General features: G+C 34.3%; 230 protein-coding genes, 2 tRNA genes, 4 pseudogenes, 3 riboswitches and 2 other annotated features (2 of these 241 only partly in view). Of the genes and pseudogenes, 161 read left to right on the top strand and 75 right to left on the bottom strand.

Annotation, left to right across the window (positions count from 1 at the left end; genetic code table 11):
• The 8 genes from ABC346_RS17295 to ABC346_RS17260 form a co-directional block, all read left to right on the top strand.
• On the top strand, positions 1-29 hold the final stretch of the coding sequence (locus ABC346_RS17295) for a sodium:solute symporter family protein (protein ID WP_413236037.1). It extends 1,402 nt beyond the left edge of the window; only the last 29 of its 1,431 coding nucleotides appear in the window; the start codon falls outside the window, past its left edge; its stop codon occupies positions 27-29.
• A 19-nt stretch (positions 30-48) separates the two neighbouring features.
• A complete protein-coding gene (locus ABC346_RS17290) occupies positions 49-606 on the top strand; it encodes a hypothetical protein (protein WP_413236036.1) in 558 nt (185 codons plus the stop codon).
• Between the two features lie 151 nt (positions 607-757).
• A complete protein-coding gene (locus ABC346_RS17285; protein WP_413236035.1) occupies positions 758-1,132 on the top strand; it encodes a VOC family protein in 375 nt (124 codons plus the stop codon).
• Between the two features lie 175 nt (positions 1,133-1,307).
• Positions 1,308-1,409, top strand: a riboswitch (purine riboswitch).
• A 118-nt stretch (positions 1,410-1,527) separates the two neighbouring features.
• Positions 1,528-2,112, top strand: coding sequence for a xanthine phosphoribosyltransferase (locus tag ABC346_RS17280; protein ID WP_413236034.1), 585 nt, complete (start codon positions 1,528-1,530; stop codon positions 2,110-2,112).
• Positions 2,112-3,416: a nucleobase:cation symporter-2 family protein gene (locus ABC346_RS17275; RefSeq protein ID WP_413236033.1), complete on the top strand. Its 1,305-nt coding sequence runs from the start codon at positions 2,112-2,114 to the stop codon at positions 3,414-3,416. The genes ABC346_RS17280 and ABC346_RS17275 overlap by 1 nt, the downstream gene beginning before the upstream one ends.
• 177 nt (positions 3,417-3,593) lie before the next feature.
• The gene (locus ABC346_RS17270; protein WP_413236032.1) at positions 3,594-3,986 is read left to right on the top strand and encodes a hypothetical protein; all 393 of its coding nucleotides are present in this window, start codon (positions 3,594-3,596) and stop codon (positions 3,984-3,986) included.
• A 50-nt stretch (positions 3,987-4,036) separates the two neighbouring features.
• Positions 4,037-4,597, top strand: a complete 561-nt coding sequence (locus ABC346_RS17265; RefSeq protein WP_413236031.1) for a sugar O-acetyltransferase — start codon at positions 4,037-4,039, stop codon at positions 4,595-4,597.
• A 19-nt stretch (positions 4,598-4,616) separates the two neighbouring features.
• Positions 4,617-5,120: a DNA-deoxyinosine glycosylase gene (locus ABC346_RS17260; protein ID WP_413236030.1), complete on the top strand. Its 504-nt coding sequence runs from the start codon at positions 4,617-4,619 to the stop codon at positions 5,118-5,120.
• A gap of 16 nt (positions 5,121-5,136) precedes the next feature.
• Here the strand turns inward: ABC346_RS17260 and ABC346_RS17255 are convergent, their stop codons facing one another.
• Complete coding sequence (locus ABC346_RS17255; protein WP_413236029.1) at positions 5,137-6,234, bottom strand: SDR family oxidoreductase; 1,098 nt, start codon at positions 6,232-6,234, stop codon at positions 5,137-5,139.
• Between the two features lie 154 nt (positions 6,235-6,388).
• On the opposite strand from ABC346_RS17255, the gene ABC346_RS17250 reads away from it, so the two are divergent.
• The 14 genes from ABC346_RS17250 to carB all read left to right on the top strand — a co-directional run bounded on the left by ABC346_RS17250 (position 6,389) and on the right by carB (position 23,432).
• On the top strand, positions 6,389-7,240 hold the full coding sequence (locus tag ABC346_RS17250) for an SAM hydrolase/SAM-dependent halogenase family protein (protein ID WP_413236571.1): 852 nt from the start codon (positions 6,389-6,391) through the stop codon (positions 7,238-7,240).
• A 12-nt stretch (positions 7,241-7,252) separates the two neighbouring features.
• A complete protein-coding gene (locus ABC346_RS17245) occupies positions 7,253-8,329 on the top strand; it encodes a sensor histidine kinase (protein WP_413236028.1) in 1,077 nt (358 codons plus the stop codon).
• A 28-nt stretch (positions 8,330-8,357) separates the two neighbouring features.
• Positions 8,358-8,993, top strand: coding sequence for a response regulator (locus ABC346_RS17240; protein ID WP_413236027.1), 636 nt, complete (start codon positions 8,358-8,360; stop codon positions 8,991-8,993).
• Positions 8,994-9,207: 214 nt separating this feature from the next.
• Positions 9,208-9,903, top strand: coding sequence for a cytochrome c oxidase assembly protein (locus ABC346_RS17235; protein ID WP_413236026.1), 696 nt, complete (start codon positions 9,208-9,210; stop codon positions 9,901-9,903).
• A gap of 360 nt (positions 9,904-10,263) precedes the next feature.
• Entirely contained in the window at positions 10,264-11,196 is a 933-nt protein-coding gene (locus tag ABC346_RS17230) for an ABC transporter ATP-binding protein (RefSeq protein ID WP_413236025.1), read from the top strand.
• 10 nt (positions 11,197-11,206) lie between these two features.
• Positions 11,207-12,460, top strand: a complete 1,254-nt coding sequence (locus ABC346_RS17225) for an ABC transporter permease (RefSeq protein ID WP_413236024.1) — start codon at positions 11,207-11,209, stop codon at positions 12,458-12,460.
• Positions 12,460-13,566, top strand: coding sequence for an ABC transporter permease (locus ABC346_RS17220; protein WP_413236023.1), 1,107 nt, complete (start codon positions 12,460-12,462; stop codon positions 13,564-13,566). The genes ABC346_RS17225 and ABC346_RS17220 overlap by 1 nt, the downstream gene beginning before the upstream one ends.
• 154 nt (positions 13,567-13,720) lie before the next feature.
• A complete protein-coding gene (locus tag ABC346_RS17215) occupies positions 13,721-14,683 on the top strand; it encodes an alpha/beta hydrolase (RefSeq protein ID WP_413236022.1) in 963 nt (320 codons plus the stop codon).
• A gap of 178 nt (positions 14,684-14,861) precedes the next feature.
• Positions 14,862-15,902: an N-acetyl-gamma-glutamyl-phosphate reductase gene (argC, locus tag ABC346_RS17210; RefSeq protein ID WP_413236021.1), complete on the top strand. Its 1,041-nt coding sequence runs from the start codon at positions 14,862-14,864 to the stop codon at positions 15,900-15,902.
• 12 nt (positions 15,903-15,914) lie between these two features.
• The gene (gene argJ, locus ABC346_RS17205; RefSeq protein ID WP_413236020.1) at positions 15,915-17,138 is read left to right on the top strand and encodes a bifunctional ornithine acetyltransferase/N-acetylglutamate synthase; all 1,224 of its coding nucleotides are present in this window, start codon (positions 15,915-15,917) and stop codon (positions 17,136-17,138) included.
• Positions 17,139-17,147: 9 nt separating this feature from the next.
• Positions 17,148-17,945 carry an acetylglutamate kinase gene (argB, locus tag ABC346_RS17200; protein ID WP_413236019.1) on the top strand — a complete coding sequence of 266 codons (798 nt, stop codon included), beginning with the start codon at positions 17,148-17,150 and terminating at the stop codon, positions 17,943-17,945.
• Positions 17,938-19,137 carry an acetylornithine transaminase gene (gene argD / locus ABC346_RS17195; RefSeq protein WP_413236018.1) on the top strand — a complete coding sequence of 400 codons (1,200 nt, stop codon included), beginning with the start codon at positions 17,938-17,940 and terminating at the stop codon, positions 19,135-19,137. The genes argB and argD overlap by 8 nt, the downstream gene beginning before the upstream one ends.
• Positions 19,130-20,218, top strand: a complete 1,089-nt coding sequence (locus ABC346_RS17190) for a carbamoyl phosphate synthase small subunit (protein WP_413236017.1) — start codon at positions 19,130-19,132, stop codon at positions 20,216-20,218. The genes argD and ABC346_RS17190 overlap by 8 nt, the downstream gene beginning before the upstream one ends.
• Positions 20,205-23,432 (top strand): carbamoyl-phosphate synthase (glutamine-hydrolyzing) large subunit, encoded by a 3,228-nt coding sequence (gene carB, locus ABC346_RS17185; protein WP_413236016.1) that lies wholly within the window; start codon positions 20,205-20,207, stop codon positions 23,430-23,432. The genes ABC346_RS17190 and carB overlap by 14 nt, the downstream gene beginning before the upstream one ends.
• Before the next feature lie 245 nt (positions 23,433-23,677).
• Here carB and ABC346_RS17180 read toward each other — a convergent pair whose 3' ends face one another.
• From ABC346_RS17180 to dat, 3 genes are all read right to left on the bottom strand, one after another.
• On the bottom strand, positions 23,678-25,681 hold the full coding sequence (locus tag ABC346_RS17180) for a S9 family peptidase (RefSeq protein ID WP_413236015.1): 2,004 nt from the start codon (positions 25,679-25,681) through the stop codon (positions 23,678-23,680).
• Positions 25,682-25,764: 83 nt separating this feature from the next.
• Positions 25,765-26,262, bottom strand: a complete 498-nt coding sequence (locus tag ABC346_RS17175; protein WP_413236014.1) for a DNA topology modulation protein — start codon at positions 26,260-26,262, stop codon at positions 25,765-25,767.
• A 164-nt stretch (positions 26,263-26,426) separates the two neighbouring features.
• The gene (dat, locus tag ABC346_RS17170; RefSeq protein ID WP_413236013.1) at positions 26,427-27,293 is read right to left on the bottom strand and encodes a D-amino-acid transaminase; all 867 of its coding nucleotides are present in this window, start codon (positions 27,291-27,293) and stop codon (positions 26,427-26,429) included.
• A 451-nt stretch (positions 27,294-27,744) separates the two neighbouring features.
• Here dat and ABC346_RS17165 point away from each other — a divergent pair.
• The 8 genes from ABC346_RS17165 (at position 27,745) to ABC346_RS17130 (ending at position 38,513) form a co-directional block, all read left to right on the top strand.
• Positions 27,745-27,818 (top strand) — tRNA-Gly (locus ABC346_RS17165).
• Between the two features lie 142 nt (positions 27,819-27,960).
• Positions 27,961-29,664 (top strand): ABC-ATPase domain-containing protein, encoded by a 1,704-nt coding sequence (locus ABC346_RS17160; protein ID WP_413236012.1) that lies wholly within the window; start codon positions 27,961-27,963, stop codon positions 29,662-29,664.
• Positions 29,665-29,679: 15 nt separating this feature from the next.
• The gene (gene queG / locus ABC346_RS17155; protein WP_413236011.1) at positions 29,680-30,816 is read left to right on the top strand and encodes a tRNA epoxyqueuosine(34) reductase QueG; all 1,137 of its coding nucleotides are present in this window, start codon (positions 29,680-29,682) and stop codon (positions 30,814-30,816) included.
• Between the two features lie 162 nt (positions 30,817-30,978).
• On the top strand, positions 30,979-31,833 hold the full coding sequence (locus ABC346_RS17150; protein ID WP_413236010.1) for an amidase domain-containing protein: 855 nt from the start codon (positions 30,979-30,981) through the stop codon (positions 31,831-31,833).
• Positions 31,834-31,876: 43 nt separating this feature from the next.
• Entirely contained in the window at positions 31,877-32,350 is a 474-nt protein-coding gene (locus tag ABC346_RS17145) for a tRNA (cytidine(34)-2'-O)-methyltransferase (protein ID WP_413236009.1), read from the top strand.
• A gap of 513 nt (positions 32,351-32,863) precedes the next feature.
• On the top strand, positions 32,864-35,725 hold the full coding sequence (locus ABC346_RS17140) for a 2-oxoglutarate dehydrogenase E1 component (RefSeq protein WP_413236008.1): 2,862 nt from the start codon (positions 32,864-32,866) through the stop codon (positions 35,723-35,725).
• A complete protein-coding gene (odhB, locus tag ABC346_RS17135; RefSeq protein WP_413236007.1) occupies positions 35,712-36,983 on the top strand; it encodes a 2-oxoglutarate dehydrogenase complex dihydrolipoyllysine-residue succinyltransferase in 1,272 nt (423 codons plus the stop codon). The genes ABC346_RS17140 and odhB overlap by 14 nt, the downstream gene beginning before the upstream one ends.
• Before the next feature lie 342 nt (positions 36,984-37,325).
• Complete coding sequence (locus ABC346_RS17130) at positions 37,326-38,513, top strand: NupC/NupG family nucleoside CNT transporter (protein WP_413236006.1); 1,188 nt, start codon at positions 37,326-37,328, stop codon at positions 38,511-38,513.
• A 364-nt stretch (positions 38,514-38,877) separates the two neighbouring features.
• Here ABC346_RS17130 and ABC346_RS17125 read toward each other — a convergent pair whose 3' ends face one another.
• Positions 38,878-40,221 (bottom strand): MATE family efflux transporter, encoded by a 1,344-nt coding sequence (locus ABC346_RS17125; RefSeq protein ID WP_413236005.1) that lies wholly within the window; start codon positions 40,219-40,221, stop codon positions 38,878-38,880.
• A 104-nt stretch (positions 40,222-40,325) separates the two neighbouring features.
• On the opposite strand from ABC346_RS17125, the gene ABC346_RS17120 reads away from it, so the two are divergent.
• A complete protein-coding gene (locus ABC346_RS17120; protein WP_413236004.1) occupies positions 40,326-41,399 on the top strand; it encodes an undecaprenyldiphospho-muramoylpentapeptide beta-N-acetylglucosaminyltransferase in 1,074 nt (357 codons plus the stop codon).
• A 120-nt stretch (positions 41,400-41,519) separates the two neighbouring features.
• Here the strand turns inward: ABC346_RS17120 and ABC346_RS17115 are convergent, their stop codons facing one another.
• The 4 genes from ABC346_RS17115 to ABC346_RS17100 all read right to left on the bottom strand — a co-directional run bounded on the left by ABC346_RS17115 (position 41,520) and on the right by ABC346_RS17100 (position 46,040).
• Positions 41,520-42,647, bottom strand: coding sequence for a Ger(x)C family spore germination protein (locus ABC346_RS17115; RefSeq protein ID WP_413236003.1), 1,128 nt, complete (start codon positions 42,645-42,647; stop codon positions 41,520-41,522).
• Positions 42,644-43,759 (bottom strand): GerAB/ArcD/ProY family transporter, encoded by a 1,116-nt coding sequence (locus ABC346_RS17110; protein WP_413236002.1) that lies wholly within the window; start codon positions 43,757-43,759, stop codon positions 42,644-42,646. The genes ABC346_RS17115 and ABC346_RS17110 overlap by 4 nt, the downstream gene beginning before the upstream one ends.
• Before the next feature lie 10 nt (positions 43,760-43,769).
• On the bottom strand, positions 43,770-45,269 hold the full coding sequence (locus tag ABC346_RS17105; protein ID WP_413236001.1) for a spore germination protein: 1,500 nt from the start codon (positions 45,267-45,269) through the stop codon (positions 43,770-43,772).
• Positions 45,270-45,479: 210 nt separating this feature from the next.
• Positions 45,480-46,040, bottom strand: coding sequence for a beta-class carbonic anhydrase (locus ABC346_RS17100; RefSeq protein WP_413236000.1), 561 nt, complete (start codon positions 46,038-46,040; stop codon positions 45,480-45,482).
• Between the two features lie 158 nt (positions 46,041-46,198).
• Here ABC346_RS17100 and ABC346_RS17095 point away from each other — a divergent pair, with 158 nt between their 5' ends.
• The 7 genes and pseudogenes from ABC346_RS17095 to ABC346_RS17065 all read left to right on the top strand — a co-directional run bounded on the left by ABC346_RS17095 (position 46,199) and on the right by ABC346_RS17065 (position 54,612).
• Complete coding sequence (locus tag ABC346_RS17095) at positions 46,199-46,399, top strand: hypothetical protein (protein WP_413235999.1); 201 nt, start codon at positions 46,199-46,201, stop codon at positions 46,397-46,399.
• Positions 46,400-46,864: 465 nt separating this feature from the next.
• On the top strand, positions 46,865-48,607 hold the full coding sequence (locus ABC346_RS17090) for an ABC transporter ATP-binding protein (protein WP_413235998.1): 1,743 nt from the start codon (positions 46,865-46,867) through the stop codon (positions 48,605-48,607).
• 3 nt (positions 48,608-48,610) lie between these two features.
• Positions 48,611-50,645: pseudogene (locus tag ABC346_RS17085) on the top strand (ABC transporter ATP-binding protein).
• A gap of 22 nt (positions 50,646-50,667) precedes the next feature.
• Positions 50,668-51,477, top strand: a complete 810-nt coding sequence (locus ABC346_RS17080) for a S1 family peptidase (protein ID WP_413235997.1) — start codon at positions 50,668-50,670, stop codon at positions 51,475-51,477.
• 73 nt (positions 51,478-51,550) lie between these two features.
• Positions 51,551-52,276, top strand: coding sequence for a PRC-barrel domain-containing protein (locus ABC346_RS17075; RefSeq protein ID WP_413235996.1), 726 nt, complete (start codon positions 51,551-51,553; stop codon positions 52,274-52,276).
• 447 nt (positions 52,277-52,723) lie between these two features.
• Positions 52,724-53,449 (top strand): RNA polymerase sigma factor SigI, encoded by a 726-nt coding sequence (sigI, locus tag ABC346_RS17070; RefSeq protein WP_413236570.1) that lies wholly within the window; start codon positions 52,724-52,726, stop codon positions 53,447-53,449.
• The gene (locus tag ABC346_RS17065) at positions 53,446-54,612 is read left to right on the top strand and encodes an anti-sigma factor domain-containing protein (protein ID WP_413235995.1); all 1,167 of its coding nucleotides are present in this window, start codon (positions 53,446-53,448) and stop codon (positions 54,610-54,612) included. The genes sigI and ABC346_RS17065 overlap by 4 nt, the downstream gene beginning before the upstream one ends.
• 32 nt (positions 54,613-54,644) lie before the next feature.
• On the opposite strand, the gene ABC346_RS17060 is transcribed toward ABC346_RS17065, so the two are convergent.
• A complete protein-coding gene (locus ABC346_RS17060) occupies positions 54,645-54,890 on the bottom strand; it encodes a YhdB family protein (protein WP_413235994.1) in 246 nt (81 codons plus the stop codon).
• A 164-nt stretch (positions 54,891-55,054) separates the two neighbouring features.
• On the opposite strand from ABC346_RS17060, the gene ABC346_RS17055 reads away from it, so the two are divergent.
• The 8 genes from ABC346_RS17055 (at position 55,055) to ABC346_RS17020 (ending at position 61,787) form a co-directional block, all read left to right on the top strand.
• A complete protein-coding gene (locus ABC346_RS17055; RefSeq protein WP_413235993.1) occupies positions 55,055-55,624 on the top strand; it encodes a YhcN/YlaJ family sporulation lipoprotein in 570 nt (189 codons plus the stop codon).
• 193 nt (positions 55,625-55,817) lie between these two features.
• Positions 55,818-56,453: a class I SAM-dependent DNA methyltransferase gene (locus ABC346_RS17050; RefSeq protein ID WP_413235992.1), complete on the top strand. Its 636-nt coding sequence runs from the start codon at positions 55,818-55,820 to the stop codon at positions 56,451-56,453.
• Between the two features lie 18 nt (positions 56,454-56,471).
• The gene (locus ABC346_RS17045; RefSeq protein ID WP_413235991.1) at positions 56,472-56,933 is read left to right on the top strand and encodes an S-ribosylhomocysteine lyase; all 462 of its coding nucleotides are present in this window, start codon (positions 56,472-56,474) and stop codon (positions 56,931-56,933) included.
• 53 nt (positions 56,934-56,986) lie between these two features.
• Positions 56,987-57,916, top strand: a complete 930-nt coding sequence (locus ABC346_RS17040) for a PLP-dependent cysteine synthase family protein (protein WP_413235990.1) — start codon at positions 56,987-56,989, stop codon at positions 57,914-57,916.
• Positions 57,917-57,930: 14 nt separating this feature from the next.
• On the top strand, positions 57,931-59,064 hold the full coding sequence (locus ABC346_RS17035; RefSeq protein ID WP_413235989.1) for a bifunctional cystathionine gamma-lyase/homocysteine desulfhydrase: 1,134 nt from the start codon (positions 57,931-57,933) through the stop codon (positions 59,062-59,064).
• A 294-nt stretch (positions 59,065-59,358) separates the two neighbouring features.
• Positions 59,359-60,720, top strand: a complete 1,362-nt coding sequence (locus ABC346_RS17030) for a dipeptidase (protein ID WP_413235988.1) — start codon at positions 59,359-59,361, stop codon at positions 60,718-60,720.
• A 73-nt stretch (positions 60,721-60,793) separates the two neighbouring features.
• Positions 60,794-61,549 carry a (S)-benzoin forming benzil reductase gene (locus ABC346_RS17025; protein ID WP_413235987.1) on the top strand — a complete coding sequence of 252 codons (756 nt, stop codon included), beginning with the start codon at positions 60,794-60,796 and terminating at the stop codon, positions 61,547-61,549.
• A gap of 100 nt (positions 61,550-61,649) precedes the next feature.
• A complete protein-coding gene (locus tag ABC346_RS17020) occupies positions 61,650-61,787 on the top strand; it encodes a YjcZ family sporulation protein (protein WP_413235986.1) in 138 nt (45 codons plus the stop codon).
• Positions 61,788-61,852: 65 nt separating this feature from the next.
• Here ABC346_RS17020 and ABC346_RS17015 read toward each other — a convergent pair whose 3' ends face one another.
• Both ABC346_RS17015 and ABC346_RS17010 read right to left on the bottom strand, forming a co-directional pair.
• On the bottom strand, positions 61,853-63,493 hold the full coding sequence (locus ABC346_RS17015) for a putative ABC transporter permease subunit (protein ID WP_413235985.1): 1,641 nt from the start codon (positions 63,491-63,493) through the stop codon (positions 61,853-61,855).
• Positions 63,486-64,208, bottom strand: a complete 723-nt coding sequence (locus ABC346_RS17010) for an ABC transporter ATP-binding protein (RefSeq protein WP_413235984.1) — start codon at positions 64,206-64,208, stop codon at positions 63,486-63,488. The genes ABC346_RS17015 and ABC346_RS17010 overlap by 8 nt, the downstream gene beginning before the upstream one ends.
• Positions 64,209-64,349: 141 nt before the next feature.
• Here ABC346_RS17010 and map point away from each other — a divergent pair, with 141 nt between their 5' ends.
• Positions 64,350-65,102, top strand: coding sequence for a type I methionyl aminopeptidase (gene map, locus ABC346_RS17005; RefSeq protein ID WP_413235983.1), 753 nt, complete (start codon positions 64,350-64,352; stop codon positions 65,100-65,102).
• 56 nt (positions 65,103-65,158) lie between these two features.
• Here the strand turns inward: map and nhaC are convergent, their stop codons facing one another.
• The gene (gene nhaC, locus ABC346_RS17000) at positions 65,159-66,523 is read right to left on the bottom strand and encodes a Na+/H+ antiporter NhaC (RefSeq protein ID WP_413235982.1); all 1,365 of its coding nucleotides are present in this window, start codon (positions 66,521-66,523) and stop codon (positions 65,159-65,161) included.
• 447 nt (positions 66,524-66,970) lie between these two features.
• On the opposite strand from nhaC, the gene ABC346_RS16995 reads away from it, so the two are divergent.
• From ABC346_RS16995 to ABC346_RS16980, 4 genes are all read left to right on the top strand, one after another.
• Positions 66,971-67,696 carry an AzlC family ABC transporter permease gene (locus tag ABC346_RS16995; protein WP_413235981.1) on the top strand — a complete coding sequence of 242 codons (726 nt, stop codon included), beginning with the start codon at positions 66,971-66,973 and terminating at the stop codon, positions 67,694-67,696.
• A complete protein-coding gene (locus tag ABC346_RS16990; protein ID WP_413235980.1) occupies positions 67,693-67,989 on the top strand; it encodes an AzlD domain-containing protein in 297 nt (98 codons plus the stop codon). The genes ABC346_RS16995 and ABC346_RS16990 overlap by 4 nt, the downstream gene beginning before the upstream one ends.
• A gap of 97 nt (positions 67,990-68,086) precedes the next feature.
• On the top strand, positions 68,087-68,284 hold the full coding sequence (locus tag ABC346_RS16985; protein WP_413235979.1) for a helix-turn-helix transcriptional regulator: 198 nt from the start codon (positions 68,087-68,089) through the stop codon (positions 68,282-68,284).
• Positions 68,285-68,301: 17 nt separating this feature from the next.
• Positions 68,302-68,694, top strand: coding sequence for a hypothetical protein (locus ABC346_RS16980; protein WP_413235978.1), 393 nt, complete (start codon positions 68,302-68,304; stop codon positions 68,692-68,694).
• A gap of 77 nt (positions 68,695-68,771) precedes the next feature.
• Here the strand turns inward: ABC346_RS16980 and ABC346_RS16975 are convergent, their stop codons facing one another.
• Positions 68,772-69,644 carry a cation diffusion facilitator family transporter gene (locus ABC346_RS16975; protein WP_413235977.1) on the bottom strand — a complete coding sequence of 291 codons (873 nt, stop codon included), beginning with the start codon at positions 69,642-69,644 and terminating at the stop codon, positions 68,772-68,774.
• A gap of 260 nt (positions 69,645-69,904) precedes the next feature.
• Between ABC346_RS16975 and ABC346_RS16970 the strand changes: the two genes are divergently transcribed.
• From ABC346_RS16970 to ABC346_RS16960, 3 genes are all read left to right on the top strand, one after another.
• Positions 69,905-70,138 carry an IDEAL domain-containing protein gene (locus tag ABC346_RS16970; RefSeq protein ID WP_413235976.1) on the top strand — a complete coding sequence of 78 codons (234 nt, stop codon included), beginning with the start codon at positions 69,905-69,907 and terminating at the stop codon, positions 70,136-70,138.
• Between the two features lie 111 nt (positions 70,139-70,249).
• The gene (locus tag ABC346_RS16965; RefSeq protein ID WP_413235975.1) at positions 70,250-71,716 is read left to right on the top strand and encodes a methyl-accepting chemotaxis protein; all 1,467 of its coding nucleotides are present in this window, start codon (positions 70,250-70,252) and stop codon (positions 71,714-71,716) included.
• Positions 71,717-71,732: 16 nt separating this feature from the next.
• A complete protein-coding gene (locus ABC346_RS16960; protein WP_413235974.1) occupies positions 71,733-73,043 on the top strand; it encodes an MFS transporter in 1,311 nt (436 codons plus the stop codon).
• Between the two features lie 317 nt (positions 73,044-73,360).
• On the opposite strand, the gene ABC346_RS16955 is transcribed toward ABC346_RS16960, so the two are convergent.
• The 3 genes from ABC346_RS16955 to ABC346_RS16945 are packed head-to-tail and all read right to left on the bottom strand — an operon-like array spanning position 73,361 to position 75,411.
• Entirely contained in the window at positions 73,361-73,816 is a 456-nt protein-coding gene (locus ABC346_RS16955; RefSeq protein WP_413235973.1) for a dTDP-4-dehydrorhamnose 3,5-epimerase family protein, read from the bottom strand.
• A 6-nt stretch (positions 73,817-73,822) separates the two neighbouring features.
• Complete coding sequence (gene rfbD, locus ABC346_RS16950) at positions 73,823-74,659, bottom strand: dTDP-4-dehydrorhamnose reductase (protein WP_413235972.1); 837 nt, start codon at positions 74,657-74,659, stop codon at positions 73,823-73,825.
• Positions 74,656-75,411, bottom strand: coding sequence for a sugar phosphate nucleotidyltransferase (locus tag ABC346_RS16945; protein ID WP_413235971.1), 756 nt, complete (start codon positions 75,409-75,411; stop codon positions 74,656-74,658). The genes rfbD and ABC346_RS16945 overlap by 4 nt, the downstream gene beginning before the upstream one ends.
• Positions 75,412-75,574: 163 nt before the next feature.
• On the opposite strand from ABC346_RS16945, the pseudogene ABC346_RS16940 reads away from it, so the two are divergent.
• Together ABC346_RS16940 and ABC346_RS16935 are read left to right on the top strand one after the other, a co-directional pair.
• Positions 75,575-75,979, top strand: a pseudogene (locus ABC346_RS16940) (LamG-like jellyroll fold domain-containing protein); the annotation flags it as partial.
• Positions 75,980-76,087: 108 nt separating this feature from the next.
• Entirely contained in the window at positions 76,088-77,170 is a 1,083-nt protein-coding gene (locus ABC346_RS16935; RefSeq protein ID WP_413236569.1) for a glycoside hydrolase family 99-like domain-containing protein, read from the top strand.
• Between the two features lie 124 nt (positions 77,171-77,294).
• Here ABC346_RS16935 and ABC346_RS16930 read toward each other — a convergent pair whose 3' ends face one another.
• Positions 77,295-78,191, bottom strand: a complete 897-nt coding sequence (locus tag ABC346_RS16930) for a zinc dependent phospholipase C family protein (RefSeq protein WP_413235970.1) — start codon at positions 78,189-78,191, stop codon at positions 77,295-77,297.
• Between the two features lie 119 nt (positions 78,192-78,310).
• On the opposite strand from ABC346_RS16930, the gene fumC reads away from it, so the two are divergent.
• Together fumC and ABC346_RS16920 are read left to right on the top strand one after the other, a co-directional pair.
• Complete coding sequence (gene fumC / locus ABC346_RS16925) at positions 78,311-79,696, top strand: class II fumarate hydratase (RefSeq protein WP_413235969.1); 1,386 nt, start codon at positions 78,311-78,313, stop codon at positions 79,694-79,696.
• Between the two features lie 182 nt (positions 79,697-79,878).
• Positions 79,879-80,070, top strand: coding sequence for an alpha/beta-type small acid-soluble spore protein (locus tag ABC346_RS16920; RefSeq protein WP_017796266.1), 192 nt, complete (start codon positions 79,879-79,881; stop codon positions 80,068-80,070).
• Positions 80,071-80,183: 113 nt separating this feature from the next.
• Here ABC346_RS16920 and ABC346_RS16915 read toward each other — a convergent pair whose 3' ends face one another.
• The gene (locus tag ABC346_RS16915; protein WP_413235968.1) at positions 80,184-81,281 is read right to left on the bottom strand and encodes an ABC transporter ATP-binding protein; all 1,098 of its coding nucleotides are present in this window, start codon (positions 81,279-81,281) and stop codon (positions 80,184-80,186) included.
• Positions 81,282-81,372: 91 nt separating this feature from the next.
• On the bottom strand, positions 81,373-82,272 hold the full coding sequence (locus ABC346_RS16910) for a PucR family transcriptional regulator (protein WP_413235967.1): 900 nt from the start codon (positions 82,270-82,272) through the stop codon (positions 81,373-81,375).
• Between the two features lie 146 nt (positions 82,273-82,418).
• On the opposite strand from ABC346_RS16910, the gene ABC346_RS16905 reads away from it, so the two are divergent.
• Positions 82,419-82,772 (top strand): YlbF/YmcA family competence regulator, encoded by a 354-nt coding sequence (locus ABC346_RS16905; protein ID WP_413235966.1) that lies wholly within the window; start codon positions 82,419-82,421, stop codon positions 82,770-82,772.
• A 65-nt stretch (positions 82,773-82,837) separates the two neighbouring features.
• On the opposite strand, the gene ABC346_RS16900 is transcribed toward ABC346_RS16905, so the two are convergent.
• Positions 82,838-83,023, bottom strand: coding sequence for a YhzD family protein (locus tag ABC346_RS16900; RefSeq protein WP_413235965.1), 186 nt, complete (start codon positions 83,021-83,023; stop codon positions 82,838-82,840).
• Positions 83,024-83,359: 336 nt separating this feature from the next.
• Between ABC346_RS16900 and ABC346_RS16895 the strand changes: the two genes are divergently transcribed.
• Both ABC346_RS16895 and ABC346_RS16890 read left to right on the top strand, forming a co-directional pair.
• Positions 83,360-84,259, top strand: coding sequence for an ABC transporter ATP-binding protein (locus ABC346_RS16895; protein ID WP_413235964.1), 900 nt, complete (start codon positions 83,360-83,362; stop codon positions 84,257-84,259).
• Positions 84,252-85,517 carry an ABC transporter permease gene (locus tag ABC346_RS16890; protein WP_413235963.1) on the top strand — a complete coding sequence of 422 codons (1,266 nt, stop codon included), beginning with the start codon at positions 84,252-84,254 and terminating at the stop codon, positions 85,515-85,517. The genes ABC346_RS16895 and ABC346_RS16890 overlap by 8 nt, the downstream gene beginning before the upstream one ends.
• 214 nt (positions 85,518-85,731) lie before the next feature.
• Here ABC346_RS16890 and ABC346_RS16885 read toward each other — a convergent pair whose 3' ends face one another.
• Complete coding sequence (locus tag ABC346_RS16885; protein WP_413235962.1) at positions 85,732-86,346, bottom strand: YdhK family protein; 615 nt, start codon at positions 86,344-86,346, stop codon at positions 85,732-85,734.
• 160 nt (positions 86,347-86,506) lie between these two features.
• Here ABC346_RS16885 and ABC346_RS16880 point away from each other — a divergent pair, with 160 nt between their 5' ends.
• The 7 genes from ABC346_RS16880 (at position 86,507) to ABC346_RS16850 (ending at position 94,957) form a co-directional block, all read left to right on the top strand.
• Positions 86,507-86,806, top strand: coding sequence for a metal-sensing transcriptional repressor (locus tag ABC346_RS16880; RefSeq protein WP_413235961.1), 300 nt, complete (start codon positions 86,507-86,509; stop codon positions 86,804-86,806).
• 12 nt (positions 86,807-86,818) lie between these two features.
• Complete coding sequence (locus ABC346_RS16875) at positions 86,819-89,200, top strand: heavy metal translocating P-type ATPase (RefSeq protein ID WP_413235960.1); 2,382 nt, start codon at positions 86,819-86,821, stop codon at positions 89,198-89,200.
• Positions 89,201-89,222: 22 nt separating this feature from the next.
• Complete coding sequence (gene copZ / locus ABC346_RS16870; RefSeq protein ID WP_413235959.1) at positions 89,223-89,432, top strand: copper chaperone CopZ; 210 nt, start codon at positions 89,223-89,225, stop codon at positions 89,430-89,432.
• Between the two features lie 133 nt (positions 89,433-89,565).
• The gene (locus tag ABC346_RS16865; protein WP_413235958.1) at positions 89,566-90,774 is read left to right on the top strand and encodes a metallophosphoesterase family protein; all 1,209 of its coding nucleotides are present in this window, start codon (positions 89,566-89,568) and stop codon (positions 90,772-90,774) included.
• A gap of 4 nt (positions 90,775-90,778) precedes the next feature.
• Positions 90,779-93,715, top strand: a complete 2,937-nt coding sequence (locus ABC346_RS16860; protein ID WP_413235957.1) for an ATP-binding protein — start codon at positions 90,779-90,781, stop codon at positions 93,713-93,715.
• Between the two features lie 22 nt (positions 93,716-93,737).
• A complete protein-coding gene (gene yhaM / locus ABC346_RS16855) occupies positions 93,738-94,691 on the top strand; it encodes a 3'-5' exoribonuclease YhaM (RefSeq protein WP_413235956.1) in 954 nt (317 codons plus the stop codon).
• A gap of 62 nt (positions 94,692-94,753) precedes the next feature.
• A complete protein-coding gene (locus tag ABC346_RS16850; RefSeq protein WP_413235955.1) occupies positions 94,754-94,957 on the top strand; it encodes a sporulation YhaL family protein in 204 nt (67 codons plus the stop codon).
• Between the two features lie 49 nt (positions 94,958-95,006).
• On the opposite strand, the gene ABC346_RS16845 is transcribed toward ABC346_RS16850, so the two are convergent.
• The 5 genes from ABC346_RS16845 to ABC346_RS16825 all read right to left on the bottom strand — a co-directional run bounded on the left by ABC346_RS16845 (position 95,007) and on the right by ABC346_RS16825 (position 98,736).
• Entirely contained in the window at positions 95,007-95,906 is a 900-nt protein-coding gene (locus ABC346_RS16845) for a peptidylprolyl isomerase (protein ID WP_413235954.1), read from the bottom strand.
• 404 nt (positions 95,907-96,310) lie between these two features.
• Entirely contained in the window at positions 96,311-96,853 is a 543-nt protein-coding gene (locus ABC346_RS16840; protein ID WP_413235953.1) for a DUF3267 domain-containing protein, read from the bottom strand.
• A 157-nt stretch (positions 96,854-97,010) separates the two neighbouring features.
• Positions 97,011-97,373: a YtxH domain-containing protein gene (locus tag ABC346_RS16835; RefSeq protein WP_413235952.1), complete on the bottom strand. Its 363-nt coding sequence runs from the start codon at positions 97,371-97,373 to the stop codon at positions 97,011-97,013.
• 276 nt (positions 97,374-97,649) lie between these two features.
• Positions 97,650-98,171 carry a tryptophan transporter gene (locus tag ABC346_RS16830; RefSeq protein WP_413235951.1) on the bottom strand — a complete coding sequence of 174 codons (522 nt, stop codon included), beginning with the start codon at positions 98,169-98,171 and terminating at the stop codon, positions 97,650-97,652.
• Between the two features lie 139 nt (positions 98,172-98,310).
• A complete protein-coding gene (locus ABC346_RS16825) occupies positions 98,311-98,736 on the bottom strand; it encodes an HIT family protein (protein WP_413235950.1) in 426 nt (141 codons plus the stop codon).
• A gap of 528 nt (positions 98,737-99,264) precedes the next feature.
• Between ABC346_RS16825 and ABC346_RS16820 the strand changes: the two genes are divergently transcribed.
• Both ABC346_RS16820 and ABC346_RS16815 read left to right on the top strand, forming a co-directional pair.
• A complete protein-coding gene (locus ABC346_RS16820) occupies positions 99,265-100,008 on the top strand; it encodes an ABC transporter ATP-binding protein (protein ID WP_413235949.1) in 744 nt (247 codons plus the stop codon).
• Entirely contained in the window at positions 100,001-101,230 is a 1,230-nt protein-coding gene (locus ABC346_RS16815) for an ABC transporter permease (RefSeq protein WP_413235948.1), read from the top strand. Before ABC346_RS16820 ends, ABC346_RS16815 begins: the two co-directional genes overlap by 8 nt.
• A gap of 562 nt (positions 101,231-101,792) precedes the next feature.
• Here the strand turns inward: ABC346_RS16815 and ABC346_RS16810 are convergent.
• On the bottom strand, positions 101,793-102,995 hold the full coding sequence (locus ABC346_RS16810) for a M20 metallopeptidase family protein (RefSeq protein WP_413235947.1): 1,203 nt from the start codon (positions 102,993-102,995) through the stop codon (positions 101,793-101,795).
• Positions 102,996-103,223: 228 nt separating this feature from the next.
• Positions 103,224-103,658 (bottom strand): ferritin-like domain-containing protein, encoded by a 435-nt coding sequence (locus ABC346_RS16805; protein ID WP_413235946.1) that lies wholly within the window; start codon positions 103,656-103,658, stop codon positions 103,224-103,226.
• Between the two features lie 110 nt (positions 103,659-103,768).
• Between ABC346_RS16805 and ABC346_RS16800 the strand changes: the two genes are divergently transcribed.
• The 6 genes from ABC346_RS16800 (at position 103,769) to ABC346_RS16775 (ending at position 107,958) form a co-directional block, all read left to right on the top strand.
• On the top strand, positions 103,769-104,422 hold the full coding sequence (locus ABC346_RS16800) for a phosphatase PAP2 family protein (RefSeq protein WP_413235945.1): 654 nt from the start codon (positions 103,769-103,771) through the stop codon (positions 104,420-104,422).
• Between the two features lie 82 nt (positions 104,423-104,504).
• Positions 104,505-105,239, top strand: coding sequence for a cell wall-active antibiotics response protein LiaF (gene liaF / locus ABC346_RS16795; RefSeq protein WP_413235944.1), 735 nt, complete (start codon positions 104,505-104,507; stop codon positions 105,237-105,239).
• A 14-nt stretch (positions 105,240-105,253) separates the two neighbouring features.
• The gene (locus ABC346_RS16790) at positions 105,254-106,324 is read left to right on the top strand and encodes a sensor histidine kinase (protein WP_413235943.1); all 1,071 of its coding nucleotides are present in this window, start codon (positions 105,254-105,256) and stop codon (positions 106,322-106,324) included.
• On the top strand, positions 106,321-106,950 hold the full coding sequence (locus ABC346_RS16785; RefSeq protein ID WP_413235942.1) for a response regulator: 630 nt from the start codon (positions 106,321-106,323) through the stop codon (positions 106,948-106,950). The genes ABC346_RS16790 and ABC346_RS16785 overlap by 4 nt, the downstream gene beginning before the upstream one ends.
• 99 nt (positions 106,951-107,049) lie before the next feature.
• Positions 107,050-107,487 (top strand): disulfide oxidoreductase, encoded by a 438-nt coding sequence (locus tag ABC346_RS16780; RefSeq protein ID WP_413235941.1) that lies wholly within the window; start codon positions 107,050-107,052, stop codon positions 107,485-107,487.
• Complete coding sequence (locus ABC346_RS16775) at positions 107,488-107,958, top strand: thioredoxin family protein (protein ID WP_413235940.1); 471 nt, start codon at positions 107,488-107,490, stop codon at positions 107,956-107,958. It begins immediately after the preceding gene.
• A gap of 422 nt (positions 107,959-108,380) precedes the next feature.
• Here ABC346_RS16775 and ABC346_RS16770 read toward each other — a convergent pair whose 3' ends face one another.
• Entirely contained in the window at positions 108,381-108,878 is a 498-nt protein-coding gene (locus ABC346_RS16770; RefSeq protein ID WP_413235939.1) for an antibiotic biosynthesis monooxygenase family protein, read from the bottom strand.
• Positions 108,879-109,042: 164 nt separating this feature from the next.
• On the opposite strand from ABC346_RS16770, the gene ABC346_RS16765 reads away from it, so the two are divergent.
• From ABC346_RS16765 to ABC346_RS16745, 5 genes are all read left to right on the top strand, one after another.
• Complete coding sequence (locus ABC346_RS16765; protein ID WP_413235938.1) at positions 109,043-111,208, top strand: transglycosylase domain-containing protein; 2,166 nt, start codon at positions 109,043-109,045, stop codon at positions 111,206-111,208.
• A gap of 103 nt (positions 111,209-111,311) precedes the next feature.
• Positions 111,312-112,349: a uroporphyrinogen decarboxylase gene (hemE, locus tag ABC346_RS16760; RefSeq protein ID WP_413235937.1), complete on the top strand. Its 1,038-nt coding sequence runs from the start codon at positions 111,312-111,314 to the stop codon at positions 112,347-112,349.
• 23 nt (positions 112,350-112,372) lie between these two features.
• A complete protein-coding gene (hemH, locus tag ABC346_RS16755; RefSeq protein ID WP_413235936.1) occupies positions 112,373-113,311 on the top strand; it encodes a ferrochelatase in 939 nt (312 codons plus the stop codon).
• On the top strand, positions 113,308-114,723 hold the full coding sequence (gene hemY / locus ABC346_RS16750; protein ID WP_413235935.1) for a protoporphyrinogen oxidase: 1,416 nt from the start codon (positions 113,308-113,310) through the stop codon (positions 114,721-114,723). The genes hemH and hemY overlap by 4 nt, the downstream gene beginning before the upstream one ends.
• A gap of 406 nt (positions 114,724-115,129) precedes the next feature.
• Complete coding sequence (locus ABC346_RS16745) at positions 115,130-115,678, top strand: GNAT family N-acetyltransferase (protein WP_413235934.1); 549 nt, start codon at positions 115,130-115,132, stop codon at positions 115,676-115,678.
• A 329-nt stretch (positions 115,679-116,007) separates the two neighbouring features.
• Here ABC346_RS16745 and pepF (ABC346_RS16740) read toward each other — a convergent pair whose 3' ends face one another.
• Together pepF (ABC346_RS16740) and yhfH are read right to left on the bottom strand one after the other, a co-directional pair.
• Entirely contained in the window at positions 116,008-117,825 is a 1,818-nt protein-coding gene (gene pepF / locus ABC346_RS16740; protein ID WP_413235933.1) for an oligoendopeptidase F, read from the bottom strand.
• Positions 117,826-117,990: 165 nt separating this feature from the next.
• Positions 117,991-118,122: a protein YhfH gene (gene yhfH / locus ABC346_RS16735; protein ID WP_017796304.1), complete on the bottom strand. Its 132-nt coding sequence runs from the start codon at positions 118,120-118,122 to the stop codon at positions 117,991-117,993.
• A gap of 117 nt (positions 118,123-118,239) precedes the next feature.
• Between yhfH and ABC346_RS16730 the strand changes: the two genes are divergently transcribed.
• The 5 genes from ABC346_RS16730 to ABC346_RS16710 all read left to right on the top strand — a co-directional run bounded on the left by ABC346_RS16730 (position 118,240) and on the right by ABC346_RS16710 (position 123,609).
• On the top strand, positions 118,240-118,974 hold the full coding sequence (locus tag ABC346_RS16730; protein WP_413235932.1) for an MBL fold metallo-hydrolase: 735 nt from the start codon (positions 118,240-118,242) through the stop codon (positions 118,972-118,974).
• A gap of 83 nt (positions 118,975-119,057) precedes the next feature.
• Entirely contained in the window at positions 119,058-120,053 is a 996-nt protein-coding gene (lplA, locus tag ABC346_RS16725) for a lipoate--protein ligase (protein WP_413235931.1), read from the top strand.
• 216 nt (positions 120,054-120,269) lie between these two features.
• Positions 120,270-121,214: an aminoglycoside phosphotransferase family protein gene (locus ABC346_RS16720; protein WP_413235930.1), complete on the top strand. Its 945-nt coding sequence runs from the start codon at positions 120,270-120,272 to the stop codon at positions 121,212-121,214.
• 182 nt (positions 121,215-121,396) lie between these two features.
• Complete coding sequence (locus ABC346_RS16715) at positions 121,397-122,944, top strand: fatty acid--CoA ligase family protein (protein ID WP_413235929.1); 1,548 nt, start codon at positions 121,397-121,399, stop codon at positions 122,942-122,944.
• A gap of 155 nt (positions 122,945-123,099) precedes the next feature.
• Positions 123,100-123,609 (top strand): competence protein ComK, encoded by a 510-nt coding sequence (locus tag ABC346_RS16710; protein ID WP_413235928.1) that lies wholly within the window; start codon positions 123,100-123,102, stop codon positions 123,607-123,609.
• Here the strand turns inward: ABC346_RS16710 and ABC346_RS16705 are convergent.
• The gene (locus tag ABC346_RS16705; protein ID WP_413235927.1) at positions 123,560-123,952 is read right to left on the bottom strand and encodes a YhjD family protein; all 393 of its coding nucleotides are present in this window, start codon (positions 123,950-123,952) and stop codon (positions 123,560-123,562) included. The genes ABC346_RS16710 and ABC346_RS16705 overlap by 50 nt on opposite strands.
• Positions 123,953-124,136: 184 nt before the next feature.
• Here ABC346_RS16705 and ABC346_RS16700 point away from each other — a divergent pair, with 184 nt between their 5' ends.
• The 7 genes from ABC346_RS16700 (at position 124,137) to ABC346_RS16670 (ending at position 136,103) form a co-directional block, all read left to right on the top strand.
• Positions 124,137-124,775 carry a TVP38/TMEM64 family protein gene (locus ABC346_RS16700; RefSeq protein WP_413235926.1) on the top strand — a complete coding sequence of 213 codons (639 nt, stop codon included), beginning with the start codon at positions 124,137-124,139 and terminating at the stop codon, positions 124,773-124,775.
• A 72-nt stretch (positions 124,776-124,847) separates the two neighbouring features.
• Positions 124,848-125,390 carry a signal peptidase I gene (lepB, locus tag ABC346_RS16695; RefSeq protein WP_413235925.1) on the top strand — a complete coding sequence of 181 codons (543 nt, stop codon included), beginning with the start codon at positions 124,848-124,850 and terminating at the stop codon, positions 125,388-125,390.
• Positions 125,391-125,483: 93 nt separating this feature from the next.
• Complete coding sequence (addB, locus tag ABC346_RS16690; RefSeq protein ID WP_413235924.1) at positions 125,484-128,984, top strand: helicase-exonuclease AddAB subunit AddB; 3,501 nt, start codon at positions 125,484-125,486, stop codon at positions 128,982-128,984.
• Positions 128,977-132,711: a helicase-exonuclease AddAB subunit AddA gene (gene addA, locus ABC346_RS16685; protein ID WP_413235923.1), complete on the top strand. Its 3,735-nt coding sequence runs from the start codon at positions 128,977-128,979 to the stop codon at positions 132,709-132,711. Before addB ends, addA begins: the two co-directional genes overlap by 8 nt.
• Before the next feature lie 13 nt (positions 132,712-132,724).
• Positions 132,725-133,894: a DUF418 domain-containing protein gene (locus ABC346_RS16680; RefSeq protein ID WP_413235922.1), complete on the top strand. Its 1,170-nt coding sequence runs from the start codon at positions 132,725-132,727 to the stop codon at positions 133,892-133,894.
• A 100-nt stretch (positions 133,895-133,994) separates the two neighbouring features.
• On the top strand, positions 133,995-134,372 hold the full coding sequence (locus ABC346_RS16675) for a DUF1516 family protein (RefSeq protein WP_413235921.1): 378 nt from the start codon (positions 133,995-133,997) through the stop codon (positions 134,370-134,372).
• A gap of 234 nt (positions 134,373-134,606) precedes the next feature.
• Positions 134,607-136,103 carry an alpha-amylase family glycosyl hydrolase gene (locus ABC346_RS16670; RefSeq protein WP_413235920.1) on the top strand — a complete coding sequence of 499 codons (1,497 nt, stop codon included), beginning with the start codon at positions 134,607-134,609 and terminating at the stop codon, positions 136,101-136,103.
• Positions 136,104-136,262: 159 nt separating this feature from the next.
• Here the strand turns inward: ABC346_RS16670 and ABC346_RS16665 are convergent, their stop codons facing one another.
• The 3 genes from ABC346_RS16665 to ABC346_RS16655 all read right to left on the bottom strand — a co-directional run bounded on the left by ABC346_RS16665 (position 136,263) and on the right by ABC346_RS16655 (position 138,600).
• Positions 136,263-137,135 carry an SDR family oxidoreductase gene (locus tag ABC346_RS16665; RefSeq protein WP_413235919.1) on the bottom strand — a complete coding sequence of 291 codons (873 nt, stop codon included), beginning with the start codon at positions 137,133-137,135 and terminating at the stop codon, positions 136,263-136,265.
• A gap of 231 nt (positions 137,136-137,366) precedes the next feature.
• A complete protein-coding gene (locus ABC346_RS16660; protein ID WP_413235918.1) occupies positions 137,367-137,552 on the bottom strand; it encodes a YppF family protein in 186 nt (61 codons plus the stop codon).
• Positions 137,553-137,733: 181 nt separating this feature from the next.
• Positions 137,734-138,600 carry a DegV family protein gene (locus tag ABC346_RS16655; RefSeq protein WP_413235917.1) on the bottom strand — a complete coding sequence of 289 codons (867 nt, stop codon included), beginning with the start codon at positions 138,598-138,600 and terminating at the stop codon, positions 137,734-137,736.
• Positions 138,601-138,711: 111 nt separating this feature from the next.
• Between ABC346_RS16655 and ABC346_RS16650 the strand changes: the two genes are divergently transcribed.
• From ABC346_RS16650 to ABC346_RS16625, 6 genes are all read left to right on the top strand, one after another.
• Entirely contained in the window at positions 138,712-139,554 is an 843-nt protein-coding gene (locus tag ABC346_RS16650) for a YitT family protein (RefSeq protein ID WP_413235916.1), read from the top strand.
• A gap of 17 nt (positions 139,555-139,571) precedes the next feature.
• Positions 139,572-139,991 carry a hypothetical protein gene (locus tag ABC346_RS16645; protein WP_413235915.1) on the top strand — a complete coding sequence of 140 codons (420 nt, stop codon included), beginning with the start codon at positions 139,572-139,574 and terminating at the stop codon, positions 139,989-139,991.
• A gap of 118 nt (positions 139,992-140,109) precedes the next feature.
• Positions 140,110-140,679: a TetR/AcrR family transcriptional regulator gene (locus ABC346_RS16640; RefSeq protein WP_413235914.1), complete on the top strand. Its 570-nt coding sequence runs from the start codon at positions 140,110-140,112 to the stop codon at positions 140,677-140,679.
• A gap of 14 nt (positions 140,680-140,693) precedes the next feature.
• Positions 140,694-141,029 (top strand): DMT family transporter, encoded by a 336-nt coding sequence (locus ABC346_RS16635; protein WP_413235913.1) that lies wholly within the window; start codon positions 140,694-140,696, stop codon positions 141,027-141,029.
• Entirely contained in the window at positions 141,029-141,340 is a 312-nt protein-coding gene (locus tag ABC346_RS16630; RefSeq protein ID WP_413235912.1) for a DMT family transporter, read from the top strand. Before ABC346_RS16635 ends, ABC346_RS16630 begins: the two co-directional genes overlap by 1 nt.
• 239 nt (positions 141,341-141,579) lie before the next feature.
• Positions 141,580-141,699 carry an IS3 family transposase gene (locus ABC346_RS16625; RefSeq protein ID WP_487247435.1) on the top strand — a complete coding sequence of 40 codons (120 nt, stop codon included), beginning with the start codon at positions 141,580-141,582 and terminating at the stop codon, positions 141,697-141,699.
• Between the two features lie 154 nt (positions 141,700-141,853).
• Here ABC346_RS16625 and ABC346_RS16620 read toward each other — a convergent pair whose 3' ends face one another.
• From ABC346_RS16620 to ABC346_RS16605, 4 genes are all read right to left on the bottom strand, one after another.
• Positions 141,854-142,117, bottom strand: a complete 264-nt coding sequence (locus tag ABC346_RS16620) for a NifU N-terminal domain-containing protein (RefSeq protein WP_413235910.1) — start codon at positions 142,115-142,117, stop codon at positions 141,854-141,856.
• Positions 142,118-142,427: 310 nt separating this feature from the next.
• The gene (locus ABC346_RS16615) at positions 142,428-142,619 is read right to left on the bottom strand and encodes a DUF3813 family protein (RefSeq protein ID WP_413235909.1); all 192 of its coding nucleotides are present in this window, start codon (positions 142,617-142,619) and stop codon (positions 142,428-142,430) included.
• A complete protein-coding gene (locus ABC346_RS16610; protein ID WP_413235908.1) occupies positions 142,620-142,769 on the bottom strand; it encodes a hypothetical protein in 150 nt (49 codons plus the stop codon). It lies immediately after the preceding gene.
• A gap of 125 nt (positions 142,770-142,894) precedes the next feature.
• On the bottom strand, positions 142,895-143,731 hold the full coding sequence (locus tag ABC346_RS16605; protein WP_413235907.1) for an HAD family hydrolase: 837 nt from the start codon (positions 143,729-143,731) through the stop codon (positions 142,895-142,897).
• Positions 143,732-143,865: 134 nt separating this feature from the next.
• On the opposite strand from ABC346_RS16605, the gene ABC346_RS16600 reads away from it, so the two are divergent.
• Together ABC346_RS16600 and ABC346_RS16595 are read left to right on the top strand one after the other, a co-directional pair.
• Positions 143,866-144,630, top strand: coding sequence for a prolyl oligopeptidase family serine peptidase (locus tag ABC346_RS16600; RefSeq protein ID WP_413235906.1), 765 nt, complete (start codon positions 143,866-143,868; stop codon positions 144,628-144,630).
• A 62-nt stretch (positions 144,631-144,692) separates the two neighbouring features.
• Positions 144,693-145,004, top strand: a complete 312-nt coding sequence (locus tag ABC346_RS16595) for a metal-sulfur cluster assembly factor (RefSeq protein ID WP_413235905.1) — start codon at positions 144,693-144,695, stop codon at positions 145,002-145,004.
• Positions 145,005-145,066: 62 nt separating this feature from the next.
• Here the strand turns inward: ABC346_RS16595 and ABC346_RS16590 are convergent, their stop codons facing one another.
• From ABC346_RS16590 to ABC346_RS16580, 3 genes are all read right to left on the bottom strand, one after another.
• Entirely contained in the window at positions 145,067-146,263 is a 1,197-nt protein-coding gene (locus tag ABC346_RS16590) for an MFS transporter (protein WP_413235904.1), read from the bottom strand.
• Positions 146,264-146,267: 4 nt separating this feature from the next.
• Positions 146,268-146,687, bottom strand: a complete 420-nt coding sequence (locus ABC346_RS16585; protein WP_413235903.1) for a MarR family winged helix-turn-helix transcriptional regulator — start codon at positions 146,685-146,687, stop codon at positions 146,268-146,270.
• A gap of 197 nt (positions 146,688-146,884) precedes the next feature.
• Positions 146,885-147,712: an undecaprenyl-diphosphate phosphatase gene (locus tag ABC346_RS16580; protein WP_413235902.1), complete on the bottom strand. Its 828-nt coding sequence runs from the start codon at positions 147,710-147,712 to the stop codon at positions 146,885-146,887.
• An 85-nt stretch (positions 147,713-147,797) separates the two neighbouring features.
• Here ABC346_RS16580 and ABC346_RS16575 point away from each other — a divergent pair, with 85 nt between their 5' ends.
• Positions 147,798-148,088, top strand: a complete 291-nt coding sequence (locus ABC346_RS16575; protein WP_413235901.1) for a hypothetical protein — start codon at positions 147,798-147,800, stop codon at positions 148,086-148,088.
• A gap of 49 nt (positions 148,089-148,137) precedes the next feature.
• Here ABC346_RS16575 and ABC346_RS16570 read toward each other — a convergent pair whose 3' ends face one another.
• Complete coding sequence (locus tag ABC346_RS16570; RefSeq protein ID WP_413235900.1) at positions 148,138-148,314, bottom strand: YjzD family protein; 177 nt, start codon at positions 148,312-148,314, stop codon at positions 148,138-148,140.
• Positions 148,315-148,465: 151 nt separating this feature from the next.
• On the opposite strand from ABC346_RS16570, the gene ABC346_RS16565 reads away from it, so the two are divergent.
• The 6 genes from ABC346_RS16565 (at position 148,466) to ABC346_RS16540 (ending at position 153,639) form a co-directional block, all read left to right on the top strand.
• Positions 148,466-149,071, top strand: a complete 606-nt coding sequence (locus ABC346_RS16565; RefSeq protein WP_413235899.1) for a hypothetical protein — start codon at positions 148,466-148,468, stop codon at positions 149,069-149,071.
• Positions 149,072-149,106: 35 nt separating this feature from the next.
• Positions 149,107-150,072, top strand: coding sequence for a BMP family ABC transporter substrate-binding protein (locus tag ABC346_RS16560; protein ID WP_413236568.1), 966 nt, complete (start codon positions 149,107-149,109; stop codon positions 150,070-150,072).
• Positions 150,073-150,247: 175 nt separating this feature from the next.
• On the top strand, positions 150,248-151,186 hold the full coding sequence (locus ABC346_RS16555; protein ID WP_413235898.1) for a beta-ketoacyl-ACP synthase III: 939 nt from the start codon (positions 150,248-150,250) through the stop codon (positions 151,184-151,186).
• A gap of 30 nt (positions 151,187-151,216) precedes the next feature.
• Entirely contained in the window at positions 151,217-152,455 is a 1,239-nt protein-coding gene (fabF, locus tag ABC346_RS16550; protein ID WP_413235897.1) for a beta-ketoacyl-ACP synthase II, read from the top strand.
• 141 nt (positions 152,456-152,596) lie between these two features.
• Positions 152,597-152,797 carry a YuzI family membrane protein gene (locus ABC346_RS16545; protein WP_413235896.1) on the top strand — a complete coding sequence of 67 codons (201 nt, stop codon included), beginning with the start codon at positions 152,597-152,599 and terminating at the stop codon, positions 152,795-152,797.
• An 80-nt stretch (positions 152,798-152,877) separates the two neighbouring features.
• Positions 152,878-153,639 (top strand): YjbA family protein, encoded by a 762-nt coding sequence (locus tag ABC346_RS16540; RefSeq protein WP_413235895.1) that lies wholly within the window; start codon positions 152,878-152,880, stop codon positions 153,637-153,639.
• A 203-nt stretch (positions 153,640-153,842) separates the two neighbouring features.
• Here ABC346_RS16540 and trpS read toward each other — a convergent pair whose 3' ends face one another.
• Positions 153,843-154,826: a tryptophan--tRNA ligase gene (gene trpS, locus ABC346_RS16535; protein WP_413236567.1), complete on the bottom strand. Its 984-nt coding sequence runs from the start codon at positions 154,824-154,826 to the stop codon at positions 153,843-153,845.
• A gap of 51 nt (positions 154,827-154,877) precedes the next feature.
• Positions 154,878-155,050, bottom strand: a binding site (T-box leader).
• A 329-nt stretch (positions 155,051-155,379) separates the two neighbouring features.
• On the opposite strand from trpS, the gene ABC346_RS16530 reads away from it, so the two are divergent.
• Both ABC346_RS16530 and ABC346_RS16525 read left to right on the top strand, forming a co-directional pair.
• Entirely contained in the window at positions 155,380-156,603 is a 1,224-nt protein-coding gene (locus ABC346_RS16530; RefSeq protein WP_413235894.1) for a putative glycoside hydrolase, read from the top strand.
• A 174-nt stretch (positions 156,604-156,777) separates the two neighbouring features.
• The gene (locus tag ABC346_RS16525) at positions 156,778-157,371 is read left to right on the top strand and encodes a GNAT family N-acetyltransferase (protein WP_413235893.1); all 594 of its coding nucleotides are present in this window, start codon (positions 156,778-156,780) and stop codon (positions 157,369-157,371) included.
• Between the two features lie 57 nt (positions 157,372-157,428).
• Here the strand turns inward: ABC346_RS16525 and ABC346_RS16520 are convergent, their stop codons facing one another.
• Both ABC346_RS16520 and ABC346_RS16515 read right to left on the bottom strand, forming a co-directional pair.
• Positions 157,429-158,799, bottom strand: coding sequence for an ammonium transporter (locus ABC346_RS16520; RefSeq protein WP_413235892.1), 1,371 nt, complete (start codon positions 158,797-158,799; stop codon positions 157,429-157,431).
• 23 nt (positions 158,800-158,822) lie between these two features.
• Entirely contained in the window at positions 158,823-159,164 is a 342-nt protein-coding gene (locus ABC346_RS16515) for a P-II family nitrogen regulator (RefSeq protein WP_413235891.1), read from the bottom strand.
• Positions 159,165-159,522: 358 nt separating this feature from the next.
• Between ABC346_RS16515 and spxA the strand changes: the two genes are divergently transcribed.
• From spxA to pepF (ABC346_RS16495), 4 genes are all read left to right on the top strand, one after another.
• Positions 159,523-159,918: a transcriptional regulator SpxA gene (gene spxA, locus ABC346_RS16510; protein WP_011065612.1), complete on the top strand. Its 396-nt coding sequence runs from the start codon at positions 159,523-159,525 to the stop codon at positions 159,916-159,918.
• A 390-nt stretch (positions 159,919-160,308) separates the two neighbouring features.
• Positions 160,309-161,013, top strand: coding sequence for an adaptor protein MecA (mecA, locus tag ABC346_RS16505; protein ID WP_413235890.1), 705 nt, complete (start codon positions 160,309-160,311; stop codon positions 161,011-161,013).
• Between the two features lie 95 nt (positions 161,014-161,108).
• Complete coding sequence (locus ABC346_RS16500) at positions 161,109-162,281, top strand: competence protein CoiA family protein (RefSeq protein ID WP_413235889.1); 1,173 nt, start codon at positions 161,109-161,111, stop codon at positions 162,279-162,281.
• Positions 162,282-162,350: 69 nt separating this feature from the next.
• The gene (gene pepF / locus ABC346_RS16495; RefSeq protein WP_413235888.1) at positions 162,351-164,156 is read left to right on the top strand and encodes an oligoendopeptidase F; all 1,806 of its coding nucleotides are present in this window, start codon (positions 162,351-162,353) and stop codon (positions 164,154-164,156) included.
• A 555-nt stretch (positions 164,157-164,711) separates the two neighbouring features.
• Here the strand turns inward: pepF (ABC346_RS16495) and ABC346_RS16490 are convergent.
• From ABC346_RS16490 to ABC346_RS16480, 3 genes are all read right to left on the bottom strand, one after another.
• The gene (locus tag ABC346_RS16490) at positions 164,712-165,617 is read right to left on the bottom strand and encodes a ClpXP adapter SpxH family protein (protein WP_413235887.1); all 906 of its coding nucleotides are present in this window, start codon (positions 165,615-165,617) and stop codon (positions 164,712-164,714) included.
• An 18-nt stretch (positions 165,618-165,635) separates the two neighbouring features.
• The gene (locus ABC346_RS16485) at positions 165,636-166,022 is read right to left on the bottom strand and encodes a globin domain-containing protein (protein WP_413235886.1); all 387 of its coding nucleotides are present in this window, start codon (positions 166,020-166,022) and stop codon (positions 165,636-165,638) included.
• Between the two features lie 92 nt (positions 166,023-166,114).
• Entirely contained in the window at positions 166,115-166,681 is a 567-nt protein-coding gene (locus ABC346_RS16480; RefSeq protein WP_413235885.1) for a CYTH domain-containing protein, read from the bottom strand.
• 171 nt (positions 166,682-166,852) lie between these two features.
• Between ABC346_RS16480 and yjbM the strand changes: the two genes are divergently transcribed.
• The 3 genes from yjbM to ABC346_RS16465 are packed head-to-tail and all read left to right on the top strand — an operon-like array spanning position 166,853 to position 169,187.
• Positions 166,853-167,461: a GTP diphosphokinase gene (gene yjbM / locus ABC346_RS16475; protein ID WP_413235884.1), complete on the top strand. Its 609-nt coding sequence runs from the start codon at positions 166,853-166,855 to the stop codon at positions 167,459-167,461.
• A 21-nt stretch (positions 167,462-167,482) separates the two neighbouring features.
• On the top strand, positions 167,483-168,286 hold the full coding sequence (locus ABC346_RS16470; RefSeq protein WP_413235883.1) for an NAD kinase: 804 nt from the start codon (positions 167,483-167,485) through the stop codon (positions 168,284-168,286).
• Between the two features lies 1 nt (position 168,287).
• Positions 168,288-169,187, top strand: a complete 900-nt coding sequence (locus ABC346_RS16465) for an RluA family pseudouridine synthase (protein WP_413235882.1) — start codon at positions 168,288-168,290, stop codon at positions 169,185-169,187.
• Here the strand turns inward: ABC346_RS16465 and prpE are convergent.
• Positions 169,179-169,928 (bottom strand): bis(5'-nucleosyl)-tetraphosphatase PrpE, encoded by a 750-nt coding sequence (prpE, locus tag ABC346_RS16460; protein WP_413235881.1) that lies wholly within the window; start codon positions 169,926-169,928, stop codon positions 169,179-169,181. The genes ABC346_RS16465 and prpE overlap by 9 nt on opposite strands.
• A gap of 193 nt (positions 169,929-170,121) precedes the next feature.
• On the opposite strand from prpE, the gene mgtE reads away from it, so the two are divergent.
• A complete protein-coding gene (gene mgtE, locus ABC346_RS16455) occupies positions 170,122-171,501 on the top strand; it encodes a magnesium transporter (RefSeq protein WP_413235880.1) in 1,380 nt (459 codons plus the stop codon).
• A gap of 237 nt (positions 171,502-171,738) precedes the next feature.
• Positions 171,739-172,200, top strand: a complete 462-nt coding sequence (locus ABC346_RS16450) for a CotO family spore coat protein (RefSeq protein ID WP_413235879.1) — start codon at positions 171,739-171,741, stop codon at positions 172,198-172,200.
• Between the two features lie 44 nt (positions 172,201-172,244).
• Here the strand turns inward: ABC346_RS16450 and ABC346_RS16445 are convergent, their stop codons facing one another.
• On the bottom strand, positions 172,245-172,715 hold the full coding sequence (locus ABC346_RS16445; RefSeq protein ID WP_413235878.1) for a CotY/CotZ family spore coat protein: 471 nt from the start codon (positions 172,713-172,715) through the stop codon (positions 172,245-172,247).
• A gap of 234 nt (positions 172,716-172,949) precedes the next feature.
• Between ABC346_RS16445 and ABC346_RS16440 the strand changes: the two genes are divergently transcribed.
• Positions 172,950-173,204 carry a hypothetical protein gene (locus ABC346_RS16440; RefSeq protein ID WP_413235877.1) on the top strand — a complete coding sequence of 85 codons (255 nt, stop codon included), beginning with the start codon at positions 172,950-172,952 and terminating at the stop codon, positions 173,202-173,204.
• Positions 173,205-173,270: 66 nt separating this feature from the next.
• Here ABC346_RS16440 and ABC346_RS16435 read toward each other — a convergent pair whose 3' ends face one another.
• From ABC346_RS16435 to ABC346_RS16410, 6 genes are all read right to left on the bottom strand, one after another.
• Entirely contained in the window at positions 173,271-173,981 is a 711-nt protein-coding gene (locus tag ABC346_RS16435; RefSeq protein ID WP_413235876.1) for a YetF domain-containing protein, read from the bottom strand.
• A gap of 114 nt (positions 173,982-174,095) precedes the next feature.
• Entirely contained in the window at positions 174,096-174,521 is a 426-nt protein-coding gene (locus ABC346_RS16430) for a GNAT family N-acetyltransferase (protein ID WP_413235875.1), read from the bottom strand.
• 9 nt (positions 174,522-174,530) lie between these two features.
• Complete coding sequence (locus ABC346_RS16425; protein WP_413235874.1) at positions 174,531-175,043, bottom strand: YjcG family protein; 513 nt, start codon at positions 175,041-175,043, stop codon at positions 174,531-174,533.
• An 88-nt stretch (positions 175,044-175,131) separates the two neighbouring features.
• Positions 175,132-175,857 carry an alpha/beta hydrolase gene (locus tag ABC346_RS16420; RefSeq protein ID WP_413235873.1) on the bottom strand — a complete coding sequence of 242 codons (726 nt, stop codon included), beginning with the start codon at positions 175,855-175,857 and terminating at the stop codon, positions 175,132-175,134.
• Between the two features lie 93 nt (positions 175,858-175,950).
• The gene (locus ABC346_RS16415; RefSeq protein ID WP_413235872.1) at positions 175,951-177,756 is read right to left on the bottom strand and encodes an ABC transporter ATP-binding protein; all 1,806 of its coding nucleotides are present in this window, start codon (positions 177,754-177,756) and stop codon (positions 175,951-175,953) included.
• On the bottom strand, positions 177,746-179,476 hold the full coding sequence (locus tag ABC346_RS16410) for an ABC transporter ATP-binding protein (protein ID WP_413235871.1): 1,731 nt from the start codon (positions 179,474-179,476) through the stop codon (positions 177,746-177,748). The genes ABC346_RS16415 and ABC346_RS16410 overlap by 11 nt, the downstream gene beginning before the upstream one ends.
• Before the next feature lie 676 nt (positions 179,477-180,152).
• Between ABC346_RS16410 and ABC346_RS16405 the strand changes: the two genes are divergently transcribed.
• From ABC346_RS16405 to ABC346_RS16365, 9 genes are all read left to right on the top strand, one after another.
• On the top strand, positions 180,153-180,794 hold the full coding sequence (locus tag ABC346_RS16405) for a hypothetical protein (RefSeq protein WP_413235870.1): 642 nt from the start codon (positions 180,153-180,155) through the stop codon (positions 180,792-180,794).
• 461 nt (positions 180,795-181,255) lie between these two features.
• Positions 181,256-181,328 (top strand) — tRNA-Val (locus tag ABC346_RS16400).
• A gap of 412 nt (positions 181,329-181,740) precedes the next feature.
• Positions 181,741-182,532, top strand: a complete 792-nt coding sequence (locus ABC346_RS16395; RefSeq protein ID WP_413235869.1) for a phosphotransferase family protein — start codon at positions 181,741-181,743, stop codon at positions 182,530-182,532.
• A 120-nt stretch (positions 182,533-182,652) separates the two neighbouring features.
• Positions 182,653-182,994, top strand: coding sequence for a hypothetical protein (locus ABC346_RS16390; RefSeq protein ID WP_413235868.1), 342 nt, complete (start codon positions 182,653-182,655; stop codon positions 182,992-182,994).
• A 229-nt stretch (positions 182,995-183,223) separates the two neighbouring features.
• Positions 183,224-183,508 carry a DUF3221 domain-containing protein gene (locus ABC346_RS16385; protein ID WP_413235867.1) on the top strand — a complete coding sequence of 95 codons (285 nt, stop codon included), beginning with the start codon at positions 183,224-183,226 and terminating at the stop codon, positions 183,506-183,508.
• A gap of 246 nt (positions 183,509-183,754) precedes the next feature.
• Positions 183,755-184,201, top strand: coding sequence for a DUF6376 family protein (locus tag ABC346_RS16380; RefSeq protein WP_413235866.1), 447 nt, complete (start codon positions 183,755-183,757; stop codon positions 184,199-184,201).
• A gap of 150 nt (positions 184,202-184,351) precedes the next feature.
• A complete protein-coding gene (locus ABC346_RS16375; protein WP_413235865.1) occupies positions 184,352-184,594 on the top strand; it encodes a hypothetical protein in 243 nt (80 codons plus the stop codon).
• A 302-nt stretch (positions 184,595-184,896) separates the two neighbouring features.
• Positions 184,897-186,957 (top strand): DUF4832 domain-containing protein, encoded by a 2,061-nt coding sequence (locus ABC346_RS16370; protein WP_413235864.1) that lies wholly within the window; start codon positions 184,897-184,899, stop codon positions 186,955-186,957.
• A 286-nt stretch (positions 186,958-187,243) separates the two neighbouring features.
• Complete coding sequence (locus ABC346_RS16365) at positions 187,244-187,585, top strand: YolD-like family protein (RefSeq protein WP_413235863.1); 342 nt, start codon at positions 187,244-187,246, stop codon at positions 187,583-187,585.
• Positions 187,586-187,960: 375 nt separating this feature from the next.
• Here the strand turns inward: ABC346_RS16365 and ABC346_RS16360 are convergent, their stop codons facing one another.
• Positions 187,961-189,013, bottom strand: coding sequence for an alkene reductase (locus tag ABC346_RS16360; protein ID WP_413235862.1), 1,053 nt, complete (start codon positions 189,011-189,013; stop codon positions 187,961-187,963).
• 114 nt (positions 189,014-189,127) lie between these two features.
• Here ABC346_RS16360 and ABC346_RS16355 point away from each other — a divergent pair, with 114 nt between their 5' ends.
• Positions 189,128-189,544: an Lrp/AsnC family transcriptional regulator gene (locus ABC346_RS16355; protein WP_413235861.1), complete on the top strand. Its 417-nt coding sequence runs from the start codon at positions 189,128-189,130 to the stop codon at positions 189,542-189,544.
• A gap of 325 nt (positions 189,545-189,869) precedes the next feature.
• On the opposite strand, the pseudogene ABC346_RS16350 reads toward ABC346_RS16355, so the two are convergent.
• The 4 genes and pseudogenes from ABC346_RS16350 to ABC346_RS16335 form a co-directional block, all read right to left on the bottom strand.
• Positions 189,870-190,118: pseudogene (locus tag ABC346_RS16350) on the bottom strand (DUF3231 family protein); the annotation flags it as partial.
• A gap of 95 nt (positions 190,119-190,213) precedes the next feature.
• Positions 190,214-190,465 (bottom strand): annotated as a pseudogene (locus tag ABC346_RS16345) (DUF3231 family protein); the annotation flags it as partial.
• A gap of 110 nt (positions 190,466-190,575) precedes the next feature.
• A complete protein-coding gene (locus ABC346_RS16340; protein WP_413235860.1) occupies positions 190,576-191,439 on the bottom strand; it encodes an MBL fold metallo-hydrolase in 864 nt (287 codons plus the stop codon).
• A 96-nt stretch (positions 191,440-191,535) separates the two neighbouring features.
• The gene (locus ABC346_RS16335) at positions 191,536-192,366 is read right to left on the bottom strand and encodes a manganese catalase (protein ID WP_413235859.1); all 831 of its coding nucleotides are present in this window, start codon (positions 192,364-192,366) and stop codon (positions 191,536-191,538) included.
• A gap of 546 nt (positions 192,367-192,912) precedes the next feature.
• On the opposite strand from ABC346_RS16335, the gene ABC346_RS16330 reads away from it, so the two are divergent.
• A complete protein-coding gene (locus tag ABC346_RS16330) occupies positions 192,913-193,209 on the top strand; it encodes a hypothetical protein (RefSeq protein ID WP_413235858.1) in 297 nt (98 codons plus the stop codon).
• Between the two features lie 133 nt (positions 193,210-193,342).
• Here ABC346_RS16330 and ABC346_RS16325 read toward each other — a convergent pair whose 3' ends face one another.
• Positions 193,343-193,951, bottom strand: coding sequence for a peptidoglycan-binding domain-containing protein (locus ABC346_RS16325; RefSeq protein ID WP_413235857.1), 609 nt, complete (start codon positions 193,949-193,951; stop codon positions 193,343-193,345).
• Between the two features lie 151 nt (positions 193,952-194,102).
• On the opposite strand from ABC346_RS16325, the gene ABC346_RS16320 reads away from it, so the two are divergent.
• A complete protein-coding gene (locus tag ABC346_RS16320) occupies positions 194,103-195,011 on the top strand; it encodes a methyl-accepting chemotaxis protein (protein WP_413235856.1) in 909 nt (302 codons plus the stop codon).
• 271 nt (positions 195,012-195,282) lie between these two features.
• Entirely contained in the window at positions 195,283-196,779 is a 1,497-nt protein-coding gene (locus ABC346_RS16315; protein WP_413235855.1) for a BCCT family transporter, read from the top strand.
• A gap of 95 nt (positions 196,780-196,874) precedes the next feature.
• Here the strand turns inward: ABC346_RS16315 and ABC346_RS16310 are convergent, their stop codons facing one another.
• The 3 genes from ABC346_RS16310 to ABC346_RS16300 all read right to left on the bottom strand — a co-directional run bounded on the left by ABC346_RS16310 (position 196,875) and on the right by ABC346_RS16300 (position 201,012).
• Positions 196,875-198,233 (bottom strand): FAD-binding oxidoreductase, encoded by a 1,359-nt coding sequence (locus ABC346_RS16310; protein WP_413235854.1) that lies wholly within the window; start codon positions 198,231-198,233, stop codon positions 196,875-196,877.
• A gap of 81 nt (positions 198,234-198,314) precedes the next feature.
• Positions 198,315-199,694, bottom strand: a complete 1,380-nt coding sequence (locus ABC346_RS16305; protein ID WP_413235853.1) for a YjiH family protein — start codon at positions 199,692-199,694, stop codon at positions 198,315-198,317.
• A 13-nt stretch (positions 199,695-199,707) separates the two neighbouring features.
• On the bottom strand, positions 199,708-201,012 hold the full coding sequence (locus ABC346_RS16300; RefSeq protein WP_413235852.1) for an aspartate aminotransferase family protein: 1,305 nt from the start codon (positions 201,010-201,012) through the stop codon (positions 199,708-199,710).
• Positions 201,013-201,317: 305 nt separating this feature from the next.
• Between ABC346_RS16300 and ABC346_RS16295 the strand changes: the two genes are divergently transcribed.
• From ABC346_RS16295 to ABC346_RS16250, 10 genes are all read left to right on the top strand, one after another.
• Positions 201,318-201,707, top strand: coding sequence for a GNAT family N-acetyltransferase (locus ABC346_RS16295; RefSeq protein WP_413235851.1), 390 nt, complete (start codon positions 201,318-201,320; stop codon positions 201,705-201,707).
• A gap of 404 nt (positions 201,708-202,111) precedes the next feature.
• Positions 202,112-204,940 carry a LamG-like jellyroll fold domain-containing protein gene (locus ABC346_RS16290; protein WP_413235850.1) on the top strand — a complete coding sequence of 943 codons (2,829 nt, stop codon included), beginning with the start codon at positions 202,112-202,114 and terminating at the stop codon, positions 204,938-204,940.
• Between the two features lie 55 nt (positions 204,941-204,995).
• On the top strand, positions 204,996-205,421 hold the full coding sequence (locus tag ABC346_RS16285) for a MaoC family dehydratase (protein WP_413235849.1): 426 nt from the start codon (positions 204,996-204,998) through the stop codon (positions 205,419-205,421).
• Positions 205,422-205,450: 29 nt separating this feature from the next.
• Positions 205,451-206,662 (top strand): amidohydrolase, encoded by a 1,212-nt coding sequence (locus ABC346_RS16280; RefSeq protein WP_413235848.1) that lies wholly within the window; start codon positions 205,451-205,453, stop codon positions 206,660-206,662.
• A 21-nt stretch (positions 206,663-206,683) separates the two neighbouring features.
• The gene (locus ABC346_RS16275; RefSeq protein ID WP_413235847.1) at positions 206,684-207,196 is read left to right on the top strand and encodes a nucleotidyltransferase domain-containing protein; all 513 of its coding nucleotides are present in this window, start codon (positions 206,684-206,686) and stop codon (positions 207,194-207,196) included.
• 307 nt (positions 207,197-207,503) lie between these two features.
• Positions 207,504-207,677 (top strand): hypothetical protein, encoded by a 174-nt coding sequence (locus tag ABC346_RS16270; RefSeq protein ID WP_413235846.1) that lies wholly within the window; start codon positions 207,504-207,506, stop codon positions 207,675-207,677.
• A gap of 36 nt (positions 207,678-207,713) precedes the next feature.
• Positions 207,714-208,475: a sugar phosphate isomerase/epimerase family protein gene (locus ABC346_RS16265; RefSeq protein WP_413235845.1), complete on the top strand. Its 762-nt coding sequence runs from the start codon at positions 207,714-207,716 to the stop codon at positions 208,473-208,475.
• 88 nt (positions 208,476-208,563) lie between these two features.
• Positions 208,564-208,776: a binding site (T-box leader), on the top strand.
• A gap of 43 nt (positions 208,777-208,819) precedes the next feature.
• Positions 208,820-209,356: a GNAT family N-acetyltransferase gene (locus tag ABC346_RS16260; protein WP_413235844.1), complete on the top strand. Its 537-nt coding sequence runs from the start codon at positions 208,820-208,822 to the stop codon at positions 209,354-209,356.
• Positions 209,357-209,359: 3 nt separating this feature from the next.
• Complete coding sequence (locus ABC346_RS16255; protein WP_413235843.1) at positions 209,360-209,917, top strand: GNAT family N-acetyltransferase; 558 nt, start codon at positions 209,360-209,362, stop codon at positions 209,915-209,917.
• A gap of 141 nt (positions 209,918-210,058) precedes the next feature.
• Positions 210,059-211,306, top strand: coding sequence for an MFS transporter (locus ABC346_RS16250; protein WP_413235842.1), 1,248 nt, complete (start codon positions 210,059-210,061; stop codon positions 211,304-211,306).
• Between the two features lie 356 nt (positions 211,307-211,662).
• On the opposite strand, the gene ABC346_RS16245 is transcribed toward ABC346_RS16250, so the two are convergent.
• Positions 211,663-212,871 carry a CynX/NimT family MFS transporter gene (locus tag ABC346_RS16245; RefSeq protein WP_413235841.1) on the bottom strand — a complete coding sequence of 403 codons (1,209 nt, stop codon included), beginning with the start codon at positions 212,869-212,871 and terminating at the stop codon, positions 211,663-211,665.
• 153 nt (positions 212,872-213,024) lie between these two features.
• Positions 213,025-213,321 (bottom strand): hypothetical protein, encoded by a 297-nt coding sequence (locus ABC346_RS16240; RefSeq protein WP_413235840.1) that lies wholly within the window; start codon positions 213,319-213,321, stop codon positions 213,025-213,027.
• A gap of 119 nt (positions 213,322-213,440) precedes the next feature.
• Between ABC346_RS16240 and ABC346_RS16235 the strand changes: the two genes are divergently transcribed.
• The 10 genes from ABC346_RS16235 (at position 213,441) to ABC346_RS16190 (ending at position 219,362) form a co-directional block, all read left to right on the top strand.
• Positions 213,441-213,740, top strand: a complete 300-nt coding sequence (locus ABC346_RS16235; RefSeq protein WP_413235839.1) for a hypothetical protein — start codon at positions 213,441-213,443, stop codon at positions 213,738-213,740.
• Positions 213,737-214,276, top strand: coding sequence for an HAD-IIIA family hydrolase (locus ABC346_RS16230; RefSeq protein ID WP_413235838.1), 540 nt, complete (start codon positions 213,737-213,739; stop codon positions 214,274-214,276). Before ABC346_RS16235 ends, ABC346_RS16230 begins: the two co-directional genes overlap by 4 nt.
• A 103-nt stretch (positions 214,277-214,379) precedes the next feature.
• Positions 214,380-214,480, top strand: a riboswitch (SAM riboswitch).
• A 75-nt stretch (positions 214,481-214,555) separates the two neighbouring features.
• Positions 214,556-214,756, top strand: a complete 201-nt coding sequence (locus tag ABC346_RS16225) for a Fur-regulated basic protein FbpA (protein WP_077596294.1) — start codon at positions 214,556-214,558, stop codon at positions 214,754-214,756.
• Between the two features lie 317 nt (positions 214,757-215,073).
• Positions 215,074-215,244 carry a hypothetical protein gene (locus tag ABC346_RS16220; RefSeq protein WP_413235837.1) on the top strand — a complete coding sequence of 57 codons (171 nt, stop codon included), beginning with the start codon at positions 215,074-215,076 and terminating at the stop codon, positions 215,242-215,244.
• The gene (locus ABC346_RS16215; protein ID WP_413235836.1) at positions 215,241-215,591 is read left to right on the top strand and encodes a GNAT family N-acetyltransferase; all 351 of its coding nucleotides are present in this window, start codon (positions 215,241-215,243) and stop codon (positions 215,589-215,591) included. Before ABC346_RS16220 ends, ABC346_RS16215 begins: the two co-directional genes overlap by 4 nt.
• Before the next feature lie 13 nt (positions 215,592-215,604).
• Positions 215,605-216,324 (top strand): class I SAM-dependent methyltransferase, encoded by a 720-nt coding sequence (locus ABC346_RS16210; protein ID WP_413235835.1) that lies wholly within the window; start codon positions 215,605-215,607, stop codon positions 216,322-216,324.
• 26 nt (positions 216,325-216,350) lie between these two features.
• Positions 216,351-216,680 carry an HIT domain-containing protein gene (locus ABC346_RS16205; RefSeq protein WP_413235834.1) on the top strand — a complete coding sequence of 110 codons (330 nt, stop codon included), beginning with the start codon at positions 216,351-216,353 and terminating at the stop codon, positions 216,678-216,680.
• 169 nt (positions 216,681-216,849) lie between these two features.
• Positions 216,850-217,851, top strand: coding sequence for a ZinT family metal-binding protein (locus tag ABC346_RS16200; RefSeq protein WP_413235833.1), 1,002 nt, complete (start codon positions 216,850-216,852; stop codon positions 217,849-217,851).
• A gap of 202 nt (positions 217,852-218,053) precedes the next feature.
• Positions 218,054-218,680: a DUF998 domain-containing protein gene (locus ABC346_RS16195; RefSeq protein ID WP_413235832.1), complete on the top strand. Its 627-nt coding sequence runs from the start codon at positions 218,054-218,056 to the stop codon at positions 218,678-218,680.
• Positions 218,681-218,828: 148 nt separating this feature from the next.
• Positions 218,829-219,362 carry a GNAT family N-acetyltransferase gene (locus ABC346_RS16190; RefSeq protein ID WP_413235831.1) on the top strand — a complete coding sequence of 178 codons (534 nt, stop codon included), beginning with the start codon at positions 218,829-218,831 and terminating at the stop codon, positions 219,360-219,362.
• Between the two features lie 44 nt (positions 219,363-219,406).
• Here ABC346_RS16190 and ABC346_RS16185 read toward each other — a convergent pair whose 3' ends face one another.
• Entirely contained in the window at positions 219,407-220,594 is a 1,188-nt protein-coding gene (locus tag ABC346_RS16185) for an MFS transporter (RefSeq protein WP_413235830.1), read from the bottom strand.
• Positions 220,595-220,777: 183 nt separating this feature from the next.
• Here ABC346_RS16185 and ABC346_RS16180 point away from each other — a divergent pair, with 183 nt between their 5' ends.
• The 3 genes from ABC346_RS16180 to lipA all read left to right on the top strand — a co-directional run bounded on the left by ABC346_RS16180 (position 220,778) and on the right by lipA (position 224,077).
• Positions 220,778-222,010, top strand: a complete 1,233-nt coding sequence (locus tag ABC346_RS16180; protein WP_413235829.1) for a dicarboxylate/amino acid:cation symporter — start codon at positions 220,778-220,780, stop codon at positions 222,008-222,010.
• A gap of 111 nt (positions 222,011-222,121) precedes the next feature.
• A riboswitch (TPP riboswitch) is annotated at positions 222,122-222,231 on the top strand.
• Between the two features lie 87 nt (positions 222,232-222,318).
• A complete protein-coding gene (locus ABC346_RS16175) occupies positions 222,319-223,140 on the top strand; it encodes a lipoate--protein ligase family protein (RefSeq protein ID WP_413235828.1) in 822 nt (273 codons plus the stop codon).
• Complete coding sequence (gene lipA / locus ABC346_RS16170; protein WP_413235827.1) at positions 223,133-224,077, top strand: lipoyl synthase; 945 nt, start codon at positions 223,133-223,135, stop codon at positions 224,075-224,077. The genes ABC346_RS16175 and lipA overlap by 8 nt, the downstream gene beginning before the upstream one ends.
• Before the next feature lie 222 nt (positions 224,078-224,299).
• Here lipA and ABC346_RS16165 read toward each other — a convergent pair whose 3' ends face one another.
• Both ABC346_RS16165 and ABC346_RS16160 read right to left on the bottom strand, forming a co-directional pair.
• Entirely contained in the window at positions 224,300-224,917 is a 618-nt protein-coding gene (locus ABC346_RS16165; protein ID WP_413235826.1) for a protein kinase family protein, read from the bottom strand.
• Positions 224,918-224,919: 2 nt separating this feature from the next.
• The gene (locus ABC346_RS16160) at positions 224,920-225,042 is read right to left on the bottom strand and encodes a hypothetical protein (protein ID WP_413235825.1); all 123 of its coding nucleotides are present in this window, start codon (positions 225,040-225,042) and stop codon (positions 224,920-224,922) included.
• A 417-nt stretch (positions 225,043-225,459) separates the two neighbouring features.
• Between ABC346_RS16160 and ABC346_RS16155 the strand changes: the two genes are divergently transcribed.
• Together ABC346_RS16155 and ABC346_RS16150 are read left to right on the top strand one after the other, a co-directional pair.
• Positions 225,460-225,852: a DUF4064 domain-containing protein gene (locus tag ABC346_RS16155; protein WP_413235824.1), complete on the top strand. Its 393-nt coding sequence runs from the start codon at positions 225,460-225,462 to the stop codon at positions 225,850-225,852.
• Positions 225,853-225,988: 136 nt separating this feature from the next.
• The gene (locus ABC346_RS16150) at positions 225,989-226,597 is read left to right on the top strand and encodes a kinase (protein WP_413235823.1); all 609 of its coding nucleotides are present in this window, start codon (positions 225,989-225,991) and stop codon (positions 226,595-226,597) included.
• Here the strand turns inward: ABC346_RS16150 and ABC346_RS16145 are convergent.
• The 3 genes from ABC346_RS16145 to ABC346_RS16135 form a co-directional block, all read right to left on the bottom strand.
• The gene (locus tag ABC346_RS16145) at positions 226,594-227,397 is read right to left on the bottom strand and encodes a protein phosphatase 2C domain-containing protein (protein WP_413235822.1); all 804 of its coding nucleotides are present in this window, start codon (positions 227,395-227,397) and stop codon (positions 226,594-226,596) included. The two genes, ABC346_RS16150 and ABC346_RS16145, sit on opposite strands and share 4 nt — an antisense overlap.
• The gene (locus tag ABC346_RS16140) at positions 227,390-227,848 is read right to left on the bottom strand and encodes an HIT family protein (RefSeq protein ID WP_413235821.1); all 459 of its coding nucleotides are present in this window, start codon (positions 227,846-227,848) and stop codon (positions 227,390-227,392) included. The genes ABC346_RS16145 and ABC346_RS16140 overlap by 8 nt, the downstream gene beginning before the upstream one ends.
• Before the next feature lie 400 nt (positions 227,849-228,248).
• The gene (locus ABC346_RS16135) at positions 228,249-228,446 is read right to left on the bottom strand and encodes a hypothetical protein (protein WP_413235820.1); all 198 of its coding nucleotides are present in this window, start codon (positions 228,444-228,446) and stop codon (positions 228,249-228,251) included.
• A 300-nt stretch (positions 228,447-228,746) separates the two neighbouring features.
• On the opposite strand from ABC346_RS16135, the gene ABC346_RS16130 reads away from it, so the two are divergent.
• The 3 genes in view from ABC346_RS16130 to ftsW are tightly spaced (at most 38 nt apart) and all read left to right on the top strand, a layout consistent with a single transcriptional unit that may run on beyond the window.
• Positions 228,747-229,376 carry a helix-turn-helix domain-containing protein gene (locus ABC346_RS16130; protein WP_413235819.1) on the top strand — a complete coding sequence of 210 codons (630 nt, stop codon included), beginning with the start codon at positions 228,747-228,749 and terminating at the stop codon, positions 229,374-229,376.
• A 38-nt stretch (positions 229,377-229,414) separates the two neighbouring features.
• Positions 229,415-230,575, top strand: coding sequence for a rod shape-determining protein RodA (rodA, locus tag ABC346_RS16125; RefSeq protein WP_413235818.1), 1,161 nt, complete (start codon positions 229,415-229,417; stop codon positions 230,573-230,575).
• A 23-nt stretch (positions 230,576-230,598) separates the two neighbouring features.
• A protein-coding gene (ftsW, locus tag ABC346_RS16120; protein WP_413235817.1) for a putative lipid II flippase FtsW crosses the window boundary here: on the top strand, positions 230,599-230,686 show its beginning. The gene runs 1,031 nt beyond the window's last position; the window shows 88 of its 1,119 coding nt (coding positions 1-88); it begins with the start codon at positions 230,599-230,601; its stop codon lies beyond the right edge, outside the window.

Genomic DNA, 230,686 nt, shown 5'->3' with positions numbered 1-230,686 from the left:
ACTTAGTCGATTCTTATCATTTAGATTAAATATTAGAGGATGATGGAAATGGTAAAAACTATATCAATTCAACGAATAGGTGAAAATCCAACTATTACTCTAGAGAGATTATATAAATATGTTTTACGAACACTACCGTTACGAATCCGGTTCAATAGGGGAGTGGATGAACAATATTTAATAGATAACACGATTGAAAAATATCTTTACTACCATCCTGTTTGGGTAGCAAATACGTTAGTTATTGCAGAAAGACCACCGCTAACACCAAAAATATTAAAACAACGTATTTTTATAGATGCAATTTCCGGGTATAGAGGACTCGTATCAAAATCATTGCCTTTAAAAAGTGTTGATGTGGATAGAAATTTATTAGAATCACATCAAATTGTTGAATCGAATGAGGTAGAAAAGTATGTTAAGGATGTACAAGTTAAGCAGATTAATCGTTCGTATTTGTTAAAAAAACCGCAACATGAAATTAAAGAGCTTCAATTGGTTTATCTACCACTATGGAGAATAAAAGTGAAATCTACAATTATAAATAAAGTTTTTGTCATTAATGCGAATACAGGTGAAGCGGAAAATTATATATATCAAAGATAAATGAAAGAAAATAATATAAAAATTTTGGGTAATTTGGAAGTAACCTTAAAAAGATAACAAAAAGTAATCAAAGTATATTCTAAAAACGAATTATTCAATTCTTCCGTTTATTGATATTCTAAGAGTAAGAGGCTAAAAGGGGAGGATTTGCATGGGCTTTAGAATTAAACAGATTGACCATATCCAATTATCAGCACCAAAAGGATCAGAAGATAAAGCTAGAAATTTTTATATCGACATACTCGGATTCGATGAAGAAATAAAACCAGAGGAATTACAGAAAAATGGCGGTGTGTGGTTTAAAACAGGAGGAGTTTCCTTGCATATAGGCATTGAAGAACCTTTTCAATCACTAAAAAAAGCACACCCTGCTATTGAAGTAGAGAACATTCCATTTTTCCAAAAGTACCTAGAAGAAAAAGGAATATCGACACAACCAGATGATAAACTACCAGGTGCAATACGTTTTTATGTGCGCGACCCATTCGGTAACCGTTTAGAGTTTTTAGAGTGGATTCAAAAATAACCATTTATAAATGTAAACTGTTAATAATATAAGAGCTTTAGATCATACTTGTGTACTAAAATTCAATGGATAAAAACTCTTGTCATTTTATCGCAATTGTGAGAAAGATTTTTCTTTTTTATAATGTCTTGTTTTTTTGTATGCAAATGCTATACTGAATACATTCTTCATCTTGAAACCTTATATATAGTTTTTTCATATAATCGCGGGGATATGGCCTGCAAGTTTCTACCGGTTTACCGTAAATGAACCGACTATGAAAAAGCGGATAATTCGATATTCTATTAATTGAATCTCAAAGACTATCGTTTTTAATTTTCGACATTCCAAGCTCGGAAATCTGCTTTTTTATAGGCGGATTTTCGAGCTTTTTATATTTTAGGAGGAATGGAAGCATGGAGTTACTCAAGAATAAAATCATCGAAGAAGGAAAAGTGTTATCGGATACTGTGTTAAAGGTTGATTCTTTTTTGAATCATCAAGTAGACCCAAAGTTAATGAAGCAAGTCGGGGAAGAATTTGCAAACAAATTTAAACGTGCTGGAATTACAAAAATATTAACGATTGAATCATCGGGTATTGCTCCTGCTACAATGACAGGATTGGAATTAGAGGTACCAGTGATTTTTGCAAGAAAAAGAAAATCTCTAACATTAACAGATCATCTCTATTCTGCTGAAGTATATTCCTTCACGAAAAAAGTATCGAATGAAATTTCTGTATCGAAAGACTTTCTACATGAAGACGACGTTGTATTAGTTATGGATGATTTCTTAGCAAATGGGCAAGCAGCTTTAGGTCTACTGGAAATTGCTAAACAAGCGAAAGCGACAGTAGTTGGTGTCGGTATTGTAATTGAAAAAGGTTTTCAATCTGGTGGCAAGCAGCTTAGAGATAAAGGTATACGAGTTGAATCTTTAGCAATAGTGGAATCACTGTCGGATGGAACAGTTACATTTAAAGAGGAGGCGCGTATATAATGAAAATCGCAGCTCTGGGATTACAACATGTATTAGCGATGTATGCTGGTGCCATTTTAGTACCATTAATTGTTGGAGAAGCGCTTGGGTTAACAGTTGAACAATTAACATATCTTGTAGCCATTGATATTTTTATGTGTGGTGTTGCAACACTATTTCAAGTCATGAATAATCGTTTCTTTGGAATTGGGTTACCAGTAGTATTAGGGTGTACATTTACTGCTGTTGCACCAATGATAGCCATTGGTGGACAGTATGGAATAACAGCTATCTATGGGGCTATTATAGTTTCTGGAATCTTCGTTGTATTAATTAGCGGATTCTTTGGCAAGCTTGTACGATTTTTTCCACCTGTTGTAACAGGATCCGTAGTAACTATTATTGGTATTACGTTAATTCCAGTTGCAATTAACAATCTTGGTGGTGGACAAGGAGCAAGTGACTTTGGTTCATTAGCAAATATTTCACTTGGATTTGGCACATTAATATTTATTATACTTATGTATCGATTTACAACTGGATTTTTACGCTCCATATCTATTTTAATTGGATTAGCTGGAGGTACGATTGTTGCTAGTTTTATGGGAAGAGTTGATTTCTCAGCAGTTGCAGATGCGTCTTATTTCCATATGGTTCAACCTTTCTATTTTGGGACTCCGACATTTGAATGGCCAGCAATTATTACGATGATCTTAGTTGCCATGGTTTCGTTAGTGGAATCAACTGGAGTTTACTTTGCATTAGGAGATATCACGGATAAAGAGTTAAAAGAAAAAGATCTATCAAAAGGGTATCGTGCAGAGGGTTTAGCAATTTTGCTAGGTGGTATATTTAATGCATTTCAATATACGGCATTTTCTCAAAACGTTGGTTTAATTCAAATGACGGGTGTAAAAAAATTAAGAGTTATTGTCGTTGCCGGTATAATGCTAATTGCATTAGGCTTAATCCCGAAAATAGCAGCGCTAACTACAATTATTCCTACAGCTGTTCTAGGTGGAGCAATGGTAGCAATGTTCGGTATGGTCATTGCTCAAGGGATTAAGATGCTTAGTGCGGTGATTTCAGATTCACCTGAGAATTCCATGATCATCGCATGCTCCGTTGGCATGGGCTTAGGCGTTACCGTTGTTCCAGAATTATTTGCACAAATTCCAAATAGCTTGCAAATATTAACAAGCAACGGAATTGTAGCAGGTAGCGTAACAGCAATCGTATTAAATATTATATTTCACATGTTACCGAATCGTTCTAAGAAGCAACAAACTACTGAAAGCAGAAAGTTCGCAGAGGATATTGTTTAAAAAAGATTCCATCCAAGATAAGAGGATATTATGTTCATTTATATGAGCAAATATCCTCTTTTTCTTATTGTAATATTTATTAACTAATATAAAATGATACATATAATTAACTTTGAAAAATTATAAAACTACTATTTTCCTTGTTGTATCATAGAATAAAAGAATGGGAGCGTTGTTATGATTGATATTCCAATTTGGCTATTTGTAGTTTATCTAATAGGGATAACATTCGCTTTATGTATCTCCATTATAAACTGGATTCGAAGAGAGTATGAAGTAGTTTCTGTTTTAGGCATTATTCTATCATTATTACTACCACTGATGACTTTTTTATTTAGTGTAGAAAGATCAGAAGGAACGAATGAAATTGTTTATATTTGGAATCAACTAAGAGGTATAAATGGATGGGCGATTTTTATATTTTTAGGACATTTATTTTTGCTTGTTTGGTTGATTATTGGCATGCGGATGAAGAGAGTCTATCGATGGATCAAAGAAATTAATAGCCAACTACAGATAAAATGGCAACAACGTGATAACGAGAACCAAAGAGAAGTCGGAGAAAAATAGGTTGGTACAACTTTCGTGGTTTAATCTGGAAATGAAGGTAGGGAAAAATATTGAAAACAGAGAAACAAAAGATGATTGATGGAGAATTATATAAGCCTGATGATCCTGAACTATATAAAGGGAGACAATTGGCAAGAAGAGCAACTAGATACTATAATGCGACAACAGAAGAGGATGTTGTGAAACGTTCAGGTATGTTAAAAGAATTATTCGGCAGTACGGGGAAAAATATCTATATTGAACCCTATTTCCGATGTGACTATGGATTTAATATTCATGTAGGGGAAAATTTCTATGCAAATTTTGATTGTATAATGTTAGATATCTGTGAAATAAGAATTGGTGAAAATTGTATGCTGGCACCAGGAGTCAAAATTTTTACTGCTACGCATCCACTTCATCCAATTGAAAGAAATAGCGGACTTGAGTATGGTAAACCTGTTACGATAGGAGATAATGTGTGGATTGGTGGAGGTGCAATTATTAATCCTGGTGTAACAATCGGGAATAATGCGGTGATAGCTTCAGGTGCGGTTGTTACAAAAAACGTTCCTGCGAATTCAGTGTACGGAGGAAATCCGGCAAAATTTATAAAAGAAATATTGGTATAGAGGAAAGGCTGTTATTTAAATGGATCGATTACAATCATTCGCTCCAGTTATTCCGGATGTTCCGAGAGTACTAATAGTAGGCTCAATGCCTGGAGTGAAGTCACTTGAAGAACAACAGTACTATGGTAATCCAAGAAATCATTTTTGGAGCATAATGTTTACGTTACTGGAAGAAAAACGTGTAGAGAATTATCAAGATAAATTAAGTATGCTAACAAGAAATGGTATCGCCCTGTGGGATACCATTGGAACGTGTTATCGAGAAGGCAGTCTTGATGTAAATATTCGAGATGCTGAACCGAATGATATTATCGGTTTGATACAAAAGTATCCAACAATTAATTTGATTGCCTGCAATGGGACAAAAGCGTATGACATATTTGTAAGAAATTTTTCGTTAGAAAGCTTTACAAATGTTGATGTGGTTAAATTACCTTCTACTAGTCCGATACCTGGTAAATACAATAAAACTTTAGAAGAAAAAATAGAAGCTTGGGGAGTTATTCGTCAATACCTAGAATAACTTCCCTAGCTAGCTTTTAAGTAATGTTAACATGACGTTGATAATCATCTTTGTATTTTTGATAAAAATCGATCATCGGTTGTAATTGTTCTTTAAAATCTGGACATTGAATTGATGTATTCGCTAAATCTCTAGATGCTTGGGCACTACTGTACGAGCAGTTGTTTTCAAAGTATGCTAATGCTTCTTTTTCTGTTCTTAGCCATTTGCGAATGAAAGATAAGGATAACGGATAACTTGCGAGCGGTAAAGAAATAGTTTTATTCGGTGTTACATTTAGGTATATTTCAGCTATCATTTGATACAGCTGACGCATCGTATATGGTGTTGGATCAGTTAAATGATAGGTTTTACCTTCTCCTACCGGGTGAAGGCCTAAATAACTTGTTGCTTTCAAGACATAATCGTAAGGTACAAAATTTGCTTCTACATTCCCTTCACTTATAAAAGGAATTTGTTTCATCAATTTCATATGTTCAAACATATTCAACAAAAAGTATATTCCATCAAATTTTTCTGTGTAACCAGTTTTTGAATGCCCTTTAACAATTCCTGGCCGTATAATTGTGGTCGGTATAGTTTCTTTTAAAGTTTCCACAAGAACTTCAGTCTCATATTTTGTAGCCTCATAGTGATTTTTAAATGTTTGTTTCATGTCGAGCTCAGTTTCCAAAATAGTTCCTTGTCGAGTACCAGATACATAAGCGGTACTGAAGTAAATGTATCGATTTAAACTCCCTAATGTTTTAAGCCAATTATTGACGTTTTTCGTACCATGAACATTTACATTCCAGGCGATATCAAATGAAACAGCTAAATCATAAATCGCAGCTAAATGAAATACATGTGTGACTTTCTCTTGCAATTCTCTATTGATATGGGTTTCTATTGCAAGGTTTGCTTTGCCTATATCACCGCTTATAATGGAAAACCTATCTTTTGGTAGGGGATGATAAGCAGATTGGTTAAGTACATCCTGAGCTGTTGCTAGTTCAGTTGGTAAGGTAAGTAGATAAAAATGTTCAATATCGTCTTGATAATCGTCAATTAATTGCTGAACCAGGTTTCTAGCTAAAAATCCTGGAAAACCAGTAATAAAAAAAGTATATTTCATTGTACTCCTCCCAATAGTTACGTGTTATTTTTAGTATAGCGTTTGTTTTTAAAGTTTTCTAACATTTCGTTGAATAAAATGTAATCGGTACGTATAATAAAAATCAATCAAAGTATAGTAAAACAAGCTATCACGTATGGAGGCATAAAAGTTGATGAAAAACCCATTAGTATTACAAACAGATTTTGGTTTAAGTGATGGAGCAGTAAACGCTATGTATGGTGTATCGATAACGGTAGATCCAAATTTGAGAATTTATGATTTAACTCATGATATCCCTCCATTTAATATTTGGGATGCTTCTTATCGATTGTCGCAGACCATTGATTATTGGCCAGAAGGTACGATATTTATTTCGGTTGTTGACCCTGGAGTTGGGACGGACCGATTGAGTATTGTTGTAAAAACAAAGAGTAATCATTACATCGTAACACCCAATAATGGAACATTGACTCATATAGCAGATCGCATTGGAATTACTGAAGTCAGAAAAATTGATGAAAAAGTTAACAGACTGCCGCGTTCGGGAGAGTCATATACATTCCACGGGAGAGATGTATACGCGTATACTGGTGCAAGATTAGCTTCAGGAAATATTAATTATGAAGGTGTAGGGCCGTCTATTGATATTTCTGAAGTCGTTACTTTACCTCTTCCTGGCTCATCTTCTGAACATGGAATTATTTCTGGGAATATTGATATATTAGATGTTCGTTTTGGGAATTTATGGACAAATATAGACCGAGAAATGTTTATCCAAGAAGGCAATTCTTATGGTGATTGGGTAGAGGTATCAATCGAAAATGAAAGAAAGAAAAAGTATCAGAATCATATTCTGTTTGGGCGTTCCTTCGCAGAAACGCGACTAGGAGAGCCATTATTATTTGTTAATTCATTGGATAAACTTGCGGTTGCGATTAATCAAGGGTCATTTGCAAACGCATATCAAATTGAAACTGGGTCAGATTGGAGAATCTATATAAAGAAGTCACGACAAAATAATTAAAGAGGTTTGCTTATGAAAGTTTTTGGGTTGCGACTAGGATTATTTCTAGGTATTTGGTTATTGCTAATTACGGTGGAAAGTAATTTTGTTCCTTATCACATTTTGATATGTACCGTAGCTTTATCGTTGTTTTTTTTGCTCACTTTTCAACATAGAATAATGTTATTATACACGTTGTTATTACTTGTTGTTTTTTTAGGAGCTATACATTTTGTGAATGGAACCCTCTATTCAATCGTGTTACTTTGGTTTTTATTATGGGATTCACTTCATCGGATATCTATTCGTATGTACTACGGGATAACGGCAATTTCAATAGCTGAAATCTTGATGATAATGTGGATCCAACAAAGTTATCAGATTGGATTGTTGATTAGTACCATTGCAATTTCGGTGAGTGGGTACTTTGTATTGAAAGAAATATATCAACGAAAGTATTATCGTAACATTTATCATGAATTACTCAACGAATATCGAAAATTAAAAAGAATCAATATAACTTCAGAAAACAATGCACGATTGGAAGAAAGAACAAAAATTGCACGGGATATGCATGATACAGTGGGACATAGGCTGACAGCATTAATTATGAGATTGGAATTACTATCTATTGAATATCCATCTATATCATTCGATTCGTTAAAGGATATAGCAAGAGAAAGCCTTGAAGACACTCGGCAAGCAGTAAAAACATTGCAGTTAGATGAATCAGAAGGTATTGCTTCTGTCGTTCATCTTATTCGTAAGTTAGAAGCAGAAAGCCATATAACTGTGCAGTTCACAATGAAAAAAGGGGTTCTTAATGTTCCGCTTTCCAATGATAAAAGTGTAATTTTATATCGAATTATCCAAGAGGCTATTACAAATGCTATGCGCCATGCGAATAGTCGTGAGGTAAATGTGATATTAAGTAAGTCTGCCGATGGTGCACTTACATTTGAAATCACAAATGCTATTTTTGAGTCTACGCAATTTGAATTAGGATTTGGACTTAGGAATATGACAGAGAGAGTGGCAGAGGTTAACGGTGCTTTACATGCATATCAATTAGAAAATCGTTTTATTGTATCAGGAAGACTTCCTGTGTAGGAAGCTCGTAAAGATAAGGAGGAATGGTATGTATCGAGTTTTGTTAGTAGAAGATCAACAAATCGTTCGGCAGGGGATAAAAGTATTGTTAGAACAAGATAAGCAGATTAAAGTAGTTGGAGAAGCTACCAATGGTGTTGAAGCAATTAAGCAAATGATGGAACATACCGTAGATGTTATTTTAATGGATGTACGTATGCCAGATATGAATGGAATTGAGGCAACAAGAAAAATTAAATCTCAATGGCCACATGTACGAATACTTATGTTGACAACATTTAATGATGATGAATATGCATTGCAGTCTCTAAAAGAAGGGGCTAATGGATTTTTATTAAAAACTGCAAACGGACCAAAACTAATTGACGCAATTTACAGCTGTATGAAAGGTGGACTAATACTTCATGATGAGGTAGCGGCAAAGGTAATGCCGAAATTATTGCATACATCGCAACAGGAATTATCTGTTCAGTTATCCGAACGAGAACATGCTATTACAGCGTTAATTGGGAATGGATTGACGAATAAGGAAATCGCAGATGAATTATATTTAACCATTGGAACGGTGAAAAATTATATCACTTCGATTTTGCAAAAAACGGAACAAAGAGATCGCACCCAACTCGCTATTTTTGCAGTAAGACATGGGATAACAAAAGATTAAATGTCATTGAATTGTTACAACTATACGGCTTTTAAATCGATTTTATGAATTATAATGAAGATATTCTAAGGATAAAAGTCGTGGTGATTACATGATTGAAATCTTCTTAAACGAATTTCATTTTTCAACACTTTGGAATGCGGGGATATTACTTTTTTGTTTACTATATATAATAGGTTATTTCTTCATTTTACCTGTATCTGATTCTAGAAGGATGAAAAAAGGTATTTTTACTATATTCGGTGTTATAACTTTATTTTTAGCAGTTGGTAGCCCGTTAAATATAATTGCTCGTCTAACTTTTCAAGGCCATATGATACAGCTAATGCTCTTAATCGGAGTATCAGCTCCTTTATTAGTAGCAGGCTGGAAGCCAATTAAAGTCAATACAATCTCATTTGTACAAATATGTATGGATTGGTTAACAAAACCATGGTTATCCATGTTATTACTTCAAATCTTTTTTTATGGATATCATTTACCGATTGTGTTTGACTTTGCAAGGTTAGAATTATATTGGAATCATTTCTTTTTATTGGGATTATTCATAACTAGCATATTATTTTGGATTTCGATTCTATATAAGGTGAAAGTGAGTGAGAAACGCTGGTTATATGCCGGAATTCATCATCTTCTTCTCATTCCTTATTTTCTGTTTCTATATACAGCAAATGAAGGAGTTTACCGTGTATATTCAGATATAACATTATTTATGTCGGCAATTGAAGTTTGCCTACCTGTAGAAATTAATCTTTCGGAACAATTTTATGCTTCCTTATTGCCTTTTGATCCAGTTGTCCATCAGCAAACTGGAGTTGTTTTATTTTGGATTAGCTCCTGTTTAATTTTTATAATTGCATTGTTTTGTAAGCAAAGTGTTCATGAAGACACTGTCCTAAGTCATTCATAATGATGAGGACAGTGTTTTTTTACTTTATGTCTCTTTGAATAACCAAATAACTCAACAAATCATGTCATACACAAGCGCTACATTTCTAAAAGGGTTCTTGCGCTTTTGTTCTTTCCCATGTAACGGTCAGTATTATTCGCACTTCAAGACGATGAGGGTTTAACGAAAGAATTAAGCTGGAAGTAAACTGCTGGTAAATATTCGATTCTGTTCAAGGGCTCAGGTCATTTTCTCGTGATACTAACATTCCGTGGGGAAGAACTTTATGACTTGAGTCATATTTAAAAGTGGATACAAATGACGGAAGACAGTATGTTGGAAAGTAATTTTCCAATATAGTAAAAGTAAGGAGGGATGACGATGCTCGAATTGGTAGACTTGTCTAAAAAGTTTAAGACTACGGAGGCAGTTAAGTCTTTAAATATGTTTATTGAACGTGGAGAAATTATTGGGTTACTTGGACCGAACGGCGCAGGTAAATCTACTGCGATTTCCATGTTATCTACACTAATTGAGCCAACGAGTGGAGATGTTCGATATTTAAATAACAGTGTATTGAAACAAACATCTTCGTTAAGAAAAGATATTGGTGTAGTCCCACAGGAGATAGCCCTATATACCGAATTAACAGCGGAAGAAAATTTGAAATTCTTTGGTAAGATTTATCGTCTGTCAAACAAAGAAGTAAAAGAGAGGATGGAGGAAGTTCTAGTACAAATCGGATTAACGGAAAAAAGAAAAGAATTGGTAAAGAATTTTTCTGGAGGGATGAAACGAAGATTAAATATTGGTGTTGCACTGCTTCATCAACCAAAAATATTAGTAATGGATGAACCCACGGTAGGAATTGATCCCCAATCAAGAAGTTATATTTTAGAAACAGTAAAGCGAATGAATCAAGAAGAAGGTATGACGGTTATTTATACAAGTCACTATATGGAAGAAGTCGAGTATCTTTGTGATCGTATATATATCATGGATCAAGGTGATCTGATTGCTTCTGGAACCAAAGAGGAAATTAAACAAATCTTGTCTGCCGAAAACACGATATCTTTAATGTCTGATCGATGGAATGATGAGTTTATTGAAAGTCTAAAATCGTTACCTACCATTAACCAACTGACAGTAGAAGGCAAGGAAATTACTTTAATTATTCCAAAACAGATTAATCTTTTTCCAGAAATTATCCGTTTAACAGAGGAACATAAAGTGGATATTCGTTCACTACATGTGAAAACCCCAACATTAGAAGATGTTTTTCTACATTTAACTGGTAGAGCACTAAGGGATTAGGAGGTAGTGTATGATATTTCAATTAATAAAAAAACAACTGCTTCTGCTGTTGCGTAACCCCATCCAACTATTAATGTTACTGGTGCTGCCAATTATTTTAATTGTTATTCTTAGTACGGCACTCTCCGGCTTTATGCAAGGAGATAATCCTCAGTTAACTATAAAAATTGCCTGGCTAGAGCAACAAGATGAAACATCACAAGTCGACGAGTTTTTAGAAAATATGAATGAGCTAGGTGTTCCCTCAGAGGTATTTCCCGATAAAGATGCGTTGCACATGATAACTACCCTTCGTGAAGACGTGTTTTTAAGTGAAGAACTGAGTAGTATGATTGAATTGCATCAAATTGATGAATCTGAAAAAGAAAGTATCTTGGAAGAGGCTGCTTACTCAGCAATTATTGAAGTGCCGGAAGATTTTACTCTGGAATTATTAGAAGCGATCGCTTTGGAAGAAAATGTAGTTCCTCAACTTGAATTATATGTCAATCAAGAACAGCAAATAGGAGCTGAAGTAGTCGAGTCAATTATTCATAATTTTAATGAAGGCTTAGTCATGAATCAATTTATGGAAGAAAGTGGATTACCAATCTCATATGAAGAATTGTATAACAATGAAGTGACAGGAGAAATACAGCATATAGAACAACGTACACCGATTTCTTCTCAAATGTATTATACGATTGGTATGGCGGTCATGAATGCGTTGTATGTCGCTTCTACGTTAGGCTTTTTCGTATATCGTGAGAAAGAAATTCATGTATTTGATCGATTGATTGTGGCAGATATGTCGAGATGGAAATTTTTCTTCAGTGTTCTTATATCAGCGGCAGTTGTATCATTTATACAGTTACTTTTTATTTTTGGATTTTCTTGGTTAGTTTTTAAAATAACATGGCCAAGTATGATCTCGTTTTTTACTATAACGTTTTCTTTAGCCTTAGCAGTAGGTGGAACAACGGTGTTATTGACGGCGATTAGTTATCGAATTAATACAGAAGAAATCATTGGTTTTTTCTCAGGAATCATTGTGTCGATTTTTGCCTTCTTAGGAGGAAGCTTCTTTCCGATTGGTGAATTATCACCTCTCATTCAGCAAATTGGAAATATGACTCCGAATGGAGCAAGTTTAAGTGCATATATTCAAGTATTGCAAGGAGCTCCATTGAAAGAAATCGCTCCTTACCTCATCGTACTGATCTGTTTTACTTTCTTATCTATTTTATTAGCAGTAGTAAGTTATCCAAAAAGGGGGTCTAAGTAATGAAGGGGATCCTTTACTCAAGAGTCAGAGAGTTTATTCGACAACCATTTACCTTTCTTTTATTTACAGCTATGGCAGTAATATTCGCTTTACTTATTGGTGGGTCAGGTCCGGTTGGCACCATCGTAGTGCCTGTATATGGCGATGAAGATATACAAGAAGAAATGAAATCAGAAATACAAGATCAAGAATATTTTACTTTTGAATGGGTTAGTAAAGACGAATTAGAAACAAGGGTAAAAGACGGAGATGCAGATGTAGGAATACACTTGTATGAAGATGATTTTGATTTAATTGTAGGTGTAGAGTCTACACATTTAGGTATGATTCGTCAAACCATCCAACAAGAATATGTTGAAAAAGAACAAAAAATGAAAATTCAGGAAGCGGCTATGCAAGCAGGATTAGATGAAGATGAAGTATTGGAAAACTATTTGGCTAGTATGGATAATTCATTGCTTGAAATCGAGAAAACAAGCTTTCAAGGTGAACAAGATTGGTTGTATGATGGAAATATTCATCGAATCGCGGGGTTTTCATTGTTTTTTGCAATCTATACTATTGCTTATAATGTACTCCATATTTTAGTAGAAAAACGTAATGGAATGTGGGACCGAATGATTTTATCCCCACTAAAGAAAACGGAGATGTATATGAGTAACTTAATATATAGTTTTGTTGAAGGTTACGTACAAATCTGTCTTATTTTTGCTATCTTCTATTATGGATTTAATATCGATTTTAACGGTCGATTTTTGGAGGTGTTATTATTACTGATACCATATGTTTTAGCAATTGTAGCACTTTCCATTTTAATTACTGCTATTGTAAAAAACTCGGAACAATTTAATGCAGTAATTTCTATTGTTGCTGTATCTTTAGCGATGATAGGTGGTGCATTCTGGCCACTGGAAATTGTAGAAAATAAATTTTTACTATTTTTAGCTGATCTTAATCCAATAAAATATGGATTGGAGATTGTACAGGGGTTATCTGTATATAACTATCCACTTTCTGATATGATTCAGCCAGTAAGTGTATTATTGTTTATGACTGTATTATTTACCGGGATTGGAATCCACTTAATGGAAAGACGTCATATCTAAGCAAGTTATAGATGTAAAATTCAAAAGCGTAACGAGTATAGCCCAACCTCGTTGCGTTTTTGTTCTTTCCAACATTTCCATAACATGGTTTCTTCACATGTTTGTTCTTTTAGTATAATAGAATTAGTAATGATTAATTGAAAGGAGCATATAAGTGAAGAGAAAAAAGAAGTGGATTTGGATTATATCAAGTATAGCAATCTTACTTATTATTATAAATTTTGCGGCTGCATATTTCTTTTATCAATTAGCGATTGAAAGAAATGTGAAAGATTTCTTAAGTGGAAATCAAGATTTGGAAGTTTCTGCCGAGACGATGGATGTTTTACTAGATGGTGATTGGAGAAATTGGTCTGAAGAACAAAACTATGAAAATTGGAATATTACTTCTCATGACGGATTAAATCTAGAAGGTTATTTTTTAAGGGCAAAAGAACCTTCGAATAAAGTAGTTATTATGGCACATGGATATTTGGGGAAAGGTAAAGATATGGCTCTTTACGGAGAACACTATGTGGAAGAGCTAGGTTATCATATGTTAACACCAGACCTCAGAGGACACGGACAAAGTGATGGTGATTATATTGGTTTTGGTTGGCATGATCGACTAGATATGATGGGCTGGATAGACCAAGTTATAGAGCGTTTTGGAAATGATGTTGAAATTGTCCTACACGGAGTGTCAATGGGAGCGGCTACGATGTTGATGACAAGCGGAGAGGAATTGCCGAGTAATGTAAAAGCAATTGTCGCTGATTGTCCATATACAAGTGCTGCAGATTTATTTGATTACCAAATCGACCGCATGTATAAAATACCATCGTTTCCGTTTATTCCTTCGACGAGTTTGGTAACACAAATGTTTGCAGGTTATTCATTTAATGAAGCATCCGCATTAGACCAGGTGCAAAAATCAGAAATTCCAATATTTTATGTTCATGGAACAGAAGATCAATTTGTTCCAACACAGATGACAGAGACATTATATGAAAAAACTTCAAGTCCAAAAGAATTATTATTGGTTGATTCTGCAGGACATGGGGAATCCTTTGTTAAGGAAGAAGATAAGTATATTGAAAAACTAAATAGCTTTTTAGATAAATATATAGATGAATAAACGATAAGACTCTGACAAGGAGTCTTATCGTTTATTCATTTTTTATACAGTGTTTTTGATGGTTATTCGATATAATAATGCATAAATATTAATTGTTTTTTATAAATATACTTGCATAAACATGCAGAGGAATTTATAATATGGATTAATTCCATTTTTAAAAAAGGAGCGGTTCGTCTTGAAAAAGGCAGCAATTATTGGTGGTACTGGATATGGTGCTATCGAACTTATTAGACTGTTAGATTCACATCCATATATAGAGTTAACAAAGATAATCTCGCAATCACAACATGGGGAATTGCTCGATGAAACATACCCACATCTTGCAACCTATCTAGCAAATCCAATGGAAGAATTAAACGTTGAACAACTCATTCACGAGATTGATATTGTCTTTTTGGCAACACCTGCAGGAATAGCAAAAGAGATTGCTGCAAGCTTTCAAGATACTTCTGTCCAATGTGTAGATTTGTCTGGGGATTTACGTATATCCTCAGAAGATTACCAAACATGGTATGAGAAGAAACCAGCAAGTGAATCTTTATTGGAAGTAGCAGCTTATGGGTTAACGGAAGTTTTTCAAGAAAAGATTAAACAAACGAATATCATATCAAATCCGGGATGCTTTCCTACTGCTGCTTTACTTGGTCTTATTCCGATGTTAGAAAATAACATTATTGAATCTAAAGGAATCATGATTGATGGAAAAACGGGAATATCTGGAGCGGGTAAAAATCCTAGTGCAAAAACGCATTTTTCAACTACAAATGAAAATGTCACCCCATATAAAATTGGAACGCATCAACATACTCCAGAGATTGAAAGATATATCTCACAAGTTACAAAGGAAGCTTCTGTAAAAGTGACATTAACGACACATTTGATCCCGATGACAAGAGGGTTAATGTGTACGATGTATGCACCATTACATATGGATACAGATACAAATAATGTGATTGAACTTTACAAACAGTATTATAAACACTCACCATTTATCCGGATTCGAAAACCAGGAGAATTTCCTTCCACAAAAGATGTTACAGGAAGTAATTACTGTGATATTGGAGCATATGTCGACAAACGTACGAATCAACTAATCATAACCTCTGCGATTGATAATCTAGTAAAAGGTGCTGCAGGTCAAGCAATCCAAAATATTAATGTGATGAATGAGTGGGATGAAAAAACAGGATTATCATTCTTGCCAATATATCCATAAGGAGGAGTATCAATGGAAACGACAGCAGTGAAAGAAATATCCATATTGAAAGATGGTCATGTGACGAGTCCAGCAGGCTTTTACGCCGGTGGGGTTCATTGTGGACTGCGACGAAAAAAACTTGATTTCGGCTGGATCTATTCTGATACTCCTGCAAATGCAGCAGGTGTTTATACACAAAATACATTTCAAGCAGCACCATTGCTAATTACGAAACAGGCAATCGAACATTCAAAACAACTTCAATCTATTATTGTGAACTCTGCTAATGCAAATTCATTTACAGGTAAACAAGGATATGAAGATGCACTACTCATGCAAGAACTAGCAGCAAATCAATTAAATATCGAACAACATCATGTAGCTGTAGCTTCTACAGGAGTTATTGGTGAACGATTACCAATGGATAAAGTAAAAAATGGTATCAGGCAAATATCTCATACTCAAGTGGATGCACAAAGCTTTGAAAAAGCAATACTAACAACGGATACAACAACGAAGCATGTAGCCGTAAAGTTAGAAGTCGATGGCAAGCAAGTTATCATCGGTGGAGCTGCAAAAGGTTCGGGGATGATTCATCCTAATATGGCTACGATGCTTTCTTTTATTACAACGGATGCAAATGTTAATAAAGATAGTTTACATCAGGCACTGCGTTCTGTTACAGACCAATCATATAATCAGATTACGGTTGATGGAGATTCCAGTACGAATGATATGGTGTTAATACTTGCAAATGGAAGAGCAGAAAATAATGAGTTAAACGAAGGTCATCCGGACTGGTCAGTGTTTATGGACGCTTGGAACATTGTTGCTACCGAATTAGCGAAAATGATTGCTCGAGATGGTGAAGGTGCAACAAAACTCATTGAAGTAGTTACAAAAGGTGCAACTACAATACAACAAGCAAGTCAAATTGCCAAAGCAGTCATCTCCTCCAATCTAGTAAAAACAGCTATTTATGGAAATGACGCTAATTGGGGGAGAATTATCGGTGCGATAGGTTATAGTGGTGTACTTGTAGACGCTAGCAAACTATCGATTGCTATTGGAGGAATTGAAGTAGTGAACAATGGTGAACCGATTGTTTTTGATGAGGATAATTGCAAACAGGCTTTAAATCAGGAAACAGTAAATATAGAAATAGATTTACAAAATGGTATGCATACAGCAACAGCTTGGGGTTGTGATTTAACGTATGAATACATCAAAATCAACGCTTCTTATCGAACGTGAGGTGAAAAAATGACTACGGTTGTGTTTAAAGTTGGAGGGAGTGTCTTAAATCAACTTTCTCCTAAGTTTTATGAAATGCTAGTACAGCTAAAGAATGTGGGAACTTGTAATCCAATTATCGTCCATGGCGGCGGTCCAGAAATTAATGATGCACTAAGTAAAATGAATATAGAAACCGAGTTTGTTGATGGTTTACGAGTGACTTCAGAGGAAGTTCTCAGTATTGCTGAAATGGTGATGAGTGGAACAATAAATAAACGCATAGTTGCTAGCATCCAGTCCATTGGTGGAAATGCACTTGGTTTAAGCGGAGTAGATGGAAAACTATTACAAGCGAGACTGATGCATAATGGAAAGCTTGGTTTGGTTGGTGAAGTTGTCGAGGTTAATACAGAATGGTTGTCAATCATTATGAACGGTGGAGGTATTCCAGTAATTTCTCCAATTGCGATTGGTGAAGATAATAGGCGTTATAACGTAAATGGTGATATGGCTGCTGGAGCGGTTGCTGAAGCTTTTCAATCGAAGTTAATATTTGTTAGCAATATTCCTGGAGTCATAGAATCGGTTAATGGTGAAGAAATGATACATCATCATTTAACTAAAAAACAAGTGGAAAGCAAAATAGATTCAGGCGTCATTTATGGTGGTATGATTCCTAAAGTTCGTTCTGCTTTAGCAAGTCTAAAAAGTGGTGTCGATGAATCGGTTATTTTAAATGGATTAAATCCAGATGATATTAAGGATTATTTAGAAGGAAAAGCAGTTGGAACGGTCTTAACAGAAAGCGAGGTAGAACATGTCTAGTACAACAAAAATGTCATCCGCAGTAATGCAAACATATAATCGTTTTCCAATTACTGCAACGAAAGGCAAAGGTAGCTTTCTATGGGCTGAAAGTGGAGAAAAATATTTAGATTATACATCTGGGATAGCAACTTGTAATTTAGGGCATGTACCCGATAATGTTCAACAAGCAATATCAACACAGTTAGAAGAATTATGGCACTGCTCTAATTTATATCATATTCCTAGTCAAGAAAAATTAGCTTCGATGTTGACTGAATATAGTTGTTTAGATCAAGTATTCTTTTGTAACAGTGGAGCGGAAGCGAATGAAGCTGCGATAAAAATATCGAAAAAGTATGCGAAAGATAAAGGATATTATGAACGCATTGAAATTGTTACTTTCGAGCAGTCCTTCCATGGACGTACTGGATCAACAATGGCAGCTACCGCACAAGAAAAAATACATCAAGGATTTACTCCGTTAACACAAGGATTTCGTTATCTTCCATTTAATAAAAACGAATCACTGTCTAAGATCGATAATGGGAAAACATCTGCTGTGTTATTAGAAGTAATCCAAGGTGAAGGTGGCATTCATACTGTAGAAAAAGATTGGTTAAAACAATTAGCCGATATTTGTAAGCGAGCCGATATTTTGCTAATTATTGATGAAATACAGACGGGGATAGGACGTACTGGAAGTTTATTTGCATATGAACCATATGGAATAGAACCAGATGTTATTACGGTGGCGAAAGGTTTAGGATCTGGATTTCCAATTGGTGCCATGCTAGCAAAACAACATGTCGCATCATCATTTTCACCAGGTACGCACGGTAGTACTTTCGGAGGGAATCCTATAGCTGTTACAGCAGGTATTGCAACTTTAAATGAAATAGTAAAGGATGGTTTTCTAGAAAGTTGTAACGAAGTTCAAGATGAATTGTTAACTCAATTAAAACTAATAAAAGAAATCTCTCCATTGATTAAAGATATTCGTGGTAAAGGATATTTAATTGGTATAGAAGTTACGAATCAAGCTATTACCTGGATTGAAAAACTTCGCGAAAAACAAATACTTGTACTACCAGCTGGTGAAAAAGTAGTACGTATATTGCCTCCATTAACAACAACAAAAGAGGAACTTCAAATCTGTATACAAGCGTTGAAAGAAGTAGTAATAGAACTGGAGGAAGTTACAAATGGATAAAGGTTTTTTAGTATTAGAAACCGGAGACGTATTTGAAGGAATTTTAATTGGGGATAAAAAAGCTATTGAAGGTGAACTTGTCTTTAACACTGGAATGACAGGGTATCAAGAGATGATGACGGATCCTTCTTATAAAGGTCAAATTCTTACATTTTGTTACCCAATCATCGGAAATTATGGAATTAATGATATTGATGATGAGAGTAAAGAAATCGCTGTTTCTGCTGTTATTGCTAGTGATATATGTGATGAACCTAGTCACTATCAGTTGACAAGATCGTTTTCGAATGAATTAGAGAAAGCTGGTATTCCAGGTTTGTTTGAAATCGACACACGTCAACTCGTTATGATTATACGTGAACATGGTTCTTTGCGAGCAAAAATAGTGAATGAAGAAAGTGAAACGAAAAATGTAACATGGCAAACACGTAGTTTACTATCATTGGTTAATAGTGTGTCTGTTAAACAATTAGAGACCTATGGTACAGGTGAGCTTCATATTGCGATTATGGATTTCGGATACAAAAAATCAATTCGAAATGCATTACTTCAACAAGGATGCAAGGTGACTGTTGTCCCTTATCAAACTCCACTAAATCAAATAAAAGAATTAAACCTAGATGGCATAATACTTAGTAATGGACCAGGAGATCCAATGGAATTACAAGCATATTTTCCGGTTATCAAACAATTAACAGAAGACTATCCAACACTTGGGATTTGTCTAGGACATCAATTAATCGCACTGGCTTATGGGGCAATGACAAAGAAAATGCATTTTGGCCATCGAGGCGGTAACCATCCAGTGAAAGATCTATTTACTGGAAAGGTGTGGGTAACTTCTCAAAATCACGGATATGTAGTGGAAGAAGACACCATCGATTATAATCAGTTCAATATATTATTTAAGAATGTAAATGATCGATCTTTAGAAGGGTTAAAACATTGTCACTATCCAGTTACCAGTGTGCAATTTCATCCAGAAGCACATCCAGGACCAAGTGATACAAATTATATTTTTGAAGATTTCTTAGATGAAGTGAGAGAAAAGAAAGGAGCATTGACGCATGCCAAAGCGTAAAGACATCAACAAGGTACTCGTTATTGGATCGGGTCCAATCATCATCGGGCAGGCGGCAGAGTTCGACTATGCAGGAACACAAGCATGTCTTGCTTTAAAAGATGAAGGTATGGAAGTTGTGCTTGTGAATAATAATCCAGCAACCATCATGACAGACGAGCAAATTGCAGATAATGTATATTTAGAACCTTTAAATAAAGAAACATTGGTAAAAATTATTGAAAAAGAAAAACCTGATGGATTAATAGGAACTTTAGGTGGTCAAACTGGTCTTAATTTATCCATTGAACTATTTGAGGCGGGCATTTTAGAAAAATACGAAGTGGAACTATTAGGTACCAGTGTTGACTCCATTCAAAAAGGAGAAGACCGTGAAAAGTTTCGCGAGTTGATGATTGAAATAAATGAACCAATTTCGGAATCGAAAATTGTTACGAATGTTGAGGAAGGACTTCGATTTATTGAAGAGATAGGATTTCCCGTCATTCTCCGTCCTGCTTATACCTTAGGTGGAGAAGGTGGAGGGTTCGCCCATAATGAAGCTGAATTTGAAGAGTTATTAAATAAAGGTTTAGGGTTAAGTCCAATTCATCAAGTATTAGTTGAAAAAAGTATTAAAGGTTGGAAAGAAGTAGAATACGAAGTGATGCGAGATGCAAATGATACATGTATTATCGTTTGTAATATGGAAAATATGGATCCGGTAGGTGTACATACGGGCGATTCCATTGTTGTCGCTCCCTCTCAAACCTTAACAGATCATCAATATCAGATGTTACGTTCAGCCTCGGTAAAGGTTATTCGTGCATTAAATGTGGTTGGAGGATGTAATATACAATTTGCCTTAAATCCAGATTCTAATGAGTATTGTATTATCGAGGTAAACCCGAGAGTTAGTCGTTCTTCAGCTCTTGCTTCTAAAGCTACAGGATATCCGATTGCTTCCATGGCAGCAAAGTGTGCAATTGGATTGAATTTGGATGAAATGAAAAATCCGGTAACTGGTTCAACGTATGCTTCTTTTGAACCTGCATTAGACTATATTGTCGTTAAATTACCACGTTTTCCTTTTGATAAATTCACTGAAGCAGACCGCACATTAGGAACACAAATGAAAGCGACTGGTGAAGTAATGGCGATGGATCGAACATTTGAAGGTGCTCTGAACAAAGCGGTCCGATCATTAGAATTAGGCGTATCCAGTCTAGATTGGCCAAAGATGAATGAACGAGGCGAACGGGAATTATTCCGTTTAATTGAAACCCCAAATGATCTTCGTCTTTTTGGATTAGCCGAGGCTCTGAAAAGAGGAATATCTGTTGAAACGTTGCATCAAAAGACTTTTATTGACTTTTGGTTTTTGGTAAAGATACAACATATTCTTCATACCGAAAAAGAACTATCTAATTATACGCTAGCATCACTCCCTGTTCATTTATTTAAAAAAGCGAAAAGATACAATATAAGTGATGTTCAAATTGCAAAATTACTGCAAACAACAAGTAAGAAGGTAAGAGATTTCGCTAAAGAAATCGGCGTACATCCAGTATATAAGTTGGTTGACACTTGTGCGGGAGAATTTGATGCAATAACTCCGTATTACTATTCCACTTGGCATGGGGAGGATGAAGTACAGGTTAATCTTGATAAGAAAAAAATATTAGTAGTTGGTTCTGGTCCCATTCGTATTGGCCAAGGAGTCGAGTTTGATTATTGCTCTGTGCACGCCGTACAGGCACTTCAAAAAGCTGGATTTGAAACGATTATGATAAATAATAATCCGGAGACGGTTAGTACCGATTATTCTATTGCAGATAAGTTGTATTTTGAACCATTGGCATTGGAAGACGTACTTCAGGTTATTGAAAAGGAAAAAGTCGATGGAGTTATGTTACAGTTTGGTGGACAAACCGCTATTAATTTAGCTAATGAATTAGAGGAAGAAGAAATTCCATTATTAGGAACAAAGCCTAAAGAAATTGATCAAATGGAAGATAGAGAACAATTTTATCAATTCCTAAATCGGTTAGGGATTCCACATATTAAAGGAGAAGTAGTACACAACCAAAATGAAGTTGTGGAGACGGTAAAAGATTTAGGATTTCCTGTATTGATTCGCCCTTCTTATGTGATTGGCGGGCAGTCAATGTATATTTGTTACAATGAGAAAGACCTACTATCCTATGTATCTAAAATTAAAGAAGATACACATGATCGTTGTTGGCCACTTTTAATAGACGCTTATTTACCAGGAATGGAATACGATGTAGATGTTATTAGTGATGGGAAAAATATTGCTATACCTGGAATCGTGGAACATATAGAGAAAGCCGGCGTGCATTCAGGAGATAGCATTGGTGTTTTTCCACCGAAGTTACTCACATCTGAGCAACAAGAAAGAATGATTGAAATCGCAAAACAAATTGCTTTAGAGTTACCTATTATAGGAATAATGAATATTCAATTTGTAATACATCATCAAACAATCTACGTATTGGAAGTTAATCCAAGAGCTTCTAGAACAGTACCAGTTATTAGTAAAGTAACTGGGGTTCCGATGATAGAATGGGCGGTTCATTCACAACTAGGGTATCCATTAACTGATTTTGTCTCAGAAGTAGGATTATTACCAGCCCCTAATTATTATACAATTAAAGCACCGGTGTTTTCATCGAGCAAGTTAAAAGGTGTCGATCAAATCCTTGGTCCAGAAATGAAGTCAACTGGGGAATTGATCGGAATGAGTACATCTTTTGAAGATGCTATCAAGAAAGCAATTGTACCGGTTAACTTTAATAACAAAGGGAAGCTAGATGTGTTTCTATCTGTTAGTGATCTTTGGAAAGAAGATAGCATTACATTTATGAATAAGTATAATCATGATTTCTCCCGTCTTGCAGCAACAGAAGGTACAGCTAATTATTTACTGGGTGAAGGTTTTTCAATAAAAGCTATATCAAAAGATATTGGAATGATAGAAACGTATTTTAATGAACATCAACCAGATGTTGTTATTAATATTCCAAATCAAGGGAGAGATAAGAATCGATTAGGATATTTATTACGAGAACTTTGTAATAGATATAAAATTCCTTACTTTACTAGCTTTGAGACTGCTCAGACAGTTTTAGAAAGTATGAACACAACTGAACAAAAAGTGCGTTCATTACAATCATATACAGCTTCTTTAAAAGAAGTAATAACATCAAAATAGTTTTAGAAAGTGTATGCTATGGTAACCTGAAAATCACCATAACTAACAGGTACGAGCAGAAAGAAAAAGAAAATATTAGAGGTTGGAACAAAAGTAGGTAATGTATCGGGTTTCTAACTGAGGACGGCAGCTGAGCTTCCGGATAAAAGTAATCCGAAAGCTCACTAACCTTCCTCCAAAAGAAGTTTACTATATTTTTAGGTGCTTCGATTTTGCCAGGTCCCAGCCCGATTGATTAACAACTTTTACAAGTATTGATCAAACCATCTACCGATTTGTTCTAATCTTTTGATACGCATAGATGGGTCTCCACTTCTGCTTAATTCATGATTTGCCCCTGGAAAGCGAATAAACTCTACTTCTTTCTTCAGATGTTTCAACGTAACGTATAATTGCTCTCCTTGTTCGATTGGACAACGAAAATCTAGCTCCCCATGAAGGATAAGTAACGGTGTCTCGACGTTCGCTGCATACTTAAGAGGAGATATATCCCAAAGTTTTTCTGGACCATCTAATAGATTTAATCCATGCTCCCATTTTGTAAAGAAATATCCAATGTCACTAACTCCATAAAAACTGAGCCAATTTGAAATGGAACGTTGAGTAACAGCTGCTTTAAATCGATTCGTATGTCCAACAATCCAGTTTGTCATAAATCCACCATAGCTTCCACCAGTGACTCCAAGTCGATCTTCGTCAATAAAGGAATACTTATCTAGACAATAATCTACTGCTTCCATTAAGTCTTGGTAATCCCCTTGTCCATAATTTTCTCTTACGCCATTAACGAATTGTTGTCCATAGCCGTGACTACCCCGAGGATTTGTATAAACAACAACATATCCTTTTGCAGCTAGTAACTGTAGTTCATGGAAAAATGAATTTCCGTACATAGCATGAGGACCACCATGAACTTCTAATATAAATGGATATTTTTTTCCTTCTTCAAAGTTATATGGTCGTAATAACCAGCCTTGGATTTCAAGTCCATCCGATGATGTAAAGGAAATTTCCTCGGGTTTCTCTACATGAATTTCTTCTAATAATGATTTATTAGCATTTGTTAGTAAGGAAAGTTCACGATTACTGTTTAATTCATAAAAATTGCCTGGGTCTATTGGAGAGCTAATTCCTAAAATAAATGTTTCTTCATCAGGATGATAGGTGAAACCAAATACATGATTATCATCACCGTATACTTTTTCAAGATTGCCCTTAAGGTCCGTCTGATAAAGAGAAGTAGAACCTTGATCGGATGCTAGGAAATAAATTGATTTCCCATCTTTAGACCAAATTGGACCGTTTTCTGATTCTCCTAATCTAGAATCAGTAACCATCGCATCACCTAATTGAATATCCCACTGATCCGTAATTTCTTTTCTTTCTTTTGAGGATAGTTCAAATAGATAGAGTTTCGTTAACGTTGCGCCGGCATAATCAAAGTCATGACCGAGTGTAATAATTTGTGAACTATCGCTTGAAAAACGGGCATTATAATAATTGCTATTTCCATCCGTTATTAATGTAAATTCATGTGTATGTAAGTTTAATAGAAATAAATCAGAAGTTAGTTCATAATCAGCTTCTTCACTCCAATTACTAGAAAAAATTAGTTGTTTACCATCTATAGAGATATCATGTAATGAATGGTTAAATGGTTTTGTGGTCCATTGTTTGAAATCCTTAGTTGCTAGGTGGTATTCAATAATTTGTATATAAGAGTCGTCATGAAAACCTTTTGCATCTGATTTGTGTTTTAAACGATTAACAATAAGCGGTTCTTTTTGTTTGTCTTGTTTCATTTGTTTCTTTTCTTCACAAGTAAGTTCATTTTGGCTGTGGATGTCATCGTCCATACTCAATGGCGCAGAAAAGAAGATGGATGAACCATCGGGAGACCATTTTGGTGAAAAAGCACCTTTTTGTAAAAATGTGATCTGTTTCGGTTCACCTCCGTCTAAATCCAATAGCCATAATTGTGGTGTACCAGATCGAGTGGACTGAAATACTGCCTGTGTATTACTTGGGTTAATTCGAAAATTGGTATTGGAATGCTTTCCTAAGGTCCATTGTTTTGTTTGGTTAGTGGAAATATCTTTACTGTACACATGTGCTTCATATTCACTATCTTCATTTACTGTTGTCGAAATGTATGTAAAGCGGTTGGTAGAAGCTGTGTAAGTGGGGTCGCTCAAAATTTCTAGACGTTTTAAGTCGGTCTCGTTGATTGCTCGTTTTGTTAAATTCATGTATATCCTCCTAAATTTTACAAAAAATCAAAAACTTGATATTATTTTAAACTAATTAGAGGCTCTAATCAATTGAAACATCTTTAATCTAATGAAAAATGTTTAAGTTGTTTTGGGTTTTTAATAATATAAATTTGCTTTTCTTTAACAGAATTTAGTTTGTCTAAAATAGTGGGAGCATTATTTTTATTAAACATTAAAACATAATGTACAAAGTCCCAATCTAATTTTTCTTTACAACCCTCTCCCATATCTGGACGAGTTTGTCCATGATATTGAATCCTTCTCTTTATGATTCTGTGTAAACAACGGGTGGTTTTATAATGGAGAAAAATAATCGTGTCAGCATATTTCATACGTATACTCATTGTTGAACCGTAATTTCCATCAATAATCCATGCAGGTTCTTCCATAATCTCTTTTTGTTTATCTATAAATCTATTTTGCTCGATCGGTTTCCAACCTGGTTCCCAAAAAATAGAATCCAGATGATACACCGGGATTTTTTTTTGATTACCGAGTTGCTTTGCTAACGTTGATTTTCCAGAACCAGCACAGCCTACTATCATGATTTTTTTCAAATTATGACCTCCTTTGTTAACCGGATTGAAGCTTTATCAATATTAAAATAAGAAGATTAAGAAAATTCCACAGGTGGAAAAACGAGGTAGGGTAAAAGGTATAATCTAGAAAGAAAGATTTAAACACTACCTTACCTCGTCTTTTTGTTCTTATAAAAAGAAAGTTACACAGTTAATCTATCTTTAATAGTTGCATCTGATTCATATGCTTGTTGTAATTGTTTGGTGATTGTACCTGGTTTACCATCACCGATAACTTTATCATCCACACGTACAATTGGAGTAACTTCAGAAGTACTACTTGATAAGAATATTTCATCTGCATTAGAAATGTCCTCTAGTTGAAATGCTTCTTCAATAAGTTCAATATTTGCATCCTTTAAGAATCTTTCCACAGCCATGCGTACACAACCATAGAGGATATTGTTTGTAGTTGGGTGTGTATATACTTTCCCATTCTTAACTAAATACACATTAGATGAGCTGCATTCAGTTACTTTCCCATCTCTATGGAGAATAGCTTCATAACATCCCTGTTCCTTAGCTGTTTGTTTTGCTAAAACATTAGGAAGTAAATTTAAACTTTTAATATAGCAATTTTGCCAGCGGATATCGGGTTGAGTAATTGTAGAAACTCCATGTTGTAAAGCTTCTTTATTTCTTGGCATATCCTGTACATAGGCATACATGTTTGGTTCTACAGTTTGAGGGAAAATATGGTCGCGAGGAGCAGAACCTCTAGTGATTTGCATATACATTTTTCCATCTGTAGTCATTTCATTTTTTGTAATTAATTGAAGTAATAATTCTTTCATTTCTTTTTTACTTTGTGGTATTTCCATTTTAATTGCCTCTGCTGAGCGATATAATCGGTCCACATGTTCTTCAAATAGATAGTATTTCCCCTCATATACACGAATAACTTCATAAATCCCATCTCCGAACTGTAAACCGCGTTCCTCGAAAGGGTAGTTTAAGCTATCCTTATCTTTAAATTCAGATTGAGTTAAAATAATTGGATATACAGACATAAAATAAGCTCCTCTCTTCAAGCATAATACTAGTTTATAACTTGGTATATCATATGTAAATAACTAATTATTTCATAATTATCTTTATAAATGGGTCAAATTTATAATTGTCAATTTCAATTAAAAAACAAAAAATTTACTATTCTTGGCTTTGATTGCAATGAAAGACGGCGACTTCTGCTCAGAATAGGGAGCTTGAAAATCCACTAGGAAAAAGCTCTTCTTTTCCTAGTTAGTTGAAGCCCTGCCTGCTAAAAAGCGACTGTCTGTAATGAAAATCAAAACAGCAATATTTGGATTTTACATAAAATATCTTATTATGAAATTCATTTAAATAACGTAAATTAAATATAAATTTTGTAAAAAAATGATGAAATTATGGTTGATTTGTTAAATTAACATTGCTATAATGTAACTTATCAGCAAAAAAGTAACATAAATATTTTTTGATGCGGGTGTAGTTTAATGGTAAAACCTCAGCCTTCCAAGCTGATGACGAGGGTTCGATTCCCTTCACCCGCTCCATACATATGTCATAACGCAGTGTTTCGTACATAGGGTCTACGAAGCGTTGCGTTTTTTAATGTTATAAAGTATAGAATCCTTGAAATAATAATCATTTGCATAGTATTCTTGTGTAAAATAGCTATGGTTGGGGGACGGACTTATGGAACAACTACAAGATAAATTAGCTGCGATAGATCGAAAAGGATATAAAAGCTATAAACAAATACAGGGAACGTATACACATCCATCGTTCAAACTTCAAATTGATTATGTTCAAGGAGATCCATTTGCAAGTCCATCAAAAATTAGAATAATAGTTGATCATACTAAACGATCGATTGAATCGTCATGGTTAGAAACTGTAGATAGAAAAACTGCTGCAGAAGATGCGTTTGCAAGAGTGATTGACAAAGCAATTAGTCAAAATAAGTTTTCGATAAAAGGTTCGGGAAAAAGTGGATTGATTGCTTTCGACGGACCTGGACAAGAAATCTTGAAACGTTCAGCAGTATCTTTACAAGAGCATTCCATCACTATTTGTTTATCGGTTGGATTGCCTGCACAGGGAAGATCGATTAACGGCAGAGAAGCAATCAAACTCTTTAGCAAAGTAGTACCAAATCTTTTAAAAGAATCCGTATTTAAAGTAAAAAATGAACAAATAGAAAAAGCAATCATTTTAGCTGATCAGCAATCTCATATTCTGAAAGTAATGAAAGAAAATAAGTGGGTGTCCTTTGTTGCTAATGGCTCCATACTTCCGCGTAGGAGTGGAGTAAGTAATTTGCCACAACAACAAGCGGTACCTTTTCAAAGTCCGAAAGAAAATGAAGTGGAAATCAATTTACCTTATGGTAAAACAATAAAGGGAATGGCAACTCATCGTGGGGTTACATTAATAACAGGTGGCGGTTATCACGGTAAAAGCACATTGTTACAAGCAATGGAGCGAGGTGTATATCGACATACCGCTGGAGATGGACGTGAATTTGTATTAACGGACCCGACAGCAGTGAAAATTAGAGCGGAAGACGGAAGAAAAATTTCTGCTGTAGATATATCGCCGTTTATTTCAAACTTGCCACATGGTAAAGATACGAATAATTTTTCCACAGAAGATGCTAGTGGGAGTACTTCCCAAGCGGCAAACGTAATGGAAGCTATTGAAGTAGGAGCAAGTACGTTATTATTTGATGAAGATACAAGTGCAACGAATTTCATGATTAGGGATATTCGTATGCAAAAATTGGTTGCTAAAAATAAAGAACCAATAACGCCATTTATTCACCGTATTCGTCAACTTGTCGATGAATTAGGAGTTTCCGTGATTCTAGTGACGGGTGGGTCAGGTGATTACTTTTCTGTTGCGGACAATGTCATTTTGATGGAAGAGTATATTCCAAGACAAGTAACTCGTGAGGCGAAAAAAATCATAAATGAAAATCCGATTGAAAATGAGGAAGTTCCATCAACAGAATTTGGAAAACACACGAAACGTAAGTTATTACAGTCTTCATTTCCTAAACAAGGTGACAGGAAATTTAAGATCCAAGCAAAAGGTCAATATCAAATTATGTTAGGAAATTCACTAATTCTATTTTCAAATACGGAACAACTTATTGATACCTCACAAACTAGAATGATAGCAGAAGTCATTCAATATTTGTACCGAACGAATATTATGGAAAATCGCTCACTTACGGATATTTTGGATATTATTGAGAATGAAATGAATAAAGGCTTAGATCAACTTACATTAAACAGAGGAAAGCATCCAGGGGATTTAGCAAAACCTCGCCGTTATGAAATCGCAGCTGTATTAAATCGTATGCGTAATGGCAAGTTTGTATTAAATCACATTTAGAAAGGAGGGGGCGTCTTGCACGTAGATCAATTAAAAGAAGATATTCAATCTTATGCGAAGGAAATAGGGATTGATAAAATCGGTTTTACGACCGCTGATGTTTTTACAGAATTAAAAGAACGTTTACGCAGACAACAGGAACTACAATACCAGTCTGGTTTTGAAAAAGGCTCTATAGAAGAAAGGACCGAACCTAAAAGGTTATTACCAGAAGCGAAATCAATTATCTCTATAGCTGTAGCTTATCCACAAAAAATGCATGATGCCCCCCGGAGCACAAAAGAAGAGAGACGTGGTATTTTCGCAAGGGCCTCATGGGGGATTGATTATCATGTTGCCTTACGTGAGCGTTTAAATAAACTGTCAGAATATATCCAAGAAAAATATCCTGATGCGGTGAACAAAATTATGGTTGATACCGGAGAGCTATCTGATAGAGCAGTTGCAGAACGTGCAGGCATAGGATTTAGTGGGAAAAATACGTCGATTATCACACCTGAGTTTGGTTCCTTTGTTTACTTAGGGGAAATGATTACGAACATTCCATTTGTACCTGATAGTCCGGTGGAAGAAAGCTGTGGTGATTGTACAATCTGTATGGATGCCTGTCCAACAGGAGCTTTAGTGCAGGGTGGTCAATTAAATGCACAAAGATGTATTGCGTTCTTAACGCAGACGAAAGATTTCTTACCAGATGAGTTTCGTTCTAAAATTGGCAACCGAATTTATGGTTGTGACACTTGTCAACAGGTATGTCCTTATAATAGAGGAGTGGATTCTCATTTTCATCAGGAACTAGAACCTGAACCAGAGTCCGCAAAACCGAAGTTAAAACCAATGCTACACTTGTCCAATAAAGAGTTTAAAGAGAAATTCGGTTATATGTCTGGGTCTTGGCGCGGTAAAAAACCTTTACAACGAAATGCACTTATTGCTATTGGCCACTACAAAGATAAAAGCGCGATTGAGGATCTGATTAAAGTGATGAATAATGATCCAAGGCCAGTTATTCGTGGAACAGCAGCATGGTCATTAGGGAAAATCGGATCTCAGCATGCATATGATGCAATTAAAACAGCTATGGAAAAAGAAACCGATAGTCAAGTTCTTTTTGAGATGGAAAAAGGTCTGTCTTTTCAGGAGCAAACTTAAAGGAATTCATTTCATGGTGAGATTCTTCTTCTCACGAGAAATGTACAAAAAAGGTTAAGTAACTTAATCTGATAAGTATTCCTCTCAGTTACAAGTTCAGTTAAATATTTTCTCGTAAAATATATCCTCTTCACATACATTGTTATGGGAGGGGATGTTTTTATGGAAAGCATAAAAGAGTATTGGAGTAGGTTGTTCTCAGAAAGGCATTCCGAAGATGAATGGTGGCAGAAGAAATTAGATTTGCTGGTAAAAAGAAATGCATCAATTGTAAAAATATCTGGCAATGGTAAGGTGACACGAAAACTTCATTATGATAATCGATCAAATTATGAATATGTAATGCATTTACAATTTTTAATAAAACAAAATGATCGATTTATGTTGGAAGAACAGGTTTTACCTTTTTCGTATAGTGTCTTAGATGAAACAATTGTCAATCATAAAAAACGTGAAACTAATTTTGAAAAAATTCCAGATGATTATTTACTATGGAATTCAAGTAAATCACAACGACTTGAATCGAGCCGGTTTGATTATAATCGTCTTGAGGCTGTAAAATATGCTGAACGTTGGTGGAACAGTTATAACCCGGCTTACAGAACATTTGAAGTAGATTGTACAAACTATATTTCACAATGTTTATATGCAGGTGGAGCGCCTACTTGGGGAGAACCTGTTCGAGAGCGAGGCTGGTGGTATAGCGGGAATTCCTGGAGTTTTAGTTGGTCGGTTGCACATGCGATGCGATGGTACTTAAGTGGTTCTAACAAAGGTTTAAAGGGGCAAGAAGTCGAAAGTCCGGAGGAATTACTACCTGGAGATGTCATTTGTTATGATTTTGAAGGAGATAATCGTTGGAATCATACCACAATAGTTGTGACAAAAGATGAGTATGGTATGCCTTTAGTAAATGCACATACGGATAATAGTCGCCATCGCTATTGGTCATATGAAGACTCAACTGCTTATACACCAGAGATCCAATACAAATTTTTTCGGATTGGTGAAAATTAGTGTATAATGTATAAGGTTACTATACAAGAAGGAGAAATGAGTTTTGAGTGTGCATGTTGTTTTATTTGAACCAGAAATTCCAGCAAATACAGGGAATATAGGAAGAACGTGTCTTGCGACAGGGGTTACGCTCCATCTAATACATCCACTTGGCTTTTCAACAGATAGCAAGATGGTGCGAAGAGCTGGATTAGATTATTGGGAGCATGTAGATGTTCAAGAATATCAATCGATAGAAGAGCTTTACAAAACATATCCAGATGCGAGATTTTATTATATTGAAAACTTTGGAACAAAACATTATACTGACTTTGATTTTAGTGATTCGAATATAGATCAATTTTTTGTTTTCGGAAAAGAGTCTACAGGTATACCTAAAGAATTGTTAGTTGGAAAAGAAGATCAATGCCTGCGTATTCATATGAATGATAAGGTACGATCACTAAACTTATCCAACACTTCAGCAATAATTATTTATGAAGTATTAAGGCAACAAGGCTTTCCGAATTTATATTAATATGTATCCTACTTCGTAATGAAGTGGGTTTTTTTGTATAAATTTTAGAGGTTGGAACATTACAAAGGACGGTTTACTGAAAAGATTGATTCAATCTTTTGAGTAAATACTTTTGTTCCAACCTCTAACCACATTAATATTGATCTTCTTTTGGTACCCCTGATTTAGCTTCATATCCTGAAGTAAACATAGAAACAACGAATGTTACAATAACTCCCATTAATAGAGCAAGTTTCATTATTATTTCCTCCCTTGTAGACGTACTTTCTAGGCGTATTTCTCACTAGTATGCCCTTATTATAACGAAAAAAATCAAGATTGTGAACTAGGCACTTTTAATCGATGTCGTTATTTTAAAAAAATAATGTCGATAAATTGTTTAAAAGATTTCTCGAATTGTTGTATCCTCCGTAAAAATCATGTATATTAGTTGATGAATAGAGAAACGAACTCTATAATGGTTTTGAACCGTTTTCATAACGGATAAGTTAACTTCTAATGGGGGTATCAGTCGTGGCAGAAAATGCAGAATCTGCAGAAAGATTTTGGGGGCAGTTTCACGGACAAAACACGGGGTATTTGGAACAACAATTTGAGTTGTACAAAGAAGATCCGGAATTAGTTGAATCTTCTATCAGAACAATATTTGATACACATGGCGCTCCATCTTGGCTTACTTCTACCGAGAATGTAAAATCTGTATCCAATGCATCTGATTTCGATGTAACCAATTTAACCTCAGCAATCAGACTTGTTGAGGCTATTCGTCGTTATGGACACACAGATGCAGATATATATCCAGTTGGTGGATATAAGGGTGATCGTTCTAAGATGTTGGATTTATCAACATATAATCTAACAGAACAAGATTTAGAGAAGATTCCTGCATCTTGGATTTGGGAGAAGGAAGCTCCTGGAGTAAATACAGCTTTAGATGTAGTTAATCAGTTAAGGAAGTATTATACTGGTACGATTACATTTGAATATGACCATGTTAATAATGATGAAGAACGTAAATGGTTATTTGATTTAATTGAAGAAGGAAATGCAAGACTAGATCCAAGTAATGATGAAAGAAAAGAGATTCTTCAACGTTTAGTTGATGTAGAAGGTTTTGAGAAATTTCTTCATAAAACCTTTGTTGGTCAAAAACGTTTTTCCATTGAGGGATTAGAATCAATGGTGCCGATGATCGATCATATTGTTCAATATGCAAATCAAGATAGTATTGAACATGTCATGATGGGAATGGCACATCGTGGAAGATTATCTGTACTAGCAAATGTTTTAGGAAAACCATATGATAAGATTTTTTCGGAGTTTAATTACACGAAAGACAAGGAATTAATGCCATCTGAAGGGTCCAGAGCAATCAATTATGGATGGACTGGTGATGTTAAGTATCATTATGGTGCAGAAAAAGAAGTTGAATATGGCAATAAAGGTCAAACGAGAATAACTTTAGCGCACAATCCATCGCATCTCGAATTTGTTAATCCAATAGTAGAAGGATTTACTCGCGCGGCTCAAGATGATCGAAGTGAAAAAGGTTATCCGAAGAAAGATTCCAATAAGGCTGTTTCTGTATTAATTCATGGTGATGCAGCATTTATTGGTGAAGGTGTCGTTGCAGAAACGCTGAACTTAAGTGGATTACCAGGGTATTCTACTGGGGGGACTTTGCATATTATTGCAAATAACCTACTTGGATATACCACAGATCGTGAAGATGGCAGGTCTACAAGGTACGCAAGTGATTTGGCGAAAGGATTTGAAATCCCAGTTATCCGAGTAAATGCGGATGATCCAATTTCATGCATCTCAGCTATTAAAATAGCATATGAATATCGTCAAAAATTCCATAAAGATTTTCTAATAGACTTAGTTGGCTATCGTCGTTACGGACATAATGAAATGGACGAACCTCGTACAACGCAACCAAGTCTTTATCAGCAAATTGATGATCACCCATCTGTTGCTTCATTGTTTGGAAAAGGAATGGAAGAAAAAGGTATTCTTCAAGAGGGTGGATTTGAGGAAGTAAAAAACGCTGTTGAGAAAAAACTGACTGACATTTATAAAGGAATGACAGAAAGTGAAATTGGCGAACCAGAAGCTAAGTTAATGCCAAAAGTATTAACCAATGGTTTAGATCAATTTAAGACAGCTATTGATTTATCTACATTAAAATCGATTAATAAAGAATTGCTAGAACGTCCAGAGGGCTTTAAAGGATTCAAAAAAACAGAGCGAATCCTACAGCGCAGAAAAGATGCGTTGGAAGAAGGAAATAAAGCGGACTGGGGTACAGGTGAAGCGTTAGCTTTTGCGTCTATACTAAAAGATGGAACACCAATTCGATTAACTGGACAGGATACCGAACGTGGGACATTTGCGCATCGTCATATTGTATTACATGATGTAGAAACTGGGGAGAAATACAGTCCACTACATGGATTATCGGATGTTCATGCATCTTTTGATGTACGTAACAGTCCTTTATCTGAAGCTGGAGTTTTAGGATTTGAATACGGATATAGCGTCCACTCACCAAATACACTTGTTATTTGGGAAGCTCAATTCGGTGATTTCGCGAACGCAGGACAGGTTATTTTTGACCAATTTATTTCTTCTGCTCGTGCAAAATGGGGCGAGAAATCAAATATGGTTTTACTTCTGCCTCATGGATATGAAGGCCAAGGTCCGGAACACTCTAGTGCAAGATTAGAACGTTTCTTACAGATGGCAGCTGAAAATAATTGGATAGTAGCAAATGTGACTTCATCCGCACAACTATTCCATATTCTTAGACGCCAAGCAGCTATGCGAGATCGTGATGAAGCTAGACCATTAGTATTAATGACTCCTAAAAGTAGTCTTATCCGTCATCCGCGTATGGGAGCGACTGCTGAGGAATTTACAGAAGGTGGTTTCCTGCCATTACGTGATCAACCAGGATTTGAAGCGAACCGAGAAAAAGTAACGCGTCTTGTTGTTGGTAGTGGGAAAATGATGATTGATATAGAAGAAGCGATGGATGATTCAGATGAAACATATGATTCGTTACAAATAAAAAGAGTGGAACAAATTTATCCATTCCCTAAAAAAGCATTGGAAGAGGAAATAAAGCAGCTTCCAAACTTAAAAGAGATTGTGTGGGTACAAGAGGAACCGAAAAATATGGGTGCATGGAATTTTGTTGATGATTATCTGAGAGAATTATTGAATGGAGATCAGAAACTTAAAGTCATAAGTAGACCAGATCGTTCGGCACCAGCTGGAGGTATTCCGACTGTACACAAAACGGCTCAAAATAAAATTATCAAGCAAGCATTGAATCAATCTGAAGGAGGAAAATCCAGTGCAGGAAATTAAAATCCCAGAATTAGCAGAATCCATTACAGAAGGTACGATTGCAGAATGGCTTGTCAAAAAAGGCGACAAAGTTGAAAAAGGTGACCCAGTAGTAGAATTAGAAACGGATAAAGTAAATGTAGAAGTAAATGCAGAATTTTCCGGAGTCATCACAGAAATCATTAGTGAAGAAGGTGATGATGTAACTGTTGGAGATACCATTGCTAAGTTAGATGAAAATGGTGAAGCTGGTTCAAGTTCAGATGAATCAGAATCAACGCCTAAAGAAGTACCTAAGCAGGAAGAAAAGCAAGAAGATAAACAGAAAGCATCTGAAACAAAAACATCTAAGGATGCAGATACTACAACTGATAATAATGGAGAAGTGATTGCATCTCCTGCAGCTAGAAAACGAGCTCGTGAATTAAATATTGATTTAAGTAGTGTTCAATCACGTGATCCATTAGGACGTGTACGCACGGAAGATGTAGAAGCACAAGCACAAGCGAATAAACAATCTACGGAGAAAAAGCAAGCGAAAAAAGAAGCTCCAAAATCGGAGAAAACAGAATTTGATAAACCGGTAGAACGAGTGAAAATGACTCGTCGTCGTCAAACAATCGCAAAAAATCTTGTAGAAGTACAGCATAATACTGCAATGCTTACTACTTTTAACGAAGTAGATATGACAGCGGTAATGGAATTACGTAAACAACGTAAAGATAAATTCTTAGATAAAAATGGTGTTAAATTAGGATTTATGTCCTTCTTTACAAAAGCTGTTGTAGGTGCATTGAAGGAATTCCCATTACTAAATGCTGAAATTCAAGGAAATGAACTAGTCATTAAAAAATTCTATGACATCGGTATTGCTGTATCTACGGATGATGGACTTGTAGTACCTGTAGTCAGAGATGCAGACCGGAAAGATTTTGCTGGGATTGAACAAGATATTATCGATTTAGGTACGAAAGCAAGAGATAATAAATTGGCGTTAAAAGACCTGCAAGGTGGATCTTTCACAATTACAAACGGTGGAACATTTGGTTCTATGATGTCTACACCAATTTTAAATGCTCCTCAAGTAGGTATTTTAGGAATGCATAATATAGTAAAACGTGCGATGGTAATGCCAGATGATTCTATTGAAGTACGTCCAATGATGTATTTAGCTCTATCTTATGATCACCGTATTGTTGATGGTAAGGAAGCTGTACAATTTCTTGTTCGTATTAAACAAATGTTAGAAGATCCGTATGATCTTTTACTGGAAGGCTAATTAATAATAGTTGTATAGAAAAACAGGGTTTTAGATTTGACCCTGTTTTTCTTTTTTTGATTGTATACTAGATTGTCATACTTTTGATAAATTTAATAAATAAATTCATTAGTTTTTGTTGAAATTAGTCAGCAGAACGAATATTATAGTACTTGCTGGGTACATTATTGACATGATATGAATAAATTCTTTTTAATAAAAGATTATAAAAACGTTATCATTTTTGAAAATTAAGAACTTCAAAATGGTAATATATTTTTTAATTGTTTAACTTGTCATACGTCATACATGTTGATAGATAACATGGTATATATACCTAATAACGAATAAAGGAGGCTAACCGTGAGTATTCTTCTCGGTATATTAGCAATTATTGTTACACTGGGACTTGCCTACCTTATGTCTAACAAAAAGAAGAAAGTGAACTTTAAAGGCATTGGGATTATGTTGGTCCTTCAATTACTAATTACTTGGTTTATGTTTTCAACAAGTATTGGTGCAGCAGTTATCAATGGAATATCAGCAGTATTTAATAAGTTGATTGAATTTGGTACAGAAGGAATCAATTTCGTACTAGGAGGATTTGTTGTTGAGGAAGGTGGAGTATTCTTTTTCAACGTATTATTACTAATTATATTCTTTGCGACATTACTTTCTGTTTTAACGTATTTAAAAATACTACCTGCAATTATTAAATATGTTGGAGCGGCAATTTCAAAAGTTACTGGTTTACCTCGAATTGAATCCTTTAATGGAGTAAATAGTATATTCTTTGGACAATCGGAAGCTCTAATCGCAATTCGATCACAATTCCATCATTTAAGTGAAAATCGTCTTTATATTGTCAGTGCTTCAGCGATGGGGTCAGTTTCTGCTTCCATTGTAGGTGCATATATTCAAATATTACCACCTGAATATATACTGGTTGCATTACCTTTGAACATGTTTAGTGCATTAATGATTGCATCCATTATTGCTCCTGTCGAAGTTCCAAAAGAAGAAGACAAGGTTGATATTACCGATGTTAGTCAAGATAAAAGTATTTTCGAAGCAATGGGTAACGGGGCTTTAGAAGGTGGGAAAATTGCATTAATCGTAGCTGCGATGTTAATTGCATTTATTGCATCTCTAGAGCTTGTAAACTGGTTAATTCAGTTTGTATTTGCTGGCGTAACTTTACAACAAATCTTAGGATATATTCTTGCCCCTATTGGAATTTTAATGGGGATAGCTCCAAATGAAGTTATAGAAGCTGGATCTATTATGGGTACGAAGATTGTTACGAATGAATTTGTAGCGATGTTACAATTCCAACCACTATTAGATGAAATGTCTGAAAAAACAATTGGTATTGTTACCGTATTCCTAACAAGTTTTGCTAACTTCTCTTCGATTGGTATCATTGCTGGTACGGTTAAAGGAATTGATAGTAATAAAGCTGTATCTGTATCTCAATTTGGGATGAAACTTTTATTAGGATCAATACTAGCTTCTATCTTGTCAGCAACTGTTGTAGGATTGTTCTTGTAAAAAATTAATTTATTATCTTAATGAATCAATTTCATAATTAATATATTGGTGTAAAATCCGAACGTTGCGTTGTTTAATTTCCATTGCAGACGGCGCTTTCCGCAGGCACGGCCTCAGCTAACTTGAAAAGAAGAACACTTTTCAAGTGGATCTTCAGCTTATGCTATTCCTGCAGGAGTCGCCGTCTTCCATTCCAATCAAAGCCAAGAATCCCCCCCTGTTATCCGAACATTATTATATAAAACATCAAATAATGTTCGTTTTTCATAAAACGTAGCAATTATGAAATTGATTCTAATATCTTATGATTATATTAAAGATTCTCAGCATATTTTTGCTGAGAACCTTTTGCATTTTTTAATATCTATACTGATTTTCTCTGGATAAATAATAGTCTGGCTAATAATGCAATAGCTCCTGCACTTAGCCCAACAATAATACCAACCCAGTAACCAAACGGCTCTAATGCAGTATAATTTGCAAATAAATAACCGGTTGGTAGTCCAATTATCCAATAGGAGATTAAAGCAATAACTAATGTCATATTCACATCTTTATACCCACGCAATGCTCCTTGAATTGGTGCTCCTATCGCATCTGCTAACTGATAAAAGATAGCAAAAATAATAAACTGCTTCGTAAGTTCAATTACTTGTGGGTCAGAATTATATAATCTGGCTACAATATCATCAAATGTATATAAAATTATACCTGCAAAAATAGCAATTAATAATCCTCCCACAATTCCCATATACGTGTAACTTTTAGCATCCTGGAATCGTTTAGCACCTACTTCAAATCCAACTGCAATGGTCAATGCCATCCCAACACTCAATGGCAACATATATAATAAACCAGCAAAGTTCATAGCGGCTTGGTGAGCGGCAATGGTATTTGTGTTGTATTCACTCATCAACAGTGTAACAGCTGAGAAAATACTTGTCTCAAAGAATATAGCTAATCCAATTGGTAAACCAATTTTTAGTTGGTCCCACCAGTATGAAAGTGTAGGTGGTAAGATTTTTTGAAATACTTTATAATTACGAAACGGGTAGACACGATGAATCATAAATATTGAAATCCCACTGATAATCCAATAAGTAAGGCTTGTTGCTATACCTGCACCAATTCCACCAAATGCAGGGATACCAAATTTACCAAATATTAATATGTAATTTAAAACTACATTGATCGGTAGTGAGATTAAAATAATAATCATAGAAGAACGTGTTTGTCCTAATCCATCCATAAAACTTCGGATAGTATGGAATAAAAATAAAGGTACGATTCCAGTTCCTAAAGTAATTAAGTAGTATTTAGCTATATGTTGTACTTCTTTTTCTAAACTCATCGCTTGTAAAATGGGATCTAATGCTAATCCACCAATTAATATAATAATGACTGATAATGCTACAGATAAATACATACCTTGTTGAATTACTTGTGGAATATCTTGCTTGTTTTTAGCTCCAATCAGATGTGCAATAATAGGGGTTATTGATAAGACAATCCCATTGATCCCAGTCAAGATTGGTACCCATAGGCTTGAACCAATTGCAACACCCGCAAGATCGCTGGCACTAAATTGGCCAGACATCATTGTGTCAAAGAAACTCATTAGATTTATACTTACTTGAGTGATTAGTATTGGCAGTAAAATAATAATAAAAAGTTTGACTTTATCTCTTAATGTTGTTGTTTGGTACATATGCAATTCTTCTTCCTTTTTAATTTTCTTCTTATTATAACGTAATTATATAGTGCATTGACCATTATACGCTGATATAATGTGTTGGGAAAGGAATGAGTTCCGTGAAAAATAATAAACGTATTTTATTTACAGGTGGCGGCACAGCAGGACATGTTATCGTTAATTTAGCACTTATACCTTACTATCAAGAACAAGGTTGGGAAATTGATTACATTGGCTCCTATAATGGAATAGAGCGAGATTTAATATCACCATTAGAGGGGGTAACTTATCATTCTATATCTACCGGAAAATTACGAAGATATATGTCGAAAGAAAATTTCAAGGATCCATTTAAAGTACTTAAAGGTACTATGCAAGCATATCGCATAATTGGTAAACGTAAACCATCTATTGTATTTTCAAAAGGCGGTTTTGTATCCGTACCAGTAGTTGCCGCAGCAAAACTCCGAGGTGTACCATCAATTATTCATGAATCAGATTATACTCCAGGATTAGCTAATAAATTATCGATACCTTTTACTAAAAGAGTATTGGCTACTTTTCCAGAAACCATGCAATATTTACCAGAAAGTAAAGCTTCTTATGTTGGAGCAGTTATTCGAGATGAATTATTTACTGGAAAACGTGAAATTGGATTAAGGATTAGTGGCTTAAAAGGAAACAAACCAGTTTTACTCGTTATGGGAGGGAGTGGAGGATCGGAAAAAATTAATCAGACTATTCGTCATTCCATAACAACACTATTAGATGAATTTGAGATTATTCATATTTGTGGTAAAGGTAAGGTTGATCATTCCTTACAATTGGATGGATATGTTCAGTTTGAATATATTAATCATGAATTGAAAGATATTTTCGCTGCCACAGATCTAGTCATTTCTCGAGCGGGTTCTAATGCTATCTTTGAGTTTTTAGCATTGCGCTTGCCGATGTTACTTATTCCACTATCAAAAGAAGCTAGTCGAGGCGATCAAATAATAAATGCGAATTCCTTCAAGGAAAAGAACTATGCTAGAGTACTACAGGAAGAAGAACTTACCGAACAAACATTAGAAAAACATCTTAAAGAACTAAATAAAGCAGCACCTGTTATTAGAGACGAAATGAAAAAATATAAAAGTGAGCAATCGCTCCTCTCCGTAACGGAGATTATCGATGATATTATAAATTGAAAAGATCTAAGTGGTCTTTCATAATTAAATTTAAAATCCCTCCTACTTGGAGGGATTTTTAAGGTAGATGTGTTTTTTCTGATTCTAATTTATAACTTTCCTCGTAGTTGTTCCTCAATGTTACATAATTGTACCGTAGTTTTCGATATCGAGATCAATATTGAAATCCACCTGAATGTCAGGCAAAATCTTTTTCCATTCTTCATCAGTGAGAAGTCCGCTCGGCTTATTTATTCTATAGTACCTTCCAAATCCAATAGGATCGATTAGATGCTCTTTTGACTTATCTAATATTTGATTAAAGTGGGAAAGAAACTTTTTTTCTATTTCAGCCTCTAGACGATGAATCGTTTTCTCTTCACTAAATGCCATTATTATAGAAGTTTCATTGACGTCTGCTCGAATTTTCGTGTTCACCTCAAAAAGGGGTTGGTTTATATCAAGAAGCTTGATATGACTTTTTCCTTTGACTACTGTTAATTCTACAGTAAGTTCACTCTTATCGGAACCATCTGGGTGATAGATGGATTCTATAAAAGGTTCAATAGGAACAGTGATTTCGAGTGGGGTGTTCTTAATGGTCGTCTGCAATGTATTTAATATAGTTGCTTCTGTCATATCTCCCGAATCCACAATCCGATCTTTTTGAAAATATCCAATTCCAATTAGATTTGGACGACCTTCTTTTTTATCAAGTAATGGTAATACCGGATCATGTCCTGGTGTTCCATAAGTACTGGAAAAAGTATATAATGAAGCATTTGGTAGTGTTCCTTCGTCGACTTCTTTATTAATGAGACTTTCGAGAAAGTTTCCGATATCAATATTTGTTGAATCATCCTGATTGAGAATATCTTTTGCGTCTTCTGTGCTAATAGCAATATTCATGGTATCTGATACTCTTGAATCTCGAACAAGCCCATTCATGAAATGAAGTATCCCTTGCTCAGCTGTTTCATATCCATATATTTCTGTGTTTATTTGTCCGGGACTAGCTCTAAAGTTGATGTTATTTGCTGCTTTTTCTCTAGCTCCCTTTAATGTTTTGCCTACTCCAGATACAGTGTCATAATTTTGGGAGGTTTGCTGATCAAAACGATATACTAATAAAGTAGTTTCAATATCACCATTATCTAATCGATCAACCCCGCGTGTATTGATAACAGCTAGACTCTCTAATTCTTGTGCTGGAGGAAGACAGGAAGTTAAAAAAATAACACTGGGTAAAAGAAACAATAATTTTTTCATGCTTTTATCCTCCTGTTATTCTTTCTCCAATACGATTTTATAAGTACGATTGGTAGTAAAACTAATGGATAAACAAATATAAGCCAAAACCCTAATTGAGATGAAAAGTTAATCACGCGTTGAATAGAGTAATGGTCTGTTATCAAAACTGAACCAATTAGAATAAGGGCAGAAACAATATAGAGAGTTGCTTTTTGCGGTATACGGTACAATCGCTTCAATCCAAATGTGATTGCCCACATTAGTAACATCATATTTGGGACGAGTACCATAATCCATTCTGCCACGACAATAAAATCAAATCGTTCAATAAAGGTAAAATTTGCGATTTTGAATAATGCTAGTACAGACCAATCCCTGCGTAACAGTTGTTCGGCACTAAAAAATCCGATTGCAATCATTGTAGTCATCAATAAAACCATAGTTGTCCATACAGCAGATATAAGACTTGTTTTTAGTACCGTTTTCTTGTTTTCCAAAAAAGGGTAGATAAACAACAAAATTTCAAATCCAATGTATGAATAGGTCGTAGTTCTTGCTCCTTCTAATAATTCAGGCAAAGATGCTTGAAATAAAGGCAGATAATGCGTGTAATCCAGATGAATGGTTGCAGGTATTAATAGAAACAATAACCAAATTGAACTAAAGAAAAATACAAATGTGACGCCAACGATTACTTTAAGTCCTCCTAGTACACCGCTAATCATTAATATTACTAAAAGCAATCCAGTTACAAAAGGATGTAAAGTTGGAAAAATAAATACACGTATAATTTGAGCATACGTAATTACTATTGAAAAAAGTGCAATTGCAAAATGGATAATAAAAATAGTACCTAATAACTTACCAATCCATTTACCAAATATATCGACTTGTATTCCTAAAATATCAGCGTTTGAGTACTGTCTTAAAATAATTACCATCACGTACATAATAATGAATAGATATACAAGCCCAATTAGTAAGGAAATCCAAGCATCCTGTCTAGCGTGTTCATACAAAATTCGTGGAAGCCCTAATAACCCTACACCGATTTGGATAAAGGTAATAATAAAGAACAAGTAGAATGTTTTAATTTTTAAATTTGGTTTAACGCTTACGTTGATTTCCACTTTACCTCACCTACTCGTCTATATCTTTCTTTAAACCTTTTTTAATTTTTTTAAAACGATATTTGTCCTTAGGTCGATAGGAAACAAACCTCTTTTGTTGCATGTCGGGTTTACCACGAAATAATGACTTATTAAAATCTCTCCATTGAAAAGGATAAACAGGAGAAAAATAAGGTCTTCCTAATGAAGTTAGTTTTATTAAATGTATGAGTAGGATACTAGTACAAAACACGATTCCAATTAATCCAAGTAATCCTGCGAATATAATCATTGGAAAGCGGATGACTCGTGCAGTAGTTCCCATAATATAGTTAGGTGTGGTAAATGAAGCCAACGCACTTAATGCAACAATAATAACTAATACATTACTTGTGATTCCTGCTTCTACAGCAGCTGTTCCAATTACTACACCACCTACGATACCGATAGTTTGACCAACTTTAGTTGGGAGACGGGCACCAGCTTCTCTTAGTAATTCAATCATTAATTCCAAGAACAAAGCTTCAAATATAGGTGGAAATGGTACTGCAGCACGTGATTCTCCTAAGGTAATTAATACTGATGTTGGCACAATTTCATAATGAAATGTTACTGCCGCAACGTATAAAGGTGTAAGCAGTGTTGATATGAAGAAGGATATAAATCTTAAGATACGAATAAAAGAGGCGCTGTTCCAACGCATATAGATATCCTCTGTTGACTCAAAAAAACTAAAAAATGTAGAGGGAGCGATAATTGCATTTGGACTATTTTCAGATAATACACCAATTTTTCCACGAGATAGGTTATAGATTAAGCGATCAGGTAATTCTGTAATTAGAAATTGTGGAAATACAGTCGTGGAATTATCTTCTAAATATTGGGTAAGTACGGATGTATCATCTATAAAATCTACTTCTAATGCTTTAATTCGTTGTCTAAACGTATTGATATCTGTATCATTGGCAATCGATCGCAGATAAATAAGCCGAACTTCACGTGGATCTCTTCTTCCAATAATATGTTTTTCTAAAACTAAGTCTTTTGATTTTAATCCATAACGGATAATATTAATATTTGTGGAAAGTGATTCTGTAAAAGCAACTTTTGGACCCAATACAAGAGATTCTGTCTCGGTAGTTTCCAGGTTACGAATAATTTTATTTGGAATCGAATATCCAAGTACACTGTTTTCAGTTTCGAAATATACAAATACATTTCCTTGAATCAAATAATCTAGAATGCTTTCAAAATCATTGTATTCTCTTCCTTCACTTAGAGGTACTCGCTTTAAAGCAAATTGGTTCGTTAATTGTTCATCTGTATTTAATAGTGTTTCCAGTAAGTAATTTTCCAGTTTCATTTCATCTACTGAAAATTGTATATAGAATACGGCAATTTTTTGCTCTTCATGCTCATAAACGGTAAAGCTAAGGTCAGAAGAATTTGCATATTGTTTATCTAATAATTTTTTTAGTTCGAGAATCGTTAATGGAAAAGGATTTTTGTTTTTTGATCTAGATTTTTTCATGAGATACCTCCTCCAACATATACTATGACTGTTAGAGTGTACAAAAAAAGATTCATTTATACATTAGAATAAACCTCATTGTTCAAAATAAAAAACTCAAAGCAACAGCTAAAGCACTGTATACTTTGAGAGAGGTGAAACATAACGCGTTATCCATATTTTTTATTAGAAATTATGGTTTTATAATTAAATTTATATAATTATATAAATTTATTTTCGTTCATCTCTTGTTACAACATCTACTTTTCCGGTATCTGGATGAATGACAAGTCCATGTACCTTTATTTCTTCCGGGAGAAGAGGATGATTACGAACAAGGTTCACACTTTGTGAAACTGATTCTTCCACCGTTTCAAATCCATCAAATTCTTCATTAAGATCAATCCCATCATTGAATAATACATCGATGGTTTCTTCTTTTATTCCGCGTTCTATCATCACATTCTTTAATTCTTGTGTATCCACATGGGACATACCGCAATCATGATGACCTATCACGACAACTTCATCTGCTTTTAGTTTATAAATAGCTACTAATAAACTTTTCATTGCACTATCAAACGGATTACGAATAATTGCACCTGCGTTTCTTACCATTTTTACATCGCCATTCTTAATATCTAGGGCTTTGGGTAATAATTCAAGTAGTCGTGAATCCATACAAGTAAATACAACCATACGTTTATTAGGGTAAGTATCCGTAGAGTATGGTTCATAAGATTTGTTTTCTACAAATTTTTTATTAAATTCTAGCATATGATCTAAATGCACTTTATCAACTCCTTATTGAATATAGTAGCATTTTTTTATTAGATACGAAATAAAGACATACATAATTGATGAGTCATAAGGAGTATTTTTGTATAATTCATTGAATTATGTAAAAATATGGTATAAGATGGTAAAAATATAAAAAATGGGGTGAGGCGATGAGTGATTTTGTTCGTAACTGCCAACTATGTGAGATACCAATGAAGAGTAGCCCATTTTTATTATGCCCTGATTGCTTACAAGAAAAAGAACAAGTGAGGGTCTTTTTAAAGAAGAACCCTCAAGTCCCTTTACATGAATTAGTAGATTCAACTCAAATTCCAATCTCTCACGTTAAAAAGATATTGGGGATTGATTAGATACGAATAAATAAATATCCGAGTCAATTTTATAAAAAACTTATCTGATTTGAAATTGATTCACTTAAAAGGGGCCAAAAACTAAGGCCCTTTTTTGTGTGCCGTATCTAAAATATAAATTTTAGAAAAATAAAAAAGTAATTGACTTTCTGTATGATTCAAATATATAATGATGAAGTGTTAATTTTTAAAAAATTAAAAAAGGAGGTCGCGATGATAATGAAACAACTACAACAACAACAACAAAAAATGCAACATATCCAATTAAATAAATATAATAGTGGCCTTCACGTACGGGGAATCTGTCATCAAATTTAAAATTTATTGTAACGCATTTGATTAAGGGACGGCCACATGAAACCTCCGTGGCCAATTGAGACGACACATTCTAGGGAGAAGTGTCTAAATGAAGGAAAGCGCGCGCCAAGAGGTGTGTGCTTTTTTTTATGGAAAGAAGGTGGAAACATGTTTCAGATTTTTATAAAGTTAAATTGGTTTTTTAAACATTACTGGAAAAGATATTTATTTGCCATTATTTCATTAATTATCGCTAGTGCAATTGGGTTAATCCCTCCCAAATTAGTTGGAACGATTATTGATCATATTCAATTTGAGACATTAACGATGCAGCTTCTCGTTGCGGTTATTATTGGATATTTTGTTCTGTTGATTATTCATTATATTATAAGCTTTTTATGGGACTATACGTTATTTGGTGGCGCGGTCATCCTAGAACGATGGATGAGATCAAATTTAATGAATCATTTTTTAAAGATGACACCTACATTTTTTAGTAAGTATCGGACGGGTGACTTAATGGCTCGATCAACAAATGATTTAAAAGCGATTAGTCAAACTGCTGGTTTTGGAGTCTTAACACTTGTAGATTCGAGTATATTTATGCTGATGATTATTGCAGTAATGGGCTTTACGATAAGTTGGCCATTGACTATCGCAGCATTATTACCTTTACCCGTAATGGCAATTGTAATGAATATTTATGGTAGTGCAATCCATACAAGGTTCACAGAAGCACAAGCAGCTTTTGGTAATATGAACAATGAAGTATTGGAATCCATTCGTGGTATTAGGGTGACTCGTGCATTTGTGCAAGAACAACAAGAAGTAAATCATTTTGATGAAATGACAGAAAAAGTGTATCAAAAGAATCTTGAAGTTGCCAAGATTGATGCATTATTTGAACCGACAATGAAAATCTTAGTTGGTTTATCGTATACGATTGGTATTGGGTATGGAGCATTTTTTGTATTTGATAATAGATTAACACTTGGTGATTTAGTCACATTTAATGTTTATTTAGGTATGTTGATTTGGCCAATGTTTGCAGTTGGGGAATTAATCAATATTTTGCAGCGTGGTAATGCTTCTTTAGATCGAGTCAATCATACATTAGCTTACGAACCAGATGTAGGGGATCCTCAAAATCCTAAAAAAATTGAAAGAGTTCAATCAATTGAAATGAAGCTGGTTAGTTTTCAGTATCCAGAGACTAGTAGTTTACAGTTAAGTGATGTTAATCTAACCGTTAAGTCTGGTCAAACGATTGGTGTTGTTGGAAAAACCGGTGCTGGTAAAACAACGTTATTCAAATTATTACTCCGACAATATCCGGATGTTCAAGGAAAGATTTTAATATCCAATGAAGATATTGAGGATATTGCCTTAGGCAAGACTAGAGATTGGATTGGGTACGTTCCACAAGATCAGATGATGTTTTCCAAAACGATAAGAGAAAACATTCAATTTGGAAATGCAGAAGCTACAGATCAAGAAATAATGAGAGTGTTAGATTTAGCTCATTTTGCAATGGATATAGATGTCCTTCCCAATGGATTGGATACCCAAGTTGGGGAAAGTGGAATTACTTTATCTGGTGGTCAAAAACAACGTGTAGCACTAGCACGGGCTTTTATTAAAGACCCTGAAATTCTAATTTTAGATGATTCATTATCTGCAGTAGATGGAAAAACAGAGGCAATGATTTTATCACATTTAAAAACAGAAAGAAGAAATAAAACAACCTTTATTGCTGCACATCGATTATCTGCTGTTACGCATGCAGATCATATTATTGTGTTAGACCATGGTCGAATTGTTGAAGAAGGTACACATCAACAATTAATGAATCAAAAAGGTTGGTATCAAGAACAATATCAGCAACAACAAATGGAAAACAAGGAGGTGTAGAGGATGAAGGGCAGTACGGAAAAAAGACTACTAAAATATGCACTATTATATAAAAAAGGAATTATCATTGGTCTTGTATGTTTGATCATTGCTGGCTGTTGCCTTAGAATTAGCAGGTCCATTAATTGCGAAACGAGTCATAGATGAACATATACTTGGTGTAGAAGGTCACTGGACGGAAGTATCTGATCAAGAGACAGATACGGTAGAATATAACAATCATTTTTTCAAGCGAACTGATCGGCTAGATGATAGTGATTTTTCTAGTGCTGATACCATTACACTTTTACAAGTAGGTTTATCTTATTATCTTTTTGATGAAGAGTTACCTTTAACAGGAAAACGATCGGTAAATGATAATGAAATAACGATTGAATCAGGAGGAGAAGAAATTACAGCAGTTGGAGAGAAATTGTCAGCTTCTGCAGCTTACCCTTTTTTCGAACCTGAAAAACGCCCGATTATTATGTTACTTGTACTTTATATGGTTTTACTTGTTATAGCTGGGGTGTTTCAATTCCTTCAAACATTCTTATTGCAAAAGTCAGCCAATCAAATTGTAAAACAAATGCGAACAGATTTATTTCAACATACACAACGAATTCCAATTCGCTACTATATAGATCAGCCTGCTGGCTCTGTCGTCGCTCGTATTACCAATGATACAGAAGCTATACGAGATTTATATGAGAGGGTATTATCGATTGTTGTAACAAGTCTAATCTATATGGGTGGTATTTTTGTAGCGTTATTTATATTAGATCCAACATTAGCTACTATGTGTTTATTTATTATCCCGCTATTATATATTTGGATGAAAGTCTACAAGTATTTTGGAACTAAATACAATAAAGTAGTTCGTAAGACCATAAGTGAAATAAATGGAAACATTAGTGAAGCGATTCAAGGAATGCCAATCATTCAAGCTTTTAATCGTCAGAAGAAGACAAAAGAAGAATTTGAAGTGCTAAATAATCGTAATTATACGTATCAGAAAAAATTAATTAAATTAAGTGCTTTAACTTCCTACAATCTTGTTACAGTTATTAAAAACCTGACATTAGTAGGATTTATATGGTATTTCGGATCATCTTCCCTTGATATCACAAGTGTTATTTCTATTGGTATGCTCTATGCTTTTGTAGACTATATAAATCGATTGTTTGAGCCTGCTTCAGATATCGTCAATCAATTACCGTTATTAGAGCAGGCAAGAGTAGCGGGAACACGAGTATTTGAGTTGCTAGATCAAGATGGAGAACAAGTAGAAATTCAACCGATTCCTCGTTATAAAGGAAATATTGAATTTGATCAAGTTACTTTTGCATATAAAGAGAATGAGAATGTATTGCACAATCTTTCATTTTCAATTCATTCTGGTCAAACTGTTGCTTTTGTTGGTCACACAGGATCTGGAAAAAGTTCGATTATGAACTTATTATTCCGCTTTTATGATCCTCAAAACGGAATGATTCGAATAGATGGTCAGAATACGAAAGATTTATCTCGACAGCAAGTGCGCAGTCATATGGGAATAGTATTACAAGATCCATTTCTTTTTACAGGTACTATAGTGTCAAACGTAACGATGAATGATCCTGATGTCTCAAGAGAAGACGCCATTAAAGCTTTACAATCTGTTGGTGCATCTTCCTTTATTGAGAGATTACCAAAAGGATATGATGAACCAGTGACTGAGAGTGGTACAACGTATTCATTAGGAGAAAGGCAACTTATCTCTTTTGCTAGAGCATTAGCATTTAACCCTGCTATTCTCATTTTAGATGAAGCAACTGCAAATATAGATACCGAGACAGAACAAGTTATTCAGCGGGCTCTAGAAGTGCTAAAAAAAGGTCGAACAACACTAGTCATCGCTCATCGATTATCTACGATACAACAGGCAGATCATATCATTGTATTGGATCATGGAACTATTAAAGAACAGGGAAATCATGATACACTGATTAAAGAAGAAGGGTATTATTTTGAAATGTATCAAATGCAACAAGGGTCACTGAGAGCGATCGTTTCTTAAAATAAGTTTGATGAGGTGTCTCGTGGATTCAAAAGATAAAAAGAATCATGATATCATTGATGATGATTTATATGAAGAAATAGATGAAGAAGAACTTCATGAATTAGTAAAAGAAGAGCAAAGAAAAGCAATCGAACGGTCAAAAAATAAACAAGAATCCCCAAAACGCCCATTTCCAAAATGGATGTTTTGGGTGATTGCTGTTGCGATGACTTTTAATATTCTAGCTTTTTTTCCTCAAATTATTTCCATACCCGCGATTGATTTTTTACAGACATCTTCTACCTTATCACAAAATGAAGATATCCAAGCATTTAAGGAAGCCGTTGTTGTAGTTGAAACGGATGATGGAAAAGGAACAGGTTTTTCCATTAATCAACAAGGCAAAATTCTTACGAATGAACATGTTGTCGATGGATATAACTCTGTTGTTGTTTCTTTTCCAGAGTTAGGCTTATATGAAGCAGAAGTAATGGAAAGCTATCCGGAAATTGATATGGCTGTATTACAGATTAAAAATGAAGAAGAGTTCCCTTATCTAACCATTGATGATCAATATAAAGTATCTCAAGACGAAAACATTCATTTTATTGGTAATCCACTATTCTTTAATGGTATTGCCAATGAAGGCAATATTGCTGGTACCATATTGTTAGATAGCTGGGATAGAGAAGTAATGATGATTCAAGCACCTGTCTACAGGGGAAATAGTGGGAGTCCAATTATTAATCAAGCTGGCGATGTAATTGGAGTTATTTTTGCAACACTAGATCATGAATCAAATGGCAGAGTTGGTTTATATGTACCAATTTCTTATTTTACAGAATTGTAACAAACTGAATATGATTGTTTAGCACGTTCAGAGAAGGGTATTTATATACTATAACCTTTCTGGAGGTGCTTTTATGTTATATAGTTCAAAAATCAAAGAAATGAATATCCGTGCGACGGATGGTGATATTGGTAAAATAAAAGATATTTACTTTAATGATAATTGGAATGTGAAATTTGCCGTAGTAGATACAAGAAAATGGTTACCTGGCCGAAAAGTACTTCTTCCTTTGCATGTTTTTCATCCTATTCAGAACGATAGTGAATATGTAGAAGTGGATTATGATAAAGATCAAATTCGCAATAGTCCACCTGTCCCTGAGGATGAGCATTTTACACCGGACGATCAAGGAAATGTACTAGATTATTTCGGTTGGAATATGTACAAAGATAACGCTGTTTCCACTGGTGGTCATAGTCCACTCGTTACATTTGATCACCCAGATTTAGATCAGCAAAATGTGCCAGAGGAACCTCATTTAAATCGTAATGAAATATTTACGAATGACACTTTAAGAAGTGAGGAAGAAACACTTGATTTCAAGGTCCATGCAAAAGATGGAAAAATTGGTAACATTGTTGATTTTATCTGTGATGAAAACAATAATTGGAAAATCACATACCTTGTCGTACAAAATAGCGAGAATATGACGGAGAATGAATTATATATTTACCGTACAGAACAAATTCAGACAGTGGATTGGTTTGAAAAAGATCTTTATATCAATGATTCTGTAAAAGGACTGGAAGGAACAGCACCTTTTACAGACAAAAATGAAATCTTATCTAGCTTGTCTTAAATCTATCTGTTCAGGCAAGTCGTACAACGTAGTATGGAAATTTGCAATGTGGGTTTAATTCGATTATATGAAATAAAAAACCAATTAATCCGGGTTGAAGATTAGATTCGGGTTAGTTGGATTTTTTGTGATGCTTTTATTTCGGAAATTTTATAATTAACAGTAATTTTTCTTGGAACGTAACTATTGGTAAAGGTAATGGTCATCGTTACGGTTTTTTAAATAAAATGTAAACCAATTGAGATAGTATCCATTATTGGTTTACGTTACCATTGACATACTCATTGATTCTAATGAGGTTAGACTATAAAATGATAAATGGTGGGAACATCATATGATATATATAAAACAAATTATAAATAAACGTACATATAAAATTGAAAATAATACACCCGAAAAGTTAAATAAAAATACGAATAGTTTGATGGCAGGGAGGTTCCTAATGTGATGATGAGTCAATTAAAGGAAACTCCTATAGAAGATAAAGTATATGCGATTCAACAAGGTGATAAGTTTTTGCAAAATGAATTGCTAAGAACTTATCAACCTTTTATAGCTAAGTGTGTATCGGAAGTATGCAAAAGATATATTGATCCAAAAAGAGATGATGAATTTAGTATAGGTTTGTCTGCTTTTAACGAAGCTATATTTTCCTATGTTCCAAATAAAGGAAGTTCGTTTTTATCGTTTGCAAAATTAGTTATTAAACGGAAAGTTATTGACTATATCCGTTATCAGCAAAAGAGGTCTGCATCTTTATCATTAGATGAAACGTATGATGAAGAACAAATGGAAAATTCGTTAGAAATTGCTGCAGTTCAAGAAAAATACCAAATCGAAATAGATACTCAAAATAGGAAAGAAGAGATTCTAGAATTTAAAGAGAAATTAAAGTTATATAAATTATCATTAGTTGAATTAACCGAGGTATCTCCTAAACATCGTGATGCTCGTGAATCCGCAGTGAAAACTGCACGAATACTTTATAACGATCTAACTCTCAGGGATTATGTATATAGAAAGAAAAAACTCCCAATTAAAGATTTGGTGAAAAAAGTTGATGTTAGTAAAAAGACATTAGAAAGAAATAGAAAATTTATACTTGCAATGTTTATTGTGCTTAGTGAAGACTATATCTATCTTAAGGAATATCTTAAGGGAGTGGGGCAATGAAGAAAGGAATTGTGATGGAAAGGCATCGCAAATACACCATTTTAATGACTAAAGATGGTTCCTTTGTAAAAGGAAGAGTACTTTCAAATCAATCTGAGATTGGTGAAGAGGTTGTCTTCCGACCAATAGGAAATCGCCAAGTTATGTTACGAAAACACCGTGGCATACCTTGGAAGGTGTCTTTATTAGCTGCTGCAATTTTATTAGTTGTTTTACCGATGTATTTTTTATCTCATGGAGAGAAAACGTTTGCGTATGTGACCGTAGATATCAATCCAAGTATTGAAATGCAAGTCGATGAAGAATTTGAAGTGCAAACCATTGAAGCAATAAATGATGATGGTGAGGAGATTATAAAGTCTTTAAATGAATATGAACACCATTCTATTGAAGAGGTCATTCGAGAAATTATTATTGAAAGTGAAGATCAAGGATTTGCATCTGAGAGAAATATGGTTGTTGGTATAAGTTACTTAGGAGAAGAAATTTCTAATTCGGTTCCTAACCACTTGCAAAATTATTTATCTACATTACAAGATTGGCGTATAGCGACATTAGTTATTCCTAAGGAAATTCGTGAATTAGCAGAGGAAGAAGAAACTTCAATGAATGAAATGATGGCTACTCATATGAACGACAATGAAGAAATGATAGAAGGGGAAGCGTTAGATTCTGATGATAAAGCAATTATAAATTCTTTTTTTAATGAAATTGAAGAAGCGAACCCTGATTCATCACAACACGAGTCAGAAAAAAGTGAGGACACAGAAGTCATTATAGAAGAAGAAAAAAAAGATCAAGAAACAGAACAAGACATAGCTAATTCAGAACAAGAAAAAGCAGTTGACGATAAAGATAAAGAGGACCAAGAAGTTAATGTTCGCCACAAAGAAGATAAGCTGACAAAGGATAAAAAGGAAAGAAATCCTGAAAACCAGTGGAAGGATCAACGATTTCCATCTGAGGAACATGATAAAAAAAAACAACATGAGAATTTAAAGAAAAACCATAAACCCAAAAACGAAATACCTGATGATGAACATAAAAATGATAAAGATAAATGGGATGAACACCATAGAACAAATTCGAAACATCATAAACATAGTGAAGAAGAAAAGCGGCCACCAAAGCATGGCGAAAAAGATAATGAAGACTTTAAATGATGGGAAGAACACCTCCCATCATTTAAATGTGTTTACATTTCTATTTTTTCTTGATTCAGAGGTGTTGTTAATTTCATTGCATGCTCTAAATAATACAATAAAGTATCATGTGAAAGTAGTACTTGCTGATGATCCATTGAGAAATGGTAATCGTTTAAGAAACGTTCAATTTTCTTAGATAAGATATCATCTTTCGTACGTACCATGAGTACTAATAAATCATCCCATTGACCCCAAAGTGTATAATACAATGCTTTATCGTAATCCGGAATAACCATCCGTATTCCCTCCTTATCAAAAGGATATTTATTATTTTGCCCGGTTTCTATATATAATGTCTTCAACATTAATGGTGTGTCTGCCAAAAAAAGGTGACATAAATTTGCATAAAAAGAAAATATCTATCCAAAATAAGGGCAAATAAGGTAAGGAGGAAAAAGATATGAAATTACGTATATTTACGATTATGGCTTTACTTTTTGTGCTAGTGGCTTGTCAAAATGCAGAAGAAAATTCAATGGATAATAATATGGGCGAAGGTAATGTGGAGCCTACCCGCTATGACAACAACTCTAATTTGGGTCAAGAAATGTCTGATAAAAATAACTCAATGCAGCGTGAGGCAGACCAAAATCAAAATACAAAGTATGATGTATCTGAAGAAGCTGCAGAAAAAATAGCAGACGAAGTAGAAGGAATTGAAGATGCATATGTATTAACTACTGATAATAATGCATATGTCGGAGCACATTTAAATCAAGACAATAACAACGGAAACAATAATCAATCTGAACAAGCAGGAGATAATGTATCAGATGAAACAAAACAACAAATTGGTGATATTGTTCGTTCTGTTGATAACTCCATTGAAAATGTATATGTAACCACAAATCCGGATTTTATGGATTTAACCGACCGCTATATGAATGATGTAGATGAAGGGCGTCCGGTAGAAGGATTATTTGAAGAATTTGGAAATATGATTGAGCGAATTTTCCCGAATAACCGATAAATTTATATGTTTTTTATTATGTAACTGTCGAGATGAGACCAAATCGGTCAAACTCTCGACAGTTTTTTTATTTTGAAAGAAAAAATAAATTTCCATTTCTTTCATGATACACATATGATATAGTGTAGACATATAATTCTTAGTATCCAAAGTATATTACTTGGAATTAATATAAATGGAGAGGAAACCATCAATGGGTAGAGAATTTATTGATATTTTTGAGGATTGGGCACCTTTATATGACGACAGTGTAACTGGGAAAGATGCACAATATGAAAAAGTGTTTGAACATTATGATCAAATTCTTTCAGAGGTAGTAGAAAAAAGTCAACATAGAGTACTTGAGTTTGGCGTAGGAACGGGGAATTTAACAAAACAATTACTCAAAGAGGGAAAGAGTGTAATTGGAATTGAACCATCAACAGCCATGAGGGAAATCGCACAAAAGAAACTTCCAGATATTACAATCTTGGATGGAGACTTTATAAATTTTCCGAAATTGACAATGCCAATTGATAGTATTGTGAGCACATATGCTTTTCATCATTTAACAGATGAGGAAAAAGAACAAGCAATAAGACAATTTCAAGAAGTACTAGAACCAAAAGGTGTTGTCGTATTCGGAGATACAATGTTTGAAACAATAGAAGCGAAACAGGAGCAAATTGATCTAGCAAGAGAACAAGGTTTTGATGAATTAGCTGAGGATTTAGAGCGAGAATATTATCCAACCATTGAAACAGTCCGGAATGCTTTTGAAAAATATCATTTTCATGTATCATTTAAACAGATGAATGATTTTGTGTGGATAATACGCGCAAAAAAATAGCATGAAGGGGAGATACTAATGTCTAAAAAAATGAACGTAGAAAGCTTTAATCTTGATCATACAAAAGTAAAAGCACCTTATGTAAGGTTAGTCGGAGTTACTGAAGGTGCAAATGGAGACAAAGTACACAAGTATGATATTCGATTTAAACAACCAAATAAAGCACACATGGAAATGGCTGGTCTCCATTCTTTAGAACATCTAATGGCAGAAAATATTCGTAACCATTCTGATGCAGTTCTTGATATTGGACCAATGGGATGCCAAACAGGATTTTATCTATCATTACTCAATCATGAAGATTATGATGATGTACTTACAATGATTGAGAAAACTCTTGAAGATGTATTACAGGCTACTGAAGTGCCGGCTTGTAATGAAGTTCAGTGTGGATGGGCAGCAAATCATAGCCTTGTAGGTGCTAAAGAAATTGCAAAAGAAATGCTAAACGAAAAATCTGGTTGGTCAGAAGTATTTTAAAGAAATAAAATTCTCGTTGTACTCTTTCTCTCCAAGGTAGGAGTGACAATTCATTGGCAATTTATGAATCGATTCAACAATTGGTTGGTAATACACCTTTATTAAAAATTAATGAGATGGCCATTCCGAATAATGTCCATCTCTATGCAAAATTAGAGTTTTTAAATCCTGGTGGAAGCGTAAAAGATCGATTAGGACAATATTTAATTGATAAGGCGTGGGAGCAAGGCTTGCTTAAAGAAGGAAGTACGATAATCGAGCCTACAGCTGGAAATACTGGTATCGGTTTAGCTTTAGCCGCTAGAACGAAACAGTTGTCAGTTATTTTTTGTGTTCCAGAACAATTTAGTATTGAAAAGCAACAAATCATGAAAGCATTAGGAGCAACAATTGTCCATACTCCAAAAGAAAAAGGGATGATTGGCGCTATTGAAAAAGCAGAACAATTAGTAAAAGAAACACCAAATAGTTATTCTCCGCAACAGTTTTCAAATAAATATAATCCTATGACCTATTACGAGACCATGGCACCGGAAATTTGGAGTGATTTACAAGGAGATATTGATATCTTTGTAGCTGGTGCAGGATCAGGAGGTACTTTTACAGGATGTGCGAGTTATTTTAAGGAAAGAAAAAATTCGATTCATAACGTTATCGTTGAGCCTGTTGGATCAATTTTAGGTGGAGGAGAAGCTGGTCCACATGCAACAGAAGGAATTGGGATGGAATTTATTCCCGATTACATGGATCAGACCTTAATGGATGAAGTCCAAACTATTTCCGATAAAGAAGCTTTCTTGATGGTTGAAGAACTTGCTAAAAAAGAAGGTTTGTTAGTGGGTAGTTCTTCTGGTTCCGCTATGGTAGCTGCTTTAAACAAAGCAAAAGAAGCAACACCAGGAACAACAATTGTTACCATTCTTCCTGATGGAAGTGATCGCTATTTAAGTAAACAGATTTATAATGTGTCAAAGCAATTGTAAAGGAGTTAGGAGAAATGAGAGATAAAACTAAAATGATACATGGCGGGATTACTTCAGATGAACGTACTGGAGCTGTAAGTGTCCCAATTTACCAAGTAAGCACATATAAACAAGATGGTCCAGGAGAGCACCGTGGTTACGAGTATTCCCGTACAGGTAACCCTACAAGACATGCCTTAGAAACAGTAATTGCAGAATTAGAAGAAGGAAACGCAGGTTTTGCATTTGGTTCAGGTATGGCTGCAATCACTTCTATTATGATGTTATTGGAATCTGGAGATCATGTGATAATGACAGATGATGTCTATGGTGGATCATACCGATTAATGACTAAAGTATTAAATCAGTACAATATAGAACATACTTTTATTGATACGAGTTCTGATGAATCCGTTATCAATGCAATTAAACCAAATACTAAAGCAATATATGTGGAAACACCAACAAATCCATTGTTGAAAATCACGGATATTAAAGAAATGTCAACAATCGCACAAAAACATAACCTTTTACTAATTGTAGACAATACTTTTGCAACCCCATATTGGCAAAAACCATTAACAATGGGTGCTGACATCGTATTGCATAGTGCTACGAAGTATATAGGTGGGCATAGTGATGTTGTTGCAGGTTTAGTTGCAGTAAACTCCAAAGAATTAGCAGAGCGTATTCATTTTATACAAAACTCAGTTGGTGCAGTACTAGGTCCGCAAGATTCATGGCTATTACTACGTGGAATTAAAACATTAGCTCTTCGTATGGAAGCTATTGAGCAAAATACTAAAAAGCTTATTGCCTATTTAGAACAGAATCCAAAAGTAGAAAAAATATATTATCCAGGATTAGAAAATCATCCGGGACATCAAATTGCTAAACAGCAAGCATCAGGGTTTGGTGGAATGGTATCGGTGGATGTAGGAAGTGGAGATCTTGCAGATAAAATTTTAAGTAAAGTAGAATTTTTCACACTTGCAGAAAGTCTTGGTGCAATTGAAAGTTTAATATCGATCCCTGCAAAAATGACACATGCATCCATTCCAGCTGATCGCAGACAAGAACTAGGTATCACCGATGGATTAATTCGTTTATCAATTGGTATTGAAGATATAGAAGATCTCATTGAAGATTTAGAAAATGCGATGCAATAAGTAAAATAATGGACTATTTCCAATGAGGGAATAGTCTTTTTTTTGCAAGATAAGAAAGCGCAGTATCTTTCTGAAGCGGGTTTTCAATACCCATTCATTAGGATTTATCTTTTGTGTAAATACTTATCCCAAACTTCAACCCTAAAACACAGGGGACAATGACTACTTTCTATACGATCGCTTTGGTTTTTTTCTTTTTAGGTCAAGTGATGCTAGAAACAATTCAATGGTTGTACTATAATCATTGTAATACGAAATTTGTTTCATTATGTAGATAATTGAGGAGGTAATGATATGAGTGAAAAAGCATTAAACTATTTACAAGACCATAGAGAGGATATGTTAAACAAGTTATATCGCTTTTTGTCTATACCTAGTATAAGTACAGATTCGAAACATAAACAAGATATTCACAATGCAGCTGATTTTTTAATTACATACTTAGAAGAATTATCATTTACAAATATTGAAAAAGTAGAAACAGATGGACATCCTCTCGTTTATGGTGAATATATGGATGCGGGAGAAGATGCACCGACAGTATTATTATATGGTCATTATGATGTTCAGCCTGTTGATCCAATTGAATTATGGGATAGTGAACCATTTAAACCAGAGGTCAGAGATGGGCGTATTTATGCTCGGGGATCCAGTGATGATAAGGGTCAGGTATTTATGCATCTCGCTGTATTTGAAGCGTATTTAAAGACTGAAGGAAAACTTCCAGTAAATGTAAAAGTTTGTATTGAAGGGGAAGAGGAGATCGGTAGTGAAAATTTATACGATCTTTTACAAGAAAAAAAAGAGAAGTTTAAGGCAGATTTTGCAGTTATTTCTGATTCGGGAATGGCAGAAAAGAATCAACCAACTATTTTGTATGGATTAAAAGGCTTTACTGGTATTGAAATTAAAGTAACTGGACCAGATCATGATTTACATTCTGGAATGTACGGTGGAGCGGTTAGAAATCCGATTATGGCTTTAAGTCATATCTTATCGTCTTTAAAAGATAAAGACGAGGTGATAACCGTGGAAGGTTTTTATGATGATGTTGAAGGACTTTCAGATGAAGAACGTAAATTAATGGATCAGGCACCTGGAGAAGACTTTATTGATGCAACAGGTATACCTGAAGTTGCATCAGAAAAAGGATATACAGCTAAGGAACATACAATGGGGAGACCAACCTTAGAAGTGAACGGTATTTTTGGGGGGTATCAAGGAGAAGGTACAAAGACGATTATTCCTTCATCCGCCACAGCAAAAATTACTTGTAGATTAGTGCCTGGGCAAGACCCAGTAGATATTCAGGAGAAATTAGTGAACCATGTAAATAAATTTACCCCTTCAGGTGTTACCGTAGAAGTAAAGAAAGAAAAACTTTCTGCTAAAGCGTACAAGGTTGAGCCGACACATCCATTGATAAAAAAAGCAGCCAAAAGTTATACAAAAGCATTTAATAAAGACACGGTATTCTTACGTATGGGAGGCTCCATTCCTGTAGTAGAATGGTTTGAGTCCATTTATCAATTCCCTATTGTATTATTAGGGTTTGGTACTCCTGAAGATCGCCTGCATTCACCAAATGAAAGTTTTCCATTAGATAGTTTTGATAAAGGAATGGAGACACTCGTTTATTATTGGAATGAATTGTAATACCACTTTCATTGCTTTAATAGGATAGATGAAAAACACGGTAAATAAAAAGATTACATAAGGAGGGTCACACATGAAAGCAGCAATAGTTACAGGAGTTTCAAAAGGTTTAGGAGAATCAATTGCGAAACTGTATTTAGAATCAGGTGTAATGGTTATTGGTGTATCTCGAACAGATAACAAGACCTTATATTCCATAGCTGAAAATAATAATACAGAATTTCATCACGTAGCTTGTGATTTATCGGATATAAATGATTATGATTCTACTTTCTATAAGATGGATGAAATTCTTTTTCAAAACAATGTAGATACGATATATTTAGTGAATAATGCAGGGATTGTTGAACCTATAGACCAAGCGAAAAATATACAGTACGTTGCATTACAAAAGCATCTACAAGTAAATTCACTTGCACCAATGGCTTTCACCAATTATTACTTACAAAAAGCAGAGGAGCATGAGGTCTCATTAATAACTTCAATCGTCACTTCCGGAGCTGCACAAAAACCTAAATTTGGATGGAGTGCTTACTGTTCTTCAAAGGCAAGTATGAATATGTATACAGAGACGGTTGCTCTTGAACAAGATGAAGAGCAAACCGGTCATAAAATTATTGCTTTCAGTCCTGGAGTAATGGATACGAATATGCAAGAAACAATACGTTCTAGCTCCAAAGAAGCTTTTAAAGATGTGGAAGATTTTAAAGGATTAAAGGATAATAATTTATTGAAAGATACGGATTTAATTGCAGGCGTGCTTATCGATATTATGACAGATGAAAAAATACAAAACGGAAAAATTTATGATGTCAAAGACTACATTTAAGAAACTTACCTATGGAAAATAAAAAAAATAGTTATTCGCCCTCCCAAATTTGATGAATTCGCATAAAGTAAATTAGATTCAAATAGAGGAGGTAACAAACATGGGTAAAGAACATCATGGTGAAAACTTTGGCTCCGCTGGCTTTGCTTTGCTAGTTGTGCTATTTATCTTATTAATCATCATAGGAACTGCATATAATGGTGGAGGTTATCAGGGCGGAGGCAGCTGCTACTGCTAATCAAAAATTAAATGAATGAAATCAATCAAGAAAGCTTGTAGCATTCATTTGCTACAAGCTTTTTGTTAGAAATTAATTTCTTGAAATACATGTTGATTGATTCGTTTATACATATATCGATGAGCTAAAAATACTCCCAGTGATATGACAGCGAACAGGATAACGGCTAGGAGATAAACATTTGATACATCGATATTCCATAGTACGATGGTAATCAAACCAAAAATAACGCCTTGCATAAGAAATCCAAAGAAAGGGACAAATCGATTTTTAAATAATTCTTGTTCGTCTGTCCAATTTAATTTTGGTTGGTTCATATCGAGTATGATTCCAATACAACTAGAAAACCAATTAATTGCAAGGAATAATATCCCCCATAGGATAAGTATCTTTACTGGGATTTCTATAATAATACCTATCACGAATAGTAATATCATTGGCAATAGACCTATGATCCAAGAAACGATTAATTTACTATGAATAACTTGCTTGTGATTAAGAGGAAGAAATAAATTAGCTCTCCACGTTTTACCTTCTCGAGAAATAGAAGTTGCAGCAGTCATATTAATGCTGCCCATAAAAACAGTAACAATAAACAGTAATAAAAGTACATTGTTTTCAGGTACTGAACCAGTAATCTCTCCTGCTGCCCCACTTCCAAAGTCCAAAAAGAAAATTACCAATAAGAATACTGGCATGAATAAAGACTGGACAACACATTGAGTGAGAAATGTCGGTGTTCGAAAGAGTATACGTAAATCCTTTTTGATATAGGATTTCCAAATCGGTTGAGAAGCAATGGATTTATCTAATGCCTTATCAGACATTTTTCCACTACTACCACCACTCATACCAAGTACACCTTTTAAATATAATTTTTGACCGAGAAATGCAAATAGTAAGATTGCTAATCCACTTAGTATGAACATAAACAATAAAAAAAGAAATCCAGTTATTGAGTCTGCTTGGTGTAAGCTATTTGCTGAAAACCATGCTGGCGGATAGAAGTATGTAATCCACTGCAATAATCCTTCTTGTTCTTGCATCGTTTGGCCAATGGACTCCATTAGTTCAGATTCATCTGTATTGAGCCGTACTACCACATTTAACAAAATAACAGCCGCAAGTGAAAATACACCAGCAAATATTTTAGAACGGTCTTTATTTTTAGCTATATTGACATAGCGCATAACAAACATCAATATTACAGAAGCAATTACAAAAGGAATTATTGGCAATAGAATAAATAAAAGGATTCCATAAATATAATAAAGTAATGGACCATTACTAATATTCCCGTAAATAATCATCATCGGTAAGTAAGTAATCCCTGATAGCATGTAAGAGTAAATCAATGGAGTTGCTGCTTTTCCTATTAAAATTTGGTATGGGTGTAACGGAAAAGGAATGTAAGCTTCTACATCATCTGCAAAATAAAAAGCGGTTAATACAGAAATAATACAAGTAATAAATAGGATAATACTCATGCCGATAAATAATAGACCTAGTATCATCGATTGCTGTTGTAAAGGTGCAAACACGTTATAAATGGCACTAATTAAATTATTATAAAGTGTGAAAATCATTCCGAGAAATGGAATGAAAAATATTCCGGCAACGATATACAACCAAGTATAGTTATTTTTGCTGGTGGAAGTGTATTGCATCTTTAGCATAATACGAATGACTTTCCATGTCTTACTCATCATTAGTCAACTCCAAGAATACATTTTCTAGCGATTGATCTGTTGCATATTCTTTTTGAAGTTGTTCTATCGTTCCGTAAAAAATAAGTTTACCTTTATTAATAATGGCAACTTCATCACATAATTGTTCAACTACCTCAAGTCCATGGCTAGAAAAGAAGACTGTATTGCCTTTATCGGCATGTTCCCGCATCATCAATTTTAAGGAATGAGAAGATTTAGGATCTAATCCGGTTAAGGGCTCATCAAGAACCCAAATATCCGGATCATGTAATAAAACCCCGGTTACCATTATTTTTTGACGCATACCATGAGAATAACTTTGTATGTAATTTCCTAATGCATCGTGAATAGAAAATTGTTTGGTAAAGTATTCAATTCTTTCTTTTCGAATATCAGCCGGTATTTCATAAATATCCCCAATAAAATTTAAATATTCCATTCCTTTTAATCGAAGAAACATATCGGAACGATCTGGAACTAACCCGAATATTTTCTTTGCTTCTAGTGGTTGTTTTTCAATATCAAGTCCATTTAAAGTAATGGAACCAGAATCAATTGGTAAGATCCCTGTCATCATATTAATGGTGGTGGACTTTCCAGCACCATTTGGTCCTAAGAAACCAATTATTTTTCCATTAGGTATCGTTAAATTCAAATCTTGAATGGCAGTCTTGCCCTCAAACTCTTTTGTAACATTATTAATTTCTATCAATGTGTTTCCTCGCTTTCCATTGGTCTTTACTGTTCGAAAAAAGTTACATATGTTAGAATTTACATTGGAATAACCAACGAATGAACTATGCATAGTATTAGTATAACGTACTTAAAGATAGAATTGGAGAGGAAGAGGTTAATGATTTCAAGAAAAAGTAAACGAGAAGTAGAGCAAATGCAAGCTGCTGCAGATGTTCTCGTTGCCTGCCATAAAGAAATTGCAAAGATAATTAAACCGGGTATTTCAACGATTGAAATAGATAATTTTGTCGAAGGGTTTTTAGAAAAACATGGAGCTACTCCTGAGCAAAAAGGCTATAATGGTTATCCTTATGCAATTTGTGCTTCATTAAATGACGAAATTTGTCATGGATTTCCTAATGAAAAACCTTTAGAGGATGGAGATATCGTAACAATTGATATGGTGGTAAATTTAAATGGTGGTTTAGCTGACTCAGCATGGACATATGCTGTTGGAAATGTAGATGAAAAAGGAAGCCGGTTAATTGATGTGACCAAAGAAGCACTATATAAAGGTATTGAACAGGCACAACCAGGTAAGCGAATAGGTGATATCGGTCATGCAATTCAAACTTATGCTGAAGCAGAAGGTTTTTCGGTAGTACGTGATTTCACAGGACATGGAATTGGACCAACTATTCATGAAGATCCTCATATTCCTCACTATGGTTTGCCAAACAAAGGACTTCGTTTAAAAGAAGGAATGGTAATTACAATCGAACCTATGATAAATGAAGGGGATTGGCAAAGCCAAATGGATGATAATGGATGGACGGCAAGAACAATCGATAAAGGACGTTCTGCTCAGTTTGAACATCAGATTGTCATTACAGAAAATGGACCACATATCTTTACAGAACAAAATAAATAACATACAAAGACCCAAACTGCATTTTGAAAAGCAGTTTGGGTCTTTAACTATGGACCTTATTTTTTTGCTGTTTTAGCACCAAATAAAATAGTTATGATTGGACTTAGCAGGCAGAAGAATGCAAATGGTAAATAGGTTAGCACTGGTACCCCAAGTACATCCGCTATAAATACTCCACATACACTCCAAGGAACTAATGGATTAATCACTGTACCTGCATCTTCCAGCGTACGTGATAGAGATCGCTTAGTTAACCCAGCTTTTTCATATATAGGTTTAAAAGTTTCTCCAGTTAATAATATTGATAAATACTGTTCACCGATAAGTACGTTAACTCCAATAGCAGTACCTGCCGTTGATGCAATGATTGATCTTGCACGTTGTAATTTCTCTTGAAAACTGTTTAATAGGCTCGGAATAATGCCTGTAACAAACAGTAATCCTCCAAAACTTAAGGCTAATATTACTAGTGAAATAGTAAATAGCATCCCATTTATTCCACCACGAGTTAATAATTCATTTACAGGTTCGAAGTTCGTAGTTCCAGTAAATCCATTAAACCAAGCGCTTGTAATTTCCTTCCATGTAAAACCATTCGTAATTTTCCCGACGATTACGGCGATTAAGCTACTTAATGATAAAGCAAGAAACGCTGACATTCGAAATATAGTACATATAATTAATATGATTAAAGGTATCCAAGAACCCCAATGTATAAGTCCACTGTCGATTAGTGCTTCTTGGTATGCTTCTACATTACTATTGGATGTACCTTGTTTAGGAGAAAGCAATGCAAACACAATAAATGAAATAATAAATGCAGGTATCGTAGTTAAACTAATATGTTTAATATGATCAAATAAATCTACTCCAATTACGGAAGATGCAAGATTTGTTGTATCTGATAGTGGTGACATCTTATCACCAAAAAAAGCACCTGAAACGATAGCACCAGCTGTAATAGCTAGAGATGCATCCATAGCTCCTGCCATTCCGATAAATGCTACGCCAATTGTTGCAGTAGTTGTTAGAGAGCTTCCCAAGGAAATCCCGATTATAGCAGTGACTGCAAAGACAATAGCGTAAAACCACGTAGTGCCAATTAAAGAGAACCCTGTATTTATTAAAGTTGGTATAGTACCGCTTATCATCCAACTACTGATTAATACTCCTATAATGAAGAAAAGAAAAATGGCTCCCATCCCGGAAGAAGCTCCAGTTGCCATTGCATCTTGGAGTGAAGAGTAATTAATTTTTTTTAATAATCCATAGCAAATTAATAATAACATCCCAATTAAAATTGGAATATGTGGTGTTGTTTCTAATCCGATTATAAAGTAGCTAATAAATATAATAATAAATATAAAGAATAACAACGCTTCCCAAAAAGCTGGTTTATGTTTAGCCGAAATTGGTTTCATAATCTCTCCTCCTAAAAAATAAAAAAGCTTCGTCCCTTATTGAAGGGACGAAGCTGTATACTCCGCGTTACCACCCTGGTTGATGGAAATAAATCCATCCACTCAAATAGATATGACAATCCTAATAACTGAGATGTGTAATTCGATATGAATCCGCCAGAGTTTTCAGCGACCACTCTGTCTCTTATACTGCTAAATTCAAAATCTACTCCGTATCTCTAATTGCCGGTAGTGTTAAATTGTTAATATTGACTATACAACCATCGAGCTAGTATTGTCAATAACCAAAATTTCCTTTTTAAATTTTGGTTATTTAGTTATAATTAAGTCAAAATTTCATTAGCGGGAATAGAACCCCTCCGAATGTTAGTAACTTAAATGAACGGTTTTCGGTTGAACAATTGCTCAGAGTGATAAAAGAATATTTAAATTTGGAGAGAAATCATAATGCAAATATCATCAACAATTAAAGTAGAATCGCCTCTAACAATTATGAAAAGAGGATTAAAAGCCGGTTTTCCAATTATGCTTGGATATTTACCAATTGCAATTACATATGGTGTTCTGGCTAGCCAAGTTGGATTGTCACTATTTGAATTAACTTGGATGAGTGCAGCAGTATTTGCTGGGGCAAGTCAATTTATGGCTGTAAATATGATTGCTGTTGGAACAGGTATTATTGAAATTATTATTGCAACGTTTGTTTTGAATTTCAGGCATTTTATTATGAACTTATCGATGATGAACGTGTTAAAAGCAATTCCACTACATAAAAAATTACCGTTATCGCTTGGTGTAACGGATGAAACTTTTGCAGTGTCTTCCATGTATTCCGTGGAAGGGAAAAAAGCACAAGGAATTTGGTTTTATGGAACAATTATCGGATTATCATATATTTCCTGGGTAATCGGATCTTTAGTTGGTGGATTACTAGGTGAGATAATTCCTACTGTTCTTAGTCAAAGCATGGGGATTGCACTTTATGCAATGTTTATAGGGTTATTGATACCATCTGCTAAAAAAGATATGAAAGTAGCTTATATTGCGGTAGTAGCAATGATTATTCATTGGGGTTGTCTTCAGTTAGGGATGAGTACAGGATGGGCAATTGTGTATGGAACTATTTTTGGGGGAATGGTTGGAATTCCTTTGTTGAAGGAGGAAGAAGTATGATTATCGCAATGATTCTTGGTATGTTTATTGTTACAATGCTACCACGTTTAATTCCGGTTTTTATAGTTGAGAAAGTACAATTTCGTCCATGGGTTAATCGTTGGTTACTAGCAATACCATATGCTGCACTCGGTGCTTTAATTTTTCCGGGTGTATTATCAGTAGTACCTGACCGACCATTTGTAGGATTATTAGGTGGAATAATAGCAATTTTGTTATCACTGATTGGGTTAAATGTTGTTTTTGTTGTTATTGGTTCTATATTGTCAGTATTTATCATGGTAAATTTATAGTTTTAAATTTCTGAAAGATATATAGCGTTATTGTAAAGGGAACTTGACGTCAAGTTCCCTTTACTTTATCATTTTGGATTAGAAGGGATGAAGGTGGATGAAGAATAGAATAAAAAAATTTCGTGAAATTCATAACATATCTCAAGCTCAATTGGCAGAAATGCTTCATGTATCAAGGCAGACCATTATTTCAATAGAAAGAGAAAGATATAATCCTTCATTACCTCTAGCCATTCAAATTGCCAGATGTTTTAAAAGTAGTGTAGAGGAAGTTTTTATATTAGAGGATGAATAAGGAAAGGGGAATATTTTATGATGTATATGAACAGTAAAACTGGTAGACGTTTTTTTACAATAATGGGATGTTTGTTTATGTTATACACTGCTATTTTTTCATCAGCTTCGTTATTTTCACTAGGCATTTTACAAGGGCATGAATTAATCCAATTATCAATGTCCGTCATGTGTTTCTGTTTAGCTTATTTGTACCCACAATTTAAGCAGAACGATGAACGTACTAAAGCGATAAAGGAACGAGGGATGTTTTTTAGTTACTTCTTTTTTGCTGTATATAGTGTAATATTAATGATTTTGTTACAATTTGGATTGTTAAGTTTGACTGGATATCAGACGATAACTTTAATGGCTTCATTGATGATCATCACTGTATTTTCTTCCTTTGTTATTTTGTCTAAGCGATATTAGTGTATTTAAAGCTATCATGTATAAATCCCCCTAAGGCTTAATTGAAAAAGTCTTGTAGGGGGACCTATTGATTTAATTTATTTTTCTTCGAATGGTTCAATATGAATAAGCGCATGAGAAATTCGATGCTTATCATATAAATATTCCTCAATTCGATCGGTAATTTCATGACCTTGAGCGACTGTTAGTTCAGGATCCACATGAATGGTTATATCCAGAAGTTCTTGGTTTCCATGAATTCTTCCTTTAATATCATCAACGCGTAAAACCGAGGGGTCTTTATCTATCGTTTCCTTAATTTCTGTTAATTTTTCATCATCAAATCCATCTGTTAATGTAATTGTAGAATCTTTAAAAATGTCCCAAGCAGTTTTACAAATAATTATACCAACGATTCCAGCAGTTAGAGGATCTAACCAAAATAAACCGAACTGTGCACCAATAATACCAATAAAGACTCCGATACTTACTAAAGCATCTGCTTTGTTATCCATAGCTGCCGCATATAAAGAGCCACTCTCAATTTTTCTCGATAATCGTAAATTAAATCGATATACAAATAACATAATTACCGCTGCAAAAATTGCAGTCCAAGCGGTTAATATATCCGGTTGGGTGTAAGCAGAATTGAGCAGTTTTTGTACAGCTTCGATGATGACTTGAAGCCCGATAAACATCATAATGAATGCTGCGAATAAGGATGCAATCGTTTCTGCGCGATAGTGACCATAGCGATGTATGTCATCAGGTGGCTTACGAGCAATTTTTAGTCCGATCAGTACAGCAACAGAAGTGACAATATCAGTTAGATTATTTAACCCATCTGCTCGTAATCCATCAGAATTTCCGATGGAAGCAATATATAGTTTTGATGATGCGAGTATTAGGTAAGCAATGATACTTAGCCATGCCCCTTTTTCACCTTGTTTTAAATGATCTGAATGATCCATTCTTGTATCCTCCAGCGTGTAATAAAAACACTTTATTTAGAGCTTATATAGTTTACCAAACCTTCTACTGGTGGGTCTAGAGAAACAAACAAGCATATATCCATAGGTCTTGAGAGTTCTAAAGGAAGTTTCCTTGATACAACATATCATTAGTAAAAAGACAAATTTTATTTAGTAAAATAATAAAAATTAAATAAGAAGGTTGCAATTTATTAGAAAATTGAGGATAATGGTTAAAAGGAACAAGGGGGGCCTATTCCATGAGGAAGGCTAAAACAGTATATCGTATATTTCGCTATGCAGGAGAACCATTACAAGCAAAGCGCGAGATTTCATTTGAAACAAGCTTGCTCTCAAGATTAATATTAGATGAGCTATGCTTCAATTGGAATAAGACGAAGTTGGAAGAAGCCTTAAATAGCTCCATCGATCAAAATAATGAACAATCGTTCCAGAAGTTAAGTGAAGAGTACAAGCAGTTTGTTTGGGAATAAAAATATTGATTATGCCTTGCCTCAACAGGTAAGGCTTTTTTTGAATTTAATTTGGAGGTGAGTTGTTTTGCTGTTAGGTAATAGAAGCACGAAAATAAATGGGGGAAAAAGATGAACAATAAAAATTTTTTAATTAAAAAACAGAATATGATTATTTTTTACATACTCTTATTTTCAATTATATTAGGAGTAGGTGCGGAACTCATTGTTGGCGCACCAATCGCTAATATTTTAGCAATATTTATAGGAGGGTTAGTTGGACTTATCATAATTTGGATGTTAAATCAAAGTGAACGATATACTTACTTAATTCCTTATATTGTTATTATTTCTATCTCTTTAGTAGCGTTAATTGTAATGATGAGTTCAGAATATGTAACAAATATGTTATTTGTGTTTTATCTATTAGCGGTTTCAGCTTTATCTCTTTCTATTCCAGCTTTAATTACTGGTGGGGTAGTTGGATTACTATTACTTAGCTATTTCGTGTTAGAAAAGGGTACAGCTATTGGTTTTGATTCACGATCAATGGCAATTACACTTGTATTCTATACATTAGTATTTATTGTTTTATTTATTCAGGTGAAGATTGCGCAAATGCTGCTGACAAATACAGAAAAGTCGTTGGACGAAAGTAAGAAACTGACGCATGATCAAATGAAACAGTCTAAGATAGTGAAAAACGGTGTATCTCAAGTACATCAGAAAATGCAAGTAATTGAAAAGGAAAGTCTCTGGAACTTCCAATCCATGAAAGAAATGCGGGATGCATTTAAAGAAATGAATGAAGCAACACAAATTCAGTCACACGCAGCTACAAACATATCAGAAACGACGGAACTGACGAATCAGCAAATTAAGCATATGATTGATTTATTTACGAAACTAAAAACCGACGGCCAACAATTGGAAGCGCTATCAAAATCAGGATCTCATTCCATTAATGAATTAAATGAAATGATGGATGGATTTCAACAATCTTTTAACGATTTATCAACAAATATGAAACAATTAGAGCGTACAATTAAAGAGAGTGCCGAATTTATTAACGAAATACAAAGTATTGCATCACAAACAAACTTACTAGCATTGAATGCAAGTATTGAAGCAGCACGAGCTGGCGAAGCGGGCAAAGGTTTTGCAATTGTCGCTGAAGAGATTCGTAAACTTGCAGAAATATCAAAATCTACGGCAAAAAAGATTGAAATCAATATGGATGGAGTCCAACAAGGCGCTATTCACACACAACAGGAAGTGTTGCAAAATGGGGAACAGTTGAAACGGAGTATCGAGCGAGTGAATAAAGCAAGTGATAATTTTGCAATTATATCTAAAGAAATTTTACAGTTTTTAGATTACACTACTGATTTACGTCATCGCGGTCAAAATATTCAAACGTCTTCCATTGAAATAGATCAATCACTAGATCAACTTGTTTCTATTATAGAAGAGAATACTGCCACTATGGAACAGATGGAAGTTACAGTTGAACAACAAGCTAGCCGAATGGGAATCTTAACAGAAGCGATTGAGGCGACAAATAAAGCTGCTGCGTCATTAGAAATGAAAAAAGTCTAGTATGGGGGGAGAAGGGATGGATTTAAAGAGTAGAAAAAAGATACAACGGAGCTGGATGATGTATGATTTTGGGAATTCTGCGTTTGCAACAACGATTATGGCTGCTGTCTTACCAGTGTACTATTCAACTGTTGCAGCATCTGGATTAGAAGACAACTTAGCCACTAGTTATTGGGGATACTCGCAGTCAATATCCGTGTTAATTGTTGCTATTCTAGCCCCAATTCTTGGTGCAATTAGTGATTTCTCTGCAGCAAAGAAGAAGTTCCTTCGTTTTTTTGCTTTTATGGGGATTATAGCTAGTTTATTAATGATGTTTATCGGTGAAGGCGATTATATATTAGCATCGTTATTATTTATCATTGGTTCCATTGGTTTCTCCGGAGCTAATGTATTCTATGATGGCTTTTTACCTGAAATTGCTGAAAAAGAAGAAATGGATAAGGTTTCATCTGGAGGATTTGCTTTTGGTTATATCGGAGGAGGAATCTTACTTGCAATCAATGTTGTTATGATTTTAAAACCAGACTTATTCGGTCTTCCTAATACACAGTGGGCTACGAGGCTAGCATTAGCATCTGTAGGGATTTGGTGGTTTATTTTTTCTATACCATTATTGAAAAATATTAAAGAGGAAAAAAAGCAACAAGTAACAAGAACTAAATCGTATGTTGCGATCGGTTTCAATAGAGTTGGAAATACTTTTCGTGAAATAAAACAATACAAACAATTAGCTATTTTTCTAATTGCTTTTTGGTTATATAACGATGGCATTTCAACTATCATTCGAATGGCGACAGTGTATGGAAGTGAGATAGGTATTGCTCAAAATGATTTAATTATAGCGTTATTAATTACTCAATTTGTCGGTATACCATTTACTTTTTTCTTTGGTTGGTTAGCGACGAAAATAAATCCAAAAAATGCACTATATATTACCTTATTTACGTATCTTGGAATAGTTATTATCGGCTATTTCATGAATTCCGCACTTCATTTTTACTTATTGGCTATTATTGTAGGTATGGTACAAGGTGGTGCGCAATCGTTAAGTAGATCTATCTTTGGAAGAATGGTTCCAGCTGGAAAACATGCGGAGTTTTTTGGTTTTTATGGAATTTCGTCAAAATTTGCCGCAGTAGTTGGACCATTTATGTTCGCAACTATTGGGCACCTAACTGGTAATAGTAGACTCGGTATATTATCACTCATTTTCTTTTTTGTAGCAGGTATCATTTTATTACGATTTGTTGATATCAATAAAGGTATTTTGGAAGCAAAAGAAGCATCTAATCCAAAAGATGATGTGATTGTTAAAACGAAGTAATAATGAAATTAAGTAAACGGGCTGGGACATAACAAAAAGTTTTGGTCAAAAGACGGATGAAAACTAGAATAAGCGTAAGAAATATACGGAGACTCTTTGAAAATCAAAAATCGATTTTCTGCGTGCGATGCAATGCTTGTCGAGGTCTTCCTTGTCCTATGGGAGCAAGGCCTAGGCGAGACCCCGGAATGCATAAGCATCCGGATGCTCACCAGCCGCCTTAGGATAAGCGGAGTATATTTCTGAAGCGGTTTTCAATACTATTCATTTGGATTTATCTTTTGATTAGATACTTATGTCTCATCCTCGTTTTAACTTTATTTAAAAGTAGTTTCCCAATTGAAATTAATCGTTGGGTCATTCCAATCAATTCTTTTTTCATCCGGATCATTTTTATTATACGATGCAGTTGTAAAGTAAATGATTGTGGCTGATTCACTTCCTAAAACTCGGTATCCGTGAGCAACACCCTTAGGTATTAATAATAAGATTGGATTGTGCTTTCCCATATAGATGACATCTGTTCTGCCAGTAGTACTTGTGTCTTTTCTTAAATCGTAAAGAACTACTTGAGCATTCCCTGATGGAAAAAACCATAAATCATCTTGTTTTTCATGATAATGAAATGCTTTAATCACTCCAGGATAACTCATGGAAATTGTCGCCTGCCCGAAATGGGATAATAAATTTTCATCGTCTCTTACTAATTCAGCTAAATATCCGCGATCGTCACTGTGTTTTTCTAGCCTTTTTGTCTGAACACCTTCAATCAAGTATATCTACTCCTTATTAATAAAGTTACGGAGAGCCTCTTTCCAAAAACGAGGGAGTTTAGTTCCCGAGGCTTTTAATTTATCCATACCTAAAACAGAATAACTTGGTCTCGTTGCTGGAGTCTTATAGTCCTTAGAGGAAACTGGAGTAATTAAATTTGGGTCTGTTCCTAATTCCTCGTAAATTGTTTGTGCAAATGAGTACCAGCTACACATACCTTGATTTCGTATATGATAAATACCAAATGGAAGTTCTAGTAATGGTATACAAGCTTCAACTAAATCACTGGTATAGGTCGGACTCCCGACTTGGTCATTGACGACTTTTAACGGTTTCTTTTTGTAAGCATTGTTTTTCATTGTATTAACAAAATTATTTCCTCCATCCCCATAAAGCCATGACGTTCGAATAATATAGTTCTCTGGTATTGATTGAAGAATAAATTCCTCTGCTAGCCACTTACTTAAGCCATAGTTATTTATGGGATTAGGAAGATCAGATTCACTATAAGGTGTATTTTTTTCTCCATCAAATACATAATCAGAACTAAAAAAAACAAGCTTTGCCCCATATTTTTTACAAGTACGAGCAAGATGTAATGTTCCAATCGTATTCACTTGTAGAGCTAGAAAGGGAAATTTTTCACTATTATCTACTGCTGTGTATGCAGCAGTATGGATAACGTAGTCTGGTTGAAAGGATTTTATGTGATGATCAATTTCAACAGGATTGGTTATATCCATATCCTGTTTGGAGAGACATTTTAGGTTGACCTCAAGAGCTAACTTGGATGCGAATGCTTTTCCTAGTTGTCCTTCACCACCTGTAATAAGAATCCTCATTCTAAATCACAACCTTTTTCAGTCAGTGATAGAATATCATTATTAAAAGTGAATTGATTTGCCTCAAAGATGGCTTCATATGTTCCCGCATCAATCCACCAGTTTGATAAAACATCAAATGTAAGTTTACTGTTTTGTAAGTATAAATTGTTTACATCAGTAATTTCTAACTCCGCTCGAGAAGAAGGAGAGATTTGTTTAATTAAATCAAAAACTTCCGTATCGTACATATAAATTCCTGTGACACAATAATTGGATGAGGGATTAGCAGGTTTTTCTGTAATGGATAACAAATTTTTTTGAGATTCATCAAAAGTAGCGATTCCATATCGACTAGGATCTGGCACAGTTTTTAATAATACTTTCGCTCCTATCGATTGATTCTTATAGGACTCAACATAAGGAATTAAAGAATCTTGAAATATATTATCGCCTAGTATCACAGCTAATTTATCACTACCAACAAACATTTTACTCAGTAATATTGCGTCTGGTATACCGGCAGCTTGTTGCTGCGTTTCAAAGTGAATACGTACACCTAAGTCCTTTCCGTCCCCTAGTAATGCCCAAAATAGAGGCAAATCTTGTTGGTTAGTTGTTATCAAAATATCTGTTATATCAGCTTCTCTTAATTTAACAATTGGATAGTAAATCATTGGGTATTTACCTATAGGGATTAAATGTTTATTTACCACTTTTGTGAGAGGATGAAGTCTGGTTCCTTTTCCTCCGGCAAGTATCATTCCCTTCATCTAGGTATACACTCCCGCCTCAGTAGTATATTATTTGATATCCTATGCAATTGAATAATGCTATGTTCTCGCCTAAATTATCAAGAATTAGTCTGTGACCTATTCGTATGTAAATGGTTAGTAATACACTATAGTACGTGTGTAATGGTTAAGGAGGCTAATCATGGTTTCACAACAAGTATTAAAGGATAATTTTACGTATGAATGTTGGGTGAGGAAAGATAAAAATTCGAGTGAAAATGAACCATTCTTGATATTATCTAAGCATTTGAATGATGTAACAAACGTACGAGGAATTGATATAGAAATAAATAATGATAATATACAAGTAGTCGATATAAGTAAAAATTTAATTCCGATAATTGATGTATATCGCGATTTGAATTATTGGACTCATATTGCAGTTATTTATCAAAACAAAAAAGTTTTTCTATATATAAATGGAACTTTAGTGAAGAGAGTAGAATATAAACGAGAGTTAACCCTATATGTACCTAAAAGATTCAATAGCCAGAATTTTGCGGGGAGTATTCGGGGGTTAAGAATATGGAGTTATTCCCGTAATGCTAGCGAAATCAAATCGTTTATGAATCAATTACTGTCATCGAATGAAAAAGGGTTGTTATTTAATTATCACGGTGATCTAAGAAATAAAACAATTACTGATAAAAAAAATATAGTCCAGAAGAATAACCAAAAAAAAGATACAAAGATTATTGCTTTTTATTTACCACAATTTCATGAGATACAAGAAAATAATCAATGGTGGGGAAAAGGTTTTACGGAATGGTCGAATACCAAAAAAGCCAAACCATTATTTAACAACCATTACCAACCCCGAGAACCATATAAAGACTTCTATTATGATCTTACTAACCCTGGGGTAAGAGAATGGCAAGCGAACCTTGCAAAAAAGTATGGAATTTATGGATTCTGTTATTATCATTATTGGTTTAAAGGTAGAAGGTTGCTAGAGAGACCATTTAATGAAGTGCTATCAAGCGGGAAACCAGATTTTCCATTTTGTCTGTCTTGGGCTAATGAACCATGGACGAGGAACTGGAATGGGGGATCTAAAGATGTCTTAATGCCTCAAGATTATGGAGACAAAAAAGACTGGAAAGAACATTTTAATTACCTTATTAAGGCATTTAAAGATGAAAGGTATATCCGAGTGGAAAATAAACCATTATTCATCATTTATCGGCCTGAATTAATACCGAATTTAATTAATATGATGGACTATTGGGATAAACTTGCCAAACAATATGGTTTAGATGGAATTTATTTTGTACAAACGTTTAATGGTTTTCGTCCTTTAGCACCAATAAATAGATTTGATGCTGCTGTTGAATTTGAACCACATTTTACATTAGCGCATAGTAGATATAATAATTTCTGGAGAAAGGTCAAAGGTTTTTCAGGAGAAAAAATGTTTTTAGATTATGATCGAATCTGGGAAAGCATTTTAACCAGAAATACTATTCAACATAAGAAAGTATTTTTAGGCGCATTCAATGATTGGGATAATACTGCTCGGATGCAAGCATCAAGCACGATATATCATAGAGCCTCACCAACAAAGTTCAAAAATTATTTAAGTCGTCAGATTTATAGAGCAAAGAATGTCTATAATAGTGAATTTTTATTTATTAATGCATGGAATGAATGGGCTGAAGGGGCATATCTCGAACCTGATAAAAGATATGAGTATCGCTATTTAGAAGCTGTAAGAGATGCTTTAAAAATGAATTACTAATGAAAATTGCAGATAAAATATGAGAAACTCATAAGAGGACATATTCTATCTGCTTATTTTCTAATTGGTAATCCAAATTAATTAGGGAATAACTTCTTCCAGTTCAAGATGCTAAATTTCGTTTCTAGATGATTGGGTTTGAATATATATTTTCAAGTTCAAGTGAAAGAGGCATGCCTGTATCATAAGATAAATTGCCGATAATGTCGTGAATCAGATCATTATATTTATTATTTGTCCAGAATTGGTGTATGAGTGGCAGTAATGTACATATTTCTTTATGTGCATCCTCATAATGTTCTAAAAAGCTTTTGGTAGAAGGATTATATGTTGCAGGATGATACCATGTACTATGACTTTCATTAAGATAATCGATATTTGATTGAATCGGTTGATGTGAGTAAGAAGATATAAAATTGCTTAGTAGTTTATTTTTCCACAAATAAGGGTCAGCGAGTATCTTATGTGCCAATTTCATATCATGATAAGATTTTTTAATATAATCATCAGGTAGAATGAGATCTGGATAGTTATTTCTAATTGATTGATCCATTATGTAGTGTATATCTGATGGCAGAGAATCTCCTACATCAATTTCTAAATAAATAGGAAATTTCCATGCTTCTTTTTTTCTTAATTTATGTATCATGATTGTATCAATAATTACTTCAAGTTTTTGATGATTACTGCCTTCATAACCTGCATGATAATGAATATACGGATGCGTATGGCGATCTAATATGTGATGCGTAATAAAACCTAATACATAAGCTTGCACCTGAATACTAGATTTTTTTGCTTTCTTTATTAATTCATGTAAAAATCGCCCGCAGTTTTTTGTATGCAGAACTGTTCCTATCTGTTGTACTTGTCCTTCTTTTATCCAGGGCCAAAATTGATAATAGAAAAAAGGGTCTGGTCCTTGTGCCCCTAGTTTTAAAGCGGGTCCATTATATAGTGATAAATCAACTGAGTTACATGCATCTTCAGCAAATAAGATATGCGTCCATATATTTGGCATAGAAATCCCTCTCATTATTTACAATTTTTAATATATTTTACCATGAACGGAAAGAAATCGAAAAATATTGCAAAATTTGATACACTATCAATGAGGATTTAACAAAGGGAGGAAATAAAATGGATTATCGTATTGAAAAAGATACAATTGGGGAGATTCAAGTTCCTGCTGATAAATATTGGGGGGCACAAACGCAACGTAGTAAGCAAAATTTTCCGATTGGAAATGAAAAAATGCCAGTCGAAATTATTAAAGCGTTTGCAATATTAAAACGTAGTACAGCGGAAGCTAATTTTGAATTAGGGTTGATGGAAGAAGATAAAATGAAGGCAATTCAATATGCTGCTGATCAAGTACTAAACGATTCCCTTAACAATCATTTTCCTTTGGTCGTTTGGCAAACGGGAAGTGGTACCCAAAGTAATATGAATGTGAACGAAGTATTAGCTTTTGTAGGTAATAAATGGTTACAAGAGCAAGGAAGCGACTTGAAATTACATCCAAATGATGATGTAAATAAATCTCAAAGTTCCAATGATACATATCCAACAGCAATGCATATTGCTGCTGTATTGAAACTAGAAGATACCGTATTACCAGCATTAAGTCAGCTGAAAAATACGTTTGCAGAAAAGCAATCTGCTTTTGAAGATATTGTGAAAATTGGTCGAACACATTTACAGGATGCGACTCCTTTAACCTTAGGCCAAGAAATTAGTGGTTGGCATCGTATGTTAGAAAAATCTGAAACAATGATATCAGAGAGTTTAGAACATCTTCGTGAATTAGCAATAGGTGGGACAGCAGTAGGTACGGGACTAAATGCACATCCAAATTTTTCAGAGAAAGTTTGCAAGGCGATCAGTGCATTTACAAACAAAAAATTTATATCCGCAAAAAACAAATTCCATTCACTAACAAGTCATGATGAAACTGTTTATGCTCACGGTGCACTAAAAGGGTTAGCTGCAGATTTAATGAAGATTGCAAACGATGTTCGTTGGTTAGCTAGTGGGCCGCGTTGTGGAATTGGTGAAATAACAATACCTGCTAATGAACCAGGTAGTTCTATTATGCCAGGTAAGGTTAACCCAACACAAAGTGAAGCTGTTACAATGGTTGCAACACAGGTAATGGGAAATGATGCTGCAATTGGTTTTGCTGCTAGTCAGGGGAACTTCGAATTAAATGTTTTTAAACCGGTAATAGCATATAACTTCTTACAATCAAGTCAATTATTAGCAGATAGTATTGTGTCATTTGATGAGCGTTGTGCTGTTGGAATCGAACCAAATCATGAGCAAATCGAAAAGAATCTAAATGATTCATTAATGTTGGTTACTGCATTAAATCCACATATTGGCTATGAAAATGCAGCGAAAATTGCTAAAAAAGCATTTGCGGATAATTCAACATTAAAAGAAACGGCTGTATCATTAGGGTTATTAACAGAAGACCAATTTGACGAATATGTTAATCCAGAAGAAATGACATATCCTAAATAAAGTAATGATTAAAAAGTATCCATTCAAAGGTGAATGGATACTTTTTTACTTAGTATAAGGCCTATATTACATATTTAACAGGCTTATATCACCATTGTTACCTTTCTCCTACAAATTACCAATGTTAATTTGTCATAAGTTTTGAGGATGTGCAGACAATAGTCTTACAGGAGGTGATATTAATGGCTAACAACAATTCAAACCAATTAGTAGTTCCTGGAGTACAACAAGCTCTTGATCAAATGAAATATGAGATCGCTCAAGAATTTGGTGTGTCTTTAGGTGCTGATACAACTTCTCGTGCAAACGGTTCTGTAGGTGGAGAGATTACTAAACGTCTTGTTCAAACTGCTCAACAACAATTGCATGGCTAAATCTAAATAATAAAATATATGGCTGAAAGGGAAGTCCAACCGGGCTTCCCTTTCCTTCTTTAAGAACTATTTGATTTTGGGTATAAATTCTGTTGCGTCGAAATGGATAGGAATTATTTGATGCGCTCTTCGCTATCTTTATCAAAAAAGTGTGCTTTATTTAAATCAAATCCGAGATCAATACTATCTCCACCCTTTACATCCGTACGAGAATCAACACGTGCTACGAATTCCTGGCCATCTACACTGGAATATAAAATGGATTCAGCACCCATTAATTCAGCAACCTCAATACTTGCTGTAACCTTTGTACCAGGAGATGAATCAATAAATATTAATTCATCATGAATATCTTCCGGACGTACACCTAATACCAATTCTTTTCCTTCATATCCTTGGTCACGAAGGGTTTTTAATTTACCTTCTGGAACGGTGAAACTAGATTCTCCAGTAGTAAACTGACCACCTTCTAGTTTACCAGTAAAGAAGTTCATGGAAGGAGACCCAATAAATCCACCAACAAAAATATTTTCTGGGTAATCATATACTTGTTTTGGTGCTCCTACTTGTTGAATAACTCCATCTTTCATAACTACTAATCGAGTAGCCATTGTCATTGCTTCTGTTTGGTCATGTGTCACATAAATTGTTGTAGTTTGTAAGCGTTGATGTAGCTTTTGAATTTCTGCACGCATTTGAACACGTAGTTTAGCATCTAAGTTGGATAATGGTTCATCCATAAGGAATACTTTGGCATCACGTACAATTGCACGTCCCAAAGCTACACGTTGACGTTGACCGCCTGATAGTGCCTTTGGTTTACGGTCTAGGTATGCTTCTAAACCAAGGATTTTGGCTGCATTATCCACGCGCTCCTTAATTTCTTCTTTTTTAAATTTACGAAGCTTCAAACCGAATGCCATGTTGTCGAACACGTTCATATGTGGATAAAGGGCATAGTTTTGGAATACCATGGCAATATCACGGTCTTTAGGAGCAACATCGTTCATTTTCTTCTCATCGATATAAAATTCTCCATCGGTAATTTCTTCTAGTCCAGCAATCATTCTTAAAGTAGTTGACTTACCACAACCAGAAGGACCTACAAAGACGATAAACTCCTTATCTTGAATATGTAGGTTAAAATCATTTACTGCAAGTACTTCTTTATCATATTTCTTTTGAATATGTTCTAAGCGTAATTCAGCCATTTTTTACTCCCCCTATATCATTTTTGTTATCGGTTACATTTATTGTACATGAGGGTGGATATTGTTGATACGGTAAATATGCACAAAGATGTTATTCTGTTTTGTGCATATTAGCTAGAATAGCTAAATATACCGTGATGGCTTGTTCAAATTGCTTTACATCAATCCCTGTGCTTTCATGGAATTTATCAAGGCGGTACTGTATGCTGTTTCGATGCATATACAGTTTTTTTGAAGCTTCTGTAAGATTTAAATTACTTTCAATAAATGTTTGTATTGTTTCTAGGACCTCTATATCCTCTGAAAACTCTTTTAAAATCCAACTACTTAACTGGTTTTTCTTTTGGTTATTAAGATTCTTGATGAGATGAAATGGATAATCTTTAATAAAAGATACAACAGATGAATCATGAGATTGAAAACTTGATGGAGCTTGCTCGGTTAATAAATTTGTGTACGTCACAATATCCTTTAAACTGTTCCGAAAGGGTCCTACATAGAAAGCAGTTTTAATGTATAATTCACTCATTAATGTGTCCGAAATTTGTGCATAACTTAACGATTCTTCAAGCTGTGAAATTTCCTCTTCAACTAAAATTCCGGCATATTCATTATGCCATAGAATGGATATAGGTCCTGTGAAAAACTCTTGAATAGTCGCTTTAAATATATCTGGTTCGATATGACCTTGTCGGATTTGAAAATAAATAAATCGAAAAGCTGAGTTAAATTCCTCAAGTCGATCTTTTTCCTCTTCGCTTATTCTATTTGTCCATAATTTTTCACGTTCGGTTTGTGGTGGTAAGTTAACGTGGTATTCAGTTAAAAAAGCCGATAATAATGCATGATCTTTCTCTGTCAATTCATTTTGTTGGATGCCAACTACTTCTCCTTGCTCCGTTTGAAACCAAGTATAATCTAACGGAAGATTTGATGTATTGGAGGGTAGAGAGCGAACACTAGGAAAATATTTTTTCAGCGTATGAATCATCTATCTGTACTCCTTTTTTATTATCATAATATTATTATAACAACATAATCGATATTTCCTGTAATAAATCAAATAGGTATTGGTATACATCGGAGTTCACCTTTGTTATAGTAGCATGGAGACAAATCAAGGAGGATGAAATAAAGATGGCAAATACACTAGATGTTGCTAATAATTTAGAACAAGCTTTACGTGAAAGTGATGAGTTCAAAAGCTTAAAAGAAGCATATGAAGCAGTTATGGGAGAACCAACAGCGAAACAAATGTTTGAAGACTTCCGTGATACGCAACTTAACCTTCAAGAAAAACAGATGCAAGGTATCGAAATTACAGAAGAAGAAGTGGAAAAAGCAAGACAAGTTGTAGAAACAGTTCAACAACATGAGGGCATCTCTAAATTAATGGAAGAAGAACAACGCTTAAACAATTTAATTAATGAGATTAGCCAAATCATAACAAAACCGTTAGAAGAATTATATGGAACAGCTGAACAAAATTAATTTATAAGAGTGCTATTACCAACCTTGGTGGATAGCACCCTTTTTTTATTATTTTTAAGTCTAATCTAACGATGGAATAGCACTAATTTTGCTTCAGGACTGACACAACGATGCGTATGCTCCATATATCCTTCTTCTTCAAGCTGTGCTTGTCCGATTTCTTTTGCGGACTCATCGTTTTCTGCAGTAAATGATGTATCCAATAACTTTTCTCCAGTTTTTGAAAATACCGTTAATGCATAGGTTCTCATACCCCAAATCCCCCTCCATTCCTTTACATATTATTATAAATCATTTCGGTATTTTCTGGCAATTCATCCCGCCTAACGGAGGTATTCCCCAATCAAGAATAGGAGGCAACTTAGCTAAAGAGGAGAGACAAATTGCTTGTTAGATGTTCGATTCTGTTCAAGGGCATTTAGGTTATACCCTTGTGTTACTAACAAACATTCAATTGAGGAAGAACAAAAACCCCTTTGTAATGAAGTTTCACTTTATTATCTGAAAAGTATTGTAATTAAATAGGACATTATATACACTTTAGTAGGAGTGTACCCTATAAATATAGAGAAGGAGGTAAATCAACGATGACGTTACAGCTAAATAATGTAACAAAACGATTTGACAATCACACTGCTGTGAATAATCTTTCATTGGAAATTCCTGAGCAGGAGATGTTTGGTTTTCTTGGCGGGAATGGAGCGGGAAAAACGACAACATTTCGTATGATTCTTGGTTTATTAGACATTACCGAAGGAGACATTACATGGAAAGGCGAGTCGATTTCATATGATAAAAGCCATCTAATTGGCTATTTACCAGAAGAAAGAGGTTTATATCCGAAACTAACGGTGAAAGAGCAAATCATTTATCTCGGTAAATTAAGAGGAATGAAAAAAACTCAAATTGAAGAAGAATTAATAAAGTGGTTAGATCGCTTCCGTGTACCAGAATACTTAAATAAAAAAGTAGAAGAATTATCAAAAGGGAATCAACAAAAAATCCAATTTATATCTGCGGTGATTCACCAACCACAGTTGTTGATTCTAGATGAACCATTCTCAGGCCTTGATCCTGTAAATGTAGAAATGTTAAAGGAAGCGGTTATCGAGCTAAAAGAACAAGGGACATCTATAGTATTCTCTTCACATCGAATGGAACATGTAGAAGAACTATGTCAGCATGTTTGTATTTTACAAAAGGGTTCTCCTATTGTGCATGGTTCATTACAAGAAATCAAAAAAGGATATGGGAAGAAGAATCTGCATATTCGCGGAGATGTATCGTTTGAATTCTTAAGGGCACATTCAGGAGTTTCCTCGTACAAGGCCTTAAATGATGGATGTAAACTTCAAATTGATAGTGAAGAAGTGGCACAAGAAATATTTGAATCACTACAAGGCAAAGGATTTATACGTAAATTTGAACTTGAAGAACCTTCGTTAAATGATATCTTTATTGCAAAGGTAGGTGCTTCGTATGAATAAGTTTTGGATTATTTTATCCCATACATACTTATCAAAAGTGAAATCAAAATCATTTTTAATTAGTACTGCCATCATGCTATTAGTAATTATAGGATTGGCTAACTTACCAACAATAATTGACACTTTTGCTGGTGATGGAGAAGAGAGTTCAGAGCAGATTGCTGTTATTGATGAATCCGGAAATTATTTTGACTTATTAGACGAAAGCTTAGCTGCTGTGAATGACCAAGAATTAGAGATTGTATCTGTAAATGAATCAGAGAATAAAGTGAAACAAGCTGTTCAGGAAGAGGAGTACGATGGACTTCTTGTAATTGAAACAGATGAGAATAATTTACCTGTTGGTACGTATTATGCGAATCGGATTTCGGATAGCGGGGAGCAATTATTTTTACAAAATCAACTTCAACAACTAAAAATTGCAATCGGTACGCAACAGTCAGGAATAGATCAAGAAACATTAGAAATGATCTACGCACCAGTACCATTTGAAGCAACTCAATTAGATGAAACAGCAAGAACTTCTGAAGAAATGAGTCAAGCACGTGGTATTGTATATGTGATGTTGTTTGTACTATATATGGCTGTTATCGTTTACGGCCAAATGATTGCAACGGATGTAGCAATTGAAAAATCTTCAAGGGTAATGGAAATATTAGTATCAAGTGCTTCTCCTATTACACATATGTTCGCTAAAATTATCGGTGTTGCATTGCTCGGTTTAACGCAAATACTTCTGTTCTTAGGAGTAGGGTATTTCTTGATTAGTTCCAAAATGGATGACATAGGTGGAGAATTTTTCGATTATATGGGCTTAACGAACAATGATGTCTCTATTTATATTTATGCAGTCGTGTTCTTCCTTCTGGGATATTTCCTCTATGCTACCCTAGCTGCAATGTTAGGTTCTTTAGTTAGTCGTATTGAGGATGTAAATCAACTTATTATGCCAATGATCATGCTCATAATGATTGCATTCTTTATTGCAATTTTTGGGTTGGAGATGCCTGAATCAACTTTAATAACAGTAACTTCATTTATACCATTTTTTGCTCCAATGATAATGTTCTTAAGAGTAGGTATGCTTAATGTTCCCGTTTGGGAAATTGTATTATCATTCGGTTTATTGATTGGGACGATTGCCTTATTAGCTTATGTAGGAGCAAAAGTATACAGTGGCGGGGTATTAATGTATGGGAAGTCGGGTTCGTTGAAAGACTTTAAAAAAGCAATGAAGCTTTCTAAAAAAGAAAAGTAACTTATTTACTGACTAATCACATACTATGAAACTAATATATAGAGGGGAAGGTCAACCTGTGATGACTTTCCCCTTTATTGTTATACATACTTATAGATAATAAAAGAGTTGATTTGTAAAAGTTGAAGCAGTACCTGTATAAAATGACCGCCTATGAAAAAGCTCAACTATAGGGAAAATTAAATGATGTGTAAAGAGTCCCTGACAAGTTTGCTTATGATTCATTTGACTTAGGTTCAAGTTCTTCTTCGGTCACCCATTTATGGTTTTTTACTTCTTCACCGGATTCGGTTACATAATCAATCATATATACGGTTGTTTCGATACCATCTTCAATAGTTGCTGTTGCGCCATCCATTCCTTTCATATGATTGGCATTTATAGTTATTTCATCTCCAGGTTTATAAGGGTCTTCATTTGGGTTGTCAATTTCTTCTTGGATTATCCATTTGTGATTTTTAACCATCTCACCGTCATCCGTTGGTTGATAACTAATCATATAAGCCGTGGTATGGTAAGCACCAACAATTGTTCCAGTAGCTCCTTCCATACCTGACATATGTGTTGCTGTGACTGTTACTTCATCACCTACTGCGTAGGTAGAATCTTCTGCATCTTCTAAACCATCAGGTATTTTTCCACTTTCATCATGGTCCGAGTGTTCATGTTCATTTTGATTGTCTTCTTCGAGATCTCCTTCAGGAACTTGTTCATTATCAGGAAGTAGGTTTCTTTCTTCATTTTCATCAATTTCATTATCATTATTGCAAGCATATAGTCCCGTCAGCAGTACGAATACCCCAACCGAGTATCCAATTTTCTTTATCATAGTTATAAGCTCCTTTCACGTGTTGTAGAACTATTATTCACGCAATCGAAGTGTGATAAACGTAAAAACTGGAAAATAATAGATAATGACTAAGCGTCTTTATTGACATAGATACTTTAGGGGGGTATAGTATTACTAGAATAATGAAGGAGTGATGAAAGTGGATTCATTACATGAACATACAAATCATCCAAGATCAAATGCTGAAAAACAAGCGGTAATAAACCGTTTGAAACGTATAGAAGGACAAGTTAGAGGAATACAAAAGATGGTAGAAGAGGATCGTTATTGTGTAGATATACTCGTTCAAATTAGTGCCATTCAAGCTGCATTGAAAAAAGTAGGATTTGAAATCACGGAGCGACATATGAAGCATTGTGTCAGTGATGCAGTAAAGTCAGGCGAAGGTGATGAAGCTATTGAAGAAGTAATGAGTGTATTAAAACAATTTACGAAGTAAGGAGTGGGTCTTATGACTAATAAAAAATCAACATATCATATTACAGGAATGACATGTGCCGCCTGCTCCAACCGTATAGAAAAAGTATTAAATCGTATGGATGGAGTTGAGGCTAATGTCAATTTGACTACTGAAAAAGCTTCAATTCGATACGATGATACCAAAATTACGAATGGTGATATAACTGAAAAAATTGAAAAGATTGGATATGGAATTCAGATAGAGAAGGTTGATCTGGATATAAACGGGATGACATGTGCTGCATGTTCTAATCGAATAGAAAAAGTATTAAACAAAATGGACGGTGTTAAGGAAGCAACCGTAAATCTTACAACTGAAACGGGTATGGTGTATTATTATCCAGATGTCGTTCAAGACTCACAACTCATTAACAAAATAGAAAAAATTGGGTATAATGCTGTTTCAAAAAATGCGAATCAAAATAAAGCATCACAGAAAGAAAAACAGTTAGTAAAGACAAAAAAGAAATTGATTGTATCTGCGATATTATCTTTACCGTTAGGATTGACGATGCTTGTACATCTATTTAATATCGAGATTCCCTCATTTTTCATGAATCCATGGTTCCAATTTGTGCTTGCAACACCAATTCAGTTTTGGATTGGCTGGCAGTTCTATGTGGGAGCGTATAAAAATTTGCGTAATAAAACGGCAAATATGGACGTATTAGTTGCAGTTGGTACTAGTGCAGCTTACTTTTATAGTTTGTACGAAGGATTATTAACAATTAATAATTCTGCTTATCATCCACATCTTTATTATGAGACTAGTGCAATTATTATTACGCTTGTATTGTTTGGGAAGTACTTGGAAGCGCGGGCGAAAGGGCAAACGACAACTGCTATTACGAAGTTATTAAATCTACAAGCTAAAGAAGCAAGAGTATTACGTGATGGAACAGAATTTATGATTCCTTTAGAAGAAGTAGTAGTTGGGGATCGACTTATTGTAAAACCTGGAGAAAAAATACCGGTTGACGGTATCATAAAACGAGGAAAAACATCTGTTGACGAATCGATGATTACCGGAGAGTCTATTCCTGTGGAAAAAAATATGGAAACAGAAGTAATAGGTTCGACAATGAATAAGAACGGTTCAATTGAAATGGAAGCAATAAAAGTAGGCAATGATACTGCATTATCATCTATTGTGAAAGCTGTAGAAGATGCTCAAGGATCGAAAGCTCCAATACAACGATTAGCAGATGTAATTTCAGGATTCTTCGTTCCAGTTGTTGTCATGATTGCGATAATAACTTTCTTTGTATGGTTTCTATTTGTACAACCAACTCAAGTAGAACCTGCTTTAGTAGCATCAATTGCTGTATTAGTTATTGCTTGTCCATGTGCATTAGGTTTGGCAACGCCGACTTCTATTATGGTAGGAACTGGCCGTGCGGCAGAGAATGGTATTCTTTTCAAAGGTGGAGAACATCTAGAGCAAGCGTATAAGATTCAATCCGTGGTATTTGATAAAACAGGGACTATCACGCATGGGAAACCAGTTGTTACTGATTTTACTGGAGATAAAGAAATGCTCTTATTATTAGCGAGTGCAGAAAAAGGTTCGGAACATCCACTTGCTGAAGCAATTACACAATATGCAGAGGAAAAACAACTGTCTTTAAAACCTACAACTGATTTTGAAGCTATTCCTGGTCGTGGTATAACTGCAATCGTGGATAGTAAGCATATTATTGTTGGAAATCGTCAATTAATGAAAGAATATAAGGTAGATAGCGTAAAAGAGGATGAACATCTATTAAAACTCGAAAATGAAGGAAAAACTGCTATGTTAGTTGCCATTGATGGGAAGATTCGTGGTACTGTGGCTGTAGCGGATACGATTAAAGAACATGCTAAGGAAGCTATAGATCAATTAAAAGCCATGAATATACAGGTGGTTTTGTTAACTGGCGATAATGAACGAACCGCGAAAGCAATTGGACGACAAGCGGGGATAGATCATATTATTGCTGAAGTATTACCAGAAGAGAAAGCTGAAAATATAAAAATACTGCAAAAAGGTGGAACTACAGTTGCGATGGTTGGAGATGGAATTAATGATGCTCCGGCTCTTGCTATGGCTCATATAGGAATTGCAATCGGAACAGGTACTGAAATTGCAATTGAAGCAGCTGATATTACGATTTTAGGAGGAGATCTTCTCCTTGTACCAAAAGCTATTAAGATTAGTCAAGCAACGATAAAGAATATAAAGCAAAATTTATTCTGGGCTTTTGGTTATAATACTGCAGGGATACCAATTGCAGCGTTAGGATTTTTAGCTCCTTGGATAGCTGGTGCAGCGATGGCTTTAAGTTCAGTGAGTGTTGTTACAAACTCATTAAGGCTAAAAAAAGTAAAAATGTAACCTTGAAAGGGGGGGATAATAGATGAAAAAAACAATGAAAGTACAAGGAATGTCATGCGGACATTGTAAACAATCGGTGGAAGATGCTCTAAATGGTGTGGAAGGTGTGTCAGAAGCAAAGGTTAATCTTTCTTCAGGAGAAGTTGAAGTTTCTTTTGATGATAATAACGTTACAACCGAACTGTTAGTAGATACCGTCGAAGAGCAAGGTTATGATGTAGTAGCTTCATAAGCGGTTTAATAAATACCCCCTTCAATTATAAAATTGTTTTAAGGGGGTATTTAATTACAAATAAATAGAACGTGCATTCTGTTTTGCTGTTTGGTAGAATAAGGAGAAGAAGCAAAGAAGGGAGTGCAGCGATTTGGTAGCATCGATATCATTTATTCATGCAGCAGATTTACATTTAGATAGTCCCTTTCGAGGATTACAGAATATTCCTAGTGAAATTTTTCAAGAGATTCAAGAAAGTACATTTACAACATTAGATAAATTAATAGAACGAGCAATTATTCATAAAGTAGACTTTTTATTATTAGTAGGAGATTTATACGATAACGATAATCAAAGTTTAAAAGCACAAGTACGACTAAGAGATGCTTTCCAAAAACTGCGGGAACATAATATTCAAGTATTTCTTTCTTATGGCAATCATGATTATTTAAATGAACATTCCTTATCAGTACAATTTCCAGATAATGTACATATGTTTACTAGTGAAACCGTGTCTTACTATCCATATAATAGAAAAGAAGAAACCCTAGCTCATATCTATGGGTTTAGTTATGAAAATAGAGCGGTACATGATTCGAAGGTTTCAGACTATCAACGCATAAGTGAACATGTACCTTATCATATTGGATTATTGCATGGAAGTATAACTACGAATACCGAGCATGATGTTTATGCGCCGTTTCATTTAGAGGAACTGAAGAATGCTCACATGGATTATTGGGCATTAGGTCATATTCATAAAAGAGAAGTGCTTTCAGAATCCCCACCTATTATCTATCCGGGGAATATACAAGGTCGTCATCGGAAAGAAATAGGTGAAAAAGGATGCTATTTCGTTGAAATGAACGAGTTTGAAGTTCAAAAACAATTTATATCCTTAGAGTCAATTCGTTTCGAAAAACTAGAATTAGATTTGTCTAGTATTGAATTTCTACATAATATTGAACCGCTTGTTCTACAGTCACTTCCTCAATTAGATCATCCAGTGTTAATAGAATTAATCATAAAGATGAATAAACAACAATTTGATAGCTGGGAACAGTCACGCATAGATGAATGGATTGATATAATAAATGAAATATCAATCACAAAGTCGCCATGGGTTTATATATATCGTACGTCGATGCAAGTGCCGAAAAATAATCAAGTTATGGAAGATAGTCCATTTTTTAATATGATAAAAAAGCAAGTACATGAGGTGGCTATTCAACCAATTTTAGATGAATTGTATCAAAATAGACAAGCTAGAAAGTATATCAATACGTTATCAGAATCAGAAATTAATGAAATAAAACAAGAAGCAGACCAATTTTTACAAGATGCATTTCGGAAAGGATGAGATTATGCGAATTAAGGATATTACTATCTATGGTTTTGGACAATGGGTAGATCACCAATTTACTTTCTCATCCTCTGAAATTACGACAATTTATGGTGAAAATGAGTCTGGAAAATCTACGTTACAACAATTTATTTTATTTATGCTTTTTGGTATGTCGCCGAAACAAAGAAAATTCTATCAACCAAAGAATAGTAGTAAAATGGGTGGACGTATGACGATTATGACACCAGAATATCATCGCATTATTATAGAGCGTATAGATGATGAGAGTAAGGGTAAAGCAAATTGTATTTTAGAGGATGGATCAGAAAAGGATGAGCAATGGTTAACGCAACTTCTAAACGGAATAGGATTAGATACATATCGATCTATTTTTTCATTTTCGGATACAGATCTAGTTCATATTCGAACAATGCAAGAGGAAGAACTTAATGAAATTTTGTTAAGTATTGGGTTAACAGGATCATCGATTATATATGATGTGGAGAGACGCTTAGATCAAGAAATAGGAAGTTTATATAAGCCTTCTGGTAGAAAGCCAGAGATAAACGAACAATTAACATCATTACAGCAAGAATCCAAAAAACTAGATGAATTAAGAAAGAACGAAAATACATACCATGAAAAAGTGGAAAGACAGCAATATCTACAACAGCGTTATCAAACAACACAGCAAGAGATTATGAAGCTTCGTCAAGAACGAAGGGAGCTTGATACGTTGATACAGGCTTTACCTCTACTAAAAGAGGCTAAAATAATCCAAAGTCAACTCCATAATTCGAAGCATATAGCGGACTTCCCAGAACATGGTGTAGAGAGAATGGATCAATATAGAGAGCTTGTTCTTCCTCTTCGAAGTGAAAGAAGTACACGAATAAGTAATATTGAAAAATACCATGAAAAGATATTAGAGGTGAAAGAACTTTTATTACCTACTTCCACACAAGAACAATTAAACGAGTTATTGGGTCAGTATAATGAAGTTCAATTTGCTATAGAAGAGAAAAAAAGACTAGTTAAACTTATTGCAAAACAGAAAGCAAGATTAGAAGAAGAGACACAACAGTTACATGTGAATTTAACTATATCCGAACTAAATCAACTAGCATTGCCATTTTATCTAGAGAAGCAATGGGGGAAGATTCGATCAAACGCAGAACAATTATTCTATGAAAAACAACAGTTAGAACAACAAAATAGTCAATTAATTGAAGAAAAAGTATTTCTAGAAGGACAGCATAAGAAGGTAAATAATCAATTGTTACATGAAGCTCATGTAGATGAATTACGACAACGTATCGATGCTTACCAAACTAGTCAGGTTCTACAAGCTGAAAATCAAAAAATGCATCAAAAATGGCAAAGAACTAAGCATCATAAAAAGAGACTGAACAAGCAAATATTGTACAGTTCTATTGTTCTAGCAAGTATCTTTATGTTAACTTCATTTGTTTTTACAGAGTTTTGGTTAGCGATATTATCCATAATCGTAATTGGTTTTGGCTTTAGTATAATGCGTATAAATAAGCAAACGATTGATATGGTGAATGGTATGTCAGATGCTAATGATTCTAATGATGTTGCGTTTGTTGATGTAACAACGGAAGAATATCATGAAGCAAGAAATATATTAGAAGAGCAAGAAGCTTTACAAAAAGAAATCGAACAAATAAATAAAAAGATTCAAGACAATGAGTTAGCTTTGATGGAATGGAAAAGGAAGCAAACGAATATTTATGAGAGATTAGAACAATTAGATAAACAGAAGCAAGAACAAGCTAGCCTATACCCTTTTCTAGTTTCAATTGATGTGGACTACTGGCCAGAATTATTCCATCATTTGCAGCGTCTACTTCAATTAAATGAACAATTGCAAGAAAATGAACGACATTCTCTACAAGAGTCAACGAAGATTGATCATTATATAATGCGATGTGAACAATGGTCTATAGATAATCATCAACAATTAGATGTAGATGATCCTGAAACTGTTCTTGCACAACTACAAGAGATAAATGAACAACATAACCACGCACTCCAAGATTATCAACATTATAGGGCACACCGGCAAGAAGAACGGACTCTTGAGCAACAACTAAGTCAATCTATCGAAGTTTATCAAGAGTCTATCGATAAATTATTAGAACAAGCTAATGTACCAGACGAAGATTCATTCTATGAAAATGCTAAACTATACAAAGAGGTAGTGTCCTTAAGAGAAAGAAACGATAAATTGCAAAATCAGTTAATCACTATTTTTCCAGATGGATTTGAATCTAATATTAAGCGATTAGAAACAAATGAATATTATGTGAAAAAGCAAGAAAAGCAAAATGTTATATTAAAAGAGTTAGAAGAAGAGATTGAGGATATTCGAAATGATCTTGCAGAAGTCCAAGCTACCATCAATTCATTAGAAGGCTCAAGTGAATTGTCGAGAAAGACACATCAGGTTGAATTAGAAAAAGAAAAATTAAATGGTTTGTTTCGACAATGGGCAATTCGAAAAGTTGCGAAGTCTTATTTAGTAGAAGCAAAGAAAAATTATCGAGATCAATATTTGACAAGCGTTATCCATGAAGCAATGGTGTTTTTTAGTGATTTAACAGATGAACGATATGTTAAAATATATGCACCAACAAAAAATCAAGGATTTATGGTCGAAACAAAAGAACAAAGAAAATTTCTTGTGAATGAATTATCACAAGGAACAATTGATCAGCTGTATATTTCATTACGATTTGCGATTAGTAAGATCATGAGCCAACAATATTTAATGCCATTCCTAATCGATGATGCTTTGGTACATTTTGATTCGAAGCGAATGGAGCGTGTGGTAGATATACTACGTGGTACTGCAAAAAATCAACAAGTGATTTTATTTACTTGTAAAGAAGAAATTATGCAACTAGTAGATGGAGAAGTATTGCAATTATAGTAGAGTAGGGGGAGGAGATTATATGAAAAATGGTATCGCATTTCGCACGATTGGAGAAGAATTTGATGGATTTCTATTAATTAAAGAATCTACAAGAGGTACTACTAGTAATGGAAAACCATTTCTAACTTTAATACTTCGAGATGCTAGTGGCGAAATAGAAGCAAAACTCTGGGATGCAACGAAAGATGATGAAGAAACTCTAATTCCAGAACAAATTATTCAAGTATCAGGGGAGATAAACCAATTTCGTGGAAAGCATCAATTAAAAATATTATCTATTCGTCTAACGCAACCAATGGATAATGTTCAAGTAACAGACTTTTTGGGTAAGGCACCAATGGAAAAAGAAGAATTAGCAGAAAAATTGACTGAGGCTATTTTTGAGATGGAGAATCCTAAAATTCAACGTCTAGTTCGGGCTTTTATAAAGAAATACCAGGAAGAGTTACTAACTTATCCAGCTGCAACCAAAAATCATCATGAATTTGCATCAGGACTAGCATATCATGTTGTTAGTATGTTAGCTATTGGAAAAGAATTGCACAAACTCTACCCAGAAATTAATAAAGACTTATTATATGCTGGAATTATACTTCATGATATTGGTAAGATTAAAGAGCTTTCGGGTGTTGTTTCTACTACTTACACATTGGAAGGAAAAATGCTTGGGCATATACCGATGATGGTTGAAGAAATTGGTCTAATGGCTAATGAGTTACAAATCGAAGGGGAAGAGGTGCTTATTCTAAAACATCTCGTTCTAAGTCATCACGGTAAAGCTGAATGGGGTAGTCCGACACCACCATTAGTTCGTGAAGCAGAACTACTACATTTAATTGATTTAATAGATGCAAAAATGAATATGTTGGGTCGAGCGTTGGAAAAAGTTCAACCAGGAGAGTTCACGGAAAGACTCTTTGCTATGGATAATCGTGCTTTTTACAAACCAAATTTCGAAGAAAATGAAGGATAGGTTATTTTTTCTCTTTTTGTTCATATATATAGTATTAAGGCTTGGACAAGGAGGAAAAGAAGATGGAATCAATTCCTATTTGGGTTATAGCAGTCATCTTATTAATTTTCTTCAGCGGATATATGGCATTACGTGCTATGCTGGCAGAACGAAAATTGGATCAACAATTTATTGAAAGAGAAGGCAAAATATACATGGAACGGATTCGTGAGGATCGAATGAAGCGTCAGAGAGATCATAACAGTGAGATTCATGAGAACAATTGAATGTAGAAAGAAAACGCCCATTTAAGATAAATGGGCGTTTTTATATGACTTAACCTTGTGCATCTTCTTCAGTTGTATTTTCTTCAGTCTCTTCTTGCTCGAATAAATCTTCCATACCTTCTACATTAATTTTTACATCAGAATCTTGAATTAGTTTGTTGATTTTTTCTTGAATTTGCGTTTGATCTACACGACTTAGTAAAATTTCACGCTCAAGTTCTTTTTTAACATCTTCAAATTCACCAATTGATTCTTCTTTTTCTCGGACGTCATTTACTTTTATAATATGTGTACCATGACTACTTTGCACGGGCTCGCTAATTTCTCCTGCTTCTAAAGAATATGCAGCTTCTTCAAATTCAGGTACCATGGCTCCGGCACTAAAGTAACCAAGGTCTCCACCATTTTCTGCGCTTCCTGTGTCAACAGAGTATTCTTTCGCAAGTTCACCGAAGTCTTCACCGTCTTCAATTTTTTGCTGGACTTCAGCAACATCTTCTTCATTTTCTAACAAAATATGTTGTGCTTGTACTTCTGTATTTTTACGATCATATAACTCTTTTAAATCTTCCTCGGTAATTTCAATATCTTCAGCAGCAGCTTTCTCTTGTAACATACTAACGTACATTATTTCGCGAAGTTGTTCCTCGCCACCGAATTGCTGCTCTACAGTCGTATTAAAATCTTCCTCGCTAGGGAATCCTTCTTTCATTGTTGCGATTTCTTCTTCTAATTCTTCATCAGTTACTTCATAATTGTCTTCTAAGACTTTTACAGTAACAAGTTGTTGTAACATGGATTCACCATTAACATCTTTTAGTTCTTCATAAAATTCTTCTTTTGTAATATTTCCTGCTTCTGTTTCAGCAACGATTTCATCGTCTGAATTACATGCAGCTAATGTGAGTACCCCTAAAGAAAGTGAGGCTGCTATTGTCCATTTCTTCATGCTTCAAAACACTCCTACTCTGTACTAGTTTACGATTAGTTTTTACAATCATAAATATATCATACTTTTTCAGGAAAAAAATAGAATTTGTATAAATACCTATAAAATCCCATTAAACTGTCACATTCAATACTCGTAGATAGGAGCATACAAGTAGAGCTACCATAATCATATTTATAACTCGATAAACTTTAAGCTGTTTTTTTTGTGATAGCTCCATCTTGATACAAAACGCATTGGTCAAAGTATTAAAAATAAGTAGTACGATAAAAGCAAAAACCATATAAAATATCACCATTGCCTTTGACTCTCCTTTCTTACCCCGGTTCAAAAAGGTTATGCACTCTTTACTCTACCAAAAACAAAGCCTGTTGAACAGGGGGACAAAAACAATATGATTAATACTATTTTTGTTTTAGAAGTAATTCAAACCCCTCCGACAAATGATGAATATAGACCTTTTTAGGGGCTTTGAGAATATAATAAAGATATATAAAATTAGTAACGGACATACCTAAATGAATGCTCGACCATAGAAGCGTATAAAGGTAGTAATCAGCAAGTTGACTGCTAATTAAAAATCCAGGCAATGTTAAAACCATGGTGGGCATAATACCAGTTACAATAGCTTCTGCTTTTGTTAATTGTACGCCCTTAAAACAGAACCATGTAGGAAATTTTAATCCAGTTAATTTACAAGGTATTTTCGTTGTTTTCTTTAGGATACTAAGACTTAACACCATTACTAGTGAATGAAGAATCGGCATACTGATGATTGCAATTAAAAATGGAAAAATTGCTTTTTCACTATTTTGATAGGCTCCATGTACAAAAGATAAAGGTACATATGAAATTATAAAGACAAGTAGACTAATTAATAATGCTATAATTTGTAATCGTATTTTCCCAAACTCTCTTGTTAAATAAATTGTTTTTAAGCAATTCATTTTATCACCTACAAATCTTAAAAACTTGAAATAACACTGAGAGAATCATAGTACGATTATGTTGAAAAATCAATAGGTATTTTAAAGAAAAAAAGCTTTTAATCCACTTTGTCATATTTTAACTGACAAGAGCATCAAAAGCTTTTACTTTTAGTGATTAATTAGAACTGTTTAATTTTGATTCTAGTTCCTTAATACTTGATTCGATTTGTTCTAAAGATTGGTGGATATTTTCTTGATGTGGTTCAACGGTATCTTTCCAATCTTCTACTGATTTTCTCATTTCCTCTGTAAGTTCACGAACAAGGACTGCTCCTTCTTTAGAGGTGCGTAACAATTGATTTTTAAGTTTTATACTGTCTTCTTTTAAGCTATAAAGTAGGTTCCCAAGCTCCATACTTTGATCCTTTACACGGTTTCTTAATTGTCGACCTGACTCTGGGGTGCTAATTAAAGTTACTCCAGCACTAACTGAAGCACCTACAAGAAAGCCTAATACTAATGATTTTCCTTTTGACATGGAAAACGCACTCCTTTCCTTTCTCTAGTATACCATTTCCTCTTTTTACATATGTGTTAAACATTGCTAAATAGAAAATTAATTATACTATATATTTTCTATTATAAATAAGGAAGAGAATTTCTGCCATAAATAAGAAAAAAGTCCTCCTCTAAAAAGAAGAAGACAAATTTACTTGCCAAGGATGAGTAGTGTTCCTACCATCAGCAAGTGTTAATACTCTGATAAGTCTCGTTATCCATCAGTAGATGAAATAACCGATGGAGGGCTCTTGCTTTATGTGAATGATACATTCCCAGAGCGTTTTAAAATGGTTTGCACAATTGGGTAAATAATGATCATAATTACTGTGTTAATTATTGTTGCTGGTAATACAATGGATGCAAATAGTGCAAAAAATCCGCCTTCCATTAATCCAATAATAAATAAAGTAACACTTAAGAAAATAGTACCGCTAACAATTGTACCAACTGCTGTTAATAAAGGTGCAACGATTGTTGTTCGGAATGTATTTTTTAGTGATAAGAATAACATTAAAAAGATAAGTGCTGTCACAGGCTTATCAATGATATTTGCAATTTGTCCGCCAGGTGCTGCGGTAGTTAAAGCGGATATGAATCCAGTAGCTAATGATAATATCAATACATATTTGACTTTAGGGAATAGAACAATTCCTAAAAACATCATCGCTAATAACATATCTGGTTTTACTCCGAATAACATAGGTGGGACTACAGTATGCAGTACTGCTCCGATACTTACTAATAATGCTAGTACCACTAATATTCTTGTATTCATTTGTCAATCTCTCCTCGTCTCATCTATTCTTTACTAAGATCTTCCAACTGTACGCTTATCGTCAGTTGCGAAGAATAATGATAGTGTAACAAAAGCTGAATGAAATAAAAACCTTTTATTTCATTCAGCTTTAATTCAATTAAATATTTTCGTGAATAGTGCTAGCTACTTCCTTTAATTCATCTGAATTATAGTCATCGGTGTGTACAGTCCAGTTAGGAGAATAACCATCCCCTTCGCCATATCTTGGAATAAGATGTAGATGCAAATGAAATACAGATTGTTCTGCTGCTGATTCGTTATTGTTTAACACATTCATACCCAGTGGGTTATAAGATTTTTTAATGGCGTTAGCAATAATTGGAATACGTGCAAACAATTCTCTTGCAACCTCTGGAGATGTTTCATAAATATTTTTCGTATGTTCTTTTGGAATCACTAATGTATGTCCCTTTGTTACTTGGCTAATATCTAAAAAGGCATATACATTATCATCTTCATAGACTTTTGCAGAAGGGATATCTCCCTGAATGATTTTACAAAAAATGCAATCTTCATGTGACATATGAAAAAACAACCTCCTTTTTCTTTATTGTATAGAGGCTTGTATATAAAAGTAAAGTGTTACCCTATAATAAAAGTAGACTATTTGCCACATCATTCAATGTGACAAATAGTCTTAATGAAGAAGTAAGAAACTCATTTTCAATTCATTTCTGTATACCAAGGTTGGTTGTAAATTATATACATAACTCACATTTCCTTAACGAGTACATTCAGATGAAGTGATTCGTGTAAGGATCATCATTTGTCCAACAGAAACACATCCTAACCGAAATTTAGAGCAATTATCGATTACTAACGGTTGTCATGTGGAAATACATAACTAAATTAGGTTTTCGATCGTTGACACCTCATTTACGTTTTTAGGTAGTTTGAAGTGAGTTTCTTATTTTCTTCCTTTGTATTTTGAGCTTTTTCTACGATATTATACATAAAAATATAATTTAATTAGGATAATTGTAGAACGATTGGCTTTGGCTTTGACATACAATAATGATAAAATCGTGTTAAGCATAGAGGAGGGAAAAGGGTGAGCACCTTATTACATATTGAAGATTTATCTGGAGGATATACACATAAAAATGTATTACATGGCGTTTCATTTAAAGTGAATAATGGTGAAATTGTTGGATTAATCGGGTTGAATGGTGCCGGTAAAAGTACAACAATTAAACATATTATTGGCTTGATGCAGCCAAAAAAAGGTAACGTATTGATACAAGGTAAAACATTTCAGAATAATCCAGAAGGGTATCGCAATCAACTTGCATACATTCCAGAAATGCCTATTTTATATGATGAAATGACTTTATATGAACATTTGCGTTTAACTGCGATGGCTTACAATATTGATGAACAACTGTTTGAAAAAAGATTAGAACCATTATTAAAAGAGTTTCGTATGGAGAAAAAACTTCATTGGTTTCCCGTACATTTCTCAAAAGGTATGCGTCAAAAAGTGATGATTATGTGTGCATTTTTAATTGAACCACCACTTTATATTGTGGACGAGCCTTTTGTCGGCCTTGACCCACTAGGTATCCAATCATACTTGAAAATGATGGAGCAAATGAAGGAGCAAGGCGCTGGAGTATTGATGTCAACTCATATATTAGCAACAGCAGAAAGGTATTGTGATCGATTTGTAATTTTGCATGATGGTAAATTACGTGCTCAAGGGACGTTGGATGAGTTACGTTCAAGCTTTAGTATGCCAGAAGCTTCTTTAGATGACTTATATGTTCAATTAACAAAGGAAGATAACCATGTTTGATTCTCATCAGTTCTATAAAAATCGATTATCTGCCCATATTAAAAATCTTAGTCGGTATTTACGATATATATTTAATGGACATATTGCGTTCGCGATGTTTTTCTTTATATCTGCATCTGCATATTATTATCAACAATGGTTAGCGAACTTGCCAGAGAATTTTCCAACTGCGATTATTATTGGGATTGTTTTTGGGCTAATTGTTAGTTATAGTCCTATTAGAACGTTACTTCAAGAACCTGATTTAGTATTTTTGATACCTGCAGAAAAACAAATGAAGAATTATTTTCGTAATAGTTTAATCTATAGCTTCGTTATTCAATTATATTTGGTACTGTTATTTGCTGCTGCACTTGCTCCACTTTATTTTGCAACTTTTCCAGAGAGAGAGGGGAGTATGTATTTTACTACGCTTGCAGTTCTTCTATTGTGGAAAGTTGCCAATTTGTTCGCGAATTGGTGGATGCTAAAAGTTCGAGAACCAAGTATACGTCATATTGATTTACTGACAAGAACAGTTCTAAACGTAGTGATTTTCTATTTTATGGTAGCTGGTAATATGTTAATGACTGTCATTACAGTGACCTTGTTCATCATTGTTTTGATTTATGATTTTTGGTACACCAGTAAACAAGCAGGAATATTATGGGATTTGCTCATTGAGAAAGATAATAGTCGCATGCAGTCCTTCTATCGAATAGCTAATATGTTTGCTGAGGTTCCTCATTTGAAAAATAGAGTAAAGCGGAGAAGCTGGTTAGTTTCTCTAATCGTGAAGGGAATTCCCTTTTCTAAAGAGGCTACATATGCTTATTTATATCGCATTTCTTTTGTTCGAAGTGGCGATTATGTAGGTATGTATATTCGACTCATTATCATAGGTGGTATTTTTATATGGATTATGCCTAATAGTTGGATTAAAATTTTATTTGGTTTATTATTTTTATATTTAAGTACTTTCCAAATGATGTCACTATATCAACATCATCGTACAAATATATGGTTAGATATTTATCCTGTTCCACAGCATTTAAAAATAGATGCAGTACTGTCTATCATTAGACAACTGGGAATAATACAAGCAATTTTATTTTCTCTCTTATTTTTATTTTTAGGGGATTGGCTAGGTTTTGTAATTATGATGATAGTTGGTGTGATTTTTACAATTACCTTTACGCAAGGGTATATTCGGGGTAAATTTCAGCAAACTTCTAATATTTAATGAAAAAGCTGGGACAAAAGTATTCACGTAAAAGATAAATCCGAATGATTGGCCTATGAAAACCCGCTTCAGAAATATACTGCGCTTATCCTAAGGCGGCTGGTGAGCCTCCGGATGCTCCGCATTCCGGGGTCTCGCCTAGGCCTTGCTCCCATAGGACAAGGAAGACCTCGACAGCATCGCATCGCACGCAGAAAATCGATTTTTGATTTTTAAGGAGTCTCCGTATATTTCTTACGCTTATTCTAGCTTTCATTCGTCTTTTAGCATGAATTTTTTGTTATGTCCCAACCTCTTTCCTACGATTAGTCAAGGATTATTTATAAAGTAATTAGAGACCGTGTACGAATAATCGTACGATGTATTATTCTTGATCCCCGAGGCTGTGGTCGAGCTTTCTTTCACTTCTCACTATACCCTTAAAAAAAGATTAGTGGGCAAAATCATCCGTCGATGATCTTACCTACTAATCTTAGTATGTTTTTAACGTCACTCATGAATATTGAAGAAGGTTTGCTTTTCTTTAAGTCTCCATCTTTTTAATTTAGAACGTTTTTCATTTTTATAGTGAATTTGCTTCCTGTGGTTTACCTTTGGTTTCTTCTTGATATTGCATAAATACGCTAATTAACGTTTTCGCAGCGGTTACCATCGCTTTTTCATCGATATCGAATTTTGGATGATGGTGTGGATAAGGATTCCCGTCTAAATTTGCTCCAGTGAAAAAATAAGCACCTGGTTTATTATGAAGATAATAAGCAAAATCTTCACCACCCATAACTGGAGGTGCTTCTTCGGCGGTGTGTATTTCTTTTACTTTTTCACTGGCTTTAAGTATAGTTTCTGCCTGTTCCTTATGATTAATCAATGGTGGGTAACCTTTTAAATAATTAAATTCGTAACTTGCATCATTTGCATCACATTCTCCTTTTAGAATGCGTTCCATCTCTTGGATTATTTTCTCTTGAACTTCACTATCAAAATGACGAACAGTTCCTACAAGTTTGGCCTGATCAGCAATAATGTTGAAGGCACTTCCGGCTTCAAAAATACCGGTAGTGACTACTGCCGTACTGAGAGGATCTAATCTTCTACTTACAATCTGTTGAAATTTTGTAATGATATCTGCTCCTAATACAATCGCATCTTTGGTTTCGTGTGGATATGCACCGTGGCCACCTTTACCTTGAATAATGATTTCGTATCGGTCTGCACCTGCCATCATAGCACTTGTAGAAGTGTGTAATACTCCTAAAGGAATAGTAGCCCATAAATGAGTACCAAAAACAGCATCCACATGATCAATTGCTCCCGATTCGATGATCGGCTTTGCGCCTCCAGGAGCATATTCTTCAGCATGCTGATGTAAGAAAACAATTGTGCCTTCTAGTTCTTCTTGATGTTGCTGCATTACTTTGGCCAATATGAGAAGTGTTGCTGTATGACCATCATGTCCGCACGCATGCATAACACCAGGAACCTTCGACTTATATGGAACATCCTTTTCATCTTGGATTGGCAATCCATCAAAATCCGCTCGTAATGCAATTGTTTTACCTGGTTTTTTTCCTTGTAATGTAGCAATTACACCATTTCCACCAATATTGGTTTTGTATGGAATGCCTAATTCTTTATAATAATTCGCAATGTAAGCTGCTGTTTTGGTTTCTTCAAAGGATAATTCAGGATATTGATGTAAATACCTTCTTATTTCTACCATTTCATCAAAATGGTAATCAATAGTATCAAAAATGTCTTTTAACAATGATGTCAGCCCCCTTTTGTGTTTGTTAACTATGTATTATAACATTATTCATATAATTTGTTTAAATATAATTTTTGAGATTTCTAATCGATATATTTTTCTGTGAAGGTTTAGCTGGAGCATATCAAACCATTATGTAATTGATTTACACATAAAAATAGTGCAGAAATTATTTCTGCACTATTTGGATAGCTAATACGTTCAAATTTGAAGGGAGATTACAAATGCTTAAGAAATTCTAGGGTCTTCTAAAAGGCGTTCAATTTCTTCCTTATGATGTGTTTCATCAGAAATGAGGTCATCTAATTTAACTACAAGCTCAGTAAATTTTAACTTCTCGGCTTGTTGCTTACGTTTTTCGTAACGTTCAATGGTATCCGTCTCTGATTGAAGGGCTGCTTTTAATAAATCTGCAACTTCAGTGGGTTGTGGTATAGATGCAGCGGTTGTAGTTGGTGTACCACCTAAAGTTTTTATTTTTTCAGAGAGATATAGAGCATGACCGAGTTCATCGTTAATTTCTGATTCAAAAAAAGGCTTCAAGGCGGATCGGTATAGTCCTGTGACTACAGAAGCGCTATAAGTATACTGAATTGCTGCAGCGTATTCATTTGCTAAATCTTCATTTAATCCATCAATAAGTTCTTGAACTTCTTTTTCCATTATCAAATCTCCTATCTATTTAAGAGTATTGTTATGTATAAATAAAATTCCCTATTATATTTTTTTAAAACCTCTTATTAAGGTATGATGTAAATAGAAGGAGTGAAAGTATGCGTAACAACAAAATAGGAATTATTTTTCTATCTATATTACTTGTGGTTATTGGAATTTGGTCAATACAAGTAAAAGTGGGTATTGTTCCTTTTACAGATCGTCCAACTAGAGAACTTGTAGACAAGTTAAGTAATACTGTTATTTTTGACTTGTTTAGATATATTACCGAATTGGGTTCTAGTTCTTTTTTAATCCCGTTTGTGATTGTGATGGTATTTGTTTTATTACTTTTATATAAACATTGGTTCCAAGCGCTCCTTTTCGTAAGTGCCATTGGATTAACGCATTTTTTAAACGTTGCGATTAAATTGATTACAACAAGAGAAAGACCGAGCATCTTGGTAGAAGCACATGCGGAAGGGTATAGTTTTCCGTCTGGTCATTCGATGATACCGATGGTTTGCTATGGACTAGTCGCTTACTTTATCGGGAGGAAATTACCAACAAATACTTCACAAATCGTATTTCAAAGTGGTTGTGGATTACTTGTGCTGCTCATTGGAATCAGTAGATATGTCATCAATGTCCACTATTTAACTGATGTAATCGCTGGGTTTACATTAGGCTTCATATTATTGATGGGGAGTGTATATATCTACCGGAAATTTGAACAATCTCCTACTAGAGGCGGAGAAAAAAGCAATCCTTAGTTGGTTCATGAGTTATGTAATACAATTTATACTTAGAATCAATCAAACAACGTAGTTTTCTAATGGGAGAGGAGAACAAGTAATGCGATTATTAAAATTTCTATTTGCGATGATTCTAATCGCTTTTGGAATATTGCTTGTATTAAACAATATAGGAGTATATGATTTTCAACTTGGAGATGCTTGGGGATATATGTATCCTAGTTTCTTTATTGTCTATGGTTTATTTAGTTTATGGAAGTATTTAAGGAAAAAAGGTGGAGGGTGGATGTTTTCATCCTTCCTGATTATCTTCGGAACGTTGCTATTACTAGATAGATTTCAATATATTTCATTTGGTTTTTGGGATGTTTTTCAATTATGGCCACTGTTTATTGTGTATCTTGGAGTAGCAATTATTAATTCGAGACAAAGTGGATGGGTTCAGTATTCGAAGGGGGACACGTATACTAAAGGTAGTTCTCACTTTTCAATTGGAGATTATCAGCAAAAGCAGGATTGGAATTTGGAACCATTAAATTTAAGAAATTTAGCAGGTGACTTTTATTTGGATTTGACGAAAGCATATATTCCAGATAAAACAACTCCTATTTCTATTCGTTCCTTAGCAGGAGATGTAACGGTATTAGTACCGGAGCATGTTGATTTTCGAGTAGATGCCGCTATTAATGCAGGAGAGATTATCGTATTAAATGATATATCTGATGGAATAAATCGAAGTATAATTTATGAGTCAGAAAATTATCAATACGCAAGTAAGAAAGTAGATTTATTTATACGCCTAAAGGCAGGATCAATTCGTGTGGAAAGAATTTAAAAGGGGGAATAAGGATGCATCAACGTTTAAAAGGAATTCGATTTATATTTATTCGTTCTCATATATTTGTACTATTCCTCTCTTCATTTATTTTACTTTCTATTTTATTATCCGCTTATGTTTTATTTGAACCGGCATGGTTAACGACAGAAAGTATTTTTCTTTTTATTATTTCACACCTTCTCATCGGACTTCCTTTAGCATTTTATGCTGGATTTAATGGTAATGGCAATTATTTAAAAACTAGTTTTGATGCTATTACATTATTAATCAAACAATATGCAAACGGTAATTATCAATCTTCCATACAATTATTAGAAGACGGAGATGATGAAATTCACAGGGCGTCTAATTCTTTAAATGAATTAGGGAAAAAGTTACAAAATCAAGTGAAATCGTTACAAAAAATGGCGGATGAAAAATCAGAATTAGCGAAGTCATCACATAAAACGGCTGTGATTGAAGAACGGCAGCGAATTGCAAGAGATTTACATGATGCGGTGAGTCAGGAATTATTTGCACTAGCAATGTTGTCTGAAGCGGCTATAAAACAATTAGATTCAAAACCAGAATTAGCTAAAGCGCAAATGCTTGAAGTCTCTCAATCTGCTCATCAAGCACAAACAGAAATGAGAGCTTTATTACTACATTTACGTCCAGTATATTTAAGTGGAGAAACTTTGGTGGAAGGGTTACATAAATTAATTAATGAATTAAAACAAAAAAGTAACTTACAGTTTAGACTCAAATTAGATGACCAACTTGAAATAAAAGAAACGATTGAAGAACATATTTTTCGTATTGTGCAAGAATCTTTATCCAATATTTTAAGACATGCAAACGCAACAGAGGTATACGTAGAGATTTCTAAAAAATCTGAAGAGATATTCGTTTTAATCGAAGATAACGGTGAAGGCTTTGATATGTTAGAAACCAATGGTAAAAAAACTTCTTATGGATTAAAAACAATGAAAGAGCGTAGTGAAGAAATTGGTGGAACATTTACCGTCCGATCTAATGTAAATGAAGGCACTTATATTCAAATTAGAATACCATATGAAGAAGAACGGAGGAGAAGAACATGATTCGTGTCGTAGTTATTGATGACCATGATGTTGTTCGAAAAGGGATTGTTGCTTATCTGCAAACAGAAGAAGATATTGAAATTGTTGGTCAGGCATCGAGTGGTTTTGAAGGAGTTGAAATTGTTTTACAAGAAAAACCAGATGTAGTATTGATGGATTTAATTATGGAGAATGGAACTGGCATTGAAGCAACGGAAAAAATAATTACAGATTATCCGGATTGTAAGGTAATTATCTTAACTAGTTTTTATGATGATGAGAAAGTTTTTCCAGCTATTGAAGCAGGTGCATTCAGTTATATTTTAAAGACCTCAACAGCAATCGAAATTACAGAAGCTATTAAAAAAGCTGCATTGGGTGAGAATGTAATTGAACCAAAAGTGGCTAGTAAAATGATGACAAATTTCCGATCTGAAAAGAAGAAATTACATGATGATTTAACTGAAAGAGAAAGAGAAGTACTATTATGTATAGGGGATGGCCTTACGAACCAAGAAATCAGTGAAAAATTGTATATTGGTGTGAAGACTGTAAAAACACATGTCAGCAATATTCTTTCGAAATTAGATGTACATGATAGAACACAAGCAGCTGTTTACGTTCACCGAAACAAATTATTACAATAATTTGTTTCAACTTTTTGTCAAATAAGTCTAACTAATTGTATTTCTATGTTCGCTTTCTGTATAATACAACTGTATCTCAAAAGAGAGGACAGGGCATTTATGAAGACACTAACAAAAAAAGCAGAGAATCTATTACTGCTTATATGGGTACAAGCCTTTTTGGCGTTGGCGGGAAGTTTGTTTTATTCTGAAGTAATGAACTATGTCCCTTGTGAATTATGTTGGTATCAACGGATATTAATGTACCCACTCGTATTGATTTATGGACTAGCAGCGATAAAAAAAGATATATCGATTGCTCTTCCTGGTTTATTCATGAGCGGAATCGGGATTCTAGTGTCTACATATCATTATTTGGTTCAGCATGTCTCCATTTTTCAAGAGATAGGTGGAGCATGTAGTGGTAGTGTCCCTTGTAACGTAATTTATGTAAATTACTTTGGTTTTATTAGTATTCCTTTTATGGCAGGAGTCGCATTTCTGATCATTTTTGTTTTGCACTTAATTGTCTTAAGAGAACAGAGGAGGAAAGCGTAAATGGGTAAAAAAATGATTATTATCATTAGTGTCATTGTGTTATTATTTGCGGCGCTAATATTCGTAGTTAATTATAAAAATGATCAAGCTACACAAGATAGCCCTTATGGTGATAAAGATTTAAAACAAGAAACAATCGATCAACTAGACAATCCGCTTTATCAAAATCAAATAATGCCAGATGAACTAAGCCAAGAAATTGAAGATGGGGAATCAGTAACAGTTTATTTCTACAGTCCTGTTTGTGTATATTGTCAAAATACAACTCCTTATTTAGTGCCGCTAGCAGAAGATATGGATGTGGATATGAAGAAATTAAACTTGTATGAATTTGAGGCAGCTTGGGGAACTTTTTCGGTAGATTCCACTCCAACATTAGTACATTATGAAAATGGAGAAGAAGTAGCTAGGCTTATCGGACAAAAACCAGAAGAAGAATATCAAGCATTCTTTGAGGAATATGTAAATTAAAAACATACAAAGTGACAAGCGGTGTTAAAGTCAACATCGGTTCACTTCCAATATCTCAAAGGAGAAAGGAGGAGATTGTGACTAATCAAAATTTTTGCTCAAAAGACGGATAATAGTTAACATAAGCGTAAGAAATATACGGAGACTCCTTGAAAATAAAAATCAATTTTCTGCGTGCGATGCAATGCTGTCGAAGCCTTCCTTGTCCTGTGGGAATGAGGCATAGGTGAGACCCCGGAATGCGGAGCATCCGGAGGTTCATCAGCCGCCTTAGGATAAGCGGAGTATATTTCTGAAGCGGGTTCTCATCATCAATTTATTGGATTTATCTTTTGTGTAAATACTGTTGTCCCAATCTCCATACCTAAAAAAAAGGCGCACTCGCTACGTTGCTAAACGAGGATTGCGCCATTATTATTGATTCAATTATCTTCTTCGTACATTGTTCCTGTGATGATAAATGGTCGTTCCATAATATAGCTAGGTTTTTTAGCTTGTTGATCTTTATGTGCTTGTTTAAAATGATCGGATTGTTTCCAATTATTGAAGTCATCCTTTGATGTCCATTGTGTAAATACGACATACATATTACTCTCTGTTTGTTTCCATAACCGCATTGCTTGGAATCCTGGCATATTCTCAACACCATTACTACTATGTTTCATTCGATATTCAAATGTTGCGTGGCTGTCTTCTGATACAGGGATATGGTTCATAATCACATAACCATGCTCTTGTATATTACCTATAGATTTTAAAACATCAAATTCTCTTCCAGAAGCAAATACTTTCTCATTAGTACCTTCATAAAATGCGATTGCCCCTTCGCTACTAGTAATAAAAAAGAAATCAATTGCTTTATACTTCTCCTCGATTTTAAGTAAGTAATCTATTGTTCCGTTAGTCATATAGGCTTTCATATGAAATTCCCCCTTATTCATAGTATATTACATATTACCCTGTACAATTCAGTTTTACACATACTAATTAAAATGATTATTAATTAATAGAAACTATATTCTTTAATAATGACGAATGATGACGTATAATGTAAATGTACGTAGCTAGAGGTGAAGTTATGAGAATGGAAAAACGTAAGCAAAATAAGTTAGCTTACAAGAAGAAAACTCAGTGGTTTTTCATTGCAATTGCCTCTCTTTTTATACTACTACTTCTTGGGTATGGTGTCGTTTTATTAGGTGGAAAAATAATAGCAAATGATGAAGATTTGATACTTGATTTGAAAACGACAATAAGAACTGAAGAAGGAGAAGTAATTGGAACACTTTATAAAGAAAATAGGGAGTTTATAGATTTAGACAGTCTACCCGAACATGTAAAAGAAGCCTTTATCGCAATTGAAGATAGGCGTTTTTATGAACATGAGGGGATTGATCTTAAATCAATCACCAGAGCAATTTATCGGGATATTATTGCGATGAGCAAAGTTGAAGGTGGAAGTACGATTACACAACAACTTGCTAAAAACTTATTTTTGAGCAATGACAAAACATGGTCGAGGAAAATAAAAGAGACGATGGCAGCCCTATACTTGGAAAGAGAACTATCGAAGGATGAAATTCTTGAACTATATATGAATGAAGTGTATTTTGGTCAAGGGATTTATGGTATTCAAACAGCTTCTAAGTATTTCTTTTCCAAACCAGCTGATGAGTTAAACGTAGCTGAAGGAGCAATGCTCGCTGGATTAATGAAAGGCCCCAATGGATATTCTCCCATTAATCATCCAGATCGTGCTCTAGAACGAAGGAATGTTGTTTTACGATCAATGGAAGCTGCAGGATTTTTGAGTACAGAACAACGAGTTGAGCAGGAAGAAAAAACGTTAGGCCTTGCTATCCAAGAACCGAAAGCTTCCAATCCGTGGGTAGATAGTTATATTGATCTTGTTATGAAAGAGGCTTCAGAAAAACATCAACTTTCTGTAGAAGCACTACAAACGGGTGGGTATGATATTACTGTTTATATGGATCCTGAAATTCAACAGATTGCATATACAGAAATGCGAAACGATGCATATTTCCCTGGAAATACGGAAGGTGTTGAAGGCGCGTTTGTAATGTTAGATGCTAATAATGCTCGTATTGTTTCTGCAATTGGTGGAAGAGATTATCAAATTGGCGATTTAAATCGAACTGTAGTCGATCGTCAACCGGGTTCAACTTTTAAACCTATTGCTGTATATGGACCGGCATTAATGCAGGAAGATGTATATACTCCTTTCACATTGATTCCAGATAAGAAATCGGAAGAATATAATGTTGTAAATGCAAATGGTGAATATAAAGGAGAACTTACTATTTATCAAGCCATTATGGAGTCGACCAATACTTCTGCTGTGTGGTTATTGGATAAAATTGGGATTGACTATTCCAAGGGATATTTGGAAAAACTAGGAATTACTTTCGAAGATGATGGTTTATCTATAGCATTAGGTGGACTTACTTATGGAGTAACTCCTTTAAAAATGGCGCAGAGTTACCAGGCTTTTGCCTCGGGTGGAGATATAACCTCTGCAACGTCGATTTCTAGAATCGAAAATCGAAATGAAGAAGTGATTTATGAATCAACGATAGAGGCTGAAAATGTATTTACAAGTCAAGTGGCTTGGAACATGACAGAGATGTTATCGGAAACGGTTCGATCTGGAACAGCAGCTTCAGGAGATTTTAATAAAGCACTTGCTGGAAAGACTGGGTCTACACAGCATACAAGTGTGGAAGGTGCCACGAAAGATGCTTGGTTTGTTGGATATACTCCAGAATACGTAACCGCTATGTGGATGGGTTATGATACCACAGATAAAGATCATTATTTAACGAGTGGAAGTTCTTATCCTACATCATTAACAAAGAAAATACTAACCGAAATCGATAGGCAAACAGACCGAGAAATGTCGAGTAGCTTTGAAATACCAGAGAACGTTGAACCACTACCAGAACCGATTGAATTACCTACAATAACGGATATTTCAGCAAACTATGAATTTGGAGGATTCTCGATAATCAGAGGGAATCTTAGTTGGAATGGTTCATCTGATGAACGAGTTGTTTATCGTATTTATCAAGAAACAGACGGTGAAGATAAACTTATTGATGAAGTAGAGGGAGTAACTCAATATACAATTGATAATGTTTGGTTTGAAAACAGTAAATATTATATTGTTCCTTACGATCCGAACACAAAAATGGAAGGTACAAAGTCTGATTCTGTGACATTTAGTTGGTAAAAATGAGGCAAATTGATGACAAACACCGGCCTTCCCTATACACTCAAGTATTTAATAGCTATAGTAGACTATGGAGATATGAATATTTAAAAGGATGAATGAAATGTCTATAATTAAAAACGATACAATTATTAGAGCTTATCAAGGACAAGAAACGGACTTTACTCCTGCTTGGTTTATGCGACAAGCTGGAAGGTCCCAACCAGAATATCGTGCGTTGAAAGAAAAATATTCACTATTTGAAATTACACACCAACCAGAATTATGTGCTTATGTTACTCGTTTACCAGTAGAGAATTACGGAACGGATGCCGCTATTCTATATAAAGATATTATGTCGCCATTACCATATATCGGTGTGGATGTAGAAATTAAAAGTGGCATTGGACCTGTAATTCACAATCCAATAAGAAATCTACAAGACGTAGAAAAACTTGGAGAAATTAATCCCGCCACAGATGTACCTTACGTACTAGATACGATCCGATTATTGACGGAAGAGCAATTGGAAGTTCCTTTAATTGGTTTTAGTGGTGCACCATTTACATTAGCGAGCTATATGATAGAAGGTGGCCCTTCAAAAAATTACTCTAAGACAAAAGCATTGATGTATAAAGAGCCTGAAACTTGGTTTGCATTAATGGATAAGTTAAGTGACATGATTATTAGTTATGTAGACGCTCAAGTAGAGGCAGGAGCTAAAGCGATACAAATATTTGATTCTTGGGTTGGATCGTTAAATGCAGAAGATTATCGTGTGTTTATTAAACCAGTAATGACGAGGATTTTTTCTGAATTAAGACGACATGAAGTGCCTCTAATTACATTTGGAGTAGGTGCAAGACATTTACTTATGGAATGGAATGATCTGCCAGTGGATGTAATTGGCTTAGATTGGAGAACCTCTATTAATGAGGCGCGTGAGATGGGAGTAACCAAAGTTGTTCAAGGAAATTTGGATCCAGCTATTTTATTAGCAGATTGGCAAACAATTGAGCAGCGTACGAAGCAAATTTTAGATCAAGGTATGAATTCAGGTAAATATGTGTTCAATCTTGGTCACGGAGTAACGCCTGATATAGAACCAGCTACTTTAAAAAAATTAACTGAGTTGGTTCATAACTATAGTAAAAAGAAGTAAATTATTAAAGAGGTGTATGTAACATGGAAAAGAAAAAAGTTGGATTATTAGTAATGGCATATGGAACTCCATACAAAGAGGAGGATATTGAACCGTACTATACACATATTCGCCATGGTCGAAAACCTGAACCAGAAGCGTTACAAGATTTAAAAGAACGTTATGAAGCAATTGGGGGAATTTCTCCATTAGCAAAAATTACAGAAGAACAAACGAAAGCACTTGAAAAAAAACTGAATGAAAATCAAGATGAGTATGAATTTAAAGCATACATTGGGTTAAAACATATCCATCCATTTATTGAAGATACTGTAGAAGAAATGGCAAAGGACGGTATTAAAGAAGCCATTTCACTTGTATTAGCGCCACATTATTCTACATTTAGTGTGAAATCATATAATAAGCGTGCAAGTGAAACGGCTGAAAAGTATGGCATCCAATTAGACTCTGTAGAAGACTGGTATACAGAACCAGGATTTATAAAATTTTGGGCAGAAGGAATCAAAGCGAGTTATGCAGAAATGACAGAAGATGAACGAAAAAATTCTGTGTTAATTGTATCTGCACATAGTCTTCCTGAAAAAATTCTTAAAAATGGTGATCCATACAAGGATCAATTAGAAGAAACTGCAAAATTAATCGCGGAGGAAGCTGATGTAAAAAATTATGCAGTAGGATGGCAAAGTGAAGGTAACACACCAGATCCTTGGCTTGGTCCAGATGTACAAGACTTAACAAGAGAACTTTATGAAACTGAAGGGTATAAAGCCTTTATTTATACGCCAGTCGGATTCGTAGCTGATCATTTGGAAGTTCTTTATGATAATGACTATGAATGTAAAGTGGTATGTGATGAAATTGGTGCAAGCTATTATCGCCCAGAAATGCCAAATGTTCATCCCCAGTTCATTGAGACGTTAGCAAATGTTGTAATGAAAAAAGCAAAGAGTGAAGTAAGATGACCACAAACAAGAAGGTTGTCATTGTGGGCGGCGGAATAACAGGATTATCCGCTGCCTACTATCTTCACAAAGAAAAACAACAACAAGAAATTCCAATGGATATCACTTTAGTAGAAGCGACGGACAGAGTTGGGGGAAGAATTCATACAGTAAAACGTGATGGTTTTACAATTGAAAAGGGACCAGATTCACTACTATCTAGAAAGCCTGCTGCAATGGAATTGGTAGAGTCATTGGACATTCAAAGTAAAGTTGTAAGAAATACCACCGGACAGTCGTATATTTTAGTAAAAAACAAATTACATAAAATGCCAAAAGGGGCCTATATGGGGGTTCCAAAAGAAATAAAACCTTTACTAAATTCAAAAGTGATAACAGCACGAGGGAAGTTACGAGCATTAATGGATATAGTGATGCCGAAATCAAAAGTTACTGAAGATCAGTCCTTAGGGAGTTTTATGCGACGCAGGTTTGGTGATGAGCTAGTTGACAACCAAATTGATCCATTATTATCGGGAATACATTCTGGAGATATTGATCAAATGAGTTTACAAGCAATCTATCCAATTTTTGAACGCATGGAACGAGAGTATGGTAGTGTTATGAAAGGTTTACAGCAAATCATGCCGGCCTCAAAAAAGAAAAAAACTTCCAAACAACCATCCGTTGGTATGTTTTTCTCTTTTGAAGATGGTTTACAGACGCTTGTGGATGTGTTAAGAAATCATTTAAATGGTATTATTCAATATAATCGAGCTGTCGATCATATTGAAAAGAAGGAAGATGGATATCATTTACTGCTAAACAATGGAGAGGTTCTTTTTGCTGATATCATCATTATGACTGCTCCTCATACGAAAGTTCCAGAGATGTTAAGTAAACACGAGCCGATGAAACAGTTGAACAATATTCCTGCTACATCGACAGCCAACGTTGTTTTAGCATTTGATGCAAAACAGATTAAGCGTGATTTAGATGGAACAGGATTTTTAGTCACAAGAAACAGTGATTATCGTATCACTGCTTGCACATGGACACATCGTAAGTGGGCGAATACGGCACCAGATGGAAAAGCTTTATTTCGTTGCTATGTAGGTAAACCAGATGATCAAGATATTGTCAAACTAACAGATGAAGAGATTACTGCAATTGTTTTGAAAGATTTAAATAAAGTTATGAAAATAAAGGGGAATCCTTTATTTCATGAGGTTACAAGATTCGAAAATGCTCGCCCGCAGTATCATGTAGGACATCTTGATATTGTTCATGAAGTTCGTAGTTATGTTGAAAACAATTTACCTGGATTTATTTTAACAGGGAGTTCTTATGATGGAACAGGTATTCCAGATTGCATTGAGCATGGAAAAAATAGTGCGCAACAAGTATTGAATCGAATCAATAATACAGTTTAATATATTGTAAGACACTGGAAGGTAAAAACCGCTTAAGTCTATCCTAACTTCTTATCTTTAGTTAGTACGAACTTTTTTGATGAAATACTTTTTTCAGTGTCTTTTTATATCTAATTTAATGGCTCTAAAATAATTGTTGGGGTAAGTGGAAAATTTAATTAATTAAAAACACTCCTGTGGGAGGAAGGCTTAGGTGAGACCCCGGATTGCGTAGCAACCGGAGGCTCATCAGCCGCTTTAGGATAAGCGCAGTATATTTCTTAAGCGGGTTTTCAAATAACCATTCATTCGGATTTCTCTTTTTATTAAATACTTTTGTGTCATCCCCAACATTTGACATAGAGTCAATTTAATTTTCAAGCTTCTAGTATATATGAAGCTTAAGAAAAATGAGGATGGGAATGCGTTGTTTTATTTAAATGTTAATGAAGACATGATTTTATCGACTTTTGAAAGAAAACATGCAACTGAATTATATGTATTAATCGAAAGAAACCGAGAGCATTTAAGTAAATGGTTATCGTTTGCTGTGTACACAAATAACATTGAGGATACGATAGCGTTTATTGATAAGTCACAGAAAAGGTACATTGACAATAATGGATTCTGGGCGGGAATTTGGTATAAACAACAATTAGTCGGTGCGATTGGATATTTATATATCGATTGGAAAGCGAATAAAACAGAAATAGGTTATTGGCTAGCGGAAGAATTTCAAGGCAAAGGTTGTATTACAATTGCTACACAACAATTGTTAAACTATGCTTTTAAAACATTAAAGTTAAATAAAGTAGAAATTAACGTGGCTAAGAAGAATGTAAAAAGCTTACAAATACCAAAACGATTAGGCTTTGTAGAAGAAGGGGTTATTCGTGATTATGAATATTTACAGGGTAGGTATCATGATCGAATAGTCCATGGATTACTGCGAAAAGAGTGGGAAAACCAAAAATAAGTATAATTGAGTATTTCATAATTGCCGAATTTTTGCAAAACGCATAGTTCGTAAGAGTATAAATATTAATGTTTGGATTAGAGGAAATACTTGGCTTTGATTGGAATGGAAGACGGCGAGGCTGAAAATCCACTAGGAAAAGGGTTTTTCTTTTCCTAGTTAGTTGAAGCCGTGCCTGCGGAAAGCGCCGTCTGTAATGGAAATCAAACAACGCTTCATCCGGTTTTTACACTAAATATATTAATTATGAAATTGAATCAATAAAAAAATCGATCTATCATAGATTTTTGGCATTATGATAGATCGATTTTAATTAATTATTATTCTTTTTATTCATAGCTGTCAATGAGTTGGTCAATAAGTGACCCAACGTAATCAACTGCAATTTGAATATTTTCAGGTTTTGACATATCGATTCCAGCATCTTTAATTAAGTCCAGAGGTTTTTTAGTACCACCTGATTTTAATACATTCAACCAACTATCTACAGCCGGTTGACCATCTTCCTTAATACGTTTTGCCACTGCAGTAGACACCGTCAGACCGGCAGAATACGTATATGGATATAATCCCATATAGTAATGAGGTTGACGCATCCAGGTAAGTCCAGCACCTTCGTCAAATACGACTGTATCTCCCCAGAAATTTTCAAGTGCTTCTCGTTTTTCTTTACATAGTCTATCCGCAGTTAATGGTACACCTTCTTCTGCAAGTTGATACACTCTTCGTTGGAATTCCCCTTCTAATAAATGGGTGATAAAATTATGATAATAAGTTCCTAATAGTTGCGTAATAATCCATCGTTTCATATGAGGATCATCCTGATGTTGATTCATTAAATGTTCTGCTAATAATAATTCATTTAAGGTTGAAGGTGCTTCTACAAAATAAGTAGAAGGACGGGTATTCAACAATGTTTGGTGTTTGCCTGCTAAATAGAAATGCCCTGCATGCCCTAATTCATGTGCAAGAATAAATGTACTTCTCATATTATCGGACCAAGTCACCATAATATACGGATGCGTCCCATATGGACTAGAACAAAATGCGCCATTTGCTTTTCCTACGTTGTCAGAACGATCAATCCATCGATTATTAATTCCTTGTTTTATAATTTCAATGTACTCTGGCCCCATGACTTTTAAAGCTTCTAAAATCGTATTTGTTCCCTCTTTATAAGTTGTTTTAGGATTGAAGTCTGGATCTAGTGGTGCTTTTAAATCACAATAACGTAATTCATCAACCCCGAGTTTTTCTTTCAATAACTTCGCATAGCGACGCATATGTGGAGCTAATCCTTTTTGGATCACATTTAACTGATTTTCATACATTTTTTTTGATACTTCCTGTGAAGAAAGAAGCATATCTGTTACCGAATTATAATTTCTTAACTTAGCTGTTTTCACTTGTTTTGTTACTTCTGTTGCATATGTAGTCGCATAGGTGTTTTTATATTGCTGAAACGTCTTCTTATATGATTCATAAGCATTTCTACGAGCGACCGTATCTTCACTATACTCATAGTTCTCTTCATACAATGCCTCTGACATTGGTAATTCTTCACCATGTTTATTTAAAATTGAATCAAATTGCATATCTGATGCTTTACTTATACTGAAGATATTTCTAGGTGCTTCAAATAATTCACCGAATACAGCCAATGCTTCCTCCACTTCTGGGGAAAGTTTGTGCGGTTTCTCTTCTAAAATATCATCTAACCATTTACGATAATTTTCTAATTCTGGTTGTTCGTTGATAAAGGCATCAATGTCTTTATTCGTTAGATTAAGTATTTCAGAATCTATAAATGCAAGTTTTGATTCAATATTGGCTAATGCTGAAGATGCTTTCGATGATGCACTCTGATTAACCGGATCAGTTCCATCTGCACTAGTTAATAATGAGGTATAAACAATGACATGGATTACACGTTGTTCAAATGCCTCGAGCTCTTGAATTGCATGTAAAAGTGTTTGCGCATCTTTTGTTAGTTTTCCTTTGTAATTCGTAACTAAACCAATATCTTCCTGAATAGACTGAAGCTCGTTTTCCCAATCAGAAAACGTAGGGAATAAATCGCTTAAACTCCATGTTTCTTCCGTTGGTACTTCGGTACGTAATAAACGAGATGTGCTCGTTGTTGTCATGAATATCCCTCTTTCCATTTAAAATAATTATTTCGTAACTCAAAATAATTATAATATAAATAAAAAAAGAATAATAGATTTTCCACAGAAAAAAAGCAACTATATTATTATAGTTGCTGGGAAGGAATTTCAATTACATTGCGAATATAACATTTGGTATACTATTTACCGAGCAGGATGATCACATTCATCACATATGTTACCGTAACAATCTGCTTTTTCAATGATCATATCCTGACCACATTGAACACATTTTTTCTTTGGTAGGTTTCTAAAGAATTCGACAATTCCAATCATGATGAAGCCTCCTTAAATTGAATGTTCATTTCTTATAAAGTATTGTATTATAACAGTATTCAAAAGTCAATACTGTGTTACAACAAATGAATAAATTTTTTGAAAGGGTGCTGGAGAATGAAATTAACGGTTATCGGATGTTGGGGTGGATATCCCGCTGCAAATGGAGCGACCTCCTCGTATCTACTTCAATCTGGGGATTTTCGTCTGTTAATTGATATAGGTAGTGGTGTCTTATCTAAACTACAAAAATATACTGATATAGAACAGATTGATGCAGTGATACTCTCACATTACCATCATGATCATGTGGCAGATATTGGCGTGTTCCAATATGCTAAATTAATTGATTTCTATGTAAATGGTAATGACCGTGTAGTACCGATATATGGTCATACGGCGGACGAAGAAGGATTTGCAAAATTAACTCATACGTATTCAAAAGGAATAGAATATAATCCAGAAAATAAGTTAATGATCGGTCCTTTTGAAATCAACTTTATACAAACGTATCATCCTGTACCTTGTTATGGTATGCGAATTACAGATGGAAAAGAATCAATTGTATATACTGCTGATAGTGGTTTTATGAAAGAATGGACGGAATTTGCTGATAGATGTGACTTATTTATAACAGATTGTAACTATTTTGCTGGACAAGACGGTTCCAAACCTGGACATATGAATAGTGAGCAAGTTGGAATGATAGCAAGAGATGCTCATGTAAACAAACTGCTTTTAAGTCATCTACCTCAGTTTGGAAATTTACAACAATTGAAAAAGGAAGCAGAACGCTTTTATCAAGGTCCAATAGAGATTGCAAGAGAAGGTTGGACGTGGTCTGGGAATTAAGGTCTATTTCTTTTGATTACGTGAGAGGATTGTTTTACAATAAAAGAAAGCATATAAATATGTGAAATATGGGAGGATGTACAATGAAATTTATTGATAATAAAGGCATTACTGATCCACGAATTAACTTAGCCATTGAAGAATACATCTTAGAAAACTTTGGTGAAAAAGATACATATCTTCTATTTTATGTGAATAGCCCGTCCATTATTATTGGTCGTAATCAGAATACCATCGAAGAAATAAATACGGATTATGTAGATGAAAAGGGTATAAAAGTTGTTCGCCGCTTATCAGGTGGTGGAGCAGTTTACCATGATGAACAAAATCTTAATTTTAGTTTTATTACGAAAGATGATGGCAATAGCTTTCAGAACTTCGCGAAGTTCACACAGCCTGTTGTAGATGCATTAAACAAAGTTGGAGTACCAGCGGAACTACAGGGGAGAAATGACTTAGCAGCAGGCGGACGTAAGATTTCTGGTAATGCCATGTTCTCTACAAGAGGACGTATGTTTAGCCATGGAACATTGATGTTAGATTCTGAACTAGAAGAGTTAACAAAAGCACTAAAGGTGAAGAAGATTAAAATTGAATCAAAAGGGATTAAATCGATTCGTAGCCGTGTAGCTAATATTGCAGAATTCCTCGATGAAAAAATTACAATGGAACAATTTAAAGAATTAATATTAACACATGTTTTTGATGTAGAAGATGTAAACGATGTACCACAGTATGTATTAACAGATGAAGATTGGGAGAAAATCCATAAAATATCGGAAAATCGTTACCAAAAATGGGAATGGAACTATGGAAAATCACCTTCGTTTAACTTCCAAGAATCACAAAAATTTCAAGGTGGACTCGTTGATGTTCGCTTAGATGTTAAAAAAGGTATAATCGAAAACTGTAAGGTATACGGTGACTTCTTTGGAATAGGTTTAATCCATGAATTAGAAGATCAATTAATTGGTATCCGTCATAATCGTCAAGCGATTGAAGAAGCTTTAAAGGATGTTGATGTGTCCCACTATCTAGGTAGAATTACAAAAGAAGAATTCATTTCTCTGCTTTATTAAGGTAGGATAACTTTTGTATATGAATTTTAATAGATATAATAAAAATCCCGAGTTATATAACTACTACAAGGTTATAACTCGGTTTTTTTTATCTGGTACTTGAAAGCTATGAAGGTGGTCAAAAAAGGCTGATGAATATACAGTGAGGCAAGAGTAAAATCCGATTGAATGAAGTTTCACTTTATAAAGATAAATTATGTTTAAGGAGGAATAGCTATGGAGCTTAATAAAATTTTGAATTTCCATTATGGTATAAAGCCAATAAAAACAGTGGCTTTAAACGGTGGCTGGGCAGCACTAGCTTATAAAATATCAGATAGTAATAATGCTTATTTTTTAAAAGTGTATGAAAAGTCTAGATCTTCAACTTCAAAACTTACTGCTTTCATTAACCAATATGCTACGATCTTGGTGTGGTTAGATAATCAAACAAAATTGAATGGGAAAATACCCCTACCAATATCTACGTTTGAAGGGGATTATAAATGTGAAGATGATTGTAATGTGTACTTACTTTATACATATATTGATGGAGGTACAGTTGGAAGTAACAATTTGTCTGAAAAACAAATTCAAGAGTTAGCAGAAATTATATCTACACTTCATTCTTATGGAAGTAATCAGATTCCATTTTCAACTAACTTGATGGTGGAGGACTTTGAATTACCTTTTTTAAATGACTTTGAAATAGTATTACAGAAAAAACTAGAAGAATTCCCGCAGATTATCAAAGAATCAATTACGACGTATGGACAAACATTAGTTAATCGAATAGAAACTATTAAAAATTTATCAAATCAATTAAAGTCCAGTAATCTTGATTTTTCTCTTTGTCACACTGACTTACACAATTGGAATTTAATGCAAACAGATAGACTTATATTAATTGATTGGGAAGGATTAAAGTTAGCACCAGTAGAAGCGGATATCATGTTTTTAATAGATAAACCATATTTTGATAAATTCATAAGTACTTACCATAAGATCCATAAAAGATATGTTATTAATGATGATGCTTTAAAATTTTATCGTTATCGGCGTAATTTAGAAGATATATGGGAATTCATAGAACAGTTGTTATATGAGGATATAAGTAATGATCAACAAGTAGAAATATTAAATTATATAAATGAATTAGTGAGAGAATTTGATCTGGAATAATGTATCAGTAGAGATAATAGGAACGACCTTCATTAAAATGTTAGCGCTTTCTATTGAAAACTAAATTCATATAATTTATAATTATTTTAAAATGACTGAAAAGATATGAAATTACGATCAGCGTAATTCTATTTTTTCACATTTTAATGAATGAGTATTCATTCATGAAAGGGGAGTTTACATTGAATATAACGGATAAGTTAGCACTAACTGCTAGGGAGAATCCAACAAAAACTGCATATATTTTTACGGATAAGGAAACCACCTATGGTGAGTTAGAGGGTATGGTTCAAAAGTTTGCAGATGGTCTCCAGAAATTAGGATTCAGACAAGGAGATCATATCGCATTAGTATTAGGGAATAGTCCATATTATGTGATTGGATTGCATGGGGCATTAAGGTTAGGATTAACGGTAATTCCAATGAATCCATTATATACACCTACTGAAATGGCTTTTATGTTAAAAGATGGTGATGTTAAAGGAATTATTACAATGGATATTCTTATTGATAAATTTATTCCTATTGTAGATGATCTACTTGCGCTTGAATATATTATTAATTGTGAAAGTGGAAAAGAAGTTCCAGAATCTATAAAAAAAGACCATCTGCCAACAAATATATTACGTTTCCAAGAAGTAATTACTAATGGTCAATTTCCTTTTAATGGCCCAAAATTAGTTGGAGAAGATTTAGCTGTTATCTTGTATACCTCGGGTACTACAGGAAAACCAAAAGGAGCAATGCTTACGCACAAAAATCTGTACTCTAACGCACAAGATGTCGCAAATTATTTACATATTAATCAAGATGACCGTGTAATTGCTGCCTTGCCAATGTTTCACGTTTTTTGTTTGACTGTATCATTAAATGCGCCATTATTAAATGGAGGTACAATCATTATTTTACCTCAGTTCTCGCCAACAGAAGTATTTCGTGTAGCTAGTGCTTATCAAGCTACAGTATTTGCTGGCGTTCCAACAATGTATAATTACTTACTACAGAGTGTGAAAGGTAATGTGGATAGTTTTTCTTCTTTACGCTTATGTATTTCTGGAGGTGCAGCTATGCCAGTATCTTTACTAGAATCATTCGAGCAAGCTTTTAATGTAAAGGTATCTGAAGGCTATGGTTTATCAGAGGCTGCTCCAGTAACATGTTTTAATCCTTTAGATCGTCCGAGAAAAGCAGGTTCTATAGGACAAAACATTGTTAATGTTATAAACAAAGTGGTTGATGAAATAGGGAATGAATTGCCACCAGGTGAAGTAGGTGAATTAGTAGTTCAAGGGCCAAATGTGATGAAAGGTTATTATAAAATGGAAGAAGAAACTGCTGCAGCAATACGAGATGGTTGGCTCTATACAGGGGACATGGCAAGAATGGATGAAGATGGATATTTTTATATTGTTGATCGTAAAAAAGATATGATTTTAGTTGGCGGTTATAATGTTTATCCTAGGGAAGTAGAAGAAGTGTTCTATTCTCATCCTTCTGTTGTGGAAGTTGCCGTAATTGGTGTCCCAGATCCGCAAACAGGTGAAGCAGTTATAGCATATGTCGTTGTCGATAATTCGGATGTGAAAGAGATAGATTTAATTGAGTTTAGTAAACAACATTTAGCAAAATATAAAGTTCCTCAATCTATTTCTTTTCTTGAAGAACTTCCGAAAAATACGACAGGAAAAATATTACGGAAGAGTCTTAAAGATCAAGTTACAAATTCATAGTATAGTTCCTTACGAAGTTGAAAATTGGCATTTATTATCAACTTCGTTTTCTTTTTAACTATTTATTCTAAAAATTATGTAAAAATATATCATTTTTACTAATAGTATGTTATATTAGGTATTAAGTCACTATAATTGGTAAGGGAGGTTAATAAATGAAGAAACAGCAATATCTAGAAATCACGCCATTTACATTGGCGATCGTATCGGAGCAAGATGAAAATGGAAGATATATTGCAAAAGTATTAGAAGAGGAGGCGGAATATGTTTTGGAAGCGAAACCTACCAATGTCATTGATTATGCTTGCAAGTATTTCGGGGCTAGTTTGAAAGGGCGTCAAGAGGGAACAAGAGAAATTAGTGGAATAACACATAAAGCACCAATAACAATTGATCCTGCAAGTGGAATGTATTTCTTCCCAACAAAGTCTCCTAATAATGCTAACTGTTCTTGGATCGCACATAGTCATATTAAAGAAGTGCGTAGAGAAAAAGAGGGAAAAACAAGTGTACTATTTAAAAATGGTTCGAAAATTTCACTTGATATTTCCCATGGCTCTTTAATCAATCAACTACAACGTACCGCGCAAATAAGATTTCTTTTAGACGATCGAATTAAACGTTGGAGGAAGCCCCCTCATTCTGAAGACGATAAAGACTCTTAAACATTAACTCCATTAGAATATTTTCAACTTTTTTACGAATAGCTGGGTTAAAATAACTTTTCTTTTCTTCTTTTCCTTGGCATATGAATAAAAAGTTTGAAAAAGAATCATCTTTTGTTAATGGAAGAACCGATAATTGATTTATTTTCATTGTGCGAATGATTTGTTTTCGTTCCCGGACAGCTTCCATCTCCATTTCGGATAACATCTGAAGATATATCTCCTTAATTTTAAATGGTCCTTCATCATGATATTTTATATCTTGTCGAATTACAATAATCGCCATAGATATAAATAAATACCTTGAAGCTATTTTGGTATTTTCCTCAGTGATATAACGCATGCATTCACACCTCTTATATAGATCGTATGTTCGTATATCGTTATTATATGTTATAGATGAAAAAATATCTACCAATTAGAGTGACGATTCATTATTGGAATTAATTAGCTTTTTCTTTTAAAATATAATCTAATACCATATAATAATTTTAAAGAATGTTGTCTAATGATAGGAGTTTACGTGGATGTATGTCATGAGTATTTCTCTATCGAATTGGAGAAGTTTTATTAGAGAAGAAGGTTGGGAAGAATTTATTTCCCAACTTTTAAATCAGTATGAAGGATTAGGACCGTTACCTGGGATTTTATTACCATTCCTAGAGGCTTTCTTACCTTTTTTACCGTTAATCGTATTTGTTCTTGGTAATGCTGCAGCTTATGGATTGTTTCAAGGCTTTCTGTATTCTTGGATTGGTGCAACTGTTGGAGCCGTTGTTGTATTTTTACTTATACGAAAGCTTGCTAATACACGTTTATTGCAAAAGATTAGAACGAATAATCAAGTGAAAAAAATTACTCAATGGGTAGACAGACATGGCTTTGGTCCACTATTTATATTGTTATGTTTTCCTTTTTCTCCTTCTTCCATAATTAATGTTGTGGCAGGACTGTCGAAGATTAACATTTATCAATTTATATTAGCTGTGTGTCTAGGCAAGACTGTAATGATATTTTCCATTTCTTATGTTGGTTCGAGTATAATGGAATTTGCTCAAAATCCTGTAAGGACAATAATAGTAGGGATAGGCATTGTGATTTTTTGGATGTTTGGTAAATACTTAGAAAAACGATTGCAAAAGAAATCAGCTGAAAATAATATGTAAATCATGAAAGGGATTAAAAACTTCCTTCAAGGGTATTATGTATAATAATTACTCGATGAAGGATGGAACAACGTGAAAAAATTCAATATTCGAAGAGTATTGTTACTTTTACTTTTCTTGGTTGGAATTACAGTTATTTTAAGAACAACTCTATTTGCCAATTATGTCGTAGATGGAAAGTCGATGGAACCTACATTATATGATGGGAATTTATTGATGGTGAATAAATTTGTATATGAATTATCGGATGTGAATCGATTTGATGTTATTGTTTTTCGAGCGTCTAAAGAAGAAGACTATGTTAAACGAGTTATTGGAACACCTGGAGATAGGATAGAGTATAAAAATGATAAGCTATATATTAATGGAGAATTTATTGAAGAAAGATTTTTAGACTCTTATAAGGAATCGAGTTCAGTTGAAACATTCACCAATGATTTTACGCTCCAGCAAATAACTGGAGAAATAGAAGTTCCTGACGGGAATTTATTCGTACTAGGAGACAATCGACAAGATAGTCTAGATAGTCGATCGTTTGGATTTATTTCCATTGATCAAATTGTCGGAAAGGTAGATATAACGTATTGGCCACTGACAGATAAAGTAAATGAATAACAAAAAGTTTTTCGATTAGGACCGAGCTTCTATCTTTGATAAAATAGAGATAGGAGCTCTATTTTAGTTTTTGAAATTTAGGAGGTTTAATGTATGGGAATGCGGTTCATATTAGGACGGTCTGGGACAAATAAAAGTGATGTTATTTTAAAGGAAATAAAACAACAAATTTCTACTAATCCTATAGGGCCTTCTATATTTTACATTGTTCCAGATCAAATGACATTTCAACAAGAGGTTGCTTTATTTAGTGACTCTGAAATGAATGGTAGTATTCGAGCGCAGGTAGTTAGTTTTTCAAGGTTAGCCTGGAGAGTGTTACAGGAAACAGGCGGAGGTACAAAACAGTTTATAAGCTCCGTAGGAATTCAAATGATGTTAAGGAAGATTATTGAAGAAAAACAAGGGGACTGGAATGCTTTTCAAAAAGCACTTAAAAAACAGGGGTTTTTAGGGCAATTAGAGACGATGCTCACCGAACTAAAACGCTATGAAATAACACCAGATGATCTACGAATGCAACAGTCTCACTTTACACAGTTTGTGCATCAGTCTCCATCTGAGCAGGGGCTCACGCGTAAACTTAGTGATTTAATTTATATTTATGAAACGTTTATATATGCGTTGCAGGGAACGTATGTAGACAGTGAAGATCAACTACAGCTGTTAATTCAACAAATTAATCAATCTTCTATATTAAATAATGCGGATATTTACATAGATGGTTTTCATAGTTTTACACCTCAAGAACAATCAGTACTTACAGAACTAATGAAAACGAGTAATTCTATCACAATTGCTTTAACGTTAGATGATCCGAAGAAAGAGGATGCATCTGAACTGGATTTATTTTATCAGCCAACCCAAACGTATCATGTATTGAAACAATTGGCATGGGATACAGGAATTCCGGTAGAAGATCCAATCGAATTAGATTCGTTGGAGGGAAATTTTAAAGATCGACCATACTTTGCTCATATGGAAAAATATTTTGATTCTAGACCAGCACCTGCGTATGAAGGGGAAGTTCCAATTGAAATATTTGAAGCTGTCCATCCACGCGCAGAAGTAGAAGGAATAGCTCAGCAAGTACTGGAATTAATTAGAGATAAGGGATATCGCTATCGAGATATTGCGTTGTTAATACGACAACCAGAAGTCTATCATGATTTAATTGAAACTATTTTCAATGATTATGATCTTCCTGTATTTATTGATGAGAAACGCCCAATGCTTCATCATCCATTAATCGAATTAATTCGTTCCATATTAGAGGTTGTGCAAGGAAATTGGAGAAATGATGCCATTTTTCGGGTTTTGAAAACCGGACTTATACCAGCTACAGATGAAGAATATCCTTTAACTGCTGATAGCATCGATCAATTAGAGAATTATGTTATTGAGTTTGGAATTCGGTCTAGACATCAATGGCTCGGAGAAAAAAAGTGGAAATACCAACGCTTTCGAGGATTCGATAGTTCCGCTCAGACAGATAGAGAAAGAGAATTACAAGAAAGTGTCAACCGATATCGGGATCAAGTTATATCTGCTATTTCGACAGTTGATGAACAATTAAGAGCAGCAAACACGGTTAGAGATCTTTGTGTGGCGATTTATCAGTGGTTAGAAGACCTGAAAATTCCCGATCAACTTGAAGTAACTAGAAATGATTATGATGATCAAGGTTTTCCTGAAAAAGGTAGGGAACAAGAGCAGGTATGGGATGCGGTTATTCAATTATTAGATGAAATGGTAGAAATTGTAGGAGAAGAGAACATGGATTTATCTGTTTTCCAAGTTGCTCTAGATGCTGGTATTGAAACATTACAATTTTCTCATGTCCCGCCAAGTATGGATCATATTATTGTAGGGACTATAGATCGATCCAGAATGAGTAATATTCGTTGTGCTTTTCTATTAGGAGTGAATGAGGGAGTTTGGCCAATGAAACCAACATCTGATGGAATGATTGATGAAGCGGAGCGATTACTGCTTGAACAAAATGGCTTGAAACTTGCTGATACAAGTGAACGTCAATTATTAGATGAATGGTTTTATATGTATTTAGCTTTTACGGTTGCGAAAGATAGGCTAAAAATCAGTTATTTACTAAGTGATGAAGAAGGAAAAGCAAAAATGCCTTCTCAATTAATCCATCGAGTAGAAGAGCTATTTCCTGCTACTAAAAATCATGTATTATTACAAGACCCAGAAGATGAATCGAATACGAGAAGGTTCGTGTCTACTGAGTTGAAATCAAGGTCAGCATTAACTGCGCAATTAGCGAAGTTTAAAAAAGGATATCCAATTGACCCAATTTGGTGGGAAGTATATCAATGGTATGTTGAACATTATCCAAAAGGTGGAACGACACATCGTATATTACAAGGGCTATACTATGAGAACAAACCTGAGTCACTACACGAAGACACTGTTGAACAATTGTATCCCAAACGAATTCAAGCAAGCGTAAGTAGATTAGAAACATATTATCGATGCTCCTATCAACACTTTGCTAAATATAGCTTGAAATTGGAGGAAAGAAGAACATACAAATTAGATGCACCAGATATTGGGCAGCTGTTTCATGAGGCATTAAAGAAAATAACAGAATGGATACATGCAGAAGGAAGTGATTTTGCTACGTTGACAAAGAGTCAATCGTCAAAATATGCAAATCGTGCTGTTACGGAATTATCTCCAGTGTTACAACATCAAATTTTGCATAGTTCCAATCGCTATGCGTATATACAGAAGAAATTAGAAGAAGTCATTGCCCGAGCCACATTTGTATTAGGTGAGCAAGCAAGATTAAGTCATTTTTCTCCAGTAGGATTGGAATTAGGATTTGGTGATGGAAATAATCAGATTCCTTCGCTATCGATGCAACTAGAGAATGGTTATGAACTTGTATTACGGGGGAGAATTGATCGGGTAGACAAGGCTGAATTGGAGAACAATTTGTATTTAAGAATTATAGATTATAAATCAAGTTCTAAAGGATTAGACTTAACGGAAGTCTATTATGGCATTGCCTTACAGATGCTCGCTTATTTAGATGTTGTATTAACTCATTCGGAGAAGTGGTTAGGCCAACAAGCACATCCTGCAGGAGTATTGTATTTCCATGTTCATAATCCAATGATTTCTGCTAAAGGAAGCATGACAGAAGCGGATATTGAAGAAGAGTTATTTAAGCAATATAAAATGCAAGGCCTGCTTTTATCCAATGAAGAAATAGTGAAGATGATGGATTCATCTTTAGAAACAGGTTCCAGTCAAATTGTTCCAGCTGCAATAAAGAAAAATGGCGGTTTTTATAGTTACTCTAAAATTGCAGATCAATCTACTTTTGAGACACTACAAAATCATATCCATCAGTTGTTGAAATCAGCTGGAATCGATATTACGAATGGTTTTGTTGATGTAAATCCTTATCAACATAAGCAACAGAAAGCATGTACTTATTGTCCATTTCATTCTGTGTGTCAATTTGATCCCGTATTAGAAGAAAATAATTATCGTAAGTTTGCAGACATCAAAGAGAACGATTTGCTGCAATTGCTGGAAAAAGAGGAGAATAACAATGGTTAATTGGACCAAAGAACAAGAAGAAGCAATTTATACAAGTGGTTCAGATATACTCGTCGCCGCTGCAGCTGGATCGGGTAAGACAGCTGTATTAGTAGAAAGAATTATTCAAAAGCTGCTGGCAGAGCATAATCCAACAAACATTGATTCATTATTAGTAGTTACTTTTACAAACGCTGCAGCTCAAGAAATGAGAAACCGTGTTGGTGCAGCACTAGAGAAAGCCCTGGCTGCAAATCCTTCTTCTATTCATTTAAAAAAGCAGTTGTCTCTACTGCAACGAGCATCTATTTCGACACTCCATTCTTTTTGTCTGGACATAGTAAAGAAGAATGCATATATTCTTGATATTGATCCTTCCTTTAGAATTGCAGATGATATGGAAATGGATTTACTGAAGCAAGAAGTGCTTGATGATTTATTAGAGGAATGGTATGGAGATTCTAATCTAAACCAAGCCAGTTTCTTTGAGGTTGTTAATCGATTTACAAGTGATCGCTCTGATGTAGAGATGGAAGAATTAATACGAAGTTTGCATACATTTGCAATGCAAAGTCCATGGCCAAACCAATGGTTAGATGAGCTTGTGCAAACGTATAATATTCCAGAAGAATGGACGGAAAATGAGCTGCCATGGATGAATGTATTAAGGGATGAAGTAGCACGACAATTGGATGCGGTAAGTCAAGAAATGGATATCGCTTATTCCATAACACAAGTTGCTGATGGACCTTACCATTATGCAGAAACAATCGAAGCGGAGCGAATTGTCATCCAAGATGCATTAAAAAATATTGAATCATGGAAGTATCTACAACAATCGATGTCACAAGTGAAATTTGGAAAACTATCTGGTAAAAAAGTAGACTGTGAGGAAGAGAAAAAAACGAAAGTAAAAAAATTACGTGATAGTTATAAGAAACGATTCCAAAAAATGAAAGAAGTATGGTTTGCGAGAAATCTAGATGCACATGTATATGATATGAAAGAGCTTGCACCGGTAATTAAACATCTTGTAGAATTAGTAAAACAATTTCAGGATTCCTTTGCAAAGGTGAAAAAAGAAAAAGCAGTTGTCGATTTCTCAGATTTAGAACATTTTTGTTTACAAATACTAATGGATGAATCATCCACCGAGACGAAAGTGATTCCTTCAACTGTTGCAATGCAATTACAGAAGCAATTTACAGAAATACTCGTTGATGAGTATCAAGATACCAATATGGTACAAGAAACAATACTACAATTAATTAGTGATCATCAGGATAAAGGGAATATGTTTATGGTTGGTGATGTGAAACAAAGCATCTACCGTTTCCGTCATGCAGAACCATCATTATTTATAGACAAGTACAAACGTTTTTCTAATTCGGATGATCCTTCGATTAGAATAGATTTAGCCAGAAATTTTCGTAGTAGAGAAAATGTTCTTTTAGGTGCTAATTATATCTTTCGTCAATTATTTGATGAAGATCTTGGAGAGATTAGTTATGATGATGCAGCTCAACTTATTTACGGAAATAAGATGTATGACGACCATCCATTAGAAGCAAAACCTGAATTATTACTTATAGATAACAATAGTGAAGATATGGAACAATCCAATAATGAAGAGACGGTGGAAGATTTAGAGAAAGCTCAAATCGAAGCTCGCGCTTATGCAAAAAAAATTAAAAATTGGATAGGTGGTACATCAGAAGAAGAATCTCCAATGCAAGTAGTTGACAAAGCAACTGGAAAACAAAGGGATTTGCAATATAAGGATATTGTTATTTTAATGCGGTCTATGACATGGGCATCAACCATTGTTGATGAATTGCAAGAGCAAGGTATACCAACTTATGCAGATTTATCGACGGGTTACTTTGAAGCAATCGAAATCAAAGTGATGTTAAGTTTTTTAAAAGTAATTGATAACCCAAGACAAGATATTCCACTAGCTTCTATACTTCGTTCACCAATTATTGGACTTGAAGAAGATCAGCTTGCTTCCATTCGACTTGCAGATCGAAAAGGCAGTTTCTATGAAGCTGTTCAACATTATTTGCAAAAAGAGCCAGAGAATAATGATACGGTGAAGTCATTAACTCGTTTTATGGAAATGTTACATGATTTTCGTCAGTCTGCTCGACAAGGTTCGTTATCTGAACTAATTTGGGATATCTATCGGGAGACTGGTTATTATGATTTTGTTGGTGCCATGCCAGGTGGGAAACAACGCCAAGCTAACTTGCGCGCTTTATATGACCGAGCTCGAGGTTATGAATCTACATCTTTCCGTGGACTATACCGATTTTTACGTTTTATAGAACGAATGGAAGAAAGAGGGAAGGACTTAGGTGCTGCCCGTGCCTTGAGTGAACAAGAAGATGTTGTTCGAATTATGACTATCCATAAAAGTAAAGGGTTGGAATTTCCAATAGTTATTCTCGGAGGAATGAATAAAGAGTTTAATCAACGGGATTTATCAGAGAAATACCTCCTTCATAAGGATTTGGGTTTTGCCAGTAAATATATTGATCCTGTTAAACGAATTCAATATCCTACCCTTTATTATCATGCCGTAAGACAAGCTAAATTTCGTGATTTGTTATCCGAAGAAATACGTGTATTATATGTCGCATTAACACGCGCAAAAGAAAAATTATTAATGGTAGGAACAGTTCCTTCTCTCGAGAAAAAACTTGAAAAATGGCAACGGATTGTTGATCACCCAGGGTGGGTGTTACCGGCATATTTTCGTATGGAATCGAAAACATATCTTGACTGGGTAGGACCTGCGTTATTAAGGCATGTTGGATCTGAAAAACTTCGGACTGAAAATATAGGGAATCGAGTATTGGAATCCATTAATCATGATCGATCCGATTGGCAAATTACAACCGATCATGCTGTAGATTATATTAACATGAAAGATTCTTCTGTTGATGAGTATGACAATTTGAGAGCAAAAGTATTTAATTGGGAAAGTCTAGATACGGAACAAGAAGATTTAAAAGACGATGTAAATGCGCGCTTGTCATTTGAATATGCATATAAACAAGCAACAGTATTCCGTGCAAAACAATCAGTGACTGAATTAAAGCGACAACAAGAGGTAAAGGATGACTACAGTGATCAACAAATTTTACCGATGTCTGAAGGTCCAATCGGGAAAAGACCTAATTTCTTACAAAAGAAAATGAAACTATCTCCAGCAGAGAAAGGTACAGCATTGCATACAGTGATGCAACATTTACCAATGACAAGCGTCTTATCTGGAACAGAGATTGAAGAAAATATAGAGAAGATGGTGCAAGAGGAAAAGCTGACACGAATGGAAGCAGATAGTGTTGATATTCGATCGATTGAGTATTTCTTCCATACGGATATCGCCTCAAAGATTCTCAGTACAAATGATATGCATCGGGAAGTCCCATTTAGTATCATGCTTCCAGCAAGTGAAGTCTATGCTAATTGGAAGGATCAATCGAATGAAAAAGTACTTATCCAGGGCGTCATCGATTGTTTACTTCCAACGGATACAGGCTGGATAATTCTAGACTATAAAACGGATTTTATTGCACAAAAACCTACTCTTGAGAAAAAACAAGAATTGATAAATCGTTATCAAACACAAATGACATTATATCGACGAGCAATTGAGCAAATTTGGAAACAGCCTGTTGAACAAACTTACCTTTACTTCTTTTCGCAACAGTTATTGATAGAAGTACCGTACAGAGAATGATAGGAGGAGCGCCATGTCTACGTATCCAATTAAAGATAGTCAACGATTAAGCTGGATTGATGCAGCAAGAGGATTTGCTATATTTGGCATCTTTATGGTTAATATTGGTGCCTTCTCTGCTCCGTATTTCTTATATGGTGGAGAAACAGAGGCTTGGACCTCAAAGATGGATACGGTGATTTTATTCATCATTGATGTGTTTTTCCAAGCAAGTTTTTATACATTATTTTCAATTCTTTTTGGTTTTGGTATACAGCTTCAAAAAGAACGCTTAGTAGAAAAGAATATAACTGTAAATCGCTTTTTTATTCGGCGATTAGCTGTCTTGACAATCATTGGGCTAATTCATGCAGTAGGGATATGGCATGGAGATATTTTATTTACGTATGGTGTGGTTGGTTTTTTATTGTTAGTCTACTTTAATGTGAAGGATCGAACCATAGTGGTTAATATCATTAGTCTATTAGGAGTATTTGTTGGTCTATTTACACTGTTGATGTATCAGGTTAGAGATTATTTAGATACATCAAATCAGGGGTTTATTATACAAGCAATTAACAACTATTCTAGTGCTTCATTTTCTCGAATTTGGGAACAAAACCTACATGATTGGCAATTATCCAATGGTGGAATAAATATTCTTTTCTTAGCAGGTGTCATACTTCCGATGTTTCTCATCGGTATGTATGCTGCTCGAAAAAAATGGTTCCATCAACCAGAGAAATATCAACAGAAATTAATAATGGTTTGGATTATTTCTCTTATCGGGTTTATCTTATTAAAGTTAGGTCCATATCTATTTGGTAACCCTTCCTGGTTTTCATATGTACAAGACAATATTGGGGGAGCGGCTTCTGCTATATTTTATGTAACTACCATTACGCTTTTATGGAAAAAAGAATGGTTTCGGAAGTTAATGGTTCCGTTACAAGCAGTAGGAAAAATGGCAATGACCAACTATTTATGTCAGTCTATCATCAGTTTTTGGATCTTTTATGGAGTTGGATTTGGACTATACGGGAAAATAGATCCCCTGATACAATTGATTCTTGTAATAGTTATATTTATATTACAAATGATAGGTAGTATGTGGTGGATGAAAAAATTCCGGTTTGGACCATTTGAATGGATATGGCGGACACTTACCTATGGGAAAAGACAACCTTTCCGGCGGGAAACTTGACGATTTATTGAAATGAAGGGTTGTTCCATGTATTATTTTTCCATAGATGGTATGATACCCTTAGAACATTAGGTTCGATTATGAAAAGGAGGAAGTTTCTATGACACATATGCATATTACATCATGGGCATTAGGGCTTATCTTGTTTATTATTGCACTTGTTATGTACAAAAAAGGAAACCAAAAACCAGCAAAAATAATTCACATGATTTTACGACTTATGCTTATTCTCATCATTATCACAGGTGGAATATTAACATGGGATTACATTCAAGGTCCTTTTGGAATGCCAATCCTTGGTGAAGTTATTGTTAAAGCACTTGCTGGAGTATGGCTAGTAGCGATGATGGAAATGATTCTTACTGGAAAAGCAAAAGGAAAACCAACTACAGCGAAGTGGGTACAATTCTGGATAGCATTAATTTTAGTAATTGTATTAGGTTTCTTCCGCTTACCAATGGGCTTTCTATTTATCTAACTTAAAATTAAATTTATTAAAAACCAACGGGGAAGCTACCGTTGGTTTTTTGTATGAGTCAATTTCATAATATCTAAGTTTCGAATTATACCAAATACCTTAATTATGAAATTGGTTCGTCTAAAAAATTTGAAGTCTTTTTAACAAATGTCAACGTGTAGTTGACTATTTTTTTTATTAAGGAATAATAGAAGAGGAGTCAAAGGGATTATTTACAAATGGGGGATATGCATCATGTTGAAAAAAAATAAATTGCTTATATTGGTTATAGTGATTTTTGTCTTACTGCCTGTAGTTAAGGTAAGCGCAGAAGAACCATACAATATACATAATGAAATCATTTATGATATTTTAGTTGATCGATTTAATAACGGAAATCCTGAGGAAACAGTAGAAATAGACGTAAATGATCCGAATACCTACCACGGTGGAGATATTCAAGGCGTAATCGATCAATTAGATCGACTAAAAGAAATGGGGATTACTACAATTTCATTATCCCCTTTAATGAATAATCAACAAAATGGATATCACGGTTATTGGGTCATGGATTATTTTGAAGTAGACGAGCAATTAGGGACAATGGAAGATCTTAATCAATTAATTGAAGAAGCACATCATCGTGATATGAAAGTAGTTATGGACATGGTAATCAATTATGCTGCAGCATCACATGAAGTGACGGAAGACGGTAATAAGGCTGGTTGGTGGAGTGAACCATCTTATACAGATGCAACTTGGTCTAATAATGTTATTCAGTGGAATTTAGACCAACCTCAAGTTGCGGAGACTATGATAAATGTTGCAGATTACTGGATGGAAGAGACGGATATAGATGGATTCACATTGCATGCTGTTGATCAAGCACCAATTGACTTTCTGCAAGAATATACACAACATATAAAAGAAAAAGATGAAAACTTTTATTTAATAGGGGATATTTTAGATCCAGAATCTGCTAACATACAAGAATTAGAAGATACGTCTCTGGATATTGTAGCTAACCCTGTGCTACATGAAAGTTTAAAACAAGTATTCTCTGATGTGGATAATCCAGTTTCTGAAGCCTACAATCAATGGGAGAATTTAGATACAGATTCCCCGTTAATTACAATTGATGGTTTTACAGAAGAACGTTTTACAAATGCATATTCTAAAAACCAACGAAATTCACTTACAGCGTGGACCTTGGCGTTGACATATATGTACACAACTCCAGGAACTCCACAAATTGTTCAAGGGACGGAATTGCCAATGTATGGTGGAGATGAAGAGGAGTCTCAGCGACTTGTCCCGTTTAATAGTGGGGATCCGGAATTAAAAGAATTTCATACTAGGGTAGCTTCTTTACGAAATGAATTTCCTGCACTACGTCAAGGTGACATTGAATTAGTCGATACAGTTGATTCGATGATTGTTTTTAAAAGAAGTTATGAAGATCAAACGATGTATATTGCCATTAATAATGGAAGTGAGTCTGCTTATGTAGACGTCACGGATATCGATTCAAATAAACAGTTACGAGGTTACTTGCAAGATAATTTGGTTCGTGAAAACGAAGAAGGAAATCATCGTATCGGAATACCTCGTGAATCGGTAGAAGTTTATGAAGTAGAAGATGATCAAGGGTATAACTGGTGGTTTATTGGATTTATTGTTATCGTTATTTTGGTCTTTATTGCTGGGGTTATCTATTTGACAATAAAACAACGTAGAAGAGAACGTAATTAAAAAAGAGAAAAAAGGATCAGAAAAGTATTCGAATGATATTTGGAAATAATGTAGGAAATATATATAGGCAACTGTTAAAAGAAAAGTCTAGTTGAAATGTATGAAAAATTGCCCCCAATTGTTGGATTTTTATCCAACGATTGGGGGCAATTTATTTTGTTAGCCATTCACAACTTTACCGCCATTAATATGAAGGGTTTGTCCAGACATATAGCTAGAGTCTTCACTTGCAAGATACACATATGCAGGGCCTAATTCACTAGGTTGTCCGGGTCGTTTCATTGGTGTATTGCCACCAAATTCATCAACTTGCTGTTTATTAAATGAAGCAGGAATAAGTGGTGTCCAGATTGGTCCAGGAGCAACTGCGTTTACTCTTATTCCTTTTTCTGCAAGTTCATTTGATAAAGCACGGGTAAAGGATACAATTGCACCTTTGGTTGATGAATAATCGATAAGTACAGGATTACCTTCATATGCTGTTACTGAAGTTGTATTAATAATGGTGCTTCCTTTTTTTAAATTAGGTAGAATCGCTTTCGTTAGATAAAACATACTGAAGACATTGGTTTGAAAAGTTTTTTCTAACTGTTCACTCGAAATATTCATTAGAGATTGTTGAGGATGTTGTTCAGCTGCGTTATTAACAAGGATATCAATTTTTCCAAAGTTATCTAAAACTTCTGTAGCTGCCGCTTCACAAAACGATTGATTTCCAATATCACCATTGATAAGTAGACATTTACGATCTTCTTGTTCCACTAATCGTTTCGTTTCTTCTGCATCTTCATGTTCATCAAGATATATGATGACGACATCGGCACCTTCTTTTGCGAAGTGGACACTAACAGCTTTACCTATGCCGCTATCTCCACCAGTGATAACAGCCACTTTTCCTTTTAATTTATTACTACCTTCATAGGATTCGTGAATATATTGAGGCGTTGGAGTCATCTTTGACTCTACACCAGGTTGCTTGGCTTGCGCTTGTGCAGGGGGAGTAATCTTCCCGTTCTTTTTTTCCATGCCCATACTGACTACCTCCTAAAAATTAGCTTACTATACTCTTACCCTATTTTTATCGAATCAATCCAAATAAATTTCTTTCTCTCATAAAAAACACCTCTTAAAAGTCGTTAAAATACTGACTTAAGAGGTGTTTTCTCTTCTTTCTTATATTTCTATCCTTAAACTTGCACAGTAAAAGTTGGAGCAATTTTATCCTTCATGTAACTACCCCTACTGAATTGAAACTTCACTTTATTAGGCTTGATACTCGTGAGATGATACGGCACCTTGTTGATGTAAGCATTGATATATTTCATAGTATCGCCTAATATCAATTTTTCCTTGAATGTATTTCTTTTGATAAAAATCTAATAGATGATCTAACGTAAGGGGTGCATATTTATGTTCTGTTTCGAAAGTATCCAATAGTTTATTAAGCATGATTTACCCTCCATTGATAACGTATTGTTACACTATATGATTAGGCATAGGTATTCATACACATAAATCATTTTGAAATTCAATATAGAACAAGTTTAATTGGGTAAAAAATAAAACCCCTTAATTAATAGAACGTTTAATTGTCTATATAAAAGGGGATAATTCGTCGTAAGGAAGATTTCTATTTATTTTTTGTATTTAAGAAAAATAATGCCAGTGTACCTGGACCTGAATGAGAACCAATTGCAGATCCTACCATTTCAATTACAATATTTTCTTTTGCTACGTTGAATTTTTCTTGTATCATCTCAGATAATTGTTCAGCACGAGCGAGATCATCACCGTGACTAATTCCAATTGTTTGATTTTCAAAATCTTGACCTCGGGATTCCATGACGTCAATCATGCGTTGAAGGACTTTTTTGGAGCCGCGAATTTTTTCAAGTGGTATAAGTTTTCCATCTTCAACATGAAGAAGCGGCTTTATTTTTAATAAACTTCCAACAAATGCTGCGGTTTTACTAACACGACCGCCGCGATATAAGTATTCTAAGTCATCAACCGTAAAAATATGCTCCATATGTTTTGCATGATAGTTAGCTTTTTCGATGATTTCTTCAACAGAAGCACCATTTTCAGCTAGCTTTGCAGCTTCTAGGACTACTAATCCATGTCCGATAGAAGCACATTTTGAATCAATTACATAAATATCCGCATCTGGATACGTCTCTTTAACTTCTTGTTCCATCATTTTGGCAGATTGATACGTACCAGAAAGTTCTGAGGAAAACGCAATATAGACTAAGGGTTTGTTCTCTTCAGCATGTTTTGTAAATATTTCTTTAAAATCTTGTGCTGAAGCCTGTGATGTTTTTGGTGATTTACCATTTCGCATCGCTTCATAGACTGTTTCTGGATTGATGGTAAGACCATCTTCATACTCTTCGTTGTCTAGATGAACAGTTAATGGTATCATTTCAATGTTGTTTTCGTTATAATATTTCTTTGACAAGTCACAAGCACTATCAGCTAGTATTGTTATCGCCATTTTACTTCACCTACATTTCTTATTTTTGACTTTATTTTAGTTTAAATGTAATTAAAATTTTAGTCAAAAAGTTATTATTTTTACACATAGTTAATTAAGGGGGGTTACTCCATGTTTTTAATGGAAGCAAAAAGAATTGCTATAGTTATAATTGGTGCTTTATTAAACGCTATATCATTGAATTTCTTTCTTATTGAGGCTAATGTATATGCGAGTGGATTTACTGGTGCTGCACAGCTATTATCTAGTATATTTAATGACTTTCTAGGTATTGGTTTATCTACAGGTATTTTACTAGCAATATTGAATGTTCCTGTACTGATTATAGGATGGTTTAAAGTTGGAAAAGGGTTCACGATTTACAGTATAATCTCTGTATTCTTTACTACACTATTTTTAGAGGTTATTCCTTTAGTAGAACTATCAAGTGATATTATTTTAAATGCAGTATTTGGAGGAGTTATTGCTGGTATTGCAGTAGGTATGACACTTAAAATTGGTGCGTCTACTGGTGGTATGGACATCGTAGCAATGATTTTATCCAGGTTAAAAGATAAACCTATTGGTAATTACTTTTTAATAATGAATTCAATCATTATTGCTATTGCAGGGTTTATGTATTTACCAGAAAATGCGTTATATACTATGCTGACTCTATATGTAACTACTCGAGTAATTGATGCAATCCATACACGTCATGAGAAAGTTACTGCGATGATCGTTACGAAGAAAACTGATGAACTTCAAGAGGCAATTCATGAGACAATGGTACGAGGAATTACGATACTTCCTGCAAAAGGTGCATATACGAAAGCAGATAAAAGCTTGATGTATTTAGTGATTACGCGATATGAATTATATGATTTAGAAAGAATTATACATGAAGTAGATCCGGATGCATTTACGAACATAGTGGAAACAGCAGGAGTATATGGCTTTTTTAGAAAAGATTAAAAAAGGGTGTACCTATAATGAAAAAAATTGGAATTATAATGTTGATCTTAATATTTATGGCAGCCTGTGGTAATAGAGACGAAGATGCTATTGAACCAATTGAGTCTGAACGAGAACTTGATCAACAAGCATCTTCTGTTCAATTTCGTAATGTGGATGTCAATATCGAAAGTGAGCAATTCCATATTATTGGTGAGGTAAATAGCTCTGGAGGTTTATTCTATTATCAGGTTGAATTAGATGGTGAAATAATTCAGGAAGAAACATATCAAGAAGTTGAAAGTTCAACGGAGGAGTGGAGTAAACTTGAAATAGTCGAAACACTTCCACGTGAAGTATTAGAAGGTAACGAACCTCCAGTTGTTGTTTTATTTGGTAAAAATCAATCTGGAGAACCAATTAACGAAAATTATGTCCCAATCGATACTCAACAATGATTAATACTCTGTCTCCGTGTATAGCGGAACAGAGTATTTTTTTAATTAATGTTTAAGTCTTTGACAAAAAAATATATAGTTGGTATATTTAGCTTACGACCGTTAGGGAGGTTTCTAAGTGAAAAAAGAAATTTTTAATGCTGCTCTCTCTGCATTTGCTATGAATGGGTATGAAGGAACTTCATTGGCACAAATCGCTGATGAAGTGGGGATTAAAAAACCTTCTATTTATGCGCATTATAAAAGTAAACAAGATTTATTTCTTACCGTTATACGGCAGTCGTTGGAAAGGGAAAAACAACATATTGTCAGCTATTTTATAGAAGCGAAGAGCCGGCCGTTAGAATCTCAGTTGCGTTCATTTTTTGATTGGTTGTGTTTAAAGATACAAAAGGATAGCCATGTCGCTTTTATTTTTAGAATGACTTATTTTCCCCCTACACAATTAGAGAAAGAAGTCACAATTTTAGTTGAACCGTTTTTAAGAGATATGGAAAAACTATTAGTAAGATTCTTACGTAATTATTCATATTTGAATCCTGTCTCATTCAAGGGAGAGATAGAGGAAATTTCAATTGCCTACATTACCATTGTTGATGGATGTGTACTCGAGTTATTTTTTACTGGAGAAAAAGAATTCCAAAGACGTGTTAATGCAGTATGGCCAATTTTTTGGCGTGGTTTCTAAAGGAGGAAATCAACATGAGTAAACAGTGGATGTATGTTTTATTAGCTGGAATAGTGGAAATCATATGGGTTACCGGATTGAATTATTCAACCACAATAATAGAATATACGGCTACAATTGTTGCTATTGTATTTAGTTTTTTTCTTTTAATTAAAGCAACGCAGTATTTACCTGTTGGAACTGTGTATGCTGTTTTTGCAGGAATAGGAGCTGCAGGTACGGTAATTGTTGAAACAGTATTTTTTGGTGTATCATTCAATCCTTTAAAAATTATATTTATAGCGATTTTATTACTTGGTGTAATTGGATTAAAGCTATTAAGTGATCAGCAAAATAGGAGTGAAGCATAATGCATTGGGGAGCATTAATCATAGCAGGAATATTTGAAGTATTTGGTGTTATGAGCTTGAAAAAGGTTGCAATGAAACAATGGAGTGCACTAATCTTGTTAATCTTGTTTTTTGGCATAAGTTTTAGCTTGTTAGGGTATGCAATGGAAGGCATTACAATGGGGACAGCATATGCCATCTGGACCGGAATAGGTACGGTCGGTTCAACGATTATGGGAATGTTTATGTATGGTGAATCCAAAGATTGGAAGAGGATTCTTTGTATTGCTTTCATTATATCTGGAGCAATCGGATTAAAACTTATTGGCTAGAGGAAGTTAGGATAAATCAAATAGAAGATAGGGGGTGGAGGGATACCCGAAAGTTGGCCAATAGATGTATGATAGCTATAATAAGTGGCTTCCAATACACTTCCCATTCCTTTAAAGGAGATTGGTCAACTACAGATTGACGCATAGTATGTCTTGGTTAGGTCGATGGATTGACAATGGTCCTATGGAAGCTTGTTTGGGTGCATTTAAAAGTGAAATGTATTATTTAATAAAGTTTTATACACCAGGGAGAGTTGACTTCCGCGATGGAAGATTACATTCACTTCCAGAATACAGAAAGGCTACAAGAAAATCGAAAAGGCCTTAGTCATCTCGAATACCGGACTAAAGCCTTTTAATATATTTTATTATTTCCACTGTCTACTTGACAGGGGGTAGTTCAGTGCATGAGCAACTGGAGGCTCAACAGCGACTCTGGATAAGCGGAGTATAATTCTGAAGCGGGTTTTCCAACCACTCAGCCTCTTTACTCTACCAGTAGTCATTTCTCTTTTAATAACCGTATTTTACGAAAATCTCTTCTACTTTTGGATTAAGACTTTCCCATTCAGCATCAAATTGTTTATTCACCGTGATAAAATTTTGGTAACCAAAAACATTATCAACTTCTTCTAATTTCATAAGCTCATTTAAAATTTCATACTCACTTGTATTTCCAGGCATAACTGAAATACTATTTGTACCTTCAAAAATTACTTTATCCGAAGTATATTTCATGGCATTTGGATTAGGTGTTGCTGAGATATGTACTCCCATAATTATTTCCTCCTAATAATACATATATATTTTGTATTTATATACTAACAGAAAAGAAATCAATACTAAAGCATAAAGAGGTTGGGGCATAAGTACTACTCAAAAGATAAATCCGAATGAATTGGTTTGAAAACCACTTTAGAAATATATTTCACTTATCAAACGTGGCTGGTGAGCCTTCGGATGCTTATGCATTTAGTCTCACTTGTGCTCTTCCGCAGGATTCTCCATATATCTCATACGCTTATTCAAATTATCATCCGTCTTTTGACCAAAACTATGTCCCAACCTCCCATGCTTGGCATTGGAGTTATTTTAATTGATTATGCTGTTGCAATTGCTGTTCAAGTTGTTGAAGTTGTTGCCTTTCTTCAGGAGAAGCTTCCTGATAGGCTGCTTCAATAGCCTGTTTTGCAGCTTGTTGCTGCTCAGCAGAAGATCCTTGATTACTTATCATATTGGTGACAGCATTTTTTGCCCTTTGGTAAAGGTTATTTTCCAATTAAAACCCTCCTAATGATTGGTCATCAGCATCTTGATGCTTTCTCTCAGCCTGTGCCAATGTTGAACGATAGGTGAATATCTCATCGTGTTTTTTAACTGCAGTAGCACCTTGATGGCTGAAACGTTTAGATTTACTTCGCTTGCTCAAAGTGAATACCCCCCAAAAAGAGATACTTGCTTTAACCATATTGAAGTAAAAAAGTGAACGTGTTGTTTCACGCTCACTTCTAGTATGAAACATATAAAGGATTTTATAGCAGGAAACTAATGGGTTTATGATTGGATCACATTTTTTGTTAATTGCAAGTAATCCTCAAGAAAAATACTGATTCCATCTTCTTCATTTGATACTGTTTGATGCTTTGATACAGATACTAGTGAGTCAATTGCATTTCCCATGGATACACCAACACCTGCATAATCAATCATTTCTAAATCATTATCTTCATCGCCAAAAGCAATGATACGTTCCTTCGGTATATCATAATACTTAGCGATATTTTGTAATCCTACGGCCTTATTCATACCCTTGCGAATAATTTCAATGATATTCCAAGGAGCTCCCCATTTACGATGTTCGATAATTTCTGCATGATAATCATCTAAATGGGATCTTAATTCTTTAATATGATCTTCTTTTGGATGAATAAGCACGGAGGTTGGGTCTTCACTTAATTTACTTTTTATATCTCCAATAATATACCGTTCTTCGTTATCTTGAAAAACTTCTAAGATCTCTTCATTATACACATCCATGTATACTTCATCTTGAACTTCAGCCAAAATATTTTTTACTTGTAATTCGTAGGAAGCATCGATTATTCTGTGTGCTGTTTTAATAGGCATAGGAGTGTGAAGCGTTTTCCACGATGCATCTAATGGGTGATGCACCAATGCGCCATTAAAATTAACCATCGGAGTTTTTAAACCGAGTTCATGATAATAGTTAATGCTTGCTCTGTGGGGTCGACCAGTTGCTATAACAACAATATGTCCATCATTCATGGCTTGGTGTAATGTTTGTTTGTTGCGAGAACTAATCGTTTTATTATCTTTTAATAACGTTCCATCTAAATCAACCGCAATTAAATGCTTTTGTCTACTTGTCATTCTATCACCTCATCTGAACTAATCTTATCATTATTCAGTTAGATGTAAAGTGAAAAAGAGTTTACATTATTTGCATGAGTACTTAAAAAAACCTTACAATAGGAGTAAGTGAACGATGAAAGGGAGTATACATGATGATTGGGATATATGAGGAACAGATAAAGCAAATTCCATACTTACATATTGTTAAAAGCGAAGATTATAATTTAGAATTGCCGACAGTTATATATTTTCATGGATTTACCAGTGCCAAAGAACAGAATTTATCCATCGCATATATGTTAGCATCTAAAGGGTTTCGAGTTTTTTTACCGGAGAGTCTTCATCATGGTGAAAGAAGTACTGGCCTGACTGATAAGCAAATGCAAATTGCTTTTTGGGATATTGTTATTCAAAATGTTCAAGAGATAGAAGAATTAAGAGACGTTTTATTACAAAATAATTGGCTCCTAGATGGGAAACTTGGGATTGCAGGGACCAGTATGGGAGGAATCACAACAAGTGCAGCATTAGTAAAGTATGATTGGATTCAAGCAGCTGCTGTAATGATGGGATCACCAAGGATAACTGATTATGCAAATGCTCTTATCGGTAATTTTAAAAAGTATGGCGAACTTCCGATTGCAGATAATCAATTGCAACAATTATTAACAAAAATAGAAGCAATGGATTTATCTCATCATGTGGATACATTAAATCAACGCCCAGTAATGTTCTGGCATGGAGATAAAGATCCTGTCGTTCCTTTTGAACATTCGTATCTTTTTTATCAAGACGTGAAGGAAACTTATATTGATGAACAGAATTTAAAATTCATAAAAGAACCTGGTGTAGGGCACAAAGTAAGCCGCAATGGTTATTTAGAGGCTACAGGATGGTTTGTAAAACATCTATTGTAAAATAATTTTCTAAAATGATATAGTATGTTTAAATGGTATATGAGGGGAAGGAGGGAATTACTGTGGATGAGGCACTAAAAGAAAATTTAATGGGTGCATTAGAAAATGTTATTGACCCAGAATTAGGTATAGATATTGTAAATCTTGGTTTGATTTATGATGTAGATATGGAAGACGATGGTTTATGTGTGGTTACAATGACATTAACAGCAATGGGATGTCCTTTATCTGCACATATTGAATCAGATATCAAACATGCACTTTCCGATATACCTGAAGTAAAAGAAACGAAGGTAAGTATTGTATGGGATCCACCATGGGGTAAAGATAAGATGTCACGCTATGCTAAAATCGCATTAGGTATTCCAGATTGATTAAAAAACACTGCTAATAATTTAATTTTAGCAGTGTTTTTTAATGTGTGTTGACTTCTTGTTCATTGAGCCTCTGCAATTTTTTCTTCTTTTTTGGAAGATCTTCTATAATAAAATTCGAAAAGGAATAAAGCTACGATAACAATTGCTGCAGCAACCAAGTATAGATTTGAGAAGCCAATACCCGACACAATTAAACCCCATACAAAAGATCCGATTGCGATTCCTAAATCATATAGAATAAAAAATGTTGATGTTGCATGAGAACTTCGATTTTCAGGAGAAGTTTGTATTGCGATGGTTTGGAAACCAGGTAGTATAGAACCATATCCTAAACCAATTAATCCTGCCGCAAGTAACAGCATCCAAGAACTGTTCGTAATACTTAATGCAATTAAACCTATTGCAAAGAAAGTTAAACAAGGTAAGAGTACGAATCTCGGTCCTTTAAGGTCAAAACTTCTTCCTATATACGGTCTAGTTATAAGCATCACTGCAGCAAAAACTAAGAAAAAGAAACTTGCGGCTGATGCAAGACCTATCGACGTAGCATATACAGATATAAATGACATTACACTGGCATAAGACAATGATGCTAAACTTGCAATGATTGCGATTGGCAATGCGCGTGTTTCAATAAAATCATGAATAGACAGTCGTTGTTTTTTAATAGTGTTTTCTTTTATTACTATACTTTCTTCAACTTGAACCATCATGGAGTTAATTAGTGCAACTATCATTAAAACACCTAAAATAATAAATAATGTTTGAAAGCTTACATATTGAATCAACGTAAGACCAATAAATGGTCCTAAAACAACTGCGACATTCATTGCCATAGCAAAATAACCTAAACCTGCACCTTTACGAGAAGCTGGTATGATATCAGCTGCAATTGCCCCAGTAGCAGTTGTGATAATTCCAAATGAGAAGCCATGGAAAAAGCGTAAAACTAATAAGGAAGTATAGGATTCAATAAATAAATATAAAAAAGAGGTAATCATATATATAGTAACACTTATGACTAGCCCTTGTTTTTTGCCAATTTTATCTAATAATTTTGCGGAAAAGAATCGGACAATAATAGCAGCGAGCAACATTGCTGTTACGACTAATCCACCTTCAGCCTCGTTACCTCCAAGTTGATCAATTACATAAATAGGCAGCGTGGTTAATAACGCATAGAAAGATAAAAATATTAAAAGTTGTACGAGAGATATACTGATAAAGCTTTTTGTCCAAATTTTTTCTAGATTCATTTTATTACTCCTCTGGTGTTAATTTACTAAGTAGTTGATATAATAATTTTCGTTCTTCTTGATTTAATGAATGAAGCATATCATCATCAAATTCTTTCATTGTTCTTTTAACTGTTGGTAGTAGTGCCTTGGCTTCTTCGGTTAAATAAATCATTTTTTCTCGTTTATCTTCTCCGGGTATCCGCTCTACCCATCCATTTTTCTCAAGTCTAGATAAGGTTCTTGTTACTGTAGGTGCTTCTATGTTTAGGTATTTCCATATACTTGTCTGAGTTGTTGGCTCTGCCTGGTCAAGGCAAAACAATATTGCCCATTGCGAGGCATACAAATCATACTTTCGTAGACGTTGATTCATTTCTTTGTTGAAATAACGATAGTTCTGATTATATAAGTGTAGAATATCTTTACTCTCTAAATTTTCCATGGTTTCCTCCTAATTATTTACCTAGGTAAATAAAATCACTTGAACTATTCTATACCTCTTGCTATGTAATGTAAATAGCTTTGTGAATAATTATCAAAATAAGTATTTGCGAACGATAACAATTCGGACATTTCTGCTCCAATTAAAAAGACCTCAAAACAAGTTACCATAAACTTGTTTTGAGGTCTTAAGAAATTTTATAGGAATATTAATACTAATATACCGACAATCACACAGTAGTATGCAAAATATTTAAGGTTTCCATGTCGCATAATATTCATAAACCATTTTAAAGCAAAATAAGATGCGATAAATGCAGTAACAAATGCAACTAAATATGGTATCCATAATTCTTGTACATGAGGATCTCGTACAATATTTGGAATCTCTAATATAGAAGACCCTAAACTAACTGGAATATATAATAGGAATGAAAACCGTAATGCGGTCTCTTGTTTCATCCCCATTAACATAGATGCTACTAATGTAGCTCCTGATCTACTTATACCAGGTGTAACTGCTACAGCTTGTGCTAGTCCTACGATTACAGCATCTTTTGTAGATAGATCTCCTTCTATCTTTCTTCCGCGCAAATTACGAATCATCCATATTGCTGCAGCAGTTATTAGCAGTGTTATTCCAACAACAGTTGTACCGTCCTCGCCAATAAATGCTCCAATTTCATCTCCAAATAGTACACCAACGACTCCGACTGGAATAGTGGCAATCACAAGATAAACTACAAACATAAAATCGCTTTTTGATTCTTTCTCTTGCTTGAATATGAAGTTCCAACTATTAATTGCTAAACGGACAATATCTTTACGATAGATAAGTAATACGGCAAGTAATGATGCTAAGTTTACAAATATCTCAAAAGATAATCCTCGTGCTTCAATTCCAAATAATTCTCGAAATATAATTAGATGCCCACTCGAAGAAATGGGAATAGGCTCCGTGATACCTTGAACAAGCCCAAGAATAAAATAATGCACGATTGTCCAAAAATTTTCAAACACATTCATGATTTTAACTCCTTCATTCAATTTTCTGAGTTTTTTTCACCACTCCAAATAAAAATGCATAGGCTAACATGGAGGAGGCTAAAAAATGACTAATAAAACAATGTATGACCAATGTAGCGAGCATATTCACTTATATGTATTAATACAAATGAATGATGGATCTCAGATAGATGGTATTGTTACAGGTGTTGATAACGAAAATGTCCACCTTGCAGTTCCGATTGATTACTCGCAAGCAAATCATTCGTATGATCAACGTGTTTTTTGGCCAGGGTATGGTGGATTTGGATATCCTGGTTTTGGAAGAAGAAGGTTTAATCGTTTGATTTTACCTCTCGCTGCATTAGCGGCAATAAGTGTTCTTCCTTGGTATTAATAAGGAAAACCCTTGCCATCTTTGCTGGAAGGCAAGGGTTTCTCCGAAATTATTCTGTTTTTTCTTTTAAAATGCCATCCCCAAGGACGAATACAACAATAGAAAAAATTGCTGTGAGAATGACTGCATTTTGAATCAAGAAAGGTTCCCCACCCATACTTGAAAGTACATAAGATACAGCAGCGGCAATTAGGAATGACCAAAAGATTGTCATTATGTAACGCATTATTAAACACCTCACTCAATTATAATCAAATTAACTTTAATCACATACAATTCATTAACAGTTATATTCTAACATGTATTCTATTATTTTGCTTATTAATTATTCAATAAATCTTATTAAATATTTGAACGAAATAGGAGGAGATATAGCAATGAGGTTATTGGTTGTAAACTGCAATAGTTGGGTAGGATATCATATAGTAGATGCATTATTAATGGAAGGCTTCTCGGTTGATGGAGTTATTGCCACTAACGAACCAGGTGACTTAGAAATGTATTTTGGGAGAAATAGTCTATTTGAGGAAGCTACACTAAAAACAAAGAAAGAGTATGACATTGGAATCATTATAGATGATTTTATAACTGATTTACCAAAAGGGGTGAAGCAATGGATTTCTATATCAATAACCCATGATAAACGAATCGAATCTGGTCCCTGCACAATGACCTATATATATCCATCATTACTAGTAGGTGAATGGATGGAAATGAATAATCAAGGAATCTACAGAAATGATAAGTTTATTCGATTTGATTCTAGTTATTTTAAAAAACAAGCAATCTATATTACTGACTTTGTAAATGCATTATTACATTGGATACAAATGGATACTTTACCTTCTTCTTTTCAAGTTTTTCCTAAACAGGAAAACATTTCGAACAAGAAAGTTGAAAAAAAGGTATTTCTCCGTAAAAATAGAAGTATAGACACAATTGTACAGTCATTAAAGAAACATTATGAACAGTTCCAAAAATGATCTTTGAAATTATTATTGTGAAAATGGAATGGAGTGTGTGTGTTTTGAAGAAGTTATTCATAGCAATTTTATTTGTTTTTGTATGCACTCTTTCCGCTTGTTCTTATTTTGAAACTGGAAACATACAAAATGTAGGTTTTCTTGTAGAGACGGAGATAGATGCTAATCCATGGACAAAAACGGGATATGAAGGCATGCAAGATATTGAAAATCAGTATCAAGTAGATGTTTTATACAAAGAAAATATTCAATCATTGCAAGATGTTAGGGTTGCTGTAGATGAACTTGTACAAGATGGTGTCAATCTTATTTTCGGTCATAGTAATATGTATGGGGAGTATTTCATGGAATTGGCAGATAGTTATCCAGATGTTCATTTTGTTTATATGAATGGTGGTGAGGTAAAAAGTAATGTTACCTCTTTAAATTTTGATGGACATGCTATGGGGTTTTTTGCAGGTATGGTTGCTGGAAAAATGTCTACGAATAATGAAGTTGGAATCATTGCAGCGCATTCTTGGCAGCCTGAGATAGAAGGTTTTTATGAAGGGGTAAAACATGTTAGTCCTACCTCAGAAATTGAGTTAAGTTATCTTAATGACTGGAATAATACTGAACTTGCTTTAGAGGTCTATGACGAAATGAAAGAAGAGGGTGTCGACGTTTTTTATCCTATTGGGGATGCATTTAGTGAACAAATTATTGAAAAAGCAGAAGAAGATAAATTATTTGCGATTGGATATTTGACTAACCAAATGAAACTTGCACCTAATACTGTACTTACAAGCACTTTGCAACATATAGATCGATTATATCTACATGTTACTGATCTTTTTGATAAATCTGATTTACAAGGTAAGATTTATCATTTTGATTTTCAAGACGATTTTGTTGCACTTGAAAAATTAAATGATTCTATCCCAGATGAATTCCAAGAAAATATAAAAAATGACATTCAACGATTTAAGGAAACGGGAAACCTTCCTAATGAAGATAATTAAATGAAAAGTTCACATTAAATCTATAAAAGAAGCTTAATGTTGAGCTTTTTTGTACTTAATAGTTATCTATTGTGCTTGAAGTTATTCACTTGATTTTTTGCATTTTATACATTAAAATTAGTACCAAGTCATAATAATTGATAGTAATTATGTTAGTAAAGGGGAGAGCTGTCAAATGAATATCGGTATTTTGGGAACCGGACATTACTTGCCAACAAATGTTGTTACAAATAATGATTTAGAAAAAGTCGTAGACACGAATGACGAATGGATTCGTACGCGAACTGGTATAAAAGAAAGAAGATTAGCAACAGATGAAGTGGACACTTCTGATATGGCTTTTCACGCAGCTCTTGGTGCATTAGAAGAAGCGAATTTGAAAGCGGAAGATATTGATTTAATATTAGTAGCTACGGTTACACCAAATACATCATTTCCATCTGTTGCTTGTATCATTCAAGATCAACTTGGAGCGAAGAATGCAGCGGCTATGGATGTTAGTGCTGCTTGTGCTGGGTTTATGTATGGATTGATTACTGCTAAACAGTTTATCGATACAGGTGCTTATAAACATATATTAGTAGTCGGTGCAGAGAAACTATCTAAGATCACTGATTGGTCCGATCGTACAACATGTGTGTTATTTGGAGATGGCGCAGGTGCAGCAGTAGTTGGTGAAGTTAGTGAAGGGAAAGGTATTCTATCATTTGAATTAGGAGCCAATGGTGCTGGAGGGAAAGAACTATACTTGAATCATGATGATCACATCATCATGAATGGTAGAGAAGTATATAAGTTTGCAGTCCGTCAAATGCCTGATTCAACAGTAAATGTGATTGAGCAGTTAGGTTTATCACGTGACGATGTAGATTATCTTGTGCCTCATCAAGCCAATATTCGTATAATGGAAGCTGCTAGAGAAAGATTAGGTATCTCAGAAGATAAAATGGCCAAATCTATCGAGAAGTATGGAAATAATTCTTCAGCATCTATACCTATGGCTTTATCTGAAGCGGTAAAAGAAGGTAAAATAAAAGATAACGATTTAATAGTATTAGTAGGTTTTGGTGGAGGCTTAACCTGGGGAGCAGTTGCGCTTCGTTGGGGTAAGTAACCAGTTATTTTGGAAGGAGGATATAAAACATTGAATAATCGAGTTGTTATTACAGGATTAGGCGCTTTAACCCCAGTAGGCAATAATGTAGATGAAATGTGGGAGAGTGTGACGACAGGGAAATCAGGAATAGATTTTGTCACGAAGGTGGATAAAGATTTATTCCCAGCGAAAGTAGCAGCAGAAGTGAAAAACTTTGATCCAACGCAGTACATGGATAAAAAAGATGCACGTAAAATGGATCCATTTACACAATATGCAGTTGCTGCGGCTAAAATGGCTGTAGAAGATGCGAATTTAACGATTAATGAAGCGAATGCAGAACGAGTGGGAGTATGGATTGGTTCTGGAATTGGTGGAATGAAAACATGGGAAGATCAGCATACCAAGTTCATTGAGAAAGGGGCAAAACGTGTAAGTCCTTTCTTTGTACCGATGATGATACCAGATATGGCTGCTGGTCAAGTTTCGATCCAATTAGGTGCAAAAGGAATCAATTCTTGTTCTGTCACAGCTTGTGCATCAGGTGCCAATTCGATTGGAGATGCTTTTAAAGCAATTCAGCGAGGAGATGCAGATATAATGATATCTGGGGGTACAGAGGCACCAATATCAGATATGGCATTTGCAGGATTTTCCTCTTCAAAAGCGTTATCTACGACTGAGGATCCACAAAAAGCAAGTCGTCCTTTTGATAAGAATCGTAATGGATTCGTTATGGGAGAAGGTGCAGGAATCTTGATATTAGAGTCTTTAGAATCTGCACTGGGAAGAGACGCAACTATATATGGGGAGATAGTTGGTTATGGTGCAACAGGCGATGCTTATCATATTACTGCACCTGCTGAGAATGGAGAAGGTGCAACTCGAGCAATGCAAATAGCATTAAAAGATGCCGATTTAGACCCCTCAGAAGTACAGTATGTGAACGCTCATGGAACGAGCACAGATTTAAATGACAAGTATGAAACTCAGGCTATTAAGTCTGTATTTGGAGACCATGCAAATAATTTAGCAATATCATCTACTAAGTCAATGACTGGTCACTTATTAGGAGCTGCAGGTGGAATTGAAGCCGTAATATCTATTAAAGCAATTCAAGATAGTATTATTCCACCAACAATTAATTATGAAACACCAGATCCAGAATGCGATTTGGATTATGTTCCAAATGAAGCAAGAAAACAAACAGTAGATGCAGTAGTAAGTAATTCATTAGGATTTGGTGGACATAACGTTGCTTTGGTATTTAAAAAATTTGTGAAATAATCGTTTGTTATATTCTTTAAAAATGGAGATTTAGGTAGATTACCTAAGTCTCTTTTTTATTTTTGGGAAAATCTAGCATTCTTTTCTGTTTTCATTCATAGAATAAACTATATTTTGGACAAGCTGATGAGAGGCGATTAGATGGGGTATGTGTTTCTATTCTTAGTAGGTTTTGGAATGGCGGTAACGGGTGGAGTTACGATGATTGCATATATGAATTTCTTACCTGCTGGATTATCGTGGATAGATTATTTTGTTTTTGTTGCTGGTAGACTTGAATGTTATTTTTTACCTATTGGTGTATGTCTTATGTTAATTACACTTCAACGTTATCCAAAATAAAATACATGCAGTTCTCGAATAAAATTGTACTCTGATGGTCATAATGTATCTTAAAACGGTATAAAAGTGAGGGCTGAGATATGTTGTACTTACATGATGTTTGGGTGAATTGGTTTGAAGGTGAAGAAAACGGATATAATGTTTGTCATTTTCATGAATGGAGAAAAGAAGATACGATTGAATTACTTGATCAGGTTCCATTGCTGTACATAAGTAAAGAATTATTACACTACATTGAGAACGATATGCATGACCTGCCAAAGTCTTTATTAGATACGATTTATAAGCGAGGCTATACGAGAAAAGGACAAAAGAGAACAGTTGTTGAATATGCTGCTGTTGTAACAGACGGTGATAATATTCTTGCATTTGACACAGTAGGTTATTATATCCCAATCCGTAAAAGTCGCTTAATTCCGCGTCAAGAACAATTGGTTTATGACATGATAGAAAACAACAAACCAGAGAACTTTGAATTCGAAAATAAGATGCATGACAAAGAATACCATATGCTTTCGATGCCTCCGGAATATATCTTTGGTTTGACTCGAAAAGAAAGACAACTAAAACAGTTATTAATGATTGGATTAGATCAATTAAAAACTACTAATAATAAAGAAGAGTTACGTTATTGGTTAACAGAGTGGGATCCAAAGCAATATCCGTCTATACGATATATGGATGAAGGACAAGTGTGGAATGCCTTATATGATGGAGTAAAGCATGGTTGGAGTAGTGCTCATGAGGACTTATGCAGTAAACTTATTCGCGGACAGGCATTTTTAGAACGAATGTGGGAAGCGGAAATGGGTAATGAACAGCATACTTCAAATCAAAAGTAAAAACTGGTTTCCTCGTTCATGATTATGTGAGCGAAGAAACCAGTTTTATTTTTGCATAGGAAATGATAAAATATTTTTCCTGAAAGAAACAAAGAAGTGCTACCATTGTTAACCCACCACTAAAAATAGGAGTGCATCCGTTGCGTTTCTACACGGTGGCTTTGAGATTTTGTTCTCCAACTTCGGATGAATAAAGTTGTAATTTATTTCCGTCCTAATCCCATTGCTTTTTTGGCTTTTCTAATTGTTTTTCCAGCCGACATAGATGCTTTATTTCGACCTTGATCAAGGATGGCGTCTAATTCATCTGATTGAATTAATTGCTCATATTTTTCTTGAATAGGACGAAGTGTATCAATAACAGCATTCGCAACGCCTTGTTTGAAATCACCATAGCCCTTTCCTTCATATTTCTTTTCTAAATCAGCGATTGATTCACCAGTACAACTAGAATAAATCGTTAGAAGGTTAGAAACTCCGGGTTTATTTTCTTTATCGAATTTAACAATTCCTTCAGAATCGGTTACGGCGCTTTTAATCTTCTTCTCAATACGTTTTGGTTCATCTAACATAGAGATAAAACCTTTTTGATTTGTATCGGATTTACTCATTTTTTTGGTAGGTTCTTGAAGAGACATAATCCGTGCACCGACTTTTGGAATACGTACTTCAGGTACAGTAAAGATATCATTGAATCGATTGTTAAAACGTTGTGCAAGATTTCGAGCTAACTCTAAGTGTTGCTTTTGATCATCTCCAACTGGGACAACATCAGTTTTATAAAGTAAGATATCAGCTGCCATAAGAGAAGGATAAGTTAATAGAGCAGATGAAATCGCTTCTTGCCCCTGTGATTTGTCTTTATACTGGGTCATTCTTTCCAATTCACCAACATAACTTATGGATTGTAACATCCAACCTAATTGAGTATGCTCTGGAACTTCCGATTGAATAAATAGCGTGGAAGAATCTGGATTAATTCCTGATGCAATGTATAAAGCTGCTAATGATTTAATGTTTTTACGTAATTCAAGTCGATCCTGGGGAACTGTTATTGCATGTTCATCTACAATACAGAAATAACAATTATAATCGTTTTGTAATTCCACAAATTGTTGGATTGCTCCTAAATAGTTTCCAATAGTTAATGTACCACTTGGTTGAATACCAGAAAAAATTGTTTTCATTTCATTCACCTCAATAAATTTAATCATTAAAAAAAGCCCATTCTCCCCAAATCTAGGGACGAATGAACCGCGTTGCCACCCTTATTATCTTGTACTCACAAGATCACTTCATTAGAAAAGCTCCAAAGCCCAATTCCTATTTACCTTGATACTTGTTTTCACCAACCACAAGCTCTCTATTAATCAGTGGGTAAAGAGTACTACATCTTCTTCATCGCTTAGAATATTAATTTTTTTACTATTATATCCAGAGTAAAAAGAAAAAGCAAGAGAGAACCAAGTTTAAAGTTTAGGTATATATTCATATTGTGATTTACATACACCGTATTCAATTATAAAGTTAACTTATCAAAAATAAGTACAAGAGAATAATGTAGAATTTTCTGCTTAGAAGTTTTCGATTATCATAATACGGGAATAGAAAGAAAAGCTAAGCAGAGTATATAGAATAAAGAAAGCTAAGAAAAAATTTTGAGGATATCATTTTTATCATTTAAATGTTGTTTTCTTTCCTATATACTAAAATTATCATACATACAGGAGATTGATTTATATGCGGAATTGGCAAAAGAAGTTTATTGGGGTGTTCACGGTAACATTATTTATTAGCATGATCTTTGGAAATTCGACAAAAGCAGAAGATGAAATTAATGTTGAAGCAAGTTTACATAAAGAACGATCGACCAATTTACAAGTAATAGATACATCACAAAGAATAGAACGTTTTTCTTTTGATTCCGGATATAACTTCGAATATCCTGATGCAGTACGAGGAATTTATGTAACAGGAAATTCTGCTGGAGGCGAGAAGTTTAATTCATTAATTGATTTTGTAAATTCAACAGACTTAAATACAATGGTTATTGATGTAAAAGAAGATCATGGGAATTTAACCTTCATACCTGAAGAAGGATCTCCTTATGAAGATATGGCTACTAATGTTATTTCTGATCCTGAACAAATGATGAAACGATTAGAAGAAGAGCAAATATATCCGATTGCACGTGTAGTTGTTTTTAAAGATAGTGTATTAGCTCATAAACGTCCAGATTTATCCTTTACGAAAGATGGAGAAGTTTGGGAGAACGGAAAAGGAGAAGCGTTTGTAAATCCTTTTGAACAAGAAGTGTGGGAATATAATATTGAAGTTGCAAAAATGGCAGCTGAGATGGGCTTTAAAGAGATTCAATTTGACTATGTGCGTTTCCCTGAGGGATTTGAGACTAAGGATGAAGAATTAGAATACACACTAGGTGATTATAAAGATGTTAATATGAATAACATAAAGAAACGAGTAGAAGCAGTATCGGATTTTGTGGCTTATGCAAAAGAAGAACTAAGTGATTATGATGTAGATGTATCTGTAGATATATTTGGGTATGCTGCAACGATTGAAGAGGCGCCAGGAATTGGACAGAATTTCTCTCGTATTTCTGAAAATGTAGATATCATTTCTTCCATGATTTATCCGAGTCATTGGTCATCATACTTCGGGATAGAAAAGCCGGATACAGAACCATATAATCTTATTAATGAGTACTCTAAAGTAGAGAATCAGGTCTTAGGAGCTCTAGAAGAACCTCCAGTATCTCGACCATGGTTGCAAGATTTTGAAGCACCATGGTTGTATAGTGGATCTACATTCCAATATGGTAAGAGTGAAGTAGAAGCACAAATACAAGCGCTATATGAGAATGGTATTAATGAATTCTTGTTATGGAACTCGGGTAACACTTACACGAAGGATGTAGATTACTTAATAGGAAAAGATGAATAAGTAAAGCAAAACTCTCCTCTAAATGCTATTAAAAGAGGAGAGTTTTTGATTTGAGTTAAAAGGGAAAAAAGTATATAAAAAGCAATGAATATACGTATATGAACTATGTATCATTTAACATCTTGAATGAACTTAGCTATAATTAGAGATAATAATCAAAAAAGGGGTAAATTCATGAATTGGTATGAGAAATTAAATGATTATTTTCCAGTTGAAGAAATGAAATCAAAAAAGCATATGGAGCTATTACTTGAGGAGAAAGGTGACGTATATTTTAAAGATGAGAGTCCGCAACATGTATTGATGTATGCGGAGTTTAATACATTTATTTTTATAGACTATGTATGGGTATCTGCTCAAACAAGAGGTCAGGGGATAGGGCATAAGTTAATAGATAAATTAAAGCACAAACAAAAACCGATAATACTTGAGGTGGAGCCCGTCGATTATGAGGATTCTGATTCAGAAAAACGACTTCATTTTTATCACCGAGAAGGTTTTAAACATGCACAGTCAATTGGTTATAATCGACGTTCCTTAGCAACAAATGAAGAAACAACAATGGAAATCTTATATTGGTCTCCAAATGATGATTCTGAAGAAGTGATTTATGGGCAGATGAAACAAATGTATGAAGACATTCATACATACAAAGATAAGGAAATTTACGGAAAAGAATATCAATCATCTGAAGAAGTGTTAAGCTATGATGAGAAGCGTGAAGCGGTTAATCTATTAGATGAACTAACGAAAAGATCTTCTCAGTAATAAAAAAGCCGAGTTATTACCTGGGAATCAGGATGATAACTCCGGCTTTTTTATTATTTAAGAACTTTGGTTACTTGTTTCTCCAATCGGAATATTATTATTTAAACGTTCAGCTAGACCACCTGATGAACCATTATCCGTTCCTTCTAATAAATTCTCTTTAAAGTTATATGCGCTAGAGCCGTGCTCTGCAAAATCAAGTCCTGACATTTCTTCCTCTTCAGAAACACGTATCGGAGAAATTTTGTTAATTACATAGGTGAAACCACCAACGGTAATAGCAACCCAAGCAATAACTGCAATTACTCCGATGGCTTGGATACCTAATTGTGAAATACCATTTCCGTAGAAAAGCCCGGTATTAACAGAGAATAACCCAATTGCTAACGTACCCCAAATTCCACATATTCCATGTACAGCAATAGCTCCTACTGGATCGTCCACTCGTAATTTTGTATCTAAGAAACGAATTCCTTCTACAAGTACTACACCAGAAATTAGACCGACAATGATTGATCCCCCAAGAGAAATTTCTGCGGCACCTGCAGTAATACCTACTAGTCCACCAAGAACACCGTTCATCGATAATGATGCATCTACCTTCTTAAATCGTATTTTTGTATATAAAGAAGAAGATACTAAGGCAGCGGATGTAGATAGTAACGTTGTTCCAATTACATATGGTACTAGTGATGGATCAGCTGCTAATGTACTACCTCCATTAAAACCGAACCAACCTAACCAAAGAATGAAAACTCCTAAAGCACCTAAAGGTAAATTATGACCTTGGATAACATTAACTTTCTTTCCTTTATATTTTCCAATACGAGGTCCAAGTATTAGCACTACCATGAATGCACCAACTGCTCCAGTTAAGTGAACAACAGTGGAACCTGCGAAATCACTAAATCCCATTGCAGTTAACCAACCATCTCCTTGCCAAACCCAATGGCCGACAACTGGATAAATGATTGTTGTCATTGCTGCAACAATAAGAACATAACTTCCTAGCTTAATTCGTTCTGCAACTGCACCGGAAATAATGGTTGCACAAGTAGCAACAAACATAGCTTGGAATACAAAAAAGTCTATTTCACCAACTCCGCTAAGTAAAAATCCATCACTACCTATAATGGAGCCAGCCGAAGAACCAAACATAATGCCATAACCCACTATAAAAAATAAAATAGCAGCGACACTTATTGTTAAGAAATTTTTCATAAGGATGTTTAATGTATTCTTAGATCTTGTGAATCCAGATTCTACCATAGCGAATCCTGCATGCATAAAAAATACTAAAAATGCACCTAACATTACCCAAATTAAATTAATGGATAATTCTAATGATTCAGGAGTAGGTGTGGCAGCATAAACAGGAGTAGCTAAAAGTAAGAGTACTGTAGTTAAAAGCAAACTTTTCTTCAACATGGATGATAATCCCCCTTAATAATTTATAAAACTGCTTCCATACCACGTTCACCAGTACGAATTCGAATAACTTCTTCCACTGGAGAAACAAAGATTTTCCCGTCGCCTATATTTCCTGTCTTACAACTTTTAATAATAATATCGACAATTTTTTCTAATTGGCTTTCTTCCACTACCATTTCTACTTTTAATTTGGACAGCAATTGAATTTGAAATTCTGTCGAACGATAAACTCCTGTTTGACCTTTTTGCTTTCCTGTACCTGCAACTTCGGTAACAGTTAAACCACCAATACCTATTGAAGATAACTCATCACGTAGAGACTGGAATTTTTCTGGACGAATAATTGCTTCCAATTTTTTCATTACTCCACCCCTTTTATTAATGTTAGATTTCCTAACACGGTTAGTTATGTAAATTATCATAATTGTTTTATTGTTGTTTTGCAAGTATTTTTTACTATGTTTTTAGAAAATTTAGAAGAAAACGTTTTCAATATTTTGTGGAATTAGTTTGAAAAAAAGGTTTAATTTTAATATTCATCGGGAATGTTACTTATAAATGAGAAACATTATAAACAATTAAATGAAATTTAATTGTACCCCTACCTTTTGGTAGCTAAATGTAGTATAATAACTACATATGAGTTATTTAGACTTATTATAATTTAATAAGTTGGTTAATGAACTCGAAAATATATATTAGATTGAGGAGTGAAGTTACATGGTAACACTTTATACCTCACCAAGCTGTACTTCCTGCAGGAAAGCAAGAGCGTGGCTGGAAGAACACAACATACCTTTTACAGAACGTAATATTTTTTCTGAGCCATTAAGTCTCGATGAAATAAAAGAAATATTGCGGATGACAGAGGATGGCACGGATGAGATTATTTCCACAAGATCAAAAGTATTCCAAAAATTGGATGTAAATATTGATCAACTGCCAATGAAAAACTTATTCAATCTAATCCAGAAAAATCCTGGATTGTTGCGTAGGCCAATTATATTAGATGAGAAGCGTCTTCAAGTTGGTTATAATGAAGATGAGATTCGTCGATTTTTACCAAGAACAGTTCGCACATTCCAATTACGTGAAGCACAACGTATGGTTAATTAAATATAAAATAATAAACAAAGAAAAGACGCAGGAGTATTTCTGCGTCTTTTCTTTGTTTTTACAGTTAGATAAAATGACAAACATGTCGAAATACGGTAGAATAACTAACTAGCGAATGATTCTAAAAGAGAAGATTTCATTATCATTCAAGCGTTATAAGCATTAAAAAATGGAAAATAAAAATTAAAAAAGATAGGCATATTAATTTCCATCGTTCCGTACACTATCATACAATAGAGGTATGAAACCAATTAAAGATTAAAATAGAACGTTAACGGGTACATGCATTATAAATAGGTTAGTGTGATATTAATTTACTTTAAAGCACGCTTGATGCACATGGGGAAGGTAGCGGAATAGCTTCTATAATCAAGAAGGGAGAGCGTGAATATGGAGATAGAAAGAATAAACGAAAATACAATTAAGTTCTACATTTCGTATTTAGATATAGAAGAGCTTGGCTTTGAAAAAGAAGAAATATGGTATAATCGCGAAAGAAGCGAACAGCTATTTTGGCAAATGATGGATGAGGTAAATTATCGAGAAGACTTTAATCCTGAAGGGCCGCTTTGGATTCAAGTGCAGGCAATGGAAAAGGGTTTAGAAATCATCGTTACGAAAGCGAAAGTATCCAAGAATGGGGAACATCTTGAATTAGATACGGAAGATGGCAGCGTAGATATCCCTGTTGATGAAAAAATAGAAAGTATTCTTGGTGATAAATTCGGAAAAAACCTTAGTGACTCCGAAGAATCTGATAGTGATGATGATAATGATTTAACTGAAGATAATTTATGGATTATTGTAGAATTTGATGATTTTGAAGATTTAATTCAGTTAAGTCATCAATTCGAAGATATATCTAATTTTGGAGAAGAGACGTTATATTTCTATAACGGGAAATATTACTTGTATATGGAATTCTCCTATGATGTATTAGATGATAATCGACAAGAAGATGTAATCAGTCAAGTACTAGAGTATGCATCTGATTCATCTGTTTCTATTCATGTATTAGAAGAATATGGAAAGAAAGTAATGGAAAACGATACCTTCAGCAATATTAGGGAACATTTTCCGTTACACTTGAAATAAACATTCTCTTTTAAAAGAGGTGTTTATTTTTTTTTGGGAGGATTTCTATAAGAACTGTCGAATTAGTAGTTTAATACAGGAGGTGAACAAATGAAGTGCAAAAAGCAATAAACAAACATGGTAAGCCCATTATATTATTTCAAGAACATGATAGAAATATTGCCCTATGGAAACAGAACAAAGAACCTTTTTATTGTCCGAACTGTAATTCTAAATTAATTATTCGGTCAGGTAGAAAAGTTATTCCCCATTTTTCACACTTGCCAAATTCAATTTGCAGACATGGAAATGGAGAGGGAATGTACCATGAAATGGGAAAATATTTACTTTATCAATGGTTATCTGACCAAAATATTGAGGTTGATCTAGAAGTATATTTTCCACAAATTAATCGAAGAGCCGATTTAGTAATTAATGTACTAAATAAAGTAATTATTATTGAATTTCAGTGTGCGAAAATATCCGCAGAAGAAATCGCTGAAAGAACAAGTGCATACAATCAACTTAATCATCATGTTATCTGGATTGTTGGGATGAATCATTTTAGGAGGTTGGGTAATAACCAATTTAAATTAAATACCTTTCTTCAAACTTGTATACACCTATTTCCACAGCAAAAAATTCCTGTTTTATATTTCTTCGATCCAATCTCTCAGCATTTTGCCACGCTTACACATATTTATGAATATCAAGTTACCAAAGCCTTTGCTACGATTACAATTACCTCAATACAAACTATCGAATTTCAACGAATTTTTAAAGAAATGCCTATTTCCGTAAAGTTTCCTCAAGATTGGATAAGGCAAGTTCAACGAATACGTAATAAACCGGTAATTCATTCAGGTAAAGAGATGAATTGGAGAAGGAAACTATATGAGCAAGGTATTATTTTTCATTATTTACCCAGTATATGCTTTTTGCCAAATAAATGGCAAATCCACATGAATACCCCTTTTTGGATGTGGCAATCGGAAATATGTATAAATCTAATACAACATCTATCTATATCTGATACATTAACCATTTCCAGGTGTACAAAGTTATTAGATGAGAATATTATGAATCAATTACCAAATGTTCATCAAAAATATTCTGCCATACATTCATTTTTAACAAATCTCGAATTCCTCGGTTATTTTAAAAAGATCTCCGATTCTACGTATGTTAAATTAAAGGATATAGAAATGTATGCCCATTTGGAGGAAGCGCTTAAAGGTGACCAAAAAATAATAACGCAATTATTTTTGGAAAAAAAGGGCAAAATGTGAGCATGATTCTATATTATTTCGTTATACTAAGTAATATACTGTGTTGAGAGAAGATAAGGAGGAGTACACATGAGTAAGGCAAAACAATTACCTAAAAGAGATGACATACCCAAAGAGCTTACTTGGAAATTAGAGGATATTTTTGCTAGTGATGATGAGTGGAAAGAAGAACTTAAATCATTAAGAGAGACGTTTCCTAAAATAACAGAATTTAAAGGGAAGCTACATGAATCCGCGGATACTTTATATTCTTTATTTAAAATGCAAGATGAGCTTTCTCAGCGTTTAGGTATGTTATATACTTATGCACATATGCGTTATGATCAAGATACAACCAACTCTTTTTATCAGGGGTTGAATGCACAAGCAGAGAATTTAATAACGATTGCATCAAGTAATCTAAGTTTTATTGTACCTGAGATACTTACAATAGAAGAAAATAAATTGCAACAGTTTGTAGAAGAACATGAAGGATTACAAGGATACAAGAAAGTACTTGAAGATATTAATCGACAACGTCCGCATGTGTTAAGTGAAAAAGAAGAAGCGTTATTAGCAGAAGCATCTGAGCCGATGTCTACAGGATCTCAAACTTTTGGAATGCTAAATAACGCAGATTTAACATTCCCATCGATCACCAATGAAGATGGAGAAGAGGTAGCTGTAACACATGGAAGATATTCTACATTTTTAGAGTCAAAGGATAGAGACGTTAGAAAAAGTGCGTTTGATGCTGTGTATCAAACATATGAAAACTTTAAAAATACATTTGCTTCAACCTTAAGTGGTACGGTAAAAGCGCACAACTTTAGCGCAAAAGTACGTAACTATGATAGTGCTAGACAATCTGCTTTGGATGATAATAATATTCCAGAAAAAGTTTACGATAACTTAGTAGAAGCAGTAAATGAACGATTACCATTGCTACATCGTTATACAAAGTTACGTAAAAAAGTATTGGAATTAGAGGAGTTGCATATGTATGATCTGTACACTCCATTAGTGAAAGATGTAAAAATGAAGGTAACATATGAAGAAGCAAAAGATTATGTATTAAAAGGTCTAAAACCACTCGGTGACGACTATAAAAAAGTATTAGAATCTGCATTTGAGAATCGTTGGATTGATGTCGAAGAAAATAAAGGGAAGCGAAGCGGTGCGTATTCATCTGGTGCTTATGGAACAAATCCATACGTTTTGATGAATTGGCAGGATGATATTAACAATACATTTACACTAGCACATGAATTAGGTCACTCTGTGCATAGTTATTATTCAAGAAAGCATCAGCCGTTCCGTTATGGTAATTATTCTATCTTTGTAGCAGAAGTTGCTTCTACTACAAACGAAGCATTGTTAAATGATTACTTATTAAATCATTTAGAAGATGAAAAGGAAAAGTTATATATCTTAAACCATTTCTTAGAAGGATTTAGAGGTACATTGTTCCGTCAAACAATGTTTGCTGAATTTGAACATGAAATTCACAAACAAGATCAGGATGGTGAAGCATTAACAGCAGAGAAATTCACACAAATTTACTATGAATTAAATAAGAAATATTTTGGTGAAGATGTAGTTTCCGATGATTATATTGGATTGGAGTGGGCTAGAATACCTCACTTCTATTACAATTATTATGTGTACCAATATGCGACAGGATATTCTGCTGCTACTGCACTTGCACATAATATATTAGAAGGAAAAGAAGGAGCCGTTGATCGCTATTTACAATTCTTACAATCCGGCAGTAGTGAAGATCCGATTGATGTATTGAAAAAAGCCGGTGTTGATATGACATCCAAACAACCAATTTTAGATGCATTAGATGTCTTTGAAGAAAAATTAGCGGAAATGGAACAATTATTGAGCTAAGTAAAAAGAGTTCGAGTTAACATACTCGAACTCTTTTTACATTCTGGTACATACTTTTACTCGAATTCATAAAACATAAGAGTTATCGATATGACGTATTCATTTTACTGATCGAATGTAAAGTTAAATATATACAAATAATAAAAAGGGGAGCTGTAAAATACACTGGCATCATTTTTAACAAAGCAAGTAAATTTAAGAAGAATGCTAAAACGGTAAGGATAAAGAATAGAAATGGGAAATAATTTTTGCGCCTACGCATCTTTGCCAACTTCCTCCTTTCATAAGTTGGAATGAACTAGCTAGTAGAGTCTATGTATAGCGTAATTAATTTAGAAGTGAACTTTTTGTGAAAACATGAACATAACTGTTGCATCTATAACGATGAATTGTTAATATTAAAATGTAAGTTGAATACAAACAAATACCCCTTTTGTTTGATCATGAAACTTTCTCCCATCCCCCTTTGTAGATATACAAAGACGGAAATAGGATATACGCTGCCCCGTATATCCTATATTTTTGTTATAAAAAAGCTAAGACTCTGCCCGAGTCTTAGCTTTTTTTAGTGTCTATATATTTCCAGAATGAACCGTACTTTGCTGGGATCCGATCCACAATTTGTTGAAACTGTAATTTTTTCATTTCTTTCTCTGCTTTATCTAAAGACCAATCATATACGACAGATATTTCTTTTGTTCCCACCACTTCGTATTGTTTTAAAAAATCAATTAAAGGTGGTGTAGCTGATGGAATTGGTGTTTTTTGCAAAATCTCTTTTAGAACGAGCTCATAGATGTCGTACGGATAAAGTCCAGAAATTTTGATACCTTCCTCCTCAACAGATTGATTGAAAAAAACGATTGTTGGAATATAATCAACTTCCATCTCTCTCGTTAATTTTAAATCACACTGTAGTGCTTTTTTTGCGCTAGAAGAAAATAAATCACGTTCAAATTCTTCAATATCTAAGTTCGCTTCGGTTGCGCATTTTAATAGTATTTTTTCTTCGGAAATATTCTCTTTATTAATAAATAAGTTCTCCTGGAGCTTGCGTACAAACATTTTTCCTGCTTTTTTTCCTTGTAGCTCTGCAGCTTTTATTGCTAAGGAAGGTACATAAGGATAATCGATTGGATTTTCATCCCATATATCACCATCACAACTCATCCCTGTCCGTTTTGCAGTTCGCTCCCAAATGTCTTTTAATTTTTTTGGTTTTTCAAATACATCTACATTAAGATTAGATAATTGACCACTTACAATTTGCCTAATGGTAAAAAAACGTCCGTATTCAACAGAAAGTTTTTTTATATACGGTTCTAATGACCAACATTCTGCACATAATGGATCAATAAAAACATACATTTCTATTGGCTTCTGAACATAATCAATATAGTTATAATTGGGCGATGTGTTTGTATGATTTGAGCTAGTAAGCTCTTGTTGATTCCAACTCACATCGGATTCTCCTTTCTCTCATTCAGGCATATTCATCATGTGATTAGCAGTTAGTGTTAAACGTTCCATCATAGCTGTACGATAGGGTTCTTTAATTTCAGCTTCTTCTAAAGCTGCTGCCATACATGTTAACCAAGCATCTCTTCGTGTTGGTGTAATGGGAAAGGGAAGGTGTCTCCTACGTAACATTGGGTGACCTCTTTCTTCTTCATACAATCTAGGTCCACCGAAAAATTGTGTAAGAAACATCATTTGTCTCCGGATTGTTTCTGTTAAGTCATCTGGAAATATTGGCTTTAAATCTGGATGAACCTTAACTCTTGTATAAAATGCATGAACAATATTATGCATTACTCTATAGCCACCAATGGCTTCATAAATGGTACGATGTTCAATCTGTTCCATAACAATTCTCCTTGTGTAACTATTGTAGCAACCCAGTTATGGTTGTTCAACCAATCTGATTGAGGAATATTTCTCCATAATCTTTAAAAACGTTACATTTGTTGGAAAAAACGCTCTATTTTAGAAGGAGTTTGTCGAATAGGTATATTATATTTGTTTAGTAAAATATGAAATACTTTTTCCCCATGTTCTTTTGTAGAAGCTTCTAATTCTAATTCAAAATCCTCTGTATCTAAATAATTACTATGATCTAAAACCAATTGAGTACCATTAAATTCAATTTCCATTCGATTGGTTGTCAGGTATCCAGCATAATTAAGATTAGAAGGTGAGATATTCATTTCATTTAATTGTTTAGTTGTATGTGGTTTTGAAATTATTTCACCTTGTATCCATTTCTGAAATTCTTTCTCCGTTAAAGCATCATGAGTCTCTAACAATCCTTCTTCATGTGGTTGTTTTAAGGTTAAATAATATTGATTCTGCTTCTTTCTAATTCGTAAAGCTGATCCATGTTTCTTCAAATCAAAATTTTTTGTCTCAAAATAATAGTTCGTTTGTTCAACAGATGAAGTTGGAAAGGATAAATCCTTTTGTAACTGAATATATTCATCCTTGGTTAATAAATTTTTATATTCGATTTCAATTTCTTGTGACATCGTTATTGTTCTCCTATTCGTTGATAGCTTATATCTATTATGGCTAATAACAGTATTCAATGCAAAAAATAACTATTCCCGTTATTAAATAGCGAGGATAGTACTTGTTGATTATGTGGAGTATGATAAAATAGGATTGGCAATTATTAGAATACGTTTAGGGTGATAACCATGAATTGGGAATCAACACTTGCTCCATATAAGCAAGTAGTCGAAGAATTAAAAGTAAAGTTAAAAGGGATGCGCTCTCAATATGAAAAAGAATCAAGTCACTCACCAATTGAATTTGTAACAGCGAGAGTGAAACCAGTACCAAGTATCATCGAAAAAGCACAAAACCGAGGTATTGCTATAGAGAATGTGGAAAAAGAAATGCAAGATATCGCTGGTGTGAGGGTTGTTTGTCAATTTGTTGATGATATATATACGATTGTAAATATGCTTCAAAATAGAAATGACTTTGAAATAGTGGAAGAAAAGGACTATGTATCCCATAAAAAAGATAGTGGTTACCGGTCATACCATATGATTATCAATTATCCAGTGGAAACCATTCACGGAGAAATGATTGTACTGGCAGAAATACAAATTCGAACGTTGGCAATGAACTTTTGGGCAACAAACGAACACTCATTAAATTATAAATATGATGGAAAGTTACCATCCGAGGTTAGATTACGATTACAAAAAGCGGCTGAAGCGGCCTTTAAATTAGATGAAGAAATGTCTAAAATAAGAAGTGAAATTCATGAAGCACAACGAATGTTTCATCGTAAATAATAGTCGAAGGAGAAATAATAAATGAACTTTAAAATTGTCTCAAAAGGTGATGATCGTTCCGAAAAAATAAAAGCAATGATGCGTCAATATTTATCGGATTTTGGATTGGTTTATGATAAGGAGACCCCCGACTTAGTAATTTCTGTTGGAGGAGATGGTACTTTCCTTGAAGCATTTCATCGCTATGTTCATCGATTAGAGGATACAGCTTTTATTGGAATACATACAGGTCATTTAGGATTTTATACTGACTGGACTCCAAACGATGTAGAAAGATTAATAATAGAGATTGCAAAAACTCCATTTCAAACAGTGGAGTACCCATTATTAGAAGTCATTATTAGAGGGAAGTCAGGTGGGAAGGAAGACCGTATTCTTGCTTTAAATGAAGCGATGATAAAAACAGCTGATGGTTCATCGGTTGTCTTTGATGTGGAAATAAAAGGAGAACATTTTGAAACATTTCGTGGAGATGGAATTTGTATTTCTACACCTTCAGGAAGTACAGCTTATAATAAAGCACTTGGAGGTGCAATCCTACATCCATCATTAGAAGCAATCCAAATTACAGAGAATGCGTCCATTAATAATCGTGTTTTTCGTACCATTGGTTCACCACTTATCCTTCCAAAACATCATACTTGTTTCTTAAAACCAATGGTAGATAGCAGTTTTCTTATTCAAATTGATCATTTTACAAAGAACTATCAAAGTGTAAAATCGATACAATGTAGAGTAGCTAAAGAGAAGGTACGGTTTGCTCGATTTAAGCAATTCCCTTTTTGGAATCGAGTTCGAGATTCCTTTGTATCGGAGGAAGATTAACTTGATTTTACGGTGGACAATTATGAAGAATGAAGAAGGCATGTTGATTAAAACATATTTACAACAAATCCATCATTTTTCTAGAAGGTTACTTGTTTCTTTAAAGAAGGAACCAGGCAGTATACAAGTAAACGGAATGTCACAATGGGTAACGTATACATTGCAGAGCGAAGACATCTTAAAAATAGTACTTCCTAGTGAGGTACCTAGTGATATGATAACGCCGAAGGAATTACCTCTCGACATTATTTACGAAGATGCGTACTGCCTTGTTGTAAATAAACCTGCTGGCCAAGCATGTCTTCCATCGATGAATCATCGTAATAATACGTTAGCCAATGGATTAAGTTATTATTATCAAAAAAATTCAATAACTTCTACCATTCATATTGTTACCAGGCTAGATGTCGAGACTTCGGGCCTTGTTTTAATTGCAAAAAACCAATACATTCATTCTTTGTTTTCACAAATGCAACAAGAAGGAAAAATTCATCGTGTATATGAAGCTATTGCTCATGGGGAAATAATCCAAAAGTCAGGTATCATTGATGCCCCTATCGGTCGGAAAGAAGGATCGATTATTGAGCGTACGGTAGATTTAATCAATGGTAAACAGGCTATTACAAACTTTACTGTCTTACACTCTAATATTAGAGCTTCACGATTAGAAGTAAAATTAGAGACAGGAAGAACACATCAAATTAGAGTACATTTTCAATATCTAGGGCATTCTTTATACGGTGATGATATGTATGGGGGATACAAAGATATTATGAAACGTCAAGCCTTGCATTGTAAGCAAATTAAATGGATGCATCCAATAACGAATGAAAAAATTCAGCTTGACGTAGATCTTCCAACAGATATGGAAATGTTATTGAAACGTTTAATTTTAGTTTGATATGTCAAAATCAGTAAATTTATCAGCGATAAACGGTTGTTTAGAAGGAATAGAAACAAATTCGTTCTCTGGGAATTGATATGCCGTCAATTTGTTACCAAATACACAACCAGTATCAATATTTATTGTATGATTTATAATTCTTGGTTCAAGTACAGGAGTATGTCCATATACAATCCATGTATCGCCGTGATAGTGTTTCGCCCAATCGCGTCGAATTGGTTTTCCTTTTGTATCGAAGTCTCCTGTAATATCCCCATATAACACGAATGTTTTTGTACGCTTATCTTCTCTGCCTATTAGGTGCTCTGGTATACCTGCGTGGGCGATTAATACATTTATATTTTTAAAGTGAAGGTAAAGAGGAGCATTCTCGTAGAGCTCCATAAATTTGTTTTTTATGTTGTTTTGTTTCTCTTCTGACAAGCTTCGGTATTCCGCTGTTGTTGTTTCCAATCCGTGTTTTTCCATTACTTTATTACCGAGAAAGAACCGATAAAGCTTGTTGCAATGATTACCAGGGATATAGTAAGCAAGTTTTTCTTTTACTACAAGCTGATAGACCAATTCTATTACTCTAATTGAATTTGAGCCGCGGTCTGTAATATCTCCTAAGAAGACTATACGACGATTAGTATCATGATGGTAAGAATCATTTTTCTTCCTGTATCCTAATTTATGTAGTAATGCTTCTAATTCCTCTAAGCAACCATGCACATCTCCGATAATATCAATTTTCATTTCACTAGTCTCCTTTTAAAATTTGACGGAAAACGTTCCAGTGTTTTAATCTATAAAAGTTGGTTGATTCATACTATATATACTCTTATATTAGCATTGTCAAACTTTAATGTCTTATCCTACTTTCTGTTTGATTTTTAATCAACGGGGAAAAATAATAATATGTGTGTGATGGGAACTGGGGGGATTAATAATGAAACAAGAGCGTTATGACACTCAATATGAGGAACAATTTCAAGAGCATATCGAAAAAGTGAAAATAGCCCTTGAAAATAAGGAAATTGAAGTTTTTCGTGAAGAATTTTTAGACATTCATCCTTATGATCAAGCGATGTTTTTTAATCAACAGGATGAAGAAGCAAGAGGGCAGATATATACGTATTTATCTCCTGAAGAAATGTCAGAAATACTTATAAATATTGATCTTGAAGATGTAACGGCGTTTTTTGAGGAGATGGATCCGAGGTATGCTGCGATGATTTTTGCGGAGATGCCAGCCGATGATGCGGTAGATATTTTAAATGAATTAGATAAAGAAAAAGTAGCTAGTTATTTAACAATTATGGATCAAGAAAGCGCAAATGAGATTAAACAATTACTGCACTATGAGGAAAAAACCGCTGGTAGTATTATGACCACGGAATATGTTTCCATCTATAACGATATGACCGCAGTGGAAACAATGCGTTTGTTGAAAACAGAGGCACCAGATGCCGAGACCATTTATTATTTGTTTGTTTTGGATGGAGATAAGCGTTTAGTAGGTGTACTTTCTATTCGTGATTTAATAATTGCCGATGATGAAACAAAGATTGAACAATTGATGAGTACAAAAGTTGTTGCGGTTTCCGTTGCGAAAGACCAAGAAGAAGTAGCGCAAATGTTTCGTGATTATGACTTTCTTGCACTTCCTGTTGTAGATTTTCAAGATCACTTGCTCGGAATAATCACTGTTGATGATATTTTAGACGTTATGGAAGAAGAAGCAAGTGAGGACTATTCCATGCTTGCTGCGATGTCCAATACAGATATAAAAGATGACAATGCTTTTCGTTCAGCCAGGAAACGATTACCTTGGCTAGTAATTCTACTGTTTTTAGGGATGCTTACAGCCAGTTTGATTGGAAGGTTTGAAGATACATTAAATCAGGTTGCAGTACTAGCAATATTTATTCCATTGATTGCTGGAATGGCAGGTAACTCTGGTACGCAAGCTTTGGCAGTTGCAGTTCGTGGAATGGCTACAGGAGATTATGATAATTCGGATAAATGGAAGCTCGTTGGAAGAGAAGCGATTACAGGTCTGATTACAGGTACAGTATGTGGAAGTATTTTAGTATTAATTATTTACTTATGGCAAGGGAACGTGTATTTAGGGTTTCTAGTAGGATTCTCAATTATGGCATCCTTAGTTGTTGCAACGTTGGCAGGAACATTAATTCCTATGTTTATGAACCGACTCAATATTGATCCGGCTGTTGCATCGGGTCCCTTTATTACGACGATTAATGACTTAATTTCCATTTTAATTTATTTTGGAATGGCAACGACATTTATGAATTATTTAATATAAGGTTAAAGGAGCTCTAATTAGGGCTTCTTTTTCTTTTTAATTATTTAAGTCACTTTAAAAACGGCACCTGGTAAACAAGGCTTTTTATCAAACAGAATTATGTATACTCTAATACTGAATCTTACATTTATCATTTCTGAACTATCTTGTTTTGTTATGAAGTACTAGGACAATGCACACAAATTATTTCTGGGTACATATACTAACTAGAGGACGGAATGAAGGGAGTATGAAATAATGTCAAAAAAAGAATATGCAAAAGCGCCATTGCTTTATATTCATCAGCCCAATTTGAATCAGCCGAAAGCCTCGATGCAACATCATTATATGGGGAATCGTAGTGAAAACGTACAGTCTGAAAATGTGAAGAAGGAATCCATAATCCCTAGGAAAACAAGGGGTGGAAGACTAATAAATGTAACAGCTAATAAAGAAAATTCAGAGCAAGAAAATCCTGAAGACGATAGAGAAAAAAAACAATTTAAAGATATGTCTATAAGTGAAAAGATTGATTATTTTGTTAGCCGTTCTGAGTATGCCCCTCCAGTTCATTGTTTAGTAATTACAGATGATCAAAAGTACCGAGGGGTAATTATAGAAACGACAAAAGAAAACGTGAAATTTCGCCCATCTAGACGAAAAAGCATTATTGAAATAACTTTTGATGATATAAAAGATATCCAATTATTAGGATTCTAAAAAAACACCATTCAGGCTTTCTGAATGGTGTTTTGTGCATTCTATTAACGAAATGCATTGATTGCTGGTAAGCAAGTTACATGGCAGAAGCAATCTAAATCGACTGTAATACAAATACCTGTAGCCTCTAAATCATGTGTGCTTTGTTCAGTTGGATCTTTTAAGTGATCATATCCACAGCTTTCTCCGTCACTGAGTAGCAATTCAAGAACTGCGCAATTATCTTTATCTACTTTTTTGACACGGAAGATGAAGCTAGAAAGGATATCGCCAATTTTGCTTCTGTGTTCGCGAACAGCACCAAATCCTTTGAATGGTTTACAATCCTTGCAATATAGGATAACTGGAACTGTATCTAAACCGTTAGAGGTATCGTTCTCACCTAGCAAGTCGTTGATGGATTGATCACAGCTCGTATCACAACAATTTTCTACAATGTCATTTTGAGCGTCAACAATATCTTTTAAAATATCTGCAACGCAACTTCCCGTATCGTTATTTTTTCCACAACCCATGAAAAATATCTCCTTTCGCAATTTGAATTTACTTTCCTTATAGGATATGTGTCATAGCATGGATGGTGTGGGCATATATAAGAAAAACTGTGAGTATGACTAGAAATATAAAAATAAATACTGGATTGGAGTTTGTTTTTTCAGAAAAAAGGGTATATTCTTTTATACAACAGTCAATTATTAATGGCTCTATACGTATAATATATATAATTATGCTGAGAAAGGAGACTTGATATGGCTTATATTCTTCCAATCGAGCATTATCAATATCAAGATTATCAGCTACGAGTGTCACAAGTGAAGACGAATAGAAATTATATTGAAGGTCCGTTCAAAGTATTGTTAGATCAAAAACATCAAGAAGTTGCTGCGAGGCATGAAGGGTTACATCCCTCTGTTGACGAAAAACGAAAAGCGTCACGGTATATTTCAAATGAAGAAATTAGCCTTTATACTGGGAAAGGCAGAAATTTTAACGATTATGTGTAAGTTATTTCAGAATTAAAAAAGTACCTCATTCTAAAATGTAGAATAAGATACTTGTCTTCTAATTTTTTAGTCCACTTCCCATCTCTGGTGATTACGGTTTACATAGGGGAGAAGGAAAAGAGGCTTGTCTTTGATATACTCTGCATAAAATACTTCTTCTATCCGTTCATAGCCCTGTTCCTTAATTTGGTCCGTCAACCATTCTATACTAAGGTTTTTTTCTTTTAAATTATCCACGATTACTTCCCCGTCATTAATCAATGTTGTGGATAAATCAACTTCTGTTGCACTCAATTTTAAATCTTTTCGAGTAGGCATTTGATAGTCCGATTTTTTTAAAACGGATAAAGTGCCATTTGCTTCTAAAACGGCAAATTCCACTTCCTGAATTGAAAATGTATCCTTTGTACGAAGTAAATGTTGTAATTGGTTTATATCTAATTTGTTTTTCTTCATCGTGTCTCGAATTAACTTCCCGTTATAAATAACAATGGATGGGAAGCCTTCTAACATGTGTCGAGTATGCTTATATTTTTGTGAGATAATTTCGGAGATATACATAATCACTGCATAAATGGCAATTACAAATAATATATCAATGATTCCGGCATTTTGATCAAATAGAGCATTACCTACTAATTCTCCGAGCAATAATGCTGCAATAAAGTCAAAGGGAGTGATTTGTGAAATCTGCGTTTTCCCAAGTATTTTAGTAACAAGAAAAAGTGCAATAAAGCCAATTATCATCTCAAAAAACATGCTGAAATATCCACCCATAATGAAATCTCCCTTCATATATGCATTCAAAGCTTAGTGTTGCCGAAAATGTAATAATCATGTACGGAAGAAATAAAAAAAGGGAACCAGTTAAATAACTGATTCCCTGCGTAATTATAAATCTTTTACCATGGTTACATGCGGTATTCCTGCATCCATAAATTCTTCCGATATCACATGGTATCCTAATTTTTTATAGAAGTTTAATGCGTGAGTTTGGGCATTTAATTTTGCCTTATGGTAATTTTGAAGTTTAATTTCTTCTTCCATGGCGCTTATCAGCTGTTTACCAACGGATTTTCCACGATGATCTTTTAAAACACAAATTCTTTCTAATTTGCCATAACCCTCATCAGTAAATCTTAAGCGACTTGCTGCAATAGCATGGTTATTTTCAAAGGCTAAGAAATGAGTAGCGGTAGCATCATGTTCATCTAACTCTTCCTCAGCTGGTACTTCCTGTTCTTCTACAAATACAACCATTCGAATATGATATGCTTGTTCTAATTCTTCTCTTGATTCTGCAATTTTAACTCTCATGCTAAAAAATTAATCCCTTCCTAAAACGAATGTTTGGTATACTGTCCAAGACTCATTGTCCAGTTGATACAATAGTTGAAACCGGTCAACGTAATCTTCCAGATGGAATCCTTCCATTTGTAATCTCCCTAAGATATCGGAAAACTCATCATGCTCCAAATCTTGAGCAATTGTGATATGAGGTACAAATGGATGAGTCTGATTATCATCAAATTTACCTTCGTGTAATTTAGAATGCAAGTCATTAAGTTGTTGAATTGGTTCTACTTTGAAATAAATGGTATTTGTTACTGGCTCAAACGTACTTACTTTATTAATTTGAATATGGAACGGCTCTGTTTCTTTTGCAATCTTACGAAGTTCCTCAACTGTTTCACTTAATATTTCTTCGTCAGCTTCAAAAGATTCTTTTAATGTTAAGTGAGGCGGAATTAATGAATAACGTGGATCATATCGTTTTCTTAAAGCGTTAGCTTGATCTTGGATTGATTTAGATGGGAATATTGCAATACCGTATTTCATAATGTAACCTCCTATAGCAATTCGTTCTTTAATTAATAATCAGAAATTGTTTTTTATAGTATAGCAAAAATATACGATAAATAGAAACTTATTCAAATAAACTTGTTAATAATCGTTTCATGTCTTTTTGCCAATACTTCCATGTGTGTTCACCTTCATCTAATTCATGATAGAGGTAGGTTGCACCTTTTTCTTGCAACATGTCATGAAGTTTGCGGTTTGGAGTTAAGAAATCAGCTCGGTTTCCATCAGTCATCGAAACATCTGTTTCTGCTGTACCAATGGTGTGATAAATATCGATAGTTGAAAGATTATCAATTTTATCAACTGCTTCCAGTACACTATCATCTACATATGGAGACTGCATAGCAATTTTTCCGAACGTATTGGGATACTGAATAGCAGTCATCAATGCTAATGTACCAGCTAAAGAGTCTCCAATTAAACTACGCGATCTACCCATATGATAAGTAGGAATTATTGAATCTAATAAAGGAACCACTTCATGAACAAGAAACTTTATATAAGCTTTATTTTGTTCACCAGAAGGGTGATATTTTTTTCTTCGATCATGTTTATCCTTGTAATGAATACCAACAAATACTGTATTATTTATTTCTTTTGATTCATGTAGTCGATCGCTTAAGGTCGCTACTCTGCCCATTTGGAAATAATCATTTCCATCTTGCATGATACAAATATCATACTTATATAAGTCAGAAAATGATTCTGGCTGATAAATTTGTATAGCCATTGATTCATGTAGATAATCGCTATCAATTTGTTTTTCAATCATTTTCCCTTTTCTTCCCACAATTTCCACCTCTGCCTTAATATTTTGGTATATCGTTAGTCTATCACCGATAATGCACACTGTCACTTAGAACAAGGAAAGAAAAGAAAGGTATTAGCTATGAAGCTCATAGTAATACCCTTTTTGTTTCATTAAACTATTGTGACTTCCTTTTTCAATGATCTTCCCATTTTTCATCATCAAAATCTGATCAGCTTCACGAATTGTATTTAATCGATGAGCAACTACAAAACTTGTTCTACCCTGCATTAGTTTTTTTAGAGCTTCTTGAATTTTAATCTCTGTGATTGTATCAATATTACTTGTTGCTTCATCGAGGATCAAAATCTTAGGCTCTGCAAGTAATGCTCTAGCGATAGTAAGTAACTGTTTCTGCCCTTGACTGATACCACTACCATCTTGGTCGAGAATCGTATCAAACCCTTCTGGTAAATGAGAAATAAATTCGTATGCATTGGCGTTTTTGGCTGCTTGCTCCACTTCGTAGTCACTTGCAGTTAACTTTCCATATCGAATATTTTCTCTAATTGTACCATGGAATAAGAATGCATCCTGTAATACAAATGCCATATGGCTACGAAGGCTAGAACGTTTAATTTTTTTAATATCGATTCCATCTAAATTAATTGATCCACTATCGTAATTATAGAAGCGGGAAATCAAGTTTATGATTGTTGTTTTTCCGGCACCAGTGTGTCCCACTAGAGCAACCGTTTCTCCTGGACGAGCTTCAAATGAAATATTGTCTAAGGTTTTACTGTTTTCATATCCGAATGTTACGTTGTTAAATGCAACGTGACCATCGGTGTCATTTATTTCTATGGCATCTTTTTCATCCCGTTCTTCTTGTGATTCATCCATAACATTAAATACACGCTCTGCACCAGCGATGGCAGATAATAACATATTAAATTGATTGGATAATTCATTAAGCGGGCGTGTGAATTGTCTAGCATATTCTGTAAAAATTACGATCGTACCAACAGTTACTAGGGAAGTATCTGAAACAATCACTAATATACCACCAACTAAGGCGATTAAACCAAAACTTAAGAAGTTTAACATATTCATTACCTTGGGGATAAAACCAGAAATAGTAAGTGCCCAGAAACCAGTATTTTTTAATTCATTATTTCTTTTTTCGAATTGATTAGTAACGTAATTTTCTTGAGAATAGGTCTTCACCACGTGTTGTCCTGAAACAATCTCTTCTACATAACCATTTACCTCACCAAGGTGCCTTTGTTGCAATTTATATAGTGGACCTGTTCTTCGAGTTATCCAGCGCATCGCAAAATACATAACTGGAATAATCGACATTGCTACTACTGTAAGAATAGGGCTCAAATAAAGCATGACAACCAATGTACCAATTAAGGTTAGTACGCTTGAAAAGATCTGAATAACAGATTGATTTAAGGTATTGTTTATGTTATCGATATCATTTGTTAATCGACTCATCAATTCTCCATGTTGACGTTTATCAAAATAGGAAATTGGTAAGCGATGAAATTGTTCAAATAAATTTTTTCGTAACGTATGAACTGTATTTTGAGCAATTCCAACCATCCAAAAATTTTGGAGAAACAGAGATACAGAATGAATGATATAAACTGCAATTAGAGAAAGTAATAAATACCCGAGTCCGTTAATTTCTTGCGTAATTATGAAGTTATCAATTGCTTTCCCAACTAAAAAAGGGCCAAGTAATGCAAATATCGAGCTAATAAGGACCATTAAAATAACGAGTGTAAGCATGCCTTTTTCTATTGCTAGATATTTCCATATTCGCTTAAGTGTGGTTCCCATATTTTTAGCTTTTTTTTGTTGTTTTGCATCTACATTTGATATATCAATTCTTTCATATTGAAAAGGTGCTTTTAAAGAACTATTTCGCATGATGTGCCTCCTTTTCAAATTGGGAGTCAGCAATGGAGTGGTATAGCACTGATTTATGAAGTAATTGTTCATGAGTACCAATATCTAATATAGAACCATAATCGAGTAATAAGATTCGATCAGACTTTTTCGCCGTTGATACTTTTTGCGTTATGATAAAAACGGTACAATGATAATTCTCCAATGCTTGTAAAAATCGAGCTTCAGTTGCTAAATCTAGAGCACTTGTACTGTCATCTAACATGAGAATTTTAGGTTTTCGAATTAAAGCTCGGGCAATCGAGATACGCTGTTTTTGCCCACCCGAAAGGTTTACACCTTTTTGCCCGACACGTGTCTCATATTTGCCTTCTAATTGCATGATAGTGTCGTGGATTTGAGCGTCTTTAGCAGCTTGAATTACTTCATCCATTGTCGCTTCTCGTTTTCCCCAAGCAATGTTATCAAATACCGTTCCTGTAAATAATAACGGGCTTTGTGGCACATATCCAATACTGTCCCGTAAATTTGCAAATGAATAATTATCTAATGGTAGATCATCCACATAAATAGTTCCATTAGTCGGTTCATATAACCTCGGCATTAATTGAAATAGTGACGTTTTTCCAGAACCAGTCGCTCCGATAATAGCTATACTTTCTCCAGGATTGACGTTAAAAGAAATATCTTTTAACGTGGGTTGTTTTGCATTAGGATATGTAAATGAAACATGATCATAGGCTACTTTTCCGTATTTGACCACTTCTTTATCATCTGATGAAGCTTGTTGTTCTTGCTCATTATGCAATGTAAGTACTTCTTCAATTCGCTCTGCAGATGCTTTTGTTCGTGAAATCGCCATTATAATGAAGGAGAACATAGAGATTGCCATTGACACTCTAAGCGCATAATTTACCATCGTCACTACTTCACCAACATTCGCTTGACCCGCAATAGTTTGTGCATTTCCAAACCATATAATGAAAATTAAGCTCACATTCATTACAAGTAGAAGTATCGGACCTGTGGATTCAACAATACGAAATGTTTTCTTGGTTGCATTAGCAAGCTCCGTATTCGCCATCCCAAATCTATCCTCTTCAAAACCTCTACGTGAAAATGCCTTAATCAGACGCATCCCAGCAAGATTCTCCTGCATGACACGATTTACGTTATCTACATTACTTTGGACTTTCGTGAACAACTTACTCGTAATTTTTAATACAAATAATAAGAAAATAACAAGCAGGGGAACGGTTACTAAGAATATCGCTGCTAATTGTGCATTTACAATAAAAGCCATGATAACCCCACCAATTACAGTAAGTGGAGCTTTCGCCATGATGCGTAATGCCATAAAAATCGTATTTTGAATTTGGCGTATATCATTTGTGAACCTAGTTACTAAGGCAGATGTAGGGTATTGATTTAAATTGGCAAAAGAGAAATCTTGAATCTTTTCAAACAGTTTTTGACGTATATCATATCCATACGAAAAACTGACATGGGAGGAAATAAAAGAATTAATGATTCCGGAAACAAGAGAAAGTAACGCCAATCCAATCATAATACCTCCCCAAAAACCAATGTTGCCTAAATCTTGGTTCTCAATCCCCTGGTTAATCATGAACCCTAAAAATAAAGGAAGCAGCAATTCTACAGCTAACTCAACTAACATTAGTAGAAATGCTACAATAGAAGGAACTTTATAAGGTTTTAAATAAGAAAAAACATTTCTCAATAATCATTCACCTTCAATCTCAGATAAAAAACAATTTTTTTACTATTATAAGATGATAAAGCTTTATTATCCAGTTATTTATTTCGGTATGCGAAATTTATATTTATACTCAAAAACAGATTTACTAATTCCTTCTAAATTTTTGTCGTTTAGAGAACGGTCTTAATAAACAATAGAAGGTAACGATAATACCAGAAATCTTAGATTGACGAATAGTTTCTTATTCAATATCTTTTCACCCTCGTCATAAGAAAAATTACATGATGAAATTTAGTAAGATAATCGATAGCGTGGTAATGAGGAAAGTGGAATGAATAACATATCCTTTATTATTTCTCTGCTTGTTGATAGTAGAAAAGACAAAAATAAATAAAATCGCAATGAAATAAATAATCATGATATATAAATAGGCAGCACCATTGTTCGATCAGATCTAATGATGGTCCGAAAAAGAAAAGCAACATAAAAATTACAAATGTCCCAAAACCTATGAGAATAATAACTAACGGTGCTTTTTCCCATAATCTATACTAGCTGAATTTTATTTCTATTCTTATTCTTGAAGAATACTAGAATTGGTTTTACAATAGTAAGAAAATAGCGAAAGATTAAATGTTAAAATAGTATAAGTGGTGAAAAGCGAAGAATTATAATTAGTGAAAGAGGGGGTGGCTAAATGAAGAAATCAATCAAAAAATACTGTTATTGGTTTGTGATTCTTCTATTAGCAATATTGGTAATAGGGTGTTCAGACAGAAATGAAGAATCAACAGAAACAAAATCTGAAGGAAATGATCTCTCTATGGAATATGAAGAAGAAACGGATGAACCGGAAAAGAATGAAGCAGAGGGCAAAGTGGAAGCAATAATTGGGAAAGAAACTGTAAGTGACGACGATACGAACGATGAAAATTCAAAGAGTACAGAAAATGATTCCCTATCTGAATTTTCTTCTGAGGAAATCGAATATGCAAGAGTTTGGTTACAAATTGGGGAGAATCAGGAAATAGATGAACTGAATGTTCGACATATTTCAGCTGGCGAACCACTTAATCCTGGCGATGACACCAGTGCCAAATATCCAGAGGATGTCATTCAACTGGCGGGTTCTCGTCTAGTGGATGGATCAGTAACTTATAGCGGCAATGGGAACGGTACAATTAATGTTTATAATGTTCCTTTACGATGGGACGGCAGTTATCCTGCTGGTGAAGACTTCTACATAGATATAATTGAAAATACTGAATTGGTTTCAATTGATACAGGGGATAATCAGAAGGTTATTGAGCTTATTAACAAAATAAATATACAGTTTTAGAAGGGGTATTGAAATTGCTAAAACATAAAGAAACGGTATCAGGAATTGATTAGTTACCGTGATAGTCTATGATCTTATAGTAGATGATTCTAGCTTACTAGTTATGTATGGGATTTAGGGATTAGTCATTCTCGCAATACTTGTTAAAATTGTAATTAGTAAGTTAAAGATAAATAAATCTCGAACAGAATAAGTAGAAGTTATATAGAATTCTAGAAGATGAAATGATTGCGATAGGGTGTAAGTGGAATTAGTTAGGGGTGACTATAGAGCGAATAAGTTATTATATCCTGCGAAGAATCTATTGATAATATATTTGCTCTTTGTGAAATAAAGCTTGCAGTGTATCCCTCCAATCGATATAATACGAATATAGCCTACGACTTATTGAATGGCCATTTGAACACTTATCAGTAAGATGAACGCCTACATAAATAACGTTTATAAAATAACCAAAATACGATTCCGTAGCTCAGCTGGGAGAGCGCCACCTTGACAGGGTGGAGGTCGTTGGTTCGAGCCCAATCGGAATCATCCTAAATAACACTTGATATGAAAGGCTTTCTCTTCTTTATGAAGGAAAGCCTTTCTTCTTTTTATATCCAAAATGCCGACCAATTACTATATTTTTGTTTATGCCTCTCAATAAAGTTTTTCCACCAATTATTAAGGCTTTCCGGATTATAAGGTTTTCCTACATCGTCGCATAGTAGAAAGTTATATTGGCCATCTTCCCATAATCCTTTAGCGGTATAAATGCCTAAGAATAATGACTGGGTGTAAACACTTGTAGTAATGTTGCTTAAATCATAATTAGACTTCAAGAAGTATTTGTTAAAGAAATCTATGCAAAAAGAAAAGTTTGAATAGTCTTTATTTCATTGCGAGTTTTTGTGTAATTGATGTCTAAAGTAAAAAAACTTTATTAGAATTGAGGTGTATTTATTTGCAGCCAATCCATATCAGAGAAATACCTAATGAAATCGTACAATATGTTGGTGATATCAATTCAATTCGATTTCCTCGGCAAGGTTGTACTTCAGATGTAGGAATAATCGAGAATAAAAGTAACATTTTTGCTCTTAAAAGGACAAAAGAACCGTTATATAGTTTGTGGCTAAACGAAGAAGTTTCTGTACTAAATTGTTTGTCTACCAAAACAAATTTACCTATCCCCAAAGTGAAGAAATTTATAGTTGAAAGTAGCAAAAATCACTCTTGGGCTTTAATTGAGTACCTTGAGGGTGTAACGTTGAGATCTGCTTTAACCAATGAAAAAAATCAAGAAAAAAGAAAAAATCTGATATATAATTTTGGGAAAGTCCTTTCTCAGATTCATTCAACACCTTGTCCTGTTGAGTTAATGCCTGATAAACCTTGGATTGATGATATGTTATTTAAAGCAGAATACAATTTAAGACATTTCAAGGTAGATGGAAGTGAAGAATTGCTTGAAAAAATCAAAATGAATATACCAAATAAGTTTAAACAGACATTAATTCACGGTGATTATACAATTGATAATGTATTAGTTCATAATGGAAGGATTTCAGGGGTTATTGATTGGGCGGGTGGAACATACGGGGACCCAAGATATGACGTTTCTTTAGCTGTACGACCCAAACCCAATGTATTTGAAAACGGAGATAGAGAAGTTTTCTTTGAAGGATATGGAAGAAGGATAATTGATAATAAGGAATATGATTATTTTGTAAATGGATTATATGAGTTCTTTTAATGTAACCTTTTAAAAGGTTTTCTCTTATTCAATAATAGAGCATTAAACAGGTATAAATATTATTCAGTTATTTGTCCATATTTTTGAATATCATTTGATTTAAAAGGGAGCTGTGTGTATATGATTATCGATTTGCCTATTTGGTTTATTCTATCCACAAATTTATTAGGTTTTATCTTTATTTACCTAGGTTACAGAATATGGTCAAGAAAGCAAATTTCACTACTAGGGAATATTGGAAAATTGAAAGAAGAAAAATACTTAAACACTGTTTGCAAACTAAGTAGTGTTTACTCCTTGGTATTAGGTGCAATTGTTATGATTATACCAATGGTTAATTTGCTTTTTGATTTTCTCGCTGTAATCATTCTAGTTGGTGGAGGAATTATTGGATCAATAATTTTTTGGACCACTTTGCAAAAGGTATATTTTACATTTCTATCCGTTAAAGGAGCAGAATAGTGGAATAGCAAAGGGTATAAGCAAAAATGATATTATCTAAACAAAGGGTTTGAAACGGTAAATCGTAGCAATGTTTTTATTCACAAAGGGATAATAATTGCTTTTTAAATTATCGAGAGCGCTTACTTAATAAAGAACAGCATCTAATTTTAAAGAAAAGGGTGAGATTTCCAATATAAAGAAGGAGAGAACAGTTGTCTAGAATACTTATAGGTTTTGCTATTACCTATTGTGGGGTGTTCAAATTCAATTAACAGAAGTGATGAAAAAAATTAATGAAATTGAAACAGTAAGTACTTATTTTATAGGAACAATCAATGAAATTAACGGTAACATTGCAATCGTTTACTCTAAATTAGGAGGCTTAGAAGGTGATGTGTTTGTTGACCTTTCCGTGAATAACGATGCAACATTTCAAATCGGGGACAAGATAAATGTCGAATATGATGGTACTATTTTAGAATCGAATCCTGCTCAAATCAATACACTTTCTGTAGAATTGATTGAGAATTAATAAGAAGGTTTCTTCCATTGTTAGGATTATGAAATAATAATAAAGGAGAAAACTATGAAAGAAAAAATAGGTTTTTTGCCTAAATTTATTTTTAGTATTTTGCTTATAATTCCCGTCCTTAACGACGAAAACGCTGAATAAGCGTTATTTTTTATGTTAAGATTTCTTTAATTTTTCTTATAAAAAGATAATAATATGTTGTATCTGTTATACTAAATTTTATGTGATTCTTAGGAGGATATAACCATGAAAAAGGGTATAGCATTCGTAATGGTCTTATTAATTGGTTTACTTGGTGGGTGTTCAATTTTAGAGGGGCTAAATAATTCATTGAATTATGCCAACGAGGCTACAGAATATGCCAATGAGGTTAATGACTTTGTAGCTAAAGCTCCCTCTCTAGCAGAGCAGGCTATAACAGATGAACAGTCTGCGGATGAATTAGAGACAGAACTTAATAATCTAAAAGAGAACATTAATGAGTTTAATAATTTAGATGTGCCTGAAATAGGTGAGGGTATTCATCAACAGATGGTAGAAGTTAATAATAACGCATTAGAGGGAATTGATTTATATCTATCTAATCTAGCCAATGGAGCATTATTAGATCCATCAATAATAGAAAATACAGAGATTTTTCAAACGCTTGAACAAGTTACTGAACTTGTAAATCAGATTCAAGAGTTAGGTTAAAAAATTTGTTAAATACGCAAGGTCACTACTTCCCAAAGACATCACAACATCGAATTGTGATGTCTTTTTAAACCAGACAGAAGTCAATGTGCTTCTCCTATAAATAATCCTTTTCCACATTCCGTTATAGGAAGTTGCAGGGAGTGAAGCATGGAAATAGCAGCAGTAAAAGTTTATATTTTAGATTCCTTATCAAGGGAAGATATGAAGGAAACCATAGAGAAATCAAAAAAAGAGTGCTGCAGATGCAGATTATCGTTCCAAGGAGAACGAAAAGATATCGAAACCATGCAAAATAATAATAGACGGTTAATGATTGCCCTAATCACCATGATTGGGGCTTTTGTATTTCCTATTAACCTTTGGTATTGGAGCTTAATTGAAAGGGGGTGAAAAGTATGGATAAAGCTACAATTATTCTTACTATTGTTATTGCTTAGGTTAATATGTTGCTCTCCAACTATGGATTACAACCAATTCCAGTTGTGAATGAAGATTACAAAATAGTCTAACGAATCTCTAAATGAACTAAAGATATTGTCCTGTGTTCCGATATTTAAACTATAAGGGTGTATAGTTAAAACAACTAAATGGAGGTTAAGATGAAACAGAGTACAAAAATTGTGAAATATTTATTAGTTCTTGCTTTACTAATTACTTTAGCGGTAACACCTACAAATCTAAAAGTAAATGCCGTGCCTATAGAAACCAATACAGTAATCGATGATTTTGAAAACTATACCTCAGATGATGAGTTAAGAACAGCCTATAAACTTTGGTCATCATCTGAAGGTAGTGGTGTCGATTGGTCTTTAAGCCAAAAACATGCTAATGATGGAGCAAATTCTATGCGTATCGTCCCGATTAAGCCTTTAGATGATTGGGTATCCTTAGCTTACAATTTCCCTGCACGTGACTGGACAGATTCTGCTGGTATTTCATTTTGGATACATAACGATGCGGACGAGCCATTAGCATTTAACTTGGATGTTAAATCCGAATCAAAGACATATGGTCAAGAAGGAACTTTTAAGGCGTCCCTAAAAGAAGAAGGCGGTGCATCATGGGAAGAGCATACTTTTAGCAGTATGTTGTCTGTTCCAGGAAATTTCACTGGACTTGTCCGCATTTCTTGGGATCAATTTACACAGAAAGCGTGGCAATGTCTACAAAGTTGTGAAAATGAGCTTAACCTGGGTTTAGTCAGTGGGTTTGAATTAGGCTATAGTCCACAGGCTAATTCGAAGAATGAAATTTATATAGATTCTATTGGTCTATGGGGTACTTCCGAAGGCGGTGCGGGAGGGACTTTAGCACCTGTATGGGCAACTCCTTCAAATACGTTTAATCTGAATTATACACCGGCACCAATAGATAACCCATTAAAAGGATTTTTACCCTTTAGTGAATCGGCATCATGGCGAACCGACTATAATCAGATACCTTACAGTTTGGAGTATTTCTATATACCTTTGAAGGATATAATGACAAACTTTAATGAATATGATTGGAGCAAGCTAGAGGCTGAGATCGATGATATCACCTCAAGAGGAAATCAGGCAATTTTTAGAGTATACCTCGATTATCCAAATAAGCCAACAGGAATCCCGTCGTTTTTGCTTGATCTCGGATTAGAGACAAGAGACTACTCTTACTATAGCAATGGGGGATCTAATGGTACGAGTATGGCACCTGATTATAATGACGAGAATCTAATAACCGCCTTGTCACATTTTATTGAAGCCCTTGGAGATAAATATGATGGTGATCCAAGGATTGGTTTTATTCAAGCTGGATTAATTGGATTTTGGGGTGAATGGCATACTTATCCGCAGAACGGTACAACTTCACTTGGAAGTTGGGACGGTGAACTAGCTGAATATGAAAATGGCCGTGCAACTGATTGGATGCCTAGCTTGGCCAATCAAGAAGCTATTATGCAAAAGTTTAATGATTCCTTCGATGAAACAAAAATACTGGCACGCTATCCTAGTGAATTTAATCGTGACCTGAGTATCGGCTATCACGATGATTCTTTTGCTTTTCAGACTTTGCCTTCTAGTCTAGGAGGGGAAGACTGGCACTTTGTCGGCCGACTGGAAGAAAATCAAGTCATGAACAAATGGAAAAAAGAGCCGATTGGCGGAGAAGTGCGACCCGAAATTCAAATGGATATGTGGGATAACGATCCACCTCAATACTTAGGTGATCCAATCGAAGGCGCTCAAGGAGAAGATTATTATAAAAGCGTGGAGCTAACTCACGTTTCCTGGCTGAAAATTCAAAACGTTTTTCAAATGCCATTAGAAGAGGAGGCACTCGAACGAGCGCGTGAAGGTTCACGTCGTTTAGGTTATGAATATTTTGTTCCAACTGCCTATATGAACGTGGCTAATGGTCACTTGCAAGCAGCGATGGAAATTCAAAATACAGGTGTAGCACCTTTCTATTATGATTGGAAAGTGGAAATCGCAGCAAGAGATGAAAACGGAAAAATTGAAGAGTGGACGACAGATTGGGATATATCATATATCTTACCAAAGGAGGACGGGACAGAAGAAAATAATGGGGTTCTGTTGGAGTGGTCTGGTGACATTTCGGAACTAAGTGAAGGCAGCTATGATATTTTAGTTAACGTTGTTAATCCTTTATCAGATATGAACTCGAATGCTAAGGCATTCCGTTTCGCTAATGAGGAGCAGGAAGATAACGGGTGGCTGAACATTGGCCAAATTGAGATAAATGCTTCCCGTTGAAAATTAGAAGAAGACAGGGATTAAAGTGAACGGATGATTTGACTGAAAAAAGTTTAATTTAAAATTCGATTACTTATTGTGTAACCGCGCTGCTAATCTTTTAATAACTACCGAGCGTGGACCTGGATGATAATGTAATATAACTTAAAAAATTCGTTTATGTAAAATACCACTTTTAACGAGGTGGTATTTTTAATGGATAAATTTGCATTAAAAGATATGTTTACTTGGAACATTATTTTGATATAATAGGAACATACGTTCTAATTGGTAGGAGGAAGGATAAATGGGTAGTGGGAATGATCGAGGTTCAATCAAATGGACTGCTATGATGATGCCAGAGCATATAGAAATGTTAAAGGATCTTAAGAAAGAGCAGTTAAAAGTTCAAAGACCAATAATTGATCAGCAGAAACAAGAAGTAATTAATTTTCAATTAAGGATGGGTCTCAAGGATAACTTGTTAGTTGAAGTTAAATTTTATGAGAATGGTCATTTCTTAACGTTTAAGGGGTATATTCAAAAAATGAACTATGAGAAAAAATCGATTGAAGTATCTGAAGGTATTTGTGCCAGAGAGTTTATGAGGATAAAATATGAAGATATTTTAGATGTGTTTATAGTGTAACACTTAATATGTGACAACGACTTTGGAAAATAATTTTTCTACAACAATCATATAAATGTACGACATAATAGAAGAAAAAAAGACCAGTATTTTGACCACCTGAAGATGGTTTATTAATATTCAAAATAACTAGTAGTAAATGAAAAGTACTGTTATATCAATACTATTAGAAAAAGATTATGTAAGATGACCCCCACGCTTTATATTGACAGGGTGGGGGCGGTTGTGGGTTCGAAACCAATCGGTATCATCTTTACGTTATCAATCCGTATAAAACCGAGGTAGGTATTCAATAGGTATTCAATAGAGGTGTTGGTCAGGTCTTAATAAAATGAATTTGGTAGGATCTGTTATTATCTGTTTTATAAATATATATTAATTTAAACATTTTAACTGCTCTTTTTTGTGATAAGGCAAAATCTCTTGATTCGCTTTCAGACGAATGACTAAATCAGGATTGGATATAAATAATTGCCCAAATGCAACTAGATCTCCTTGATTTTCATCAACAATTGCTGATCCTTTATTAGGATCTATATTACCAACAGCTATAAGGGTTTCCTTCCAGTATTTCCTAAATAACTCATGAAGCGATCTTTGATCATTTTTAAGTGCGTCACCATAGTTTTCTACAGAGGGATGAACAATTTTTACTCGATGTTTGGAAAGAATCTCTGTAATAGCACGCACCATTTCTTCTGGTTGCTCCCATACATAATTTTTATCGTCATCTTTCTTTTCAGAAACTCTGATACTTATTCTATTATTAGGCACAACTTTCTTTACTTCTTTAATAATTAAATCTAATAACCGCAGTCTATTTTGTAAGGATCCTCCAAACTCGTCTTGTCGAAGATTTGATTTCTCACTGATAAATTGGTCAATGAGATAACCATGTGCTGCATGTATTTCAATACCGTCAAAACCGGCCTCTATTGCATTTCTTGCTGCTTGTCTATAGTCATCGATAATTTGATATATTTCCGCAAGACTTAAAGGTTTAGGTACTTGAAACGGTTTTCTTAATCTATGCACATGACCGCTAGCAACTATGGCAGATGGAGCCACTGGTGCATGACCTTTTAAAATTTCCTGGTGACTTACTCTGCCTACATGCCAAAGTTGGGCAAAAATTTTTGTTTTATACTGATGTACTTCCCTTGTGACTTTTTCCCAACTTAAGGTTTGGCGATGTGTGAATATTCCCGGAATCCCATAAGTTCCTTTGGCTAGTTTATTGATGGCAATACCTTCTGTGATGATTAAGCCGGCACCATATCTCGCTCTTCTTCCATAATAGTCGGCAATCAACTGATTAACTTCACCGGTTTCATTATCGGCAAATCCTCTTGTCATTGGAGCCATTACAATTCTATTATCTAATGCTAAGTTCCCGATTTTATAATCTGAGAAAATGGAACGTGTCATATTAACCACCTCATATAAAATTTTAATTCTCTGACGATTTGTTTACAATGGAATTATTAAGTTATATACTATGAAAAACTTTAAATTTTAAAGTGATCGGAGGGGATGAAAGGAATGTTAGATGATATTGATCATCAAATATTAGATTTATTAAAAAGAAATTCAAGACTTACATATACAGGAATCGGTAAACAAATAAACATGTCATCTCCTGCTGTGAAAACGAGAATGGAAAGATTAGAAGATTATGTGATAACGCGTTATACGGTAGAGGTAAATCATAAAGAACTAAATAAAGGAATTCATGGTTTTGTTTTATTTAAAACAAAGAGTTGTGAAAAGTTAACGAATTATTGCAAAGAGAATAGCAATATTATCGATCTATGGAGAATTAGCGGAGAGTATAATTATATGGCTGAAGTTATATGTACAAAGATGGAGGAGCTGGAGCAAATCTCTAAAGATACTACGCATTATGCCTTTTCCAATATACTATCTGTTCTAGGGAATTATAATGTTGGTGATAGTTAAAAATGATTAAATGATTAATTACAAATTTGATAAAGTAACCAAACTTTAATATGCCTAATTCAAATGTTACACTCTTAACTGAAATACCACCATATGACTTTATAAATTCATTATGTAAAATACCACTTTTAAATGAAGTGGTATTTTTTTGGATAAAATTACATTGGAAAATGATGTTTACTTAGAACGATAGTTTAGTAGAAACTGCTAATTTCTGTTTTAAATCTTAATTCAGTTGATAGCTATCCGACATTAAGAATTGGCTCAGATATTTGTGATGAAATTTTATTTTTGATTTAACTTGAATTAATGGATAAAAATTTCGAGGCTCAGGAGCTGCAGGGGGTAGAGCAATACCGTTCTGTTTTAAAATTTCTTCAACTTGCTTTACCTCTTGTTGTCCTCCTTCTATGGATTCCTTCATTAATTTCTTTAAGTCCTCATCACCTACATGGTTTAAAAGCATTTGATGGTCAGCTATCATTTTATTGCCTGTTAAAACATAGTTCCATAAACTAAATACTTCTCCGTAGTGCATTGGTTCGTCTTGTGGATTTCCACTTAAAATACCCATTGTTATCCTCCTAAATAAATTCATTTATGTGCCACCTTTCTTGTTTGCACACTTATTCTGTTGTAGTATGTTCAAAATAATACATTTAGTTATTCTTAGTCTTCTTTAGAAGAATGATGAAGAGGTGGAGGGATAAGCCAACCTTTTTCTTTCGTTAACTTTAATACTTTACCTCCAAGTGCAGCTTTATTCATGTGAAATTGTCCGAACATCATTGCGATGTCCTCACGAATAGATTGTCCCATTATTTGACTACAGGTAACTAAACCAGTTGCTATTTTAGTAGAGACTGAGGCTGCTACATCTGTATCCTGGAAACGAGCACCCGTAGGAATATCATTGATCTCTACATGATAAATATTTTTACTATTGCTCTATATGGATATTTGATTTGTTCTAATCAATAGTAAAAGTAAAAAATAACCCCTATTAAGAAGGGGTTAAGCATCTAATGCATCTAATGTTTATAGTGATTTGTATCTGTATCATTGACATATCGTCCATAATCCGGGATTGCCAATTTATCAAAATTATTTACGAGTTCTTGTAACCCTTTTGAGAGTTCTTCACCTTTCATCCAAGTACCATGTCCTGGTATAACTATTTTTGGATGTAAAGACTCTAATTTTACAACTGATTTTTTAGCTCCTAACCAATCGGTTGTAAAGTACTTTGGTGGACCATTTATTTCTTTCTTTTGCATTAATACATTATAAAAAGAATCTTGTTTAACTGTAATAAAAGCGTCCCCTGAAATTAATACCCCATCTTTACTTCTAAAAAGTGATACGTGCCCTGGTGAGTGACCAGGAGTATGAATCCATTTCCAGTCAGGTAAATAAGGCACACTGTTATCTTCAGGTAAAGGATTAATAAGAGAACCTAAGTCAATTGGTTCATTTGGAAATATAGGTGATATCTTTGCTATAATTCCCCCTTCAACACTTGAATCTGGTCTAGGGTAGCTTTTTTCTCCTGTTAGGAACGGTAGTTCGAGATGGTGTGCGTATACAGGAGTTTGCCATTGTTTCACTAAGTCGACCAATCCTCCAACATGGTCGAAATGACCATGAGTTAAAATAATTGCCTGAGGTTTTTTTCCAAAGCGCTTTTCAACAACTATCTCGATCTCTGATGCTGATTCTGGTAACCCACTATCAATAAGAACCCAATTTTCTTTTGGGTTTCCAATGAAGCATATGTTTGCAATTTGATCAGTGTAGTAATAGATATCAGGTTTAACTTCATTTCCAGTTCTACTCGAAATAGATGTCATAGGAATATATTTTTTATCATTACTTTCGTGCATATTTTCATACATACTAACCCCTCCTTTAGTCTAAGCTTCTCTAGTCTGACAATAGTTTTAAGTAAAAAAAAGTCTTCCTTTGAAAGACTTTTTTTCAAATATTATCAGTTAGGGATTTTCATTATTATTTGGAGTTCCATGAATATATCCTGGTGCAGGTTTTAAAACAGGTATTTGACCAAAAGCTTTTGGATCTCTAATGTATTCAAATTCTCCATCTCCATCCATACTTTTGCCTTTCGCCCATCTTCCTTCACTACTTTCATCACCAAATGAATAGTTCATAAAAGAATGAGAGACTTCTTGTTTTTCGTATTGTTGGTTAAATGTTGATGGTACGATCGGTTTTTCGTTTTGCTCTAATTCCTCAATTGCAGCCATCCATTGATTTTGATGCATAGTATCTCGTGCTATTAACCATGAAAGCATATCTCGAACACCGCGATCATCAGTCATTTCATATAATCTTACGACTTGAAGACGACCTTGTGATTCAGCATTTAAATTTGCACGAAAGTCAGCGAGTAAATTTCCACTTGCAACAGTATAACGGGAATTGAAAGGATAACCTGCACTATCAGTAGGAGTTGCACCTAACCCAGATACTATGGAATGTTGGGGATTCATTCCTCCCATCACAGCACCTACTACAGGATCTTTTGCCGCTTCCTCTTGATCTTCGACAGGTGCATTGTCAAGTAACTGTGCAATCATAGTAGCTAACATTTCTACATGTGCTATTTCTTCTGTTCCAATATCTAAAAGCATATCTCGGTACTTTTGATTACCACGACAATTCCAGCCTTGAAATAGATATTGCATCATAACAGTTATTTCTCCAAATTGACCACCTAAAACTTCTTGCAATTTTTTTGCATATACTGGATCTGGACGATCTGGTTTTGCATGATATTGCAATTCTTTTACATGAAAAAACATGAATCTGTCACACTCCTTTTTTACCTAGGGTAACCATTAAATTATTATTTATAACCCCAACAAAATTAAAGACACTTTGTAGGGGTTACGGTACCAAGTTACCAGGATTATAAAGGTGAATGAAGAATATTATTTCTTTTGTAAAGGTAATTTATTAGCTTTAGTAATATTCTGATGTTGAATGTAAGTTGGAAATCGCCTCATATAGGTGAAGAATAGCTGTAGTAGTTGTTGAATCTACAAAAGTCGTTAGTTCGAGCCCAACTGGAATCATATCCTAGTTAAAAGTCCTTTTATACGTTGTCAGATTGTAAAAGTAAGGAAGGGAAATTAGCTCGTGCTGTAGAATAATAACAACATACAGTAAAGCGAAGTTGAAGAGATATATTGACAAGCGCTAACGATGATTACAAAGATGTTATAGGTGTTGAATTATTTTAATAAAATTTTACATTCTGTTATAAATTTAGCTTTGTTGTATTACTTTTATCTATATATATCTATTACTACGACATAATTAATATTTTATTGGAAGGGGAAAGTTTTTTGAACAGAAAAATCATTCATGTCGTTAATATTACGTTAGGTGTTATCCTGTTTGGAGGAATAGTTATATTTCTTGCATGGTTATATTTAACTTTTGAAACAACAGATGTTATTCCTATCAATCTCCCGATAATGATTATTCTCTTTATTTTATGGTTAGCTTTTTATATACTCCAGCTCAGATACCCAACAATAAAACCATTTCTCTTTTTCTTCATAATAGAAATCTTACTACTTACATTTATTTATATTCAATTATCAGGTCAAGTTAGTTTTGGAATTTTTGGGACTAACTAAACGAATCAACAGGTAGGTTTCTTGTAATGAGAGATTGTTATTTTCTCAATGGGAGAACTCGAACATGAAAGATTACAATTGATTCTGTTAAAAAAAGCAGAGAACATCCAGGGACATTCTCTGCTACAATGTCTTATTTATTCATTGGGTCCGATAAGATAACTTCTCCATCACTATATACATTATAGAAGCCCACAGTTCCAGTTCCTCCATCTTCAATCATGGATTTACTAGATGCTTTTAGGTTGTAAAAAGTTCTTCCATCTTTATCTACATAGAGTTCGCCATTACTGCTGAAAATTAGGTCGTCATTGTTGAGTTCTTCTTCAGCAAGAGAAATCGCGTGATCAACAGTAAACATGTCTTGACGTTCTTCGTCTAATAAGGCTGTCCAAGTTTCTGCACCAACAATTCCATCCCTCATTAGATCGTGTTCTTTTTGAAATTTCATTACTTGTTCTTCCGTCTTGCTACCAAATATTCCATCAACATCTGTTTCAAATCCGAAATGATTTAACTTTACTTGTACTAATTCAACTTCTAAACCTACACTATCTATTTTGAGTGTGGGTTGATGCTCTGGAGCAATGTCCAAGATAGGTTCCAGCCTTTCAGGTACCTCAGAATTAGATTGCTCCGTTTCCGATACTGGATGGTCACTAGAGGCCTCTACTTGTTGAAAGTAAAGTGGCGTAAACGTTAAAGCAACAGCTGGCACAACCGTTAACCATTTCTTTTTCATTATGATAGATCCTCCTTTGATTATTTGGTGTATTATTCCAATTCCACTTTCACATAAATTTAAACAATTTTTAAATTTTGAAGGTAAAGTATTGTTTGAAATTAAGATAATATGGGTAGGTATAACTAACTAGATAAAGAGGAGCAATTTTATGACATTAATGGAAAATAAAGATAGTATGGATAAACTGGTTGTACAAGCATTAGAAAGTAATCTTGCAATTATTCGGTTTGACTTAAATAAGAGAGTAGCCTTTGTGAATGATAATTTTGCAAAAGCATTAGGATATAAAAGAGAAGAGTTACTAGGAATGCATCATCAAATGTTATGTTTTGATACGTTTGTACAAAGCACAGATTATGAATTATTTTGGAATCGATTATTTTCGGGGAAATCTTATCAAAATAAGATAAAAAGAAAAGATGCAAGTGGAAATTCGATTTGGCTTGAAGCAACATATATGCCAGTATTTGATGAAGAGAATAAAGTAGTAGCTATCTCTAAAATAGCTACCAATGTGACTGATCGTGAAGATAATGTCCAATCATTAGTATATGAGTTTAAAGAAGTTGCACAACGTATTAATGAAAAAAGTACTTCGGGCACAAAGAATATATATTTATTAACCGAAAGCTTTCAAACTGTGTCTGAAATCATGGATGAAAATGCTGAAATGATTAATACGTTTTTGTCCCAAACGAATGAGATTAACAGTATTGTCACTACGGTTAAAAGTATTGCGAGACAAACAAAACTATTATCATTAAATGCGGCTATTGAAGCTGCGCATGCAGGAGAATTTGGGAAGGGATTTAATGTAGTAGCGAACGAAGTCAAAAAGTTGGCAGGCGATGTAGAAAATTCAGTTGTAGATATAAGCCAAATAGTAGATTCAATTACGAATGGATCCCATCGGATAAAAGATGGAGCTATACAGATAGAAGTAAATATTGAAAATAGTCAAGACCATTTGAATCGAACAATAGAAGACTTTGAAGAAATATCTTCAACTTCTCAGACGCTAAATGAGAGATCTAATTCATTTAGTGATTTATTCTAAATGGATCTTAAAGGATATAATCAAAACCGCTATTATACGATGTATAGAAGCGGTTATTTAATTTTTATTGATTCATCTAAGATAAAGTTGATTAATCTATTCATAACTACTAATTTGATGATAGTTTCTATTTGAGATTATTACTATTATAAGAATAATTAACCAAGGATAGTAAAATATCATGCCAATTAATGGTTTGATCGTATAATCGGTGGGGTATTAATTAAGATGCCAATACATAAAAGAAAAGCAATAAAGAAGAGGTGTATCAATGAAAAGTGTTACGAGTGTTTTTTGGTATTCTTTAGCATTATGTATTATCGTAGTCCTATGGGGATCCTATGCTCCAAGTAATCTAGAAGGATTTACATCAGACGTTACAACATTTATATCAGATACCTTTGGTTGGTATTATTTAATCATAGTTATGCTCATGTTGATAGTTTGTGTTTATCTTATCTTTTCTAAATATGGAAAAATTAAATTAGGAAAAGAGAATGATAAACCTGAGTTTAATTTATTGTCTTGGTTTGCTATGTTATTTAGTGCTGGAATGGGGATGGGCCTAGTATTTTGGACTACTGCAGAGCCTATTTCACATGCATTTACTAGTTCTCCTGGTGCAGAACTAGGATCCGAACAAGCAATTAACGATGGATTGAAGTATTCTTTCTTTCATTGGGGAATCCATGCGTGGGCAGTTTATGGAATTGTAGCATTAGTTTTAGCATATTTTAAATTTTATAAAGACACACCGGGGTTAATTAGTGCGACTTTGGTTCCGCTATTCGGCAGAAATAGTATGCAAGGACCGGCTGGGAAAATTATTGATACTCTAGCAGTCTTTGCTACGGTTGTCGGTGTTGCAGCTACTCTTGGATTCGGTTCTGCACAAATTAATGGGGGACTTTCTTATTTATTTGGTACTCCGAGTACTTTTTGGATGCAGTTACTAATATTAGTGATTGCAACTATTCTTTTTATTGGATCTGCTTGGTCAGGAATAGGTAGGGGTATTAAGTATTTAAGTAATCTTAATATGGGACTAGCATTTGTATTGTTACTCATGTTATTTCTAATCGGTCCTACACTATATATCCTTAATATGTTTACACACACATTAGGAAGTTATGTATCTGATTTCTTTGATATGAGCTTAAGATTGGCTCCTCAAGATGGTGATCAAAGGACATGGATTAATAATTGGACGGTGTTTTATTGGGCATGGTGGATATCTTGGTCACCGTTTGTTGGAATTTTTATTGCGCGTATTTCCAAAGGAAGAACAATTAAAGAATTTATGCTTGGGGTGTTATTAGTCCCATCAATTGTATGTTTTATATTCTTTGCAGTATTCGGAGTTTCTGCGCTAAACTTAGAACAGAACGGTATTGCTGAAATATCAAAATTTGCATTAGAAACGTCTACGTTTGGTGTTTTAAATGAATATCCTTTAGGTATGATAATGTCCATCATCACTTTATTTGTTGTAGCGATATTCTTTATTACATCAGCAGATTCAGCGACTTTCGTTCTAGGTATGTTAAGTACTGGAGGAACAATTAACCCGAAAAACTCTGTTAAAATTATGTGGGGACTTATGCAATCTGCAGTTGCTGCAATAATTGTATATTTTGGGGGGACGCAAGGTTTGCAGAATATGTTAATTATCGCTGCTCTCCCATTCTCTATAGTAATCATTCTTATGGGTGTTTCGTTCTTTAAATCTGCTCGTAGGGATCAACGACATTGGAAAAGTAAGAAATAATTTAATTATGTAAAATAAGTATAGTGATCTTCATTCAATGAAGATCACTATACTTATTTTTGTTGATACTTCTATTCATATATTAGTGTTAGTTCTCAATCCATAAATATCTTTCCAGGGTTAAGGATGCCGATAGGATCAAACAATTGTTTTATATTTCGCATAATAGATAGAGAATTGCCATGTTCAAGTTCTTGAAACTTTTGCTTGCCAATTCCAACACCATGTTCTCCTGTACAGGTTCCGCCAACCTCTATCGCACGTTTTGCTAGGGCCTCATTGACGGACTCGGCTAATTGTTTCTGTCCATCAATTAATGGGTCAAATAAAATTAGAGTATGGAAGTTTCCATCACCGACATGCCCCCATACGCCACCTTTTAACCTACTATTATCAATTAACTCTCTTGCATAGGTTATTAGTTCAGGTAAATCTTTAATGGGAACACATACATCTGCTCCTACTTCATCCATGCCATATACAGATTGAAAAGAATAGGATAGATCATAACGTGCTTTCCAAAGTTCTTGTTGTTCAGCAGGATCTAATGCTACAGACCAATTTTGACAATCTAAGTCATTTAGAGTAGATTGAGCAAGCACTACTTCCGCTTCAACTGCTTGTTTTGCACCAGCAAACTCAAAGAACAGAGATGGTTGTACTGGGAATTTATATCCATTTTGACGATTTACTTCAGCAATACTAGCTGCATCCATTAATTCCACACGCTTTAATGGAATCCCACTTAATAACAATTGTTGACTGGCTGTAGCACACTCGTTAATTGTTTCAAATGTGCATCTAGCCATTATGGTATGTTCTGGAATAGGATGAAGTTTTAATGTTACCTCGGTAATTATTCCTAAAGTACCTTCTGATCCTGCAAATAGATTTGTTATTAAATATCCAGAAGAAGATTTTTTTGCTTTTGACGCTGTGTGAATAATCGTTCCATCAGCCATCACTACTTCTAAATCTACCAATTGATCTTTCATTGCTCCATAACGAACTGCAGTTGTTCCACTAGCATTGGTTGCCACCATTCCACCAATAGTAGCGTCTACTCCTGGGTCTACCGGAAACTGCAGACCGTTAGGGTTAATATAATCATTAAGTCGAAAACGTGTAATACCTGGTTGAACAGTAACTGTCATATTTTCAGGTGAAAATTCAAGAACCTTATCCATTTGTTCAAAGTTAATGGAGATTCCTTTTTTAACAGGAATGGACGAGCCCTCAAGTCCGGATCCTGTTCCAAATGGCGTCACTGGAACTTGATTATTTCGTGCGATTTCAAGTATTGCTTGTACCTCTTCCGTGGATGTAGGGAAACATACTACATCGGGTTCAACTGCTTTATGTGGAGATTCATCATACCCATGACGGAATAAGATGCTTTCATTTTGTGAGACATTATCTATCCCTAATTTTTTGATAAGTTGTTCTACATACATTGTTGTTCACCTCATGAAAATAAAAATAAATAGGAGCGATTGGAAATCGCTCCTAGATGAAGACGATGTTTTACTTTGAATCTAGTAAATCATATGAGCAATTAACACTATAATCGGTAATGAAATAATCGTTCTTTGTAAGAAAATAACAAATAAATGCCATGCTTTCACAGGAATTTTAGAAATAAGTAGTAGTGTACCCATTTCTGTTAAATAGATAATCTGCACAAGTGAAAGAGCACCAATTACAAATCTGGTAATTTCTGCTTCGATACCAGATGCTAGTACAGCTGGTAGGAACATATCAATGAAACCAATAATTGTAGCAGGTGCTGCCGCAGCTGCCTCTGGTAATTGCATCAATTCTAGCAAAGGAACAATTGGTTGAGAAATCACTTGGAAAAATGAAGTGAATTCAGCGATAATAAGTGCAAGCGTTCCAATTGCCATTACTTGAGGAAGTAAAACAAACGCGATTCCTAAGAATATTTCATTTCCTTGTTTTAATTGATCTTTAAATGATCCCGCACTTTTTGCACGTTTTACAGCCTGTAATAACCCCCATTTAAACTTACTCATATTTTCAGGAACATCTTCTTGAAAATGATTTTCTGTATAGTATTTATTAGGAATTTTAGATATTGGCGGTATTCTCGGTATTATCATCGCACTTACTACACCTGCAATAACGATTGTTAGATAAAATACAGGGAACATGTGGTCCACATTTAGCATCCCGGCAATTACAAGACAGAAGGGAAGTGAAACAGTCGAGAAACATGTTGCAATCGCTGCTGCTTCTCTTCCGGTATAAAATCCACTTTCGTATTGTTCTCGAGTGATAACGACTCCGACATTTACATTTCCAATCCAGGAAGCTAATAAATCGATTGCGGAACGTCCAGGTAATGTAAACAGTGGTTTTATAACATTACGAAGGATGGAACCAAAAAATTCCATAACCCCAAAATTAATTAAATAAGGCATTAAGAAAGAGGCTACAAAGAACCAAACAATTAAACTTGTTAATAATCCGAACATAACTTGACCAGTTAACTCAGAATAGACACCTTCTATTCCTACATTATAAAAAGTCATGATCGCAAATATCGTTCCCAGCACACGAAGTGTTGTCCAAAATATAGAAACGTTGAAAAGAGATTTAAGCAACGCAGATTTTTCAATAAAAGCTGGCTTGAAAATTGCTTGTACCACAGTAAATAGTGTGGAGATCACCATAATATACGTAACGATTGCTGGTAACCAAGCGGTTAAAGCATCGATGATAAATTCTGTAATAATTCCTAAAGGTATATTGAATGTTTCACCATCAAAAATCGGAAATAGAAAAATAAATACTCCAAATAAAGAAGGAAGTAAAAACTTCATTAGACCATGTTTATCAATTTTTTCTTCTGTATGTTGTGAGTTGTTTGATAGATTTTCTACTTGATTGCTCATATTGGCACGTCCTTTACATTTGTGCTAGAACTTTGTCTAGTACATCGATCCCTTGATCAATTTGTTTCTTGTTAATGGTTAAAGGTGGAATCATACGAATGACTTCTCCAGAATTTCCACATAGATAGAATAAAACTCCTTCTTCTAAACAGCCGTTTAAAGCTTCCATTACAGCATCACCGTCTGGTTTACCAGTCTGAGGATCTCTCAGTTCTATCCCTAGCATTAAACCAATTCCACGTACTTCGTGGACAATATCATATTTTTTCTTTAAGTCGTTGAGTTTTGTTAATGCATAATCTCCCATTGTCTTGGCATTGTGAAGAAGTTTTTCTTCTTTTATTACGGAAAGAGAAGCACGTGCTGCTGCACAGGCAATCGGGTTACCGCCAAAAGTTGTTCCATGTGAACCTAATGGCCATTGATCCATTAGTTCTTTAGAGGCAACGGTAGCACTTAAAGGCATTCCTGCTGCGATTCCTTTTGCAATAGCCATAATGTCAGGTGTAACACTAAAAGTTTGTGCAGCAAACCAATCTCCGGTACGTCCAAATCCAGTTTGTACTTCATCAAAAATGAGTAAAATTCCATGACGATCACAGATTTCACGTACTTTTTGCAACCAAGATTTAGGAGGAATAATATAACCGCCTTCGCCCATAATTGGTTCCAGTATCATACATGCGACTTCTTCAGGGTCAACTTGATGTTTGAAAAGGGATTCTGCATCCTTTTCTAGTTTTTCTGCAAAAAATACTTCTGGATCTTGTCCTTCAGGTAAGTATTCTGGCAAAGCGTATGGTAATTGATACGTTAACCAAGAAGGTTGTTGATACTTACGATATTTACTTTTTGAAGTAGAAACACTTAATGAGCCAATCGAACGACCATGGAAATTCCCGGTAAATGAAATGACATAGGGACGTTTCGTTACATGTTTTGCTAGTTTTAATCCACCTTCAATTGCTTCTGTACCACTATTAGCAAAGAAGAAATTATCTAGTTTTGGAGGCATAATCTCTTGAAGTTCTTGTGCTAACTTCAAGATAGATTCATAGATAATAACGCCTGATGGTCCGTGAACAAGATGATCAGCACTATCTTTTATCGCTTGCACTACTTTAGGGTGACGATGTCCGACATTTTCAACAGCAATTCCAGAAGTGAAATCTAAATATTCTTTTCCATCTGTTCCATAGTAGTAACAGCCTTCTGCTTTTACTACAGGTAAATTCGGGTGGTCTTTAGCCATACTTGGTGCTAAGAAATTTCCGATTGAGTTCACTAGTTCTTGCCAGTTTTGATCTGATTTATTCATAAGAGAAAAACTCCTTTGTTGTTATGAAAGTATAATAATTGTATAAATATAAATTCTGTTGCATAAAAATTATATAATAGATTTGTCGATTTATGAAGGGGTAATTTTCAATTTTTATAGTAAAAAGTTATTGGTATTATTTTCCTTGGTGTTTCGTGTGTAATTTACATAAAAAGTGCGATTATTTAGAAAAATGTAAGTGGGATAATATGGAAAAATTATTTTCTAGTATGGATTAACATGAAAATAATGATAAATATATAGGGCGTTTAATATCTAGAAAGGAATGCAATCGGAGGTGCATCGTGACATATAGTGTAAAAGTTAATCTATCAATTAGACCAAATGAAGTTCCAGAGTTGCGAGAATTATGTGGATGGGATAGACGAGAAAAAGACTATCCAATATTATTTGAAAGATGCAATTTTTGGGTGGGAGTACGAGATGAAAATGAAAAATTGATCGGATTCGGATATATTTGTGGAATGGGGTTAGAACATGGATATATGGAAGACATTTTAGTGCACCCAGATTATCAACGAAAAGGTATTGGACATGAGTTAGTTAAGAAACTATTAACAGAATCTGATCAAAGAGGATTTGAGATTGTTACAGTATCATTTACAGAAGAACATGAGCGGTTTTATACAACAAGTGGATTTACACTTTGTTCAGGCGGGGTGTGGAAAAGTTGAAAGAATAGAGGGATGGAGGATGTATTTGGAAAAGAACCTTTTAGAAGAGGGAATAAGGTTATTTAGTTTATTCAACAAGTATGGGAGCATCCATAAAAAAAGAGAAAGCCAATTATTTAGAGATAGTTGTTATAAAATATTATCCAAATAATGTATATAAAATAGAATCTATCTTAGCGGAATTAGATTGGATTATGTATTTGTCTCTTTTACATTTAGTAGTTGAGATTCCCAACTAGGACGATCTAGATAATCAATTGTTAGATTCTTAAAGAGATGTAACATCATTAGAAGCGGAAATAAATTTACTAGGATAGATATTGAGAAGACTTCAAGAAATTTCTTAAATTAAGATTGAATGAATGCGCTATCAAAAATGGAGAAGGTGAAAGGAGAAGAAAACTATGTTTACTTTCATAAGAAGAGTGTCAGTATTTGGGGTTTTATTGATCTGCATCGTCCCTATAACCGTATTGGGAAATGAGCAAACACATCCCGAATCTATAGATTTTGATCGGGCTTCTGTACATGATCCATCGATAATTAAAGTGGAAGATGGAACGTACTATGTGTTTGGTTCTCATATAGCGGTTGCTCGATCAAATGATTTAAGTAACTGGAATTCTATAGTGGACAGTGAATATCAAACGCCTGAAAATAACCCTATCTATGGCGATTTATCTGCTAACCTAGCAGAATCATTCGAATGGGCTGGGGAGGATGATACGGATAGTACAGGAGGCTATGCTGTATGGGCACCAGATATATTCTGGAATAAAGACTATGTCTGGGAAGATGGTTCAACCGGTGCGTATATGCTGTATTATAGTGTTTCTTCTACTTATATCCGTTCAGCTATCGGTATAGCGGTATCAAAAGATATTGAAGGTCCTTATGAATATACGGACACGATTATGTACTCTGGTTTTACGAATGACGAAAGTTATGACGATAATAGTGATGTGAATAAACATTGGGAAAATACAAATATATCTTATCTTATAGAAGAAGGAATTATTGAGAATGTAAATCCAGATTGGTTTACCGAAGAAGGCAATTTCAACAACGCTCTTTATACAAATGCGATTGACGCCAATATTCTCTACGATGAAAATGGCGACTTGTTTATGACTTATGGATCTTGGTCAGGTGGTACCTTTATTTTAGAATTAGATAAAGAAACAGGTACACCTATCTATCCAGGGGAAGATGGAGAAACATCTGATGGTAGAATGATTGATCGATATTTTGGTACAAAAATTGCTGGTGGGTATGGAAGATCTGGTGAAGGAACCTATGCAGTCTATGATGAAGAAACAGGTTATTATTACCTCTACATTACATATGGTGGACTAGCCTCTGATGGGGGATATCAAATGCGCCAGTTTCGATCAGAAAATATGGAAGGTCCTTATGTAGATGCCGCTGGAAATGAAGCAGTTTTTCCTGGAACCTTTGATATAGGTGTAGGTAATTTCCCTGGTAATGATGATCATAAAGAAATTGGTAATAAAATGATGGGAAACTTCCTGTTTAAGAGAGACTATGGTGAAAAAGGTGCAGGAATAGGTACAGGGTATATGGCACCGGGACATAATTCATATTTAATTGATGAGGAACTCGGAAAAGAGTTCATTGTGACTCATACACGATTTCCTCAGCAAGGAGAAATGCACCAAGTTCGTGTGCACCAAATGTTTAAAAATAGTGATGCTTGGCCAGTACCGACACCATATCACTATGCAGGAGAAGGGATTGAAGCGGTAACGGAACCTGATGTAGTTGGAAACTATAAATTTGTAAATCATGGTAAAGAAATTACTGGTGAGTTAACCGAATCAACATGGGTCAAATTAAATAATGATCACACTATTTCTGGAGCTGTGACAGGCACATGGGAGCTTTATGATGATTACCGTGTCGAGTTAATAGTGGAGAATGAAACATACGACGGTGTGTTTATTCGCCAGTATGATCCTACATCTGAAAAATGGGTGATGACATTCAGTGCAATGTCAAATGAAGGTGTAGTAGTCTGGGGAAGTCGTACAGAAACTAGAGATGATAGAGAAGTAGTAGATAGTATAAAACAGGAATTAATTGAAAGCATACCTGAACGTGCCATAGCCGACTTAGATTTACCGACATTGGCAACGCAAGGGGCAGAAATTTCATGGGAATCCTCTCACCCAGAAGTTATTTCACCAGAAGGCGATGTGAATCGGCCTCCATTCGAATCGGATGATGCGAGGGTTGAACTGACTGCAACAATTACATTAGGTGAAGTAACAGAAACACTCACTCTATCCATAACTGTACCTGCACGTGAACAAGGTGGATTGACAGCGTATTATGATTTTAGTGATGGTTTTTCAGATCGTTCCGGAAATCATGAAGATGCTACTATCACCGGGAATCGGATAAATAATATAGGTGGAGAGATTACCTTTGCAGATGGAATTGTGGGTCAGGCAGCGAAATTTAATGGTGATTCTGGATTAAAGTTAGCTGATGGTTTAATCGCTAGTAATCAATATTCTATATCGTTATGGATGAAACCTGAGGAAATAACTGAATTTACTACTACATTTTTTGGAGCTAGAACAGAAAATAATTGGATTAGTCTTGTACCAAATGCTCAAAATGTAACCAAGGTATGGGCACATAATGGGAATGACTGGTATGATGCTTTATCTGATTCCGTTATTTTAACTGGAAAATGGACACATTTCGCCTTTACTGTTGATGAAGGAAAAGCAACTGTATATATTAATGGAGAAGAAAAGTTTTCCGATGATAATTTCCCTAATATTTTTACAACAGAAGATGCTCAATTTAGTTTAGGTGTGAACTTTTGGGATACACCATTTAAAGGATTAATGGATGAAGTTCGTGTCTATGATGGTTTCGTACTTGCAGCTGAAGAAGTGCAGTCACTGTACGAATATCCCGCATCAGAGGAGGATGATGATACGTCAGGAAATGAAGATGAATCTGATGATGGAACAGACGGCAATGGTTCCAAAGAAGGGGAAAAGGGAAAAGATGGTGAAGATCCGAATAACGAAGGTGGATCTGGAGATGATGGTAATTTAGATGAAGAAAAACAGGAGGGAACACTTCCTGAAACTGCTACTAACCGATATAACTGGCTGCTATTAGGAGTAATATTATCCGCAATTGGTGCTGGTGTATTATTCATAGTTAGAAAGAAAAACGACACTGTTAATTAAAGTATTTTGTTATTTAAATTATACTTATTAAAGAGAATATATTAAGAGGTGCTATATGAAGTTTGATGAACTTTCAGTAGGAGAGGTTTTTACAACGAAATCACTAAAGGTTTCGAAAGAAGATATAACTAAATTTGCAAGTGAATTTGATCCACAATATATGCACTTAGACGAAAAGAAAGCAAAAGAAGGGGTTTTTGATGGCATCATAGCTTCTGGAATGCATACACTTGCGCTGTCTTTTAAACTATGGGTGGAAGAAGAAGTATACGGTGAAGATATAATTGCCGGATTACAAATGAATAATATAAAATTTATAAAACCTGTATTTCCAAATGATAGGTTATATGCAGTAGTAGAGATAACGGAATTGAAAGTCTTAAAAAATAAACAAGGTATTCTGAAAGTACTATTAAAAACATTTAATGATGGTGGAGAAAAAGTCTTGCAAGGAGAATTGTCTGCTCTGATGAGGCTTTAAATTTCACATGATTTAGGAGGAGTGTTCGGATGAGTGAATCAACGTGGTTACGAAATGTAAAAGTAGAGAAGGTGTATTTGGAGAGTAAAGGGTTTACATATGGTAGTAAATTTGAAACTGTAGATATAGAGATTATAAATGGGAAAATAAGCGATATAATAGCCCATCAAAACTTTAATCCAAACGGGAAAAATGAGATAGATGGAAATAATTATCTTATTTTACCGACATTAAGAGAAATGCATTGTCATCTGGATAAAAGTAAGCTTGGTGTTCCTTGGAAACCAATTACTCCGGCAAATAATATTGTAGAACGGTTTACGAGTGAAATAGATGAATTAGATAAGCTTTCTCTTTCTTTAAAAGAGAGAGCAAAAAACTTAATTGAAACAGAAATGTTTAATGGAGTTACATTTTTTCGCTCACATATCGATGTTCATCCTAAAGTAGGGCAGCGATATCTTGAAGGAGTATTAGAAACCTTAGAAGAATACCAAGGAAAGCTAGATTACGAACTTGTCGCATTTCCACAACACGGTATGCTTCGTTCAAATGCATATGATGATGTGAAAAAAGCATTGGAATCAGGTGTGCAAATCATTGGTGGTGTGGACCCTTCTTCATTAGATGATGACCTAGAAAGATCGTTGAGTCAGACATTCGAGCTTGCAGTACAATTCAATGTTCCTATTGATATACACGTACATGATCGTTTTGAACATGGAACAGAAACAGTTAAAAAATTAATAGAATATACAAAACAAAGTAATTGGCAGGGGAAAGTGGCAATTAGTCATGCCTTTGGATTGAATGACTTTGTGGGAGAAGAACGGGAAATGGTATTTAGTGAATTAGCAGAACTTGGTATTTCTGTTATATCTAGTGTTCCAATTAATGGGAGGATTCCTCCATTAGAAGAATTAAGAACAGCAGGTGTTAACGTGAATTTAGGATGTGATAATGTTTATGATTCTTGGTCGCCTTTTGGTACTGGAAATATCTTAGAAAAATTAAATCGTTATGCTGAAATTCATCGTTTAACGACTCAGGAAGCGCTAACGGACTCTTTAGCTCTTATAACTGGAAAACCACTTAATTTAGAGAAAGGGAAAACATGGCTTAAAAAAGATATGGATGCTAGTTTCCTATTAGTAGATAGTTCATCAGCAGCAGAATTTGTGGCAAGACAAAGTCCGGTTAAATTTAGTTTCTATAAAGGGACAGTTGTGCATAGTTTGTAGATGATTAAGAGGAGCAAAGAAATGGATGGAGGAAAGGAACAGCTTATTATATTGAAAGATATAACAATAATATCGGATAGTTTAAATATTGATATTTGGCTTAAAGGTGGCTGGGCTATAGACTTTCTGTTAAAAAAAATTACAAGAGAGCACTCGGATATCGATATTGTTACATTTGTAAAGAATCGTGAAAAATTAGAAAGAGAATTAATACAGAAAGACTTTATTCCAGTTGTTGTTAAAGAGCCCTTTCAAAACAGACAGTCAATTTTCTTAAAAGAGGATGTTGAAGTATCTTTTGGATATTTAGATTATAATTCAGATGGCGATTTGATTATGCATGAACTGCCTGAATGGGTATGGAGAAAAGATTCTTTAACGCAAGAACCAGTTATATTTTCGAATATATCGATTAAGCTAATACATCCAAAGCAACTACTTGAAGAAAAACTGACTTATTCAAAAATAGGATATCCTCATCGTCAAAAAGATGAGGAAAGTAAAAAATTACTACGAAAGATTATTGAGGTGTGATTTTTTTTAAAATTAATTGATACGGTACCTTACTTTTTAAATAACTATGAACCGTCCATCTCCTTTCTAAAAAAATATTATAGTCAATACTCTACTAGTTTTGAAGAATATTTTGCCTATCATTGCAAAGACACGGAAGAAAGACTTCTTCAATCTATACATAAATATTCTTCATCTATACCAGTAATTAAAGAAGTTCACCGAAATATTATACCAATTATCAGAAAGGAGACAGACAAGTTTAAAGCGGTTTATGACATACAATTCTCTAGCAATGTTAATTTAATTGTAGGCGGATTCGGTTCAAATGCATTCATTCTATATGGAAGAAGATGAGATGAAAGACACTTTATCAAGTAACATTCCTCATATTTTTCCAGTCAAGGCATTTGCGCACTATGTTGGAAATAAGCACGAAGAAATGAAAATGAATTATAGACGTGTTCATGAATGTAATTGTTATGAGAAACAATTAGATTAGTTTGTTATGAGACATGATAAGAAGGAGGAGTATTTTATGAGTAAAATAGGTTTACAGTTATACACGTTGAGGGAAGCTGCTGCTGATAATTTCCAGAATTTATTGAAAGATGTAGGAGCTATTGGGTATGAAGGGGTTCAATTCGCAGGATTTTATGATACTTCAGCTGAAGATGTGGATTCAACTTTAGTAAGATCAGAAACGATTCCTGCAGGTGCGCATGTTCCAATTGATCAACTACAAGAAAATCTTGATAGCGTAAAAAAATTCAACCATTCTATCAATAATTCATTAATTATTTGTCCTTATCTTCCGGAAGAAATGAGACAGACTAAAGAGGACTATCTGAAAAACGCTGAACTTTTTAATCAAATTGGAAAGGAACTGAAAGACTCAGGATTTCAGTTTGCCTATCATAATCATGCATTTGAATTTGAGAAAGTAGAAAATGAAACTGGTTTTTCTTTGATTTTTGAAAATACAGACCCAGAATTAGTGAAGATAGAACTAGATTGTTATTGGGCCACTTACGCAAAATATGATCCGATAAATATTATTAACGATTATAAGAACCGTTGCATATCGCTCCATATAAAAGATATTAAGGAAGAGAATGGAGAAAAAGTCTCTACGGAGATTGGAAATGGTACGCTTGACGTTCGGTCTCTCATCCAAACAGGAATAAAGAACAATGTGGAATGGTTTATTGTAGAACAAGAACATTTTACAGGAGATCCATTAAAGAGTGCTGGAAAAAATCTAAGCGCTTTAAAAGATATGTTACAAGAGATTGAGTAATCATACTATAATTTAAAAGCTCATCACACCAAAAATATTCTGAACTTATTGACATTTTTGGTGGGTGTGGTAAGCTAATTGAAATACAATATAGGCAATGAAGAGGAGTAGTAAGGATTACTTATTTATAAAGAGAACTGTCGGCTGGTGCAAGACAGTAAATGAGTTCCTGAACTCGCCTTGGAGCTTTAAGATTATTAATAAATCTTAACGGGTTGCGTCGTTATACGTGCAGAGTGAGTTCGCCATTATGCGAACTAACAAGAGTGGTAACGCGTAGGTAAAGCCTGTCGTCTCTTAGAGATGACAGGCTTTTTATAGTTTTATAATATGGAGGGGATTCAATGAAGATTAGGAAGGCTTTGTTTGAAGATGCTCGTGGAATTGCTATCGTTCATGTAGATAGCTGGAAAGAAACTTACAAGGGTATTGTTCCAGGTAGTTATTTAAAAAAGTTAACCTATCAACAGCGAGAACAAATATGGGAATCGAATATTTCAGAAGATAAAAGTATTATAGTGGTGGCGGAAAATGAACAAGGAAAAATTATTGGATTTGCCGATGGAGGAAAAAGGTCGACCAATACTTATGAAAATACTGGTGATTTAACTTCCTTATATTTACTAGAAACCTATCAAGGAAGAGGGATTGGAAAACAGTTACTTCGAGAGGTGTTATTACATCTTGAAGAATTAGGATATCGTAAAGTGTTTGTAGAAGTGCTTGAGGATAATCGAACGCGTTACTTTTATGAATATTATGGGGCAACATTAACTTCGTCATCGTCGGTAACATACGGAGGTAAAGAATTATCTTTGCTGATATATGAATGGAATCAAGTGAATGAAGTGCTTCATTCACTAAGCGGTGAGGAGGAATAAAAAGTGGTCCAGGTACAGTTAGCTACTCCAGACATTAAATATGCAGCTGCGTTATCAAAACAATCATCAGAACCAAAGATTAGAGACACATTAGGATTAACGAAAGCACAGTCTTCTGTCCAAGGAACGATCGATTATATTCATTTTGTAATAGAAGCAGAAAGACAAGGAAATCTATGTTCAAGAATTATTCTCAATGAGATTGACGAACCAATAGGTGTTATTACACTGAAAGAAATTAATCAAAAGAAAAAAACGAGTGAAATCGGAACATGGTTAGGGATAAAGCATTGGGGAAAAGGGTATAACGAGCTAGCGAAAATTGAAATTCTTTATCATGCTTTTGAAAATATGAAATTAGAAAGAGTATTTGCAGGAGCGAAGAAAACAAATATTCGGTCTCAGAAATCTCAAGAGAAACTCCCCTATATAAAAATAGACGAAGGAGTAAATTTTCCAGAGCAACACGCTAAGATGGAGAGTGAAGCAAGAGAACCGTGTATTTTAAATGTAATTGAAAGAAATAGTTTTTTAGATTGGCATAAGAAGAATATACTCTAATATCATCTTTTTTCTGAATCTTCTATGTATAATAGTATTAGATCAATGATGAGGAGGATTTACTTTGTTCGTAATGGATTAACTACTCAAATTTCAATAAAAGGAAGGTGATTCATAAACTTTAAATAGAGGTGTGTTAAATTGAATAAATGGCTGATTAATGCCGATTTTGCTAAGTTGTGGTTCCACAGTATATCCAATATATTAAGCAATCGTTTTCGAGAACTGATATTACCGATAATTGCACTCGGTCTTTCTGGTTCGCCGCTGTTAACATCTTTTGTACTTTTATCTCAACGACTTAGTTCCATACTATTTTCTATTCCTCTAGGTACATGGATTGAAAAAAGGAACTTAGTGTTAATTTCAACCATATGTAACTTGATATATGCCATGTTAGTATTTCTATTAGCATTTTTGATAACTATTGACGACTCCAGTTTAGTCATCATTGGAATCATACTTTTCCTTATGGGATTTGTAGAACTAATGTTGCGTATTACATTGACAGCAATGGTACCCAAAATTGTTAGTAGAGAAAGGTTGTTAAGTGCGAATAATTTATTAGAGGCTGCAGATGCTATTGTAACATTTATTGGTCCTGCACTAGGTGGAGTGATTTTAGCTACATATGGACCGAACATTACTTTAGTTATTTGTGGAATTTTAATTCTTATTTGTATGATTATTATTTCTTTAGTGAAATACCGTAATGAAAATATCCACCAAAAAATTAATATAAATAAAAAAGAGAAACTCAGGAATTTTATAAACGAAGCTAGAGAAGGGGTTAATTATCTTTATGCGAATGATTCACAGATAATTTCCACCATTTCCGCTGTCGTTCTTGGATTTACAACGGTATTTATAGAGCTGACTATTATTATTCATGCAAAAACAGCACTTGATTTTACTGAAACTTCAATAGGAATATTGCTTTCGTGCGCGGGAGTAGGAAATATAATAGGTGTACTGATCATGCCTAGATTTAAGAGAATCAATTGGTTGTACTTATTAAGTGGTTTGCTAATAATTTCATCGTTAGGGATATTATTATTAACTTCACATCAGTTTATTATCATTTGTATTGGAATGATTATATTTGACGGGGCATTATCCATGGCCTTTGTAGTACAATTTACTGTTCAGCAAGGTATTACGCCAGATCAACTCATTGCTAGAGTTCGGAGTGCAATTATTGTACTTAGTGGATTTGCTACAATTTTGGGTACGCTTTTATCAGGCTTGATTTCAGAATGGAATTCTAGCTTAGCCTTAATTTTTGGTTTTATTGTTTTGTTATTATGCGGGATATTTATTTTAAGATATAAACAACAAGGGGTCACCATGAACAAGATCCAACCAATATATAATAGATTTAAAGAATAAGTCAGCTGATTTTTTAAATCCGAGATGAGCGCCCATAATTAGAAAGAACAGGAAAATATGGTAACTCATAAGTGAGATGAATGCCCAGAATTAAAAGGAACAGAGAAGAATGGTAATTCATAAGCGAGATGAATGCCCAGAATTAAAGGGAACAGAAAAGAACGGTAACTCATAGGCGATATGAGCGCTCACAATTAAAAGGAACGGAGAAGAATGGTAACTCATAGACAAGATGAGTGCCCAAAATGAAACGTTACCTGGAAATCAGGTGACTCATTGATGAATTGGTAGGAAAATTTCGGCTTAAAGTAAAAGAACTACCTTCATTTTCAAAGAAAGGTAGTTCCATTCATTTTTTATTCAAATTTAATTTTTTCATTTTTCCCCGCGATGGTTCCGAGTAGTGCTATACATAAAGCAACAATCATTAAAATGACTAAAGGAGTTGTCCATCCATTGGTCCATTCTGAGATGAAACCAAGTAGTAATGGACCAAGTGCAGCAACCATATAGCCGATTGATTGTGCCATACTAGATAACTGTGAAGATTGAGCGACTGTTTCTGTACGAAGAACAAAAAACATCATTGCTAGACTAAACGCTGTTCCGGCACCGATTCCAGTTAATATTAAGAAAGCAATAATTAAATTTGATGATGTAAGTGTTATTCCTAGTAGCCCACTAAAAAATAGAAGTCCTGCAATGCAACCAATTATTCGTTGATTATTCATTTTCCCTGCAATGATTGGTGCGACAAATGTCGTTGGAATGATGCCCATCTGTAGAATTGCAATAAACCAACCAGCGTCGCTTTCAGAGAATCCTTTTGCTAATAAGATATCTGGAAGCCAAGTAAACAGACTGTATGGAATTAATGATTGAAAACCCATGAAGAATGTGACCGCCCAAGCTATTTTCGATTTGAATAAAGCAGTAGGAGGTTGACTCTTTACATCTACGAATACTTTTTTTCGTGAGGAGCGGATTATAGGTAGTCGTAATAATAATATAATTACAGCAATCATGGAAATGACGCTCCAAACTTGCATTGCATTGCGCCAATCCAATGAAGGAATGGAAGTGATAGGGACAGATAATCCTGAAGCCAGCGCCCCAAATAAATTCATGGTTACAGAATAAATACCAGTCATAAGTCCGATACGATACGGAAAGCTTGATTTGATTAGTCCTGGCATTAGTACATTTCCCACAGATATCGCTATTCCAAGAAGCAGTGTTCCGAATAACAACATGGATATATCGCCAATTGATCGAACATATATACCTATGGATAAGACTACCATTGCCATTAATAACGTAATTTCCATGCCAAGTTTTCTAGACAATGTAGGAACAAATGAAGAAAAAATTCCAAATGCTATTAAAGGTAAGGTGTTAATTAAACCGATCATGGCATTTGTCACTTCTAATTCATTTCGAAATATCGGAATTAATGGACCAACGGAAGTGATGGGGGAACGTAGTGTAGAAGCTATAAATAGGATTGCTAAAATTAATAGAAATGTATAATAACGCTGTTTTGTTGAGTTTGAAATATGTTGCATGGTGTTTCTCCCTTATGATTAATCTTCGTTAGCTAATATATCAAAAGTTAATTATACATAAATTGATCATAGGGAGAAAGAAAATAATTAATGATTATTTATTCTGAGTTTTAGAGGATTTAAGCTAAAAGGTAACCAAACACATATTACAACTTATGGTAAGTAGGGGGCAATGACTAACATGATGATAGAAATTGATATTAAAAAAATACTAACTGTTTTTGATAACTTCACATTTTTATCACTTTTATAAAATCCAGAGAATTGTAATTTGTTCCGATATAATATAAAAATAGAAATAATGATACCAATACCAGCAATTAATCCTCCATAATGATTATCTAATTGAATTCCGATGGATGAATAGATAAACATAATAGCTATACTGAAAATAAATCCCAATAGTCCAAGAATTATGAGTATACGAATGATTTCTAAAGTGAATTTCATTTTCGGCTCTCCTTAAATAGATAGAAAGGTTTACAATAATCTGAATTAAGTATTTATTAAAATTTTGCGTCTGTTATAAATAAGTTTACGTCTATTTAATAAAAGCGGGAATACTAGCAATGGCAATATTAAATATAGCAAGTGTATTATTAGGGATAATAGCATTAATTCTTCCCGTTATCAATCTATTATCCACACATAAACATAAATTGAAAAAAAATATTCTAATGTTAGTAAGTCTAAGTGCATGTTCTATTGCAATATGTTTTCAGTTATTTTATCAAAATCACCTCGTGAGAATTCAAGATTGGTCAGCATTAATGGATGTTTCGGGTAGCACGGTTTTGATATCTGCAATACTAGTGGGTTTAACGGTTACTTTAAATGTTTCTTCCATTTTTGGGGTGAGAGAGTTATGATGAACAAAAAGCTTGAAGCAGTGTTTTTAGATAGGGAAGGGACCATTGGTGGAGATGATAAGGTACATTATCCTGGTGATTTTAAGATGTTTGAGAAATCGAAAGAGAATATAGATTATCTAAAAAAATCTGTTCAAGTGTTTTCATTTACGAATCAGCCAGGTATTTCTTTTGGAGAGGCGAGGAAAGAAGATTTCTATAAAGAATTAATAGGTTTTGGTTTTGATGATGTATTCATATGTCCGCATCATCATAAAGAAGGCTGTAAATGTCGAAAACCTAATGGAGGTATGTTGAAAGATGCTTCTAATAAATATCAATTAAACTTAAATAATTGTATTATAATTGGTGATAGATGGAGTGATATGGTGGCAGCTTCCAAGACAAATTCAGTAAAGATATTAGTAAAAACAGGGGCAGGAACATCTACACTTCATGACCATTTTGAAAAGCTAAAAGGAATCGAAATTGATTTTGTAGCGGAAAATCTTACGGAAGCCGTAAATTGGATAGGGTATAGATACCAGTTCCTTTAGAAATGGTTGAATTTAAGCAAATTAATAAATAAGATGAACTGATTAGGAGTTTAATCATAGTAGACAAATCGGATTAATGTGTTTATAATAAATTGTATAAAAATACTTATCAAGAGAGGTGGAGGGACTGGCCCGTTGAAACCTCAGCAACAGAGTGCATTTGTCTGTGCTAAATCCTGCAAGCATTAGCTTGAAAGATAAGTTGAGGTTATCGTACGATACAAATTCTCTCTTCTTATCTTTGCCATGATCATACTTATAGAAGAGGAGGATTTGAATATGGTTTTCTGGAACGAAGATGAATCAGAAAGAAGAAAAAATGAATTAATTGAGAAATTAATTGCATCTAATCACTTTAAAAAAGGGAACAGACATCTTTATGAGCTTACAACCGCGGAGTTAGAATATGAATATTTTAAGCTTCAATATAATGATCACCCGCATGCTGGTAAAGGTGCCATTCATTGGGAGAATTTTTAACTTTATATTTTGATACAAACTTTATCCTCGCATTTGCGAGGTTTTTTTATTTCATTTTTACATCAAATGTATAACTCATAGCAAAATTACTTAATTATCAATTAGTTTTACATAGAGTATCTATCCAACTGGCGGACTATTTTCTCTGACATTTCCAGTAAATCCAACTTCAACTTTATCTGTTACTTCAATAGGAATTTCTTCTTTTACTGATAAATCAACAGTAACTTGATTTCCAGAATATACTATTAAATGAATAAGAATTATGTATTTTTCTGAATTAAATGATAAAATGAAGTATGTTGGAGATGACTGGTATGCAAATAAACTTTAAATCAATACATAGTGAAGAGGATGTTAACTTAATTTCCACGTTATATAGTAAAGTCTGGAGTAATGATTCTTTAGAGATAACTCATCGGATAAAGAAACATATGGCCTATGATGGTTTTCAAGGACGTATGATTAATCGGAAGAAGCTAAATTGATTGGTTTTGCTTATGGTTATTTATCATTAAAAGGTCAATATTACCATAATCTAATTGCTAATCACCTGAATCAACAGGAATATCAAGATTGGCTCTCCAACTGCTATGAAGTTGGAGAAATAATTGTGGACTCACCTTATCGAAAGTCAGGATATGGAAGAGATTTATTAGACAGACTGTTAAAAGATGCTACAACAAATACAGCTATTTTGACGACACAACAAGATAATATGACTGCTATACAATTTTATAAGAATCAGCATTGGGAATGGATAAAACAGCAATTTTATCCAAATGAAGAAGGAAAAGCATTTGCGATTTTCGGTAAAAGACTAAAAAGACACTAAAGCGAGGTGGCGTATGATTCCGCTAGTATATGACCAACTAAATACGTTTGGTAAGGACGATACATTTTTTCTATCACTATTAAAAGAGTTAAGTGGGAAAAACTTAGCCGATCTAGGTTGTGGAACAGGAAGGCTTACCATACATTTTGCTGAAACGGGTTTTAATGTAACCGCAATTGATCCAAATAAAGAAGCAATTGAGCTTGCTAAGACGAAACAAACATCCAATCAAGTTGAATGGATTATTGGAGATAGTGGGGATCTAAAGACAAACACATATGATGTGGTGATTATGACTGCAAATGTTGCGCAAGTATTTCTTACAGATATAGATTGGGAGCAAGTAACCAACAATGTTATTCGTTCATTAAAAGAAGGCGGATGTTTCATATTTGATACACGTAATCCAAGAGCAGAAGTGTGGAAAAAATGGATGGCAGATAAAACACCTGATATTGCAACACACCCTAGGTCAGGAGAAGAATTAGAAATTTGGACCGAATACGATGGAATGGACGAAAAACAAATATTTACGTTCTATGAAACTGTAAAAAGTGTTAAGTCTGGAGAGGTTATCCAACGGGAAAAACTGCAATTGCGATTTCGTACTCAAAAAGAAGTAAAGGTTGCCTTAGAAAAAGCCGGATTTTCTGATGTTAAATGTTATGGAGATTGGGAATTAAAAGAGGCAAGAGAAGAATCATCATCATTTATCTTCTACAGTACAAAATAATGATCAGAAAATATGGAGGGAAGTATATGACGGAAGATTTTTATTGTGATGAAGTTTTAAGTGGTAATATGTTAGTGGAGAAGGTGATGGAAACAGAAAATGTATTAGCTTACCATCATACAAATCCATTTTGGCCAACTCATATTGTTGCAATTCCGAAAATCCATATTGACTCTCTTCTATCTTTGGAAGAAAAAGATAATGATTTGTTAATAGAGTTATTTTTTGTAATAAAGCAAGTTGCTGCTATGGTAAAAGAAGAAGATGGTGCTTGCCGTGTCATTACAAATTTAGGTGATTATCAAGATTCAAAACATCTTCATTGGCATATTATATCTGGAGAGAAATTTAGATAATAATTGTGTACGTAATTTCTAGTTTAAATCAACAATGAAAAGTCTCTATAAGAGGCTTTTTTTATTTTGGAAAAAAATTATCTTGACGGTGTGGTGTGGCCTATGTATAATTTAAATCGTAATCATTACGAATCGTAACAATTACGATTACATAAAGGAGAGAATCTATATGAAGAAAATATGGGGAAAGGGGCTTAGCGTACTATTACTAAGTCTACTATTTATCATGGGCTGTCAGTCAGCAGATGATAATTCTGAAGAGGGAGCAAATGCTGAAGAAGAACATGATCACAGTCACGAGGTAGAGATTGGAGATGCACCAGAAAAAGTCAATATTGATGGAGTCTCTGATCATTATCATACGGGTGACTTAATTAAATTAACTGCAGGGCTTGAAGAAGATAGTGAATTTAATCATTGGCATTGGTACACAAGAAATTCATCTGAAGATGAATGGGAAGCAGTACCAGAATTAGATGATACGAAATTTTTTGGCGATGCGGAAGTTGATGGACAACAAATTATAGCAGTTTTATTTAATGATGATCACGAACCATATGCTCAATCAGAAGTTATAGAAGTTGTAATAGATGATCACGGACATGGACATAGTCATGCTCATGATGAAGAATCTCAACAAATTTATGATGGTTATTTTGAAGATGAACAAGTGGAAGATCGTACTTTAGGAGACTGGGAAGGCGATTGGCAATCTGTATATCCGTTACATCAAAACGGTACACTCGATGAAGTCTATGCACACAAGGCTGAAGAAAGTGAGGATATGACAGAAGAAGAATACAAAGATTATTATGAAACTGGTTATGTAACAGATGTTAATAGAATCGTGATAGATGGTAATGAAGTAACTTTCTTTGAGGGAGAAGAAGAACAAACTGGTGAGTATCAATATGATGGTTATGAAATCCTCAATTACGAAGCAGGAAATCGAGGAGTACGATTTATATTTAAGCTAGAGGAAGAGTCAGAAGGGTTACCAACTTATATTCAATTTAGTGATCATTCGATATTCCCAACTGATTCTGGACATTTCCATCTTTATTGGGGAGATGACAGACAAGCATTATTAGAAGAAGTTGAACATTGGCCAACATACTATCCATCCAAAATGAGTGAAGAAGCTATTGTTCACGAGATGATTGCGCACTAATATATTTACAAGCAGAGAATCCGATGTTTATTGGATTCTCTTTTTTATTTGTAAGTATTTAGAGGAAAAGAGGTAATGAATATAGAAATAATACTTAATCCTAATTAACAAATAGGAATCTCTATTAACTATATAGGCCTTTATAAAAGGTAAATGGGATATTACATTAACTAGCGGGATAAATTTAGAAGGAGTAATTAAAATGAAAATTTCTAAAAAGGTAGGTATAACAAGTTGGATTCTCACTTGTATGTATTTTGTACTTGAACCTTTTTTTGTGATGTCTTCCATCGCTCCGTATAGTGTGATGAATCATGCCATGAGTGATTTGGGAATTACAAGTTGTGGTGAATATACCTATGCTCTAGCAGCTTATGAGATTTGTTCTCCTTATCATTTTTGGATGAATGTATTATTTGTTATTAATGGGATTACCTTTTCAATAGGAATACTATATCTTTCTCAACAGCTCGAACATAATAAAAAGAATCTGATAGGTACTATATGTTTATTGTTACTAGCATTAGGAAATATTGTTTCCGGATTTATTCCTGCAGATGTCAATTTATTCTGGCACTCTATTTTTGCTCAGTTAGGAATGGTGACTTTTTTAATTGGGCTATGGTTATTTGGAAAGATATTAGTAAGAGGGAAATGGTGGACGTATAGCATATTAATTTCTCTTATCATTTTAGTAGTGTTTATTATACTTCTTATTTTTATTCCTTTGCCAGCGGGACTACTCCAACGTATGTTTTATGGTGTGACATTTCTGTGGGGGACTGTCTTAGCAATTATGTTATCTAATAATAAAGGTGCGTATAGGTGATATGATGTTTTACTTAAATTTTAAAAAGGTGTGATAACAATGAAACAGATTTCAGTTAAAAAGGTGATTGATAAGTAGATTGTTTCTTTTTCGTCTTCTTTTCAATCAATGGTTAGTAAAAAGAAATTTTAATGAAAAGAGGATTCGCATGTATAAAGATCAAAAATTGACAATACGTCCAATTCAAGAAAAAGATTTAAAACGTCTATGGGAATTAATCTATAAAGAAGAAAATCCGGAGTGGAAACAATGGGATGCTCCATATTTCTCCCATGAAAGTATGTCTTACGAACGTTTCATGAAAGAAGCTGAAGCATGGATTAATGCTAAATCTAGATGGGTAATTTGTGTAAATAATGATGTCCATGGTACCGTTTCATATTATTATGAAGATGAACAAAAGAATTGGCTAGAGATGGGGATTATCTTTTATGAAGGCAGTAATTGGGGTATGGGCTATGGAACAAAAGCTTTAAAATTATGGATAAATCATCTTTTTGAGCAACTGCCTGTTGTTAGAGTAGGTCTAACTACTTGGTCGGGAAATAAGAGGATGATTCGTGTTGCTGAAAAGTTAGGAATGATGATGGAAGGAAAAATACGTAAAGTCCGTTATTATAACGGGGAGTATTACGACTCTATCCGTATGGGGATATTGCGAGAAGAGTGGAACGATCAATAATATAGAAGAGGAGACTCTATTTCAGAGAATCTCCTCTTCTAAATTTATTTGTCAGTAGCAATAGAAAACAATGATTTATCTTCTATTTTATGCGTTATTATCATCAATAGCATACCGAATAAAATCATTCCAGCTGCTACAAATGTGATTTGTGAATAAGAAAAACCCGAATTTAATAGGAAACTTCCTAAAGTGGCACCAATAGAGTTTGCGAGATTAAATACGGAAGCCGCTATGGTGCCAGATAGAGCGGGTGCTTCTGTAGCAGCTAGAATAATTTTTGAATTTAGAATTGGAGTGGTTCCAAATGTTCCTGCTCCAAATAGAAAACATGCAACATAAGCGAGAAATGGCATAGATAATAAAAATGTAAATAAAAATAGTACGGCTCCAAGTGTTGCTAAGGTAACGATTAAACGTTCGGTTAATTTAGATGGCTGGATACTTCCTGAGATAAAGTTACCAATAACGGCACCTAGTCCAAATAAAAACAGTCCAATTGTAACACCTGTCACGCCAAAACCAGCAATTTCTCTTAACATGGGTTCCTTAAACGTATATGCAGTGAAAACACCAGAAAAACCAAAAACAATAACCGCAATGATCATTAGTACATTTTTATTTTTTAATACGGTTAATTCTTTTCTAAGTTTTGGTTGTTCTGCTGGTCTAATGTTAGGTGTAACTAAAAGTAAACCAATTAAAGTAATCGCACCTAATAAGGCGATAATCCAAAAAACAAGTCTCCAATCGAAATATCCTCCAACAAACGAGCCGAATGGAACACCAAGCATAACAGCAATGGTTAATCCACCTTGAACTGCAGCTATGGCACTTGTTCTTTTTTCTGGTTTAGAAATTTCAACAGCAAGACTCATGGTCAATCCAAAGAAAGGTGCATGCATTGTTGCTGATAGTAACCTTGATAATAAAAGCACCTCAAAATTTGGAGCTAGTGCTGCAACGATATTACTTATAATAAATATGGATATCAAGCCAATTAATAAGGGTTTTGGTGAGTATTTTACTGTAATCATTCTTAGTATAGGACCGAATACAGCAACACTGATAGCATAAACACTTAATAATAGTCCTGTAGTGGATACTGGTACATCTAGATCTGTTGCGAATTGTGTTAGTAATCCAGTAACAACATATTCTGTCATTCCTATCGCGAATGTACCAATCATGAAGATAGCTAGAATAGTATTTCGAGAAAATTTCATCGGCATATCATCTCACCTCTTTGTTTAAAAAATACATAGTGAATATGATATGACAGAAGCCACCTGATGTCTAGAGTAAAATATAAATAGTTATAGAAAAAATAATTACTTCATTTGCCTCTTTGACTTCAATACAAAAAGGAGTAGAATATACTAAGTTAATGAAATTACATAATGAAGGTGAGATACATGAAAGAAAAATTCAAAGCATATCGATTTCCTATTATTTTACTGACATCGATCATTATTGGAAGTATTATAGGGATTGTATTTGGTGAAGAAGCAACGATTATTAAACCACTTGGGGATTTATTTATTAATTTGTTATTTATGATTGTTATTCCTTTAGTTTTCTTTACCATATCATCGGCGATTGCTGGTATGAATAGCATGAAACGTCTTGGCAAGATTATGGGCTCAATGATTACAGTATTTGTCGTGACAGGAATTATTGCATCTATATTTATGTTAGTTGCTACTGTTATTTTTGAACCGGGTTCTGGTGTGAATATTTCTTTAGACACACCGGAAAATGTGGAAGAACAAAGCTTGTCTGAACAATTGGTTAATACGTTTACAGTACCAGATTTTGTTGATTTGTTTTCTCGTGACAATATGTTAGCACTAATTGTTTTTTCTGTATTAATTGGGGTGGCGACTGGTTTAACTGGGGAAAAAGGTAGACCATTTGCTACATTTCTAACTAGTGCATCTGAGGTGTTTATGAAAATCATAAAACTTGTGATGTACTATGCCCCGATTGGTCTAGGGGCGTACTTTGCAGCACTTGTTGGTGAATTTGGAGCGGAATTAATTGGAGATTATGCGAAAGCAATCATCATTTATTACCCAGTTTCTGTATTATATTTTGCAATTGGGTTCACCTTATATGCATTTCTTGCTGGTGGTAAGAAGGGAGTTACTCGTTTTTGGAAAAATATCCTAGCTCCAGCAGCAACTTCACTAGGTACTGGAAGTAGTATCGCTGCTCTACCTGTAAACTTACAAGCGGCTAAACGTATTGGCGTTCCAAAAGATGTCCGCGAAACGGTGCTTCCTTTAGGGGCAACGATTCATATGGACGGATCGTGCTTATCTGCAATGCTTAAAATTGCATTTGTTTTTGGGGTATTCAATTTGGATTTTTCCGGATTTGATACTTTCCTAACTGCTATTGGAATCTGCTTATTGTCTGGGATTGTAATGAGCGGAATTCCTGGCGGTGGATTTATGGGAGAAATGATGATAATTACACTTTATGGTTTACCAATGGAGGCATTACCAATCATAACCGCCATTGGAGTAGTTGTTGATCCACCTGCAACAATGGTTAACGTTACTGGTGATACCGTTTCAAGCATGCTAGTAACCAGACAAATTGAAGGGAAAGATTGGATGGAGAAGAGTGAAAATCTAGCCTAGGCTTTTAAGGGCACTTCCTATATCAACGAAGTAAAAAAGTGTCTTTACATTATATTCCATTATTGGTAAGCTTGGTTTGTTAGTAAATGAAATTGACATTTAAATAGAATTTTTTCACACTAGGGGAGCTATAGTAAATAGCTGAGATGAACTTCGGATTGTTTAGACCCTTTGTACTCGAACAGGATAATGCCTGCGTGAGGAAGTGTGGTCAATAGGTATAAGTATGTTGACTGCATTCTCTCATGATGAATGTGGTCTTTTTTGTTTGCGTAAAAGTGAAAAAGTTCGCTAAGGAGGAAAAGTCTTTGCGTGAAAAATGGGCGTTTTTAGAAAACACTCCTCAAGATGCAGCAATTAATATGGCGCTAGATGAAGCTTTGTTGCATTGGCATCGAAAAGGTGAAATTCCACCAGCATTGCGATTTTATCGATGGAATAAACCGACACTCTCTATAGGATATTTTCAGAAAGTAGATGGGAAAATTGATTTTCAAGGTATGAAAAAGCATCATTGTCAATTGGTGAGAAGAATGACAGGAGGAAGTGCTGTATTGCATGAGGATGAATTGACATACAGTATTGTCATTTCAGAAGAGCATGAGAGAGTTGCATCATCTATTCGTCAAGCATATTACGATTTATCAAAAGGTATATTAAGAGCCTATCAATTGCTTGGGATTCAAGTAGATTATGCCTCTGAACAAATTTCTAAAGAACGTAGCACGATTTGTTTTGAGCAGCCTGCATTTTATGAATTAGTTGCAAATGGCAAGAAGATTTCTGGTAATGCACAAATAAGGAAAAGAGGCATACTTCTTCAACATGGATCAATCCCTATCTCTATGAATGTGGAAATGCTGTTTGATTTATTTCAATTTTCTACAGAACAATTGAAAAAAAGAAAAAAACAAGGGTTTTATAAAAAAGCGACCACTATTAATACGGAGTTAGGAGAGAAGCAATCCTATGAAGTGGTGCGTAATGCTTTTCAACAAGGTTTTTCAGAAATTTTAAATATCGAATTAGAGCCAATAACGTTGACAGATGAACAGTGGAAGGAAGTATATCAGATTGCCGAAGCAAATTATTCAGAGAATAATATAAAAGGAGCTGTTTCACATGTCTAATCAACAAACTCATGTACGTAAGCCAGATTGGTTAAAAACAAGAATTAATACGAATAAATCGTATCGAAATTTAAAAAAATTAATGCGTGAAAATCGGTTAAATACGGTTTGTGAGGAGGCGCGCTGTCCAAATTTACATGAATGCTGGAGTGAACGGAAAACAGCTACATTTATGATCTTAGGAGATACGTGTACAAGAGGATGCAGATTCTGTGCAGTAAAAACAGGGTTACCAAATGAACTGGATTGGGGAGAACCAGAACGAGTGGCTGACTCAGTCACCGTAATGGGTTTAAAACATGTGGTAGTAACAGCAGTAGCTCGAGATGATTTGAATGATGGCGGTGCAGCAGTATTTGCGGAAACTGTCCGAGCTATACGGAGAAAGAATCCTGGTTGTACTATTGAAATATTGCCTTCGGATATGAAAGGAGATTATGAGAGTCTCCATACATTAATGGATAGTGGACCAGATATTTTTAATCATAATATTGAGACCGTGCGAAGACTTACAAAACGGGTACGAGCTAGAGCCACATATGATCGTTCATTAGAGTTACTTCGACGTGTAAAAGAGATAGCTCCAAATACACCGACAAAATCAAGTATAATGGTTGGCTTAGGAGAAGAAAAAGAAGAGATTATTCAAGCAATGGATGATTTATTAGAACATAATGTGGATATTGTTACACTTGGCCAATATTTACAGCCAACGAAAAAGCATTTAGAGGTAGTGCGTTATTATCATCCAGATGAATTTGAAGAATTGAAAAACATTGCCTTAGAAAAAGGCTTCTCCCATTGTGAATCTGGTCCATTAGTTCGTTCCTCATACCATGCGGATGAACAAGTGTCTAATGCAGCAGCTCAACGAAGAATTAAGTACATGAAAGGTGTAGAGAAGCAAGAAAATAGTCAATTGGATTTTAATTTCTAAGTACTATAAGTAAGGCATAGACAAAATAAAACGGGTTGCTCGAAAGACGTATGATAATGGAATAATCGGCAGAAATATACATCATGTGAGTGGAAGGTTTAGTTGATTCCCGATGTATGAGCAATAGGAATCTAGACCAGCCTCCAGTGAGATAAATGAGTATATTCCTGATTTAAACTAAATCATTTGAATTTCGAGTAACCCTTTTGTGTTAACTTCTTATTAGATAGACAACTTATTACGAAGTCGGTATATTTTGGAAACACTATTCATTATCCATTTTGGAATTTTAGTAGGAAAATAAGTTCGATGGTAGTATTTTTCATATCCGTTTTTTAAATCCTGCCATTGAGTACATTGTTTTTCTTGAGAAAAACGTGCGACATCAATAATTTTAATCGATCCTTCTTTTGTGACAATCAAATTGTGTAAATGAATATCGGATGGATTTAAACCAACATCCCTTGCGTATTGTAATCCATTGTCAACTTGGTGTACGTAGTCTGATTTTAATAAAATTCCTTCCGCCAAACATTCAAAAAAAGTTTTTCCTTCAATCAAATCCATTACCAAATAGTTTGGCCCAGATTCATAAATGGTTGGATAATAATTACTACCTTTTAGTTTTTCATAGTTATTTTTCTCTTGAATAGCTGTTTCTTCAAAAGGTGGATAAAATATTTTAATGACTCTATGTTCTCCGATCACTTTAAATACAACAGCACTTCTTCCCATTCCATAAACTTGTAAGTCAGGGTGGTGTTTCAGCACTTTTACGTGATTATTTTTATTTAAAAATGAAACGCTAGAGACATAGAAGTTGTATCGAGATGGTTTCATTATTATTTAAACTTACCTTTCCTTTTGGCTAGTTCCTTTTTAATTAATGGTAGGGCATGTTTTTGAGCTTGTTTCATACCTTCTTTTACCACTTTTGACTTTAATAATTTTGTAAGTTTAGACATAGAATTACCTCCTTTTAAAAGTGTGGCAATAAGTCCATAAAAAGAGACCTTTGCCCACTAAATTGAGCAAAGGTCTCGCAAGCGACGTTATAAAACGTTGCCAGCAGTGCCGAGGATTTCTCCTGTAATGACGACAGCTGCTATTATGCTACTCCCCTTTGGGATTAATTTCAATGATATTTGAATTTATTATATAGGCTTGTTCTTTTATAAGCAAGTATTTAGCATCATATAATATAAAACTTGAATCTCATTCTTAGAATATTTGGCAGTTTGCGTTAGGATAAATTATACTATTCACAAGAAAGTATTCATATGACTAAATTTAACTCGAAAATGTTGATTTCCTGTGTGCTACGGTTACGAGAAATAGAGTTAACAAAATATACGGATGGATGAATGAAAGGAGAGAAGTGAGTGAACCGTTCTGTTGAAAAGATATTGAGTACCATTGCAGTTTGTGTCGATGCAGGATTTGTAATTTTCCTAGGTGTATTTGCACTTATAATTAATGTAAATCTAAGAGAGGGCACATCTGTTGTTCCTCAAGGAGAATTACCTATGATCTTTTCTATTTTTCTTCATCTATTATGGCTCCCGGCAGTGATGTATTTACTTAGTTTTGTATTAGGATTAATAGGTGTTCTAAAATTGAAAGTAAATAGTAAATTAGCTGGTATATTATTTATTTCAGCTAGCTGTATAACAGGAATGTTTGTTTTTACAGGGTTGGGTATTCATACGTTATTATACATCATTGCAGGTATAATGTGTTTTGTTAGAAAACCGAAAGATCAAATTACTGTATAAAATAGTTGAGGATGTTAATACCTATTGCATTATTAAGTTGTACTGATTTATGTAGTCATTGTTTTCTGTCTACTTATGAAGTAGCAGATTCTTCAAAGAACACGAACAACTAAACTTATTAGATTGAGGTACTCCTATGGATAATATTATACATACACTTATACAAGAGCAATATAAAACGCAAAACGTAGAAAGACCATTTATAGTAGGAATTGATGGTTTAAGTGGTACTGGAAAGACGACAATTGTTCAGAAACTGAAGCAAAACAACCCAAAATACATTGTTATTCATATTGATGAATATATTGTAACAAGTAAAAATCGCTATGATACTGGTTACGAGGAATGGTATGAATATTATCAGTTACAATGGGACGTGCAATGTATTAAAAAATGTCTATTTGAAGAATTGCACCAAAATCGAACTTCATTAACGCTTCCATATAATAATCGCGAGAAAGATAGTATTGATAAACAACAAATTTTATTACCAAGAAATTGTATCGTTATCATTGAAGGAGTTTTCCTATTGCGGGAAGAGTGGAAAGCGTATTATGATTATACGATTTTCTTAGACTGTCCAAGAAATACTAGATATCAGAGAGCGTTAAATCGTGACACATACATCGGTTCCTATGCAGACAGAATGGCAAAATATAAAAGAAGGTACTGGTTAGCAGAGGATTACTATATGAATCTTCAACAACCGAAATCAACTGCTAACAAGGTATTAGATTTACATTAATTACTCGGCATCGATGCATTTTTGGAATTTAATACTTTCCAAGAAATGATGGTCGTACTATCCTTGACCTCATTAGATTGTAAAGTTTCTAACATTGAAAAAATTATTTCTGTATCCTGTTGTGTAGATTCTGAAAATAAATTAAAAATTCTCTCTGGGTGTGTAAAGGGCGCTTGAGGACATTCTATTAAACCATCTGTACAGAGAAAGAAATGGTTTTCTCCTTTTCTTAGTTCTCGAACTCCAGTGCTATAACAAGGGACTTCTTGATCAAATGTGTTGATTTGTCCAATCCATTCGAAAAATTGTCTTTGATTCAATTGATATTGTCCTAATTGAATTAAATCAGGATGGAAGTAGTATAGTAGACAATCTCCTACTGAAAACCACCAAATGTATTTTTCCTTTCTCAAGACGATTAAACAAGATGATTCACCCTTAATGTTTTTACAGTCAGCTTGGAACTTTTTCGAACGAAAGATATGGAGTATTATTTCTTCTACTAATTGAAAACTTTGCTGAACCGGTAATTCCAAAATCGTTAAAAAATCGGATCTTGCTTCCATTAAATAATGAATAATAAGTTTAGCACTGTCATCACTGTTATGTGCATCCAGGAGTATGATAAATTCCCAGCTTTGTTCAGGGCTCCACCATATTAAACAACCATCTTCATTTTTATTTTGCCCGGTTTTAGAATTTCCTCCAAGCCTACCTAAGTTTATATGTTTATATTGAACTACGCTTGGTTCATCTATAAAAGTTTGATCACTACCAACCCAACTAATACAATTATTCATAAGTAGAATTCTCCAAATACAATTTTAAACGGTTACAGATTTCCAGTATTTCTTTTGTATTACCTCTTGGAGCCTCTGGCCAATCTTGTACGCCACTAGGTCCCCAAAATTTCTTTGGTGTATTAAGATAACGAGGAATAATATGCATGTGTAAATGAGGAACATTATCACCAGAAACAATTGCATAAACATGTTCTGCTTTCTCGCACTCCATTAAAGCTTTGCTAACAGAAGCAATTATTAATCCAAAAGCTTTTGATTCTTCTACACTCATATCTCCTAAAGTTGGAATATGCCTTTTCAAATCTATCATTATATATCCTAGGTAACTTTGCTGATTATTGTTATCGATATGTCCCACATAAACATCATTATTTTCATATATTTTAAATTGAGATGCAGAAATATCGCCTTTGTGTTTTTGGCAAATAAAGCAATCTTTTTCTTTCATAACCTATTCTCCTCCCTTAGGTGATTTTTATGATTATATAATAAAAATTACCTAAGGGAAATAATTATTCGGAATTATTCGTAAAAAAATAAGCTTTAAAAGGGAATAGTAAGCTAGATATACCGCCAAACAGTATAAGCGAAATGATGACTCCACAATTTGGACGAAGTTGGACGGGCTTAGGTGTTTTTTTAGAAGGAAAAGGTCACGAACTAGAAATATCTTCATTAGGCTGGGGAAAAGGATTTTAATCCATAATAGTCGCTTTTCCTTTTAAAGAGTACGGTGTAATAATTATGACGAACAGTGATTTAGGAAAGCATCAAATGGATGGTATTATTGGAGAGATTTATCGGACATACGTAAAACACGAGAAGTAAAGCCCCTCAGGGAGAATACTTTACTTCTCATGTTTACGTTGACTTTGTGAATCTTCTTTTGATTTAGTCTTTTTCTTCTCATCTTTTAATTCAATTTTTAAGTCTTCCATTGGGACGTCATCGGCAAATTTTTGGTTTTCAAATTCATCTAGAGCAGTTCGGTTTTCTACATTTCTTTTTGATTTTTTCTCTCTGTGTCTATTGTTATTATCCGCCATTATTTACCACCTCTTATAAAATACATTCCCCTTTATATGTAGGTAGAAACATAGATTTATAAATAAGATGTATACAAACACAAAAGGTTTACGGAATATAATTCTATAAGAGAATTTTAAATCAATTTCTTATCAACAATTCGAAAGTATACCTCCTCAATTTGTATTCATAAATTTTTAACGAATTCTTCTTTTATACTTACTATCTCTATACTAAAATAAAAAATGTTTAAGTGTGTTGACAAATTGTCAACACACTTGTATATTAAGCAATGAAATTATATAAGGTAGGAGAATACAATGAGTGATAAATCTTTAACTGGTGAACGACTGAGAAATATTTTAGACGAAAAAGGCATGTCAATGAGACAACTTGCAAAAAGCTCAAATATTAATGTATCTACTATTTCTAGAATTATAAATGGCCAACGAAAGCCAACACTATCACATTTACAAAGGCTATCCGAAGTTCTTCATACCTCTATTCAAGATCTATTGGGGGAGGAGAAGGTATCTTTGTATGAAAACGAAAATATGGCCTTACAAGAATCATTTTATACGGTTCAGTCTACATTGGGACAAGTAGGAGATTCGAATGGTTTATCGATACAAGAAATCGAGAAGGAATTAAAAAAGTACATGAAATTTGTGCAAACAGAAGAGGGAGAATCTACTGTACTAGAAAACTATAAAGATAAGCGCTCCAAATTAGGAGATTTTAATGGTCCGTATTTACAACGATTAGAAGATATGTTTCTACGGTTTTCTTCTAAGAAAGGAACCACAAAGCAATTAATTCTTATGGGAAGTGCGCTATTATATTTTATATTTACAGTGGATGTCATACCTGACTATTTATTTCCGATTGGATTTGTCGATGATGCAATTGCTATTAATCTAGTAATGGGAATGCTTGAAAAAACACAATAATATGAGGTGGGGTTAAAAGATGTAAGTGAGGGGTTTTTATGCAAAAAAAGAATATATCTATTGATTACGGTATCGTTATTATCTTATTCTTGTTTTTCGTTATAAGTCTGATTGCTGTTTATAGTGGTTCAGGTCAATATGCACAAACAGAACCATTTTTTTTCGTGTTAAGACAAGTAGTATGGTATGTAGTAGGAACCTTAGTTATGATAGGTGCAGCTTATTTTGACTATGAATTATTAGAACGGTGGGCATTGCCATTATACCTAAGTGGGATATTTTTATTAGTGCTTGTTCACTTTTTTGGTACTACGAAAAATGGATCTCAACGTTGGATTCACTTAGGTGTGTTTGATTTACAACCATCCGAATTTGTAAAGATATTCTTAATATTATACTTAGCGGTTCTATTAAAAAAGTATGGTAAATCTCAGTTAGATTTAAAAGGCAGCCTTATTTTAACAGGAAAAATACTTGCTGTTACGTTGATACCGTTTGTTTTCGTTTTTGTACAACCTGATTTAGGATCATCACTAATTATTTTAGTAATTGCATTAACATTGATCATGGTTTCCCATATTTCCTATAAAGTCATTATCATGCTTATTATTGCATTCGGAGCTTGTTTGTCATTCCTTGTGTTTACATTTACATATTTAAATGAAGTATTTGAAAGCCTTCTTAAACCACATCAATTGGAAAGAATATATGGCTGGCTTAATCCCGGTGAATATGCCTCTAATTTTGGGTATCAGCTTTACCAAGCAAGAATGGGCATTGGTTCAGGTCAATTAACAGGGAATGGGTTTAGTCAAGGTCAACAAGTGCAACAAGGGAAGATTCCAGAGGCACATACAGACTTTATATTTGCCGTTATTGGAGAAGAATTTGGCTTTTTAGGTGCAGGTATTTTAGTTCTTCTATACTTTTTTCTTATTTACCGAATTATACGAGTAGCATTTCAATCAGAAACCTTTTTTGGGGTTTATATATGTGTGGGAGTGGTTGCATTAATTGCTTTTCAAGTATTTCAAAATATTGGAATGACGATAGGTGTGATGCCAATTACCGGAATAACATTGCCCTTGGTTAGTTATGGCGGCAGTGCTTTATTAACGAATATGTTAGCAATAGGGATTGTTTTTAGTGTTCAAATTAGATCATCGAAAGACTATCTATTTAGAGAAAAGGCATTATAGTTATTAAAAGGAAGGGTGATGAAATGATTAGAGACAAATTAAAAAGAATAGACTATTCATTAATCATTATTCCCATGGTATTAGCGATTTTCGGAATTATTATGGTGTATA

Source organism: Oceanobacillus phoenicis (assembly GCF_047238145.1).
GTDB lineage: Bacteria > Bacillota > Bacilli > Bacillales > Amphibacillaceae > Oceanobacillus.
This window is presented reverse-complemented; position numbering and strand designations above follow the sequence as displayed.

Excerpts from the sequence above, each read along its gene's own strand:
- ABC346_RS16875 (WP_413235960.1), top strand. The coding sequence starts at position 86,819 with ATGACTAATAAAAAATCAACATATCATATTACAGGAATGACATGTGCC.
- ABC346_RS17250 (WP_413236571.1), top strand. The coding sequence starts at position 6,389 with ATGAAAAACCCATTAGTATTACAAACAGATTTTGGTTTAAGTGATGGA.
- ABC346_RS16890 (WP_413235963.1), top strand. The coding sequence starts at position 84,252 with ATGAATAAGTTTTGGATTATTTTATCCCATACATACTTATCAAAAGTG.
- fumC (WP_413235969.1), top strand. The coding sequence starts at position 78,311 with ATGGATTATCGTATTGAAAAAGATACAATTGGGGAGATTCAAGTTCCT.
- map (WP_413235983.1), top strand. The coding sequence starts at position 64,350 with ATGATTTCAAGAAAAAGTAAACGAGAAGTAGAGCAAATGCAAGCTGCT.
- ABC346_RS16545 (WP_413235896.1), top strand. The coding sequence starts at position 152,597 with ATGGGGTATGTGTTTCTATTCTTAGTAGGTTTTGGAATGGCGGTAACG.
- ABC346_RS16225 (WP_077596294.1), top strand. The coding sequence starts at position 214,556 with ATGGTTTTCTGGAACGAAGATGAATCAGAAAGAAGAAAAAATGAATTA.
- ABC346_RS17270 (WP_413236032.1), top strand. The coding sequence starts at position 3,594 with ATGATTGATATTCCAATTTGGCTATTTGTAGTTTATCTAATAGGGATA.
- copZ (WP_413235959.1), top strand. The coding sequence starts at position 89,223 with ATGAAAAAAACAATGAAAGTACAAGGAATGTCATGCGGACATTGTAAA.
- ABC346_RS17090 (WP_413235998.1), top strand. The coding sequence starts at position 46,865 with ATGTTTCAGATTTTTATAAAGTTAAATTGGTTTTTTAAACATTACTGG.
- ABC346_RS16905 (WP_413235966.1), top strand. The coding sequence starts at position 82,419 with ATGGCAAATACACTAGATGTTGCTAATAATTTAGAACAAGCTTTACGT.
- ABC346_RS17160 (WP_413236012.1), top strand. The coding sequence starts at position 27,961 with ATGGAACAACTACAAGATAAATTAGCTGCGATAGATCGAAAAGGATAT.
- ABC346_RS16140 (WP_413235821.1), bottom strand. The coding sequence starts at position 227,848 with ATGAAAGAAAAAGATTGCTTTATTTGCCAAAAACACAAAGGCGATATT.
- ABC346_RS16790 (WP_413235943.1), top strand. The coding sequence starts at position 105,254 with ATGCATCAACGTTTAAAAGGAATTCGATTTATATTTATTCGTTCTCAT.
- ABC346_RS16680 (WP_413235922.1), top strand. The coding sequence starts at position 132,725 with ATGTCTACGTATCCAATTAAAGATAGTCAACGATTAAGCTGGATTGAT.
- ABC346_RS16975 (WP_413235977.1), bottom strand. The coding sequence starts at position 69,644 with ATGGATCATTCAGATCATTTAAAACAAGGTGAAAAAGGGGCATGGCTA.
- ABC346_RS16565 (WP_413235899.1), top strand. The coding sequence starts at position 148,466 with ATGAGGTTATTGGTTGTAAACTGCAATAGTTGGGTAGGATATCATATA.
- ABC346_RS16280 (WP_413235848.1), top strand. The coding sequence starts at position 205,451 with ATGAGTGAATCAACGTGGTTACGAAATGTAAAAGTAGAGAAGGTGTAT.
- ABC346_RS16390 (WP_413235868.1), top strand. The coding sequence starts at position 182,653 with ATGATTATCGATTTGCCTATTTGGTTTATTCTATCCACAAATTTATTA.
- liaF (WP_413235944.1), top strand. The coding sequence starts at position 104,505 with ATGCGATTATTAAAATTTCTATTTGCGATGATTCTAATCGCTTTTGGA.
- ABC346_RS17020 (WP_413235986.1), top strand. The coding sequence starts at position 61,650 with ATGGGTAAAGAACATCATGGTGAAAACTTTGGCTCCGCTGGCTTTGCT.
- ABC346_RS16150 (WP_413235823.1), top strand. The coding sequence starts at position 225,989 with ATGGATAATATTATACATACACTTATACAAGAGCAATATAAAACGCAA.
- hemY (WP_413235935.1), top strand. The coding sequence starts at position 113,308 with ATGACCACAAACAAGAAGGTTGTCATTGTGGGCGGCGGAATAACAGGA.
- ABC346_RS16315 (WP_413235855.1), top strand. The coding sequence starts at position 195,283 with ATGAAAAGTGTTACGAGTGTTTTTTGGTATTCTTTAGCATTATGTATT.
- ABC346_RS16415 (WP_413235872.1), bottom strand. The coding sequence starts at position 177,756 with ATGCGAAATAGTTCTTTAAAAGCACCTTTTCAATATGAAAGAATTGAT.
- ABC346_RS16700 (WP_413235926.1), top strand. The coding sequence starts at position 124,137 with ATGTATGTCATGAGTATTTCTCTATCGAATTGGAGAAGTTTTATTAGA.
- ABC346_RS16835 (WP_413235952.1), bottom strand. The coding sequence starts at position 97,373 with ATGTCAAAAGGAAAATCATTAGTATTAGGCTTTCTTGTAGGTGCTTCA.
- ABC346_RS17105 (WP_413236001.1), bottom strand. The coding sequence starts at position 45,269 with ATGAAAAAATCTAGATCAAAAAACAAAAATCCTTTTCCATTAACGATT.
- pepF (WP_413235933.1), bottom strand. The coding sequence starts at position 117,825 with ATGACAACAACGAGCACATCTCGTTTATTACGTACCGAAGTACCAACG.
- ABC346_RS16845 (WP_413235954.1), bottom strand. The coding sequence starts at position 95,906 with ATGAAGAAATGGACAATAGCAGCCTCACTTTCTTTAGGGGTACTCACA.
- ABC346_RS16630 (WP_413235912.1), top strand. The coding sequence starts at position 141,029 with ATGCATTGGGGAGCATTAATCATAGCAGGAATATTTGAAGTATTTGGT.
- mecA (WP_413235890.1), top strand. The coding sequence starts at position 160,309 with ATGGAGATAGAAAGAATAAACGAAAATACAATTAAGTTCTACATTTCG.
- ABC346_RS16705 (WP_413235927.1), bottom strand. The coding sequence starts at position 123,952 with ATGCGTTATATCACTGAGGAAAATACCAAAATAGCTTCAAGGTATTTA.
- ABC346_RS17125 (WP_413236005.1), bottom strand. The coding sequence starts at position 40,221 with ATGTACCAAACAACAACATTAAGAGATAAAGTCAAACTTTTTATTATT.
- ABC346_RS16190 (WP_413235831.1), top strand. The coding sequence starts at position 218,829 with ATGTATAAAGATCAAAAATTGACAATACGTCCAATTCAAGAAAAAGAT.
- ABC346_RS17255 (WP_413236029.1), bottom strand. The coding sequence starts at position 6,234 with ATGAAATATACTTTTTTTATTACTGGTTTTCCAGGATTTTTAGCTAGA.
- prpE (WP_413235881.1), bottom strand. The coding sequence starts at position 169,928 with ATGAAAATTGATATTATCGGAGATGTGCATGGTTGCTTAGAGGAATTA.
- ABC346_RS16405 (WP_413235870.1), top strand. The coding sequence starts at position 180,153 with ATGAAGAAATCAATCAAAAAATACTGTTATTGGTTTGTGATTCTTCTA.
- ABC346_RS16995 (WP_413235981.1), top strand. The coding sequence starts at position 66,971 with ATGCAAATATCATCAACAATTAAAGTAGAATCGCCTCTAACAATTATG.
- ABC346_RS16340 (WP_413235860.1), bottom strand. The coding sequence starts at position 191,439 with ATGTATGAAAATATGCACGAAAGTAATGATAAAAAATATATTCCTATG.
- ABC346_RS17230 (WP_413236025.1), top strand. The coding sequence starts at position 10,264 with ATGCTCGAATTGGTAGACTTGTCTAAAAAGTTTAAGACTACGGAGGCA.
- ABC346_RS16325 (WP_413235857.1), bottom strand. The coding sequence starts at position 193,951 with ATGAAAAAGAAATGGTTAACGGTTGTGCCAGCTGTTGCTTTAACGTTT.
- ABC346_RS16540 (WP_413235895.1), top strand. The coding sequence starts at position 152,878 with ATGTTGTACTTACATGATGTTTGGGTGAATTGGTTTGAAGGTGAAGAA.
- ABC346_RS16580 (WP_413235902.1), bottom strand. The coding sequence starts at position 147,712 with ATGAATGTGTTTGAAAATTTTTGGACAATCGTGCATTATTTTATTCTT.
- ABC346_RS16130 (WP_413235819.1), top strand. The coding sequence starts at position 228,747 with ATGAGTGATAAATCTTTAACTGGTGAACGACTGAGAAATATTTTAGAC.
- ABC346_RS16895 (WP_413235964.1), top strand. The coding sequence starts at position 83,360 with ATGACGTTACAGCTAAATAATGTAACAAAACGATTTGACAATCACACT.
- ABC346_RS16515 (WP_413235891.1), bottom strand. The coding sequence starts at position 159,164 with ATGAAAAAATTGGAAGCAATTATTCGTCCAGAAAAATTCCAGTCTCTA.
- ABC346_RS17025 (WP_413235987.1), top strand. The coding sequence starts at position 60,794 with ATGAAAGCAGCAATAGTTACAGGAGTTTCAAAAGGTTTAGGAGAATCA.
- addB (WP_413235924.1), top strand. The coding sequence starts at position 125,484 with ATGGGAATGCGGTTCATATTAGGACGGTCTGGGACAAATAAAAGTGAT.
- lipA (WP_413235827.1), top strand. The coding sequence starts at position 223,133 with ATGTCTAATCAACAAACTCATGTACGTAAGCCAGATTGGTTAAAAACA.
- ABC346_RS16195 (WP_413235832.1), top strand. The coding sequence starts at position 218,054 with ATGAAAATTTCTAAAAAGGTAGGTATAACAAGTTGGATTCTCACTTGT.
- ABC346_RS16220 (WP_413235837.1), top strand. The coding sequence starts at position 215,074 with ATGCAAATAAACTTTAAATCAATACATAGTGAAGAGGATGTTAACTTA.
- ABC346_RS17240 (WP_413236027.1), top strand. The coding sequence starts at position 8,358 with ATGTATCGAGTTTTGTTAGTAGAAGATCAACAAATCGTTCGGCAGGGG.
- ABC346_RS16380 (WP_413235866.1), top strand. The coding sequence starts at position 183,755 with ATGAAAAAGGGTATAGCATTCGTAATGGTCTTATTAATTGGTTTACTT.
- ABC346_RS16665 (WP_413235919.1), bottom strand. The coding sequence starts at position 137,135 with ATGGGCATGGAAAAAAAGAACGGGAAGATTACTCCCCCTGCACAAGCG.
- ABC346_RS16285 (WP_413235849.1), top strand. The coding sequence starts at position 204,996 with ATGAAGTTTGATGAACTTTCAGTAGGAGAGGTTTTTACAACGAAATCA.
- ABC346_RS16930 (WP_413235970.1), bottom strand. The coding sequence starts at position 78,191 with ATGCCAAATATATGGACGCATATCTTATTTGCTGAAGATGCATGTAAC.
- rfbD (WP_413235972.1), bottom strand. The coding sequence starts at position 74,659 with ATGAGGATTCTTATTACAGGTGGTGAAGGACAACTAGGAAAAGCATTC.
- ABC346_RS17245 (WP_413236028.1), top strand. The coding sequence starts at position 7,253 with ATGAAAGTTTTTGGGTTGCGACTAGGATTATTTCTAGGTATTTGGTTA.
- ABC346_RS16645 (WP_413235915.1), top strand. The coding sequence starts at position 139,572 with ATGAAAAAAATTGGAATTATAATGTTGATCTTAATATTTATGGCAGCC.
- ABC346_RS16160 (WP_413235825.1), bottom strand. The coding sequence starts at position 225,042 with ATGTCTAAACTTACAAAATTATTAAAGTCAAAAGTGGTAAAAGAAGGT.
- mgtE (WP_413235880.1), top strand. The coding sequence starts at position 170,122 with ATGAAACAAGAGCGTTATGACACTCAATATGAGGAACAATTTCAAGAG.
- yhaM (WP_413235956.1), top strand. The coding sequence starts at position 93,738 with ATGAAAAATGGTATCGCATTTCGCACGATTGGAGAAGAATTTGATGGA.
- ABC346_RS16435 (WP_413235876.1), bottom strand. The coding sequence starts at position 173,981 with ATGGGTGGATATTTCAGCATGTTTTTTGAGATGATAATTGGCTTTATT.
- ABC346_RS16660 (WP_413235918.1), bottom strand. The coding sequence starts at position 137,552 with ATGCTTAATAAACTATTGGATACTTTCGAAACAGAACATAAATATGCA.
- ABC346_RS16525 (WP_413235893.1), top strand. The coding sequence starts at position 156,778 with ATGAATTGGTATGAGAAATTAAATGATTATTTTCCAGTTGAAGAAATG.
- ABC346_RS16840 (WP_413235953.1), bottom strand. The coding sequence starts at position 96,853 with ATGAATTGCTTAAAAACAATTTATTTAACAAGAGAGTTTGGGAAAATA.
- ABC346_RS16360 (WP_413235862.1), bottom strand. The coding sequence starts at position 189,013 with ATGACACGTTCCATTTTCTCAGATTATAAAATCGGGAACTTAGCATTA.
- ABC346_RS17260 (WP_413236030.1), top strand. The coding sequence starts at position 4,617 with ATGGATCGATTACAATCATTCGCTCCAGTTATTCCGGATGTTCCGAGA.
- ABC346_RS16780 (WP_413235941.1), top strand. The coding sequence starts at position 107,050 with ATGAAGACACTAACAAAAAAAGCAGAGAATCTATTACTGCTTATATGG.
- ABC346_RS17115 (WP_413236003.1), bottom strand. The coding sequence starts at position 42,647 with ATGAAAAAATTATTGTTTCTTTTACCCAGTGTTATTTTTTTAACTTCC.
- ABC346_RS16260 (WP_413235844.1), top strand. The coding sequence starts at position 208,820 with ATGAAGATTAGGAAGGCTTTGTTTGAAGATGCTCGTGGAATTGCTATC.
- ABC346_RS16300 (WP_413235852.1), bottom strand. The coding sequence starts at position 201,012 with ATGAATAAATCAGATCAAAACTGGCAAGAACTAGTGAACTCAATCGGA.
- lplA (WP_413235931.1), top strand. The coding sequence starts at position 119,058 with ATGAAATTTATTGATAATAAAGGCATTACTGATCCACGAATTAACTTA.
- ABC346_RS16335 (WP_413235859.1), bottom strand. The coding sequence starts at position 192,366 with ATGTTTTTTCATGTAAAAGAATTGCAATATCATGCAAAACCAGATCGT.
- ABC346_RS17150 (WP_413236010.1), top strand. The coding sequence starts at position 30,979 with ATGGAAAGCATAAAAGAGTATTGGAGTAGGTTGTTCTCAGAAAGGCAT.
- ABC346_RS17220 (WP_413236023.1), top strand. The coding sequence starts at position 12,460 with ATGAAGGGGATCCTTTACTCAAGAGTCAGAGAGTTTATTCGACAACCA.
- ABC346_RS17055 (WP_413235993.1), top strand. The coding sequence starts at position 55,055 with ATGAAATTACGTATATTTACGATTATGGCTTTACTTTTTGTGCTAGTG.
- ABC346_RS16590 (WP_413235904.1), bottom strand. The coding sequence starts at position 146,263 with ATGAATCTAGAAAAAATTTGGACAAAAAGCTTTATCAGTATATCTCTC.
- ABC346_RS16520 (WP_413235892.1), bottom strand. The coding sequence starts at position 158,799 with ATGTTGAAGAAAAGTTTGCTTTTAACTACAGTACTCTTACTTTTAGCT.
- ABC346_RS17035 (WP_413235989.1), top strand. The coding sequence starts at position 57,931 with ATGAGAGATAAAACTAAAATGATACATGGCGGGATTACTTCAGATGAA.
- ABC346_RS16275 (WP_413235847.1), top strand. The coding sequence starts at position 206,684 with ATGGATGGAGGAAAGGAACAGCTTATTATATTGAAAGATATAACAATA.
- ABC346_RS16805 (WP_413235946.1), bottom strand. The coding sequence starts at position 103,658 with ATGGAAAAAGAAGTTCAAGAACTTATTGATGGATTAAATGAAGATTTA.
- ABC346_RS16470 (WP_413235883.1), top strand. The coding sequence starts at position 167,483 with ATGAACTTTAAAATTGTCTCAAAAGGTGATGATCGTTCCGAAAAAATA.
- ABC346_RS17225 (WP_413236024.1), top strand. The coding sequence starts at position 11,207 with ATGATATTTCAATTAATAAAAAAACAACTGCTTCTGCTGTTGCGTAAC.
- ABC346_RS16485 (WP_413235886.1), bottom strand. The coding sequence starts at position 166,022 with ATGGAACAGATTGAACATCGTACCATTTATGAAGCCATTGGTGGCTAT.
- ABC346_RS16430 (WP_413235875.1), bottom strand. The coding sequence starts at position 174,521 with ATGAGAGTTAAAATTGCAGAATCAAGAGAAGAATTAGAACAAGCATAT.
- ABC346_RS16655 (WP_413235917.1), bottom strand. The coding sequence starts at position 138,600 with ATGGCGATAACAATACTAGCTGATAGTGCTTGTGACTTGTCAAAGAAA.
- ABC346_RS16885 (WP_413235962.1), bottom strand. The coding sequence starts at position 86,346 with ATGATAAAGAAAATTGGATACTCGGTTGGGGTATTCGTACTGCTGACG.
- yjbM (WP_413235884.1), top strand. The coding sequence starts at position 166,853 with ATGAATTGGGAATCAACACTTGCTCCATATAAGCAAGTAGTCGAAGAA.
- ABC346_RS16945 (WP_413235971.1), bottom strand. The coding sequence starts at position 75,411 with ATGAAGGGAATGATACTTGCCGGAGGAAAAGGAACCAGACTTCATCCT.
- ABC346_RS16765 (WP_413235938.1), top strand. The coding sequence starts at position 109,043 with ATGGAAAAACGTAAGCAAAATAAGTTAGCTTACAAGAAGAAAACTCAG.
- ABC346_RS16965 (WP_413235975.1), top strand. The coding sequence starts at position 70,250 with ATGAACAATAAAAATTTTTTAATTAAAAAACAGAATATGATTATTTTT.
- ABC346_RS16710 (WP_413235928.1), top strand. The coding sequence starts at position 123,100 with ATGAAGAAACAGCAATATCTAGAAATCACGCCATTTACATTGGCGATC.
- ABC346_RS16860 (WP_413235957.1), top strand. The coding sequence starts at position 90,779 with ATGCGAATTAAGGATATTACTATCTATGGTTTTGGACAATGGGTAGAT.
- ABC346_RS16555 (WP_413235898.1), top strand. The coding sequence starts at position 150,248 with ATGAATATCGGTATTTTGGGAACCGGACATTACTTGCCAACAAATGTT.
- ABC346_RS17075 (WP_413235996.1), top strand. The coding sequence starts at position 51,551 with ATGTTATATAGTTCAAAAATCAAAGAAATGAATATCCGTGCGACGGAT.
- ABC346_RS16320 (WP_413235856.1), top strand. The coding sequence starts at position 194,103 with ATGACATTAATGGAAAATAAAGATAGTATGGATAAACTGGTTGTACAA.
- hemH (WP_413235936.1), top strand. The coding sequence starts at position 112,373 with ATGGAAAAGAAAAAAGTTGGATTATTAGTAATGGCATATGGAACTCCA.
- ABC346_RS16910 (WP_413235967.1), bottom strand. The coding sequence starts at position 82,272 with ATGATTCATACGCTGAAAAAATATTTTCCTAGTGTTCGCTCTCTACCC.
- ABC346_RS16270 (WP_413235846.1), top strand. The coding sequence starts at position 207,504 with ATGCATTCATTCTATATGGAAGAAGATGAGATGAAAGACACTTTATCA.
- ABC346_RS16970 (WP_413235976.1), top strand. The coding sequence starts at position 69,905 with ATGAGGAAGGCTAAAACAGTATATCGTATATTTCGCTATGCAGGAGAA.
- yhfH (WP_017796304.1), bottom strand. The coding sequence starts at position 118,122 with ATGATTGGAATTGTCGAATTCTTTAGAAACCTACCAAAGAAAAAATGT.
- ABC346_RS16235 (WP_413235839.1), top strand. The coding sequence starts at position 213,441 with ATGGCAATATTAAATATAGCAAGTGTATTATTAGGGATAATAGCATTA.
- ABC346_RS17030 (WP_413235988.1), top strand. The coding sequence starts at position 59,359 with ATGAGTGAAAAAGCATTAAACTATTTACAAGACCATAGAGAGGATATG.
- ABC346_RS17190 (WP_413236017.1), top strand. The coding sequence starts at position 19,130 with ATGGATAAAGGTTTTTTAGTATTAGAAACCGGAGACGTATTTGAAGGA.
- ABC346_RS16650 (WP_413235916.1), top strand. The coding sequence starts at position 138,712 with ATGTTTTTAATGGAAGCAAAAAGAATTGCTATAGTTATAATTGGTGCT.
- ABC346_RS16375 (WP_413235865.1), top strand. The coding sequence starts at position 184,352 with ATGGAAATAGCAGCAGTAAAAGTTTATATTTTAGATTCCTTATCAAGG.
- ABC346_RS16245 (WP_413235841.1), bottom strand. The coding sequence starts at position 212,871 with ATGCAACATATTTCAAACTCAACAAAACAGCGTTATTATACATTTCTA.
- ABC346_RS16210 (WP_413235835.1), top strand. The coding sequence starts at position 215,605 with ATGATTCCGCTAGTATATGACCAACTAAATACGTTTGGTAAGGACGAT.
- ABC346_RS16815 (WP_413235948.1), top strand. The coding sequence starts at position 100,001 with ATGTTTGATTCTCATCAGTTCTATAAAAATCGATTATCTGCCCATATT.
- ABC346_RS17050 (WP_413235992.1), top strand. The coding sequence starts at position 55,818 with ATGGGTAGAGAATTTATTGATATTTTTGAGGATTGGGCACCTTTATAT.
- ABC346_RS16900 (WP_413235965.1), bottom strand. The coding sequence starts at position 83,023 with ATGAGAACCTATGCATTAACGGTATTTTCAAAAACTGGAGAAAAGTTA.
- ABC346_RS17280 (WP_413236034.1), top strand. The coding sequence starts at position 1,528 with ATGGAGTTACTCAAGAATAAAATCATCGAAGAAGGAAAAGTGTTATCG.
- argB (WP_413236019.1), top strand. The coding sequence starts at position 17,148 with ATGACTACGGTTGTGTTTAAAGTTGGAGGGAGTGTCTTAAATCAACTT.
- ABC346_RS16145 (WP_413235822.1), bottom strand. The coding sequence starts at position 227,397 with ATGAATAATTGTATTAGTTGGGTTGGTAGTGATCAAACTTTTATAGAT.
- ABC346_RS17060 (WP_413235994.1), bottom strand. The coding sequence starts at position 54,890 with ATGGTTATTCCGGATTACGATAAAGCATTGTATTATACACTTTGGGGT.
- ABC346_RS16730 (WP_413235932.1), top strand. The coding sequence starts at position 118,240 with ATGAAATTAACGGTTATCGGATGTTGGGGTGGATATCCCGCTGCAAAT.
- trpS (WP_413236567.1), bottom strand. The coding sequence starts at position 154,826 with ATGAAAACAATTTTTTCTGGTATTCAACCAAGTGGTACATTAACTATT.
- ABC346_RS16305 (WP_413235853.1), bottom strand. The coding sequence starts at position 199,694 with ATGAGCAATCAAGTAGAAAATCTATCAAACAACTCACAACATACAGAA.
- ABC346_RS16980 (WP_413235978.1), top strand. The coding sequence starts at position 68,302 with ATGATGTATATGAACAGTAAAACTGGTAGACGTTTTTTTACAATAATG.
- ABC346_RS17275 (WP_413236033.1), top strand. The coding sequence starts at position 2,112 with ATGAAAATCGCAGCTCTGGGATTACAACATGTATTAGCGATGTATGCT.
- ABC346_RS16230 (WP_413235838.1), top strand. The coding sequence starts at position 213,737 with ATGATGAACAAAAAGCTTGAAGCAGTGTTTTTAGATAGGGAAGGGACC.
- ABC346_RS16355 (WP_413235861.1), top strand. The coding sequence starts at position 189,128 with ATGTTAGATGATATTGATCATCAAATATTAGATTTATTAAAAAGAAAT.
- ABC346_RS16825 (WP_413235950.1), bottom strand. The coding sequence starts at position 98,736 with ATGTCACATGAAGATTGCATTTTTTGTAAAATCATTCAGGGAGATATC.
- ABC346_RS16800 (WP_413235945.1), top strand. The coding sequence starts at position 103,769 with ATGCGTAACAACAAAATAGGAATTATTTTTCTATCTATATTACTTGTG.
- ABC346_RS16830 (WP_413235951.1), bottom strand. The coding sequence starts at position 98,171 with ATGAATACAAGAATATTAGTGGTACTAGCATTATTAGTAAGTATCGGA.
- ABC346_RS17015 (WP_413235985.1), bottom strand. The coding sequence starts at position 63,493 with ATGAGTAAGACATGGAAAGTCATTCGTATTATGCTAAAGATGCAATAC.
- ABC346_RS16605 (WP_413235907.1), bottom strand. The coding sequence starts at position 143,731 with ATGACAAGTAGACAAAAGCATTTAATTGCGGTTGATTTAGATGGAACG.
- nhaC (WP_413235982.1), bottom strand. The coding sequence starts at position 66,523 with ATGAAACCAATTTCGGCTAAACATAAACCAGCTTTTTGGGAAGCGTTG.
- ABC346_RS16585 (WP_413235903.1), bottom strand. The coding sequence starts at position 146,687 with ATGGAAAATTTAGAGAGTAAAGATATTCTACACTTATATAATCAGAAC.
- ABC346_RS16960 (WP_413235974.1), top strand. The coding sequence starts at position 71,733 with ATGGATTTAAAGAGTAGAAAAAAGATACAACGGAGCTGGATGATGTAT.
- ABC346_RS16480 (WP_413235885.1), bottom strand. The coding sequence starts at position 166,681 with ATGTCACAAGAAATTGAAATCGAATATAAAAATTTATTAACCAAGGAT.
- ABC346_RS16990 (WP_413235980.1), top strand. The coding sequence starts at position 67,693 with ATGATTATCGCAATGATTCTTGGTATGTTTATTGTTACAATGCTACCA.
- pepF (WP_413235888.1), top strand. The coding sequence starts at position 162,351 with ATGAGTAAGGCAAAACAATTACCTAAAAGAGATGACATACCCAAAGAG.
- ABC346_RS16365 (WP_413235863.1), top strand. The coding sequence starts at position 187,244 with ATGGGTAGTGGGAATGATCGAGGTTCAATCAAATGGACTGCTATGATG.
- ABC346_RS17095 (WP_413235999.1), top strand. The coding sequence starts at position 46,199 with ATGAGTGATTTTGTTCGTAACTGCCAACTATGTGAGATACCAATGAAG.
- ABC346_RS17285 (WP_413236035.1), top strand. The coding sequence starts at position 758 with ATGGGCTTTAGAATTAAACAGATTGACCATATCCAATTATCAGCACCA.
- ABC346_RS16850 (WP_413235955.1), top strand. The coding sequence starts at position 94,754 with ATGGAATCAATTCCTATTTGGGTTATAGCAGTCATCTTATTAATTTTC.
- hemE (WP_413235937.1), top strand. The coding sequence starts at position 111,312 with ATGTCTATAATTAAAAACGATACAATTATTAGAGCTTATCAAGGACAA.
- ABC346_RS16290 (WP_413235850.1), top strand. The coding sequence starts at position 202,112 with ATGTTTACTTTCATAAGAAGAGTGTCAGTATTTGGGGTTTTATTGATC.
- argJ (WP_413236020.1), top strand. The coding sequence starts at position 15,915 with ATGGAAACGACAGCAGTGAAAGAAATATCCATATTGAAAGATGGTCAT.
- ABC346_RS16635 (WP_413235913.1), top strand. The coding sequence starts at position 140,694 with ATGAGTAAACAGTGGATGTATGTTTTATTAGCTGGAATAGTGGAAATC.
- ABC346_RS16570 (WP_413235900.1), bottom strand. The coding sequence starts at position 148,314 with ATGCGTTACATAATGACAATCTTTTGGTCATTCCTAATTGCCGCTGCT.
- ABC346_RS16775 (WP_413235940.1), top strand. The coding sequence starts at position 107,488 with ATGGGTAAAAAAATGATTATTATCATTAGTGTCATTGTGTTATTATTT.
- spxA (WP_011065612.1), top strand. The coding sequence starts at position 159,523 with ATGGTAACACTTTATACCTCACCAAGCTGTACTTCCTGCAGGAAAGCA.
- ABC346_RS17235 (WP_413236026.1), top strand. The coding sequence starts at position 9,208 with ATGAAAAAAGGTATTTTTACTATATTCGGTGTTATAACTTTATTTTTA.
- ABC346_RS16425 (WP_413235874.1), bottom strand. The coding sequence starts at position 175,043 with ATGAAATACGGTATTGCAATATTCCCATCTAAATCAATCCAAGATCAA.
- ABC346_RS17045 (WP_413235991.1), top strand. The coding sequence starts at position 56,472 with ATGTCTAAAAAAATGAACGTAGAAAGCTTTAATCTTGATCATACAAAA.
- ABC346_RS16575 (WP_413235901.1), top strand. The coding sequence starts at position 147,798 with ATGACTAATAAAACAATGTATGACCAATGTAGCGAGCATATTCACTTA.
- ABC346_RS16915 (WP_413235968.1), bottom strand. The coding sequence starts at position 81,281 with ATGGCTGAATTACGCTTAGAACATATTCAAAAGAAATATGATAAAGAA.
- ABC346_RS16785 (WP_413235942.1), top strand. The coding sequence starts at position 106,321 with ATGATTCGTGTCGTAGTTATTGATGACCATGATGTTGTTCGAAAAGGG.
- ABC346_RS16620 (WP_413235910.1), bottom strand. The coding sequence starts at position 142,117 with ATGGGAGTACATATCTCAGCAACACCTAATCCAAATGCCATGAAATAT.
- ABC346_RS16720 (WP_413235930.1), top strand. The coding sequence starts at position 120,270 with ATGGAGCTTAATAAAATTTTGAATTTCCATTATGGTATAAAGCCAATA.
- carB (WP_413236016.1), top strand. The coding sequence starts at position 20,205 with ATGCCAAAGCGTAAAGACATCAACAAGGTACTCGTTATTGGATCGGGT.
- ABC346_RS16200 (WP_413235833.1), top strand. The coding sequence starts at position 216,850 with ATGAAGAAAATATGGGGAAAGGGGCTTAGCGTACTATTACTAAGTCTA.
- ABC346_RS16185 (WP_413235830.1), bottom strand. The coding sequence starts at position 220,594 with ATGCCGATGAAATTTTCTCGAAATACTATTCTAGCTATCTTCATGATT.
- ABC346_RS16770 (WP_413235939.1), bottom strand. The coding sequence starts at position 108,878 with ATGAAAGCCTATATGACTAACGGAACAATAGATTACTTACTTAAAATC.
- ABC346_RS16920 (WP_017796266.1), top strand. The coding sequence starts at position 79,879 with ATGGCTAACAACAATTCAAACCAATTAGTAGTTCCTGGAGTACAACAA.
- ABC346_RS16675 (WP_413235921.1), top strand. The coding sequence starts at position 133,995 with ATGACACATATGCATATTACATCATGGGCATTAGGGCTTATCTTGTTT.
- ABC346_RS16450 (WP_413235879.1), top strand. The coding sequence starts at position 171,739 with ATGTCAAAAAAAGAATATGCAAAAGCGCCATTGCTTTATATTCATCAG.
- dat (WP_413236013.1), bottom strand. The coding sequence starts at position 27,293 with ATGTCTGTATATCCAATTATTTTAACTCAATCTGAATTTAAAGATAAG.
- ABC346_RS17290 (WP_413236036.1), top strand. The coding sequence starts at position 49 with ATGGTAAAAACTATATCAATTCAACGAATAGGTGAAAATCCAACTATT.
- ABC346_RS16600 (WP_413235906.1), top strand. The coding sequence starts at position 143,866 with ATGATTGGGATATATGAGGAACAGATAAAGCAAATTCCATACTTACAT.
- ABC346_RS16440 (WP_413235877.1), top strand. The coding sequence starts at position 172,950 with ATGGCTTATATTCTTCCAATCGAGCATTATCAATATCAAGATTATCAG.
- ABC346_RS16310 (WP_413235854.1), bottom strand. The coding sequence starts at position 198,233 with ATGTATGTAGAACAACTTATCAAAAAATTAGGGATAGATAATGTCTCA.
- ABC346_RS16135 (WP_413235820.1), bottom strand. The coding sequence starts at position 228,446 with ATGGCGGATAATAACAATAGACACAGAGAGAAAAAATCAAAAAGAAAT.
- sigI (WP_413236570.1), top strand. The coding sequence starts at position 52,724 with ATGATGAGTCAATTAAAGGAAACTCCTATAGAAGATAAAGTATATGCG.
- ABC346_RS16985 (WP_413235979.1), top strand. The coding sequence starts at position 68,087 with ATGAAGAATAGAATAAAAAAATTTCGTGAAATTCATAACATATCTCAA.
- argD (WP_413236018.1), top strand. The coding sequence starts at position 17,938 with ATGTCTAGTACAACAAAAATGTCATCCGCAGTAATGCAAACATATAAT.
- ABC346_RS16180 (WP_413235829.1), top strand. The coding sequence starts at position 220,778 with ATGAAAGAAAAATTCAAAGCATATCGATTTCCTATTATTTTACTGACA.
- ABC346_RS16265 (WP_413235845.1), top strand. The coding sequence starts at position 207,714 with ATGAGTAAAATAGGTTTACAGTTATACACGTTGAGGGAAGCTGCTGCT.
- ABC346_RS17180 (WP_413236015.1), bottom strand. The coding sequence starts at position 25,681 with ATGAATTTAACAAAACGAGCAATCAACGAGACCGACTTAAAACGTCTA.
- addA (WP_413235923.1), top strand. The coding sequence starts at position 128,977 with ATGGTTAATTGGACCAAAGAACAAGAAGAAGCAATTTATACAAGTGGT.
- ABC346_RS16240 (WP_413235840.1), bottom strand. The coding sequence starts at position 213,321 with ATGAAATTCACTTTAGAAATCATTCGTATACTCATAATTCTTGGACTA.
- ABC346_RS16445 (WP_413235878.1), bottom strand. The coding sequence starts at position 172,715 with ATGGGTTGTGGAAAAAATAACGATACGGGAAGTTGCGTTGCAGATATT.
- rodA (WP_413235818.1), top strand. The coding sequence starts at position 229,415 with ATGCAAAAAAAGAATATATCTATTGATTACGGTATCGTTATTATCTTA.
- ABC346_RS16530 (WP_413235894.1), top strand. The coding sequence starts at position 155,380 with ATGCGGAATTGGCAAAAGAAGTTTATTGGGGTGTTCACGGTAACATTA.
- ABC346_RS16205 (WP_413235834.1), top strand. The coding sequence starts at position 216,351 with ATGACGGAAGATTTTTATTGTGATGAAGTTTTAAGTGGTAATATGTTA.
- ABC346_RS16165 (WP_413235826.1), bottom strand. The coding sequence starts at position 224,917 with ATGAAACCATCTCGATACAACTTCTATGTCTCTAGCGTTTCATTTTTA.
- ABC346_RS16670 (WP_413235920.1), top strand. The coding sequence starts at position 134,607 with ATGTTGAAAAAAAATAAATTGCTTATATTGGTTATAGTGATTTTTGTC.
- ABC346_RS17065 (WP_413235995.1), top strand. The coding sequence starts at position 53,446 with ATGAAGAAAGGAATTGTGATGGAAAGGCATCGCAAATACACCATTTTA.